The organism is Faecalibacterium sp. 7 (assembly GCF_049562865.1).
Classification (GTDB): domain Bacteria; phylum Bacillota; class Clostridia; order Oscillospirales; family Ruminococcaceae; genus Faecalibacterium; species Faecalibacterium wellingii.
Map to the genome: position 1 here is coordinate 1,251,804 of NZ_CP186911.1, position 228,689 is coordinate 1,480,492.

Consider the following 228,689-nt stretch of genomic DNA (forward strand, 5'->3'; position numbering starts at 1 on the left):
GACGTTCCCGAAAGACAAAAAACGGTGCCTGAGGCAGGCCCGCCGCATTTGATTGGATAAAAAGAGAGGATCACGTTATGAAAGAAAATAAGATCTCCCGCCGCAGTTTTCTGAAGTTTGGTGCAGCCGCTTCCGCTGCCGGCATGATGGCCGCAGCACCCGTGGCTGCAAGTGCAGCCCAGCCGGACGCCGCTGCTGCCGAGGATGAGGAGAACGGCCTGCTGGACCTGTTCAAGAAACCCAAGTACATCTTCCTGTTCATCGGTGACGGCATGGGCACCGCCCAGATCCAGTCTGCCCGCTTCTACAAGGGCACCGTGGACAACAACGGCGCTGTGACCGAGGCCGACCTGAGCTTCACCGGCTTTCCCACCGTGGGCAGCGTGACCACCTACGACAGCACCTCCTTCTGCCCGGACTCCGCTTCCACCGCAACCTCCATTGCTACCGGCCACAAGACGGAGAGCGGCGTCATCAACATGTGCCCCTGGACCCGCGATGTGCCCTATGAGACCATTGCCGAAAAGCTGCACGCCCAGAAGGGCTACAAGGTGGGCGTCATCTCCTCGGTCAACATCGACCACGCCACTCCCGCCGCCTTCTACGCTCATCAGAAGACCCGCAAGAACTACTACCAGATCGGCGTGGAGCTGGCAAACTCCGGCTTTGAATACTTTGCCGGCGGCGAGTTCCAGAAGGTGAACGGCGACGGCACCGGCCCCAACAACCACGAGGTGGCTGTTCAGGCCGGATACAATGTGGTCACCACGCAGGCAGGCGCTGCCGCCCTGACCGCAGGCGCAGGCAAGACCCTGATCATTGCCGAGAATCTGGCAGACGGCAAGGCCATGAACTACGCCATGGACGCCGCTGCAGGCGAGTGGCAGCTGACCGATTACGTCAAGAAGGGCATCGAGCTGCTGGATAACCCCAAGGGTTTCTTCCTGATGACCGAGTCCGGCAAGATCGACTGGGCCTGCCACGCCAACGATGCCGCTGCTTCCATCCACGATGTGCTGGAAATGAGCAACGCCGTGCAGGCAGCTGTGGAGTTCCAGAACAAGCACCCCAACGAGACCCTGATCCTTGTCACCGCTGACCACGAGACCGGCGGCATGGCCATCGGCTACAAGACCACCAACTACGACACCTTCCTGACCAATCTGGCTCACCAGAAGATGTCTTACGCAAAGTTTGATTCCACCTATGTGCAGAACTACATCGCTAACAAGACCCCCTTTGAAGCTGCCATGCAGGATGTGAAGGCAAACTTCGGTCTGACCCTGCCCACCGACCCGGATGCCGCCAACGCCGGCAAGCTGCTGCTGACCGACTACGAGGTGCAGAACCTGCGCACCGCCTACGAGCGCACCCTGAAGGTCGGCTCTGCCAGCCAGAAGGAAATGTCTCAGCAGGACTACGAGCTGTACGGCACCTACATCCCCTTCAGCATGGCCATCTGCCACACCATCAACCATAAATCCGGCATGGACCACACCACCTACGCTCACACCGGTGCCATGGTGAACGTCTACGCCAACGGCGTGGGTGCGGAGAAGTTCGGCGGCGTGTTCGACAACACCGAGATCTTCCACAAGCTGGCCGACCTGACCAAGGTCAAGTAAAGCTTCACCAGACTGATTTTCCACATTTTTCCCGGATAAAGTAAAACCTCCCTGCTCTGGAACCGCAGCGACTGCGGCCGGGCAGGGAGGTTTTGCGTTGATTATGCTGTTTGCCTTTGCGGCTCCGCCGGTGAAAAAACAAATCGGGAAAGTCCGCAGACTTTCCCGATTTGTAATTTAGAAAATGATTCCGCTGAATATGGCCAGAGCAAAGCGGAGGCCATTCAAAATTTAATTGTTGATCTCCGGGAAGCCCTCCAGCTTGCTGGTGCAGTGGGGGCAGCGCACCGCCTTGATGGAGATCTCGCTCTGGCAGTAGGGGCACACCTTGGTGGTGGGCTCTGCGGGAGCTTCCGGCTCAGCAGGCTTCTTGTGCAGGGAGTTGACGAACTTGATGACCACGAACAGCACGAATGCTACGATGAGGAAGTTGATGACGGCATTGATAAAGGAACCGATGCCGATCATCACATCGCCCACATGGATGCCGACGTCCGAGAAATCGGCGTTGAAAAACAGGCCGATGGCGGGATTGATGATGTCGTTTACCAGTGAGTTGACGATGGCGGTAAAAGCACCGCCGATGACAACGCCGACTGCCATGTCCAGCACATTGCCGCGCATGGCAAAGGCCTTGAACTCTTCAAAAAACTTTTTGATGCCCTTCACTTCTTTTTCTGCCATAAGAAAATCCACTCCTTTACTCCCTTTATGCCGCGAGGGAGCATATTTGCTTCTATGATAGCGGATTTTTGGCGTGATTGCAAGGGAAAATGACAGCCTCAGCCCGCTTTTGGCAAAAAATAAAACGGGAAAGCCCGCAGACTTTCCCGTTTTGCAAGGATGAAACAGTTCTTACTTTTCCGGTGCAGTAAAAGCGATGGGGGTAGCACCTGCAGCGGCATCCACACTCAGCAGGGAGATGGGAGCGACCTCGTAGTGCAGGGTCTCAAAGCTCTGGGTCTGGCCGTCCTCGGTGGTGAACTCCAGAATGTAGGTCACGTCGGACTGCTTGTCAGCTTCCACGTCGCGGGTGATGACGATGTTCTCGCCGTCAGCCAGACCGTTCTCACCGGCCAGATTGTCGCCCTTCTCGTCGCTGCCTGCATCGTACAGGTACAGCTCGGTGACGGCAGAACCGGTGGTGTTGTACACAGTGTACTCAGCGGTGGTGGGCTCAGCTGCTTCGCTGGAAGCAGCCTCAGAGCTTGCAGCCTCGGAAGAAGCGGCAGCAGAAGAAGCCACAGAAGAGGAAGCGGCGGTGGAGGATGCAGAAGAACCGCAGGCGGTCATGCCAACAGCCAGTGCTGCAGCGGCAGCAACGATCGCAATGTTCTTGAGTTTCATGTGAAATATACTCCTTTGAAATTTCTTCGTATTCAGATCAACCAACAGGGTGTGATGGATGATGAAGACGATTATACGGGAATTTCGACAAAAAATCAAGACGCTTGTGTGCATTTTCAACGATGAAACAGGAACTGTTACCAATTTGACATGAAATTGGAACATTTTAACGTGAGTTCACATGAAGCAAAGTTTTGCAGGAAAGGCCGCTTGCCGCTTCGTAAAAAACAGCCCCATGCAGACTTTGGCCTGCACAGAGCTGTCTGGTCGGAAGATTAAGGAAAGCGCAGCACCAAATGGTCTTACTTGGGCTGGCGGCCGATGTAAGCCAGAATGCCGCCGTCGGCGTACAGGATCTGGCCGTTCACAAAGTCGGAAGCGTGGCTTGCAAGGAACACGCAGGGACCCACCATGTCGTCCGGCTCACCCCAGCGGCCTGCGGGGGTCTTGGCGGTGATGAACTGGTCGAAGGGGTGGCGGCTGCCGTCCGGCTGCACCTCCCGCAGGGGTGCGGTCTGGGCAGTGGCGATGTAGCCGGGGCCCATGCCGTTGCACTGGATGTTGTACTCGCCGTACTCGGAAGCGATGTTCTTGGTGAGCATCTTCAGTGCACCCTTGGCGGCGGCGTAGGCAGAGACGGTCTCGCGGCCCAGCTCGCTCATCATGGAGCAGATGTTGATGATCTTGCCCTCGCGCTTTTCCATCATGTCCGGCAGAACGGCCTTGGCGCAGTTGAAGGCACCGCCTACATGCACGTCGATGACCCGCATGAAGTCGGCGTGGCTCATCTCGATCATGGGCACCCGCTTCATCAGACCGGCGTTGTTCACCAGAATGTCCACAGGGCCCACCTCGGCCTTGATCTTTGCCACCATGGCGTTCACAGCGTCCTCGTCGGACACATCGGCAACATAGCCGTGGGCGTCGATGCCGGCAGCCTTGTAGGCGGCAAGACCTTTCTCCAGACTTGCCTCGGAGGAGCAGTTGAAGCAGACGGTTGCACCGCACTGGGCCATGCCCTCGGCGATGGAGAAGCCGATGCCGTGGGCACCGCCGGTGATCAGAGCAACCTTGCCCTGCAGGTTGAACGCGGAAAGATCCATGATTTTCTCCTTCTCAAGTTAAATAACCCTCTCAGTCTGCTTCGCAGCCAGCTCCCCCGAAGGGGGAGCTTTTAGATACGTTGAGGAAAGATGGATAAAAACCTCGCCCTTCGGGAGAGGTGGCATCGCGCAGCAATGACGGAGAGGGTTCAAGTTAAATTTTTAGCAAAAAGCCCCGTACCGGTTACCCGGTACGGGGCTTTTGAATGGTGCTTTTTAGCGCAGGTCAGTGGTAGCGATGTTGTCCATGTCGTCAAACTCCATGTTCTCGCCGCCCATTGCCCAGATAAACGTATAGTTCGAGGTGCCTACGCCGCTGTGGATGCTCCAGGAGGGGCTGATGACAGCATCCTCGTTGTGCATCACGATGTGGCGGGTCTGGGTAGGCTCGCCACACATGTGGAACACCACCTGCCCCTCGGGCAGTTCAAAGTAGGTATAAATCTCCATGCGCCGCTCGTGGGTGTGGCTGGGCATCGTGTTCCAGTTGGAACCGGCGTCCAGTTCGGTCATACCCATGCTCAGCTGGCAGGTCTTCAGCACATCCGGGTGGATGAACTGGTTGATGGTGCGCTTGTTGCAGGTCTCGACGCTGCCCAGAGGACGGTGATTTGCATCAGCCATCTTGATCAGGCGGGTCTCGTAAGAGCAATGTGCGGGAGCGGACACCATGTAGAACTTGGCGGGATGCTCCGGGTCGGCGGAAGCAAAGGTGACTTCCTTGGTGCCCTTGGTGATGTACAGGCAGTCCTTGTAGCCCAGCTCGTACTTCACGCCGTCGGCCACCACGATGCCGGTGGAATCCTTGCCGATGTTGAACATGCCGATCTCGCGGCGCTCCAGAAAGTAGTGGGTGCCGAAGTTTGCCCACACATCGATGCCCTTGTCGATGGACACGGTCTCGTGCACCGGCATGCAGCCCAGCGTGACCATACGGTCCACATGGCTGTACACAGCAACGACCTCATCGGCCTTGTACAGGCCGGTGATGAGCATTTCGTCCCGCATTTCCTCAGTGGTATAGCGCTTGAAATCCTTCTGGTTGCAGGAGTAGCGGATATCCATTGTGGACTCCTTCCTGCAATTAGCGCTGGATACGGCCGGAACCGTCGCCACCAGCCAGCTTCTCGACCTCGGACACGGTCATCATGTTGTAGTCGCCCTCGATGGAGTGCTTCAGAGCAGAAGCAGCAACAGCGAACTCAACAGCTTCCTGAGTGGTCTTGCCGGTCAGCAGGCTGTAGATCAGGCCGCCGCCGAAGGAGTCACCGCCGCCAACGCGGTCGATGATGTGCAGGTCGTACTTCTTGGAGAAGCAGTACTCATTGGAAGCAACGTCGTACAGCATAGCGCTCCAGCCGTTGTCGAAGGCGCTGTGGCTCTCACGCAGGGTGATAGCGACCTTCTCGAAGTGGAACTTGTCAGCCAGCTGCTTGGCAACGCTCTTGTAGCCCTCAGCATTCAGCTTGCCGCCGTAGATATCGGTAGCCTCGGCCTCGATGCCGAACACGTCCTTTGCGTCCTCCTCGTTGGAGATGCAGACGTCAACATACTGGCACAGGTCGGTCATGGCAGCGCGGGCCTGCTCACGGGTCCACAGCTTGCCGCGGTAGTTCAGGTCGCAGCTGATCTTCACGCCGTGTGCCTTAGCAGCCTTGCAGGCCTCGCGGCAGATCTCGACGACATTCTCGCCCAGAGCCGGGGTGATGCCGGTGAAGTGGAACCAGTCCACGCCCTCGAAGATCTTATCCCAATCAAAGTCGGAGGGCTGAGCCAGCTGGATGGCGCTGTTGGCACGGTCGTAGATGCAGACGGAACCACGCTGAGAAGCACCCTTCTCGTTGTAGTAGATGCCAACGCGATCGCCGCCGCGGGTGATCATGCTGGTGTCAACGCCATAGCGGCGCAGGCTGTTGACAGCGGCCTGACCGATTGCGTGTGCGGGGAGCTTGGTGACGAAGGCTGCGTCCAGACCGTAGTTGGCCAGAGAAACAGCAACGTTAGCCTCGCCGCCGCCGAAGCTGAACTCCAGGCTGTTAGCCTGAACGAAACGCTCGTAGTTGAAGGGCTGCAGACGGACCATCAGTTCGCCAAAAGTAACAACTTTCATTGGATATTCTCCTTTTATTTACAGGTGTTTATGACCTTCTGCTGCGGGGCATCCCCGGCGCAGCAGGGTTTTCACGGATAGGGGAGCCGGAGCTCAGGCCTGGACCAGATGGAATGCGAAGCCGCCGATCTCGTCTGCAAAGTAGCAGGCGATGGTCTTGCCGTTCTTCACGTTCTTGCTGTCCAGATCGAACTTCACGCCGCGCTGAGACAGGTGGTAGATGGCACGGTCGACGTTGTTGCAGCCGATGGCGATGTGGCCATTGGTGCCGCGGCCGGGCTTCTTCATGATCTCAAACTCCTTGTTGCCCACATAGATGCTGGAATTGCCGGGAGCGACCTTCATGTTCAGCAGGCTGCCGATGAGGTTTGCCATCTTCATGGCCTCTTCCTCGTTCTCGGTGTTGATGCCGACGTGCATCAGCTTCAGGCCCAGCATGGTGTCAACCGCTTCCTTGCTCTGAGCGGTGATCTTAGCCCAGTCGTGAGCCTTGATCACGTCGCTCTTGCACATCCAGGTGCCGCCGACAGCAAAGATCTGGTCGTAGCCCAGATAGTCGTTGACGTTCTTTGCGTTGACGCCGCCGGTGCACATCCAGCGTGCGCTCTTCAGGGCTGCGCCGATGTTCTTCAGCATGCCGACACCGCCGTTTGCCTCAGCGGGGAAGAACTTCAGGGCCTCGCAGCCCATGTTCATAGCCTGCTGCATCTCGCCTGCAGAGCAGGTGCCGGGCATCATGATACCGCCCTTGTCGATGACGTGCTTGCAGACCTCGGGGTCAAAGCCGGGAGCAACGATGAAGGATGCGCCTGCTGCCATTGCACGGTCAGCCTGCTCGGTGGTCAGGACAGTGCCTGCGCCCAACAGCATCTCGGGCATCTCCTCGTGGATCTTGCGGATGCAATCCTCAGCACATGCGGTGCGGAAGGTGACCTCAGCTGCGGGCAGACCGCCGTCAGCCAGAGCCTTGCACAGGGGCAGGGCTTCATCAACGCTGTTGAAAGCGATAACAGGGATAATGCCGATCTGATAGACCTTTTCTACGATGGGATTCATAAATGCATTTCTCCTTTTTGAATTTGACTTTCTCGGTGCGCGTGGGCTGCCGTTTGGGCATGGTGCACCCATCGTGCGCTTGTAATATTAGTATAAACGACGGAAACAAGTTTGGTAATGCTCAACAAGCACAATGTTTTGCATAATAGCTTGTATACATTGCACAAAAATGACGAATGACCTGAAAAGCAGGGCCGTTTTGCCCCGGTTTGCCCCTGTTTACTCAGATGCCGAGCTTCCGGAACAGCTCTGCAACGCCGTCGTGATCGCAGTCGGCCTCGCTCACAAGGTCGCCCAGCGCCTTGATCTGGGGCATGCCGTTTGCCATCACGGCGGCAATGCCCGCCTTTTCCAGCATGGCGCGGTCGTTCTCGCTGTCGCCCACCGCCAGAGTATTCTCGTGGGGGATGCCCAGCCGGTCGGCCAGAGCCAGCAGGGCGCTGCCCTTGTCCACACCGGCAGCGGTCACTTCAATGTTGTCCGGCGAGCCCTGCACCACCTCCACGCCCGGGGTGGCCTGAAATCCCGGCAGAGCGGCGGCGGTCTTTTCGATGCTGTCAAAGAACATGCACAGCTTCTCGATCTCGTGGGCGTGGCGGGACATCCAGCTCTCGATGCCGGGGATGACGGTAAAGCGGCCGTCGGTCAGGTCCTGCCGGGCCTCGGAGGAGAGAAAGTGGGTGGTGCGGGAGGCAAGCTTTGCGATGCCCTCCGGCGTTTTGATGGCAAGACCATTGCAGAACACGCTCAGTTCACCATCGTACTGCTGGAACAGGGCAAAGACCTCCCGCGCAGTCTCCGTCGGCATCAGACGGTGCAGCAGGCAGGTGGGCTCACTGGTATGGCGCTGGGCGGCATTGGAGTAGCGGCTGTATACAGCACCCATGGGGTCGTCACCCAGATCCCACACGGCCGCACCGTTGGAGGTGATGGCATACCGGATGCCGGGCAGCTTTGCCACCACAGGCGGCAGGCTGGCCAGCGGACGGCCGGTGGCAGGCACCACGGCCACGCCGTGCGCCACAGCGCGGGCGATGGCTTCGCGGGTGGCAGGGGTGACTTCGTTGTTCCGGCTCAGCAGAGTGCCGTCCAGATCCAGCGCAACAAGGCGGACAGAAGGAAAGCTTTGCAACATAAAGGCTCCTTTTATAATCGGTACAATTTTCACAGGAAAAAGCTCTCTGTCTATTTTATCGCACCGCAGGAGTTTGCGCAAGATGGCGGGATGTGGTATAATCATACGTCAACACATTGAAATTATAGGAGAAATACCATGAATCGCAAGCAGCTGCGGGCCCAGTGCCGCCCGCATTTGTGGTTTCAGCTGTACTGGGTGGTGTACCTCATCTGGTTCTTCTGGCTGGACCTTACCATCACAGATCCCAAATACATCATCCACAGCAGGATCGACGACCGGATCCCCTTCAACGAGTGGTTCATCTTTCCGTATTGCAGCTGGTTTCTGCTGCTGGCCGGGGTGACGGCGCTGCTGTGGTGGTGCGACACTCAAAGCTATGATAAGCTCTGCCTGACCATGTTCTCGGGCATGACCTTCTGCCTGATCCTCTATATGCTGCTGCCGAATGGCTTGGAACTGCGCCCCACGGCAGAAGATGTAGAGCGCAGCAACATTGCCATGAGCATCCTGAATCTGATCTGGAAGGCGGATGCATCGGTGAACGTGTGCCCGTCCATCCACTGCCAGAGCTCGGCCTGCATGGCGCTGGCCTTCACCAACAGCCGTCTGGCAAAGGACCGCCCGGCCCTGAAGGTGCTGGCATGGGTGTGGGCGGCGCTGATCTGCGCTTCCACGGTGTTCACCAAACAGCACTCCATCATAGATGTGGTGTGCGGTCTGGCCGTGGCCTTCGTGTGGGTGCCGGTGGTGTACCGCCCTGCAGGAAAATGACCAAAAGCCCCCGGCCGGGGGCTTTTCTTGCGCACGGGCGCGGACAAATGGACAAAACAGAGAAAAAAATGGGCGATTTTTAGTTGCCGTTACACTTGACAGCCGCCAGCAGGTTGGGTAATATGGTCTTACAACTTCAATACTAGTATATCAATTCTTCACCCTGAAGGGAGAGAGACCGTATGGCATCACTGAGTGCGCGTGAAATGGCCTACCAGACCCTCCGCAGCCGGATCATCACCATGGAACTCAAGCCCGGCGACCCACTGAATGACCGTGAACTGGCAGAGGAGCTTGGCATCAGCCGCACCCCCATGCGGGAGGCACTGCTGATGCTCAATCTGGCCCGCATGGTGGACATCAAGCCCCAGAGCGGGACCCATGTGGCACCCATCAATCTGCGGCTGATGGAAATGGAGCAGTTTGCCCGCTTTACGCTGGAAAAGGAGATCCTGAACCGGCTGCGCGGCCATGTGACGCCCCAGCAGGAAGCGGAATACCGCAGGAACATCGAGGACTACCGCGTGCTGGAAGCAGATCTGACCCAGCCTGACCGCCCCACCCGGCTGCTGGAGCTGGACAATGCGTTCCACCGCAGATCCTTTGAGCTGATCGGGATGGCGGCGCACTATGACTACATGCTTGCCAGTCTGCAGCATGTGGAGCGCATCCGCAAGTTCAGCCTGCAGACCGAGGAGAACAAGTCGGTGTGCGCCACCCATACAGCGATCCTGGAAGCGCTGCTGCACGGCAGCCCGGACGATGTGAGTGAAGCACTGGAAAGCCACCTGAGCCGGTACAAGCAGTCGGTGGCGCAGGCACGCAGCATCCATCCGGAATACTTTATCGATGAATGACAAGCCGGGAGGGCCTGCTGCGAAGGCAGGCCCTCTTTTGTGCGAAAATATAAAATATTTGAATCACTTGAATCCAGTTATTGACCGAAACAGCGTTTTGCGGTAAAATCGGAGTACAACAGGGCATGGCATCATGCCGGTTCCCGATGCAGCGTGCCGGTGGGTACGGCTGCGTGATCCTTTGAAAGACAGGAGGTCTTATACGATGAAGGCCAAACGATTGATATCCTTTGTGCTGGCAGCGGCATTCATGCTCAGCGCAGCAGCAACACCGGTGTTCGCTGCCGCCGCACTGCCGCAGCAGACCGCAGCAGTGGAACAGGAAAACGGAATAGTGTCCATCCGGATCAAGGCTACGGGCAACCTTGTCTATGGTTCGGATTATAAACTGGAAGTGCAGACCACCCCTGCCGATACCCAGTATATCGGTGTCGTTGTGGGTATTGGCGGCGAGGCAAACGGCTATGTGACGCTGATGCTCTCAGATAAGATCCGCACCCTGCTCAAAATGATCCCCCTGCCGCGGGTGATGTCCAAGACGCCAGATCAGGTGGAAGAGTTCAATGTGTACAATTACCTCAAGCAGCTGATCGACGGCAACGACGTCGGCGTGCTGCTGCGGGTGGCCGATGAGGTCGTCTCGGTGATGGATGTGCTGCACTTCTATGTGCCCACCATCGATCAGGTGTCCAACGGCCTGCGTCTTGCACTGAACCTGATCCGCAAGTATCTGCCGGAGGGGGCATTCAGCCGCATTTATCTGGACGAGCAGCCGGTGGATTCCGGCAACTATGTGGCGGGTGCGCTGGCGCTGGAAAGCAGCGATATGAACACGGCAGGCTTTGCCATGTTCCGCATCAAGCCCAAGCGCGACGGTGTGCGCATGTACTGGGCCCAGCAGGCAGAACAGGCAATGACCGCCGAAGAGCTGGAAGCCTTCAACGAAGCAGCCGTGCTGGAGGTGGATGGTCAGGTGGTGCCCACCGACAAGATCCGCTATACCTATAAGAAACAGGGCTGGTTCACCGAGAGCACCAGCGAGCTGCCCACCAAGCCGGGCACCTATACGCAGACGGCAGAGATCGGCGGCAATTACAACTGCAGCAAGATCAGCCGCAATATCATCGTAAAGTAATGCTGTAACAAAAACAAGGCCCCGCACCTTTTAGGTGCGGGGCCTTGCTGTATCCTGCGGAAAAAATGGATCACATGCGGAACCGGAAGGCCCAGCCGCCGCAGCAGCAGTTGCACAACAGGTTCAGCAGGATCATGCTCCAGCACCACTGCATCAGGCCGCCGGGGCGTGCGTAGGTGGTCTGGGTGGTGCGGTAGGTCTGGCCGGGGTTCTGCATCCGGCGCAGGTGCATCTGATATTCGGTGTTATTGGGGTCCAGCTGCACGGCGCGGCGGGCATCCTGCAGCGCATCGATGCGGTTGCCCAGACCCTGATTGGCAAGGGAGGAAAGATAATACCACCGTGCATTGCGTCCGGTCATGCCGTCCAGCACCCGGCGGGCCTCCGCGTAGCGGCCATTGACCACAAAGTTGCGGGCGGCCTGCATTTCCGGGCTGTCGGAGCCGGAGTAGCTGGCGCCCTGCTGGCCGTAGCCCTGCTGCTGCCCGCCGAAGCCGAACCCGAAGCCGAACGGGTCGAAGCCGTCAAAACCATCAAAGCCGCCAAAACCGCCGTAACCGTTCTGGTAGCCCTGCTGCTGATAGCTCTGCTGGCCGTAGCCCTGCTGGTAGCTGCCGTAGGGATTGCCGCCCTGAGGGCCGGTCTCGCCTTTGGTGATGGCGTCATAAGCCGCCTGCACCTCTTTGAAGTGCTCTTCGGCGGTGGGGTCGTTGGGGTTCAGGTCCGGGTGCCAGCGCTTGCATTTGGCGCGGTATGCTTTTTTGATCTCGTCATCGCTTGCGCCGCGCGAAACGCCCAGCACCTCATAGGGATCTCTCATGGATATACTTCCTCACGTCTCATTTCATGCAGCCGCCATTGCGGCATAACGTTTATAGTCTACCGTATTGCCGTGCAAAAATCAAGCAAAACCGCTCAAGACTGCCGTTTGCGGGCATCCTTTGCGGTCTTGCAGTTGTATTTGAGCCATACGCCGGAATACAGGATGTTGCGCAGCAGGTCTGCATCCTCTACACAGGGCAGACGCTCAAAGCTGTGGGCGCATTGCGCCAGCAGCAGCTCAAAGATCTCCTTCATTTCCTCTTCATAGCCGGGCTGGGTGCTCAGGCTTTTCAGCGGATTGTAGGCACCTTTGCGCTGATCGCGCTTCAGATCGTCGTAGGCATCCAGCAGGTAGATGAATTTGCCCAGATGGAAGCCGATGCTGCGCAGCTCCGGCGACCAGTGATCCTGCCTGTAATCGAACAACTCAGCCATCAGCGCGCCAAAGCAGCCGGACACTGCGTCCAGATCCTCGCTACCGGCAGCTTCGTATCCGGCCAGCCGGTCAAGGCAGGTGCGGATGGCGCTGCACTGACGGGGCCAGCGGCTCTCGGCGTCCTGTTTGCAGCCGGTAAGCAGCTTTTCGTATCCGAGGCCCAGCAGGCTGCGGTCGTCCTTCCATTTATCCTCGGCGTTGTAGTAGTGCAAAGCTACGCTCAGATCTGCACAGTAATCGGTGGGGGAGGCCGCCCGCCATTCCACACCGCCCAAGGGGTGGATGGGGCACCGGTCGTGGCCGGAAGAAGCTTCGGTCTCGCCCTCGTACAGGCTGCACAGCAGCAGATTCAGAAAGGTGAGATCATAGCTCAGGGTAAAGCGACCCCGCAGGCCATGCAGTGCATCGATGCGGCGGCACAGCCCGCAGTAGGCGGTGCGGTAGCGCTTCTGCGCCTCGTCCGAAAGCGCAGCCTGATTGGGAACAACATAACCAAACATGTCCGGTCAACTCTTTTTGATGAACTGGGTGCCGCAGCGGGGGCAGGAAATCTGGATACGGCCCCGGCCCCGGGGCACGCGCAGCTTCTGGCGGCACTTGGGGCAGCGGTAGTAGTGGTAGATCTTACGGTTGGCCCACTGATCTTTCAGGGAGTGGAACTTGCGGTCGATGCGGTCCTTCAGGGTGTAGTACTGGTAATTTTCCTCGGTGCGCTTGGAAATATTGCGGCTGAGGGAACGGTAGTAGCACAGGATCAGCAGCGCCAGACCCAGCCAGGTGAACAGGCTGAAGCGGGTGAGCAGCGAGAGCAGCAGCAGCACGATGGAGGCCATGCTCAGAAACTGGTTCAGGCCATCGGTGCCGTAGCGGCCGATCATAAACTGACGGAATTTTTCTTTCATAAGTCCTGCATCCTTTTGTTTTGGAATCAAAGCGGAAAGCGGGATGTGCCCGCTGTTATTTTACATTTCTTAGGATACCAGCCAACCATGATGAAATTTTGAACAGAGTGCAAATCTATCATGAAGGGACGGAGATTAACCGTTCTCCCGGCTGCGGATGGTCAGGACGGCGTCGGTGTCCAGCGCACCCTCCATGCGGCAGTGCAGCACGGCGCGGCCCGCCTCGCCGGTGGTGGCAAGGTAGGTGCCTGCCATGCCGCCGCGCAGCGGCACCACGCTGGGACCGATCGATCTTCAGCGGGCCGTCCACACGCAGCTGGACAGCCTCGCCGCAGTAGGGCAGCAGGTTGCCGTTCTGGTCGATGGCACGCAGGCTGACAGCCGCGCAGTCCCATGTGGGACCGTCGGTCAGGATGGGATTGTGCACGGTGCATTCCAGCCGGACGCTCTGCACCGGCTCCCGCACCACTGTGCCCACGACCCGGCCGTGCCAGACCGCCTCAAAGCGGTACACGGGGCTGGGGCTGCCCAGAATGCCGATGTATTTGCAGTACATGCGGGCCACTTCGTTCCAGCTCAGCCGCAGCGAGAGCATCCGCGCCTTGGAAAGCGGCGAAAGCTCCATGGCGCATCGGCGCATATCATTCAGGATGGCCGCAACGGCCTGAGCGGAAGGCGAGTCCATGCCCTCGTACTTTTCCAGCAGAGAGCCTACAAAATCGTTGATCTCAATGGGCGGGTGCGGCATGGCGGCAAAGCGGCCGTGCCGGTCGGGCGAGAACGCGGCAATGTAATCGTTGCCGCGGTACAGCCGCACGCTTTCGGCATTGGTGAACACCCAGCAGGCCGTAGGCGCGCCGCCGGGCAGATCGCCCAGCGCCATGCCGGAAGAGACCTCCAGCACGATGTCCGAAGGGGAACGCGGCGTCTTCTGGCTGGCGTACACGGCTGCGGAAAGCTTTGGGTTGCGGAACATGTCCAGCATGCCGTGGTAGCAGATGCGGTCGCCGCTGCCAAATTCCCGGTGGGTGTTGTAATCGGCCATGCACCAGCCAAAGCTGCCGGCCACGCCCTGCTGCGCGATGGAATCGTTCAGCACGGCGGCGGTGCGCAGCGCCTGCACCAGCCGATGGGTCTCGTCGTCAAAGGATTTGGTAGGCATCTGCTGCCCGCCGAATTCGCTGATCAGGTAGCCCTTGCGGGTGTCGGGGGTCACTGCGGCGCGGGCTTCACAGGCGGCACCGCGGCCCCGGCAGGAGTAGTCGTTGTAGGCGTACACATCCTCCAGAAGCTGGCTTTTGCGGTGGTTCCGTGCACCTGCCGTGGGGCGGGTGGGGTCCAGCCGGTGGATGGCCTCATTGGTGCGCTTATAGAAAGCTTCGTCGTCGCCGCTGCCGTTCACCCGGGCACCCCACAGAAAAATGCTGGGGTGGTTGCGGCACTGGCACACCATTTCGCGGCAGTTCTGCAGGGCCTGCGCCTTCCAGCTCTCATCGCCGATGTACCGCCAGCCGGGCATTTCGGTAAACACCAGCAGGCCAAGCTCATCGCAGGCGTCCAGAAATGCAGGGCTCTGGGGGTAGTGGCTGGTACGCACTGCGTTGCAGCCCAGATCTTTTTTCAGGATCTGAGCGTCCAGCCGCTGGATGCTGTCCGGCATGGCATAGCCCTGATAGGCAAAGCTCTGGTGGCGGTTCAGGCCGCGCAGCTCCACCCGCTGGCCGTTCAGATACAGCCCGCCTGCCACGAACTGCACGGTGCGGAAGCCGAACCGCACCGTCTTTTCGTCCAGCACGCGGTCCGGCAGACCGGCAGAGCCGGGACGGATCAGCTGCACCGTGAGGGTGTACAGGGTGGGATGCTCGACGCTCCACGGATGCACGCCGTTCAGCACGCCGGTGATGGGCAGTGAAAGCTCGCCGCTGTAGGCGGCGCGGCTGCCGGAGGGGCTGCGGATCTCGGCCTGCAGGGTGCAGCCCACGGTCTCGCCCACGGTGGAGGTATAGATGCGGAAATCGCCTTCGGCCTTTGCCTCAATGAACACATCCCGCAGGTAAGCGGGCTCCTTGATGTCCAGACTGACAGCACGGTAGATGCCGCCGTAGGTCAGATAATCGATCTGCCCGCCGAAGGGAGGAATGTTCAGGTAGTCCTCGCGGCTGTCGCAGCGCACGGCCACCACGTTTTTCTGGCCGAAGTGCAGTGCGCCGGTCAGGTCCACCGTAAAGGCGGTGTAGCCGCAGCCGTGGTGGAACAGCCGCCGCCCGTTGCAGAACACGGTAGCATCGTGGGCAATGGCACCGAAGGTGAGCAGCACGGTGCGGCCCTCCCACTCTCTGGGCGCAAAAAATTCCCGCCGGTAGCCGCACAGACACTGGTATTCATTTTCACTGCAATAGTTGTAGGGCAGCACCCGCACGGTATGGGGGATGCGCACCGGCTCCAGTTCCAGCTCGCATTCCGGCCGCACCAGTGCCGGGTCGAACCGGGGCGTGAACAGCCAGCCTTCATTCCAATCGTAGTGTTCCATAGCAGCGCTCCATCTGATAAAATCACTTTACATCTTATAGTAACATAAAGATATGAACGAAAAAAGATACGGAAGGCGCTTGGAAAAGGTTTTTTGCTGTTTTTGGCACGAAAAGCAGAAGAGTGCAAACAAAAACTGCGTTCCGTGCAGGCCCTGCTGTCTTTTCTGCATAAAAAAGCACACCGGGAAGCTCTGCGGAACTTCCCGATGTGTAAACTGCGGAAAAACGTTTTCTTACCGGATAAAGTTGGTCATGGGCCGCTTGGGGTTCTGCGGGTGCTCAATACCGGCGGCTTTTCCGGCTTGGATGCAGTGCAGCAGCCAGGCCATGTTGCGGCCCAGCTCCTGCATCACGGCACAGCCCTCGGCGTCCTGCAGGACCTGCTCGGCGTTGGAGCCATGCACCATGGCCCAGTAGGAGCCGTTCACCAGCGGCATGTGGAAGAACTGCGGGTACTTCACCAGCTGGTCCAGCGTGGTGGTGGTACCGGCGCGGCGTGCCGAGCAGCAGATGGCGGCAGGCTTGTAGGCCAGATATCTGCCGCCTGCGTAGGCAAGGCGGTCCATGAAGCTGGTCATGTTGCCGGTAGCGGATGCATAGTGCACCGGGCTGCCGAACACAAAGCCGTCAGCGGTCTTGGCCTTCTCGATGGCTTCGTTGACCACGCCGCCGAACACGCAGCCATTGCCTGCGGCACAGCCGCCGCAGCCGATGCAGCCGCCTACGGGCTTGCCGCCGACATGCAGGATCTCGGTGTCCACACCGGCGTCGTTCAGTTCCTTTGCGATGAGAGAAAGGGCGGTATAGGTGCAGCCCTTTTCGTGGGGGCTGCCGTTGATGAGCAGAACTTTCATGCAGATACTCTCCTTTTGGTGTCCAGAATGCGCCGCAAAAGCCCGGCGCTGCCGGTTTTATTGTAGCACAAACCGACAGGCGGCGCAACGCGCGGCTCTTGACAAGAATATGCAGTTGGGTGATAATAAAGTGATACAAAAATGTGTTTGCAGCTGTATCTTCCGGCTGCAAGGAGGAGGAGAGAGAACATGCGCGTGATCGCAGGAGAAGCCCGGGGCCGCAGTCTGGAGGCCCTGCCGGGAACAGATGTGACCCGGCCCACCCTTTCGCAGGTAAAAGAGGCGATGTTCAGCATCGTCCAGTTCGACCTGCCCGGCGCACGGGTGCTGGACCTGTATGCGGGCAGCGGCCAGCTTGGCATTGAAGCACTGAGCCGCGGCGCGGCGCGCTGCGTGTTTCTGGACGAGAACCGCGAGGCAGTGAATATCATCATGCGCAACTGCAAGGCCTGCGGCGTGTTCGACCGCAGCCGCGTCAATATCGGCGAGGCTGCGCGGTATCTTTCCGCCTGCCGGGAGCAGTTCGACATCGTACTGCTGGACCCGCCCTTCCGCAATGGTACGCTGGAAAAGATCCTGCCGGCGGTGGACAAATGCACCGCACCCGGCGGCATCGTGCTGTGCGAGAGCGAGACGGGCATCGTGCTGCCGGCCGAGGCAGGCGGCCTGACCCTGCGCAAGCAGTACAAGTACGGCAGAGTGCTGCTGTGGAAGTACACAAAGCCTATGCAGCCGGCCGGTGATGAGCAGAAGGGAGAAGCACTATGAATGTGAACGAACTTTTGGATACCATTGAGGATGCACTGGAGGAAGGCGCAAATGTCCCTCTGTCCGGCGGCAAGAAGATCGTGGACGTGGAGCAGATCCGTGATCTGCTGGACGAGATCCGCGCAAACCTGCCCGGTGAGCTGCGGCAGGCCCAGCAGATCGTGAATGACCGCGCTCAGATCGTGGAAACGGCCAACGCGCAGGCACAGGTCATCGTGAAAAAGGCGGAGGAAAGAGCCCGCATCCTGACCAGCGAGGCGGAAATCGTAAAGGCGGCGCAGCAGCGTGCCGCGGAGATGACCACCGCAGCCCAGAATGAGGTGCGCACCCTGCGCCAGACCGTGACGGACTACTGCGACAATATGCTCCGCAACACCGAGGAGACCATGGTGGAAAATGCGGCACAGGTGAAAAATGTGCGGGCAAATCTGCGCCAGAATGCCAAGAAAAACGGATAAACTGCGGCTGCATGATATGACACCGCAGCAAAAGCGCCGGACAGCCGGGCAGAGAGGCTCTGCACCCACAAGCTCACACACAAATTACACATCCCCGGAATAACAAAGCCCCTGCAGGCAAAAATGACGGCTGGCAGGGGCTTTTTTTGTTACATTTTGCAGGAAAAACGAAAACGGAAACCCTTGCATTCAAGGGCTTGATTTGCTACAATAAAGTTGTGTCATCGGGTGAAAGCGTGCACTGCGCGCACAGCCCTCTGATGCACAAAGCCATGAACGAAGAAAGGAGGCCGTACCGATGGAACTTGAAACACAAGCAGCCTTTGACCCGGCCTCGTTTGAGCATATCCCGGTCCTGCTGAACGAGTGTCTGGAGGGTCTTGCCATCGACCCGGCCGGCACTTATCTTGACGGAACGGCGGGCGGCGCGGGACATTCCCGCCAGATCGCCCTGCGATTGGATGCGGCAAAGGGCGGACGCCTGATCTCGCTGGATCAGGACCCGGATGCCGTGCAGACCGCACGTTCCCGTCTGGCGGGCCTGCCCGCTACGGTGGTGCAGATCAACTTCCGCTATGCGGGACAAGCTCTGGAAAGCCTTGGCATCGACAAGATCAACGGCGCACTGCTGGATCTTGGCGTTTCCAGCCATCAGCTGGACGATGCAGCCCGGGGATTTTCCTACCGGGCAGATGCACCGCTGGACATGCGGATGAGCCAGCAGGGCGAGACGGCGGCAGACCTTGTGAACACCGAGAGCCGCGAAGAGCTGGCACGCATCCTGCGGGATTACGGCGAGGAGCCATTTGCATGGCAGATCGCAGGCAGGATCGTGGAAGCAAGAGAAAACGCTCCCATTGAAACGACCCTGCAGCTGGCAGACATCGTGGCCAGCGCCATGCCGCCGGCAGAACGCCGCAAGAACAAGAACCCTTCCCGCCGCACCTTTCAGGCGCTGCGCATTGCAGTGAACCATGAACTGGATGCGCTGGAAGAAGGGCTGGATACCATTTTTGATCACCTTGCGCCGGGCGGCCGGCTGTGTGTGATCACCTTCCACTCGCTGGAGGACAGACTGGTGAAGAACAAATTCCGCCGCTGGTCCACAGCCTGTACCTGCCCGCCGGAGTTTCCGGTGTGCGTGTGCGGGGGCAAGGCAAAAGCAAAGCTTGTCACCCGCAAGCCCATTGAGGCAAACAGTCAGGAACTGGAGGAGAACCGGCGCAGCCGTTCTGCCCACCTGAGAGTTTTGGAAAAATGCTGAACAGAATACCTGTTTTGTGAGGAGGAGAGCAAGCCATGGGTCAGGCAGCATATGATTATAACGCAGTGCGGCGCAGAAAAGCCCCGCAGACACAGCGCAAGGCGAACCTGCGTGTTGCAAAGGGCGGCAAGCGCCGTCTTACGCCGCTGCAGGCAGCGGTGCACAATGCCATGCATCTGGTAGCAGCTGCGCTGCTGGTGGGCTTTGCCATCAGCCTGCTGTGGAGCGAATCCCAGCTGGTGGAGCTGAACGATCAGATCCAGGATGCAAAGGCACAGCTGGTGAGCGAGCAGAGCCAGTATACTTATTACAACAGCACCCTGAACAGCAAGACCAATATCACCAGCGTGGAGGAAACCGCCGGGCGTCTGGGCCTGATGAAGATCGACCAGAGCCAGATCACCTACATCCGTCTGGGCGAGAGCGATACGCTGGAGCGTACCCAGTCCGCGGTGCGGCAGTGGACCGACTTTATCTATAACGGAGCAGTGAACATTCTTGGCACCATAAGGTGAATCAGGTACGGGAAAGCGTGCGGCGGCGCACGCTTTTTCGGTTTTATGCCCCCTTTGCAAAAAAACTTCAAATCCAATAAAAGTGCGGCGGAAAGCAGAAACTGCCTTTTGCCGCAGGAGCATACCATGCCAAAATTTTTCCGAAAGATCACCCAAAAAATAAAAGGGCCATGGCCGGATACCGGTGCCGGTGCCCGCATGAACCTCAAGACCAGCCTGCTCTGCGGCGGTCTGGCCCTTGCGATCATGGGGCTTGCGGCCATCCGTGTGACCTACAGCCTGTATAACATCCAGATCCGGAACGGCGAGACCTACCGTCAGCTGGCGGCAAAGCAGCAGCTGCTGGATACCACCATCAAGGCGACCCGCGGCGAGATCTATGATACCTCCGGCATCACGCTGGCTTCCACCAGTGTGGTGTGGACCATCTGGGCCGACCCGGACAACAGCAAGATCCTGTACACCTCCACCGGCGAAGAGGACAACGAGGTGCGCACACTGGACCCCGCCATGTGCGCCGAGGTGAGCCGGGAGCTGACCCTGCGCCTGCTCTCCGGCGACGGTGAGAGTCTGGACGCGGTGGATACCTCGTCGGAGGCGTACCAGACCCAGTACCAGAAGATCTACGATGCACTTTCCAAAACCGACACCAGATATCAGGTGCTGGCCACCAAGGTGAACAACGCCGTCAAGCTGTCCATTGAATCGTATGTTTCGCAGTTCAATAAGGCGCACAAGCGTGCCAATGGCACATCCCGCAAGGGAAATATCTCGGTGGGCAGCGAGAAGAGCTTTCAGCGCAATTATCCCTACGGGGCATTTGCGGCGGCGGTGCTGGGCTTTACGGATGCCGACGGCATCGGCACCTACGGACTGGAAAAATCCTATCAGTCCACATTGGCCGGTGTGGACGGCCGCACCATCACCAAGCGCAATGCCTACAACAATGCCATTGCGGACGAGAATGCCACCACCTTTGCCGCCAAGGACGGCAGCAATCTGGTGCTTTCGCTGGATGTGAACGTGCAGGAGATCGTGGAGCGGTATCTGAACGAAGCTATTGCAGCCAACACGGTGGAGAACCGCGGCGCGGCTATCGTGATGAATGTCAAGACCGGTGCCATTCTGGCAATGGCCTCCAAGCCGGACTTTGACCCCAACGATCCGCTGGATTACAGTGCCAATCTGGATTATCTCAACGAGCTGGTGCACGCTGAGCCGGAGCTGTACGGCATCTACAAAAAGGATGAAAACGGCAACGAGCTCAAGGACGCAAATGGCAACCGCATTCTGGACGAGGAAGCGGACTATTCCGGCTACTTCCGGGATATCCAGTGGAAGAACAAGACCATCACCGAGCTGTATTACCCCGGAAGCGTGTTCAAGGTGATCACCTCGGCCATGGGCGTGGATTCCGGTCTGGCGAATATCAACACCACCTTTACCTGCGCCGGTGCCTACGGCGTGGCCAAGGAGACCTACCACTGTGCAGGCCACAAGGCCCACGGTACCATCAATCTGGCCGATGCCCTGCGCCAGAGCTGCAATATCTATTACATCCAGCTGGGCCAGAGGATTGGATCTCAGACGTTCTACAATTACTTTGACGCCTTTGGCTTCACCGACCGCACGGGCGTGGACCTGCCCAGCGAGACCGGTTTTATGCAGTACTACAAGGGCAGCCAGCTGGGCGAAGTGCAGCTGGCATCCTCGGCCTTTGGTCAGGCCATGGCGATCACCCCGCTGCAGATGTGCACGGCGGTGGCAGCAGCGGTCAACGGCGGCTATCTGGTCACGCCCCATGTCGTGGATAAGATCACCGATGCCAACGGCAACGTCATTGAGGAGATCGGCGCCAATGTCCGCCGTCAGGTGGTCAGCGAGAGCACCAGCAACGTGATCCGCCAGATCATGGAATATGAGGTGGGTGCCGGTACCGGCGGCGGCAAGTACGCCTATGTGTCCGGCTACCGCATCGGCGGCAAGTCCGGCACTTCCGAACAGCTGAACATGGACCGCCGCGCTGATGGCGACTACAAGAAGGTGGCATCCTTTGCCGCCGTGCTGCCCGCCGACGACCCGGAGATCATCGTCTATGTGATGCTGGATGACCCCAACAACGCCAGAACGGACTATTCGTCCCTGCTGGCGGCTCCCGTTGTGGGCAACATCATCAGCGAGATCGCGCCGTACCTTGGCATTGCCGCCGACGGCGAGGATCGCAGCCAGACGGTGGTCACGGTGCCGAATCTGGTGGGCACCGAGTGGAGCAGCGCACAGGTGCAGCTGAACATCAAGGGCCTCAAGCATCAGCTGGCCGAAAGCACAGCCAGTCAGGCGGCAGCAGCTGTTACCTACCAGTATCCCCATGCAGGTGCAAAGGTGGCCTATGGCACCACCGTGTATCTGTATACCGATACCTACGAGGGCAGCCATACCGAGGTGCCGGATGTGACCGGCAAGAGCGCGGACTTTGCCCGCCAGATGCTGTCCGCTGCCGGACTGAACTGCGTGGTAGAGGGGAATACAGGCGGCACGGTGCAGGCGCAGAGCGAGGAGCCCGGCTCCAGCGTGCAGCGCGGCACCATCGTGACCATTACCTGTGGGTAACAAGAACCCTCTCAGGCGCTTGCGCGCCAGCTCTCCCGAAGGGCGGGCTTTATGAGTGGGTACGGTAAAGTGAATCTTCTGAAGAACTGCACTTTATCGTAAGATGCAAAAGAGCTCCCCTTTCGGGGGAGGGTTTTACAAGATAAAAGAGAGGGGAAAGAACCAATGGAAAAAATTTCTGCAAGCAAGCTTCTGGCAGGGCTGGTGCCCGCGGGTTCCATCCCGGAAGAGGTACAGGTGGAGTCTGTGACCACCGACAGCCGCGAGGTGCGGCCCGGCTGCATCTTTGTGGCCTTCCCGGGCGAAAAATTTGACGGCCACGACTTTGCGGCAAAGGCACTGGAAAACGGTGCTGTTTACGTGGTGGTGAACCACCCGGTGGAGGGCGTTCCTGCAGAGAAGGCCATCCTCTGCCCGGACAGCTACCACGCGATGATGGTGATGGGCGCCAACTACCGCAGCCAGTATCACCCCAAGATGGTGGGTGTGACCGGCAGTGTGGGCAAGACCACCACCAAGCAGATGACCTATGCGGCCCTTGCCGGTTTTGGCGAGACCATCAAGACCGAGGGCAACCAGAACAACGAGCTGGGCATGCCCCGCACCCTGATGCGCATTGGCAGCAGCACCGAGTATGCGGTCATTGAAATGGGCATGAGCCATGCGGGCGAGATCGACCGTCTGGCCCGTGCCGCCCGTCCGGATGTGGGCATCATCACCTGTATCGGCGTGTCCCACATCGGGAATCTGGGCAGTCAGGAGAACATCTGCAAGGCAAAGCTGGAGATCTGCGCCGGCCTGCCCGAGGGCGCACCGCTGGTGCTGAACTATGACGATCCCTTCCTGCGCAAGGCAAAGCTGCCGGAACATGTGCGCCCGGTATGGTTCAGCCTGACGGACGAGAATGCGGACGTGTGTGCGCTGTCCATCCGGCAGGAGACTGACGGCATGAGCTTTGTGCTGGAAGATCAGGAAGAGGGCACCTTTGTGGTGCGGATCCCGGCCATGGGCAGGCACAATGTTGCCAATGCACTGGCTGCTTACTGCGCCGCCACCCGTCTGGGCTGCGACCCGCACGGCGTCATCAAGGGCCTTTCCAATTTTGAGCAGACCGGCCGCCGCCAGAAGGTGGTGCACAGCAAGGGCGTTACTGTCATTGAGGACTGCTACAATGCAAACCCCGACAGCATGAAGGCTGCCCTTGCCATGTTCAGGGAGTTTCCCTGCAAGCGCCGCTTTGCCCTGCTGGGCGATATGCTGGAGCTGGGCGAGCTTTCCCGCGAAGCCCATGAGGAGCTGGGCCGTCTGGCCGCAGAGAGCGATCTGTACTGCCTTGTGACCTACGGCGAAAATGCAAAGCGCACAGCTGTGGTGGCTGCGGCCAAGGGGGTCAAGACCCTGCATGCAAACAGCTACCGCGAAGCCGCGGACGCTCTGCTGGACCGCATGGAGCCTGGCGATGCACTGCTGGTGAAGGCCAGCCACGGCATGGCTCTGGAAAAAGTGCTGGAAATTTTCTACGCAGAGCAGAAAGATGCCGAAGAATAACATTTCGGCATGAATTTGGAGACTGAAAAATGATTCGTTTCGCCTTGATCGCCGCGTCGGTACTGGGTTTTGCACTGACGGCGGCGCTCGGCAATCTGATGGTGCCGCTGCTGCGGGAGCTGCAGCGCACGATGCGCGGCGCGCAGCCGGAACAGGAGACCGACCGGAAGGAACCGGAAGAGCCTGTGCCCACAATCGGCGGGCTGTGCCTGATGGTGGGCACGCTGGCTGCAGTGGGTGCTGGATGGCTGGCGGCATGTGCCGCGCAGCCCTCCCTGCTTGGCAGCGACCGGCAGATGATGTCCCGGCTGCTCATTGCGCTGCTGGGCACGTTTGCCTTTGGTGCTGTGGGCGTGGCAGATGATCTTGCGTGCATCCGCAGCCGTTCGGCGCTGGGCATGCGCCGTGCACCGCGCCTTGCGCTGGAAGCGGCTGCTGCGGCTCTGGTACTGGGACTGCTTGCCCTGAGCGGCTGCCTGCCTGCCGGGCTCGTCCTGCCGGGAGCAGGCTATATCCGGTTTGCTCCGGCGCCGCTGCTGTGGGGCGCACTGCTGGTGGCGCTGGCCGAAGCGGCCCGCGTGGCCGACGGCGCGGACGGCACGGTGTGCGGCACGGCCTTTGTGGCCATGCTGGGCCTGATGATGCTGGAAACGCAGCTGGGATGGTTCCCGCTGGCGGTGTTCCCGGCAGCGCTGGCCGGAGCACTGATGGCCTTTCTGCTGTGGGATTTCCCGCCGGCAAAGCTGCACCCCGGCAAATGCGGGTGTCTGTTTGCGGCGGGAGCCATCGGCTGTATCCCGCTGTGCATCGGCTATGCAGAGCTCAGCGTCCCGCTGGCGCTGCCCTTCTGGCTGGAAGGCGGCATGGTGGCGCTGCAGATCCTGTTTTACCGCCGCCGGGGCAGGCCGCTGTTCGCGGCTGCGCCGCTGCATCGCTGGCTGGAAAAGCGCGGCCTGAGCGCGGTGAATGTTTTTTACAGCCTGTGCGCCCTGAGCGTGTGCGGGCTGGCGCTGGCCGTGCGTCTGGCACGCTGGGCCTGAGCGCTTTATTCTGAAAAAACGAGGGGGAAGGGCAATGGAAGCCGCCCGCAGACAATACAGACAAAAAGAGACGACATGGGCCCCGCCGCTGCAGCGGGACCCGGGACCGTGGAGCCGGCTGGTGATCAACTGGATGGCAACGCTGGCGGTCATTATGGCGTTTGGCCTTGTGATGCTGTACAGCGCAAGCTACACCACCGGCTACCTGCGCATGGGCGACAGCCTGCACTACATCAAGCAGCAGATCCTCTGCATGGCCATTGGCATCGGATGCATGGCAGCCATGAGCTATGTGGATCACCGCTTTCTGCGCTGGGCGTGCAAGCCGTGTTACTGGATTGTGCTGCTCATGCTGGCAGCTACGCTGGCCTTTCCGCCGCTGAACGGCTGCCGCCGCTGGATCCGTCTGGGAGGACTGACCCTGCAGACCTCTGAGGTGGCTAAGTTTGAGATGATCCTGCTCACGGCGCATCTGGCGTCCAGTGCACCGCAGATCGGGCGGTTCCGTCCGTCCCTGAAAGAAAAGGTCCGGCTGAAGGACTGGCTGTTCATCCGCATCGTGCGGCAGATGATCCTGCCGGTGCTGCCGCTGGTACCGGTGCTGGTGCTGCTGATCATGGAACCGCACATGTCCGGCATCCTGCTGACCACCGCCATCGTGGGCACCATCCTGATGATGAGCGGCAGCGGCGGCATCATTACATGGGCAGGAGCAGGCACTGCGGCGCTGCTGCTGGAAACACTGCTGACCCATGTGAACTCGATTGAGTACCTGCAAAAACGCCTGAAAACATGGTCGGACGATCTGGAAAAACTGAACCCCCAGACCAAACAGAGCCTGTACGCCATTGGCTCCGGCGGCCTGAAGGGCCTTGGCCTTGGCAACAGCGTGGAAAAGCAGCTCTGGCTGCCGGAGAGCACCAACGACTTTATCTTCAGCGTGGTATGCGAGGAGCTGGGCTTCATCGGGGCCACGCTCATCATCGTGCTGTTTATCCTGTTCATCGTGCAGGGCCTGCTGATCGCCTACAAGGCCGAGAATCAGTTCTGCACCATGGTGGGCATCGGCATTATGGCACAGATTGCATGGCAGGTGTTCTGCAACATCGCCGTTGTCACCAATACCATCCCGAACACCGGCATCAGCCTGCCCTTCTTTTCGTCCGGCGGCACCAGCCTGATCCTGCTGCTGGCAGAAATGGGCGTGATGGTGAACATTGGACGCAACGGAGAACGAGCGGCCCAGCAGCGGGCTGCAGACCACGCCCGGCGGGAGGCAGAACGTGCGGCGCAGGAGGCCGAACGGGCCAGCAGGACCATCAATCTGGAGGATGCCCGCCGTGCACAGAACGGGAAATGAGAGGCTCCGGGCAAAGGCCGGACACATATAGGAGGAGATCAGTATGCGAGTTCTTATCGCTGCCGGCGGCACTGCCGGCCATATCAACCCGGCACTTGCCATTGCAGGTGCCATCAAAAAGGCAGATCCTTCTGCCGAGATCCACTTTGCCGGCCGCAGGGAGGGCATGGAGTACCGTCTGGTGGGGCAGGCGGGCTATCCGTTCCACCACATCGAGATCACCGGTTTCCAGCGCAGACTGTCGCTGAACAACATCAGGCGCAACATCGTCACCCTGTGGAATCTGGCCCTTTCCGGCCCCAAGGCAAAGAAGATCATGAGGGAAGTCCGGCCCGATCTCGTGATCGGCTGCGGCGGCTATGTGTCCGGCCCGGTGGTGCGCTGTGCTGCAAAAATGGGCATCCATACCGCCATCCATGAACAGAACGCCTTTCCGGGCGTGACCAATAAGCTGCTGGCACCGGATGTGGACATCGTGTTCGCCGCTGTGCCCGCCGCTGTGGAAAAGCTGGGAGCACCCGATAAGACCATCGTGGTGGGCAACCCGGTGCGCCCGGAGGTGTTCACAAAGGCAAAGGAGCGGGATGCCATCCGTGCCGAGCTTGGCGCAGGCGACCGCACCGTGGTGCTTTCCTTCGGCGGCAGTCTGGGCGCACGCCGCGTCAATGAGGTGGTGGCCGACCTGTGCGCATGGGAGCAGCAGGAGCACAAGCCGGTGCTGCATCTGCATGCCACCGGTCAGTACGGCGTACAGCTGTTCAAGGATCTGGAAAAGGAAAAGAACTTTGCCGAGGGCAGCAGCCTTGTGGTGAAGGAATACATCAACAACATGCCGGAGCTGCTGGCAGCGGCAGACCTTGTCATCAGCCGTGCCGGTGCGCTGACGCTGGCCGAGCTGGAGGCCGTGGGCCGCGCTGCGGTGCTCATCCCCAGCCCCAATGTGGCAGAGAACCATCAGTATTTCAACGCGATGGAGCTGCAGAAGGCCGGTGCCGCCGTGGTCATTGAGGAAAAAGACCTGACGGGCGAAAAGCTGGTGGGCACCGTCGCTGATCTGCTGGCACAGCCCGGTAAGCTGGACGAGATGGGTAGAAATGCGCGCAGCCTGTCGGTAGACGACAGTCTGGACCGTATTGCCGCTGCCCTGATGAAACTGGTGCAGAAGCACTGACGAGGAAAAAACGGAAAGGAGGTGCACGCCATGCAGCGATCCGGTGGAAACAACGGCAATATCTACGACCTGCGGAAGGATCTGCAGCGTCCTCAGGCACCTTCACAAAAAAAGGAGACCTCCGGCAGCACCGACAGCCGCTATGGCTTTAATGGTGAGCCGCTGAGCTTTGCGCCGGACCGGACGTCCAACGGCACCGTCCGGCGGACCCGGACGGACAACAGCATCGAGTTTCCCACCCAGCCGCGCCGCACAGCCCAGAGCAGTGCCCCGCGCACCCGCAGTCAGGGCCAGAACCGCAGCGCACCGCGTTCCCGCCCTGCGTCTGCAGGCCGGAACAGCTCCGGCACGGCCCGCAGGCCCCAGCAGCGCAGGCCCCAGAGCCAGCAGACTGGGCAGACGTCAGACAGAGCCGCCCGCCAGCGCTACAAAAATCAGCGCCTGCGCCCGGCGCAGCAACAGCAGGTCCGGGACCCGGTGCGGCGGGAAAAACGCAAGAAACGCCGCCTGACCCGCGCCGCGCTGAAACGGCGGCGGATGATGCGGCGTCTGATGGCCTTTGTGACTCTGCTGGCCGTGATCGCCGCCGGTGTTTACCTGACCATGACCATGCTGTTCAAGATCGGCACCATTCAGGTGCAGACGGAGGACGGCACTGTGGTGCAGGAGGCGGGCGGCTATTCCAGCAGCGAGATCATTCAGGCGCTGGGTGTAGCGCCGGAGGAAAATATCTTCAGCTTTGACCCCGGCGAAAAGGAGGCGGCGCTGGAACGCCAATTCCCTCTGCTGGAATCCATCAGGGTGGTGCGGGATTATCCCAACACGGTGGTGGTGCAGGTGACGGAAGCGGTGCCTGCCTACGCCATGCAGACCCAAAGCGGGTGGCTGACCCTCTCGGATCAGTTCAAAGAAATCCTGGCCAGCGGGTCGGCCCAGCCGGAGGAACTCAAGACCCTGTACGGCGGTGAGGCGAAAACGACTGCCCCCGGCGAGCAGCTGAGCTTTGCGGCAGAGGATGCCGCCGACAGCACGGCAGCGTCGGACAGCGCAGCAGCCAGCAGCCCGGAGGAAGCGGACAAAAAGATGGAGACCCTGACGGCGCTGCAGGCAAAGCTGGAGGAATATGAACTGCTGGATGATGTGACCCGCATGGAATTTGCGGACACCGATCAGGTGGCATTTTTGTATCAGGATCGGGTCAGCGTGCTGCTTGGCACCCTGAACGATCTGGATTATAAGCTGGACCGCGCACGCTATGTGCTGACCAATGCCGACGGAAAGGGCTGTGCCCCTACCGACACCGGCAGGCTGGATTTCAGCCATGTGAGCGCAGGCAGCACCCGCAAAATTTATTTTGCACAGGGAGAGCCGACCCTGCCTTCCGGCTATGTGGTGCCGGAACCGGAGGAACCGGCCCAGACCGAGGAACCGTCTGCCGATGATACCACGGCAGACGGCGCAGAGGATGCCGCAGCCCAGCCTGCGGGCGATACGGCTGCAGCGGAGGAAACGCCGCTGACCGACCCCGCCCGCATGACCGCCAACGAGACCCAGGACCCCATGTGAGAATACGACCGTTTGAGGAGTGAGCAGCAATGAAACTGGAACAGTTACTGGAAGGTGTGCCCTTTACTCTGGTGCAGGGCAGCCTGAATACGGAAATTTCGGATATCATCTATGACAGCCGCAAGGCAGCCCCGGGGCTTGCATTCGTGTGCATCGTGGGCACCCAGCGCGACAGCCACGAGTTCGCCGCCGACTGTGCCGCAAAGGGAGTCAGCGCGCTGGTCATCCAGCACGACATCGACCTTTCCGCCCTGCCGGATGTGACCGTGGTCAAGGTGGAGAGCAGCCGCTATGCCATGGCGCTGATGAGCGCCAATCTTTTCGGCAACCCGTCCCGCCAGATGACCATGATCGGCGTTACCGGCACCAAGGGCAAGACCACCACCACCCACATGATCAAGAGCGTGCTGGAAGCAGCGGGCCGCAAGGTGGGCATGATCGGCACCAATGGCATCTACTACATGGGCTGCCACAAGGAGACGGCCAACACCACCCCCGAAAGCTACGAGCTGCAGAAGACCTTTCGGGAGTTTCTGGATGCAGGCTGTGATACTGCGCTGATGGAGGTGTCCAGTCAGGGCCTGATGATGGACCGCGTGGCGGGCGTGCACTACGATGTGGGCGTGTTCACCAACCTTTCGCCGGATCACATCGGCCCCGGTGAGCACAAGACCTTTGAGGAGTACCGCAGCTGGAAGGGCCAGCTGTTCAAGCGCTGCGACGTGGGCGTGGTGAACATTGACGATGAGAACACCGAAGCCCTGCTGGAAGGCCATACCTGCAAACTGGTCACCTATGGCCGTGATGAAAAGGCCGACTACCGCGAGACCGGTTATGAGCTGCTGCGCACCCATGATTTTCTGGGCGTTAAATTCCATGTGACCGGCAAGGACGAAATGGACGTCAAGGTGAATATGCCCGGTGAGTTCAGCGTGTACAACGCGCTGGCAGCTCTGGCGGTGGGCAAGGTGCTGGGGCTGCCGGATCAGGCGATCCACGACGGCCTTGGCAAATGCGTGGTCAAGGGCCGGGTGGAGCTGGTGCCCATCAGCAAAAAGTTCACCATCCTGCTGGATTACGCCCACAACGAGGTGTCCACAGAAAGCCTGCTCACCACTCTGCGGGCCTACAAGCCCCACCGTCTGGTGGTGGTGTTCGGCTGCGGCGGCAACCGCTCCAAGCTGCGCCGCTACGGCATGGGCGAGATCTGCGCCAAAATGGCCGATTTCTCCATCCTCACCGAGGACAACAACCGCTTTGAAAAGGTGGAGGACATCCTTGCCGATATCCGCATGGGTATGAACAAGGGCAACCCGGACGCAAAGTTCGTGGAGATCCCCGACCGTCTGGATGCGCTGCACTACGCAGTGGATCACGCGCAGGAGGGCGACCTGATCGCCGTCATCGGCAAGGGCCATGAGACCTACCGTGACCGCGAGGGCGTCAAGACGCCGTTCCTGGAGCGGGAGCTGCTGGAAGAGTACGCACAGCAGATCGGGCTGGAATAAGCAGATAAAAACAAAATGAACGGCCTGACCTCCTGAAAAGAAAGTGTCAGGCCGTTCATTTTATGGTGAATAAACGGAGAAAAAGCAGAAGTTACTTCAGGTCGTCCGGTTTCATGATGATCCAGGAGATGACGAAGGAGACGACAAAGCCCAGAGCTGCAACGATGCAGGCATTCATAAAGTTATAGGGGTTATCCAGACCGATGAACACAGGCAGGGTGGGCAGGCCCGGAGCACCCTTGGCGTAGCGCACCACGTGGGTGATGCCGCCGTAGAAGCCGCCCACGGCACCGCCGATACAGGTGGCGGCCAGAGCCTTTTTATTGCGGGCAGTAAAGCCGTACAGGGCGGGCTCGGTAATGCCGCACACAGCGGTGATACCGGCAGACATGGCCAGAGACTTGGTCTTGGCATCTTTGCTCTTGAGCGCAGTGACGATGGTGGCGGCACCCTGTGCAATGTTGCTGGCCAGCATACCGGGTCCGAACAGAGCGCTGGAACCGGTCTGGGCAATCTGCATGGTCTCCAGCGTACCCACGGAGCGGTGCATACCCACGAACACCAGAAACGGCGTGGTGGCACCGATCAGGGTGGGAACGAGCCATGCGGCCGTGGTGTCCAGAACTTCCACTAAACGCATCAACACTTCACCCAGCTCTGCTCCGATGGGGCCCAGCAGGAACAGGCCCACCGGGAAGGTGATGAGAAGGGTGAGCATGGGCTCCAGAATGGCTTTGACGGCCTTGGGCGAAATTTTACGGGAAAATTTTTCCACATAGGACATGAACCACACGGTCAGCAGGGTGGGGAACACGGTGGAAGAATAGTTGTACAGCACCAGCGGGATGCCAAAGAAAGTGACGGACTCACCGGCAGCAACAAAGGCCGTGTAGGTGGGGTGCACGAACATGGCGGCAATGGCGGCGGCAATGAACTTGTTGCAGCCAAAGTAGGTAGCCGAGGTCACACCCAGATAAACAGGCAGAAAGTAGAAGATGGTATCCGAAACATAGTTGATGATCTGGTACTCGGTGCTTTTTTTGGAGACGATGCTCAGGGCAACCAGCACGGCCAACACGGCCTTGATCATGCCGGCGGCGGTAAAGGCGGGCACCAGCGGGGTGAACATCTGGCTGCAGGCATCAAAGAAGCGGCCCACGATGCCAGGCTTCTTGGCGCTCTTGGCGGGGGCGGCAGCCAGGTCTTCCGGGTGGTCGTCGCCGGTCACGGCACCGCTGGCCTTGCGCTCGTCCACCAGCTTGGAGACGATGTTGTAGACGTCCGGCGCATCAGAACCAATGATGATCTGGGTCTGGGTGCCTACCTGCATCACCTTGATGACACCGGGCACCTTGGAAAGCTCATCCTGTTTCAGTTTGTTGATATCGTTCAGTGTAAAACGCAGACGGGTGGCACAGTGCGAAACGGACTGGATGTTTTCTGCACCGCCAACAAGTTCGATACACCGTTCAGCAAGTTCATTCATAAAAGTTCCTCCTTTTCATGCATAGAACATTCGACTTGCCGATACTGATCTTGCCTACTGAAAGTAACAATTCTGGATATCAAGTAAAAATCATCCGCAATGACTGCTGTTTCCGGCGGGTATGGGGGTCAGTCGTTCACCTCCTTCAGAACACCTTCCGGATAAAGCGGCTTGACATTGCGGTCAAACCATTGGTTGACGGGAGTCAGCGCCTCGTAAGGCATCAGGGTCTGGGGCCTGCCCGAAAGGCGGTAAAAACAGGGAAAGGTCATTTCGATCAGGGAAAAAGGCTTGCCCTCCATCTGGTTTTGCAGCCCTCGGCGGACATACTGCCGCAGCTGCATGAGCTCGGTGGTATTCCGCACACTGCTGCGGGCCACAAAGGAAGCGGCACTGTGTTGCGACATATACTCGGCAATGTGGCTCTCGCCGCCGGTTAAGGTGGTAATGGTCGGGTCGCTCTCAAACCAGTTCAGGGTATTGATGAAGGTGATACTCTCATCCGTCAGGGCCTTGAAGCGGCTCTCGTTCAGGGCGGTGGAGTGCACCTTGGAGCTGCTGCAGATAATAACCACCAGCTTTTCCGGATGCGCTTTTTTGTAGGCCAGGCCATCGGCGTAAAAATCCTCGGTGGTGTAATCGTGGGATTCCACAAGCAGGTTCACGTCGGCAGCTTTCTTTTTGAACAGCACCACCCGGGCCTGCACGCCAAGCTCGCAGATGGCATCGGCCAGCGCTTTGGCAAGGCTGCCCAGATAGCAGCCGCTGTGCGGCGGGATATGCTGTTTGTCCAGCAAGGCATAACCGTTCTGGTGGCCCGGCAGATGCATGGCGGCAGCGGTGCAGGCCTGCTCACACAGGCCGCAGCCCACGCACCGGGCCGCATCGGTGAGCTGTGCATAGCGCACGCCACGGGCATTACAGTCGGCTGCAGCAGAAAGCTGAAGCAGCCCGCGGAGGCAGTAGGCCAGACAGTTGCCGCAGCCGGTGCACTGGTCTTTTTCAATCTGAATGCTCATACGGAATGCTCCTTATGAATGGCCCGCAGCATATTGGCGATGTGCAGGGCGAGGTAGCCTTTTTCTTCACTGTTGATGGCGACCGAAAAATTTGTGTGGATGGTATCGTCGCAGCGCTGGATGCAGCCCTGCAGGTCGGGATATTTTTCGATCAGCAGGTCGTACACCAGCGAATCGGGGCTGTCGGACAGTTCGTCGTCGTGGATGCGTGCGGCCAGAAAGTTCAGGTGGGTCAGAAAGCGGTGGTAATACAGGCTGCTGCGGTTCAGGGTGACGTGGTAGTAATCCTCCACGTTCTGCACCATTTTTTCCTGAAACAGCAGGCGGTACTTGCCGTCACCGCGGTAGCCCTTGCCCTGACAGTTGATGTAGTGCAGCATGATATAACCGGCTTCGTCCGGGCTCAGGCGCACACCGGTGCGCTCTTCGATCAGATCCAGCCCCCGCCGTGCAATGGCGTATTCCACCGGATAGATGCCCACGATTTGCGGCAGAATGTCCAGTGGCACATCCAGTCCCTCTTTTTTATTAAAAACCGCATTGCTGATGTGGTCGGAAAGGCTGATAAGCATGATATCGTTTAGTTTGGTCTGCAACTCTTTTTCGAACAGGGCTGTGATCTCGCTGGCAAGGTCGATGTAAACAGAGTCGATATCTTCCACGAGGTTGGTCAGAAACTTGCGCTCTTGGCCGCTGGCAGACCGAAATACCCGAAGCACTTGATTAGCCGGGATGGCATCGCCGCGCTTTTTGCCAAATCCGATGGCTTTGCCGAACAGAATGACCTCATCGCCAGAGGCATCGGCAGAAAAAACGATATTGTTATTGATTAGCTTGGAAATGATGTATGTCTGCGCCGCCATGCTGTCCCCCTCATTTCACCAAAAGAAAAAAGACCAGTACCATAATGAACAAACGTCATTAGATACTGATCTTGCCTTTGCAGTAACAATTCTGGTAATCTAGGTATACTCAGAATAACACGGCGCAGTGCATTTGTAAAGTGAAAAACAAAAAATTGGCGTTTTGTGGTAAAGAAAACGCCGATTTTTAGGCAAAATGCAGTTTGGAAAGACAGATTGAAATGCAAAAAATAACGCCGTGTCGAATGTTCAGACACGGCGTTATTTTTATGCAATGGTTCAGGCTTTCAGCTGCGGGGCCCTGTTCTCCGGCAGGAGGTTTGTCATGCTCTTCAGGCTGATGCCAATGGTGGACAGGTTATGCAGCATGGCAGAGGAGGCCGGCTGCAGGATGCCCAGAGCACCCAGCGCGATGAGGGCGGAGTTGAAGGTGAGCACGAAGCGGTAGTTTGCGTGCACGCGCTTCTGCAGGGAGTTGGCGATGGCCTTGAGCGCCACCAGCTCCTCCAGACTGTCGGCCTTGATGGTCACATCGGCGATCTCGCGGGCGATGGCAGCGCCGGAGTTGATGGCGATGCCGATATCGGCAGCGGACAGGGCAGGCGAGTCGTTGATGCCGTCACCGATCATCACCACGGTGTGGCCCTCGGCCTTGGCCTGCTGGACGAAGTTTGCCTTGTCCTCGGGCAGCACCTCGGCAAAGAAGCGGTCCACGCCCACCTGCTTTGCAATGGCGGCAGCGGTGCGTTCGCTGTCGCCGGTCATCATGACGGTGTTCCGGATGCCCAGCGCACGCAGGCCGTTCAGCACAGCGGCGGCTTCCGGGCGCAGCGGGTCGGAGATGCAGATGACGCCCACCAGCTGGCCGCTGGCTGCCATGTACAGGTGCGAATACGCGGGCTTGAGGGCATCGAACTTCTGCTGCTCGGCTGCGGGGATGGTGCACTTTTCATCCTCAAAGACGAAGTGGTGGCTGCCGATGACCACCCGTTCGCCGCCTACGCGGCTTGCAATGCCGTGGGCCACGATGTACTCCACCTCGGAGTGCATCTCCTCATGGGAAATGCCGCGCTCTTTGGCGGCACGCACCACGGCGTTGGCCATGGAATGGGGGAAGTGCTCTTCCAGACAGGCGGCCAGCTGCAGAACTTCGCGCTCGTTACAGCCGGAGAAGGGTACGACCTCCACTACCTGCGGGGTGGCACGGGTGAGGGTGCCGGTCTTGTCGAACACGATGGTGTCTGCCTTGGACAGGGCTTCCAGATACTTGCCGCCCTTGACGGTGATGTGGTAGCTGCCGCACTCACGCATGGCAGAAAGCACGGCCAGCGGCATGGAGAGCTTGAGCGCGCAGGAGAAATCCACCATCAGGCAGGAGATGGCGCGGGTGGCGTTGCGGGTGAGCAGATAGGTGACCACCGTTGCGCCCAGACACCATGGCACCAGCTTGTCGGCCAGCACCAGCGCGCGGTTCTCGGTGCTGGACTTGAGCTTTTCAGATTCCTCGATCATGGCCACGATCTTGTCGTAGCGGTTGGAACCGCCCTCAGCCTTGGCGATAAAGACGCACTCGCCCTCCTCCACAACGGTGCCGGCATAGAGGGTGGACCCCTCTGCCTTGCGCACCGGCATGGCTTCGCCGGTCAGGGCAGCCTGATTCACCATGGCTTCGCCTTCCAGCACGGTGCCGTCCAGCGGGATCATGTTGCCGCTGCGCACGACCACCTCATCGCCGGAGCGTACTTTGGTCAGAGGCACCAGCACTTCGGTGCCCTGACTGCGCACCCACACCTTGTCCACGTTCAGGGCCATGCTGCGGGCCAGATCGTCCAGACTCTTCTTGCGGGTCCACTCTTCCAGCAGAGAGCCCAGATTCAGCAGGAACATGACAGAACCGGCGGTGCCAAAGTCGCCGCGCAGCAGCGAGACGCCGATGGACAAAGCGTCCAGCACCTCCACTTCCAGCCTGCGGCTCAGCACGCAGCGCACACCCTTCCAGAGAAAGTGGATGGAGCGGAAGACGGTGTAGGCAGCGTCAAGGGGTGCGGGCAGGAACAGCTTGCGCAGGCAGCGTCCTGCCACCAGATCGAACATTTTATCCTGATATTCCCGGTTCAGTCTGCGGCTGTCGGTGGAGGTGACCAGAGCGTCATACTCGGCCACATCGAACTTGTAGCCCGCCAGAACAGCGATGGCAGCGGAACGTCTGCCGGTATAGGTAATGACCACATCGCCGGTGCGCTCGTAAACGGCGGCATGGACGATGGCATCATGGTGGTTCAGATATGCTTCCAGCACATCGGCACGGTGCAGGGTCATGCGGACTTTTTCCACATGCACGCGCATCCGGCCCTTGCCTTCATGCAGAATGGTACATTTCATATATCAAATATCCTTCTCTATCTTTATATCAAATATCCTTCTCTATCTTTTTGCCGCAGCGTCAGGCTGCTATACCCTGCACGCCTGCGGCCCCACTCTCACAAAAAAGAGCCGCCCGAAGGCGGCTCGAAAGCCACGTTGGGGCTTTCAGTGCTTTACGAACCGAAAATTACTCAGCGGTCTCTTCGGTGGTCTCCTCGGCGGCATCCTCGATCACAGCAGCCTCGGCTTCAACAGCACGAGCCTCGTTGATGGCCTTTGCATCGGCCAGAATGTCACCGGCCTGCTCCTGCACCTTGCTGACGGTCTCCATGGTGGAGTCCTTCATGCGCAGCACGGCAGCGGTGGTCTGGGTGTAGACCTTCTTGGCGTCCTTGCTGGACAGCAGCTTGAAACCGGCAGAACCGAACAGCGTACCGGCGGCGAACAGTGCGATCTTCTTGATATCCATAGTAACTTCCCTACCTTTTCTATTTCCTGTCAGAGGCCCTGCACCGCAGGACCTGTAAGATGAATATACCGGCCCAAAAGCCGGAGAACAGGGTGGACATTTCCATTCTGTCGAGCCTATTGTAGCACAGAATTTACCATTTTCAAGCTTTTTCTTGAATGTTAATACATGTAAACTTTTTACGATGTGTAGTTAGAAAAAACTATCTATAACGTGTTTTTTGAGACAAACTACAGTTTGTAAATGGAAACTAACCGGCAGATGAGACGAGAAAGAATTTCCAGTTTGTAAAAATCCTGGTTTGGAAATGCGGCTTGCCGCTACGGCCCTTCTCTGTGAAAAAGCAGCCCGGAAAAATCCGCAGATTTTTCCGGGCTGCTAAAATAAAAATCGTTTTGCTTTACAGGATGCGCACCCGGATCACAGCGGGGATGGCAGCCAGCTTTTCGGCCAGCTTCTTGTCCACAGCACCGGTAGCATCCAGCATGGTGTAGGCCATGTTCTTCTTGCTCTTGTTCACCATGTTTTCGATGTTCAGGCCGGCTTCGGTGGTCAGGGCGGTGATCTGGCTGATCATGCCGGGCTCGTTTTTGTGGATGATGCAGATGCGCTTGCCGCCTGCGCGGGGCTGGTTGACCTCCGGCATGTTCACCGAGTGGATGATGTTGCCGTTCTTCAGGTAGTCGCTCAGCTCCTTTGCAGCCATGACAGCGCAGTTGTCCTCGGCTTCCGGAGTGGAAGCGCCCAGATGCGGGGTGCACACGATGCCGGGCTTGCCCAGAATGGCCTCAGACGGGAAGTCGGTCATGTAGCCGGACACCTTGCCGGTCTCCATGGCTTCCAGCAGGGCTTCGGTGTTGACCAGCTCGCCGCGGGCGTAGTTCAGGATCTTCACGCCGTCCTTGCACAGGGCAAGGGTCTGGGTGTTGATGGTGTCCTTGGTGGTGGGCAGGTAGGGCACATGGATGGTGATGTAGTCGCACAGGGGCAGCATGTCGTTCAGGTTCACGCAGTGGTGTACCTGACTGCTCAGGTTCCAGGCGGCGTCAATGGAGATGTAGGGGTCGTAGCCGTAGACCTCCATGCCAAGCTCAATGGCGCAGTTGGCCACGCGGGAGCCGATGGCACCCAGACCGATGACACCCAGCGTCTTGCCCTTGATCTCGTTGCCCACGAACTGCTTCTTGCCCTTTTCCACGGTCTTTGCCATGGCGGGGTCGCCGGTCAGGCCCTGACACCACTGGGCAGCAGCAGCCACATTGCGGCTGCCGGCGATCAGCATACCGATCACCAGCTCGGCCACAGCGTTGGCGTTGGCACCGGGGGTGTTGAACACCACGATGCCCTGCTCGCTGCAGCGCTCCAGCGGGATGTTGTTCACGCCGGCACCGGCGCGGGCGATGGCCAGAAGATTGTCGTTGAAGGCGGTATTCAGCATGTCGGCGCTGCGGACGAGGATGCCGTCCGGGGCATCGGTGTCCACAGCTACGTCAAACTGCTTGTTGTTCAGCTTTGCCAGACCCACCGGGCTGATGGCGTTCAAAGTTTTGATGGTGTACATAGTCCAGTTTTCCCTTCTATTATACGAGAACCCTCTCAGTCACGGCTTGCACCGTGCCAGCTCTCCCAAAGGGCGAGCTTAGAAAGCGGGTTCGATCAAGTTGTCCTTCTGATAAAAAGCTCCCCCCTCGGGGGAGCTGCCGAACGAAGTGAGGCTGAGAGGGTTTTATGCGTTTTCCTTGCGGAACTTCTCCATGAAGTCCACCAGCTTATCCACGCCCTCGGCAGGCATGGCGTTGTAGATGGAAGCGCGCATGCCGCCTACCAGACGGTGACCCTTCAGGTTCACGAAGCCTGCTTCTGCAGCTTCGGCGCAGAACTTCTTGTCCAGATCTGCATTGGGGCTGGTGAAGGTGACATTCATGGTGCTGCGGTAGCGGTGCTCCACAGGATTCGTGAAGAAGTTCTGACCATCCAGATAGTCGTACAGCACCTTGGCCTTGGCTTCGTTGATCTTCTGCATGTTGGCAAGACCGCCGATGTCGTTTTCCAGATACTTGAGCACCAGACCGGTCATATAGATGCACCAGCAGGGGGGCGTGTTGTACATGCTGTCCTTGCCCAGCAGGGTGGTGTAGTTCATCATGGTGGGCACATTGTCGGCGGCATGGCCCAGCAGGTCATCGCGGACGATGGCAATGGCCATACCGGCGGGGGCCACATTCTTCTGCACGCCGAAGTAGATGCAGCCGTACTTGGTCACGTCCACCGGCTTGGAGAGGATCATGGAGCTCATGTCTGCCACCAGAGGCACACCCTCCACCTGCGGCACCTCCACGAACTGGGTGCCGAAAATGGTGTTGTTCTGGCAGATGTGGATGTAGCTGGCATCCTTATCATAGTTGATGGCGTTCACGTCCGGGATGTAGGTGAAGTTTTTGTCCTTGCTGGAAGCAACGATGTTCACCTCGCCGAACTTGGCGGCTTCCTTGGCGGCAAGGTTCGAGAAGTTGCCGGTGACAAGGTAATCTGCCTTGCCGGTGGTCATGAAATTCAGCGGGACCATGGCAAACTGCTGGGTGGCACCGCCCTGAAAGAAACCGACCTTGTAGTTGTCGGGAATGTTCATTACCCGGCGCAGGGTGGCCTCGGTGTCCTTGATGATGGCATCGAACCACTTGCTGCGGTGGCTCATCTCCATCACGCTCTGACCGCTGTCGCCGTACTCGAGCAGCTCTGCCTGTGCCTGCTTGAGCACCTTCTCGGGCAGCATGCTGGGGCCTGCGCTGAAGTTGTAAACTCGTGCCATAATGAACTCTCCCTTTCCTGTATCGCACAGCACCGCGGTTTTCTGCGGTGCGTTCTGTTGATTGCTGTAGCCGTAGTATACCGGTTTTGCAGGGGCGAAAACAAGAGCATCTTTGCACAAAGATACGGCGCAAAAGCCCCTGCGCAGGCACAAAGCACACAAATGTCCTTAGCAGAAAGACAAAAACAAAGACAAGTGTAAAATATAGCCGGAAAAGCCTGATTCCATCGGCATTTCCGGCTCTTGCACTTTTACGGGAAAACAGGTATAATGAAGAAACAAAGACAAATGTAAAAGCAAAAAAGATGCGGAAAGGAGGGAGAACAGCAGGATGTATGGCATCCCGGACAGTGTAAAGCCGCTTTCGGCGGCAGAGGAGCAGGTGATGCTGGCGGTGTGGGCCTGCCGTGCGCCCGCGACCCGGCGGGACATCGACGAAAAGCTGCGCGCAAAGGGCTGGGCCCCGGCGACCGTGCTCAACTTTCTTTACCGGCTGGAGGAGAAAGGCTGGGTGAAAAGCGGCAAGGACGGCAACCACAACACCTATACCCCGGCCATCACCCGGCGCGCCTATCATGTGTGGAGCATGCGCGAACGGCTGGACACCCTCTTTGGCGGCGACCTTGCGGCGGCGGTGCACGCGCTGGTGAGTGAGAGCGGCTGCGGCCAGAGCGAGCTGGAACAGGCCATGAAGGTGCTGGAGGAAAAGCATCTGGAAGCGGAAGAATATGATCTGTATGACCCTTATGGGTAAAAAGGAGAGCGGAAGATGGATTGCAAACTGCGTGCCAAGAACTGCGGCGGCTGCCCGATGCTGGGTATGGACTACGCCGCACAGCTGAAGCAGAAAGAAGAGACCGTGAAAAAGCTGCTGGGCAGATTCGGCCCGGTGGAGCACATCCGGGGCATGGAAACGCCGTACCACTATCGGAACAAGGTGATATCCACCTTTACCACCGGCTGGGGTGGAAAACTTACTTCCGGCATTTACGCGGCAAACAGCCATAAGGTGCTGCCGGTGGAAAGCTGCCTTTTGCAGGACGAAGTGCTGGACAAGACCATGCTGGCTGTGCGCGCAGCGGCGGGCGCCTGCCATTACCAGCCTTTCAATGAGGATAAGGGCACCGGCCTTCTGCGTCACTGTCTGCTGCGGCGGGGCGTCATGACCGGGCAGGTGATGGTGGTGCTGGTAACGGCCCAGCCGGTGCTGCCGGGAGCCAAAAACTTTGTCAAAGCACTGCTGACCGAAGCCGGAAGGCAGGGCGTGACCATCACCACTATCGTGCAGAATGTGAACAGCCGCAGGACCAGCGTAGTGCTGGGTGAAGCGGAAAAGGTGCTGTACGGCAAGGGCTTCATTCTGGATACCCTCTGCGGCAAGACCTATGCCATCAGCCCACGCAGCTTTTACCAGATCAACCACGCCCAGACCGAAGTGCTGTACGGCCTTGCGGTGGACGCCGCAAAGCTGACCGGAAAAGAGGTAGTGCTGGATGCCTACTGCGGCATCGGAACCATCGGCCTGACCGCCGCCGACCACGCAAAGCAGGTGGTGGGTGTGGAACTGAACCGCGACGCCGTGCACGACGCCATTGGCAATGCAAAGCACAACGGTGTGAAGAACGCCCGCTTCTTTGCCGCCGATGCCACCCAGTGGATCGGCGAGGCTGCCGCCGCAGGCGAGCGGGCAGACGTGATCTTTATGGACCCGCCGCGGGAGGGCTCTACGCCGCAGTTTATCGAAAGCGTGGCCCGCATGGCCCCGAAACGTGTGGTGTACGTCAGCTGCAACCCGGTCACGCTGGCCCGGGATCTTGAGCTGCTGACCCGGAAGGGATACAAAGTGGAGAGCAGCACACCGGTGGATATGTTCCCCCACAGTGAGCATATCGAAACGGTATGCGCATTGTCCAAACTGGATATCCACCAGAAGATCACGGTGAATCTGAAGATGGATGAACTGGATGTGACTGCTGCAGAGACCAAGGCTACCTATGAAGAGATCCGGGAGTACGTCAAGGAGCACACCGGTCTGAACGTGAGCGACCTCTATATTGCACAGGTCAAGCGCAAGTGCGGCATCAAGGAGCGGCAGAACTACAACAAGCCTAAGGCTGAGAACCCCAAGCAGCTCAAGTGCCCGCCGGAGAAGGAAAAAGCCATCCGGGAGGCACTGAAGTATTTTAAGATGATTTGAAATAAAAAATAGACGGATGTCTGTCAACTGGCAGACATCCGTCCGTTTTTATGATAATCTGTTATGATCGCAGTTCCTCAAGCAATGCCGTGCATCCTTCCAGTATATCCTGCCATGTGGTTTCAAAATCTCCCGTGAACCATGGGTCTGCCACTTCACGGGGATGATCCGTATGCGCCATCAGCAGCGAGACTTTATGCTGTGGGTCTCCGCCGACAAGCCGCAGGATGTCGCACAGATTGCTTTCGTCCATGCCAATCAGATGATCATACCGTGCATAATCCAGCCGGGTCATCTGCCGGGCGGTCTTGCCGTTGCAGTCGATGCCATGTTCTGCCAGCTTCTGCCGTGCAGGAGGATAGACCGGATTTCCGATTTCCCATGCACTGGTGGCGGCTGATGCGATTTCAAATTGCTCGGATAGTCCTGCCTTGGACGTAAGGTCTTTCATCACATACTCCGCCATCGGGCTTCGGCAGATATTTCCGAGACAAATAAATAAGATCCTGGTCATGCCGGGTCGTTCTCCTTTTGGCTTACAAAAGCATAGCCGCCGTGGGTAGTGCGGATAAAGCTACCGCAGCCGGCCAGCTTCTTTCGCAGATTGGAAACGGTATTTGCCACGACCTTTAAGGTGTCGTCACAGTTTTGTCCCCACACAGCACGGAAAAGCTCTTCTTTTGAGAAGATTTGTCCTTCGTGGGAGGCAAGCATCAGCAGCAAATCGAACTCCAGTCGTGTAAGGGAGACTTTTCTGCCGTTGCACGACACTTCGTGGGTCATTCCGTCCAGTGTAAGCCCCGGAAGAACCAACTTCTCCCATGAATCAATGGATATTTGCTCTGCCTCGATGTGCTCTCGTTCCAGAAGCATCCGGATCTTCTGCTCTAATTCCGGGTCAGGCTGTCGGGTCTTTATAACGATCATGGCAAACTCCTGCGTGTATTTTACTCTGCGGCGGTATCCATTTCCCGGAGCAGGTTTACCATCTCGATGGCACTGACTGCACAGTCATAGCCTTTATTACCTGCTTTGGTGCCTGCCCGCTCGATGGCCTGTTCGATGTTTTCGGTGGTCAGAACACCAAAGAGGACGGGAACCCCGCTTTCCAGCGAGACCGTGGCAATGCCTTTGGAAACCTCATTGCACACATAGTCGTAATGGCTGGTAGAACCGCGAATCACGGCACCAAGGCAGATCACAGCATCATACTTTCCGCTTTTTGCCATTTTAGAGGCAACCAGTGGGATCTCAAAAGCACCCGGAACCCATGCAACATGAATATCAGCGTCCTGCACATCGTGCCGGAGCAGACCATCCATTGCTCCGCTCAGAAGTTTGGACGTGATAAATTCGTTGAAGCGGGCAGCTACGATACCGACCTTGATATTCTGAGAAACCAGCTTGCCTTCAAATGTTTTCATTTTTAAATACCTCTTTCGTTGTTAATATTCCAGAAGATGCCCCATCCGTGCCTGCTTCGTTTTCAGGTAAAACAGGTCATACGGGGTCGCCGTCATCTGAATGGGTACGCGCTCGGAGATCTCCAGCCCAAACTCGGAGAGCTGATATACTTTGTCCGGGTTATTGGTAAGCAGGCGCAGGCTTTTTACGCCAAGTTCCCGGAGAATCTGTGCGCCGAGATAATACTCCCGTTCATCTCCATGGAACCCCAGAGCGAGATTGGCTTCCAGCGTATCCATGCCCTGCTCCTGAAGTTCATAGGCACGCAGTTTGTTGATCAGACCGATGCCCCGGCCTTCCTGCCGCATATAGAGCAGGATACCCCGGCCTTCTTTTTCGATCTGCGTCATGGCAGCGGCCAGCTGCTGGCCGCAGTCACAACGCAGAGAACCAAATGTATCTCCTGTCAGGCATTCCGAGTGGACGCGGCACAGAATATCCTTTCCATCGCCAATGTCACCTTTTACCAGTGCAATGTGATGCTCTCCGTTCAGGCGGCTCACAAAACCATAAGCTCTGAAGGTGCCATACTTGGTGGGCAGGTTCACTGCCGTCACCTGATCGACCAGTTTATCGTGACACTTGCGGTACTCCTGTAAATCACGGATGGTGATGAATTTGATCTGGAAACGCTCTGCCAGCTTTGCCAGTTCAGCGGTGCGCATCATCGTGCCATCCTCCCGCATGATCTCGCAGCACAGGCCGCATTCTTTCAGCCCTGCCAGACGGCACAGGTCAACGGTTGCTTCCGTGTGACCGTTGCGCTCCAACACACCGTTCTTTTTTGCCAGAAGGGGGAACATATGGCCCGGTCTGCGGAAATCTTCTGCTTTTGCGTGATCGTCCACACAAGCCATCGCCGTAATGGAACGCTCTGCGGCAGAAATGCCCGTAGAAGTAGAAACGTGGTCGATGGACACCGTAAATGCCGTTTCATGGTTGTCGGTGTTATACTGCACCATCTGCGGAAATTGCAGCTTCTGGACGAAAGCCTCGGACATCGGCATACAGATCAGACCTTTGCCGTGGGTCGCCATAAAGTTGACGTTTTCGGTGGTGGCAAATTCGGCAGCACAGATGAAATCCCCCTCGTTTTCACGGTCGGGGTCATCCGTTACCAGAATGATTTTTCCTTGCTTCAGGTCTTGCAAAGCTTCGGGAATGGTATTGAAGTTCATCGTAAACTCTCCTTAAAAGCCGCAGCGCAGCAGCATTTCTTTTGTGAGCGTGTTTTGCTTCGGTGTTTCTGATGGAAGCAGCCTTTCGATATATTTTCCAACAACATCGGTTTCCAAATTGACAAAATCCCCTTTGTGCCGTTGATTCAGGTTCGTCTGACGGACGGTGTGCGGTATCGTGGACACGGAAAAGCCCGTAGGTTCCACCGCAGCCACGGTCAGGCTGATACCGTCTATTGTGATAGAGCCTTTTTCAACGACATAGCGAAGGATCGCAGAATCTGCATGAATGGTGTACCAGATAGCCGTATCGTCTTTTCGGATATTAGCAATGCGTCCGACGCCATCCACATGGCCTGCTACGATGTGTCCGCCAAAACGTCCGTTGGCCGGCATGGCACGTTCCAGATTGACAGCACTTCCAACGGTGAGCTGTGCAAGCGCAGAGCGGTTCAAGGTCTCGTGCATGACATCCGCAGCAAAGCTATCCGGGAAGAGCTGCCTGACGGTCAGACAGATGCCGTTGACGGCGATGCTGTCGCCGATCCTGGTTCCTTCCAGAACCGTTTTTGCACGAACAGTCAGTACGGCGGAATGCTGTCCCCGATTGATGGATTTTATTGTTCCGACTTCTTCCACGATTCCGGTAAACACGGGTACTCCACCTCACTTTCGATCAGGAAATCTTCGCCAAGCTGTTCCAATCGGCTGTTCTTCAGGCGAAATGCAGCATCCGGAAGCGGGACACCTGCACCCTCAATGGGTGCTTTGGCATCCCTACCTCCGAACAGCTTCGGGGCGATGTAAGCCTGTATCTGCTGCACGATGCCGCTTTCCAGTGCAAACCAGTTCAAGGTTCCGCCGCCTTCCAGCAGAATGCTGTCGATCTGCTCCTGCCCCAGCTGTTCCATCAGTTGCAGAAGATTCACATGACCGCAATGCGCTTCCAGACAAAGGACCCGGCACCCGGCCTGTTGATATGCCGCCTGCTTCTCCGGGTCGCCGCAGCAGGTCGCAAGAATGGTCGGAACCTGTTTGGCGGTCATGACCACCTGTGATTGCAGCGGTGTCCGCAAATGTGTATCACAGATGATCCGGACGGGATCACGGCCACCCTCTATCCGGCAGGTCAGCAGCGGGTCATCTGCTAGGATGGTTCCGACTCCCACCATAATGCCGCGGAATCGGTGTCGCTGCCGTTGAACATGATTCCGGGCAATTTCCCCGGTGATCCATTTGGAAGCGCCTGTGTATGTGGCGATTTTTCCGTCCATCGTCATGGCGTATTTCATGGAAACGAAGGGGCGTTTTGTGGTGATATAGTGGAAGAACACCTTGTTCAGCGCATCGCATTCCTCTTGCAGAACATTTTCGGTCACATCTATGCCGTGTGCGCGCAGGATTGCAATTCCTTTTCCAGCCACCAGCGGATTCGGGTCAGCAGAACCCACGACCACCCGGTGAATGCCCGCGTCCAGAATCGCATCCACGCAGGGCGGCTGCTTTCCGTAATGGCAGCACGGCTCCAATGTCACATACAGGGTCGCTCCCTGCGGATCTTCGGTGCAGGATGCCAGCGCATTGCGCTCCGCATGAGCCTGACCGTATCTCTGGTGCCAGCCCTGTCCGATGATCCTGCCCTCTTTTACGACCACGGCACCCACCATCGGGTTGGGAGACGTCCATCCGCAACCCTTTTTTGCAAGCTGCAAAGCCAGACGCATATACTCTTTGTCGTTCATCGTGTCGCCTCCAAAAGAAAAAGCCCTGAACAAAAACGTTCAGGGCAAGCCGAAAAGACACAAGGGACCCTTGTGCAAAAAAGAAAGCTCCAGAATGCAAACGCATCCCAGAGCAGCCTCCACAAGCGCCGAACCGTGCGGGCTCTGCGCTTGGTATCTTCTTTCATCCAGACTGTACTGTCGGCTTCGGAGTTTCACCGAATCATGCCTTACGGCTCGTGGGCTGTACCACCGGTAGGGAATCGCACCCTGCCCTGAAGATTTCTAATTCAATTACAGCGGCATTATAGCACGGCTCCTTTCGGATTGCAAGGGCATTCTGCAAACCGGGACGAAACCGGGATGAAGCGAATCGCTACAACAATAAAATCACATCGTCCGTAGGACAATGTGAACGGAGAATCCAAAGGGGCGCGGGTCGCCAGGCGAGAGCAGCGCCCTTTGGCACACGACTTTGCTTGCAAAGTCTAGTGTGTTACACCTTGGTTCCGGCTGATGCGGAAAAGGGGCTGCGAGAGGCTCCGGCAAGCACCTGTTCTGCGGCAGAAGGATGCGCGGATGGGCATGGTCTGCATGAAGGTCTGGTGTCGGAAGAAGTATGGCAGACTGCACAAGTCAAGATGAAAGCCAATGCACAGAAGTATGAGTTGGTAGCTCGTCCCAAAACAGACCGGGTGCATTTGCTGTCCAACATCCTGAAATGCCCGGTCTGCGGTGCGGGAATGTATGGCAATAAGTCCATCAAGAAGCGACCGGACGGGACAAAGTACAAGGATTTCTATTATTACGGCTGAAAGCACCGCAATATGCAGCGGGGCTACAAGTGCGACTACCGCAAGCAGATTCAGGAGGAAGTGCTGGATGCGGCAGTTGCTGAAGTGGTGTCCAAGCTGGTCAGCAATCCCCGCTTTGCCGCTATGATGCAGGAAAAGATCAACATGAAGGTGGATACCACTGCCATTGAGCAGGAAATCGCCGCCTATGAGAAGCAGCTACGGCAGCACTACTCCACAAAATCCCGGCTTATGGAGGAGATCGACAGCCTTGACCCGGACGACCGGCACTTTATCGCCCGGAAATCTGACCTTGACGACCGCCTTTATAAGATGTACGATAAAATCGAAGAGGCGGAAAATGGACTGATGGATGCCCGGGCAAAGAAGCAGACCATTGAAGCCGATAAAATCACAGGCGACAACATCTATAAGATCCTGATTTGCTTCGACAAGCTCTATGCCACCATGACCGAGGCGGAACGCCGCAGACTGGTGGAGATTTTGATCGACGAGGTGCAGATCTACCCGGAACGCCAGCCTAACGGACAGTGGCTGAAGTCTGTCCGGTTCAAGCTGCCCATCATCGACCATGACCTTGAATTGAGTTTGGACAATCAGGATCGTGTCGAGGTCGTGTGTTCGATGGTTAGAGTCAAAAAGCATTGATCTAATGTGAAATAGAGTGAACCGTTTTATGTATTCTGTTACACAGCGTATAAAAATGATCCGGCAATATGAAGGAAAATAAGTAGGCCTGTGCGGTCTGGTGAAAAATAACAGCACAAATAGCACAGAGAAAAGGAGCATCTACCCATGAACGCAAATATCAATTATGATGAGATCCCGGATACCAGTGCCGTGCAGGAGGACCTGCTTGCGGCGCTGAGCAGCCAGCATGTGACCGTGCACACGAATGAGGAGCCGGACTTCGACTACATGGAAAACGAAGATGTGGCCTTTGTGGTCAAGAATCCGCACAACGAAGAGAATCTGCTCATTGAACTGGGCGGCGAGTTCTCGCTCTTCTTCGGCCTGTGGCATGGGCAGTACAAGACGGTGGAGTATGACTACGACCGCATGAAGAAGGACGTTGCCGCGATTCTGGCGGGCAATGCCGGTGTGCTGAGCCTGTACACAGACGGCAAGTGGCAGGGCAGTACCCTCTGCCCGGAGAAGGTGTCTGCCGATGCCGACATGGAAAAGCTGCTGGAACGCTGCTGGCAAAAGCAGGAGCCGAAGGAAAAACTGCTGGCACAGGGCGGCAGGGTGGAATTGCTCTACTGGGACCCGGCGGAAAATAAGAGCTTTGTGATTCCGGCAAAGAACTGAACTATAACAAAAAGGACACACCGTGACAGGTGTGTCCTTTTTGTTATATGATATGAAGCTTAGACCTTCTCGATGGTGATGCTCCAATCGGCGGTCATGGCCTCGTCCGGCTCCAGCACCTCGTGCCGGCCTTCCTCGTTGACGCTGTTGGCCCAGCCGTTCCAGGGCTCCATGCACACAAAGCTCTCGGCATCCTGCTGCCACAGCACGGCGTGGTCGAAGCTGTCGTCTGCATCCACAGTCACCTTGTGGCCGTTACCGCTGTCGGTGAGGGTCATGGGGAACTGTACGCCGGTCAGCAGGCGCACGCTGTTGTCGGCGCCTTCCTTGCGGGTGAGGGTGATCTTTTCCGGGGCAGCGGGCTGCTCGCCCTTGGCGCTCTCGGAGCAGGTGGCACAATGGATGTCAAAGTCCACATTTTCCAGCTTGGAAGCCTTGAAGTAGGGGTGGAAGCCAAAGCTGAAGGGCATGTTGGTGTCGCCCTCGTTGATCACGGTCATGTTGATGGCGGCAGTATTGCCCTCAAGGTTATAGTTCATCAGCACGGTGAAATCGAAGGGATAGAGGAACTTGGTCAGCGGGGTGGACTCCAGAATCAGGGTCACGCCGTCCGGGCCGACGCTCTCCACATCCCATGCGCACAGGTCGGCAAAGCCGTGGTTCTCCATGGGGTATGCCTTACCGTCGAAGATATGCACGCCGTTATCGGGCAGGCCGCAGTTGGGGAACAGCACCGGCACGCCGAAGCGGGGACGGTTGCACTCGGCAAAATTGGGGTGGCGGGTCCAGATGTACTCCTCGCCGTTCAGCGAGAAGCCGGTGATCATGCCGCCGCGCTCCGGGGTGATGACCAGCTCGGTCTTTGCCTCGGCATCGGTGATGACATACTGCTCGTAGCAGGCACCGTTTTCGGTGACGTAACGGGTGGTGATCTGATTCATAAAATATACCTCCTGTTTTAACCCTCTCAGTCTGTTCGCAAGCTCACAGCCAGCTTCCCCAAGGGGGAGCTTTTTGCGCTTTATCTCAAGGCGATGTCGGAGAGGGTTCAGTCCTTCTGATGTTCTTTTAGCTTTTCAAAATAATAATCAATGCCATAGCGGATGAGATATTTTATGACCCTTGCAATAACGGCCACGATAGCGGCAAAAATGCCGCCATAAAGCAGGAACGCATAGATCATCATACGGGTGGCCATAGCCATAAAAACACATCCCTTCCGTTTTCATGCACAAAGAGGCTGCCGTACAGCCAAAGTGCCATACAGCAGCCTCGAAACGATTACAGAACGACGCCGTCCTTGAAGATGGAGATCTCGCGGAAGCCGTGCTTCTCGGCCTTGGTCTGCTCGCCGCTTGCAACGCGGATGACCAGATCCAGCAGGTCCTTTGCAGCCTCGTCGATGGTCTTTTCGCCATCGGCGATCACGCCGGTGTTGAAGTCGATCCAGCCGGATTTCTTCTGGGCCAGCGGAGTGTTGGTGGAGATCTTCAGGGTGGGAGCCGGGGCCGAGAACGGAGTGCCGCGGCCGGTGGAGAACAGGATCAGGTGTGCGCCTGCGGCGGTCATGGCGGTGGCGGAGACCAGATCGTTGCCGGGGCCGTACAGCATGTTCAGGCCCTTGGTGACAACAGGATCACCGTAGCCGATGACATCCATGATGGGGGCGGTGCCGCCCTTCTGCACGCAGCCGCAGCTCTTGTCCTCCAGCGTGGTGATGCCGCCCTGCTTGTTGCCCGGAGAGGGGTTATCGTAGACCACCTCGTTGTGGCTGATGAAGTAATCCTTGAAGCCGTTGATCATGTGCTCGGCCTTGACAAAGACGTCATGGTTGATGCAGCGATCCATCAGGAAGCCCTCAGCACCGAACATCTCAGGCACCTCGGTCAGCACGGTGGAACCGCCGCGCTGGCCCATCATGTCGGAGAAGCGGCCGATGGTGGGGTTGGCGGTGATGCCGGACAGGCCGTCCGAGCCGCCGCACTTCATGCCCACCACCAGATCGGACACGGGGATGGGCTCACGCTTGAACTGACCGGCATAAGCGGCCAGCTCCTTGAGGATATCGCGGGCAGCGGTGAACTCGTCGTCCACCTCCTGACAGGTGAGGAACTTCACACGGTCGTGGTCGTACTCGCCCAGCTCTTCCACGAACTGATCGTGCTGCAGGTTCTCGCAGCCCAGATGCAGCACCAGAACGGCGGCAGCATTGGGGTGGCGCACCAGCGCAGCCAGCAGTTTGCGGGTCTGTGCATGGTCGTGGCCGGTCTGGCTGCAGCCGAAGGGATGGGTGAAGGTGTACAGGCCCTCGATGGAGCCGGTGACCAGATCCTGATTGTCGGCAACGATCTTCTTGGCGATGTCGTTGACGCAGCCCACGGTGGGGATGATCCAGATCTCATTGCGGATGGCAGCGCGGCCATCCTTGCGGCGGAAGCCCATAAAGGTCTCCGGCTCGACCTTGGGCAGGGGAGCCAGATCCGGGGCGGGGTTGTAGCTGTACTCCACCTCGCCGGACAGGTTGGTGTGCACGTTATGGGTGTGCATCCAGCTGCCGGGAGCGGCGTCGGCGGTGGCGTGGCCGATGGGGAAGCCGTACTTGATGACGTTCTCGCCGTTCTTGATGGGCTTGACCGCCATCTTGTGGCCCTGCGGAATGTCCTCCAGAGCAGTCACGGAAAGACCGTCCACTTCCACCAGCGTGCCCTTGGCAATGGGGTGCAGAGCAACGACCACGTTGTCGATGGGGCTGATATGAATTGCCTGCGGCATAGTTGTTCTCCTTGTTGACAATTAAAAGCACAAAAGGGAATGAACCCTCTCTGTCATCGCCATGCGATGCCACCTCTCCCGAAGGGCGAGGTCTTTGCGATGAAAACTTTACGTTTCCGCAAAAGCTCCCCCCTCGGGGGAGCTGGACGCGAAGCGGACTGAGAGGGTTCACACCTCAAAGCAATGTTTCTTTTAAACGATCAGGCTTACAGGCAGCTCTTGTAGGCAGCCTCAGCACCCTCGGTGCGGATCTTCTCGAGGTCTGCCAGAACAGCGGCCTCCAGACCCTCGATCTTGGTCAGATCCTGATCCCACATCTGGGTGTTGGTCAGCACAGCGTGCACCAGCTGGGCAGCGGTGTCGTCCTTGTGTGCATAGTAGAAGTCCAGAGCCCATGCGTCATCCTGGATCTTGTAGGTGTTGCCGGCGGGGCGCTTGCAGATCAGGCCGTCCGCGGTACGCTCCTGAATGTCGTTGGAATAGAAGGCAATGTAGGCTGCCAGAGACATGGTCAGGCACTTGGGCAGCTGCTTCTGCTCCTCGATGTAAGCCAGGAAGGAAGGCATGTTGCGGGCCTTCCACTTGGAGGTGGAGTTCAGGGAAATGCTCATCAGCTCATGGTTGACGAAGGGGTTGTTGAAGCGGTCCTCAACAGCGGAGGCAAACTCTTCCAGATCCTTCTTGTCCAGCGGCAGGGTGGGGATGATCTCCTCGTGCAGCATCTTGTTCATGAAGCCGCGGATGGTGTCGTTGTGCATGCAGTCACGCACAATGTCGAAGCCGGCCAGATATGCGCCCAGAACGAAGCCGGTGTGGGCACCGTTCAGGATGCGGACCTTGCGCTTCTTGTAGGGGGTAACATCGGGCACGACCATGACGTTGACGCCGGCCTTCTTGAACGGCAGCTTGTCCTCCAGCTCTGCGGGACCCTCGATGACCCACACGCCGAACACTTCGCCCACGTCCAGAGCGGCATCGTGGTAGCCGTTGGCCTCTTCCATGGCAGCCAGTTCCTTGGGATCGCGGATGCGGCCCGGAACGATGCGGTCCACCAGAGTGGAGCAGAAGGTGTTTGCGTTGTTCATCCAGTCGATGAAAGCAGGCTCCAGATTCCAGTCCTTTGCGTAGTTGTTGCAGCACTTCTTCAGCTCTTTGCCGTTGTTGTCGATCAGCTCGCAGGACAGGATGACCAGACCCTTGTCAGCAGCACCGTTGAATGCCTTGTAGCGCTCGAACAGCACGCGGGTCAGCTTTGCGGGGAAGCTGTTGGGAGGAACCTGATCGAACTGGCTGTCGCCCTGCGTGTAGGCGATGCCGGCCTCAGTGGTGTTGGAAACGATGGTCTCCAGATCGGCAGAACGTGCCAGTTCCAGCACTTCGTCCCACTTGCCGTCGATGTAGGGGCACACACAGTCGGACACGCAGGAGATCACGCGCTTTGCATCGACCTTCTGGCCCTTCTCGCTGCCGCGCAGGTACAGGGTGTACAGGCCCTCCTGCTCGTTGATCCAGTCTGCCATCTGGGGGAAGTTGCTGATGGGCTGCACCAGCTTGACCTTGCCGTTGTAGCCGGCCTTCTCGTTTGCGATGTCATAGAAGTAATCCACGAAAGCACGCAGGAAGTTGCCCTCGCCAAACTGCATGACCTTGACGGGTGCATCCTTCAGGATGTAGCCGTTGTAGCCGGTGCCTTCCAGAACCTTGTAGTTCAAAGTTTCCATCTTGTTGATCTCCTTTATAAACTTGCTTTGCTTATCAGAGAGCCTCTTTATCTGCCCTCTGTTCCTTACCCTATTTTATGCTGTTGTATACAAATAAGTCAAGGGCTTTGTGCAATATTTTTAGCCCAAAGGTGCCATTTTGGGGCATTTCCAGCGAAAAGCACAATTGTGTGCTAGAAAATTTGTCACTTTTTCAGTTGTATACATGCGAATTTTCCGCTATACTAAAAGTAAGACGAGTTTGCCCGTGCAGGCGGGTGTCCCGTTGTACACAACGTTTGACTATTTTCTAACAAACATCGATCAGAGAAAAGGAGTTATCGACCCATGAAAGCATTTATGGATAAGGACTTCATGCTCCAGTCTGCCACTGCGCAGCATCTGTACCACGACTACGCTGCGGATATGCCTATCTGCGACTACCACTGCCACATCCCTCCCCGTGAGATCTACGAGAACCGCCGCTTTGAGAACATCGCTCAGGTGTGGCTGGGCGGCCGCAACCCGGACGGCAGCTACTTCGGCGATCATTATAAGTGGCGCGTGATGCGTTCCAATGGTGTGCCCGAAGAGTACATCACCGGTGATAAGCCTGACCGCGAGCGCTTCCAGAAGTTTGCAGAGGCTCTGCCCATGGCCATCGGCAACCCGATGTACCACTGGACCAATCTGGAGCTGCATGTGTTCTTTGGCTACGAGGGCGTGCTGAACGGCGATACCGCTGAGGAAGTCTGGAACCTGTGCAACGACAAGCTGCAGCATGACCCCAAGCTGACCGTCCGCGGCCTGATCGAGCAGTCCAACGTTGCCTTCATCGGCACCACCGATGACCCCATCGATGATCTGTACTGGCACAAGAAGATCAAGGAAGATCCCACCATCAAGTTCACCGTGGCTCCTTCCTTCCGTCCCGATAAGGCCATCAACATCAACAAGCCCGGCTTTGCAGAGTACATGGGCAAGCTGGCCGCTGTTGTGGGCAAGGAGAAGCTGGCCTGCATCGACTGCGTGACCGATGCCCTGACCAAGCGCATCGAGTTCTTTGCCGAGATGGGCTGCCGCGCTTCGGACCACGGCCTGGATTACATCCCCTACCGTGAGGCTGCTAAGGAAGAGGTCAACGCCATTTACCAGAAGGTGATGAAGGGCGAGACCTGCACCACCGAAGAAGCTGAGAAGTACCAGACCTACATCCTGATCCATCTGGGCAAGCAGTATCACCGTCTGGGCATTGCCATGCAGATCCACTACAACTGCCTGCGTGGTGTGAACCGCAAGATGAACGCTCTGCTGGGACCCGACACCGGCTATGACATGATCAACACCGCTACCTGCGGCGGCGAGATCGCAAGCCTGCTGAGCGCCCTGAACGACACCGACGAGTGCCCCAAGACCATCATCTACAGCCTGAACCCCGCCGACGACGCACAGATCGGCACCATTCTGGGCTGCTTCCAGAACAGCGAGGTGCCGGGCAAGATCAGCACGGCTCCGCATGGTGGTTCAACGACCACAAGATCGGCATGGAAGAGCAGATGACCCGTCTGGCAAGCCTGGGCCTGCTGGGCAACTTCGTTGGCATGCTGACCGACAGCCGCAGCTTCCTGAGCTACACCCGTCATGACTACTTCCGCCGCATCCTGTGCAACATCATCGGCCAGTGGGTCGAGGATGGCGAGTATCCCAACGACGAGAAGTCTCTGGAGAAGATCGTCAAGGGCATCTGCTTCGACAACGCAAAGCGCTACTTCAACCTGTAAGAAGCTCTGCCTGAACTGAATAAGGCAATAGAAAGCCCCCGGAACGGATCACCGTTCCGGGGGCTTTTGCGTAAACAGAAGAGCTTTACTTTACAAGGCTGCGCAGCACGACACGCGCAGTGGAAACATCGGAACCGAGCAGGGTGTCGTAGACATTCAGGACGTCCCGGATGGCCTGCAGGTTGTCCTTGGTCAGGGTGTAGGTCTTGGTGGAGCCGTCCCTGCCGGTAAAGGTGGCGGTGACGCTCTTGGCGGCAAGCCACTCGTTCAGCCAGCCGGTCTCGTCGTCCATGTCGAACAGCTCATAGGCGAACCATGCCTTGAGGTCGTTGTCATAGCCGCCGATGAACTCTTCACCACAGGTGAAGTCGTAGTAGTTATCCTCGGTCTCTACCCGAACAGATTTCATGTCCAGCTTTTTATCGCCGAAGTAGGTCATGCCCAGACTGAGATAAACGGTGGGATCATCGTTGGTAACGAACAGGTAGGGGTACAGACCGCAGGAGGCCTTTTCCATGCTGGCCTCCTCGTAGGGAGAATCGATCTGCCAGCCCTCGGCCTCGCTGTCATAGGTGACAGTGAGCTTGGACAGGGTAGAGCGCAGCTGTGCCTCCGACACCGCATTGGTCACAGAAAGCTCTGCCGGAGCAGGCTCGTCCGGAAGGGCGGGGGTCAGGGCAAAAGCGGAGACGCCGCCCATCAGGATGGCGGCGGTGCACAGGCAGGCGGCACCGCGCTTGAACAGTCCGGTCAGTTTCATAAGAATCTCCTTTCGCTTCACAGAAATGCTTTTTCTCTGTCCAGAGCATACCAGATTTTACGGCCTCTGACAGCAAAACGGCATGAATCGCCCTTCAGATGCATCAAAACGACCGTTCAGATGGTGTGCAGTGCGGATGAAAACGGCTTCTTACACCTGATGATTTTCCAGCCAGTCGGTCATCTGCTGGGCAATGCCCTTGATGCTGCCCTCCTCAAAGGGAACTTTCAGCCCGGCAGTCTCCAGAAGCTCGGTGTAGCTGGCCGTACCGGCGCGGCGCACAAGGCGCAGATAGCGCGCCCATGCATCCTTGTGGTCGGTCAGGCTCAGCAGGAAGAACTGCAGCGCGGCCATGGTGGACAGGCAGTAGTCGATATAATAGAAGGGGCACTCATAAATGTGCAGCTGGCGCTGCCAGCCTGCGCCCCGGCCATAGAAGGGCAGATTGTCAAAATCGATCCACGGGCGGTATTTCTTTTCCAGCTTGAGCCACTCGGCATTGCGTTCGTCGGGGGTCAGGTCCGGATTCTGGTACATGATGTGCTGGAACTCGTCCACCTCACAGCCGTAGGCAAGGAACACGAAGCTGTCCTCGGCGTGCAGCAGGGCGTATTTGTCGGTATCCTTGCCAAACAGCAGATGATGCCACGGCGCAGTGAGAAACTCCATGGCCATGGAGTGGATCTCTGCACTCTCCATGCCGGGGCATTCCAGATCGGCGGGGATGGCGGGGTCACGCTCGGCTACATAGCCCTCAAAGGCGTGGCCGCATTCGTGGGTCAGCACGTCCACATCGCCGGAGGTATCGTTCCAGTTGGCAAAGATGAAGGGGGCCTTGTAGCTGGGCAGACTGGTCATATAGCCGCCGGACATCTTGCCGGGGCGGCTCTCCACATCGAACAGCTCGTTGTCCTGCATAAAGTCGATGAACTCGGCGGTCTCGGGGCTCAGCTCGTGGTACATGGTGCGGGCGGCATCCATGCGGGCCTTGTAGCCGGGGATGGGCTTGGGGTTGCCGTCCCGGAACAGAATGGGCAGGTCGGTAAAGGCGGGATGGGCGATGCCGGTGCGCTTTGCGCGCAGGGCCATCACCTTCTGCAGCTGAGGCACCACATCGTTTGCGACCTGATCGCGGAATTTCCGGATCTCCTCCGGGCCGTAGCCGATGCGGTTCATGCGGACGTAGGAGAGCTCGCTGTAGTCGTGATAGCCCATCACCCGGGCCTGTGCATTCAGGTTCTGGACGATCTGACCGTACAGCTCGTCCAGCTCGGCACGGTGGGCGTCAAAGTAACCGGCCTCGGCTTCGTAGGTGGCACGGCGCACAGCGGGGTTCAGATCTTCCTTGTAGGGGCCCAGCTGGGGGATGGTGAGCTGTTTGCCGTCCAGCTCCACCAGTGCACCGCCGTAGATCTGCTGGTAGCGGCTCACCAGAGCATTGAACTGCTGCTGCAGCTCCACGGTGCGGTCGTCCATGCTGAGGACGGCGTTCTTCATGCCGGCCACGCAGGTGGTGCCGAATTTTTCGGTCAGGGCGTCCACATGGGGATTTGCCAGAAATGCCCGGCTGATCTCCACGCTGGCGTTGGTCACGGCGGGGCCGTTGGCATCAAAGAAGTCCTGCTCGGCCTTCCAGTAAGCGTCGCGGGTGTCGCAGGTGTAGTGGATGTTGGCAAGGTTCGCGGCGGTGTTGTACTCTGCAAAGGCTTCGCTCTGCTCATAGTAGAGCCGGACAAGGGCATCGCCGTCCGGTGCGGCAGCGGCCTTTGCGGCCAGCTCCCTGCACCGGGCCAGCAGGGCATCAATGTCCGGGCGGGTATAGGTCATTTCGTTGAATTTCATCGGGAAACATTCCTTTCCGGGAGAGAACTCCATATTTAAGGTTAAACTCATCTTACCACGTTATGCGGCAAATGAAAAGAGGATACAGGCCAAAACCCGGCAGATGCTATGCACAACTGCTAAAAATTGGTGCTGCGTTTTAGCAAAGTTATCCGTTGATATGGTTGCAAGGCCGCAGAAAAAAGACTATAATAAAGCCATCAACAGAGTAAGACCATGTGCGTTAAGTGCCGCATCAACGGGGAGTTGTGCTGTGGACGAAGGTGTACCCGCGGTGCATGGTCTGCATCCCGCTGCTGCATGGACTTGGGTGCAGGCGAGACGGCTTGCGTCCCGCCCGGAAGTGAAAGTTGTTGGATTCACGCCCTCCTTTGTGCGGTTTGTCACAGGGAGGGCGTTTTTGTTTGTGCAGACCGCCCACCCGGTATTCCTTTTGCAAGGAGGACAGTTGATATGAACAACTCGAAAAATTCCGTCCGTACGCTCACCATGCTGGCCCTGCTGGTGGCAATGAGCATCGTGTTCAGCCGGGTGCTGAGCATCTCCACCGGCTTTGTGCGGTTCAATCTGGGCAGCCTGCCGGTGCTGCTGGCAGCGCTGCTGTTCGGCCCGGGAGCAGGCTTTGCCGTGGGCGCTGTGGCCGATATGATCGGCGGCGTGCTGGCAGGCTACGCCATCAACCCGCTCATCACGCTGGGCGCAGGTGCCATTGGTCTGGTGGCGGGGCTTGCATGGCAGAAGCTGCCCGGGCTGCGCACCGGCCTGCGGCTGCAGATCAGTGTACTGCTGGGACACTTTGTGGGTTCCATGGTCATCACCTCGCTGGCACTGCGCATCTTCTACGGCTACCCGTGGGCAACGCTGGCCGTGCGCATCCCCAATGCACTGATCCTGGCTGCAGTGAACACCGTGCTGCTGCGCATCCTGCTGGAAAACCGTGCCCTGATGAAGATGGTGAAGAAATAAAGGCTTTCCGTATCTGCAAAATAAAAATTCGTCTAAAATAGTGATCTCGAAAAGAGGCATTACAATGAACTACGAACAGGCAATGGAATACATCCACGCCGTCCAGTGGGCCGGCCACAAGCCCGGCCTGACACGTACCCGCACCCTGCTGGCCGCACTGGGCGACCCGCACAAACAGCTCAGATTCGTGCATGTTGCAGGCACCAACGGCAAGGGCAGCACCGCCGCCATGATGGCGTCCTGCCTGCAGGCCGCAGGCTATCGGGTGGGTCTGTACACCTCGCCCTTCATTAACCGCTTCAACGAGCGCATCCAGGTCAACGGGGTGCAGATCCCGGATGAAGAGCTGGTGAGACTGGTGGAGCAGGTAAAGCCTGCCGCCGACACCATGGAGGATGTACCCACCGAGTTTGAGATCATCACGGCGCTGGGAATGCTCTATTTTGCCCAGCAGAAATGTGAGATCGTGGTGCTGGAGGTGGGCCTTGGCGGCACGCTGGATTCCACCAATGTCATTGATGCCCCGGAATGCGCAGTCATCACGGCACTGGGCATGGATCATGTGAAGGAGCTTGGCCCCACCCTTGGGGACATCGCTGCCGCCAAGGCGGGGATCATCAAGGAAGGTTGTCCGGTGGTGAGCTATGGCGGTGTGCCGGAAGCGGACGCCGTGATTCGCCGCGTGGCAGCGGAAAAGCACGCCGAGCTGACCGAGGTGGATTTCAGCAGGCTGAAATACGAGGGCGGCAGCCTTGACGCCGTGGAGTTCGACTTTGACGGCCTGACCGATGTGCACCTGCCCCTGATCGGCAGCTACCAGCCCCGGAATGCGGCGCTGGCGGTCACGGCTCTGCGGGTGATGCGCGCCCATGGCTGGGACATTCCGGAAAGCGCCATCCGCACAGGTCTGGAAACGGTCAGCTGGCCGGGCCGGTTCGAGCTGCTGCGGCACGCGCCCGCCTTCCTGCTGGACGGCAGCCACAATGCCCATGGAATGCAGGCCACGGTGCAGAGCCTGAAAGACCGTTTCCCGGGGCAGAAGTTTGTTTTTCTGGTCAGCATCATGGCAGACAAGGATGTGGACCAGATGCTGAGCCTGCTGGCTCCGCTGGCCGTGCGGTTCGTCACGGTGACGGCACACACGCCCCGGGCAATGCCTGCCGAGGTGCTGGCAGAACACATCCGGGCCTATGGCTGCAGGGCAGAAGCGGCCGACTCCATCGAAGCAGGCGTGGCCCGGGCGGTGGAGCTGGGCGGCGAAGGCCCGGTGTGCGCACTGGGAACGCTGTATTTCTCCGGCGATGTGCGGAACGCATTTGCGGAACTTGTGAAGGGCTGACGATTTAAAATGGCTCCGCGTGCGCTGCGCCATCATCAGCGGAAAAATTATTTTTAGTATTTGCAACTCCGGAAGATCTGCGGATCTTCCGGAGTTGCTTTTTCACGGAAAAAGTTGATTCTTGTGCAGAGAGCGGTCGCGTGGGACAGGCTTAAGGGCTTTTATAAAATTCTTCTCCGTCGGTGACGCTCCGCTGGGCCAGAGGCAGGGAGGGGTGTTTCGAGTCCCCCCTCCCTGCCTCTGGACTCCACCCACCCCGCAACGAGAAAGGGGCTGCACGCCCCTTTCAGACCCCAAAGCTGTTGGGCTCCATACAAAAAATCCAAGTCGCTCCGCTAAAGGATTTTTTGTGTTGCGCCGATTTCAAGGCCCCTCAGTCGCTGCGCGACAGCTCCCCGCAGGGGAGCGAGCGCCAGCAGATGCAGCTGCTCGCCACGGCCCCTTCCCGTGAAAAAGCAAATCAGGAATGACCGCAGTCATTCCTGATTTGCAAATATAAAAATAATTTTCTGCTGAAAATGCCCAGAGTGAAACGGAGGGCATTTAAATGGCTAGGCCTGCGATAGCACAGACAAAAAGAAAAAGCGGTGACTCGTGCAGGTTGAGTCATCGCTTTTCTTGCCCCTTGCGGGGCAGGCAGGGTAAATGATAAGAAGGTAAATGAAGAAAATAGCAAAAATAAGGAACAAAGCGCGATAATGAGCGAAAAACCGCTCTGAGAAGTTCATGTATCCAACACTGCAGCTTTGTTGGATACAACATACCACTTTTTAAATAAAAATACAAGCCCTTTTTTTGATTTTTCACCAAAAGACGTCCGAAAAAACTCATTTTTGGAGGAACGCACAAATTTGACGAAAAGTTCCCGGCAAACTGACGAACAAGCCCAAAAGGCAGCAGAAACACCCCGGATGCCGCGCAAAAAATACACAGGATACGACAGTTCTTTACAAGCGTCGGCCTGTGTGTTATGATGGATACATTCAATGGGGAGTCTGCCCTGTGTGCGGCAGACGGCGTGCAGGGGAAAAGAGGCCCGGCACGGGGGAAAGGAGCATATCAATGGAAAATCAGACGGTGAGCGGAACAAAAAAGCCGCTCTTCGGAGGGCGGAGGCCGCTGTTCACACAAAAGGAACTGCTGCTGCTGACCGGCCCGCTGCTGGTGGAGCAGCTGCTGGAAGTGACCGTCGGCATGGCCGATACCATGATGGTGTCCCGCTGCGGCGAGGCGGCTATTTCGGGCGTCAGCCTTGTGGACATGATCAACAACCTTATCATCGTGCTGTTTGCGGCGCTGGCCACCGGTGGCGCGGTGGTGGTGAGCCAGTTTCTGGGCGCACGGGAGCAGAAGAGTGCCAACGAGAGCTCCGGCCAGCTGATCCTGCTCAGCGGTCTGTTCGGGCTGCTGGTGGGCGCATTCTGCTTTGTTCTGGCCCGGCCCATGATCCGGCTGTTTTACGGTGCCATTGATGCCGATGTGCTGGACGCCAGCGTGCTGTACCTGCGCATCATCGCCATCAGCTATCCGTTTCTGGCACTGTATAACGGCGGCGCGGCACTGTTCCGCAGCATGGGCAACTCCAAGATCTCCATGCAGATCAGCTTTTTGATGAATGTCATCAATATCGTGGGCAATGCAGTGTGCATCTTCGGCCTGAAAATGGGAGTGGACGGCGTTGCATGGCCCAGCGTGGTGTCCCGCGTGGTGGCGGCGTTCCTCATCCTGCGCAGATGCTACCAGAAGGGCAACGCCCTCACGGTGCCCAAGACCACCCGTCTGGACGCAAGGATGACCCGGCGCATTCTGGGCATCGGCATCCCCTCTGCATTCGAGAACAGCCTGTTCGAGGCCGGACGCATTCTGGTGGTGAGCATGATCTCCACCTTCGGTACGGTGCAGATCGCGGCCAACGCGGTGGCAAACAATCTGGACGGCATGGGCGTCATCCCCGGCAAGGCCCTCAGCCTTGCCATGATCACGGTGGTGGGGCGCTGTGTGGGCGCGGGAGACAGCGAGCAGGCAGTCTACTACACCCGCAAGCTCTCCCTGTGGTCCTACATTGCAATGGGCCTTTCCAACGGTGCCATCCTGCTGTTTTTGCATAAGCTCATCGGCATCTATGCGCTGTCCGGTGAGACGATGGTGCTTTCCGAGACGCTGGTGCGCATCCACGCGGGCTTTGCCATCCTGCTGTGGACCCTGTCCTTTGTGCTGCCCAACGCACTGCGCGCCGCCAATGATGTGAAATTCACCATGCTCGTGTCCATTCTGAGCATGGCCGTGTGGCGGCTTGGCTTCAGCTATCTGCTCTGCGTGCGGATGGGCTGGGGTGCTGTGGGCGTATGGATCGCCATGGTCATCGACTGGATGTGCCGTGTCACCTGCTTTGTCATCCGCTTCCGCAGCGGTGTATGGAAGAACAAATATCACGCATAACATAAAGGAGTACAGCATGAAACTGATCAGCTGGAATGTCAACGGTCTGCGCGCCTGCCTGACCCACGGCTTTGCCGAGAGCTTTGCGCAGCTGGATGCCGATATCTTTTCGGTGCAGGAGACCAAGATGCAGCCGGGACAGGCAGATTTTGCCCCGGAGGGCTACACGGAGTACACCTATTCCGCAGAGAAAAAGGGCTACTCCGGCACGGCCTGCTGGTGTCGTGAGCAGCCGCTGGCCGTGACCACCGGCATCGGCATCGAGGAGCACGACCACGAGGGCCGGGTGCTGACGCTGGAATACCCGGCGTTCTGGCTGGTGAACTGCTACACCCCCAACAGTCAGGACGGGCTGAAGCGTCTGGACTACCGCATGGAATGGGAGAACGCCTTCCGCGCCTACCTGCTGGCGCTGGATGCGAAAAAGCCGGTGATCCTGTGCGGGGACCTGAATGTGGCCCATACGGAGATCGACATCAAAAATGCAAAGACCAACCGCATGAGCGCAGGCTTCACCGATCAGGAACGCGGAAAAATGACCGAGCTGCTGGATGCCGGCTTTGCCGACAGCTTCCGTGTGCTGCACCCGGACGAGGTGAAGTACAGCTGGTGGAGCTACCGCTTCCATGCCCGGGAAAAGAACGCGGGCTGGCGCATCGACTACTTTATCGTATCCAGCCGCATCGCCGACAGGATCCGGGCGGCAGAGATCCACAACGAGATCTTCGGCTCGGACCACTGCCCGGTGGAGCTGGACATTGACCTGTAACCTGTAAAAAACGCCTGCTCTCCCGGAAAGAGCAGGGAAAAGGAGACTCTATGCTCAAAAGCTATCTGCTGGTATTTTTCGTTTCCATGGTGCCGCTCATTGAACTGCGCGGTGCCATCCCCATCGGGCTTGGCATGGGCCTGCCCATCCTGCCCACCTATCTGGTGTGCGTGGTGGGCAACATGATCCCGGTGCCGTTCATCTATCTGTTTGCACGCAAATTCCTGATCTGGGGCTACCATAAGCCCCTCATCGGGCCCATCTGCAAGTTCTGCATCGTCAAAGGCGAAAAAGGCGGCCGCGCACTGGAAGCCAAGGCGGGCCGCGGCCTTGAGGTGGCGCTGCTGCTGTTCGTGGGTATCCCGCTGCCGGGCACCGGCGCGTGGACCGGGACGCTGGCGGGCTCGATCCTGGATATGAAGTTCAAGGACGTGGTCAAGGCCTGCATGGGCGGCGTGTTGCTGGCGGGCATCATCATGGGTCTGGCCAGCGCGGGCCTGCTGGGTGCGCTGAGCACCCTGTTCTCAGTGGGCTGAGAAAAAAAGACTGTGTCCCGGCAAAGAACAACAATTGACAATGGCATTTTGCCGCCGAGTATGCTAAAATAAAAAAGTGTTTTGGAACCGGCGGCGCAAAGCTGCCGGACAGAAAGGAACGATAAGATCATGGATCAGGCACTGAATCAGAAAATCGACGCATATATTGCGCAAAACAAGGAACAACTGCTGAAGGATATCGCCGCACTGGTGGCAGTCAACAGCGTGGAGGGGACCCCCGAGGAGGGCGCACCCTATGGCGCAGGCCCCCGCGCCGCACTGGACAAGACGCTGGAGCTGGCTGCAGGCATGGGCCTTGCCACCCGCAACTGCGAGAACTACATCGGCTATGCAGAGCTGGCCGGCAAGGACCCTGAAAAGTATCTGGCGACCATCTGCCATGTGGACGTGGTGCCCGTGGGCAACGGCTGGACGGCCGACCCCTTCACCATGCGCATTCAGGACGGCTGGCTGCTGGGCCGCGGCGTTGCCGACGATAAGGGCCCCATGGTGGCTACCCTGTATGCCCTGAAGTTCCTCAAGGAGCAGGGCTATGAGCTGCGCTACCCCATCCGCGCACTGGCAGGCACCAACGAGGAGACCCACATGCAGGATGTGGACTACTACCTCAAAAACTACCCGGCCCCGGCCTTCTGCTTCACCCCGGATGCCGAGTTCCCGGTGTGTAACGGCGAGAAGGGCCTGTTCGGTGCCAAGATCGTCAGCCCGGTGTGCAACGGCGTCATCGTGGAGATCGAGGGCGGCGTGGCAAACAACGCCGTGCCCGACCGTGCAAGTGCACTGGTCAAGACCGACATCTCCAAGCTGAAGAATGCCCCCAACATCACGCTGGAACCGGAAGGCGACGGCGTGCGCATCCGCGGCTGGGGCAAGTCCGGCCACGCAGCCATGCCGCAGGGTACCGTGAACGCCATTGGTCTGGTGGTGAACTACCTGCTGGACAACGGCCTGTGCAATGAGACCGAGCGCACCTATCTGGAGGCCGTGCGCAAGCTGCACGCTTCTACTGCCGGTGAGGGTCTGGGCATCAACTGCGCCGACGGCCCCTTTGGCCCGCTGACCGTGATCGGCGGCCGCATCTACATGGAAGATGGCCGCATTTTCCAGACCATGGACAGCCGCTTCCCCACCTGCACCAACGGCAAAAAGATGACCGAGCAGATCCGTGCCGCACTGGGCGACGGCGCTGAGCTGCGCGATGTGACCGCTGCCGAGCCTTTCTATATCGAAGCCGACAGCCCCGCCATTCTGGCCTGCATCAACACCTACAACGAAGTGACCGGCGAGAACGCCAAGCCCTTCACCATGGGCGGCGGCACCTATGCCCGCCACTTCCCCTATGCTGTCAGCTTCGGCCCCGAGCATGTGGACCTGCCGCTGCCGGAGTTCGGCGGCCCGATGCACGGTGCAAACGAAGCTGCACCCATTGACAAGCTGCTGGAAGCCGTAAAGATCTATATCATCGCGCTGCTGCGCCTTGAGGAAATCGACTTCTGATGCAGCCGATGAATGTGCTCGTCATCGATGGGCAGGGCGGGGGCCTTGGCAAACAGCTGGTGGCGGCCCTGAGCACGCAGTGCCCGGAGATCCGGCTCACTGCGGTGGGCACCAACAGTCTGGCGGCAAACGCCATGCGCAAGGCCGGTGCCCCGCGTGCCGCCACCGGCGAGAATGCAGTGGCGGTGAACTGCCGCAGCGCGGATATCATCGTGGGGCCCATCGGCATCGTTATTGCGGATGCACTGCTGGGCGAGATCACGCCCGCCATGGCCACGGCCGTGTGCCAGAGCCATGCGACGCGGGTGCTCATCCCGGTGAACCACTGCGAAAACTATATCGTGGGTGTGCCGGAGCAGCCCATCAGCGATCTGGTGGCCGCTGCGGTGCAGAAGGTGAAAGCCCTCTGCGCCGGGGAAGGCTGCGGAAAAAGGGCTTATTGAAAATGCCCTCCGCTTGCGCTCTGGGCATCTTCAGCGGAAAAATATCTTATAATAGAGCAACAGCGGACAGCCTGCGGGCTGTCCGCTGTTGCATTTTCACGGAAAGGGTCCAAGAGGGAAACTTGATCTGTCTGTGCTTGTTTCCTGCGGAAACAGCCGCACAGCCGGGAAACAGGCCGCTTCTTCATTGCGCCCGCTCCAGTGAAAAAGCAAGTCGGAAAATCCCGCAGGATTTTCCGACTTGCATCTAAAAAATATAAATTCCTTGAATAATGCCCAGAGCGCAAGCGGAGGGCATTCTGAATCGTTATGACTTCTGTCGTGCGGCAATCTGCGCTGCCGTGGGCGGGGTGTCGCCCTGCGCGGCGTTTTCCAGTGCGCCGAGGCGGCGGTCCAGATCGGTCAGGCGCTGGGCTACGATATCCGGCAGATCCTGCTGATCCAGATCGTCCGCCGGGTTCACGGCCTTGTTGTTGATGCGCACCACCTCGGCGGGCACGCCCACGGCGGTGCAGTTGGCGGGCAGATTGCGCAGCACCACGCTGCCTGCGCCGATGCGGGAGTTGTCCCCGATATACACCGGGCCAAGGACCTTGGTGCCTGCACCGATCAGCACGTTGTTGCCCAGAGTGGGGTGGCGCTTGCCGGTGTCCTTGCCGGTGCCGCCCAGAGTGACGCCGTGGTAGATGGTGCAGTTGTCCCCGATCTCACAGGTCTCACCGAACACGATGCCCATGCCGTGATCGATGAACAGGCATCTGCCGATGGTGGCACCGGGGTGGATCTCGATGCCGGTGCGGCGGCGTCCGTGCTGGCTGACCCAGCGGGCAAGGAAAAAGCGCTTATGCCGGTACAGCCAGTGCGCAATGCGGTGATACACCAGAATGTGAAAGCCCGGATACAGCAAAATGACCTCCAGCACGTTGCGTGCAGCGGGGTCCTTGCGCTGGATGTTCCGCGCGTCCTCCAACAAACCCATGGGAAAACCCTCTCTTTCCTGATTCCGATGAAGCTGCTCTGAAAAAATCACGCCTCTGCCATGAAAACAGCCTCTGACTCTTTTGACCATATTATAATAGCACACCCGGACGGGAATGTACAGCAATATGCTAGGAATTGATGCGACTAACCTTGAATCTGGCAGGGAAAAACTGCTTTTGGGTAGAGTAGCTAAAATTCCGGGAGGGAAGCGGCAAACCTTTTTGCAACAAAATATATGCGGAAGCATTGACACATTTCGCGCTTCTATGCTAAAATATTATGAAAAGATTCCAGACTTATAAAAGGAGACAGCACCATGCAGAAAAGCGCGATGTGTACCAAACTGAACAAGCAGTTCGCATCCGGTTTTGCCGTGGGTTCGTTGTTTCCTTTTTTTGTAGAATGAGCTTTTCCCTTTGCGGGGAAAAGTTTTTTTTTGCCCGTAAGCCGGAAAGCCGAACCAGACAAACGCAAATCAGGAGGGAACTGCGATGCTGCTTGTAAATGCTGTGAACACCGAAGGAAGACCGCTTGAGATTTTTGTAAAAGACGGCAGGATCGCTGCTGTGGGTCAGGAGCTGGAGGCACTGGCCGGGGAGAACGAAACGGTCATTGATGCCGGAGGGCTGACCGTGCTGCCCGCCTTTGTGGACCTGCACTGCCACTGGCGCACCCCGGGCTTTGAGTACAAGGAGGACATCGAGACCGGCAGCCGCGCCGCAGCCGCCGGCGGCTACACCTTCGTGAACCTGATGCCCAACACAAAGCCGGTCTGCTCTTCTGCGGCACAGGCGTTCATGGTGGAGCAGAAGGCTGCCGAAGTAGGCCTGTGCGATGTGAACCAGACCGTCTCCATCACTGAGAACTTTGACGGTGTGAGCATCGACCACCTCAAGACCCTGCCTGCCGGTGTGAAGTTCATCACCGAGGACGGCCACGGCGTGCAGGACAATGCCACCATGGCAAAGGCTTTCGCCATCTGCACCCAGAAGGATATCACCGTGATGAGCCACGCCGAGGATATGGAGATCAGCCCGTGGGACTACCGTCTGGCTGAGGACATCGAGACGGTGCGCAACTGCTGGCTGAGCGAATACTACCAGACCAAGCTGCACATGTGCCACGTGTCCACCCGCGGTGCGCTGGATGCCATCCAGATGGCAAAGCTGCGGGGGGCACCCGTCACCTGCGAGGTGACCCCGCACCACCTGTGGTTCACCAATGATACCTGCGATTACCGTGTGAACCCGCCCATCCGCACCGCCGACGATGTGCAGGCGCTGGTGGACGGCATCCGCACCGGCATCGTGGATGCCATTGCAACCGACCACGCGCCCCACTCCGAAGAGGACAAGCTCAAGGGCATGGCCGGTATGGTGGGCAGCGAGACCGCTTTCGGCGTCTGCTACACCAAGCTCTGCAAGCAGGAAGGCCTGCCGCTGGAAGTGCTGGTGCACCTGATGAGCACCCGCCCGGCAGAAATTCTGGGCCTTGCCAAGGGCCAGCTGGAGCCGGGCTACGATGCCGACATGGTGCTGGTGGATCTGGATACCCCCTACACCGTGGACAAGGACAAGCTGCACTCCAAATCTCACAACACCCCGTTCGACGGCGCTGAGCTGTACGGCAAGGTGTGCGCCACCATCAAGGGCGGCAAGCTGACCTATCAGGCAGAGGAGTAAGAAGAACGAAACCCTCTCAGGCGCTTGCGCGCCAGCTCTCCCGAAGGGCGAGCTTTATGCCATCTGCCGGAAAAGCAGTCCCACAGTTGGGAGGATGACGTATCAGGCAGCAGAGGAAAAGCTCCCCTTTTCGGGGGAGCTGGCAACGCCGCAAGGCGTTGACTGAGAGGGAGCTACCTAATATAAAAAGAAAGCAAACAGGAGGAACACCCAAATGACGAACATGGACAAACTGTACGAAGCTGTGGAAGCCCGCGGCCCGGTGTGCGTGGGTCTGGACACCGACTTCAGCTACCTGCCCGCCGATTTTGTGGACAGCACCCTGTCCCGCGGCGAAAACATCGTGCGCTTCAACAAGAAGCTCATTGACGCCACCAAGGCCGTGGCAGGCTGCTACAAGGTGCAGATCGCTTACTACGAGTCGCTGGGTCTTGAGGGCATGAAAGCCTACGCCGACACCCTGAAGGCGGTGCGCGAGGCAGGTGTGCCGGTGATCGCCGACATCAAGCGCGGCGATATTGCCAAGACCGCCGAGATGTACGCCATGGGTCACTTTACCGGCGATTTCGAGAGCGATTTCGTTACGCTGGCACCCTATATGGGTCTGGACTCCATCAGCCCCTACCTGCCCTACGCCGAAAAGCAGGGCAAGGGCATGTTCGTGCTCTGCCGCACCTCCAACGGCGGTGCCAAGGACTTTGAGTATGAGAAGCTGGCCGATGGCCGTCACGTCTACGATCTGGTGGGCGACAAGCTGAACGCTCTGGGCAAGGACTACATGGGCGAGCACGGCTACTCCTCCATCGGTCTGGTCATCGGCGGCACCCACATCGAGGAGGCCACCGAGATCCGTGCAAAGTACCAGGACAGCTTCTTCCTGATCCCCGGCTACGGCGCACAGGGCGGCAAGGCCGAGGACATTGCCCAGTATCTTACCAAGGGCAACGGCGGCGTGGTCAACTCCAGCCGCGGCATCCTGCTGGCCTATAAGAAGCAGCCGGGCACTGCCTTTGACGAAGCCGCTTACAACGAATGTGTGAATATGAAGGAGGCCATTGCTCATGCGTGCAGCCTGCTGTGAAGCCACTGTCCTGCGCAATGAGGTCATTGCCCCGGACATCCGTCTGCTGACGGTGGTCTGGCCGGACCGCGACCACGCACCCCACGCAGGCCAGTTCTTTACCCTGCGTGCATGGGGCGCAGACGAAGCTCCCTTCCTGTCCCGGCCCATCAGCGTGCACCGCTGGAACCCGGACAGCAGCACCATCGAGTTTCTGTATCAGGTGGTGGGCGAGGGCACGGAAAAGATCGCGCAGCTCAAAATGAAGGATACCTTCCAGCTCACCGGCCCGATGGGCAACGGCTTTGACGTGCCGGACATCCTGAGCAAGTACAAAAAGATCGCTGTGGTGGGCGGCGGCATCGGCACTGCGCCCATGTTCCAGCTCACCCGCGAACTGGCAGCAGCAGGCGTGAAGCCGGATGTGTTCTTCGGCTTCCGGGATGCCCCCTACTGCATGGAGGAGTACCGCGAGATCGCAAACCTCGTCAAGGTGTCCACCGACACCGGCGCGGTGGGCTTCCACGGCTTTGTCACCCAGCTGTACGACCCCGCCGACTACGATGTGGTGCTGGTGTGCGGCCCCACGGTCATGATGAAGAACGCCGCCCGCCTGTGTGCCGAAAAGGGCACCCCCTGCTTTGTGAGCATGGAAAAGAAGATGGCCTGCGGCATCGGTGCCTGCCTTGGCTGCACCTGCGAGACCAAGAGCGGCGAGGGCAAGAGCGTGTGCAAGAACGGCCCGGTATTTGATGCAACGGAGGTGTTCTTCTGATGGCTGACCTGAAAACCAACCTGCTGGGTTTTGTGATGAACAGCCCGGTCATCGGTGCATCCGGCACCGTGGGCTACGGCGTGGAGTACGAAGAGCTGGCAGACTTTGCCAAGATCGGCGGCATCTCCGGCAAGGGTCTGACCCTGCACGGCCAGTACGGCAACAAGGGCGAGCGCCTGTGGGAGACCCCCTCCGGCCTCATCAACAGCATCGGCCTGCAGAACCCCGGCGTGCAGCACTTCATCGACGTGGAGCTGCCCGAGATGCTGGAACTGAAGCAGAAGTACGGCACGGTGGCCATTGCCAACCTTGGCGGCCACAGTGAGGAAGAGTATGTGGAAGGTGCCGCGATGCTGAGCGACAGCGCAGTGGACATCGTGGAGCTGAACATCTCCTGCCCCAACGTCAAGGTGGGCGGCATGGCCTACGGCGTCAAGGCCGAGGCTGCCGGTGAGGTGGTGCGCATGGTGCGCGCTGCCTGCAAAAAGCCCCTGATGGTCAAGCTGAGCCCGCAGGCCGAGAACATTCCCGAGATGTGCAGGGCTGTGGAAGCCGCCGGTGCGGATGCCATCAGCCTGACCAACACCTTCCAGGCCTGCGCCATCGATCTAGAAAAGCGCCGCCCGGTGTTCAACAACATCTTTGCGGGCTTGTCCGGCCCGGCGGTGCGCCCCATCGCTCTGCGCATGGTCTGGCAGGCCGTGGGCGCTGTGAACATCCCGGTGGTGGGTCTGGGCGGCATCGCCACGGGCCGTGACGCACTGGAGTTCATCATGGCCGGTGCTGCTGCGGTGCAGGTGGGTGCCGCAAACTTTGCCAATCCTCGCGCCATGGAGACCATTGCGGACGAGATGGCCGCATGGATGGACAAGAACGGCGTGAAAACACTGGACGAGATCCGCGGATGTGCCCGGAATGCTGAATAATCCAATTGACATACCAGCAAAAATCCTGATTTATACGCATAAAAACAAAGTTGCTGCATAAATTTGCAAATCACGCAAAAGCGTGGTACAATACCGTTCAAAAGACATTTTTATAAAAGAGAGGGAGAAGTACAATGAGTGAAGCACTTGAGATCCTGAAGAGCTGTGATGCGTTCCTGGAAGGTCACTTCCTGCTGTCCTCCGGCCGCCATTCCAGCGCATACTGCCAGATGGCTTATCTGCAGCAGTACCCCGACCGCTGCGCCGAGGTCATGAAGAGCGTGGCAGATAAGGTCAAGGAAATGGACGTGGATGTGATCGTGGGACCTGCCATGGGCGGCATCGTCTATGCCTACGAGCTGGCCCGCCAGACCGGCAAGCGCGCCATCTTTACCGAGCGCGTGGACAATGTGATGACCCTGAAGCGCTTCGCCATCCACCCGGGTGAGAAGTGCCTCATTGCTGAGGACGTGGTCACCACCGGCATCTCCTCTCTGGAGACCAAGCGGGTCATTGAGGAGAACGGCGGCATCTGCGTGGGCATTACCTGCGTGGTGGACCGCACCAAGCCCGAGGCTCCGTCTCCCATTCCCATCGTGGCAAGCGCCCTCAAGCTGGATCTGCCCAACTACGCACCGGAAGAGTGCCCCATCTGCAAGGAGGGCAAGCTGCCGCTGGTGCATCTGGGCAGCCGCAAGATGAAGCAGGAAGCAAAGCAGACCCTGTAATGTGTTGAAACGAGGAAAACTATGAACGCATATCTTCTTTTGGCAAATGGCATGGTCTTTGCCGGCCAGTCGGTGGGTGCCGAGGGCGTCACCGTGGGCGAGGTGGTTTTTGCCACCGGCATGGTGGGCTTTCAGGAGACTCTGACCGACCCCAGCTACTACGGCCAGATCATCACCCAGACCTACCCCCTTATCGGCAACTACGGCATGAATAAGGACGACATGGAGTCCGACCGCATCTGGGCAAAGGGCTACATCGTGCGCGAGGCCTGCACCACCCCCTCCAACTGGCGCTGTGAGGAGACGCTGGACAGCTTTTTGAAAAAGAACAACACCATCGGCATTGAGGGCATCGACACCCGCCACCTGACCCGCATCATCCGCGAGAGCGGTGTGATGAACGGCGCCATCCTGACCACCTTTGACCCCGCCGATCCGGCCAACAAGGCCGAGACCGAGGCCCTGCTGGCCCAGATCCGCGCCTACGCCGTCACCGATGCGGTGAAGAATGTTACCTGTGAAAAGCCCGAGGTGTTCAACCCGCAGGGCGAGACCCATATCGTGCTGATGCACTACGGCTGCAAGCGGAACATCGTGCGCTGCCTTGTCAAGCGCGGCTGCAAGGTGACCGTCATGCCCGCCTTTGCAACGGCAGACCAGATCAAAGCTCTGAACCCGGACGGCATCATGCTGTCCAACGGCCCCGGCGACCCCGCCGAGCCGGTGGAGGTCATCGAGAACCTCAAGCAGATCTTTGCACTGAACATCCCCACCTTCGGCATCTGTCTGGGCCACCAGCTGTCCGCGCTGGCAGCCGGTGCCAAGACCATGAAGCTGAAGTACGGCCACCGCGGTGCCAACCAGCCCGTGACAGACTTTGAGTCCGGCCGCACCTTCATCACCAGCCAGAACCACGGCTACGCTGTGGTGGGCGACGAGCTGCCCGCCGAGATGGGCGAGGTGGCACAGGTGAACGCCAACGACGGCACCTGTGAGGGCATCAAGTACAAGAAGTGGAACTGCTTTACCGTGCAGTTCCACCCGGAAGCAAACGGCGGCCCCAAGGATACCGAGTTTCTGTTCGACCGCTTCCTGAACAACGTCAAAGCAGCAAAAAAGGAGGCACGCTGAAATGCCGAAGGACCCTAGAATCAAGAAGGTGCTGGTCATTGGCTCCGGCCCCATCATCATTGGTCAGGCTGCGGAGTTCGACTACTCCGGCACGCAGGCCTGCCGCGCCCTGAAGGCAGAGGGCATCGAGACCGTTCTGCTGAACTCCAACCCCGCAACCATCATGACCGACCCGGATGTGGCCGACCATGTGTATATCGAGCCCATGACGCTGGAAGTCGTGGAGCGCATTCTGGACATCGAAAAGCCGGACTCCGTTCTGCCGAACCTCGGCGGCCAGATGGGCCTGAACCTGTCCATGGAGCTGGCCCGCTCCGGCTATCTGGACCGCACCGGCATCCGTCTGCTGGCCTGCAAGCCCGAGACCATCGACCGTGCCGAGGACCGCGAGCTGTTCAAGGAGACGATGGAAAAGCTGCACCAGCCCATCATCCCCTCTGAGGTGGTGGAGACCCTGCAGGACGCTCTGGCCTGCGCCGACCGCATCGGCTACCCGGTCATTGTGCGCCCGGCCTTTACCATGGGCGGCACCGGTGGCGGCATCTGCGAGACCCGCGAAAAGCTCATCGAGATCGGCACCAACGGCCTGCGTCTTTCCCCCATCCATCAGATCCTGGTGGAAAAGTGCATTGCGGGCTGGAAAGAGATCGAGTACGAGGTCATGCGCGACCACAAGGGCAACGTGATCACCGTGTGTAACATGGAAAACCTCGACCCCGTGGGCATCCACACCGGTGACTCGGTGGTCGTGGCTCCTTCCCAGACCCTGACCGACCACGAGTACCAGATGCTGCGTACCGCTGCGCTGGACATCATCACCGAGCTGGGCATTGAGGGCGGCTGCAACTGCCAGTTTGCTCTGAAGCCCGACAGCTTTGACTACGCGGTCATCGAGGTCAACCCCCGTGTGTCCCGCTCTTCCGCACTGGCTTCCAAGGCTACCGGCTATCCCATTGCCAAGGTGGCCACCAAGATCGCCATCGGCTACACGCTGGACGAGATCACCAACGACGTCACCGGCAAGACCTGCGCCTGCTTTGAGCCTGCGCTGGACTACATCGTGGTCAAGTACCCGAAGTGGCCCTTTGATAAATTCGTCTACGCCGACAAGTCTCTGGGCACCCAGATGATGGCCACCGGCGAGGTGATGAGCATTGGCAACAGCTTCGAGGCTGCCATGATGAAGGCAGTTTCCTCCATCGAGCTGGGCATGGACACCCTGACCCACAAGCCCTTTGAGGAGCTGACCGATGACGAGATCGTGGCTCACATGCATGTTCAGGACGCCGAGCGCGTGTTCTGCGTGTACGAGGCCCTCAAGCGCGGCATCGACCACGAGACCATTTATAAGATCACCAAGATCGACTGGTGGTTCCTGGACAAGATGCAGCATCTGGCAGATCTGGAAAACGGTCTTGCCAAGTGCAACGGCGTGCTGACCGAAGAGCAGTATAAGACTGCCAAGAAGTACGGCTTCCAGGATAAGACCATCAAGCGTCTGGCACAGGTGGACACCCTGCCTGTGGAGAACTACCGCGCCGGTTTCAAGATGGTGGATACCTGCGCTGCCGAGTTCTCGGCCAACACCCCCTACTTCTACTCCACCTACGACGGCGACAACGAAGCCGCTGAGTTCATTGCCGAGAAGGAAGCCGAAGCATCCGCCAAGGGCGAGCCCAGGAAAAAGAAGGTGCTGGTCTTTGGCTCCGGCCCCATCCGCATCGGTCAGGGCATCGAGTTCGACTACTGCTCGGTGCACTGCGTGTGGACCCTGAAGAAGCACGGCTGCGAAGCCATTCTGGTCAATAACAACCCCGAGACCGTCTCCACCGACTTTGACACCGGCGACCGTCTGTACTTTGACCCGCTGAACCCGGAGAGCGTGGACAACATCATCGCCACTGAAAAGCCGGACGCCTGCGTGGTGCAGTTCGGCGGCCAGACCGCCATCAAGCTGGCAAAGCACATGGACGAGATCGGCCTGCCCATTCTGGGCACCCCGGCAGATGCCATCGATGAAGCCGAGGACCGTGAGCGCTTCGACGAGCTGCTGGAGCGCTGCAAGATCCCGCGCACCGGGCCGCACCGTGTTCAATCTGGACGAGGCGCTGGCCGCTGCCGATGAGATCGGCCTGCCGGTGCTGATGCGCCCCTCCTATGTGCTGGGCGGTCAGAACATGATCGTGGCTTACACCAAGGCAGACGTCATTGAGTACATGGGCGTCATCACCGAGCATGTGGACATGGATCACCCTGTGCTGCTGGATAAGTACATTCTGGGCACCGAGTGCGAAGTGGACGCCATCTGCGACGGCGAGAACTTCCTGATCCCCGGCATCATGGAGCAGGTGGAGCGCACCGGCGTGCACTCCGGCGACTCCATCTGCGTCTACCCGGCACAGCACCTGACTCAGGCCGAGATCGATACCATGGTGGACTACACCGGCCGCTTTGCCCGCGAGCTGCATGTCACCGGTCTGGTGAATGTGCAGTACGCAGTTTCCAACGGCAAGGTGTACGTCATTGAGGTGAACCCCCGTTCCTCCCGTACTGTGCCGTATATCTCCAAGGTCACCGGCGTGCCCATGGTGGATCTGGCAGTGCGCTGCTGTCTGGGCGAGAAGCTGGCAGATATGGGTTACGGCACCGGCCTGCACCCCAACGCACCCTATGTGGCCGTCAAGGTGCCTGTGTTCAGCTTTGAAAAGCTGCACGGTGTGGACACCCAGTTCGGCCCCGAGATGAAGTCTACCGGCGAAGTGCTGGGCATTGCCCCCAACTACCACGACGCCCTGCTCAAGGGCCTCATCGGCGCGGGCTACACCTTCAAGACCCCCGGCCCTGCAAGCTGCTGCATCTTCACCGTGAAGGACAGCGACAAGCCGGAGTTCGTGGACATTGCATGGAAGCTCAAGAGCATGGGCTACAAGCTGTACGGCACCTCCGGCACCTGCGCATGGCTCAACAAGCACATGGTGCCCTGCAACGAGGTGCGCAATATGTCCGGCGAGTCGCCCAACATCGTGGACCTGCTGCAGAGCGGTCTGGTGGACTACGTGTTCTCCACCAGCGCCAAGGGCCGTGACCCCAAGCGCGATTCCGTCCGCCTGCGCCGCAAGGCCGTGGAGCTGAGCATTCCCTGCATCACCGCTGTGGATACCGCCAACGCTCTGGTGGACTGCCTGCGCAGCGACCACAGTCTGGAAAATATCCCGCTGGTGGATATTGCCACCCTGTATCACCGCAAGTAATTACCGCTGTAATTACCCCCGGAAACGGATAAAGACAGACTTTATACAGCGCCCGCCAAAACGGCGGGCGCTGTATTTGTGAAAGGCAGACAGAGAATATAAAAGTTCGTGCGCAATAAATGACGTTTTGTGCGCAAGCTGTCGCAAACAGTGCGCAAATTATGTTATACTCAACAACGCAAAATTTGCCAAAAGACCGTTACTTTTGGACATTCCAGGAGGATATAGATACATGACCCGTTCCCAGATGATCGAGACTGTTGCACGCAAGACCGGCTTTACCGAAGCTCAGGTCGAGACCACGATGGATGCGATGTTTGACCAGATCGCCGACTGCCTGCGCGCAGACGAGAAGGTGACCATCGCAGGCTTTGGCCGTTTTGAGATGCGTCCCCGCAAGCCCAAGGCCTACACCAACCCCAAGACCAAGGTTTCCAGCCGTCTGGAGTCCACCTCCATCCCCGGCTTCAAGGCCAGCGGCCGCTTCAAGCAGAAGCTGGAAGCAGGCAAGGCTGCCAAGACTGAGGAAGCTGTCTGATTCTCAAATCAAATGCAAAGAGCTGTGCCCTCCACTCGGGGCGCAGCTCTTTTTGTTTGGAACTCCTTCAGTCTCGCATTTGCTCGACAGCTCCCTCATGGAGGGAGCCTCGCCGTGCGGAAAAGCCTCCCTCTTTGAGGGAGGTGGCATCGCGTTAGCGATGACGGAAGGAGTTCGTTAAGAATCTGCTGACAAGTGCGGCATTTCATGCTATACTGAGTGCAGAATATAAAAGGACAAAGGAACGGAGATTCAGATGCTTTACAGTGAACTGCAGTGCAGCCCGGCCATCCATCAGGCAGTGGAACGCATGGGCTTTGCCGAAATGACCGAGATCCAGGAAAAGACCATCCCCGTCATGATGGCGGGGCATGACGTGATCGCAAAAGCCCCCACCGGCACCGGCAAGACCTGTGCCTTCGGCATCCCGGTGGCGGAGCATATCCTCCCGGAAAACAAGTACCCGCAGGCTGTCATCATGGCTCCCACCCGGGAGCTGGCCCAGCAGATCGCGGAAGAGCTGACTCAGCTCACCTACTTTATGCCGGAGGTGCAGGTGGCCTGCGTGTATGGCGGTGCCAATATGGAAAAGCAGGCAAAGCGCCTTGCCGAGGGCTGCCAGATCGTGGTGGCCACGCCGGGCCGTCTGATGGACCACTACAAGCACCGCACCATCGACATCTCCCATGTGACCCAGATCGTGCTGGACGAGGCCGACGAGATGCTGAACATGGGCTTCTATAAGGATGTGCGGCATATCATTGAAATGATGAAAGCCCGCAAATCCCTTTCCATGTTCTCGGCCACCATCAGCCGCGAGGTGATGGACATTGGCTGGCTGTACCAGCACAACGCTGAGGAGATCACCGTCCAGCCCCGGGAGGAGAGCCAGCCCAAGATCACCCAGTATATGCTGGAGACCTCCGGCCGCAACAAGCTTTCCGACCTTGCACAGATCATCATTGGTGAGAGCTACAAGCGGGTGATGGTGTTCTGCGATACCAAGTTCAACACTGCCACTCTGGCCAACCAGCTGGCACGGCTGGGCTTCTCGGTGGATTGTCTGCACGGCGACCTCTCCCAGAAGGAGCGCAACCAGATCATGCAGAACTTCCGGGACGGCAAGCTGGCCATTCTGGTAGCCACCGATGTTGCCGCCCGCGGCATCGATGTTTCGGACGTGGACGCCGTCATCAACTACGATGTGCCCAGCGAGAACGAACATTACACCCACCGGATCGGCCGCACCGGCCGTGCCAAAAAGGAGGGCGTGAGCTACCTGTTCTATGTGCCAGAGGAGAAAAAGCGGGTGCAGGAGCTGCTGCGCCTGACCCGCAATACCGACCTGTGCACCCCGGTGCACTTCGACTTCAACCATGAGCACATCGTGGTGGAGGAAAAAAAGGACAACGCCGATCGGTTCCAGATCAAGTGTTATTTTTAAAGAAAGAAACTCCCCCAGTCTGCTCCGCAGACAGCCCCCTCAAGGAGGGAGGTGTCGAGCGAATGCGAGACGAAGGGAGTTCCTTTTGTAAAAAGACTTGACCTTCCCCTTTCTGGAAGGTGTAACATAGGCACGTAAGGAGGCACCGGAGCCATGAAGATCAACGAAGTGGAAGCCGCTGTAGGCGTGACCAAAAAGAACATCCGCTTTTACGAGGAGGAGGGGCTTATTACCCCCGGTCGCGAACCGGGCAACGGTTACCGCAGCTACTCGCAGGCGGATGTGGAGCGCCTGCGCCGCATCAAGCTGCTGCGCAAGCTGGATGTTCCGCTGGCCGAGATCCGGGAAATGCTGGAAGGGCGGAAGACGCTGGCCGAGGGAATGGGTCAGCAGCTGGAACGGCTGAACGCCCGCCGCAAGGATCTGGACGAAGCCATCGGCTTCTGCACCGTATTGGAAAAGGCTTCCGGAAACCTTGAAGAACTGGATGTGGAGCAGACGCTTGCGCGCCTTGCTGCACGGGAAGAACAGGGGGTGACCTTTGTGAACATTGAACGCACAGACCGAAAAGGTGAGCGCATCCGCGGTGCCTGTGTCGGCGCTGCCCTTTTTGTGGCGCTGATGGCTTTTGTGATCGCAACGATGGCGTGGGCCTTTTACAGCGACCCGCAGGAAGCGCCGCCGCTGCCGCTGCTCATCGTATTGTTCGGCATCCCGGTGGGGTGCATCGTGGGCACGCTGAAGGTGCTGCTGGAACGCATTGAAGAGATCGGAAAGGGAGAAGAAGATGCTTATCGTAACTATTAACGAGGTGCCCGGCAAAAAGCTGGAAGCGCTGGGCGTGGTGCGCGGCAGCACGGTGCAGAGCCGCAATCTGGGCCACGATCTGATGGCGGGGTTCCGTACGCTGGTGGGCGGTGAAGTGACCGACTACGCGGATATGCTCACCGAAGCCCGGCAGATCGCCACAGGACGCATGGTCAAGGATGCAGAGGCCCTTGGAGCGGATGCAGTTGTAGGGATGCGCTACGCTTCCGCCAGCGTCATGCAGGGCGCAGCAGAGGTCATTGCTTATGGAACGGCGGTGAAGTTCGTATGACCACAAAAGAAAAGCAGGGCTTCGGCCTTTATTTCCTGTTAGCGTTTGGTCTGGCATGGCTGTGTCAGGTCGGTGGCTGCATGGCGCTGCTGCAAAAGCAGAATGCCGTGCTGTATCAGCTGGCGCTGGTCGCCACCATGCTCTGCCCGCTTCTGGCGGTGCTGCTGGTGCAAAAGGTCTTTCTGCGCCAGCCCACCGGCATCGGCTGGAAGGTGCAGGGCAAGCGCCGCTACTGGCTGGCGGCGTGGTTCGGCCCGGCGGTGTTCACGGTGCTGGCCGCAGTGCTCTATTTTGCGGTGTTCCCGCATCGGCTGGACCTCTCCGGCAGCTGGCTGGCAGCGGCCTACGGCGGCGAGATGGACGCGCAGACCCTGCGCAGGGAGCTGGGCGTATCCAACCTCAGCTACATGCTGGAAACAGGTCTGTTCGCGGTCACACTGGCTCCGCTCATCAATATGTTCGCAGCTCTGGGCGAGGAAGCCGGCTGGCGCGGGTATATGATGCCTCACCTGAAGGAGCAGCTCGGTCTGCTCAACGGCCGCCTGCTGGGCGGCGTGATCTGGGGTGTCTGGCACTGGCCGCTGATGCTGCTGGTGGGCTACGAATACGGCACCAACTACTTGGGTGCGCCGGTGCTGGGCCTTTTCGTGTGGTGCATAGTCTGCTTTGCACTCAATACCCTGTTGGACTGGCTCTATGAAAAGACTGGGTGCATCTGGGTGCCGTCCATTGCGCACGGCGCGTTCAATGCGGTGGCAGCGCTGTTTGTGGTTCTGACGAACCCGGCAGACAGCTATTACAATGTATTGGGCCCGGCACCCATTGGCCTGATCGGAATGCTGCCCATGCTGGCTGCTGCAGTCTGGCTGACCCTGCGAAGATCCTGAAAACCTGAATATTTCCGGGAGAGGACTCTTCCGCTTTTGCCGCCGCAGCTGCATTGCAGCTGCGGCGCAGTTTTCCCTGCGGTTTGCTGCTGTTTTGGGGTGAACGCAAAAAAAGATGAAAAAACCTGTCAAAAAGTGTTGACAAGGAGGCGGGGGTGTGGTATTATACTTGAGCGCCAAGCGCTGAGGCAAAAGAATGACTTCCGGAGCCTTAGCAGGAAGCCCTTGAAAAGAACCAATAGACGCTGAAAAGTTTTGCGGTTGCGAGAGCAATGAACCGCCCCAGTGGGGCGTTCAAGCAAACGGAGCGGTCTTGCGAAAGCAAGATGGAGGGGTCTCACCCCGACAAGCTCACGGTTTGTTCTGAGAAACTTCTTGAGTGCCCAAGTTCAGAAAGTTCAAAAGCTTCTAAAAAATAAGGCTTGACAAAAAACCACTTCGGTGGTACAATAAGCAGGTCGTCAGCCGCAAGGCTGAGGCGCTACAGGACCTTGAAAATTGAACAATATCGAAAAACTTGTAAGGAACCTTTATGTGTTTGGAAAAACACTTAAAACAATTCCAAAAGTAATTCACACAGGACGCAAGCGATTGCGTGCTGAGCGAACAAGATTTAACACTTTTAAGTGATAAATATCATTTATAAAGAGTTTGATCCTGGCTCAGGACGAACGCTGGCGGCGCGCCTAACACATGCAAGTCGAACGAGCGAGAGAGAGCTTGCTTTCTCGAGCGAGTGGCGAACGGGTGAGTAACGCGTGAGGAATCTGCCTCAAAGAGGGGGACAACAGTTGGAAACGACTGCTAATACCGCATAAGCCCACGGCTCGGCATCGAGCAGAGGGAAAAGGAGCAATCCGCTTTGAGATGGCCTCGCGTCCGATTAGCTAGTTGGTGAGGTAACGGCCCACCAAGGCGACGATCGGTAGCCGGACTGAGAGGTTGAACGGCCACATTGGGACTGAGACACGGCCCAGACTCCTACGGGAGGCAGCAGTGGGGAATATTGCACAATGGGGGAAACCCTGATGCAGCGACGCCGCGTGGAGGAAGAAGGTCTTCGGATTGTAAACTCCTGTTGTTGGGGAAGATAATGACGGTACCCAACAAGGAAGTGACGGCTAACTACGTGCCAGCAGCCGCGGTAAAACGTAGGTCACAAGCGTTGTCCGGAATTACTGGGTGTAAAGGGAGCGCAGGCGGGAAGACAAGTTGGAAGTGAAATCTATGGGCTCAACCCATAAACTGCTTTCAAAACTGTTTTTCTTGAGTAGTGCAGAGGTAGGCGGAATTCCCGGTGTAGCGGTGGAATGCGTAGATATCGGGAGGAACACCAGTGGCGAAGGCGGCCTACTGGGCACCAACTGACGCTGAGGCTCGAAAGTGTGGGTAGCAAACAGGATTAGATACCCTGGTAGTCCACACCGTAAACGATGATTACTAGGTGTTGGAGGATTGACCCCTTCAGTGCCGCAGTTAACACAATAAGTAATCCACCTGGGGAGTACGACCGCAAGGTTGAAACTCAAAGGAATTGACGGGGGCCCGCACAAGCAGTGGAGTATGTGGTTTAATTCGACGCAACGCGAAGAACCTTACCAAGTCTTGACATCCCTTGACAGGCATAGAAATATGTTTTCTCTTCGGAGCAAGGAGACAGGTGGTGCATGGTTGTCGTCAGCTCGTGTCGTGAGATGTTGGGTTAAGTCCCGCAACGAGCGCAACCCTTATGGTCAGTTACTACGCAAGAGGACTCTGGCCAGACTGCCGTTGACAAAACGGAGGAAGGTGGGGATGACGTCAAATCATCATGCCCTTTATGACTTGGGCTACACACGTACTACAATGGCGTTAAACAAAGAGAAGCAAGACCGCGAGGTGGAGCAAAACTCAGAAACAACGTCCCAGTTCGGACTGCAGGCTGCAACTCGCCTGCACGAAGTCGGAATTGCTAGTAATCGTGGATCAGCATGCCACGGTGAATACGTTCCCGGGCCTTGTACACACCGCCCGTCACACCATGAGAGCCGGGGGGACCCGAAGTCGGTAGTCTAACCGCAAGGAGGACGCCGCCGAAGGTAAAACTGGTGATTGGGGTGAAGTCGTAACAAGGTAGCCGTAGGAGAACCTGCGGCTGGATCACCTCCTTTCTAAGGAGTCAGGCAAGGACAGAACATCAAAAGATGGACAGTTCTTGGACAGGTTTAAACGAGAAGAGTAGATATTGTTCGATTTTGAGGGCCCTGAAAAGGGAACTCAAAGACGTACCTTGAAAACTGAATAATAACTGCGAAACAAAGATTATAGTAAGTTCTTTTTTAAGAAATATTACAATTTCAAAAGGAAGGGTAACAATAATCTTCGTTGGCAAGAGAGAATCAAGAGGATACCAAATGTTCCAAGAGAACGTTTGAAAGGTCAAGCGAACAAGGGCGCAGGGCGAATGCCTTGGCACTGGGAGCCGATGAAAGACGTGATAAGCTGCGATAAGCTTCGGGGAGCTGCAAATAAGCATTGATCCGGAGATTTCTGAATGAGGAAACTCACCTGGGTTCATACTCAGGTACGTTATACTGAACTTCAAAATAGGTATATCGAGGGAACCGCCTGAACTGAAACATCTAAGTAGGGCGAGGAAGAGACATCAAACGAGATTCCGTAAGTAGTGGCGAGCGAACGCGGAAGAGGGCAAACCGAGAGTAGAAATACTTTCGGGGTACGGACTGCTTTTAGGACTTAATCTGTTAACCGAACGGCATGGGAAGGCCGGTCAGAGAGTGTGAGAACCACGTAGGTGAAAACGGAGAGAGCTGCGCAGGATCCAGAGTACGGCCAGACACGTGAAACCTGGTCGGAATACGGGGGGACCACCCTCCAACCCTAAATACTACCCAGTGACCGATAGCGTATAGTACTGTGAAGGAAAGGTGAAAAGCACCCCGGGAGGGGAGTGAAAAAGAACCTGAAACCCTGTGCCTACAAGCACCTAGAGCGCGTCAATGCGTGATAGGGTACTTTTTGTAGAACGGTCCGGCGAGCGATTGTATGCAGCAAGGTTAAGGACTTAAGGTCTGGAGCCGAAGCGAAAGCGAGTTTGAAAAGGGCGTTAAGTTGCATATAATGGGCCCGAAACCGGGTGACCTACCCATGGTCAGGTTGAAGTGGAAGTAAAATTCCATGGAGGACCGAACCGACCTCCGTTGAAAAGGCGGCGGATGAACTGTGGGTAGCGGAGAAATTCCAATCGAACCCGGAGATAGCTGGTTCTCCCCGAAATAGTTTTAGGACTAGCCTCAAGTTAGATACCTGGAGGTAAAGCACTGAATAGCCTAGCGGCCGAGAGGTTAGCGAAGCTTATCAAACTCAGAATGCCAGAGTATTGATGCTTGGGAGTCAGACAGTGTCAGATAAATGTCATTGTCAAAAGGGAAACAGCCCAGATCTACAGCTAAGGTCCCAAAGTCAGGTTAAGTGGAAAACGATGTGAAGATACGCAGACAACCAGGATGTTGGCTCAGAAGCAGCCACTCATTCAAAGAGTGCGTAATAGCTCACTGGTCGAGCGTCTTTGCGCGGAGAATTTAACGGGGCTAAACCTGACACCGAAGCTTAGGCAATACAGCAATGTATTGGGTAGGGGAGCGTTGTATACGCGGTGAAACAGTAGCGTAAGCGGCTGTGGAGTGTATAGAAGTGAGAATGCCGGAATGAGTAGCGCGAATGCAGTGAGAATCTGCATGGCCGAAAGCCTCAGGTTTCTGGAGGAAGGTTCGTCCGCTCCAGGTCAGTCGGGAGCTAAGGTGAGGCCTAACGGCGTAGCCGATGCACAGACGGTAGAGATTCCGTCACCACCAAAAGAGTTAAACACAGGGACACATATGAAGTCTCGGAGCCGGGTGTTGGTTCCGGTAGCGATCGAGGGAAGTTAGTACCGAAGTCCGGGATGGAAGATGGCGAGAAAAGCTGTGTGTATTTCTGCGGTGCCCGTACCGCAAACCGACACAGGTAGGTAGGAAGAAGATTCTAAGGCCAACGGGAGAAGGGTTGTTAAGGAACTCGGCAAATTGACCCCGTAACTTCGGGAGAAGGGGTGCTGCAGCAATGCAGCCGCAGAGAATCGGCCCAAGCAACTGTTTACCAAAAACACAGGTTTGTGCTAAATCGAAAGATGACGTATACGAGCTGACGCCTGCCCGGTGCTGGAAGGTTAAGAGGAGATGTGCAAGCATTGAATCGAAGCCCCAGTGAACGGCGGCCGTAACTATAACGGTCCTAAGGTAGCGAAATTCCTTGTCAGGTAAGTTCTGACCCGCATGAAAGGCGTAATGATTTGGGCACTGTCTCAACAGCCCGCCCGGCGAAATTGTAGTACCGGTGAAGATGCCGGTTACCCGCGACAAGACGGAAAGACCCCATGGAGCTTTACTGTAGCCTAATATTGGGTTTCGATGTTGCATGCACAGGATAGATGGGACACTGGGAAGCAGGTGCTTTGGCGCTTGTGGAGTGGCCGTTGGGATACCATCCTTGCGATATTGGAATTCTAACCTGCGCCTTTGAATCAAGGCGGGGGACATTGTTAGGTGGGCAGTTTGACTGGGGCGGTCGCCTCCTAAAGAGTAACGGAGGCGTTCAAAGGTTCGCTCAGCTTGAACGGAAATCAAGCAAAAGAGTGCAAACGCAGAAGCGAGCCTAACTGCGAGACTGACGGGTCGAGCAGTAACGAAAGTTGGAGTTAGTGATCCGGTGGTATGTGAGTGGAAATGCCATCGCTCAACGGATAAAAGTTACCCTGGGGATAACAGGCTGATCTCCCCCAAGAGTCCACATCGACGGGGAGGTTTGGCACCTCGATGTCGGCTCATCGCATCCTGGGGCTGTATTCGGTCCCAAGGGTTTGGCTGTTCGCCAATTAAAGCGGTACGCGAGCTGGGTTCAGAACGTCGTGAGACAGTTCGGTCCCTATCTGTCGTGGGCGCAGGATATTTGATGGGAGCTGTTCCTAGTACGAGAGGACCGGAGCGGACGTACCTCTGGCGCACCAGTTGTTCTGCCAAGAGCATAGCTGGGCAACTATGTACGGATCGGATAAACGCTGAAAGCATCTAAGCGTGAAGCCGACCCAAAGATAAGATATCCCATTGTTTCAAACAAGTAAGACCCCTTGAAGACTACAAGGTTGATAGGCATGATGTGTAAGTGGAGCGATCCATTCAGCAAGCGTGTACTAATAGGTCGAGGGCTTGACCACAGTTCGCTTGAGACTCTGAGAGTCAACGAAAAAATGTTAGCAGTGATTATTCAGTTTTGAAGGCACGTCCTTCTAAGAAACACTGGACAAAGTAGACCAGTTATGGTATACTGAGCCAGTCAGATCGGTCGGTGTCAATGACGGTGAGGTTCCACCTGTTCCCATTCCGAACACAGAAGTTAAGCTCACTTGTGCCGAAGATAGTTCGCTGGAAACGGCGCGTGAAAATAGGTAGTCGCCGACTTAAACAAAACGCTTCAGAAGAAATTCTGAGGCGTTTTTTGTTGTCTGAACTGCTTCCGAAATTTTTGCCGCATATTGCACGTACAGTGCACGAAAAGGCTCTGAGAGATCGTGTCTATCAAAAGGGGGAATATACGGAACAATGGCAGGGCGGTGATATTGTGATCTTCGAAAGACATATCGGCGTAGTGTCTGACCGTCGAAATAAAAACGGTGTGCCTTATGTGATCCACCACAATGACCCATGGCAGACAGCTTACGAGCAGGATATTTTGGAAGAGAGAACGGACATCATCGGACACTATCGCATTTCTGAATAAAACTGAATAAAAGTAGAAAAAGCGGCCCCGCCGCGTTGAGCATTCAACGTGACGGGGCCGCATACTTTATTGGATGGTGTACCGGTTACGATACGAGCTTCTGCTTAGCCCTTGCCTGCGCAGCCGAACAGCTCGATCTTCTCCTTGCACTTGGCCTCGATGGCCTTTGCGCCGGGAGCCAGCAGCTTGCGGGGGTCGAAGCCCTTGCCCTGCTGATCCTTGCCCTCTTCGATGTACTTGCGGGTGGCCTCAGCAAACACCAGCTGGCACTCGGTGTTGATGTTGATTTTAGAAACGCCCAGGCTGATGGCCTTAGCGATCATCTCGTCGGGGATGCCGGTGCCGCCGTGCAGGACCAGAGGGATGTTATTGGTGGCCTTGTGGATGCGGTCCAGAGCCTCGAAGTCCAGACCCTTCCAGTTTGCCGGGTAGACACCGTGGATGTTGCCGATACCGGCAGCCAGGAAGTCGATGCCCAGAGCAGTGATCTTTGCGCACTCCTCGGGGTCTGCGATCTCGCCGGCACCCACAACGCCGTCCTCGACGCCGCCGATGGAACCGACCTCTGCCTCGATGCTCAGGCCCTTAGCGTGTGCCAGAGCCACCAGCTCCTTGGTCTTTTCCACATTCTCTTCGATGGAGTAGTGGCTGCCATCGAACATGATGGAAGAGAAGCCGGCCTCGATGCAGGCCTTGCAGCCCTCATAGGTGCCGTGATCCAGATGCAGGGCAACGGGAACGGTGATGCCCATGGAATCGACCATAGCGCTGACCATGGCAGCGACGGTCTTGAAACCGGTCATGTACTTACCAGCACCCTCGGAAACGCCCAGGATCACGGGGCTCTTCATTTCCTCGCAGGCGGTCAGGACAGACTTGGTCCACTCCAGATTGTTGATGTTGAACTGAGGCACACCATAGTGGCCATCACGTGCTTTGATCAGCATTTCGGTTGCATTTACCAACATTATTCATTACCTCCACAAAATCATTGGGGCCTTGCTCGTTTCGTGCCTGCTTTGTGCACGTCTTAACGAACTTACAGGGTTAGTATACCCCAAACAGCGCCTAAAATCAATCCAAACAGGCTTTTTTCCTGCAACAATGCGGAAAATCGATCCCTGCGGGGAAGGAAACTTTCCGTCAAAAAGGGTCAGCACAGAACAAAAAACAACAATATTCCATAAAATCTGCAACATGAAGCCGCGCGGCGGGAAAGCAGCAAAAGGACGAATTTTCAACATGGATCCACATTCGTCAAAATGATATTGGAAGATCTGGCAAAACCGGACAGAATGCAGTTCAAAAAATTGTCATATTTCCGACTTGTATTTTACAAACTGTACGCAAGAAAAACAAACAGGTCGAACCGGAATGTTGAAAACACGGTGGAAAGTGTGGAATTCCACCCGTAAAACAGGCTTTAAAACAGGACTTTTGAACTTTCTCCACCGAGTTTTCAACATGTGGAAAAAGTGATCGGCCCTTTACGGATTGTATACCACATTTTTGTGGAAAACTTTTCTCGTCGGCAAAACAGAGGACGTTTGTGCAGCAGCAGAGTGAAGATGCACCTGTGCGGCAAAACATTTCTGCAAAAAGGAGCGCGACCTGCCAAAGCGGAAAATGCGGCAGACCGTGAACAGGGTGTGAAAACTTTTGCCGGACAGGGACAAAAAATGGTGATTTACTGGCAAACAAAGGCGGCATATGTTATACTTCAAAATGAGTTATCATATGGAAACGCGATGGGTGCGCAGTGCAGGCTGCCGCGCACCTTTTGGAGGGTGCATGCAGCACGTTCCGGTAATACAAAGAAAGGGAGAAAATACAATGGAAGAAAAGAATCAGCCGCGCCGTCCGCGCCGCAGCCCGGAGGAGAACACGCAGAAAAACGAGAGCCTTGTTTACGGCAAAAATCCTGTGACCGAGCTGCTCAAGAGCGGCTCCGGCGTGGATACCGTGCTCATTGCCGAGGGTCTGGCTCCGGCGGTGGCGGCTTACTATACGGCGCTGGCCAAGGAGGCGGGTGCCACGGTCAAGCGGGTGCATCCCAACAAGCTGCGCCTGATGACCGGCACTGAGAGCCATCAGGGTGTGGCTGCATTTGCCAGCGAGATCGAGTATGTGACGGTGGATGACCTGATGGCAGCAGCCAAGGCCAAGGGCGAGGCACCTTTTCTGGTGTTGAGCGATGGCATCGAGGACCCGCACAATCTGGGCGCAGTGATGCGCAGCGCTCTGCTGTGCGGTGCCCACGGGATGATGATCCCCAAGCGCGGCGGTGCATCGGTGACGCCCACCGTTATCAAGTCCAGCGCGGGCGCAGCAGAGCGTCTGCCGGTGGCCCGTGTGGCCAACATCGGCGAGACCATCCGCCGCCTGAAGGATCAGGGCGTGTTCGTCTATTGCGCGGATATGGACGGCGTGTCCCTGCGCAGGAACAACCTCACCGGCCCCATCGCACTGGTGCTGGGCAGTGAAGGCAGCGGCGTTTCCCAGCTGGTCAAGAAGCTGTGCGACGGTGTGGTGCGTCTGGATATGGCGGCATCCGGCACCGGTGTGGACAGCTACAATGTGTCGGTGGCTGCGGGCATCATCCTGTACGAGATCCAGTCCCAGCGCGCAGCACAGCAGGCATAAACCGGTACAAAGGCCGGAACCTCAACGATATTTACAGGAGGGACAAGAATGCCGAAGGATAAAAATAACAATCAGGCAATGACCAAGGATGAAAAGTTCCGCTCTTTTTTCAGCACCACGGCGGTGAACATCCCGGATGAAATGACCCGGCGGGATGAGGAACTGCCGGAGGAAAAGCCGCAGAAGCGGTTTGGCCTGTTTGCCCGCGGCAAGGCAGATCAGGAGGAAGCCCAGGCAGCAGAGCCGCAGGAAATGCCCACCGGTGAGGTGGTGCTGGGCGGGGATGCCCAGCCGGAGCAGGAAGCAGATCTGGAACTGATGCTGAAGCCTGCGGCAGACCCGGAGCAGGAGCTGGCCCCGTGGCCCCTTCTGGAGACGGAAGCGGAGGATGCAGAACCGCTCAGGGTGATCTCCCGGCCCCTGCTCCTGCAAAGAAGCCGGAGCCGCCCAGACAGAGCGCGGCCCCGGTGGCAGAGCCTGCCGGGCAGCGCAGTGCGGCAAAACCCTCCCGCAGCCCCAAGAATGCACCGGAGGTGCTTCTGCCGCAGGAGGAACAGGAGCAGCAGGAAATGGCTCAGCTCAAGGCCATGATCAATGGCCTGAGCGAGAAAAAGCCCGCTCCCGGCGCAGCCGCGCCGACCCGGACGGCACAGGCAGAGGAAACAGCCCCGGCAGCGCAGTCGGAAACTGCTCCTGAACGTAAAAAAGAAGAAAGCTGCCCGCCGCTGCCCGCTGCTGTGTTTGCGTCGGTGAAGGAAGCGGATGCCGACCTGCAGCCGAAGGAAAAAACAAGACCGGAACGCAAAAAGCCGGTGATCGATTTCTTTGGCCGTGCAGAGGACGAAGAAAAACCGCAGGCCCCCTCGGCCCCGGCAGATGCGCCCGCTGCAAAAGAGGACACCATGAGCCTGCCGCTGCTGCCGCTGGACGGCGAAGCCCCGGCAGCAGAGCCGCAGGCAAAGGCAGAGGCAGCGCCTCAGCCGGAACAGAAGCCGGAAGCCGGGGAGTCTGCGCCGCTGGCTGAGGAGCCGGAGAGCGAGCTGCAGGGCCCGGAGGCGACAGCGGAAAAGCTGCACCGCATGAGCGCCGAGCTGACGCTGCGCTGCGTACTGGGCGGCATTCTGGCCGTGGTGCTGCTGCACTTTGGTCTGGTGTCGGACGGGCTGCTGCCCGCGATGGCCGCGCTGGACCCGGATGCAGCTCCGGCGGCATTCTACGGCGCAAACCTGCTGCTGCTGGCGGCAAGCCTGTGCGTGGGCTTCCCGGTCCTGCGGGACGGCCTGACCGGCCTGCGCGGGCGTCCCTCGGCCGATACGATGCCGGCGCTGGCTGCAGCGGCGGCGCTGCTGCAGGCCGTGACGGCAATGCTGAACGCCAATGTCTACCGCGGCACCACGGGCATTTCGCTGCTCAGCGGCATGGCGGCGCTGGGCCTGTTCCTTGCCCTGCTGGGCAGCCGGGTGATGCTGGCAGCGGTCAAGGGCGGGTATGAGCTGGTGACCAATGGCGTGGAGCATCAGGGCGCTTTCCGCGCCAGAGATAAGGACCTGCTGCGTGCGCTGGCACGGGATCTGGAACAGAAGGATCCATGGGTGCTGCTGAGCCGCCCGATGCAGGATGCCGAAGGCTTTGTGGAACAGAGCCTGTGCGAGCGTGCCAGCGAGCGCCGTGCCCGCAAGGTCTCGTACATTCTGCTGGGCGTTGCCCTGCTCAGCGGTGTGCTGTTCCTGCTGGCAGGAGCCGGGTGGAATAAGGCCGTTGCAGCCATGGTCGCAGTGCTGTGCATGGGTGCACCGCTGTCTTCCACCCTCATCGCGGGCATTGCATCGCTGCGGCTGCAGCGCGCCGCTGCGGCTGTGGGTGCGGTGGTGCCCGGCTGGCAGGCCATTGAGCAGCTGGGCGGCATCGATACGCTGCAGATCGACGCCGACGACCTGTTCACAACCGACAGCGCACAGCTGGAGGATATCCGCATCTTCAAGGGCGGCCGCATCGACCGTGCGATCCTGTATGCGGCCAGTGTGCTCAACGAGACCCACGGTGCCCTGCGGGGCCTGTTCCGCCAGATCATCGAGGACCGTACCGACATCCTGTTCCCGGTCAAGGATCTGGAACAGCATCGGGGACTGGGCTTCTCGGGCTGGTGCGATAATAACCGCATCCTCATCGGCACCCGCCGCTATCTGGAGAAGGAGGGCGTCTCGCTGCCGGATGAAGAGTACGAGGCGCAGCACTCCAAAAACGGGGAACTGCAGATCCTGTATCTGGCAGTCTCCGGCAATCTGCACGCAATGTTCGTGCTGAAGTATGTGGGCGGGCGCAATGTGGCCCGGGGCCTTGCCGTGCTGCAGAAGGAAAATATCCGGCTGATGGTCACCTGTCAGGACCCCAGCCTGACCGCAAAGCATATCACCGAGGTGTACCGCCTGCCGGAGGGCATGGTCACGGTGCTGGATCAGGAGCAGTGCGATGCCATCAAGGCCGCACCTGCCGACCCGGCGGACGTCTGCTGCATGATCCATCTCAAGGGCTTTGCCAGCCTGACCGGCGGCCTGCAGGCGGCAGATCAGGCCCAGAATGCGGAGAACAGTGCCACTACGGTGCAGATGGTCTCGGTGCTGTTCTCCATCGTCATTGCGGCTCTGCTGACCAGCGCGGGCAGCATCTGGGAGCTGTCGGTGGCGACGGTGCTGATGTATCAGGCCGCGTGGAGCGCACTGAGCATTGCAGTGTGCGCCCTGAAGCAGCACAATTGAAAGTGAGAATTATTCTTAAAATAAATAGGAATCATTCTTGATTTTGCATTGGAAATATGGTATACTCTGTTCAGAACCTGAGCCGCAGGCGGAAAAATTTCCGCCGGGCTGAATGATAGAGCCGGGATCGGTCGATCCTGACAGAAGATCCGTTTTTGAAAGGAGAGCACCATGGAACTGAAGGGCACCAAAACCGAGAAAAACCTGATGGAAGCATTTGCCGGTGAGAGCCAGGCACGCAACAAGTACACCTTTTTTGCCAGCATGGCCAAAAAGGAAGGCTACGAGCAGCTGGCCGCGATCTTTGAAGAGACCGCCGGCAACGAGAAGGAGCACGCAAAGATCTGGTTCAAGCTGCTGTGCGGCGGCGCGATCCCCGATACCCTGACCTGTCTGGACATGGCTGCAGGCGGCGAGCACGACGAGTGGACGGAAATGTACCCCCGTATGGCCAGAGAGGCCAAAGAAGAGGGCTTCCCCCAGATCGCAGCCCTGTTCACCATGGTGGCACAGATCGAGAAGGAGCACGAGGAGCGCTACCGCGCGTTGGCCGACAACCTGAAGAACAGCAGGGTATTTGCCCGCGAGGAACAGCAGGTGTGGCAGTGCCGGAACTGCGGATATACCTATATCGGCAAGTCCGCACCGCTCAAGTGCCCGGTGTGCGCACATCCCCAGAGCTATTTTGAGCTGAAAAAGATCAACTACTGATAAAAACAGGCAGACGCCGCCGTATCCAGTCCCGGGTACGGCGGCGTTTTGTACAAAATTGAAAACCGGATTTTAGCACTCCCCACAAAATGCGGCCCTGCGGCGCGGCAGAAAGGCCCAAAAACTTGACCATGTTTTGCTCTGCGTGTAAAATAATACGAAGATAAGAGTATTTGAACGTTTCCGGAAACAGGCAGGGAGGGCAAAGCCCATGAAGCAAAGATTCAAGACCGGCATTGGCGCGTTCGTGCTGTGTGTGGTGCTGCTTTTGGCAGGAGCTCTGCCGGTCTGTGCGGTCGAGGGCCACCCGGTCCCGGACAGCGGTATGACGCTGGACACCTCGGAGCTGCTGCTGGAGCTGACCAGTGAGGACCCTGCCCCGGTGGCCTATCTGACGGTGCAGGCACCCAACGATTACTTTTTCCTGATCTGGACGTCCAGCGCGCCTTCGGTGGCGTCGGTGGACGGCACCGGCAAGGTGACCGGCCATTCCGAGGGCACGGCTTCTATCACAGCCTGCAACGAGCGGGGCGAAAAAACAGCCTGTTTCGTGACCGTGCGCAAAAGCACAGTGGCCCGCCCGGTGCTGAACACCACCGAGCTGGCGCTGACCATTACGGAGCAGGAGCCTGCGCCTTCGGCTCAGCTGAAGCTGGAACAGAACGACAGAGGGTTCATCTATGTGCGGCAGTGGGTGAGCAGCAGCCCTTCCGTGGCACAGGTGAGCAGCAGCGGTACCGTGACAGGCCAAAGCTCCGGCAGGGCCGTCATCAGCGCACTGACGACAGCCGGGCAGGTGCTGCGCTGCACGGTGACAGTCACCTCTGAAATAGGCCGTGTGCGGATCAGCAAAAACGCCATGCTGCTGCAGGCAGTGGGGGCCAGCCAGAAGCTGACCGCGCAGGCTGCAGGCGGCAAAAACACGGCGATGACATGGCTCAGCAGCAACCCGGATGTGGCACAGGTGAGCACAGACGGCACAGTGACCGCTGTGGGCGATGGCGAGACCGTGATCCTTGCGGTCTCGCCGGAGGGCCGTGCCGATGCCTGCTATGTGGCAGTGGGAACAGCGGCGTGGCGCTACCGCTCCGAGGAGGAGCTGGCCGAGGTGCTGACCGTCTCCGGGCAGCTGCCGTATTCGGATGGAAAATGAAAAGGGGAGCGTTCTGCACGGCAGGACGCTCCCTTTTTTCAGGAACCAGCGGGCAGAAAGATCATCGTTCCCCGGGCAGACCACACCATCCGCTGGGCCATGCAGCCGGGCGCACCGGCCAGCAGAAACAGGGCCAGTGCGGCGAGCAGCAGCACCCATCCAAGGCCGCTGTGCGGCCTGCCGGAAAAAGGCTCCCCTTTTTTGCGTCTCATCCCGCTGCCCCCTTTTTGCTGTGCTGGGCCATCCTATGCGCCGCAGGCACCGATTGTGCAACCGGCCCGGCTGTGGTACAATAAAACCTTAAGAGATACATTGTACAGGGAGAACGATCTTTATGCTTACCATCACACTGCTGGGCACCGCTGCTACCATGCCGCTGCCGGACCGGGCGCTTTCGGCTGCGTTTGCAGCCTGCGGCGGGCACGGCCTACTCTGGGACTGCGGCGAGGGAACTCAGGCAGCGGCACACCGGGCAGGCGTGAACCTGATGCGGGCGGACGCCATCTGCCTGACCCACTACCATGGCGACCACATCTTTGGCCTGCCGGGCCTTTTGCAGACGCTGGGGGCGCAGGGCCGCACAAGGCCGCTTGCCCTGCTGGGTCCGGAGGGCCTGCCGGATATCTGGGCGGCTGTGCGGGCACTGACCGGCCCGCTGCCCTATCCGGTGAAGCCGGAGGTGCTTATGCCGGGCCAGCCGCTGGCGCTGGATGCGCTGAGCGAGGGCTGGCCTGCCGGTGCGCGGCTGGTGCCGTTTGCCACAAAGCACCGGGTAAAAAGCCTTGGCTACCGGCTGGAGCTGCCCCGTGCGGGCAAATTTTCGCCGGAGCAGGCCCGGGCGCTGGGGGTGCCGGTGCAGCAATGGAAGCTGCTGCAGAAAGGGCAGAGCGTTGCCGTGGAGGGCAGAACGGTGCAGCCTGTACAGGTGCTGGGCGCCCCGCGCAGGGGGCTGAGCGTGGTGTTCTCTGGCGACACCACCGTCTGCCCGGGCCTTTTGCAGGCGGCACAGGATGCAGACCTGCTGCTCTGCGACGCCACCTATGCGCTGCCGGAGCAGGAAGCGCAGGCCCGGCAGTGGGGCCACAGCACCTTTGGGCAGAGCGCGGCCCTTGCTGCACAGGCAGGCGCAAAACGGCTGTGGCTGACCCATTACTCCCCCATGATCACCGACCCGGAGGAGTATGCCGAACAGGCACAGGGCATCTTTCCGGCGGCAGAATGCGGCTTTGACGGCAAAAGCATCACCCTGCAGTACGAGGAGGTGCAGCCATGACCATCCGGATGGACGAAGGCGCGGCGGAGCTGCTGGACACCCTGCACAGGGCGGGCTATGCGGCCTACGTGGTGGGCGGCTGCGTGCGGGACAGCCTGCTGGGCCTTACCCCCCATGACTGGGATCTTTGCACCAGCGCCCTGCCGCAGCAGGGGATGGAGCTGTTCGGCGAAGAAAAATGCATTCCCACCGGCCTGCAGCACGGCACCGTGACTGTAAAGCAGGGCGGCGGGCTGTACGAGATCACCACCTTCCGCACCGAGGGGACTTATACCGATGGCCGTCACCCGGACGAGGTGCATTTTGTACCGGATGTGCGGGAGGATCTGGCCCGGCGGGATTTTACCATCAACGCTATGGCCTACAATGCAAAAGAAGGCCTTGTGGACCCCTTTGGCGGGCAGGCTGATCTGCAGAGCGGCATCCTGCGGGCCGTGGGCGTGCCGCACCAGCGGTTCACCGAGGACGCGCTGCGCATCCTGCGGCTGTACCGGTTCGCAGCGCGGTTTGGCTTTGCCATCGACCCGCCCACGGCGCAGGCGGCACAGGAGCTGTGCGCCCATCTGGACTGTGTATCGGTGGAGCGCATCGAGGAAGAGCTTGCAAAGCTGCTGAGCGCACCCGCCCCTGCGGCATATCTTGACGAAAAAATACTCGGTGTTGTTTTGCCCGAGCTTTCACCGGAGGCACTGGCGGCGGCAAAGCCGGTGGTGGATGCCTGCCCGGCGGGGGAGCGGGCTCTGCCCGTCCGTCTGGCGGCGCTGCTGCTGAGTCTTGGCGAGGACGGCACCCGCCGCACCCTCAGGCGCCTGCGCTGCTCCAATGCCTGTATTGAGGAAACGGCGGTGCTGGTGCGGGAAGCCGTGTCGGGTGTGCCGGTATCCCTGAATATCTACGCCCGCCGACTACTGGGCAAATATAACTTGTGTACCGTGCAGCGGCTGGCGGCACTGGGCACAGCCCTGCAGCCGGAGCGTTCGGCTGATTTTGCTGCACTTTCCGAATTGGCCGAACAATTGGATGCGGACGGCGTGTGCTGCCGCGTCAGCCAGCTGGCTGTGAATGGCCGCGACCTGATGGCGGCAGGCGTCCCGGCGGGGCCGGGCATCCGCAAAGTGCTGGAAGCGCTGCTGGACGGTGTGATCCGGGAAGAATACCCCAACGAGCGGCAAGCCCTGCTGATCGCAGTGCAGCAGCTTGCTGCGTCTTGACAAGCGCTTTTTTCAGAGTTACTATTATACTACTGTTTTAGTGTGTTGAATACACCAAAGGAGAACTTATGACCACACAGACCCCTGATTCAAAGCCGCGTGCCCTCATTGCCATGAGCGGCGGCGTGGACAGCTCGGTGGCGGCATGGCTCATGCAGCAGGCAGGCTATGACTGCACCGGCATCACCATGCGGCTCACCCGCAACGAAACGCTGGGACAGTCCGGCTTTCACACCTGCTGCTCGGAAAAGGACATCGAGGATGCGGCAGAGGTGGCGTTTGCCATGGATATTCCGTACGAGGTGCTGGATTTCACGGCCGACTTCCGGGAGCAGATCATTGAAAAATTCGTCCGCGTGTATGAGGCGGGCGGCACGCCGAACCCCTGCATCGACTGCAATAAATATATGAAGTTCCGCCATCTGCTGGACTGGGCCCGGGCACACGGCATGGAGTATGTGGTCACGGGCCACTATGCCCGGGTGGAGCAGGACGAGGCCACCGGCCGTTTCCTGCTCAAAAAGGGGCTGGACGAGGGCAAGGACCAGAGCTACGTGCTCTACAATCTCACCCAGGAGCAGCTGGCGCATATCCGCCTGCCGCTGGGCGGCCTGCACAAGACCGAGGTGCGCGAGATCGCGGAGCAGCACAAATTCGTCAATGCCCGCAAGCACGACAGTCAGGACATCTGCTTTGTGCCGGATGGCGACTATGCCCGCTTTATGGAGGACTTCACCGGCAAACGCTACCCGGCAGGTGACTTTCTGGACGAAAACGGCAGGGTGGTGGGCACCCACAACGGCGCGGTGCGGTACACCATCGGCCAGCGCAAGGGGCTGGGCCTTGCCATGGGGGCACCTGTGTACGTCTGCGGCAAGGACATGCAGGCAAACACCGTCACGGTAGGGCCGGAGGAGATGCTGTTCGACCGCATCGTGTATGCGGACGAGGTGAACTGGATCGCCATTCCGGAGCTGACCGGGCCGCTGCGGGTCACAGCCCGCACCCGGTACCATCAGGTGGAGCAGACCGCCACCGTCTACCCGGCGGAGTGCGGCTTCCGGCTGGAATTTGACCAGCCCCAGCGCGCCCCTACGCCCGGTCAGGCCGTGGTGCTGTATCAGGGCGACACGGTGCTGGGCGGCGGCACCATTATCCGCGTAGAAAAGTAAGGAGAACGAAATGCAAAATCAGTATTCCCGCACGCAGCTGCTGCTGGGCGCGGAAGCCATGGAAAAACTGCACAATTCCCGCGTGGCGGTGTTCGGCATCGGCGGCGTGGGCGGCTACACGGTGGAAGCGCTGGCGCGCAGCGGTGTGGGGGCACTGGATCTGATCGATGATGATAAGGTCTGCCTGACCAACCTCAACCGCCAGATCATCGCCACCCGCAGCACGGTAGGGCAATATAAGGTAGATGTGGCTGCGCAGCGTATCCACGACATCGACCCGGATATCAAAGTGACCACCCATCGGTGCTTCTTTGGCCCGGAAACACAGGACCAGTTCGACTTTACCCAGTACGACTATGTGGTGGACGCCATCGACACCGTTACCGGCAAGCTGGCGCTGGTGATGAAGTGCAAGGAGGCGGGCACCCCCATCATCTGCTCCATGGGCGCAGGCAACAAGATGGACCCGACCCGCTTTGAAGTGACCGATATCTACAAGACCTCGGTCTGCCCGCTGGCCAAGGTGATGCGCACCGAGTGCCGCAAGCGCAGGATCAAGCACCTGAAGGTGGTCTACTCCAAGGAGCCTGCCATGACCCCCATCGAGGATGACGCCATCAGCTGCAAGGATCACTGCATCTGCCCTCCGGGCACCCAGCGCAAGTGCACCCAACGCCGCTCGGTGCCGGGCTCCAATGCCTTTGTACCCTCGGTGGCCGGCCTGATCATCGGCGGCGAGGTGGTAAAAGACCTTGTGGGCTTTGTGCCGATGAAGGGGTAAAACAGAAGGCAGACTCCTGCTGTGTGGGACGATTTTGAATGCGCTCCGCGTTTGCTTTGCGCATAAGCTAAGGAAATTATATTTTTGATTTTGGGGTCCAGAAACGCCTGCGGGCGTTTCTGGACCCCATTTTCATGGGCGGGATTTTCCCCTTCAGGCATCGCTGTGCGACAAGACAAACCCTCTCAGTCACGCCTTACGGCGTGCCAGCTCCCCCGAAGGGGGGGAGCTTCATTAGCGCTGACCGACAAATGCCAAAAAGCTCCCCCTTTGGGGGAGCTGGCATCGAGCAAAGCGAGATGACTGAGAGGGTTCTCCACGGGGAAAAAGAGAATCGGGAAAATCTGTGTTTGCGCAGCAATAAAAGCCCATGCGGCAGAAACAGGGAGGAGTTGTTGGGGCAGCGGCCAGCAAGACGCAAGTACCGCCCAAGGCACGATGCGGATGCTGGGTGCCGCGACCCGATAGCGGAGACCATTTAAGATCGTGTTTTTTACGCGCTGCAGCGCTCTATAATATAAATTTGCAATCAATTTGCAATTTGGTATTGCAATTGGAGAGAATATCGTGTATAATCATCCCTGTTCGAAAATGCAAATTGATTGCAATTTGCTATGATAAAGCAATTTACTGCTGCGTTTGGAGTGTATATGGAACTGTTTCTGGATGTTCTGGGCGAATCTCTGGTGGATACCGCCAAGATGCTGCCCTTCCTGTTTCTGGCTTATCTTCTGATCGAATACATTGAGACCCGCCATGGCGAGCGCATCGAAGCGCTGCTGGCCGGAGGCGGCCGCTGGGGCGCGATTCCGGGCGCGGTGCTGGGCTGTGTGCCGCAGTGCGGCTTTTCGGCCATTGCGTCCAACTTCTATTCCTCCCGCGTCATCACGCTGGGCACCCTGATGGCGGTTTACCTTGCTACCAGTGACGAAGCCATTCCGCTGCTGGTATCCATGCCGGCTTATTGGGACAAGCTGGCGGTGCTCATGGTCATCAAGGTGGTGTACGCCATTGCGGTGGGCTTTGCGCTGGACTTTGTCCTGCGCGGTGTGCTGCCCAAAGGCCTGCGTGGCGGCTACACTGGCCACGCGGATGAAGTGGACTGCCACGAGGAGCACAACGATGAAGCCGGAAACGCACAGCCCATCTGGAAGGCAGCCCTGCGCCACACGCTGGAGATCTTCGTGTTCATTTTTGCGTTCAGTCTGGTGTTCGGCCTGATCGTCGAGGGCGTGGGCGAGGACGTCTTTGCCAGCGTTCTGGGCAGCATGGGCTTCTTCCAGCCGGTGGTGGCTGCGCTGGTGGGCCTGATCCCAACTGCGCCGCCAGCGTGCTGCTGACCCAGCTGTATGTGGAGGGCGCTCTGCGCTTTTCCAGTCTGGTGGCGGGCCTGTGCACCGGTGCAGGCGTGGGTCTGGCGGTGCTGTGGCGCACCAATCCTTCCTGGAAGCAGAACCTCTTCATCACCGGCCTGACCTGGGGCGCAGGTGCCTTTCTGGGCGTGGCGATGCAGGTGGTCGTGGCCGTGTTTGCATAATGACCGGAACGGGCTGCCGCATCCGGTTTGGCTGTATCCTTTTTAATATCTTCCTGCTGTGGAGAATGAAAAAACGGGCTGTTGCTCCGGGGCTTGCCCCCTGTGCAATGGCCCGTTTCATTTTTTACTGAATTTTAGCCGTTGTGATATGTTACGTGTTTTTGCCGGAGTTTCATGAAAACATGAAATAAAGCCGCTGTACAGGTCTTTTTTTGCGAAAAAGGAAAAATACTTTCTTTTTTCAAAAAGCAATTTACTTTTTGCCTCGTCTGTGGTAATATGTTAGTATCAGCACGGCCCGGAGCCATCCGCCCACCGTGCAGAAAGATCATCAAAATCTTTAAGACCGTTATCAGATTTTAGGAGGAAGATTTTATGAAGGGCGTTCAGATCGTTGAACCGAATAAACTGCAGATCGTTGATCTCGAGAAGCCTCAGATCGACAAGGAAAACAATGTTCTGGTCCGCATGGTTGCTGCCGGTATCTGCGGCTCCGACGTGGGCATCTACCATGGCACCAATGCCGCTGCCACCTATCCCCGCATCATCGGCCACGAGAACGTGGGCATCGTTGAGGAGATCGGCGAGGGTGTGACCCGCGTGAAGGTGGGCGACCGCGTCATCATCGATCAGGTCACCGCCTGCGGCCACTGCTATGCCTGCCGCAAGGGCCGTCCCAACGTCTGCGGCAACCTGAAGGTGCGCGGTGTGCACATCGACGGCGGCTACCGCGAGTACATGGCTGTGCCGGACCGCGACTGCTATCTGGTGCCTGAGATCCTGAGCGACGAAGAGGCGGTCATGATCGAGCCCACCACCATTGCTGTGCAGTGCTGCAGCCGTGCTCAGCTGGAGAGCGAGGACACCGTCATGATCATCGGCAGCGGCGCTCTGGGCAGCTCCATCCTGCGCATCGTCAAGCTGTACAACCCCAAGGCCATCATCGTCACCGATATCGACGACGCCAAGCTGGAAGAGGCCAAGAAGAACGGCGCGACCTACACCATCAACAGCCTGAAGGAGGACGTTCCCGCCAAGGCTCACGAGCTGACCGAGGGCTACGGCCCCACCGTGACCATCGATGCCGCCTGCGTCAAGGGCAGCCTGCTGACCGCTCTGCAGGCCACCGGCAACGCCGGCCGCGTCATCACCATGGGCTTCTCCGTGGCTCCCACCGAGGTCAACCAGTTCGTCATCACTTCCAAAGAGCTGGACGTTCGCGGCAGCCGCCTGCAGAACCGCAAGTTCCAGGATGTCATCGATCTGGTCAACGAGGGCAAGGTGGATCTGCGCGGCAGCATCTCCCACACTTGGAACTTCGAGGATGCACAGGCAGCCTTCGACTTCGTGGACAGCCGTGATCCTTCCTACCGCAAGGGCGTTCTGACCTTCAAGAAGTAAGAACCCTTCACCGGGTCGTTTCCGCGCTCTGAGGGCGCTTTGCGCCGGTCTCAGCGCACATTATGAGATATTAAATAAACTGGCAGGGTGTGTCCTTCGGGGCGCACCCTGCTTTTGTCTGGCCGTTTTTTGTTCGGAGATGGCGGGCATTGCGGAATGACAAAGAACTTGCCATTGCGAAAAATGCGCTTTATGGCACAGCGCGTTAGAGCGGCGGGGCAGGCAATGCAGCGGAAGGACGACTGCTCGCGGCCCCTTGCACAGGGGCTTTGCGGGGGCATTCTGCATGATGTTCAGGACTTCCTCAGGCCGCTGGCTCAGCCGGCAGTCCTGAGCGCAGCAGGCTTCTATGATCTTTGCGCAGAGAGCTCCTGCGGCTCCGGATACCGACCGGAGAAGAGGCCGGAGCGGGGACAGCCGATCTATGACAGGCCGGCATGGGGCGGAATGACCGTTCCCATCCCAGCGGGGCGGCATCGAAGGCTGTATGTTGCAAAAAAAGAGATAGGCGGCCCCTTTCGGGAACGCCTATCTCTTTTTGGGGCTGTTTGCAGCAGCCCTTTTTTGACGAAGTAAAAGAGTTTCTTGGAAAGACTGGGAAAGGATCAGCCCATGACCAGATTTGCCACGCCGACGGTGAGGAAGGGCACATAGGTGACCAGGAACAGAACGCCGAAGTTGACGATCAGCAGCGGGACCAGAGCCTTCACGCTGTCGGACAGGGTGCACTTGCCGTAGCGAGAGCCGATGTTGGTAGCAGCGAACAGGCAGACACCGACGGGAGGAGTGCACAGGCCCAGAACCAGGTTCATGACCACGATGATACCGAACTGGATGGGGTCAACACCCACGGCGGTAGCCACAGCCAGCAGGGTCGGGAACAGGATCAGGATGGCGGCGATGGTCTCCATGAACATGCCGACGAAGATCAGGAAGAGGTTGATGAGCAGCAGGATCAGGTACTTGTTGGAGGTCAGGCGCAGCATTGCGTCAGCGATCATGCTGGGGATGTGCTCCTTGGTCAGGATGAAAGCGAACACGTTTGCAAAGGCCACCAGAGCCATGATAGCGGAAGCGGAGGAAACCGTATCCCTCAGGCAGGAGTACATCTCCTTGGGACCCATCTTGCGGTAGATGAACACTGCCACGAACAGGCCGTAGACCACGCAGATGATGGAAGCCTCGGTGGGGGTGACGATGCCGCCCATGATGCCGAACAGGATGATGCCCACCATGATCAGCGCCCAGATGGCCTCTTTCGTTGCATGCAGGACATGAGCCAGGCTTGCGCGCTTATCGCGCTTGGGGTAGTGACGCTTGACCGACAGCACGTAGCAGGTAGCGCACATGCCGAGGCCCAGCAGCAGGCCGGGGACGATGCCGGCCATGAACATCTTGGAGACGGACAGGCCGGTCATGGTAGCAGCCATAATCATGGGAACGGACGGGGGAATGATGGGGCCAAGGCAGGAGGAAGCGGCAGTGATGGCGACCGAGAAGGGCACGTCATAGCCCTGATTGACCATCATGGGAATCTCAACGCCGCCCAGTGCGACGGTGTCGGACAGAGCCGTGCCGGAGATGCCGGCAAAGACCATGGAGGCCAGAACGTTTGCATAAGCCAGACCGCCGGTGATGTGGCCGACCAGTGCGTCTGCAAAGTCCAGCAGCTTCTCAGAAATGCCGCCCTGATTCATCAGGTTGCCGGCAAAGGTGAAGCCGGGGATGCACAGCAGGGTGAAGGAGTCCAGACCCTTGAAGAAATACTGTGCAAAGTTGATCATCTGGATGTGGGAACCCAGCATGTAGGCCACGGATGCGAGACCCAGACTGAACGCCACGGGCACGCCGATGGCCAGCGCGACGAGGAAAACGATAAACAGAACTGCAACCATTGCTTAGTCCTCCTTTTCAGCGGTATCGTTCCAGCTCAGCGCAGTGCGGACGATGTCCAGCAGGTAGCTGACAGGCAGGATGATGAAGGTGAGGAACTGGGAGAAGTAGATATACTTCATGGAGATGTTGGTGGCGGTGGAGTTCATCGCAAAGGCGGGGAAGCAGTACTTCGGCTCGGCCATCACCAGAATGACCAGACACATGGCCAGAATGGCGAACTCGATGACAAGGTTCAGCACCTTCAGCGCCTTGGGGCTCTTCTTTTTCAAAAAGTCGCCCATGAACTCCACGTTGACGAATTCATGCTTCAAAGCCGCCAGACCAACACCGAAGGCCACCATGTAGATGAAGGAATAACGGGCCAGCTCCTCGGTCCAGGAGGGGGCATTGGGCAGGAAGTTGCGGCTGATGACCTGCACCAGAACGCAGAAGCAGAAACCGATGTAGAAAACGGAGCTCAGCGCATACAGCACTTCCATGTAGCCCTTGATGAACTTATTCAGGCTTTTTTTCATAAAAGATTCGACCTCTCTTTCCTTGAGGGTGGGTATGGACGATAAAGAAGGGGCAGACTGCAAGTTTTGTCAGCCTGCCCCGTTGGAACAACTTAACTTATATCGTCAGTCGATCAGGCCAGAGCTTCGATAGCGTCGTAGATCTTCTTCTGGCTGTCGGTCAGGATGGGCAGCACGCCGCTGACCATTGCATCAGCAAACTCCTGAGTATCGACCTCGATGAACTCCATGCCCTGCTCCTGCAGCTGGTTGTAGTACTTTTCCTCGTTGTCCAGGAACAGCTCGTGCTCGTATGCCTGGCACTCGGCACCGGCCTGATCCACAACGGCCTTCTGGCTGTCGGACAGGCGGTTGTACTGGGCCAGACCCATTGCGATGTAGACCCATGCACGCAGGTGAGCGGTCAGGATCAGGTAGGGGCAGACCTCGTAGAAGCTCTGGGTCTCGATCATGGCCAGCGGGTTCTCCTGAGCCTCGATGGTGCCCTGCTGCAGAGAGGTAAAGACCTCAGACAGTGCCATGGGGGTGGGCTTTGCACCCAGAGCCTGGAAAGCGGCCACGGTCATAGCGGACTGGGGAGTACGGATGACCAGATTGTTGCAGTCGGCAACGCTGGTGATCTTCTTGGTGGAGGTGATGTAGCGGGGACCACGGGTGAAGTAGCCCAGGCACTTCATGCCGCAGGCCTCCATCAGGCCCTCGAACTCCTGACCGACTTCACCGGTCAGAACCTTCTCCATCTGCTCATCGCTCTGGATCAGGTACGGCATGCCGATCATGCCCAGATCAGGCTGATAGGTCTGCATGGACTCACCGGTGAAGGTGATGTCCACCGTGCCGCTGTCGGACAGGATGCCCTGGATCATATCCACCTCGGGGCCCAGCTGGCTGTTGGGGAACACGTCCACTTCGATGGTGCCGTTGGAGTTGGCTTCGCAGTACTCCTTGAACTTCAGAGCGCCCTGATGCCAGGAGTCGCTCTCGTCGTTGATGTGGCCGATGTTGATCACGACCTTATCACCGGTGACCTCGCCGCCTGCAGCAGTGGAAGCAGATGCAGCGGTGGAGGTGGAAGCAGCAGTGCTGGAGGAGCTGCCGCCGCAGGCTGCCAGACCCATGGCCAGTGCAGAGACACCTGCAACCTTCATAAAGTTACGACGAGTGATCTTGTGGATACGCATAAAATTCTCTCCTTTTACTTCGTATGACCTTTTCCGGTTATCACGTCCGAACAGCAGGTTCGTGCTTCTGCGGTTCGGTTTTCCTGCAAATATACTAACATATCAACTGAGGAATGTCCAGTAAAAAAGCAAAGTTTCTTTGCCAAATTCTTAGCCAAATCTTTGTGCGAAATGTAAAAAATTTGAAGCTTGTTGGATACAACGGACGAAACTTTTCTCCGGCAGAGGTGAAAATTACAAATAAATTACAATAAAAATCCTTTCTTTCGCAACGATCCTGCGCGGTGACCGACAAGGGTTGGAAAAGACCTTATGATATGTTACACAATTCTTTGACAATGCCAGCGTATGGAAAGGACTGCAAAACCGGGTGCGGAAAGCGCAGCGACAAAAAATGGCTCCCTCCGCAAAAGCGGAAGGAGCCGTAAGAAGAAAGAGAAGAAGGAAAGCTTATCAGCCCATGACCAGATTTGCCACGCCAACGGTGAGGAAGGGCACATAGGTGACCAGGAACAGAACGCCGAAGTTGACGATCAGCAGCGGGACCAGAGCCTTCACGCTGTCGGACAGGGTGCACTTGCCGTAGCGGGCACCGATGTTGGTAGCGGCGAACAGGCAGACACCAACGGGAGGAGTGCACAGGCCCAGAACCAGGTTCATGACCACGATGATGCCGAAATGGATGGGATCGACGCCCACGGCGGCAGCCACAGCCAGCAGGGTCGGGAACAGGATCAGGATGGCGGCGATGGTCTCCATGAACATGCCGACGAAGATCAGGAAGAGATTGATGAGCAGCAGGATCAGGTACTTGTTGGTGGTCAAGTGCAGCATTGCGTCAGCGATCATGCTGGGGATGTGCTCCTTGGTCAGGATGAAAGCAAACACGTTTGCAAAGGCCACCAGAGCCATGATAGCGGAAGCGGAGGAAACGGTATCCTTCAGGCAGGAGTACATCTCCTTGGGGCCCATCTTGCGGTAGATGAACACCGACACGAACAGGCCGTAGACCACACAGATGATGGAAGCCTCGGTGGGGGTGACAATGCCGCCCATGATACCGAACAGGATGATGCCCACCATGATCAGTGCCCAGATGGCCTCCTTGGTCGCATGCCAGATATGGCTCCATTTAGGCGGGGTATTACGCTTGGGGTAGTGGCGCTTGACCGACAGGATGTAGCAGGTAGCGCACATGCCGAAGCCCAGCAGCAGGCCGGGGACGATGCCGGCCATGAACATCTTGGAGACGGACAGGCCGGTCATGGTGGCAGCCATGATCATGGGAACAGACGGGGGAATGATGGGGCCAAGGCAGGAGGAAGCGGCAGTGATGGCGACCGAGAAGGGTACGTCATAGCCCTGATTGACCATCATGGGGATCTCAACGCCGCCCAATGCGACAGTGTCGGACAGAGCCGTGCCGGAGATGCCGGCAAAGACCATGGATGCCAGAACGTTTGCATAAGCCAGACCGCCGGTGACGTGGCCGACCAGTGCGTCTGCAAAGTCCAGCAGCTTATCCGAGATGCCGCCCTGATTCATCAGGTTGCCGGCAAAGGTAAAGCCGGGGATGCACAGCAGGGTGAAGGAGTCCAGACCCTTGAAGAAATACTGTGCAAAGTTGATCATTTGGATGTGAGCACCCAGCATGTAGGCCACGGATGCGAGACCCAGACTGAACGCCACGGGCACGCCGATGGCCAGCGCGACGAGGAAAACAATAAACAGAACTGCAACCATTGCGTTTCGACCTCCTTTATGCAGCAGGCTTCTCGGTCCAGCCGACCAGAGTGCGGACGATGTCCAGCAGGTAGCTGACAGGCAGGATGATGAAGGTGAGGAACTGGGAGAAGTAGATATACTTCATGGAGATGTTGGTGGCGGTGGAGTTCATCGCAAAGGTTGGGAAGCAGTACTTCGGCTCGGCCATCACCAGAATGACCAGACACATGGCAAGGATGATGACCTCGATGACAAGGTTCAGCACATCCAGCGCCTTCTGATTTTTTGACTTGAGGAAATCGCCGAGGAACTCAACGTTGACGAACTCGTGCTTCAGGGCCGCCAGACCAACGCCGAAGGCCACCATATAAATAAAGGAATAACGGGCCAGCTCCTCAGTCCAGGAGGGGGCATTGGGCAGGAAGTTGCGGCTGATGACCTGCACCAGAACGCAGAAGCAGAAGCCTGCGTAGAAGACGGAACTCAAAGCGTACAAGATCTCCATGTAGACCTTGATGAATTTATCCAAGCCTTTCTTCATGATCTCAACCTCATTTCAGGATTCACAGCTGCATCAGGCCAGCGCTGCGATCGCATCGTAGATCTTCTTCTGGCTGTCGGTCAGGATGGGCAGCACGCCGTCGATCATTGCCTTGGCGAACGCATCGGTATCGACCTCGATGAACTCCATGCCCTGCTCCTGCAGCTGGTTGTAGTACTTTTCCTCGTTGTCCAGGAACAGCTCGTGCTCGTATGCCTGGCACTCGGCACCGGCCTGATCCACAACGGCCTTCTGGCTGTCGGACAGACGATTGTACTGGGCCAGACCCATTGCGATGTAGACCCATGCACGCAGGTGAGCGGTCAGGATCAGGTAGGGGCAGACCTCGTAGAAGCTCTGGGTCTCGATCATGGCCAGCGGGTTCTCCTGAGCCTCGATGGTGCCCTGCTGCAGAGAGGTAAAGACCTCAGACAGTGCCATGGGGGTGGGCTTTGCGCCCAGAGCCTGGAAGGCAGCCACGGTCATAGCGGACTGGGGGGTGCGGATGACCAGATTGTTGCAGTCGGCAACGCTGGTGATCTTCTTGGTGGAGGTGATGTAGCGGGGACCACGGGTGAAGTAGCCCAGGCACTTCATGCCGCAGGCCTCCATCAGGCCCTCGAACTCCTGACCGACTTCACCGGTCAGAACCTTCTCCATCTGCTCATCGCTCTGGATCAGGTACGGCATGCCGATCATGCCCAGATCAGGCTGATAGGTCTGCATGGACTCACCGGTGAAGGTGATGTCCACCGTGCCGCTGTCGGACAGGATGCCCTGGATCATATCCACCTCGGGGCCCAGCTGGCTGTTGGGGAACACGTCCACCTCGATGGTGCCGTTGGAGTTGGCTTCGCAGTACTCCTTGAACTTCAGAGCGCCCTGATGCCAGGAGTCGCTCTGGTCGTTGATATGGCCGATGTTGATCACGACCTTATCACCGGTGACCTCGCCGCCTGCAGCAGTGGAAGCAGATGCAGCGGTGGAGGTGGAAGCAGCAGTGCTGGAGGAGCTGCCGCCGCAGGCTGCCAGACCCATGGCCAGTGCAGAGACACCTGCAACCTTCATGAAGTTACGACGAGTGATCTTGTGGATACGCATAAGAAAATCTCTCCTTTTCATTTGTTTTCATTTCATGCCTGCGGTCAGGGTGGAACGCCGCTGCGCCGGTTCGTGCAGCCGGACGCTGCGTTCCGTCTGCGGCATGTTTCCCTTGACGATATACTAACATATCAGCTTGACGGGAACAATACAAAACGGCGCTTCTTATCTGAATCTTTACCAGCCGTTCCCAAAAGGGAAGCTGTGCTTTATGTTGTATACTAGCTTGAAAAAATGGAGAAATGGAGCATAAAAACCAGAAAAAACAAAAACAGACAGCCCGGTACAGGAGGACTGTACCGGGCTGTCTGTTTAAAAATCCCAGAGAGTGCATCTGCAGCGTTCCGCTGTGCCGGAAGGCTGCAGGTAACATTTCAGACACAGATTATTTCTTTTTCTTCTTGTTTTTTTCGGACTTGTATACCGTTACAAGGCTCTTCAGCTTCACGCCGGTCTCGTGGGTATCCTCCACCGGGCCGGAATGGAAGCGCTCCTGCTCCAGATAGGCGATCATGCCGTCGCGGTCAAAGCACTTCTGGGCAGAAACGCCGGTCAGCCGGGCTTCCTTGCTGGTGAACACGGCGATCACATCCACCGGGATGCCGCTCAGCCCGGTCCTGTCCATGGCGCGGCGCAGCAGCACCTGCTGCTTTTCGCTGGTGGTGACAGGGTTCGGGATGCGGTTGTCCGTGTGGTTGATGTGCTGACGCCACTGGTCGTTCGGCTGGTCGCCGGGACGGATCTCGCCGGCAAAACCGAAGCAGTTCAGGCCCACCACGCCGCCCGGGGTGACCACCAGCGCCAGCGTGGTGGTCAGCTGGCCGCCTTCCTGAATGGTGCCGGGGTACACCAGCGTATAGTGCTGGCGCTTGGTAAAGGTGATGAGCTGCGAGACGATCGCGGTCAGCTCGCCCTGCATACTGTTGTTCACATGCCGTTCCGGCTTTTTTTCCGGCTCGACCTCAAGCCCCAGCGGGCCGCGCTTTTTTTTGCGGTGCAGCGGGGCCATCAGGGCCTGCGTAAAGCTTTTGGTGCCGTTGCGCGCAGCCACCATGGGCAGGATCAGCAGAAGGATCAGGGCCAGAACGACTACAACAAGAATATTCCATGCGTCCAAAACAGTACTCTCCTTATAACTTCAATGTAGTGGGGAGCCGTTTACTCCATCGTGACAACGACCTTCATGTAGCTGCCGGGGTTCTTCTCGATGTCGATGATGGTTTCAGGCACCTCTTCCAGCTTGACGGTCTTGGTGAGCAGCTTGAGCATATCCACCTTCTTGGTGGCGATCAGCTCCAGAGCCTCGGGGAACTCGCCGGCGCTGGTGCGGGCACCGCGCAGGTCGATCTCCTTGCGGGTGATGATGTCGGTGGGCAGGCTGGTCTCCTTTTTGGGCCAGCCGGTGAAGGTGATGCGGCCTGCATGGCTCACAAGGTCCAGCGTGCTGCGGATGGCGGGGTTTGCGCCGGAGCACTCCATGACCTGCTGTGCGCCCTCGCCGCCGGTGATCTCGTGGACACGGGCATTGGCATCTTCCTTGCCGGAGTTGATGGTGTACTCTATGCCCAGAGACTTTGCAAAGTCCAGACGCTCCTGCACCAGATCCAGCAGGATGGCGTGTGCGCCGTAGGCCTGTGCCACCATGGCAGCAGCCAGACCGATGGGGCCTGCACCGATGATGGCGCAGTATTCGCCTGCCTTCAGGCCGCCGCGGTGGATGCCGTGCAGGCTGATGGTCAGGGGCTCGGCCATGGCAGCCTGCACCCAGCTCATGCCATCGGGGATCTTGACGAGCATATCAGCCGGGTGGCAGAAGTATTCGGCCATGCCGCCCTCAACGTGCACACCCAGAACGTGCAGATCGTCGCAGCAGTTGGTGCGGCCGATGGAGCAGGGATAGCAGTGACCGCAGTACAGGTACGGGTCCACGACCACGCGGTCGCCCACCTTGATCCCGTTCTTGTTGTTCTCCGGGATGGAGACGACCACACCGGCCAGCTCGTGGCCGATGACGCGGGGATAGCTCACCAGACCATTGGTGCCGCGGAACGCGCCAATGTCGCTGCCGCAGATACCGGCTGCCATGATCTTGATGAGGGCCTCACCGGGCTTGGGTTCCGGCATGGGGATCTTGACGCAGGAGACCTGCCAGGGTTCTGCAAAGCGGATCGCATTGATTTCAGACATGTGATTGACCTCCTATAGCCAACTGATATGTTACTTGTTGAGCATATTATAACGCCTTTGGGGCGGAAATGCAACTTGTTTTACAGTTTTTTATCCGCAATTTCAGGATTTTAGTTGCTTTTTAGCAAAAAAGCTTTTGACAAGTGATATGTTATGCCTTATAATAGAGGAAACAATATCTTAGAAGCAACAAACCTTGACCCAGCGCTTTCCTGCCGGAGAGCAAACTATTGTAAGGGGAAATTACCAATGAAAGATGATAAGTCCCGCATCCTGCCGCTGCTGATGGACCCTCGCCAGCCGGACGAGAACAACCGGGCCTACGCCTACCGTATCCTGCGCAAGAATATCATGAACATCCAGCTGCAGCCCGGCTGCCAGCTGAGCGAGGCGGAGCTGAGCGAGCATCTGGTCATGAGCCGCACGCCCATCCACGAAGCACTGATGATGCTCAAGGGCGAATGGCTGGTGGATGTGCTGCCTCAGCGCGGCAGCATCGTCTCCAAGATCTCGATCCAGTACATCAACGAGGGCTATGCCATGCGCAAGATGCTGGAACCCGCTTTGCTGCGCAGCCTGTCCGGCCACCTGAATCAGGCGCAGCTCAGCGAGCTGCACGGTCTGCTGGAACAGCAGGATGGCTCCGCCTGCATCAGCCACGATGTGCTGGGCGATTACTTCATCACGCTGGACAACGAGTTCCATAAGCGCCTGTATACCTATGCCGGCTATGACCGCATCTGGCAGGCCATGCACAACGTTACTACCCACATGGATCGTGTGCGCTATCTGGACACCGCTCTGTGCCAGATGGATATGGAGACCTTCCGCGAGGAGCATGAGCAGCTGTATAAATATCTGATGGTGGGCCTGCCCAAGGATGTGGATGTGGACGCATTCTTTGAGCATCATCTGGGTGCCTACCGGGAACATTTCCAGAGCCTGCTGGACCGCTTCCCGGATTTCTTCATCTGAGAAGCTGTTTTTGTAAGCAGGGCCGCTTCCGTGAATGGAAGGATGCGGAGGCCCTGCCTGCATCCGGGAGCCCCTTTTCTCTTGGCATTTCAAGCGGTTCCCGCCGAATTTTCCAGAAGCTCTGTCGTTTTTACCAAAGGACAGAGCTTCTTTTTGTTTATGTTTTTTGCGGAAAGTGCTTGACAGAAGCTACGGGATGTTATATATTTGAAGCGATGAAACATATAACACAATGAAAAAACAATACGATGTGGTCATCATCGGTGCGGGCGTCGTGGGCAGTGCCATTGCGCGCGAGCTGTCCCGCTACAAGCTGAGCATTGCAGTGCTGGAGAAGAATCTGGACGTCTGCAACGAGACCAGCGGCCGTAACTCTGCGGTGGTGCACGGCGGTTTTGCCAACCCCACCGGCAGCCTGAAGGCAAAATGCTGCGTGGAAGGCAACAAGATCATGGACCAGCTGGCCGAGGAGCTGAACTTCCCGTTCAAGCGCTGCGGCAAGGTGCTGGTGGGCAACACCCCCGAGGATATGGAGCAGCTGGAGCGCACCATGAAGCAGGGCGCCGTCAACGGCTGCACCGGTCTGGAGATGATCGACGAAGCAAAGCTGCATGAGCTGGTGCCCGCCGTGGTGGGCAAGTTTGCCATGTGGTCCAAAAACAGCGGCATCATGGACCCGTTCCTGTACACGGTGGCTCTGGCCGAGAACGCACACGCCAACGGCGTGGACTTCTTCTTTGACCACAAGGTCACGGCCATCACCCGCGAAAACGAGCTGTACTATCTGCACACCGAGCACGGCGATGTCTGCACCCGCTGGGTGGTCAACGCCGCAGGTCTGGGCGCAAAGCAGATCTCCGACCTGCTGGGCCTGACCGGCTACCGTGTCATCGGCTCCCGCAGCAACTACATCATCCTGCACAAGCGCATGGGCAAGCTGCTGCCCATGCCGGTGTACCCGGTGCCCAGCAACACCTATATGGGCATCCACATCACCCCCACCGTGGACGGCAACGTCACCGTGGGCCCGGATGCCGAGAACACCGATGTGCTGGACGATTACAGCGTGCCGCAGGCCAACATGGACAGTCTGGCTGTGGAGGGTGCAAAGCTGTGGCCCCACATCTTTAAAAAGGATCAGATCCGCACCTTCGCCGGCATCCAGCCCAAGTGGGTGGATGAGAACGGCGCCATTCAGGACTGGAAGGTGGAGATCCGGGACGACGTGGCACCCAATGCCGTCAACCTCGTGGGCATCGAGTCCCCGGGCCTGACCGGCAGCGTGCCGCTGGCCCGCTACGTCATCGGCCTGATGCTGGAGCACGAGAAGTTCGAGGCAAACCCCGGCTTCGACCCGCACCACAAGGGCATCGTCAAGTTTGCAGAGTGCACTCCGGAGCAGCAGGCAGAGCTCATTGCGCAGGACCCCGATTACGGCGAGATGATCTGCAGCTGTGAGGAAGTGACCAAGGCGGAGATCCTGCAGGCCATCCATAACCCGCTGGGCGTCTCCACCATGACCGGCATCAAGTACCGCACCCGCGCCATGATGGGCGGCTGTCAGGGCGGCTTCTGCCAGATGAAGATCGAGAACTTCATCGAGCAGGAGCTGGGCACCGAGCCGGAGGATGTTCGTTACAGCCGTCAGGGCTCCTGGGTCCTGACCGGAACCATGCGGAAGGAGGAGAACTGAGCGATGGAACAGAAGGACGTTGTGATTATCGGCGGCGGCCCCGCAGGTCTTGCCGCAGCGGTGGAACTGCACAAGCAGGGCATCCGCAACATGATCATTCTGGAGCGCGAGGCGATGCTGGGCGGCATCCTGCGCCAGTGCATCCATGATGGCTTTGGTCTGGGCCGCTTCGGCGAGAGCCTGTCCGGCCCGGAATACGCACAGGCTTTCATTGATGAGGTGAACAAGCGTGAGATCCCCTACGAGACCAGCGCCACGGTGCTGAGTCTGACGGCGGATCGTGTCGTCACCGCCTCCACCCGCAGCGGCCTGCGCCAGTATCAGGCAAAGGCTGTGGTGCTTGCCATGGGCTGCAAGGAGCGCAGCCGCGGCGCACTGGGCATTCCCGGCGAGCGTCCGGCGGGCGTGTTCACCGCAGGCACCGCGCAGGCTTACATGAACCTCTACAACCGGATGCCCGGCAAGGAGGTCATCATCCTCGGTTCCGGCGATATCGGCATGATCATGGCCCGCCGTATGACGCTGGAAGGCGCTCATGTGCAGGCAGTGTTCGAGCTGATGCCCTACCCCTCCGGCCTGCCACGCAACATCGTGCAGTGTCTGGATGATTACAATATCCCGCTCTATCTCAGCCACACCGTCACCGAGATACATGGCCGCAATCGTCTGACCGGCGTGACCATCTCCGAGGTGGACGCGAACCGTCGGCCCATCCCCGGCACCGAGAAGGAGTACAAGTGCGATACGCTGATCCTCTCCGTCGGCCTGATCCCGGAGAACAAGCTGCTGGAGGATGCCGGCATCGCCATTGACCCCCACACCAACGGTGCCTTCGTGGACGAGAACCTGCAGACCAACGTGCCCGGCGTGTTCTCTGCCGGCAATGTGCTGCATGTGCATGATCTGGTGGACTTCGTTTCCATGGAGTCCGAAGCACTGGCACGCCACGCTGCCGCCTACGTTGAGGGCAAGGGCATCGACCCCTGCACGCTGGACGTGAAGTGCGGCGAGGGCGTGGGCCACACCATTCCGCAGAAGGTCAGCGGCAAGAACGACTTCAGCCTGTCGCTGCGCGTGCGGAACCACTACCGTGACTGCCGCATCGTGGTGCGCCAGAACGGTGTGGAAGTTGCTGCCAAGAAGATGAAGAAAGCCATTCCTGCGGAGATGATCCAGTTCAAGGTCTCTGCTGCCAAGCTGCAGGAGGAAGGCGCACTGGAGGTGTCGGTGGAATGAAAAAGCAATTTACCTGTATCGTCTGCCCCAACGGCTGCGAGATCGAAGCCGAAGTTGAAAATGGTCAGGTGATCTCAGTCACCGGCCACACCTGCCCCCGCGGCGAACAGTATGTCCGTCAGGAGCTGACTGCGCCCCGCCGCACCATCGCCAGCTCGGTGCTGGTCAAGGGCGGCGAGCTGCCTGTCACCAGCGTCCGCCTGACCCGGGCCATCCCCAAGGATATGATCTTCCCGGTAATGGACGAGATCCGCAAGGTGGTGCTGACTGCCCCCGTCAAGGCAGGCACCATCGTTCTGCACAACGTCTGCGGACTGGACAGTGACGTGATGGTCACCAAGAATGTTGCCGCAAAGTAAATCATCTGCATCGTTCTCCATTATATAAAGGAAGGCACCCGCTGCCCGGTCTGAAAATGCCCGGCGGCGGGTGCTTTTTCGTGCAAACAGAAGGGGACGCCTGCTCTGCCCAAAAGGGTCCCGAAATAACCTTTTTGCCCTGAAATGCAGCGGACAGTCTTTTCTCGTGCGGGATCCTCTGCTATACTTATATTATATTGGTGCGGGGACCAAATGCTTCTGAGACCCGGCACACAGGGAAGGAAATGGACTTATGCAGATCAACGACCTTTTTGGCAGGGCTGCTGCCTTTGAAACGGCACGTCTGCCGGATGGCACCGCAGCGGTGCTTCCGGCAGAGCACGCCGCCGCGCTTTATGTCAATGAGCAGCCGGCCTTCCGGGTGGTGTGCACGCCGGAGCTGCTGCCGCAGCTGGCACTGGGGCGGCTGCTGACCGAAGGCTAATGACTTCGGCACAGGAGGTAGAGCAGGCCGCAGTCTGTGCCGAGGGGCTGAAGGTGAACGTCTACCTGAACCATCGGCTGACGGCCCGCAGTGCAGCGGCGCAGGCGGTGTCCAGCTGCTGTACGGATAATGTCACGCTGAGCAGTCCGGTGGAGCTGCCGCCGCTGCGCACGGTGCCGCAGATGGAGCTGCAGCCGGAATGGCTGGACACGCTTGCCGCCGCCATGAGCGCCGGTCTGCCGCTGTACCGCGCCACCCGCGCTGTGCACAGCTGCTTTGTGCTGCGGCAGGGAACCATCCTTTTTGCCTGCGAGGACATTGGTCGGCACAACGCGCTGGATAAGGCTGTGGGCGAGATGCTGCTGCAGGGCGTCCCGCTGGCAGAATGCGTGCTTTATACCAGCGGCCGGGTGCCCGTGGACATGGTGCGCAAGGCCATCCGGGCGGGCGTTCCGGCACTGGTGAGCAAGAGCATGCCCACGATCCAATCGCTGGAACTGGCGCAGGAATACGGCCTGCAGCTGGTGTGCGGCAGGAAACATCCGCTAACTTTAGCAGAATGTGTAAAATGATGGTGACAAAATAGAGAAAGCACGGCTGTTTGCGTTGACTTACCTCCGGTACGGATGATAAAATAGTAACGAAGAAACCGCTTCGCTGTTGCAGCAGCAGGAGCGGCTATTTTCATGTCCGGGAAACTTTCCCGCACAAACAAAAACAGGCAGGTGATAACATGAAGCAGGCAACCAACCCGTTTGCGCCCGTTCCGCTGTGGCGTAAGCGGCTGCCGGGCTATGCAGCCATGGGCGCTGCCACGGTTGCCATGGCGGTCGGTCTGATCGCTGTGCAGCACGCGCGCACCACGGTTGCCGGTACCCTGCTGCCGGTGTCGGAGGCGGATGCAGCCGCCTACGGCATCAGCGCAGTGTACCAGCTCGACGACGGCAGCTACCGCGTGGAGGGCACTCAGAAGGGCTTCCAGAGCGATGTGCAGGCTGCTGTGACCCTTGACGCCGAGGGCAATGTTTCCGCTGTGGAGATCCTTTCGCAGGCGGAGACCGACAGCCTTGGCGGCCAGTGCGTCAACCCGGAGTTCACGTCCCAGTACCAGGGCGCGGCTCCCTTTACGCTGGCAGGCAAGAGCTACACCGTGACCGACCCGGCCACCGGCGCAGCCTACGCCTCTGCCGGTGCAGTGGCGGAGGACACCACTGCCGCTGAGGAGTTCGATCCCACACAGTGGAACGTGTCCGACACCTCTCCCGAGGCCGAGGCCACCCGCAGGATGTATGCGGCAGGCCTGACCCTCTCGGCACTGAACGGTCAGCCCCTGAGCGATGAGCTGGCTCCGCCGCTGGATTCCAGCGCAGAGGCCGTGGCACGCCGCAGGCTGTACGCAGCCGAGCTGAGCAAGAGCGCACTGGACGGCGAGCCCATGGCAATCCCCTTGCGGATCTCTCGGCAGAAGAGCAGTCCAAGGCGCGTCTGGCACAGGCCGACCTGACCACGGAGCAGGCCCAGACCGGTGCGGTGAGTGCCGATCTGACCGAGGTGGACGCCCTTTCCGGCGCGACCATCACCTCGACGGCGGTAACGAACATCGTCAACAACTCGTATTTCTATGTGACCGAGGTGCTCTGCGCAGAGTGACCTCAACGGAGGAATGGAAACTATGGCAAAAACCGATTTTCTGACGGCTGACATGACCCGCCGCCAGTTCATGAAAATTTCGGGCAGGAGCCTTGCAGGGCTCACCCTCTCCGCATCCATGCTGTCCCTGTTCGGCTGCTCCCAGCAGCAGGTGGACAGCGGCGCAGTGGCTACTTGGGCATTGCCGCAGGGCCTGCTGGTGGTCAATGCGGATCTGTGCACCGGCTGCCAGCGCTGCGAGATCAACTGCACGCTGACCAACGACGGTGTGTGCTCCTCTTACATCAGCCGTGTCAAGATCAGCGCCGCCTGAATCTGGATGGCGACGGCAACGGCCTGCTGTCCGGCACCGACAACTGCTTTGTCTACTTCCCGGACACCTGCCGCCAGTGTGAGGACCCCGCCTGCGGCAACGCCTGCCCGCAGAAGGCTATCACCACCGACGACCGCGGCATCCGCGTAGTGGATACCGACAAGTGCATCGGCTGCGGTGCCTGCCATGATGCCTGCCCGTGGCACATGCCCACTGTCAACCCCGAGACCGGCAAGTCGTCCAAGTGCATCGCCTGCGGTGCCTGCGTGGCAGGCTGCCCGTCCGGCGCTCTGTCCATCGTGGACTGGGATGCCGTCACCAGCGCAGCACAGGCTGCCTACAAGGACCTGTAAGGAGGAACAACAATGGCTGAAACTTATGGCTGGGCAGGCAAGATCCTGCGCGTCAACCTGACCACCGGTGAGATCACCACTCAGGACGATGAAAAGTACCATAAATATATCGGCGGCATGGGCATGGCCTACCGCATCATGTACGAGGAAGCTCCCATGGAGCTGGACCCCTATGACGAGAAGGCTCTGGTCATCTTCGGTGTCGGCCCCCTGACCGGTGCCGGTGTGCCCTGCTCCGGCCGTATGAACGTGACCTTCCGCTCCACCTGGTCTAAGGGTCACTCCATCATCGACGCACACATGGGCGGCCACATCGGCTCCATGCTGAAGTATGCCGGCTACGACGGCATCGTGTTCAGCGGCATCTCCGAAAAGCCCGTCTACCTGCGCATCGAGGACGACAAGGTCTCTCTGGAGGACGCAAGCGAGATCTGGGGCAAGGGCACCTTTGCTGCCAACAAGTGGATGGTGGAGCAGAACGGCCGCGAGTTTGAGACTGCTTCCATCGGCCCTGCCGGTGAGAATCTGGTGGACTACTCCACCCTGAACACCAGCTTCGGCAACTCCGGCGGCGCCGGTCTGGGCGCTGCGCTGGGCAACAAGAAGCTGAAGGGTCTGGCCATCCGCGGCACCGGCAGCGTCAAGGTCGCTGACCCCAAGAAGGTGCTGGAGCTGTCCAACTACATGATGGGCAACCTGATCGGCGGCAACAACAACCACAACGTGCCCGCACAGCCCCAGAGCTGGGCAGAGTACAGCGCCACCTCCGGCAAGAACCGCTGGTCCGGCGCTCCCGGCCGTATGTGGAAAAAGGCTCCCGGCGGCCCCGTGGATACCGGCGAGCAGCCCTACAACGATATCAACAAGGTAGCTCTGCGCTGCTTCAAGGGCTACTTCGATTTCGGCGCTCCCGCTGCCGAGTACACCGTGAAGAACGGCGGCTGCTCCTCCTGCCCCATCCGCTGCTACACCGAGTATGATGTGGATCCGCTGGCAGATTACGATCTGCCCACCCACAACTCCAACACCTGTATGCCCGTGCTGTACGGCACCCGTGTGTACCCTGATGGCGTGCACGACTTCAAGTACGAGGGCGATGGCACCATGGTCATCAACCTGGCATGGTCTCACGCTGTGGACGATATGGGTCTGTGGGACAACTACGGCAACCTGAACCGCGACCTGCTGTGGATCTTGCGGATGCCCCGTGAGGAGGCTACCAAGTACATCAGCGAGGCTGAGTACGATTCCCTGCCCTGGGAGTGGGAGAAGGCCGGCGATCCCGCTGGGAGGTTGAGCTCATCCGCCGCATGGCTTACGGTGAGGGCGACCTGTCCGTCATCGCCAAGGGCACCCTGGCTATGATGGAAAAGTTTGGCCTGCCCAAGAGCTGGCTGGACCGCGACGACGGCGCTACCAACTCCAACTTGATCTACAACGGCTTCCCCAACCACCACGGCCCTGCTGAGGCATGGCAGGTGGGCATGCTGTACAACCTCGTCTACAACCGTGACTGCATGATCCACGAGATCGTCTGCGAGACCGGTTCCGGTGCTCCCTATGAGGTGACCAAGAAGGTCATGGAGGACTTCTTCGGCGAGGGCTGCTACGATAAGGCCAAGGCCTACACTCCCATCAACGAGAACAAGGCAAAGCTGGCTGCATACTGCGTCAACGACAAGAACTTCCACGACTCCGCTACCCTGTGCAACTGGATGTGGCCCATGACCCAGTCTCCCTCCAAGGAGCGTGAGTACCACGGCGACCTGGACCTGCAGGCAGACTTTATGACCGCTGTCACCGGCGAGACCTATACCCAGACCGGTCTGCAGGAGGACGGCGCCCGCATCACCCAGATGCTGCGCGTGATGACCGCCATCAGCTTCCAGCAGAACTGCGGCAGCGCAAACCTGCGTCAGGAGCACGATGCCATCTGCGATTGGGTGTTCGATAAGGACCCCGACTTCAAGGCATTCGAGGAAGGCACCACCAAGCTGGACCGCGCCGACATGGAAAAGGCAAAGGATCTGTTCTACGATGCCTTCGGCTGGGATCGCACCACCGGTGTGCCCACCCGCGAGACACTGGAAAAGTATGATCTGGCTGACATGGCCGATGATCTGGAAAAGCGCGGCATCTACGCCCAGAACACCGCAGCAGCTGAATAAATCCTATAGTAAATCCCATAGAAAGAGGAACGATCGTCATGTTGTTTGGCAGACGTAAACCCGGCTACACCACCACCGTAGATGGCAGCGCAGACCCGGAGCAGGCCGTTCTGGAACTGCAGAAGGCAGAGCTGGCCGCAAAGAAAAAGCCCAAGGCAGAGGTGTTCGACATCGATGCCGCCAGCGAGACGGCCCGCCGACTGAAGGAGACCGGCAGCACCTTTGACGGCAGTGCCGCCAAGGCCGGCGAGGATGTGATGGCCGTGGTGGAGCGGGAGACCGCCGAGCTTGCTGCAAAGCAGGCCGCCGGGGCCGCACCCGAAGCCGCCGAGGCAGCGCAGACCGAGGCAGCAAAGCCGGAGCTGCTGGATTTTCTGGCCGCCGAGCCGGAGGCAGAAAATGATTCCTTTGCGGATCGAGCCCACCAAGACCGCTCCGGAGCTGCCGGAGCTTACCCCGGCACAGGAACTGGCCGGTTACATTCGCTCCCGCTCTGCGGCTGCGCTGCTGACCCCCCACGCCCTGCTGCTGACCGAGGTGGAAAATGCCGACGAGCTGCTGGCGCAGATGCCTGCAGACCCCCAGTGTGAGGACATCACTACCCGCAAGGGCGCAAAGGATACCTACTACTATTCCACCGCCAACATGAGCGACAACTACGCCATGATCGCGCAGCTCATCGAGGACAAGGATCTGTGTGTGATGTTCGCCGAGATGGTGCGGTTCAATGCCCGCATCTATCCCAGCGCCACCCCGCTGAAGTACTTCCAGCGCTCTCCCTACGGCCTTGCGCCGGAGGTCATCGAGCAGACATGGGAGTCCATGCAGGGCAAGCCGGAGTATGCCGACATTGAGGAGCTGACCAACAATCAGAATGAGCGGTTCCTCTTTTCCACCAAGCACCTCACCCGCCGCTATGCAAAAGCCATCAGCGACGTGGACGAGTTCTGCGACTAAAAGCATTCCCACACAACTGAACAGGGTATAAGAGCTTCTTTGAGCAAAGGCGTCTAAACTCTCACAAAGAGCAGGACACCGCGCCGCAATGCTAAGGGCCCGGATCAAAATAGATCGGCCGGCATTCAAGGGTGGAGGGGAAAACCCCGCCGCCTTCCCGCAGAAGAAACGCTGCAATTTGAAAAAAAGAACTCCTCCCATCCACACAGGGCACTTCCCGGGCCGTACCGTCACTGCAAGGACGGCACAGGCCGGGGATGCCGTCGGCAGGGCAGACTGCAAGCTGCCGTTGGCCGGTATGTGCGGATATTCTGCGGAGGCGTTTTGATTTTCGGTCAAGACGTCTCCGCTTCTTTTTCACCTGTCGTTAAAAAAGAATATCCCCGGCGCGTCCCGTCTGAGCCATAGCAGACCGGGTGCAGCCGGGCATTTGGAGGATTTTTTATGAAACAGCCTTTCTGCGCACCTGCCGCTGCGCTGCGCCGCGTGCTGGATGCAGCGGCGGCACTGCCGCGCCCGGCGGTGGAGACCCTGCCGCTGGAAAAAGCCTGCGGCCGCATTGCTGCAAAGGCGCTGTGCGCCCGGATGGACCAGCCCCCCTTTGACCGCAGCCCGCTGGACGGCTACGCCCTGCACAGCGCCGATACCGCCGGGGCCAGCCGCGAAACGCCGGTCACGCTGCCTGTGACCATGAAGCTCTACGCCGGGGATGCCCCCGCCGCCGCCCTGCCTGTGGGCTGCGCGGCCCGCATCATGACCGGTGCCCCTCTGCCGGAGGGCGCGGACTGTGTGCTGATGCAGGAGCTGACCGACAGCGGCGAAGAAACGGTGCAGCTCTATTCAAGCCTGAAGCCCCAGCAGAATGTGGTGCTCCGGGGCGGGGATATCGCCGCCGGAGCCATCATTGCCGCCGAGGGCACACCGCTGACCCCCGCACATCTGGGTGTGCTGGCAGGGCAGGGCTATGCCGAGGTGCCGGTGTACCGCACTCTGACCGTAGGCATTCTTTCCACCGGCAGTGAGCTGCTGGCTCCGGGTGAACCGTGGGCTCCCGGCAAGATTTACGACGCTAACGGCATCCAGAACGCCGCCCGGCTGGGGCAGCTGGGCTTTGCCGTGCAGCGGCGGCACTGCTCGGACGACCCGGAGGTCATCGCCTGCCAGCTGCGGGAGCTTTTGACCGGCTGCGATGCCGTCATTACCAGCGGCGGCGTTTCGGTAGGGCAGAAGGACTATCTGCCCGCCGTGCTGGAACAGCTGGGGGCACAGATGATCTTTGCGGGCGTGGCACAGAAGCCCGGCAGCCCCATGCTGGCGGCAGAGGTCGCTGGCAAGCTGGTGTTCTGCCTGTCCGGCAACCCCTTTGCCGCAGCGGCAACCCTGGAACAGTACGCCGTCCCGGCCCTGCTGCGGGCGGCAGGGCGCCGGGAGGAAAGCTGCATTCTTCCCCGCACCACCTGCACCCTGACCACCGGCTTTTCCAAATCCAGCAAGGGCGACCGCTACCTGCGGGCGAAAGCGGCAGGCGGCAGCGTGACCATCCCCGGCGAGGGCAGCGCCGAAGCGCATTCGTCCGGCAGCCTCTCTGCCATGATCGGCTGTAATTGTCTGGTAAAGCTGCCCGCAGGCAGCGGCCCGGTGGCTCCGGGCGAAGAAGTGGAGGTGCTTTACTTTGTATATTGAATCCAAACAGGCTCTGGCAGAAGAACTGGAGCTCAAGCGTCCTGCAGTGCTGGCCGTCAGCGGCGCACACAACAGCGGCAAGACCACCCTGCTGGAAAAGCTGCTGCCCGTCCTGCGCAGCCGTGGGCTGAAGGTGGGCATCATCAAGCACGACGGCCACGATTTTACCCCGGATGTGCCCGGCACCGACAGCTTCCGTCTGCGGGAAGCAGGGGCCGAAGGCGTGGCGGTCTACTCCGGCACCCGCTATCTGCTGACCGAGGAATTCCGCCTGACCGAGCAGGATCTGCTGGCCCTGTTCGAGCGGCACGGCTATGATCTTGTGCTGCTGGAAGGCTTCAAATCCAGCGGCTGGCCCAAGATCGAAGTGGTGCGCAGGGAGATCGCGGACGCGCCGGTGTCGTTCCAGCCGCTGGCCGTGGTGGGCGACATCCCGGGTGCAGACTTCGGGCTGGAGGATATCCAGCCGCTGGCCGATTGGATCATTGCCCAGATGCCGACTCTGTAAGGAGAAGATAAGATGAAACTGATTCGTACCGAAGATGCGGCAGGGCAGGTGCTCTGCCATGATATCACCCAGATCATTCCCGGCGAGTTCAAGGGTGCCCGCTTCCGCAAGGGGCATGTTATCCAGCCGGAGGACATCCCGGTGCTGCTCTCCATCGGCAAGGAAAACCTCTACGTCTGGGAAAAGCACCCCGGCATCCTCCACGAGGACGAGGCAGCCGCCCTGCTGTACAAGGCCGCTGCGGGCAAAAACATCCACGGCACCGAGCCGAAGGAGGGCAAGATCGAGCTGATCGCGGACTGCGACGGCCTGCTGAAGATCACCGCAAGGCGCTGCTGGCGGTGAACAGTCTCCCGCAGATGATGATCGCCACCATCCACGGTGATCTGCCCGTGAAAAAAGGCCAGAAGCTGGCAGGCACCCGCATCATCCCGCTGGTGATCGAGCAGGAAAAAATGGACGCCATGCAGGCCGCCGCCGGGGCAGAGCCGATTTTGAACGTGCTGCCCATGCAGGCCAAGAAAGTGGGCATCATCACCACCGGCAGCGAGGTGTTCAAGGGCCGCATTGAGGATAAATTCACCCCCATCCTGCAAAGCAAGCTGGCTGTCTACGGCTGTGAGGTGATCTTCCACAAGGTCTGCGATGACGACCCTGCCGGCATCACGGCCGCCATTCTGGAAGCCAAGGCCGCAGGGTGTGAGCTCATCTTTACCACCGGCGGCATGAGCGTGGACCCGGATGACCGCACCCCGCTGGCCATCAAGAACACCGGGGCCGAGATGATCACCTACGGTGCCCCGGTGCTGCCGGGTGCCATGTTCCTTGTGAGCTATCTGGACGGTGTGCCGGTGTGCGGCCTGCCCGGCTGCGTGATGTACGCCAAGCGCACCATTTTTGACCTGCTGCTGCCCCGTCTGCTGGCGGACGACCCCATCACCGCCGAGGACATCGCCCATCTGGGCGAGGGCGGTCTGTGCCTGAACTGCGAAGTGTGCCACTGGCCCAACTGCGGCTTTGGGCACTGCTGAAAACCCTCTCAGGCAAAGCCTTTCGGCTTTGCCAGCTCCCCCGAAGGGGAGCTTTACTAAGGTGAAAAAATATGAACGAAAATAATCTGACCCATTTTGATGCTGCCGGGAATGCCGTGATGGTGGATGTGAGCGCAAAGCCCGTCACCACCCGGGAAGCCACTGCCCACGGCATCATCACCATGAACGCCGAAGCCTTTGCTGCCGTGCAGAGCGGCACTGTGAAAAAGGGCGATGTGCTGGGCGTGGCCCGCATTGCGGGCATCATGGCCACAAAAAGAACCAGTGAGCTGATCCCACTGTGCCATCCGCTGCCCCTGACCAAGGTGAGCGTGGACTTCCGGCTGCTGCCCCAGCGGCAGGCCGTGGAAGCCCTGTGCACCGTCAAGACCGCCGGGGTCACCGGTGTGGAGATGGAAGCGCTGACCGGCGTTTCCACCGCGCTGCTCACCATCTACGATATGTGCAAGGCGGTGGACAAGGGCATGGAGCTGGGCGAGATCCATTTAGTGGAAAAGACCGGCGGCAAGAGCGGCCACTATATCCGGGCGGAGGGCGGCTATGTTTGATTCCACCCGGCGCGAGATCCACTATCTGCGCCTTTCCGTTACCGACCTGTGCAACCTGCGCTGCCGCTACTGTATGCCGGACGGCGTGGAAAAGCTGGAGCGCGAAGCCGTGCTCACCTACGAGGAGTTCCTGCGTCTGGCGGCGCTGTTCGCCCAGTGCGGCATCGACACCGTGCGGGTGACCGGCGGCGAGCCGCTGGTGCGCAAAAACGTGGCACAGCTGGTGGCCGGGCTCAAGGCCATCCCCGGCATCCGCAAAGTCACCATGACCACCAACGGCATCCTGCTGGCGCAGCAGCTGCCCGCTTTGCTGGCAGCCGGGCTGGACAGCGTGAACATCAGTCTGGACACCCTGCGCCCGGAGGTGTTCCGGCAGATCACTGCTCGGGACGAGTTTGCGGCCGTGCAGGCGGGCTTGCAGGCGGCGCTGGAAAGCGGCATCCCGGTCAAGCTGAATTGCGTGCCGCAGGCAGGGGTGAATGAGGGCGAGCTGGAAGACCTTGCGGCCCTTGCCGAGAACCGCCCGCTGCAGGTGCGGTTTATTGAAATGATGCCCATTGGCTACGGCGCGGCCATGCCCTGCATCTCCGGTCCGGAGCTGCGGCAGCGGTTTGCCCGCCGCTGGCCGGAGCTGCAGCCGCTGGCAGAGGCAGACTTCGGGGACGGCCCGGCAGTATACTACACCGTGCCCGGCTGGCAGGGCAGCATCGGCTTTATTGCGGCGGTGCACGGCAAATTCTGTGCCAGCTGCAACCGGGTGCGGCTGACCAGTCAGGGCTTTCTGCGTCCCTGCCTTGCCAGCGAAGCCGGGTGCGACCTGCGTGCCCTGCTGCGCAGCGGCGCAGACGATACGCAGCTGCTGGCCGCCATCCGGGAGACCATCTGGGCCAAACCCCGGGAACACCATTTTGAAGACAGTTCCATGCCCGCTACCCGCGGCATGTATCGCATCGGAGGATAAATTTTTATGGGAAAAATTCTGGCCATCTGCACAAGCCCCAAGCGCGGCACCGTCAAGACCGAGGTGCCCAGCGCCGTGCTGACCCCGGAGTGGGGCATCGTGAGCGATGCCCACGGCGGCAGCTGGCACCGGCAGGTCAGCCTGCTGAGCGCGGAAAAAATCGAGGCTTTCCGTAAAAAGATCTGGGTGGACTATGGTGCCTTTGGCGAAAATCTGGTCATTGAGGGCTTCGATTTCCGCAATCTGCCGGTCACCAGCCGGTTCGCCATCGGGGACGTGGTGCTGGAAATGACCCAGATCGGCAAGGAGTGCCACAACGACTGCGTTATCAAGCAGCAGACCGGCGAGTGCATCATGCCCCGGGAGGGCGTGTTTGCCCGGGTGCTGCAGGGCGGCGAGATCCATGTAGGGGACGAAGTGACCCTGCTGCCCCCGCTGGAAAACCCGCCCCTGCGGGCTGCGGTCATCACCCTTTCGGACAAGGGCAGCCGCGGGGAGCGGGAGGATAAGAGCGGCCCGCTCATTGTGGAGATGCTTACCGCCGCAGGCTATGTGGTGGAGGAGACCATGATCCTGCCGGACGAAGCAAAGGCCCTGAAGGCTCAGCTCATCCGTCTGGCCGACGGCCGTCAGGTGAATCTGATCCTCACCACCGGCGGCACCGGCTTCTCCCCCCGGGATATCACCCCGGAAGCCACCTGTGCGGTGGCAGACCGCAACGCCCCCGGCATTGCCGAGGCCATGCGCTATCACAGCCTGAGCATCACCCCGCGGGGGATGCTGAGCCGCGGCGTCAGCGTGCTGCGGGGCAAAACGCTCATCGTCAACCTGCCGGGCAGCCCCAAGGCCGTGCAGGAAAATCTGGAGTACATCCTGCCCAGTCTGGAACACGGTGTGCGCATTGCCGCCGGTCTGGACGGCGAGTGCGCCCGCAAATAAGGTTTTCCCGCCCTGTTTTCCTTTGCGGGGCGTAGAAATAGAATGTTGTTTTACTTGAAGGAGAAAAACAGATATGAACGACCATCGCATTTCCCGCCGGAGCTTTCTGGCTGCTGTCGGCATCGCCGGTGCAGCCGCTGCCCTCACTGCCTGCGGCGGCGCTGCTTCCAGCACAGCCGCTTCCGTGGCATCCTCTGCCGCCGCTTCTTCACAAGCAGCCCAGAGCGTGGAGCTGATCGTGTTTGCCGCCGCATCCCTCACCGAGACCCTCACCGCCATCGGTGAGACCTACTCGGCAGAGAACCCGGGCGTGACCTTCCGCTTCAACTTCGACTCCTCCGGCACCCTCAAGACCCAGATCCAGGAGGGCGCGGACTGCGATCTGTTCATCTCTGCCGGTCAGAAGCAGATGGACCAGCTGGACATCATGGCTTCGGCCGATGTGAACAAGGACAGGCTGGACTTTGTGGACAGCGACACCCGCGTGGACCTGCTGGAAAACAAGGTGGTGCTCTGCGTGCCGGAGGGCAGCGACAAGGGCATCGACAGCTTCGACGCTCTGGCCGAGCACCTGAAGGCACAGGACATCCTGTTCTGCATGGGCAACAGCGATGTGCCCGTGGGCCAGTACACCCAGAAGATCCTTGCCTACTACGATCTGGACGAGGAGGCACTTGCCGCTGCCGGTGTCATCACCTACGGCTCCAACGTCAAGGAGGTCACCACCCAGATCACCGAGGCCAGCGTGGATGCCGGTGTCGTCTACTGCACCGATGCTTTCAGCGCCGGTCTGACCCCCGTGGATGAGGCCACCAAGGAGATGTGCGGTCAGGTCATCTATCCTGCCGCCGTGCTGAAGGCTGCCCCCAACGCCGAGGCCGCCAAGGAGTTTCTGGCCTATCTGCAGACCGACCATGCCGCCACCGTGTTCGAGGGCGTGGGCTTCAGCGCCGTATAAAGGAGCAGGCATGGACTGGTATCCGTTGTGGAACAGCCTGCGCATCGCCCTTATCAGCTGCGCAGCGGTGTTCTTTCTCGGCATTTTTGCCGCTTATTATATCGCAAAGCTGCCGCGCACCGTCAAGGGCGTGCTGGACGTGTTGCTCACCCTGCCCATGGTGCTGCCGCCCACGGTGGTGGGCTACTTTCTGCTGCTGCTCTTCGGTGCAAAGCGGCCGGTGGGCATCTTCTTCATGGAGCAGTTCGGGGTCAAGCTGGTCATGAACTGGTACAGCGCCATCTTTGCCTCCATCGTGGTGGCCTTCCCGCTGATGTACCGCACCGCCCGCGGCGCCTTTGAAAGCTTTGACGAGACGCTGGCATGGTCGGCCCAGACGCTGGGCCAGTCCAACAGCTGGATCTTCTGGCGGGTGCGGATGCCGTACTGCCGTCAGGGCATTCTGGCCGGAACTGTGCTGGCCTTTGCCCGGGCGCTGGGCGAGTACGGTGCCACCAGCATGATCGCAGGCTACACCCCCGGCAAGACCGCCACCATCGCCACCACGGTCTACCAGCTGTGGCGCACCAACGATGAGGCCGGTACCATGCGCTGGGTGCTGGTGGATATTGCCATCTCTGCGGTGGTGCTGCTGGCGGTGAACCTGCTGGAGAAAAAACAGAAAGCGGGTGGCCGGAAATGAGTCTGGAAGTGAACATTACCAAAAAGCTGGATGGCTTCACCCTTCGGGCCGAGCTTACCGCAGGCAGCACGGCCACCGCCCTGCTGGGGGCCTCCGGCTGCGGCAAAAGCATGACATTGCGCTGCATCGCGGGTATCGTAAAGCCGGATGCGGGCCGCATCGTGCTGGACGGCCGGGTGCTGTTTGACAGCGAACAGCACATCGACCTGCCGCCGCAGCAGCGGGGCGTGGGCCTTCTGTTCCAGAACTATGCGCTGTTCCCCAACATGACCGTGGAGCAGAACATCCTCTGCGGGCTGAAAGCGGAAAAAGACAAGGCCGTCCGCAGGGAACGCTGCGCGGAAATGCTGCGTGCCATGCGGCTGGAAGCACTGGCGAAGCGCTGCCCGGCCCAGCTTTCCGGCGGGCAGCAGCAGCGCACGGCGCTGGCCCGCATTCTGGTGGGCAGGCCCCGCATCCTGATGCTGGACGAGCCTTTCAGCGCGCTGGACAGCTACCTGCGGGAAGAGGTGGAGAGCGAAGTGGGCAGCCTGCTGGCGGGATTTGACGGAACGGCTCTGCTGGTGACCCACAACCGGGACGAGGCCTACCGCCTGTGCCGGGAGATGGCTGTGATGGACGGCGGGCGGGTGCTGCGCACCGGCACCACCAAAGAGGTGTTTGCCGACCCGCAGAGCATTACCGCCGCACGGCTGACCGGCTGCAAAAATATTCTGCCCTGCACCCGCGTGGATGCGCACACGGTGCGGCTGACCGGCTGGGACGCCCCGCTGCGCCTTGCAGCCGAGGTGCCGGAACACTGCACTGCCGTGGGGATCCGCGCCCACGACCTGATGCCCTGCGCACCGGGAGCGCAGAACGCACTGCCGGTAAAGGCGTTTTCCAGCAGTGAAAATCCGTTTGACTGGAATCTGATTTTTCTGGCACCCGACGGCACGACCCGCCTGTGGTGGAAGGTGAGCAAGGCAACGCTGGGGGCTGCTGCACCCGCCGCGCCGCAGTGCTTTGCCGCTGCGCCGGAAAGCATCATGCCGCTGGTGTGAAACCTGCCCCTGCATGAATCGACAAAAAATAAGGCGAGATTTTGTGTAACTTTACAAAACATAAAAAATGTGATGACAAAGTTGTTGCAGCTTTCAGATTAAAAGAAATAACAGAAAACGCTGTACTTTAAGCATCAAAGGCAAAGACGCTTCGCGAGAGATCGCAAGGCGTCTTTTTTTATTACTCTGCAAGGCAAGGCGGCCTTGAGGGAAAGATGAAACAGGAAAAGGGGAATTCGCAGGGCTTCAACACCGCCGAGGTACTGCTGTACATCATCCTGCCGCAGACCTACCGCAACATCGTGCCCACCCTGCTCAGTCAGGTGATCACCACCATCAAGGACTCCTCGTATTTTCTACGCTGGTCTTTTTGGTGGGCGCGGGTGGATATCGCGAGCCGCGCATCTAAAAAAGCCCCGCAGGGGCTTTTTTGCCCGCCGGACTGTACGGCGGGCCGATGCTGTTCGAATCCACCCTTGAGGGTGAAACTTAAGATACCGGATAAAACAAAAACCTCAGCGTACTTTCATACGTTGAGGTTTTTTGGTGGAGCGAAGCAACCCAAATCCGAACCATTGCCCTCTGGGGCATCTTTGGCGGCGATTTCATCGAAAGTGATGGTTTTTGTGCCGTCTTTGTAGTTGAATGTAATCAAAACTTTTTCATCATAGAGATAAACAGCATTCACGAATGTGTTGATAAGCGTCTCCCGGTGGCTTTTCACGTTCGGGTCGAGCTTGCGGAACCGGGTCAGCCAGAACCGAACCTGATTTTCACTCAACCGAGGCCGAGCGATTTTTTCTTCGGTGATCCGAATTTCAAGCTTTTTCTGCTGGGCTTCCAGCTTTTCCAAACGTAATTTGGTGGAGTTGGTCAGCACACCTGCTTGGATGGCGTTCAGCATATTCTCAATGCCGTTCTCCACCTCGCGCATCTGCTTTTCCAGCAAAGGTAGCGTGGTGTTTTCCTGATCCTGCAACTCCATCACTTCCGCAACGATGGCATCAATCACGGCATCGTCCTGAATCAGCTTCATGGTTTCAGCTATGACCAATTCTTCCAGCCACTCTTTACGGACGGTCTTTTTCTTGCAGGTCTTGAAACGCTTCGCGGTAGAGCATTTATAATAATGATGAACGACCTTGTTCCTACCCGTACCGCACTCGCCGAACATCATCGCGCCGCACATTCCGCAGAACAGCTTGGTGGTGAGCAAGTAATCGTCCTCGGCCTTGTGACGGGCAGGAGCGCGGCTGTTCTTCTTGATTTTTTGCTGCACTTCTTCAAACAAGTCCTTGTCCACGATGGCCGGGATGCTGTCGGGCATCACAATGTCCTTGAAGTGGTTTTCTCCGATGTACCGTTTGTTCGTCAACAGCTTCTGAACACTGTTGTAGGTAAACTTCTGATTGCGGTTGGTGGTCACGCCACTGTCGTTCAGCCAGTTCATCAGTTCTTTCATAGTTGCACCATCGTTGTACCGCTGAAAGGCTTCTACCACAAAGGGAGCTTTCAGCGGGTCGATTTGAAAGAACTTCTCCTCGTCCACCTTAAAACCAATGGGAATCGTGCCGCCGTTGTACTTGCCCTTCAGAACATTCTCAGTCATGCCGCGCACAACTTTTTCAGAAAGCTCTGCCGAGTAGTATTCAGCCATGCCGGTGAGCATACTCTTGACCATGATACCCGCAGGGCTGTCAGAGATAGGCTCCGTGGCAGATACCAGCTTGACATGATTTCGTTCCAACTGGTACTCATAGTGGGCCGAATCATAGCGGTTTCGGGCAAAACGGTCAAGCTTCCAGACCAGCACAATGTCAAACAACCGTTTCTCGCTGTCCTTGATCATCTGCTGGAAGTCCGGGCGGTTGTCGGTTTTGGCGGAAAGGGCACGGTCAATATAGTGCTTGACCACAGTAATGCCGTTCTTTTCGGCGTAGGCCGTACACTCGCGAATCTGGCCTTCGATGGATTCTTCGCGCTGGTTGTCGCTGGAATAGCGGGCGTAAATCACGGCGGTCATGCAAACACCCCTTTCACTTCATTCTCCGCAGGCGGCGCACAAGGTCGGATGCACTGTACAGCACACGAGCCACCGACACGGCATCCTCGCCCACGATGTAGAATACCGAGTAGTTGTCCACCAGCATCTGCCGCAGCCCTTGGGTGCGCTCTGGTTCGCTTTCCACCAGCGCGCAGCGTTCCGGCAGGATGTTCAGCGACTGGATGGCTTCCGCAATGCGGTTATACTGCCCCATAGCCGTGTCAGGTTCCAGCAGACGGTCAGCAATGTAGCTGTAAATCTGCTCCATATCACTGAGGGCTGCATGGGAAATTTTTACGTCATACTGCTTCATCTGTGCTGTTCCCTGAACTGTGCGAATGCGCTTGCAGCATCCACGGTATCACCGTTCTGAATCTCCTTGATGCCCACCTGCAAGGCTGCATGAAGCTGATCATCGGTCATGGTGTCAGTGTTCAGAGCCGCAGGAGCTTTCGGTAAAGACAGCGAGAAGGGGATGCCGCCAGTCAGGGTGATCTGGCGCAGGTACATATCAATGGCGGTCGCCATCGGGATACCGAGCTGCTTCAGCACATCCTCGGCTTGCTGCTTGACGGTAGGGTTCACACGAAGATTGAGTGTCATCGTTTTTTCCATGGTTATCACCTCAAGTTTATTGTAACGTATTTTGCGTTGCAAGTCAATCGAGTGCGAAGTCGCAATTGAAATTCTCTATATTGCACAATATACTTATTGCCGAATTGTCAATGTTCGATATCAAAATCACTTACTCCTCTTGCGATAGTAAGTTCCCACTGGAATTTAGCGCATCGACCGCATCGCTATTGAGAACGAGTACGGCAACACCCCTGCGCAGCGAGCAGAGCTGGATTGGTTGCTCTACAACAAGCTATTAGAGTATGCGCAGATGGTGCTGGGTGGGGAGATAGAGCACTACCTTTCACTTGGCTGCGACCATGGCAGACTAGAAGATTGACCTTTAATTAAAATATCCAAGGCAAAACAACAGCCCTCTACTTGCAGTCGTTGCAAATAGAGGGCTCATGGTTAGTTAGTAGTTCAACCTATTATGGTAACCATCTGAAAATACTGATACTGGTATTCATCTTCTAATACCGCCTGCATTTCTTCCATGTATAGCGGGTCTTTCAACAGTTTGGGATGAAATGCTCGCTCTCTCCAGAGTCGGACTCCAATTTCGGGAAAAAAATATTCCGTTCCCAGTTGCAAGTCCTTTTCGTTGCAAATAACGTTGTCCTTTTTCATTAAGCTATCAATAATACACTCGGCAGCTGTATTAAACATATCCATCCCGAACAATTTTATTGATGCCACTTTAGACAAATCACGCTGGATGCCGATTTCAGTAGCTTTTCCGTTCCGGTACTGCACAAGAAAGAACGAAGCGTTATCCATATATCGTCCTGTTATCAAATTAGGATCACCAGTTTCAGCACAACGCTCCATTTGCATTGCTTCATCAGAAGAATTCGACCACTGTTTCTTCATTTGTAGAAGAGCATTTTCTAGCTCATCTGACGTCATGCCTAATTTTAATTGTCCAATTCCAATATGTGGTATAATAATTATCTCTTTCATAACAAAACCTTATACCAAAAGGTAAACCACACAAATGCAGCAGTTGCACATATCATCAGAACCAGTAGTATCGTACTTGCAAGTTTCTTCTCAATGGAAACTTTCTGATTTTCGCATAGGACAATCTGCTGAAGATTGTGAAATTCGGCTTCGCTGACATTTCCATTTAATGCTTTCCATGCAGTGCAGCGATCTGTAACCAGCAAAAAATCGGACAGCATTTCCATAAAGATGACAGCGAAAAATGCCAGAGAAAAGAACCACATCCCATTCCATTGAAGTTCTGTCAACACCCTCTGAAGACTTGAAGGCTTTAATGACACTATATTGGTTTTAGGTTATTCTATATTTTCTTGACTTTTTAGAAATTGTGTGTATTCTTCAAAAAAATCAATTACTGATGCTCGGTAAGTTCAGATTCTTACTAAACAAATTTGTTTAGTACATCTATCCTTGGATGTTCACTTTTCCATGAGATTGCTGTGGTAGATGTGGCTTGCTGATTTTTTAGTATCAGGATAGTATCACGCAATTCTGTCCAATCAGGAATTTGCCTTTTTGATTTTTACTTCAGGCTCTTTCGTAATCTTTTCAGCAAATTCCATCTTTAGTGGCATTGCTGGCGTTTTCATTAGCAATGCCGGATTAGTATTCTCTTGAGCAGTGTCTTTCTCCTGTTCTGCTTTTATCACAATTTTCTTTTCATCACTCATTTCTTCACACCACTTCTTGTGGACGTTCTTAGATTTCCACCATTATCCCTTGTATGTTTTACAGGCATCGGCGGTGTCGTTACACTCTTAGCTGGATTGCTCTGTGCTGGCTTGTTCTGTTCTGCCATTTTATGTACCAACCTTTCATCTCAACTTCATAACGCCGATAAAAAAGCTAATTACTATACTCCCGATTGACAAGTAAAAGCAAATCATCGAAGCCATTATCAATTTAACACGCCTATCGTTTATTTTCGCTTTCTTCTTTTGAACTTTTCCCACTAAATCAATCCACTGATTGATTTGGTGGTATTTAATTGTAAGTTTTTCCCACTCAGGATCATTTACAACCGTATCCTTCATATCCAGTATATCTGGAAATGCTTCTGTTTTCCATCTCCATTGCGCTAAGGATGCTAAAAGTAAACTCACAATCAGCAAAAAAGCAACAACAGATACTGCTATCAGAAAAAAATTCAAGGTCAGCTTTCCCCGGTATTCTATGCAAATAGCCGTAGCCGCAAATACAGCTGCTGTCATGAATGAAAAAGCCGTTTGCATCTGACTGGACTGTTGAATTAAATTTTGTTCTCTTTTTTCCTCCGCATCATATTTCAATGTTGCCAACTCTTTGATGTACTGATACTGTGCTGTTATCTGTCTTTCCTGTTCGATTGTCAGTTTCATTTCTATCCTTTCATTTAGTATACCACTCATTCACATAAATGTACATACTATCATTTATATATATCACTTCCGCCAATCCCAAAGAACTTGTCAAAGAAGCTCTTCAACTTATCGATTACACCCTGCTTCTTCTGTGCACGGCCACCGCCGCCAAAACGGGAAACAGGCGGCATCAACTTGTCAATATCCGTGCCAACAGTCTTGATTTCGCCATCACGGAACGCATTTGCCAAATACTTGCGGGTCTCTGGCTCTTTCAGCTTTTCCTCCTGAATGATTTGGACAAGCTCTTTCTCCCGCTGTTCCGACACATAGGTGTTCCACTCTGCCATCACGTCATCCACATCGTTGACCCCTGCAATAAAGGTTTCGATCAGCTGCTTTTTGCTGCGCAGTTCCGGGCTGGCGTCAATCGCCTTGCGAATCGTGATGAGCACTTCTTTATCGTCACAATGAGTATCATGGTACTTTTTGACCAGCATCAGAATGTAGTCAATGTTAATTTCGACCTGCCGAATCAGCTCCACCTCGAACACCACATCATCCGTGATATCCTCTTTGGTTTCATCGTGCTTCTTGTTACGCCATTCATCCCGCAAATCCTGATAGCGGCCCAAATAGTCCTGTAAATCTCGTTCAGAGATCATCTCGTTGCCCTTGAAATCATCAAAGGAGGACAGCAGGTTCCGCATCCGCAGCAGTGCACCAAACAGCACGATAAAGTCTTTCTGGTTCTGCTCCCCGATGATTTGCGGCTCTGTCAGCGGGAACTTCTGCGTCAGGTCATCGATCATGTCCGTATAGCCCTGATGGTATTTTCCCTGCTCGTCCATATAACCGTGGTAGTAGTCCGCATATTTGCGCAACAGAACGATGCCGCCCGCATTTTTATCTCCAAACAGCGAAATTGCCGCATCCACCCGCTTTTGCAGATTGCGGAAGCAGACGATATTGCCAAAGGTCTTGATGCTGTTCAAGATACGGTTCGTCCGGCTGAACGCCTGAATCAGACCGTGCATCTTCAGGTTTTTGTCCACCCAAAGGGTGTTCAGCGTAGTAGCATCGAAGCCCGTCAGGAACATATTGACCACGATCAGCAGGTCAAGCTCTTTATTTTTCATGCGGAGCGATACATCTTTATAGTAATTCTGGAACCGTTCGCCATCGGTCGAGTAGTTCGTGTGGAACATCTCGTTGTAATCCTGAATGGCTGCGTCCAGGAAATCCCGGCTGCTCTGGTCGAGGTTGGAGGTATCTTCCGGGTTTTCCTCGTCCAGAATGCCATCTGTTTCCGCTTCGTTGGCTCCATAGCTGTAAATGGTAGCAATGCGCAGCCGCTTGGTTGGGTCTGCCGCCATCTGTTTTTTGAACTCCTGATAATACAGCTTTGCCATCGGCACAGATGCCACGCAGAAAATCGAATTAAAACCGCTGACGCGCTGTTTTTGCTTGATTTCATCCACCGCACCACGCTGGGCAGAGGCCACCTCTGCCACATTCGTCAGCAGATTAAATTCATACGATTTGTCTCCCCGATAGGTTTTCTGGTCAAAGTGGTCAAGGATGTACTTGGTCACCAGCGAAATACGCTTGGGTGCCATGAATGCCTTTTCCCGGTCGATATCCCAAACCTGTTTATCGTCCATGTCTGGCTCTGCATCCATCGTCTTGATGTAATCTACACGGAATGGTAGCACATTCTTGTCGTTGATGGCATCCACGATAGTGTAGGTGTGCAGTTGATCGCCGAACGTCTGCGCCGTGGTGAAATAGCGTGGATCAGTGGAGCTTCCTGCGTTGACTGCAAAAATCGGCGTTCCAGTAAAGCCGAACAGGTGGTACTTTTTGAAATTGTGGACAATGGCTTTATGCATATCACCGAACTGGCTGCGGTGGCACTCGTCAAAGATGATCACAACGTGCTTCTGGTAGACCTCATGCCCCGGATTTTTCTTGATGAAGGTCGCCAGCTTCTGGATGGTGGTAATGATGATATGTGCTTCCGGGTTTTCCAACTGGCGTTTCAGAATCGTGGTGCTGGTGTTGGAGTTTGCCGCGCCCTTCTCGAAGCGGTCATACTCCTTCATGGTCTGGTAGTCCAAATCCTTGCGGTCTACCACAAACAACACCTTGTCGATGTAGGGCAACTGCGATGCCAGCCGTGCCGTTTTGAAGGAGGTCAGCGTCTTGCCGGAACCAGTGGTGTGCCAGATGTAGCCGCCGCCCTCGATGGTGCCATACTTTTTGTAGTTGTTGGCGATCTCGATGCGGTTCAATATCCGCTCGGTTGCCGTAATCTGGTATGGGCGCATCACCATCAGCATCTTTTCTGAGGTAAAGATGCAGTACCGGGTCAGCACGCTCAGAATCGTGTGCTTTGCAAAGAATGTCCGGGTAAAGTCGATCAGATCCGTCAGCACGCGGTTGTTTGCATCGGCCCAGTAGGAGGTAAATTCAAAGCTATTGCTGGTCTTTTCCTTCTTGGTCTTGCCGTGTTTGGCATCCTTGATGGCATTGTAGCGGGTGCTGTTGGAGTAGTACTTGGTATTTGTGCCGTTGGAGATCACAAAAATCTGCACATACTCATATAAGCCGCAGCCCGCCCAGAACGAATCCCGCTGATAGCGGTTGATCTGGTTGAACGCCTCCCGGATGGCCACCCCGCGCCGCTTCAGTTCCACATGAACCAGCGGAAAGCCGTTGACCAGAATCGTCACATCGTAGCGATTATCATGCCGCGCACCGTCCGCCTGCTTCACCTCGTACTGGTTGATGACCTGCAGGCGGTTGTTGTGGATGTTCTTTTTGTCGATCAGTGTGATATTTTTGGAGCTGCCATCATCCCGGTGCAATACCTGCACATTGTCTTCCTGAATCTTCCGGGTCTTTTCAGGAATATGCTCGTTGGGGTTAGCAATTACATCACTGAAAAACTGCCGCCACTCCGTATCGGAAAAGTGGTAGTGGTTCAGCTCTTCCAACTGGCTGCGGAGGTTAACAATCAGTTCATCCTCGGTATGCAGCGGCAGATAGGTATAGCCCTGCTCGCACAACAGCCGGATAAACTCTTTTTCCAGTTCCGCCTCACTTTGGTAGCTGTCAGAGCGCACCTTGGAGGGTTCATAGGCAGCAACAACGGTATCTTCATTGGTAGCCGCAACGATATTGAAAAAGGACATTTTCACACCCGCCTTTTACTCATACAAGCCTGCTTCTTCTCGTTCTACTCGAATATCTCGCAGTTTTCTTCCCTGATAAAGCCAATGCACCGGCCCCTGTAGCGGATAGGTCGTCTGCATGATTTTTTGAGCCAACGCAGAAAGCGAATAGGTTTTACCCTGATACTCAATTTGCCTATCATCTTTTACAACGGCTACAACCTCAGGATGATTTTGCAGCACGATCTCTGCCCCCATCGGAATACCACATTTAATAAATGAGAACGGGGCTTTGCGTTCTTTTGCTTCTTCCTGAATTTCAGCCGCAACTTCTTCGTCTGCAATCTCATGGCCTTCCGGGGTAAGGCGCTGCAGTTTGTCCATTGTGCCGCTTAATTTTGCAATGCTCTCCAAAAGCGCATAAGCATCCTCTTTTGTCATTGCATAAAACTCTTTTGTTCTTGTCTTGCCATCGAACGTATCAATGGCGCGCAAATCAGGATTCAAACGGTCGATCAGGCTATGCAGTTCTTTATCTTGTAGCGGAGTTGAAACATCGTAAGTAGCATATACCCGAAACGCAAATGGGATGCACTCGCTTCGATTTAACTGTTTCAGTCGATTTTCGATATTGGTCGCATAGCCAATTTTTACATAATCCGGAAAAGAGGGATTTGTCAAGATATAAATTACACCAGCCTTTTTTGCTGCACTCACGTTGCAGCCACCTCCTTAAACGTCAACAATTTATCTCGATAATATTCATACTGCTCTTGTCTTGCTTCGATCTCCGCGGGCAGGCCGCTGGTCAAATCATTGCAGATTGCATCAAAGCGATCAAGGATAGAAACAATCCGTTTTTGTTTTTCAATCGATGGGAGATCAATTTGCAAACTTAAAATTCTTGTTGAGTTCAAATCTCCACGTGCACCCTCCTTTTTCGCAAGAAGTTCTTCCTGCTTTGCACAGATGCAGTAATACACATACCTGTACAACGCCATCTCCGGGTCAACTTCAAGATTCAAACAATGCTGGTTTGTTGTCAGCGGAATTTTATTGATTGCACATCTTCCAGCAGTCGCGCCCGAAATTGCAACTATTACGCAGTTCTCTGGAATCCACTTTGCCGCAGAATTTTTTACTGCACTCTCCGTAATGAAGCACTCCGTCTTGCAAATATCCCGGAATACCACTTCCTGCGTCCTCAGCCAAGGAATATTTCCGTCCTCGTAATATTCTGATACGCCTTTTTTCGGTGTTCCGCCAGAACAACTGTTCTTTACTACATCTTGCAGAGAAACAACCGCATAGCCAAACACATACTGCAAGAGCTTAATCAGTGCTCTGCTCTGCTCTGCTCTGCTCTGCTCTGCTCTGCTCTGCTCTGCTCTGCTCTGCTCTGCTCTGCTCTGCTCTGCTCAAAATTGTGTTGCCGGTTTCCACAAATGTCAAGAGCTTATCTCGGTAATACTCGTACTGCTTCTGCCGGGCTTCAATTTCAGCGGGCAAACCAATGTTGAGGTCGGAGCAAATCTTCTCAAAGTTGTCCAGCACATTTACAATGCGGTTCTGAACATCGAGAGAAGGAACGGTAATTATCGCTTTTGCAATATTATCATTGTATAACCTCTGTATTGTCCCTCCGCTGGATACCTTCCACGGTTTCAGCTCATAGCAGTAGCGAAGATAACTATTCAAAACAACACTTTCATTGTTGTCAATCCAAACGATGTTAGAATCTTGAAAATACGCCGGCTTACCATCATAAACGACAGTTCTTCCGATCGTTCCTGCCGCCGAAATCAACACATCACCTTTCTTCGGAAAACTATACTTGGAGCGATACTCGTCAAATGTTTCTTTCGAAATATATGCATCTGCTTTCTTGCCAAATGTTCCAATTTTATAAAAAGGGACACCTTCAACTGTATTTGTTTGGCTCTTCAAAATGCGCTTGCACATACAAATCGGCCCGATATCGCCCAAAGAGATTTTCACAATCTTAGCCTTTTCGTTTCCGCCAAATGTTAATAGCTTATTCCGATAAAATGTGTACTGTTTTTGACGAGCTGTAAGCTCTGCTGTAAGCTGGTTTTGTAATTTTACAACATTTTCCGTGTAATTATCCAAAGTATGGACAATCTCACTCTGAATCTCAATTGGTGGAAGCGGAATTGTCACCTTGCCAATATCGTCCTTATTAATTTTTATAGGAACTGCATTTATAAGTGTCCTTTTTCTTAATTCCTTACGTCCATGTATACTCTCGATTGCATATTTTAGAAAACGACTTTGAACTTTGTCTAATTGTGGTCTCAACAGTGCCAGCGACACATAAAACGCGAGTGCTTCATTTCTGTCAACAACCGTACAAACACCAACTGACCCTATTCGAGTCATCATCACATCCCCAATTCTTGGTTTGATTTTATATTTTTCAAAATCTTTCTCAGAAATATACTTTCGCGTTGCATATAGATTACCTATATTTTCAACACTGGCAAATTTAACACCCGACTCAGTATAATTTGGTGTACTGTGGGTGCCATCATAAATATCGCATACACTATTGAGCTTTACATACTCTACTCCATCCGGGCAAAGTTCCCGAATCATTTCATCCAGCTTACTCATTTTTCATTTCCCACCTAATACAGCTCATCGTCTGCCGTTCTTGTACTATCATTGGATAAATCATATAATCCCAAGGCATCAGTTTTAGCAAGTATGGAATATTATCTGTTCTGATGATTTCAAACCCATCTCTGTACACATAAATCACATATCTGATTTTATCCTTGAATTGATAAATATAATTCAAAATTTTCTTATCTCTACTAAGACGATAATTTTTGAAATCTTCTTGTTTACGCATATCGCCTTGCGACATACCATTGATCCAGTCTGTATATACGCATTCTATCATTCCTAGTGCGCTTTCATCATACTCGATCATGAAAATTCCTATTTCTTTAGTTCCATTATATTTTTCAAGGCTTTGAAGATGTTTCTCCCAGCTATCTTGAAAAGATTTCTTCAAATCCTCATAACTATGCGCACCATATTCAAATGTCCAGCTTGTTGAACGCAGTGTATTGCACTCCATTTCATGCTCCCACTGCTTTCTTACTTCTTCTTGCTCTTTTTGAACTGCACTTTTAAAGGCCTGTTCGTCTTTCTTGTGCTCTGCTCCTTTTCGAGTAGTTTTAGATGATGTAATCTGAAAATGTTCTATAAATCCTTTTCGGAATATAAAATCAGGGAACTCACTAAGGCGTTCATTCGGTTTAGCTGTTCTCAGGATGCTCGCAATTTCAAACCTATCATCTTCCAATAATCCAAAACAGCTTTTATAGCATTCGTGATTTACAAGCCACTGCCAAAGCCCATTATTAAATTCATCATCAGTTACATTTAGAATTGTACGGTGTCCAAAAGGTTCCTCACAGGGCACATCATCACGCCAAAAGAATCCCCGCTTCACCAAATCCAAACAGTTTTGTTCTTTTATTCCTCTTTGGGTTGTCTGCCCCATAAGTATCTCCTTTCCATTTTATTCAATTGAATTTGTTTCCAAATACCTGTCAAAATCGCTCTGGTACAGCCGATCCTGCACCACGCGATACTTTTCAAACTCCGTTTCGGCGTGCATTTTTGCAAGCTGTGCCGAGATTTTGCCGTTGGGAGCATCCTTCCATGTGTGAAGCCCCATGTGCGGCTTTTCGGCATCCGCACGCTCATAGATCAGCTCTGCCGCCGTATGGCGATGCACGGCATAGTGCATCTTGTTCTGCACCTTTGCAAAGAACTCTTTTGTGGTCAGCGCGTTGCGGTCATAATCCAGCGAAGTAGCGTAAATATCGGTAAGTTTCTGGTAGAAATTGCGCTCCGAAATACGAATTTCCCGGATACGCTCCAACTGCTCTTCAAAGTATTTCTTGGTCAGGACTGTGCCGCCGTTTTTCAGGCGCTCCTCATCCATTGCCCACCCCTTGATGGTGTACTGCTCCACGATCTGGTTCGCCCAGACACGGAACCGCACCGCCCGCTGGTTGTTCACCTTGAAGCCGACCGCAATAATCATTTGCAGATTATAGTGGTTCACGCTGCGAGTAACCTGTCGGCCACCCTCATTTTGAACTATTCGGAATTTCCGAATAGTTGCCGCCTCGTCCTGCTCATGGTCAGCATAAATCTTTTTGATATGCTCATTGATGGTCGGAAGCCCCACATCGTAAAGGGTTGCCATCATCTTTTGCGTCAGCCAGATGTTTTCATCCTCGTAGCGCATCTCGATGCTGTCCTTGTCCTCGCCCGTAGAGGCAACAAAGGTCAGGTATTCCGCCGCAGAAGAACGTACCAATGCAGAATCTTTCTTTTCGTTTTCCATCTCAGCCCTCGATTTCTGCCACGATCTGGTCAATGGCGGCCCGCAGTTCGTTTTCTCGTGCTACGATTTGCGCAATTTCAGCGTTCAGCTTTACAATGTCGATCTTCTCGCGGGTGTCCTTGGCTTCCACATAAGTGGAAACTGACAGATTGTAGTCATTTTCCTGCACCTCGGAATACTCCGCCAGATGGGAGAAGTGCGCTTCTTCTGCCCGCTGTGCAAAGGTGTCCACGATCTTATTGATGTTTTCCGGCGTGAGCTTGTTGTTGTTCGTCACCTTGACACACTCGGAAGAAGCGTCAATGAACAGCACTTTATTATCCGTTTTACCCTTTTTCAGCACCATGATGCAGGTGGCAATACTGGTACCAAAGAACAGGTTGCTCGGCAACTGGATGATGCAGTCAATAAAGTTGTTGTCCACCAGATACTTGCGAATTTTCTGCTCTGCGCCGCCACGGTACATGATGCCGGGAAAACAGACGATTGCAGCCGTACCGTTGGAAGCCAGCCATGCCAACGAATGCATGATAAAGGCCAAATCCGCCTTACTTTTCGGAGCCAGAACACCAGCCGGGGCAAAGCGCGGGTCATTGATGAGCAGCGGATTCTCGTCACCGGCCCACTTGATGGAGTACGGCGGATTCGATACGATCAGCTCAAAAGGTTCATCATCCCAGTGCTGCGGATTGGTCAGCGTGTCCTCACAGGCAATGTCGAATTTGTCAAATTCGATGTCGTGCAGAAACATATTGATGCGGCACAGGTTGTACGTTGTGATGTTGATTTCCTGCCCAAAGAAGCCGTTGCGCACGGCATCCCGTCCCAGCACCTTTTCTGCCTTCAGCAGCAGCGAACCAGAGCCGCAGGCCGGATCATAGACCTTGTTGATTTCCTTCTTGCCTACGGTACCCAGCCGAGTCAGCAGTTCCGACACATCAGCAGGCGTAAAAAACTCGCCGCCGGACTTGCCCGCATTGCTGGCGTACATGGTCATCAGGTATTCATAGGCATCGCCAAAGGCATCAATGTCATGCTCTTTCACATCGCCAAGGTTCATATCTGCCACGCCGTTCAGCAGTTTCACGAGCTTCTCATTGCGCTTGGCAACAGTCGCGCCCAACTTATTGCTGTTGACATCATAATCATCGAACAACCCTGCAAACTGCCCCTCGGAGGAGCTGCCCTTTGCGGATTCCTCAATGTGTCGGAAGACTGTTTCCAGCGTTTCGTTGAGGTTTTCATCGCTGGCCGCTTTTGCCCGTACATTGCAGAACAACTCACTAGGCAGGATGAAGAAGCCTTTTTCTTGTACCAGTCCTTCCCGTGCCTGCTCTGCCTCTGCATCAGGCATATCTTCATAGCGGAAATCCGGGTTGCCTGCATCAATTTCGCCCTGATTGATATAGCTGGCAATGTTCTCCGAAATATAACGGTAGAACATCGTACCGAGAACGTAGCTTTTGAAATCCCATCCGTCCACTGCGCCGCGCAGATCATCAGCAATCGCCCAGATTGCACGGTGCAGTTCTTCGCGTTCCTGCTCTTTTTTGGTGTCTACCATTTTTATTTCCTCCATCAAATGCGGATTTCCGCATTGTTTTCTTTCATTTTAACATAGTAAATGTACCACTATTGGTACACCATGGTGTCTTTTTCTAAAAAGGATATACTTTCCCTTTATACTATCCTAGTAAAGCGTACCACAGCTTTTCCGTGATTGCAAGCCGATAAAAATTTCTATTGCATTTTTTGTCGAATTATTACTTATATGTACAGACCCCCGCCAGCATTCGCTGACGGGGGTCTACTATGCTTACAGTTCTACGCTGTTCTGCCTGTTCTTCTTCTGGCTTCTATCCGCGGTCTGCTCCTGCTCCCTCATAAGCCCAATGACCTGCTGCATCTTTTCGGCACCGAAATAGTTCCATACTCGCCTGAAATCACGTTTCATCGCATAGAGCTGCTCATTTTCTGCCTTCACCTCTTTCAGCCGCTGGCTTAGATGATGGGTAGCTTTCTTCTCGTCCTGATAGAAGTGCAGATACTTATCCCGCTCATCCTTGACCTCCCAGTACTTCCGATGGAGGGCAAAGAGTACCTTCACCAACTTCTGGATCAGCGGCATGGCCTTCTTCTCCCGATAGCTCTTGGCGGTCTCAAACGTGGCTGCTTCTGGCACCCATTCTTCTGGCCGCTGGGAGTACTGCGCTGACAGGTTTTCCAGCCCCTCCATGATGGGAGCCAGCTTGTTCAGCTTCTGGCTCTGCTTCTGGTAGGTCAGCTCTGCTTTCTGTACCCGCTGTTCAGCGGCTTCTACGGCTGTCTGCGCTGTTTCCAGCTGTTCCTGCATCTCGGTCAGGTCGGTCTGGCACTCCTGCTTGGCAGCTTCCAGAGCCGCCACCTCTTTACTACGCTCCTGCTTTTTGAAGTCCAGCACAGACAGGTGCTCTTCGTGGGTGCCTTTCTGTTCCCACTCGATGCCGTGCCGCTCCATCACGGCGGCAAGCTGCTCTTTCTCGGCGTTGATCCACTGGTTCAGCTCGGATTCCCGTTTAGAACCGCCTGCAAAGCCCAAGGCTTTCAGCGCCTGCTTCAGGGACACCTTGGTGTCCAGTCCTTTGCCCTTCCAGCCGGACACATACGGCACGAAGTCGATGTGCAGATGGGGCGTAGCTTCGTCCATGTGGAGGAAAGCCCCGAACACCCGCAGTGTCGGGTTCCGCTCTTGGAAGCCCTGCATATACTCGTCCAGCAGTTCCTTTGCCAGTGCGCCATTCTCGGTCAGGACACCCATATCATCTTTGTTGCCGATCTGGACGATCAGTTCATGGAAAAGCTTTTCCTGCTTGCCTGTCCGCAGGTGCTCATAGTAGTCGGTGATACAGCGGTCCTTGCGCTTCTGCTTGGCATTGTAACGCTTCACTGCCTCGTCAAACAGTTCGTGGTACACCTTCTGAATCGGCTCATCACGGTACACGACATTCAGACTGCTGCGCTTCGGGTCTACGTTTTCAGCGGTGAAACTTCTCCGGTTATGGTTGAGGGAGCCGGGACCCCGCATTGCGGAAATGGTTCTTTTCAATCGCACGTCCTTTCTCTGTGGAAGTAACTGGTGCCGGACACGGCAAAGGCTTTGTTACTTTCGTCGAAAGTAACGCAAAAGCACTTTTGACAGACGTTCCGTCCATCAAAAGATGCCTTTGCGCCCTGCCGGGGGCTTCCGTCTGCGGACGGGGCTTCGCTGCACCTCGCCGCTGCCCGGTCCAACACCACCTTCCTGCGTGATTGCATTCACAGGAGCGTGTCACGCTCCTGTCCTCTGCCAATAGAGGAACTCACCAGCGGAAGCTTTCTGGCACGCCTCGTCTGTCCAGATACTCCTGCCGAGCCTGCTCCCGCTGTTCCTCGGTGGGTGCTGTCTTGTACTGGGCATACAGCTCATGCCGCAGCATCGCATCCAATTTTTGCTCCAAACCCTGCTCAATGATCTCTTCGTACTCATTTTCGCCGCTCAAATGATAATGCAGCAAGGCGACGAAAAGTTCCTGCGAAATTTGCACATTTTTCATCATTATCACCATCCCGTGTCGGTTGTGTCGATTGTGACGGTATTTTACATAGTAGCAAAAATACCGTCACAACCGTCACGAATCGTCACGCCCCAGAATTTTCCAGCGTTAATTTGACCACCCTGCCCTCATGGGTACGCCTGCTTTCGTACCGAATCCCATAGTCGTTGTAGAGCCTGTCGGCACTCACATTCAGCTTCCGGGTCAGGATGTTTGCCTGTATGCCTACACCCGGCAGACGTTCCAGCAGTTCCGTGGGTGCACCGCTCCACTCCGGCTGTTCCGGGGTAAGCACCTTTGCCACCGCTTCCAGAAGCGGGTCGGGCGGCAGCTTCCAAAGTTCCGTTTCGGCTCCTTGGAACTCCCACACGCAGCGTTCCCGGTCAAACTCCAATGTCAGCTCCTGATCCGGCTGGTCACGCCCCACGATGTCCAGTAGTGCGGTGTTGTCCGTGCGCCGCTTCTTCTGCATGATGAACGCGCCATCCGCTGCACCCAACAGACCGTTGGTGCCGGAGATCATATCAAAGCTGTCCTCGGCTTCCATCTTCCGGGTGTGGTGAACCACCAGCAGACAGATGCCGTACCTGTCGCTGAAAGTTTTCAGTTTGGTCACGATCTCATAGTCGCTGGCATAGCTGTATCGGTCACCGCCGATCTCCCGCACCTTCTGCAGGGTGTCGATGATGATGAGCCGTACATCCGGGTGCTCCCGGATGAATCCTTCCAACTGCTGGTCAAGTCCCTCGCTCACAGACTTGGCCTGCGTTGCGAAGTAGAGATTGCTGGTCTCCTCCACCCCGAACATCCGGGAGAGCCGCCGCTGCAGCCGGGCGTAATCGTCCTCCAACGCCAGATAGAGGACGGTGCCTTGATGCACCTCGTACTCCCACAGTGGAAGCCCCATCGCCACATGATAGGCAAGCTGCCCCATGAAGAAGGACTTGCCCACCTTGGGCGCTCCTACAAAGAGGTAGGTGCCGCTGTACAGCAGGTCGTTCACAATGGGCTTCCGGGGTGGATATACTGTGTCGTACAGCTCAGTCATTGATACCGTGTTCAGCCCGAAATTGTTTGACTTTTTCGCGGCTTGCAGATTGATTTGCTTGTCCGAATTTGTTATAATATTGGTGCTAGTTTTGTGAGACGACTGTACCGCATCTGCGCCAACAGATGCACCCGGTACGGTCGTTTTTCTATTGTCCGTCATTCGCATTCCTCCTTAAGTCCGTTCAACGTCAGAGCCACCATTTGCAGGGTCTCCAGCAAGTCCGGCGGAACTTCTTCATCCACGGCCAGCCGCTGCAATTCCTGATAGATTAGCTTCATCTGGTCTCGCAAGGCTTTGTAGACCCTTGGGTTGCCTACCACGGTGATCTCCCGGTCGGTCAGGCGGCGGATGATATACTCCTGTTTGGTCAGCCCGGAGAGCTTTACTTTGGCTTCCAGAACCTCGTCCTCTTCCGGGGACATTCGGAAGGCTACCACCTTGTTCCGCCAGCGGCCTTGCTGGTCGAGCACTCGTTCCATCTTCATCCCTCCTTTCGCTCCATGTTCAGCTTCTGCGCCATCTCCTGCTGCTTTGAGGGGAAGAGGTGGGCGTACTTATAGGTGATGTCCACGCTCTCATGCCCCACCCGGTCTGCGATTGCCAGCGCCGAGAAGCCCATCTCGATCAGCAGCGACACATGGGAGTGCCGCAGGTCGTGGATTCGTATCCGCTTTACTCCGGCTGCCTTGGCTCCCCTGTCCATCTCGTGGTGCAGGTAGCTCTTGGTCACCTCAAAGATCCGCTGGTCTGGCTGGACTTTGTAGAGGGATTTCAGATAGTCTCTGATCTCGTCCGTCAGAAACTGCGGCATCTGGATGACCCGGACGCTCTTGGGTGTTTTCGGGTCGGTGATCACATCTCGGCCTTTCAACCTTTGATAGGATTTGGTGATGGAGAGCAGCCCCTTGTCCAAGTCGAAGTCTGCCGGGGTCAGAGCCAGCAATTCGCCCTCCCGGATGCCACACCAGTAGAGGACCTCAAAAGCGTAATAGGATTGCGGCTTGTCCATCATCGCTTCCGCAAACTTGAGGTACTCCTCCTTCGTCCAAAAGAGCATTTCCTTGTGCTTTTCCGACCCCATGCACCCGGCTGTGGCCGCTGCGTTTGCTTTCAGCCCGTAGAACCGGACTGCATGGTTTAAGATGGCACTGAGTTGTCCATGCAACGTCTTGAGGTAGGTCGGCGAGTAGGCCTTGCCGTTCTTGTCCCGGTAGTTCAACATCTCGTTCTGCCATGCAATTACATCCCGTGGCTTGATCTCACTGAGCCGTTTTTCTTTGAAATACGGTAAGATTTTCGTTTGGATGATATGCTCCTTGACAGACCATGTGTTTTCCCGGAGCCGTTTTTTCTTGTCCGTGATATAGATCTCCACGAACGCTTCAAAGGTCATGGTCAGGTCTGCCGCCTGTTGAAGAAGGAACTCCCGCTCCCACGCCAGAGCGTCCTTCTTGGTGGCAAACCCCCGTTTCAGCTTCTTCTGCTTCACACCTTGCCAGTTCTCAAAGTAGAAGGAAGCGTACCATGTGCCCTGTTTGCTGTCCTTGTAGGCTGGCATCCTATCACTCCTCCCCTGCCCCGTAGATTTTCTCCTGATAGTACCTCCTGCTTACCCGGCCTCCTACGGTCGTGTAGCCTTTGGCCTTCAGTTCCTCGTTCCACTGGGCGATCATCTTGTACGCCAGACCCTGGGAGATGTTCAGTTCCTTTGCCAGCTCGTCTGCCTTGATAAAAATGCTGTTTGCCATTTTTTGTCCTTTCCTTGTCGGTTTCGTTTCGGTGCCGCTTCATCCTCGCTGACTTCCGGCAGGCATATCCCCTTTGCGGTGCTGTGCCGTCCCCTTACGGAGCGCTCGCTTCCTTTCGGAAGGTCTTGGCGGTTTGGGTCAGTTTGGCGGTCATTCAATTTCACTAAGCATTTTTGCTTATCTTTTTGTGCCCTCATTATACTAAACACATTCCGTTAAGTCAAGAGGTTTTCGGGTAAAATCTTAAACTTTTTTGTTTATTTTCTATTGCACCTCCTGTTTTTCTGTGCTATACTGGGTTCAACAAATATGTTTAAGTCAGGAGGCAATCGCATGGCAGTCGGTGACCGCATCAAACGTGCCCGCAACCTCCGAGGTATGACCCAGAAAGAACTGGGCATTGCCATCGGGTTTGAGGAGAAAAGCGCAGACATCCGTATCGCACAATACGAAAGCAACACCCGCACTCCCAAGGAAGAGCTGCTCCGCAAGATTGCGGAGGTACTGGATGTGAACTACCGTTCCCTCTATGAGCCGACCCTGTACGCCGCAGAGGATGTGATGTACACCCTGTTCGAGCTGGACGAGCACTACCCCGGCACCCGGCTCTACGAGGTCACAGACACCACCGACCCGGATTTCCCGGAAAAGCACATGGCAGTCAGCTTCCGATATCGCCTGCTGGATGAGTTCCTGAAGGAGTGGCAGCTCCGCAAGAAACAGCTCCGGGAGGGCGAGATCACCAAGGAAGAGTATCTGGAATGGAAGCTCAACTGGCCCCAGACCGCCGATGGCTGCGGACGCTACGAGCCGAAGAAAAAGTGGCGTAAAGAATAAAAGACGCAAAAATGCCCTCTGAAAAACTTACCGTTTCTCAGAGGGCATTCTCATGTCTCTCTTTATGAATAATCGCCTGATAGTATCAAAGCAGTATCACAGAGTCTTTTAGCTCTTAAAATATCGCATTGTATCAATACTTTTCAGGGTTTGCAGATTACTCGAGCTCTGTAGCGGGTAACTGCTTGCTCTTGATTGCTCTGCAATGACTCAGTTGAGATAAATTTAAGCAACACAATACAGTGTTGATCTTCCAGAACCATTTCGTATGTTTCTTGAATGTTTATGTCATCTTCCTTCTGAAAAGTAGCAACCGCCTCTGCTGGCAAGGAATCAATTGTCAGCATTCGCTTTCCTAGTTCTTCTTCAGAATATAAAAATGTCATACACGCAAGGATACCATTTGTTGAGTTTAAATAGACAGCTTTTCTGTTTTTTGGTTGTAGTGGATTACCATCATACAAATCATCTCGCTCCTCAAAGTATTCGTTTTCAGGAAATCCAGAGCTATAGATATCGGCTGTACTATTTAACATCTCAAATCCTTCTGGCTCGAATTTTTTTACAACTTTATCAACATATTGCGAATACAATGAATAGTTATCCGGAACCGATTCACTTTTATTTTTTGTATTAAAGCAAGATGTTAATGTAAAGCAAACTATCAAACAGAGCAGCACTGTCAGAGGTGGTTTTTTAAGTGTTTGCATTGTACGACTCAGAGAAAATGTCCAAAGTATCACTGGGATACAAAGTAGAATTAACATCATAAATAGCATACCTCTTACTTTGAGACGGGTTGCTCGTATTAGCCGTCCAAACAGTTAGTCTGCCACCAATTTTATAGCCTTTATGCGTCAAATCGTGACTGATTTCAATGATTTTTTTGGTGATGACTAAGATGTTTTATTTAGCTCATTTCGTCCGATGCGGTAAATCTTCTTGTCTTGTTCTCCTACTTCAACAATAAGTTCATTTTTATTGTGATGAACTATTACTGGAATATAGCTATCGGAATTTTCCACCATCAAACATGTGACTCCATTCGTCCATTCACTGTTCAATTCCTTTGATAGCATGGAAATGATTTCTTCTTTCGTCATTTTGATTAATGAATAACCTCCATTTTGTACACTCCCACAGGAGCTTTTGCTTAGTCAACGTTGCTCACACTGCGTTTGTGACAGCTTTTTTGAAAAATTTTCGAGATTTTATCAACTTTGTATATTTGCACAAAAAATGCCGACACATTTGTAAACAATCACAAGTGTGTCGGCAAGGTCTTGACAAATCAGGAAATGCTTTCCGCAATTCTTAGAAGCTCATCATGCGATATCTTTCCAATAATCGTATGCGAAATGCCATCTTTCTCCCATACTAGCACATATCCTGTACGTCCTCCGTTATTACTCGTTCCAAGTGTTGCATCGGCTGTTCCAATTTTAATGCGCTCATAAACCGTATGCTCATTGTCGAAAGTTTCGACTTGTCCATAGTCTTGAATTACGGAACAGTCCACATAATAAAAGATGTTCTTATCATTGATATCAACATAGGCATGAAGAAAGGATATTTCGTTATCATATCCTTGTTCATAATCTCGTTCAAAGCCATCCGGCACATAATGGTCGCTGTATCCATTCGGAAGCTGCTCCAACGGTTCGCCGTCCACTTGATACGTCAGCTGCATCTCAATGGGCAGGAACTTCTGAATCATCGTATAGACCGCCTTGCGGAAGTCTGCACTTACTGCAAGCGCACCGAAGGTCAGAATTATCAGCGTCAGGGCCGCAACAAGCACTCGCTTCAGCACCGGGCGGCGTTTATGCAATGCCGCTTTCAGGCGAGCATCCCATCGGAAAGTATCCGGGTAGCGTTCTTTAAGCTGTGCCGGAGTTGGCAGCTCGTCCAGTTCTCTTTGTGCATCTGCACGGAGTGCCATCATCAACGCTGCATCAAAAGAAACTTCTGTCCGCTCACTCATGGCTGTTCAACTCCTTCCACAATAGTTTTCTTCCACGGAAAAGCCGCATCCGAACCACTTCATCCGTCAGTCCAAGCGATTCGGCAATCTCCCTGTTGGTGCAGCCCATTGCCAAAAGGCGCAGCGGATCACGATACATCGGCTTCATCTGTCCGATCAGTTCTGTCAGGTGTTGGATGTTATCGGTGCTGACTACTGCATCATCCGGCACCGGGGCATCATCTGGTGCGTCCGGGACTTCTTCCAGCGGTTCTTCTCGCTGCTTGCGAAGCATATCGTAAGCACGGCTTCTACTACAACTAACGAGATAAGCAGCGAGTTCGTGACAGTTTTCTCGATGAATTTTAGAAAAATTTTTGGCAACGTACAAAAAACCTCTTGCAGCACATCTTCTGCCAGATATGAATCGCCCATAATTTTGTAAGCGGTATGGTAGACCAGCCGCTTGTAGGTATTATATACATCTATAAATTGTTCTTCGCTGCTCCGGTCATCCAGAACTGCCAGATACATTGCCAGCATTTTCGCTCACATCCCTCTTATCGGGAGGAATTATGTCAATTTGACACAATTCCTCTCTGCCCATTCAGATAAACCACCACGGCAGTTCCAGCCACAGGTTATCCATGGCCTGTTCTTCGGTCTTTTTGGCGCGGCTTTTTGTCAGGTGAAAGTATATCGCCGTGCCGATCAGCGGATGTTCCTCGCCATCGGTGAAGCCATAGCGGTACAGCAGATAGGTCTGCTCCCGTTGGGTCAGCCGTTTCAGGCCATCGTACAGTTCCCGGCGCGATTCCTGCTCCTCCATAATGCTCTGCGGTTGCATGGCGTAGGGGTCGGCTATGGCTTCAATGCGCCGCAGCTGTTCCTCTCCCGGCAGAACATCATCCAGCGAAACACGTTGGTAACAGACGCCGTCCTTATCCTCCGTCAACATCCGCTGCTCAAAAGCAGTAAAGGCATCCCGAATCATGTCCATCATGGCGTTGCAGATGGCCGGAGCTGCGTAGGTCAGAAACTTCATGCCGCGCGCTGCATCGAACTTTGGCACGGCCTTCCACAAGCCCATATTCCCTGCCTGTTTCAAATCGTCCGCGTCAAGGTTCAGGCCGGACTGTGCCAGATTCATGCTGCGGAAAAGGTCATTTGCCACCTTGCCAATAAAGGACTTGTTGTTGTCGATCAGGCTGTCCAGCGCGGCAGCATCGCCTTTCTGCGCCAGCGCACAAAGCCGTTCATTCGTCTGCTTCATGGGCGTTTTCCTGCTCTGCGGCAGACTGCAAGATTCCCAGCAGACCGTTCCGCAGCTGTTCCAGCGCTTCCGGCGTAGCTCCTTCCATGCCCGAAACGCTGTCCAACATTGCATCTGTCAACTGCTCTGCCGTAATCGTTGGGTGCTGCACATCCTGCCCTTTAGTCAATTCGGTGAACATCTTCTCTGCCACTTTCTTGCTCATGGCTTCCTGTTCGGCGTAATGGCTCCCGATACCCTTTTTGATTTCCTTGACCGCCGCCATGAAGTACATTTCAATGTCATCAAGATCACCTTGATACACCGGCTTTCTCCGAAGGCTGATGTCCTTTGCGGCTTTGGCTGCTTCCGGGGTCTTGACCTTTGTGCGCAGCAGGGTGCTCAATGTCGTGAGCATGGCATTCTGTGCTGCGATACCAGACGCAAAGGTATCGTCAAAATACTGCGCTATGCGGTAAGTAAGCTCTGCAAAGCGGGCGTTTTCCAACAGCAGGTTGACCACCTCTGTATTGACACGCCCTGTGTAGAGGTTCTTTGCGGCTTCTACGGACAAGCCCAGCTCGGCAATGTCGTAGTTCTTGCGTTCGGGGATGTTGGTTTCTCCCAGCAGAAAATCCGTGGACACGTTGAACAGCCTTGCGATCTTCAGCACCTGCTCATGGGTCAGGGTTCCTTTCACACCACTGATAAAACGGCTGATAGTGCTTTTAGAGCAGCCGATTTCCTTGGCAAGCTCCGGTTGGCTGATATTGTGCTCTTTCATCAAGTCCGCAAGACGGACGTTGGACGGTGCGGGCAGATATTCCTGTGCCATGTGGTCGGCCCTCCTTTTTGAGCTTTTTCCTCATTATAATACGCTCTGCCGTTTTGTTCAATATACGGTTTCCCCTCTGCCCTTGCTGTTGCAAATCTGCAACCAGTAAGGGCTTTTTTCTTTTTCCGTTGCAGTTCTGCCGCTTTTTCGCCTTTCCTGCAAAATTTTCCGTATATTCAGGCAGGAAGCAAAAAACACCAGAGTTCCCACTTTGGGGATACTCTGGTGCAACACACGAAACAAAGGAGAAATGCCCTTGAGCCTGTATCGGCGATCCGTTTCAGCGCGGAACTGCGCCAGAATGACCGCCGCTATAACCTTGAAGCCACCAACAACATCTACCTGCCCGGTGGCCGCAGGGTGCGGGGTTTTGTAGGCATCGAGCCGCTTGTCCACCCCTGCCCGTAAAAAGTGCATTTTTTTCACGGAAGAAGTTCGTACAACCTGTACGGTCTGTACTTGTACGCATCTGTACGGCGAATTGGAACAAATTAAAACGAATTATCGTTTATATTTTGGATTTCCGTACGTCGTACGAACCGTACAGGTTATTTGAAGTCCGTACGCAATTTTTTCGGATGCGTACGGAGCAATCAAGTTCGCATTGTGCGAACTTGTCGGGGCGAGGCCCCTCCATCTTGCTGGCGCAAGACCGTTCGGTCACTTAAAAGCCCCACTGGGGCTTTCATTGCTTCGCAAACGTGAACTCGATTAACTCTCCCGCAGGAGACGTTCCCCCTCGGAGAGTCTTCGAAGAGCCCACTACACTTTGCAGCCCATAGGGATGAAAGTGTCATAGTGGGTTATTACACTTCCGAAGAAGTGCACCTCCGTCCCCCGTCACCTTCCTCTGAACCCTGAAAGGAGGGATGTCCTCTGGCAAGAAATGATGGTATTGACCGCACCAGTGTCCGAAATCTCGCCGTTTCGGACAAGGCCGTTGGCAACACCCAGCAGCACAACGAACGCGAAAAGGACAGCTATCGGAACCCCGATATTATCCCCCAGCGCGCTGCATGGAACGTCCACTTCAAAAAGCCAACCGCCAGCTACACTGACCTGTTCGCCCAACTGGAAACCGCTGGTACGATTTCAACGCGCGGCCTGAAGCCGGATGCCACCCATTATTGCGAGCTTGTCTTTGATGTCAACTCTGCCTATTTCGACAACCACGGCGGCTACGAGTTCGCTAAGCAGTTCTACGCAGATGCCTATAAAGCCGCTGTCCAGATCGTGGGCGGTGAGCAGTATATCCTCTCGGCAGTCATGCACGCCGACGAGATCAACCGTGCCATGACCGAAGCACTAGGCCGCGAAGTTTACCACTACCACCTCCATGTGGTCTATGTACCTGTGGTGGAAAAGCAGATCCTGTGGTCGAAACGCTGCAAGGACAAGGCACTGGTCGGCACAGTCAAGGAGACCGTCATGCAGGTCAGCCGGAGCAAGAAGTGGGCATCCAAGCCCCTGCTAGACGATGCTGGAGAGCCCGTCCTGCAAAAGAACGGCAAACCAGTCCTGAAGAAGTCGTACAGCATCCTGCAAGACGATTTCTTCAACTATATGCGCGCTGCCGGGTACACCGATGTGGAGCGCGGCGAGCGTGGCAGCACCGAAGAACACCTGACCGTCACCCAGTTCAAAGTTCAACGGGAGCAGGAACGGCTGGACAGCCTGACCGCCCAGATTGACCAGAAAGAGCAGCACCTCACCCAAACCAACAAAACCCTCTCCAAGACCGAAAAGGAACTTGCCGCTGTGCAGAAAAAGGCCACGCTCACGAAAGAAGCCCTCATTCATGCGCGCAATCTGGATTATATCGGCAAGCGCACCTTTCTCGGTAACTACTCGCTGACCGAAGAAGAATTTTCCAAGCTGAAAAAGCAAGCCGACCACGGCTATATGATGGACGTGGAGAACCGTCACTTGAAAGAAGAACTTTCCACCGCCAAGAAAGAGGCCGTTCGTTGGAGCAACAAGTACCACGACCTGTGGTACGACGTGAAACCCTATTTGGATGCTCTCCACCGTGCGCCCGAACTGGTGCGCGGCTTTCTGGAAAAGATTCTTGCCCCCAAGCAGGAGCGCACCATGAATGTGCAGCAGCGAAACCGCAAGCGTGGGCAGGATATGGAACTTTGATTTTCGGAGGATACCATTTGAACAAAAAGAAGAAGTCGAACAAATCCGGCTACCCGGATGAAGCAATCAAGACCCTTGCGCATTGCTTTTATCCCTCCATGGTTGAGTTTTTCAACAGTGAGGAAGGCCAGCGTGAATATGAGGAATGGCTGAAAGAGCAGGAAGCACTACAAGCCTTGCCTGTTGCCGCATAAAAACAGCAGGACGCTCCCAGAAAAGGGAACGCCCTGCTTTACATAGATGTTTCTTACCGGGGTGTGTCCGCTTGGGCACACCTCTTATTTTTTTGCCCTTAATCTTCTAGCCCATGGCTCCCGGCTGCATTTTTCAAATATTCCTCCGGGTCACCGTTCAGAATCAAATCGGCATAGCTCAGCGGGTCATTGTAGATAAGGTAGTCCAATTCCGTCTGCTGTGCCATAGTCACATCCAGTGCATCCTCGACCCCAGTGCAGTCGATAGAGATCATTCTCCCATCCCGAAGCAGCAGCTCCACGCAGTCAGTATCCATGTTGAACTTGCAGGCTCTTTCATCGTACTTCATAATCGCATCCTCCAAATCTTGTTATTGGCTTACGGTCTATGACAAGGTATCGGAGTTTTGCGCCGTCCACAGGAACCTTCGTTGTTGTACCCGAAGAAAACGAAAAATCCGAACCCTTCTCCAATCGGAAATAGGTTCGGATTTTTCTTGTTTGGTGGGCGCGGGTGGATTCGAACCACCGAAGCTGAAAGCAGCAGATTTACAGTCTGTCCCCATTGGCCACTCGGGAACACGCCCATATTCATTTTTATGCGTCCGTTCGCCGGACGACTTGCTTATTTTAGCATGGGAAATGGATTTTGTCAACTGTTTTTTACTTTTTTCTTCAAAGCTTTTTTGCACCCGTCGGAGACGGGGTGCGGCAATGCGGCTGGCTTTGTGCGAAAACGGCGGATAACCGTCTTTTTTGCTGCAAAAATATTTATTGGATAAGCGGCAGATCCTGCGGCTTTGGATTGCATTCTGCGCAATTCTATGTTATAATTTCGGACGAACTGAACAGAAAACAGCAGGTGCCTTCTGCCGCGTTGCGCGGTGGGAAGGGTAAAAGGGAAGCGGGTGCAGATCCCGCACGATCTCGTCACTGTGATAAGGGAGTCCGCGTCAGGGTGCTGTGCGCACCGGCCACTGGAGCATTGCTCCGGGAAGGGGATGCCGGGCGGCGATCTTTCAGTCAGGAAACCTGCCTGCTGTTGGTACGGGGGCCTGAGCCCCAGATCACGAGGAATTGGTTGTACCAAAAAGCCCTGAAAAAATCAGAGGTCTTTTTGTCATGCCATCCGCAGGACAAAAGGGCCTCTTTTTTACCTCACTTTCCTGTACCCTTTGTTCGGTTCGACCGCAATTTATCCACAGGAAAGGACAAGACAATGAGAAAGATCGAAACCAAGAAGCTGGCTGCAGCCGTTACGGCTCTGGCCCTGTGCGCCGGCGTGCTCACCGGCTGCGGCGGTGCTGCTTCCGGCACTGCATCCAGCACCGCTGCGTCTGCCGCTTCCAGCGAAGCGAGCAGCGAGGAGGCTGACGAAATGGCAGCAAAGAATGTGGCAGACCTGATCGATGCCATCTATGTGCAGGAGCGCGATGATGACACCGACGCCCAGTGCGAAGCCGCCAAGGCTGCATGGGATGCCCTGACCGACGCCCAGAAGGAACTGGTGGAAGGCGAGAACGCCGACCCCGACTACTTTGGCCGTGACACCGGCGATGCCTCCAAGGACGATGCCCGCAATCAGGACGACATCGGCGACAACGAGCTGCTGGTGGTCTCCTTCGGCACCTCCTTCAACGACAGCCGCGTGAAGGACATCAAGGGCATCGAGGATGCTCTGCAGGCCGCATACCCGGACTGGAGCGTGCGCCGCGCCTTCACCGCACAGATCATCATCAACCATGTGCAGGCCCGTGACGGCGAAAAGATCGATAATATGCAGCAGGCCATGGACCGCGCTGTGGCAAACGGCGTGAAGAACCTTGTCGTCCAGCCCACCCACCTGATGCACGGCGCTGAGTACGACGAAATGATGGAAATGATCGACACCTACCGCGACAAGTTTGAATCTGTCGCTGTGGCTGAGCCCCTGCTGGGTGAGGTCGGCTCCGATGCTACCATCATCAATCAGGATAAGGAAGACGTTGCCAAGGCTGTCACCGCTGCTGCCGTGAAGGAAGCCGGCTACGACAGTCTGGATGCCGCTGCGGCGGACAAGGTCGCCTTTGTCTTTATGGGCCACGGCACCTCTCACACCGCAAAGGTGAGCTACAGCCAGATGCAGACCACCATGCAGACTCTGGGCTATGACAATGTGTTCATTGGCACCGTTGAGGGCGAGCCGGAGGAGACTGCCTGCGAGAACGTGATCGAGGCTGTCAAGGCTGCGGGCTACACCAAGGTGATCCTGCGCCCGCTGATGGTGGTTGCCGGCGATCACGCCAACAACGACATGGCCGGTTCGGATGATGATTCCTGGCTGAGCATGTTCAACGCTTCCGATGCATTTGAGTCGGTTGACTGCCAGATCGCTGGTCTGGGTGAGATCGAGGATGTCCAGAAGCTGTATGTCGCCCACACCAAGGCGGCGATCGATTCTCTGAACGGTTGATCAAACGAACCCTCTCCGTTTCGCGGCCGCTTTGCGGCACCCGGTGGAGAGGGTTCATTTTTTATCGGAACAATGGTATAATAAAAGCTGATTTTTTATAATGTAGAGGTATTTCCTATGAAACGCGTTTTTTCCTGTGTTGTCGCTGCTTCTCTGGCACTGAGCCTGCTGGCAGGCTGCGGCGCTTCTTCCACGGCATCTTCTGCGGCGTCCGGCGCTGCCAGCTCGGAGGCTGCTTCTTCCGTGGCTTCTTCTGCCGTTGAGACCGCCGCTCTCCCGGATGGTGTGTATACCGCCGACTTTGACACCGACAGCTCCATGTTCCATGCCAACGAAGCCTGCAACGGCAAGGGCACCCTGACCGTGGAGAATGGCCAGATGACCTTCCACGTCAGTCTGGCTTCCACCCACATCGTCAACCTGTATCTGGGCAAGGCTGCGGACGCCGCAGCCAATGCGTCCGACTGGCTGCAGCCCACCACCGACACTGTCACCTACTCCGATGGCACCTCGGAGGAGGTGTACGGCTTTGATATCCCGGTCTCTGCCGTGGATGCCGACTTTGATCTGGCCATTCTGGGCACCAAGGGCAAGTGGTACGATCATGTCGTCAGCGTGCGCAATGCGGTCGAACAGGCTGGCACCGCAGCTCCCGCCGACGGTACCTACACCTGTGAGGTAACGCTGGAAGGCGGCTCCGGCCGTGCCACCGTGGAGAGCCCCGCTGCCCTGACCGTGGCTGACGGCAAAATGACTGCAACCATCGTGTGGAGCAGCCCCAATTATGATTATATGATCGTGGACGGCGAGAAGTATCTGCCCACCAACACCGATGGCAATTCCACCTTTGAGATCCCCGTTGCCGCGCTGGACACGGCACTGGACGTCACCGCCGACACCGTGGCCATGAGCACCCCCCACGAGATCGAGTACACGCTGACCTTTGATTCCGCAAGTCTGAAGTGACTCCTCCAGTCACCTTCTTTGGCAAAAAGATAAACTTTACCGTACTGCCAAAGCCTCCCTCTATGAGGGAGGTGGCGCGGCGCTAGCCGTGACGGAAGGAGTTACCTATGAAAATCACTCGCAACCAATTTCTGAAACTGATCCCTGCTGCGGCGCTGACGCTGACCGGCTGCGGCAGCAAGGCTCAGCCTGCCAATACGGAAAGTCTTGTTTTCTCCCATCATTACCAGCTGGACTATGCGCAGCAGTTCACGGCGGACTGCTATGAGGGCGGCTATACCATGCTGACCATTGCGGAGTCGGATACGCGGTTCCTTGTTGTGCCGGAAGATGCTGCGGAGGTGGATAGTCTGCCCGCTGATGTGACTGTGCTGCGCCAGCCGGTGGAGAATATTTATCTGGTCTCCACCTCGGTGATGGATCTGCTTTTGCATCTGGACGCACTGGACAGCGTGGCCTTTTCCGGCACCAAGGCCGAGGGCTGGTATCTGCCTGCAGTGCGGCAGGCCATGGAAGAGGGAAAAATCGCGTATGCGGGCAAGTACAGCGCCCCGGATTACGAGCAGATCCTGGCGGCGGGCTGCCGCCTTGCCATTGAGAATACCATGATCCTGCACACGCCGGAGGTAAAGGAACAGCTGGAACACTTTGGCATCCCGGTGCTGGTGGAGCGTTCCAGCTACGAGAGCGACCCGCTGGCCCGCATGGAGTGGATCAAGCTTTACGGCATCCTGCTGGGCAGGGAAGAACAGGCAGAGCGTGTGTTTTCCGTGCAGGAGACAGCCGTTCAGCCCATCCTCTCGCAGGAACCCACGGGAAAAAGCTGCGCCTTCTTCTCGCTGACCACCAACAACCTTGCCACTGTGCGCAAGGGCAGTGACTATGTGGCCCGCATGATCGAAATGGCAGGCGGCAGCTATGTCTTTGCGGACCTGACGGACAATGGCAACAGCCTTGCTACCATGAACCTGCCGCTTGAGGACTTCTATGCAGGCGCAAAGGATGCCGATGTGCTCATCTACAACAGCGCCATCGAGGGCATGATCGCATCGGTGAGCCAGCTGACCGAGCGTTTCCCGCTGCTGAACGAGTTCAAAGCGGTGCAGAACGGTCAGGTGTGGTGCACCACCCAGAGCCTGTTCCAGCAGAGCATGGAGCTGGCAGACCTGATTGTGGACATGAACCGGGTGTTCACCGAGGGTACACCTGCCGCCGGTGAACTGAAATTCCTCACCCATGTGGATTAAAGAAGAAAAATTTTACAGAAAGGAAAGCCTATGACCCGTACCAGACGCCTCGCAGCCGCCTATATTGCCCTTGCGGCAGCCGTGGCGGTGCTTTTTGCGCTGAACCTGTTCTGGGGCAGCGTATCCCTTGCGCCGGGTGCGGTGCTGACGGCACTGCTGGGCAAGGGCGGCGATGCGCTTGCGGGGAACATCATCCTGCAGCTGCGCCTGCCCCGCGCGGTCATGGCGGCGCTGCTGGGGGCAGCCCTCAGCGCAGCGGGATACCTTCTGCAGACCTTTTTTGCAAACCCCATTGCCGGGCCCTTTGTCATGGGCGTTTCCAGCGGCGCAAAGCTGGCGGTGGCCCTGACCATGGTGGTGTTTCTGGACCGCGGGATGCTGACCAGCTCGGCCACCATGATCGCGGCTGCCTTTGCGGGTGCCATGGCGGCCATGGCCTTTGTGCTGGCGGTGGCCCGGCGGGTGCAGCGCATGAGCATTCTGGTCATCTGCGGTGTGATGATCGGCTACATCTGTTCCGCTGTCACCGATATCGTGGTGGCCTTTGCGCAGGACTCCAACATCGTCAACCTGCACAACTGGTCGCAGGGCAGCTTTTCCGGCATGACATGGGCCAATGTGCAGGCGGCGGCACTGGTAACGCTGCCTGTGCTGGCGGCTGCCTTTCTGCTCTCCAAACCCATGGCGGCCTACCAGATGGGCGAGGAGTACGCCCGCAGTGTGGGCGTGAACGTCAGGCTTTTCTCAGCGGTGCTGGTGCTGCTTTCCAGTCTGCTGGCCGCCTGCGTCACCGCCTTTGCGGGGCCGATCTCCTTTGTAGGCATCGCGGTGCCGCACCTTGTAAAGCAGCTGCTGGGCAGCGCAAAGCCGCTGCATGTGCTGCCCGGGTGCTGTCTGGGCGGTGCGGCCTTCTGCCTGTTCTGCGACCTGCTGGCCCGCAGTCTGTTTGCGCCCACGGAGCTGTCCATCAGCTCGGTCACGGCCGTGTTCGGTGCACCGGTGGTCATCTGGCTGCTGGTGCGGCGCAGTCAGGAGGGTGCACGATGAAGGAACATTTTTTGTGCGGAGCACAGGGTCTTGCCATCGGCTACGGCAAGACACCGCTGCTCTCGGATATTTGCCTCGGGGTGCAGCCGGGCCAGATTTCCTGACCCTCATCGGCCCCAACGGCGCAGGCAAATCCACCTTGCTGCGCACGCTGGCGGGCCAGCTGGCCCCCATGGGCGGCACGGTGCTGCTGGAAGGCAGAAGCCTTGCCGATTACACCGGTACCCAGCGGGCGCAGAAGCTGGCCCTCATGGCCCCTCACAGCCGCCGGATGGAGCTGACCACCTGCTTTGATTTTGTTTCGGCGGGGCGCTATCCCTACACCGGACGGCTGGGCATTTTATCTGCCGAGGACAGGCAGCAGGTGCACAGAGCCTTGGAGCTGGTGGGCGCGGCGCAGCTGGCAGACCGGGATTTTAACCGCATCAGCGACGGCCAGCGCCAGCGCATCCTGCTGGCCCGGGCCCTGTGCCAGCAGCCGGAAGTGATCCTGCTGGACGAACCGACCTCTTTTCTGGATATCAAGGGCAAAATTGAACTGCTCACCATCCTCGGAACGCTTGCACACACCCAAAAGCTGGCGGTGATCCTGAGCCTGCACGAGCTGGAGCTGGCCCAAAAAATAGCGGACACGGTGGTGTGCGTTTCGCCCGGCGGTGTTTCCGGCGTGCTGACCCCGGAACAGGCGTTTCAGCCGGAGAGCATCCGCGCTTTGTACGGCCTGACCGAACAGCAGTACACGGCTCTGTTCGGCACACCGGAGCCGGAAGCCGAAAAGGCACCCGCCGGAAAGCCGCAGTTTGAGCATTACGTCCGCAGCGGCCAGAAACTGCTGCGCTGCGGCTACACCACCGGCACCTGTGCCGCGCTGGGGGCTGCCGGGGCGGCGCGTCTGCTGCTGACCGGCCGCGAACCGGAAACGGTGGCCCTGCGTACGCCCAAGGGCATCGTGGTAGAGGTGGCTCCCCTCTGGTGCCGCAGAACGGACACAGGTGCCGCATGTGCCATCCGCAAGGACGGCGGCGACGATGTGGATGTGACCACGGGCCTGCCGGTGGTCGCATCGGTGGTGCTGGAACCGGATGCCCCCGGCGTGCGCATCTTTGGCGGTGAGGGGGTGGGCCGGGTGACGAAGCCCGGCCTTGACCAGCCCGTAGGCGAAGCCGCCATCAACCATGTGCCGCGCCGGATGATCGCCGAGGCACTGGAACGGGAAGCTGAAAATGCTGCCTACACCGGCGGCTTTGCGGTGACCATTTCCATCGAGGGCGGTGCCGAGACCGCAAAGCGCACCTTCAACCCGCACATCGGGGTAGAGGGCGGGCTTTCCGTGCTGGGCACCAGCGGCATCGTGGAACCCATGAGCCAGCAGGCGATTCTGGATACCATCCAGCTGGAAATGAATCAGGCTGCGCTGCGGGCAAAAAATGCCCCCGGCCCCCGGCGGCTGGTACTGGCACCCGGCAACTACGGGCTGGACTATCTGGCCTCCGCTCTGCCGCAGTTTGAGCGGTTCCCGGTGGTCAAGACCTCCAACTTCATCGGGGATACGCTGGATATGGCGGCAACGGCAGGATTTGAACAGGTGCTGCTGGTGGGACACGTGGGCAAGCTCTGCAAGCTGGCGGCAGGGGTCATGAACACCCATTCCCACACGGCAGATGGCCGTGCCGAGGTGTTCTGCGCCCATGCGGCGCTGTGCGGGGCTTCGCGCGAAGTGTGCGCCGCCCTGATGGACGCCGCCACCACGGATGCCTGCCTTGACATTCTGGACGGCGCACAGCTGCGTGCACCGGTGCTGGAAAGCATCCTTGCGGCCATCCAGATGCATCTGGACCGACGGGCAGGCGGGGCGTTCCGGGTGGGCGCGGTGCTCTTTTCCAACCAGCACGGCCCGCTGGGCGAGACCAAAACGGCAAAGGAGCTGATGAAGGAATGGCAGAACTGAAAGGCACCTTTTACGGCGTCAGCGTAGGCCCCGGCGACCCGGAGCTGCTGACCCTGCAGGCGGTGCGGCTGATCCGGAAATGCCCGGTACTGGCTGCGCCGCAGACTTCTTCCGGCCAGATGCTGGCGCTGGACATCGCCCGCAGTGCGCTGGGAAAAGCGCTGGACGGCAAGACCATCGTCCCGCTGCACTTTGCCATGAGCCGCGACCCGGCTGTGCTGGCGGCTTCCCACAAAGCAGCAGTGCAGGCGGTGCGGCCTTATCTGGATGCCGGGCAGGACACTGCCATGCTGAACCTTGGGGACGTTTCCATCTATGCCACCTTTGGCTATCTGCAGCGCCTTCTGGAAGCAGAGGGCTATCCCACCGCCATGGCGGCGGGGGTGCCCAGCTTCTGTGCGGCGGCGGCGCGGCTGAATGTGCCGCTGACCGGCGGCATGGATGCACCGCTCACCATTGCGCCGGGCAGCTGGGCGGGCCGCATGCTGGATACGTCTGGCACCAAAGTATTGATGAAGACCGGCAGGCAATTGCCTGCCTTGTTGGATACCCTGCGGCAGGCAGATAAGCTGAAAAACAGCGCCCTTGTGTGCAACTGCGGCCTGCCGGATGAACAGGTCTGCCCGGACCTTTCCCGCGGGCAGCCGCAGGTCCAGCCGGGCTATTTTACCACCGTTCTGGTAAAGGAGTGATGTTATGATACATTTTGTAGGCGCAGGCCCCGGCGCACCGGACCTCATCACCCGGCGGGGCGCGGCCCTGCTTCAGAAAGCCGACTGCATCATCTATGCGGGCAGTCTGGTGAACCCGGCCCTGCTGGGCCTTGCAAAGGCAGACTGCGCCATTTATAACAGCGCTGAAATGACGCTGGAGCAGGTGCTGGATGTGATGCGGCAGATGGAAGCTGCGGGTAAGATCACCGTGCGCCTGCACACCGGTGACCCCTGCCTTTACGGTGCCATCCGGGAGCAGATGGATGTGCTGGATGCCGAGGGCATTCCCTACGATGATACCCCCGGTGTTTCCAGCTTCTGCGGTGCGGCAGCGGCGCTGAACGCCGAGTACACCCTGCCCACCGTGAGCCAGACCGTCATCATCACCCGTATGGAGGGCCGCACCCCGGTGCCGGAAAAGGAAAAGCTGGCAGGCCTTGCCGCCCATGGGGCCACCATGGTGATCTTTTTGTCCATCGGCCTTGTGGAAAAGGTGCAGCAGGCACTTCTGGCGGGCGGAGCCTACACGCCGGATACCCCGGCAGCGGTGGTGTACAAGGCTACATGGCCGGAAGAACGGACCGTCCGCTGCACTGTGGGCACGCTGGCGGAAAGCGTTCATGCAGCGGGCATCACCAAAACGGCGCTCATCGTGGTGGGTGACTTTTTGGGCCGGAACTACGAGCGCAGCAAGCTGTACGACCCGGCCTTTACCACCGAGTTCCGCAGGGGGACAGACCAGTGACCCGGGCCTATCTTGCCTTTACGGCAAAGGGCCTTGCGCTGGCGGAAAAGCTGGCCGCAGAATATCCCGGCAGCGTGGCCCGCTGCGGCCATGAGCCCGGGCAGCCGGGCCTTGCGGAATGGACGGCCCGGCAGTTTGCACACAGTGATGCCCTTATTTTTGTGGGTGCGGTGGGCATTGCGGTGCGGGCCATTGCGCCCCACTGCAAAAGCAAGGCGTCTGACCCGGCGGTGGTGGTGCTGGACGAGTGCGGACGCTTTGCGGTGCCCGTTCTCTCCGGCCATCTGGGCGGGGCCAACGAGCTGGCGCGGAGGCTGGCCGCTGTGTGCGGCGCGGTGCCGGTCATTACCACTGCCACGGACGCAAACGGTGTGTTTGCGGTGGATGAATGGGCCAGACACCAGAACTGTGCCGTGCTGGAGCCGGAGCGCATCAAAAAGGTCAGCGGCGCACTGCTGGCGGGCAGAACGGTGCGGTTCGCATCCGACTGGCCCATTGCAGGCAGCCCGCCTGCGGGCCTTGCAGAAGATGCAGCGGCCCCGGAGCTTGCCCTCACCCTGTGCCCGGCGGGAGATGCTTTGCATCTTGTGCCGCGCATCGGCGTGCTGGGGGTGGGGTGCAGGCACGGCACCGGCGCCGACACGCTGGCCGAAGCCTTTGCGGCCTTCTGCGCACAGGCAGGCTTTGCCCCGCAGTGCATCGCGGCGGCGGCCAGCATCGATCTGAAGCAGAACGAAGCGGGCCTTCTGGCCTTTTGCCAGAGTCGAGGCTGGCCTGTGGAGTTTTTCACGGCGGAACAGCTGCGGCAGGCCCCCGGCAGCTTTACGCCCTCGGCCTTTGTGCAGAGCGTCACCGGCGTGGATAACGTCTGCGAGCGCGCTGCGGTGCTGGCTGCAGGCGGGCCGCTGTTTTTTCACAAATTTGCCCGCACCGGCGTGACCTTTGCGCTGGCTGCGCGGCCCTTTTCCCCGGATTGGAGGTGGCAGCATGTCTGACAGGTACGAATTTGAGATGGACGGATGGGACATGGACCGGCCCGAGAATGTTGTTTACGTGGTGGGCCTTGGCCCCGGCGATGTTTTTTATCTGACCCAGGAAGCCCAGAGCGCCCTTGAACATGCGGATGCGATCTGCGGCTACAAGCTTTACATTGACCTGATCGAGCCTGAGTTCCCCTGCGAGGAATACTATGCTACCGGCATGACGCAGGAGATCGACCGCTGCCGCTGGGCGCTGGAAAAGGCCCGCACCGGCAAGCGGGTCGCGCTGGTGTGCAGCGGCGACGCAGGTGTTTACGGCATGGCCAGTCCGCTGCTGGAGCTGGCCGAGGATTACCCGGATGTTGCCGTGGAGGTGGTGCCCGGACTCACTGCCGCCCTCAGCGGCGGGGCGGTGCTGGGCGCACCGCTGGCCCACGATTTCTGCGTGATCTCGCTTTCCGACCGGCTCACCCCGTGGGAGGTCATCGAAAAGCGGCTGGCCTGCGCCGCGCAGGGCGATTTCTGCGTGGCACTGTACAATCCCTCTTCCAAGGGCAGGCCGGACTACCTGCAAAAGGCGGTGCGCATCCTGCGCGCAAACGGCAAGGGACCGGAGACGGTCTGCGGCCTTGTGCGCAACATTGGCCGCGAGGGCCAGAGCGCCCGGGTGCTGACGCTGGCCGAGCTGGAAGACACGCCGGTGGATATGTTCACCACCGTGTACATCGGCAACGGGAACACCCGCGCCCTTTCGGGCCGGATGGTCACGCCCCGGGGGTATCGCAAATGAAAACTGTCGTGTTCAGCGGCACCACCGAGGGACGCCGCTTCTCCAAAAAGCTGGCGGCACTGGGGGCTGAGGTGACCGTGTGTGTGGCCACGCCGCTGGGAGCCGAGGAACAGGGTGAGATGGCGGGCATCACGGTCCACGCCGGGCGGCTGGAACCGGATGCCATGGCGACGCTGCTGACGGGTGCAGACCTCTGCGTGGATGCCACCCATCCGTATGCGGTGGATGTGACCCGGAACATCCGCGCTGCGGCGGCACAGGCCGGTGTGGAATACCGCCGCCTGCTGCGGGCCCGGAGCCCGCTGCCCGAGGACTGTGTGGTGTTCGGGACCGCGGCGCAGGCGGCAGAGTACCTTGCCGGAACGAAGGAAAACATCCTGCTTGCCACCGGTGCCAAGGAGCTGGCAGCGTTTGCGCCGCTGGACCCGGAGCGGCTTTACCCCCGGGTCCTGCCCACGCCGGAGGGCATCGCCGCCTGCGAGGCAGCCGGGATCCGCACCGGAACATCATTGCCATGCAGGGGCCGTTTTCCTGCCAGCTGAACAAAGCTTTGATCGAACAGCTCCACATCCGGTATCTCGTCACCAAGGACGGCGGCGCGGCGGGCGGCTTTGCCGAAAAGGTGCAGGCCGCAGCCGAGACCGGCGTACAGCTGGTGGTGCTGCGCCGTCCGGAGGAGGTCGGCGAGACCGAGGCAGGATTATTCACGCATTGTCAGGAGATTTTGAAATGGTCACACTGATCGGTATGGGAAGCGGCAGCTGGGAGGCTTTGTCGGCACAGGCGCAGGACGCTGTGCGCAGGGCAGGCCTTGTGTTTGGCGCAAAGCGGCTGCTGGCGGGCCTCCCGCCCGAGTGCACTGCCCGGCAGTTTGCCCTCTATCAGCCTGCCGAGATCCTTGAGACGCTGGCACAGGCCCCCGGACAGGATGCCGCCGTGCTTTACAGCGGGGACACCGGGTTTTATTCCGGTGCGTCCGGCCTGCTCACGCCCCTGCGGGCGCTGGGCATCCCTGCGCGGGTGTATCCGGGCGTTTCCAGCATCCAGCTGCTGGCGGCGGCGCTGGGCCGCCCATGGCAGGACTGGAAGCTGGTGTCGGCCCACGGCTGTGCCTGCGACCCGGTGGCAGAGTGCATGACAGAGCGCTCCGTCTTCTTCCTCACCGGCGGGGCCGAAACACCCGCCACCCTCTGCCGGAAGCTGGCCGACGCCGGCATGGGCGAAGCCCACGCACTGGTGGGCGAAAACCTTGGCACCGGGGAAGAGGCCATCCGCTACGGCTCTGCGGCGGAACTGGCGGGGCAGAGTTTTGCACCGCTCAGCGTGCTTCTGGTGGAAAACTTCGATGTCCCGCACTTCCGCACGCCGGGCTTCCCGGACGAAAGCTTCATCCGGGGCCAGGTGCCCATGACCAAGCAGGAGGTGCGCGCTGCCGCGCTGGCAAAGCTGGCCGTGAAGCCTGCGGATATCCTGTGGGACGTGGGGGCAGGCACGGGCAGTGTGAGCGTGGAGCTGGCACTGGCAGCGCCTAAAGGGCATGTGTATGCCGTGGAGTGCGATCCGGACGCCTGTGCCCTGATCCGGCAGAACCGGGCAAAGTTCCAAACTTACAACCTCACCCTCATCGAGGGCCGCGCCCCGGATGCACTGGCAGACCTGCCTGCGCCGGACGCCGTGTTCATTGGCGGAACAAAAGGCGGCATGGAAGGCGTGCTGGATGCTGTGCTTGCCAAAAACCCGGACGCGCGCATCTGCATTTCCGCCATTGCGCTGGAAACGCTGAGCGCTGCGGCTGCCGCCCTTACCGCCCGGGGCCTTGCCGCCGAGGTGGTGCAGCTGGCGGTCAGCCGCACAAAGCAGGCAGGCCGCCTTCACCTGCTCATGGCAAACAACCCCATCTTCCTCATTACGGGTATACGCAAATGATGCAATTCCTCATCGCCGCGCCCCGGTCCGGCAGCGGCAAGACCACCATGACCTGCGCCGTGCTGGCGGCACTGAAAAAGCGCGGGGCCGACCCCTGCGCCTTCAAAAGTGGGCCGGACTACATCGACCCCATGTTCCACCGCTCCGCTCTGCAGGTGGACAGCCATAATCTGGATCTGTTTCTCTCGGACCGTCCCACGGTGCAGGCGCTTTACGCCCGCTGTGCCGCCGGACACGGCGCTGCCGTGTGCGAGGGGGCCATGGGCTTTTACGACGGGCAGGGCCTGACCACCCGGGCCAGCGCATGGGAGCTGGCAGACACGCTGGGGCTTCCGGTGCTGCTGGTGGTGCAGCCCGGAGGGGCCAGCGTAACACTGGCGGCAGAGATCCAGGGCCTTGTGCACTTCCGCAAAAACAGCCATATTTCGGGCATCCTGCTCAATAGCTGCTCCGAAAAGCTGTATAAAATGCTCAAAGACCTGCTGGAAAGAGAGACCGGCCTGCCGGTGCTGGGCTATCTGCCCAACCTGCCGCAGGCAGCGGTGGAAAGCCGCCATCTGGGCCTGAAGACCGCAGGCGAGATCACGGACATTCAGGAAAAGATCGCTCTGCTGGCAGACCGTCTGGTGATGGACTGGGAGAAGCTGGCAGCGGTGACGGAAAGGCCGTGCCCCGAGGGCGGATGCCTTTCTCCCCGGGGAACGGCGTCCGCTTCTGTCCGCATCGCCGTGGCGAGGGACGGAGCCTTCTGCTTTACTTACGCCGAAACGCTGGACGCTTTGCGGGAGGCGGGCGCGGAGCCTGTATTTTTCAGCCCGGTGCGGGATGCTGCCCTGCCGGAGGGAGTCTGCGGGCTGTATCTGCCCGGCGGCTACCCGGAGCTGTATGCGCAGGCCCTGAGCGAAAATAAAACCATGCGGGCCTCCATCCGGGAGGCGGTGAACGCCGGCCTGCCGACAGCGGCAGAGTGCGGCGGCTTTCTGTATCTTGGGCAGAGTCTGGAGGACGCCGAGGGAAAGAGCTGGCCCATGGCGGGTGTCCTGCCGGGAGCAGGCGTCCGGGCGGGCAGGCTGGTGCGGTTCGGCTATGCCGTCCTGACCGCAAAGCGGGACAGTATGCTGTTCCGCGCGGGAGAAAGCCTGCCCGTCCACGAATTTCACCACTGGGATTCCACCGCAAACGGCACTGCATTTACGGCCCGTAAAAACGAGAAAATGCAGTGGGAATGCGGCTTTGCAAACGAGAATTTCTATGCGGGCTTCCCGCATTTATACTGGGCGGGCACGCCTCTGCCGGGACGCTTTGTGCGTGCGGCAGAACGATACAGCAAAACAAAAGGATGACCAAAATGACCGAAACGGAACTGAATGCACTTTTGGCGGGTATCACGCCGCCGGACGAAGCCGCCCGCGCGGCAGCACACGCCCACTGGGCCAGCCTTGCAAAGCCTCTGGGCGGACTGGGCCGGCTGGAGACCATGCTGGAGGACGCTGCTGCCCTCACCGGCAGTGCGGAGTTTGATCTCTCCCGCCGGGCGGTGGTGGTGCTCTGCGCGGACAACGGTGTGGTGGCGCAGGGGGTGAGCCAGACCGGGCAGGAAGTGACCCGCGCCGTGGCCGAAAACCTTGCAATGCGGCGCACCAGTGTGTGCCAGATGGCCCGCGCGGCCCACTGTGATGTGGTGCCCGTGGATATGGGCATGGCAGGCGAACCGGTGCCCGGCGTGCGGAACTGCCGCATTGCCGCCGGGACGATGGACTTTACGGCAGGGCCCGCCATGAGCCGTGCCGAGGCGGTGCAGGCCATTGGGGAGGGCATCGCCCTTGCTCGGGAACTGGCAGAGGATGGCTACAGGCTCATCGCCACCGGCGAAATGGGCATTGGCAATACCACCACCTCCAGCGCGGTGGCGGCGGTGCTGCTGGGCCAGCCCGTGGAGCTTATGACCGGGCGCGGTGCGGGCCTTTCAGACGAGGGGCTTGCCCGCAAGGTGGATGCCATCTGCCGCGGCATCCTGAAGAACGAGCCGGACCCGGAGAACCCGCTGGATGTGCTTTCCAAGCTGGGCGGCTTTGACATCGCGGGTCTGTGCGGCATCTTTCTGGGCGGGGCGCTGGCCGGGGTGCCGGTGCTGGCAGATGGTTTTATCAGCGGGGTGGCCGCGCTGTGTGCCGTGCGGCTGTGCCCGGCGGCGGCAAAGGCCGTGTTCGCCAGCCACCGCTCCGCAGAGCCTGCGGCCCGCATGGTGCTGGAAGCACTGGGCAAGGCACCCGTCATCACGGCGGGGCTGCATCTGGGCGAGGGCACCGGTGCAGTGGCAAGTATCCCGCTGTGGGATATGGCACTGGCGGTGTACGGCGGGTGCTATTCCTTTGCGGAGGGCGGCATTGAGCCGTACAAGCCCCAATGCTGACGCTGGTGCTGGGCGGCGCAGCCAGCGGCAAAAGCGAATATGCCGAGAGCCTTGTGCTCAGGACCACCGGCCCCCGCTGGTACCTTGCCACCATGCAGATATGGGACGCCGAGTGTGCCGCCCGGGTGGAAAAGCACCGCAAAATGCGGGCCGCAAAGCAGTTTGAAACGGTGGAGTGCCCGCTGCATCTGGAAAAGCTGCGTCTGCCTGCCCGGGGCACGGTCCTGCTGGAAGACCTGGGCAACCTTGCGGCCAACGAGCTGTACGACCCCGCCGGGGCGGGGGAGGATGCCGCCGCTGCCATCCTGCGGGGGCTGGACAGCCTTTCTGCCCAGTGCGAAAACCTGCTCGTGGTCTCCAACGAGGTGTTCAGCGGCGGGGCTGACTATGTCGGCGATACGGACCGCTATCTGCGGGCACTGGCGCAGGTGAACAATGCTTTTGCCGCCCGGGCAGATGCGGTGGTGCGGGTGGTATGCGGCATCCCCGTGTACTATAAAGGAGTGGAAAAATGATCGTTTTGCAGACCATCGCGGTGGCTTTTGCCATGTTTTCGGCCATCCCGGTGCCGCAGTTCGACTGGAACGAAAAAAATATGCGCTACGCCATGTGCGCCTTCCCGCTCATCGGTGCGGTGATTGGGGCGGCATGGTGCGTGTGCGGGGCACTGCCTCTGCCGGGCCTTGCAAAGGCGGCGGGCTTTGCGCTGGTGCCTGTGTGGGTGACGGGCGGCATCCATCTGGACGGCTACGCCGACACCTGCGACGCCCTTTCCAGCTACGGCGACCGCACGAAAAAGCTGGAAATACTAAAAGACCCCCACTGCGGCGCCTTTGCGGTCATCCGGCTGTGCAGCTACTTTCTGGCGACCTTTGCCCTGTGCACCTGCGTGCGGTTCACCCCCCGGGCGGGGGCGCTGTGGGCGCTGGCGCTGGTGCTGGAACGGGCGCTTTCGGGCTATGCGGTGGCGGCATTCCCCATGGCGAAAAACACCGGTCTTGCGCACACCTTTGCCACTGCGGCAGACAAAACTGTGGTGCGCCGGGTGCTGGCGGCGCTGGCTGCGGTGCTGTGCGTGGGCATGGCAGCGCTGGGCGGCTGGGCACTGGTGCTGGCAGCGCTGGCGGTGCTCTGGCGCTACCATACTGTGAGCCGGAAGCAGTTCGGCGGCATCACCGGCGACCTTGCCGGGTGGTTTTTGCAAACGGCCGAGCTCTGGATGCTGGCGGCGCTGTGTGCCTGCCAGTGGGGAGGACTGCTATGATCTTTATCACCGGGCCGCTCTACAGCGGCAAGCGCACCTTTGCGCAAACGCTTCCCGGCAAGCGTCTTTCGGACGTGCAGGTATTGGCTGCCGATGCCGCCGACCTGCCTGCCTTGGCAGACAAGCTTGCCCATGAATACGATATCCTCATCGCCACCGAGGTAGGCGGCGGTGTTGTGCCGATGGACCCAAAGCAGCGTGCCGACCGCGAGGCGGCGGGCAGGCTTGCCTGCCTGCTGGCCGCACGGGCAGAGTGCGTCGTGCAGATGTTCTGCGGCATCCCAACGGTTTTGAAAGGAGAATTGTCTCAATGCTGATCTATCTTCTGCGTCATGGCCAGACGGAATACAACGCCCAGAAGCGTTATCAGGGCCAGCGCGACATCCCGCTCTCACCCGAAGGTGCTGCCCAGCTGCGCCGGGCAGATTTTGACCCCGATGTGGTCTATGTTTCCACCCTGCAGCGCACCAGCCAGACGGCGCGCATCCTGTTCCCGGAGGCGAAGCTTGTGCCGGTGGACGGTCTGAAAGAGATGTGCTTTGGCAGCTTTGAGGGCCGCAATTTCATCGAGATGGAAAAGGACCCCGAGTATCAGGCATGGGTGAAGGCCAACTGCGAAAGCCCCTGCCCGGACGGAGAGCGCAAGACGGACTTTTCGGATCGCATCTGCCGCACTGTGGCAGAGCTGATCGATAAAGCCCTTGCCGCAGGCGAAGAGCGGCTGGTCATTCTGGCCCACGGCGGTACCCAGATGGCCGCCATGGAGCGGTTTGCCGTCCCCCACAGGGACTACTATGCATGGTGCGGGCCCAACGCGGGCGGCTTTGTGCTGGATGCAAAGGACTGGACGGAAAAGCATCTGCTGTATCTCGTGAAGACCGTCCAGTACACAAAGGAGAGCAGGGCATGATCCTTCAGGCAGTTGTCGGCGGCTTTGTGCTGGACGCCCTCTTCGGAGACCCGGCGTGGCTGCCGCACCCGGTGGTGCTCATGGGCAGGTGCATCTCCCGGCTGGAAAAGTTCCTGCGCGCCCGCCTGCCCGGCACCCCGCAGGGAGAGCTGCTGGGCGGTGCCATGACGGCGTTCTGCCTGCCGGTGGGCACCTTTCTGGCCACGAGCCTTGTGTGTCTGGCGGCGGCAAAGCTCAGCCCGTGGCTGGGCCTTGCCGTGCAGATGTTCTGGTGCGGGCAGGCGCTGGCAGCCAAGGGCCTTGCACAGGAGAGCACAAATGTGTATAACGAACTGGTCCGGAACGACCTGCCCGCTGCCCGCAAAGCCGTGAGCCGCATCGTGGGCCGCGACACCCAGAACCTGACCGCCGAGGGCGTGACCAAGGCCGCCGTGGAAACGGTGGCCGAAAATGCCAGCGACGGCGTCATTGCGCCGCTGCTGTATATGCTCATCGGCGGGGCACCGCTGGCGCTGACCTACAAGGCCATCAACACCATGGACAGTATGCTGGGCTACAAGAACGAGAAGTACCTTTATTTTGGCCGTGCAGCCGCGAAGCTGGACGATGTGGCCAACTACATCCCCAGCCGCCTTGCCGCCCTTTTGTGGGTGGCGGCTGCGGCCTTTACCGGAAACGATGCCAAGGGTGCATGGCGCATCTGGCGGCGGGACCGGCACTGCCACGCCAGCCCCAACAGCGCCCAGACCGAAAGCGCCTGCGCCGGTGCACTGGGCGTGCAGCTGGCCGGCCCGGCCTACTATTTTGGCGAATATTACCCCAAGCCCACCATCGGCGATGCCCTGCGCCCCATTGAGCCGCAGGACATCCTGCGCGCCAACCGCATGATGTATGTGGCAAGCGGCTTTGCGCTGGCATGGGGTGCAGCAATACGGGGGTTCCTTGCATGAAACAATTGACCCATGGCGGCGACTGGGCGGGCTACCGCGCCGAGTTTGGCCGCGACCCGCTGGATTTTTCGGCCAATGTCAGCCCGCTGGGTCTGCCCGGGGGCGTGGCAAAGGCCATTACGGCGTCCCTTGCCACGGCCGACCGCTACCCCGACCCGCTGTGCCGGGCCCTGCGTGAAAAGCTGGCGGTGGCTGAGGGTGTGCCCGCCGAATGGCTGCTGTGCGGCAACGGCGCGGCAGACCTCATCTTCCGGCTGGCGCTGGCCGAAAAGCCCCGCACCGCCCTTGTGACGGCACCCACCTTCGCCGAGTACGCCACGGCACTGGAAACTGTGGATTGCAGGGTGGAACGGCATTTCCTGCAGGAGGAAAACGATTTTGCGGTGACGGACGCCATCCTTGATGCAGTGCACCCGGGCATCGATCTGGTGTTCCTCTGTCAGCCCAACAACCCCACCGGTCAGCTGGCCCGGCCTGCCCTTGTGGAGGCGCTGCTGCGCAGATGCGAGGCCGTGGGTGCAGTGCTGGCCGTGGACGAATGCTTTCTGGATTTTCTGCCCGAGGGGCAGAGCCTTTCCGCAAAGCGGCTGCTGAGCACCAGCAGGAAGCTGATCATTCTGAAAGCCTTCACCAAGCTCTACGGCATGGCGGGCGTGCGTCTGGGCTATTGCCTGTGCGCAGATGAAAGCCGCCTTGCCCGGATGCAGGCAGCGGGCCAGCCGTGGGCGGTGTCCGGTCTGGCACAGGCGGCGGGCATCGCTGCGCTGGACGAGACGGAATATGTGGCGCAGGTGCGCGCATTGATCAAAACACAGCGGCCTGTGCTGGCAGACGGCCTGCGGGCGCTGGGCCTGCGGGTAATCGAAGGCCGGGCCAACTATCTGCTGTTCCGCGCGCCGGAAGCGCTGGGCGCTGCGCTGCGGCACAAGGGCGCGGTGCTGCGCAGCTGCGGCAACTATCCGGGTCTGGACGCAGGCTGGTACCGCACCGCCGTGCGCACCGAGAATGAAAACCGGCAGCTGCTTGCGCTGCTGGCCGAGACTCTGCCGGAGGTGGCGCAATGAGCAAAGCAAAATGCATTATGGTGCAGGGCACCATGAGCGGTGCGGGCAAAAGCCTGCTGTGCGCGGCGCTGTGCCGCATTTTTGCGCAGGACGGCTACCGTGTGGCACCCTTTAAAAGCCAGAACATGGCCCTGAACAGCTTCGTCACCCGCGACGGCGCGGAGATGGGCCGTGCGCAGGTGGTGCAGGCGCAGGCTGCGGGCACAGAACCGGATGTGCGGATGAACCCCATCCTGCTCAAGCCCAGCAGCGATGTGGGCAGTCAGGTCATCGTAAATGGCAGAGCCCGGGGCCAGATGTCCGCCGCCGATTATTTCAGGATGAAGCGCAGCCTTATCCCGGACATTCTGGAAGCCTACAACAGCCTTGCTGCCGAGAACGACATCATCGTGATCGAAGGCGCGGGCAGCCCGGCAGAGATCAACCTGAAGGCGGATGATATCGTCAACATGGGCCTTGCAAAGCTGGTGGATGCGCCAGTGCTGCTGGCGGGCGATATCGACCGGGGCGGCGTGTTCGCGCAGCTGTACGGCACCGTGGAGCTGCTGGAAGCCGACGAGCGCGCCCGCATCAGGGGGCTCATCATCAACAAGTTCCGGGGCGATGTGGATAATCTGCGGCCCGGCCTTGCCATGCTGGAAGAAAAAACGCAGCTGCCCGTAGTGGGTGTGGTGCCGTATCTGCGGGTGGAGATCGAGGACGAGGATTCTCTCTCGGATCGTCTGGAAGCAAAAAACGCCGTCAAACCGCTGGATATCGCCATCCTGCGCCTGCCGCATGTATCCAACTTCACCGACTTTATCCCGCTGGAACAGCACCCGCTGCTGGGCGTGCGGTATGTGCAGCGCACCCGCCAGCTGGGCGCACCGGATCTCGTCATCCTGCCCGGCACCAAGAACACCATGGATGACCTGCGCTGGCTGCGGGAAAGCGGGCTGGAAGCGGCGGTGCTCAGGCTTTCGGCAGCCGGTACACCGGTACTGGGCGTGTGCGGCGGCTATCAGATGCTGGGCGAACGGCTCTGCGACCCGGCAGGGGAGGAGAGCGGCACCCCCTGCACCCTGCGGGGCCTTGGCCTGCTGCCCACCACGACGGTGTTCGGCACCGAAAAGCACCTGACCCAGACCGCAGCCCGCGCTGCCGCTGCTCCCTTTGCCGGGGCAGCGCTCACGGGCTACGAGATCCACGCAGGCCGCACCGAGGTGCGGGGCAGCGCGTTCTGCACCCTTGCAGACGGCACGCCGGAGGGCTGTGTGCAGGGCAATGTGTTCGGCACCTACCTGCATGGGCTGTTTGACACCGGCGAACTGACCGAAAAAATGACCGCTTTTTTGTGCAGAAAGAAGGGGATCGACCCGGCCGGGGCCGACCTCATCCCCATGGAACAATACCGTCAGCAGCAGTTTGACCTGCTGGCAGACGGCGTGCGTGCGGCGCTGGACCTGCCTGCCGTTTACGCCGCTATGGGCCTTGCCGGACCGAAAGGAGAAAACGCATGACACCGCAGCATCATCTGCCCGCCGACATTGAACGGACGAGCATCTCCATTATCACAAGGGAACTGGACGAACTGGGCCTGACCCCGCCGCCGGAGACGGCTGCGGTGGTCAAACGGGTCATCCACACCACTGCTGATTTCGACTACGCAAAAAATCTGCGCTTTACTCCCGGCGCGGTGCAGGCCGCTGTCAGGGCCCTGCAGAGGGGTGCGGTGATCGTCACCGACACTAATATGGCGCTGGCGGGCATTTCCAGACCGGGCCTTGCAAAGCTGGGCTGTGAGGCCGTCTGCTATATGGCCGACCCCGCTGTGGCCGAAGCGGCAAAGCAGGCGGGCACCACCCGCGCCGTGGCTGCCATGCACCGCGCTGCCCGGGAGCACCCGGGGGCCATCCTTGCCGTGGGCAATGCGCCCACAGCCCTGCTGACCATCGCGGAAGAAATAGAAGCCGGGCTGCGGCCTGCGCTGGTCATCGGTGTGCCGGTGGGCTTTGTGAACGTGGTGGAAAGCAAGGAGACCCTCTTTGCAATCTGCGAACAGCACGGCGTGCCTGCCATTGCTGCCATGGGGCGCAAGGGCGGCAGCAATGTGGCCGCAGCCATCTGCAACGCCCTTGTTTATTCTGCCGCCGAAATGCTGGACCCCTCTGCCAGAGGGTGGAGAGGATAAAGGAAAGGCCGACAGACCGCTTTCTCCGCAAACAGCGGCAATGCCGAATAGATAAAGGCTCTCCCTGCTTGACAAACGGGGAGGGCCTTTTCGCTATACAAAAAGGCTGCTGCACGCTTTTTGCCGTGCAGCAGCCTTTGAGAAAATGATGGTGAAACGCAGTTCAGGAAAAATTATTTGCCCAGATGCCAGATGTCCCGGTCGTACTCGGCAATGGTGCGGTCGGAGGAGAACATGCCTGCTTTGGCAATGTTCACCAGACACTTGCGCCGCCAGCCCTTCGGGTCGCAGGCGTAATCGCTGATGGCCTGCCCCTTGCGCACCACGTAGGCGTTGAAGTCCGGCAGGGTCTGGAACCAGTCTTTATGGATCAGCTCGTTGTGCAGGCGGGTCAGGTTTTCGGCGTGACCGGCGGCCAGCATCTCCGGGCCGGTGAGGAAGTTGACGGCGCGGCGGATGTTGGCATCCCCCTCCACCCACTGGGCGGGGGCGTAGTCGCCCACGGCGTAGCGGTGGATGACCTGATCGGAGGTCTGGCCGAAGATATAGATGTTCTCCTCGCCCACCTGCTGGCTGATCTCCACATTGGCACCGTCCATGGTGCCCAGCGTCAGCGCGCCGTTCAGCATGAACTTCATGTTGCCGGTGCCGGAGGCTTCCTTGGAGGCAAGGCTGATCTGCTCGGACAGGTCACAGGCCGGGATCAGCTTTTCGGCGGCGGTGACGTTGTAGTTCTCCACAAAGACCACCTGCAGCCACTGGGACACCTCCGGGTCTGCGGCGATGACCTTGGACAGGGTCAGCAGCGCATGGATGATGTCCTTTGCAATGGTGTAGGCAGGTGCGGCCTTGGCACCGAAGATGCTCACCAGCGGAGCAGCGGGCAGGTGCCCGGCCTTGATCTCGTAGTACTGATGGATGAGATACAGCAGGTTCAGCTGCTGGCGCTTGTACTCGTGCAGGCGCTTGGACTGGATGTCGAACACGGCATCGGTGTTCACGCTCACCTTCTGGGTGCGCAGCAGCCAGTCTGCCAGTGCTTCCTTGTTGGCCTTCTTCACGGCGGTCAGCTGGTCCAGCACAGCTTCGTCATCGGCAAAGGCCAGCAGCTTTTCCAGCTCGGCGGCATCCTTGCGGAAGCCGGAGCCGATGTGCTGTTCCAGTGCGGCGGTCAGGCGAGGGTCGCATTCCAGCAGCCAGCGGCGGAAGGTGATGCCGTTGGTCTTGTTGTTGAACTTCTCCGGGTACAGCTCATAGAAGCCGTGCAGCTCGGAATTTTTCAAAATCTCGGTGTGCAGTGCCGCCACGCCGTTGGTGGAGTGGGTGAAGTGGATGTCCATGTGGGCCATGTGCACCCGGTCGTCCTTGTCGATGATGGCAAGGCTCTCGTCCTTGGTGCGGGTGCGGGCCAGCGCATCCAGCTTTTCGATAATGGGCATCAGCTGGGGTACAACAGCATCCAGATAGGCGCGGGGCCACTTTTCCAGTGCTTCGGCCAGAATGGTGTGGTTGGTGTAGGCGCAGGTCTTTGTGACGATCTTTACGGCTTCCTCAAATTCGATGCCCTTTTCGCCCAGCAGCCGGATCAGCTCCGGGATGACCATGCTGGGGTGGGTGTCGTTGATCTGGATGGCGGCGTAGTCGGCCAGATCATGGTAATCGCAGCCCCGGGCGGCACACTCGGCCAGAATGAGCTGGGCACCGGCAGAGACCATCAGGTACTGCTGGTACACCCGCAGGCGGCGGCCCGCCTCATCGGAATCGTCCGGGTAGAGGAAGAGGGTCAGGTTCTTGTCGATGGCAGTTTTGTCGAAGGCGATGCCGTCATGGACGATGCTCTCGTCAATGGTGTCAAGGTCAAACAGGTTCAGGGTGTTGGTGCGGCCCTCATAGCCGGTGACCGCCAGCTTGTACAGCCGGGCGGTGTACTCTTTGCCAGCCAGCTCCACCGGGTAGGTGATGTCGGTCTTTTCGGCCCAGCTGTGGGCGGTGAGCCACGGGTCGGGCTTTTCGTTCTGCACGCCGTCCTCAAAGGACTGATGGAACAGGCCGAAGTGATACCGCAGGCCCACGCCGTCGCCGGGCAGGTTCAGCGTTGCCAGAGAGTCGAGGAAGCAGGCAGCCAGACGGCCCAGACCGCCGTTGCCCAGAGAGGGCTCCGGCTCCACCTCTTCGATATCGGAAAGGCTCTTGCCGACGGCAGCCAGTGCATCCCGGGCTTCATCGTACAGTCCCAGATTGATGAGGTTGTTGGACAGCAGCTTGCCGATGAGAAATTCGGCGCTGATATAGTACAGCTTGCGGCCGGTGACCGGCTGCACACGGTCGGCGCTCTTCTGCCGGACGAGTTCCAGCAGCGCGAGATACAGCTCCTGATTCGTGCAGTCTGCCAGCGGCTTGCCCGTGAGACCCTGTAACGTTTCGGTAAAGCTCATAAATGCATCCTCCTTTGTTAGAGTGTATCTGAAAAGTCGAAAATTTAGTCTGTTTCTACAAGCACAGCCGGATCTTGCGTGAAACAGCCTTGAAATTCACAAAGGATCCCTGCGGCTCTTTGTCTTAGAGCCCGCTTGTGCTTACGAAATATTTGTCATTTTCTTTGTTTTCAAATACACCTTGCGGAAAACAGGTTTGACATCTGTACTTCCAGATATACCACATAAAACAATCAAAATCTTGCCTAAAAAGCGCAGACTGTGGTACAATCCTATCATCAGGAGGTGAAACAATGCAAAATCAGGCATCTTTGCAGGAGACCAAGCAGCACGGTGCCGTGCGGTTTCCCTTCAATCTGTATCCCTGCACCATTCCGGGGGACTTTCCGCAGGTGGCGCTCCACTGGCAGGAGAGCATGGAGCTGGTCTTTGTCAAGCGGGGCACAGGGCTGGTGCAGGTGGGCGCTGAGAGCTGCCCGGCCCGCATGGGGGACATCTTTATTTTTACGCCCGGCACCCTTCATGCCCTGCGGCAGGCCGAGGGGCAGTGCATGGAATACGAAAATATCATTTTTGAGCTGGAGCTTCTGGGCGGCGCAGAGGACCTTTGCGCCGAGAAATATCTGCTTCCGCTGCAAAGCGGGCGTCTGTCGCTGCCTGCACGGCTGACCCCGAACGATTTGTGCTATCTGCAGGCCGCCGCCTGCCTGCGGAAGGTGGAGGATGCCAACCGTGCTAAGCTCCCCGGCTATGAACTGCAGGTCAAGGGGGCGCTGCTGCGGTTTCTTGCCCTGCTCCTTGCACAGGGTCGGCAGCGGCTTGCCGCCGAGACAGCCGATACCCAGCGGCTGAAAACGCTCCTGCAATGGCTCTCGGCCCATTATGCCGAGGCGCTCCGGGTTGCGGATGCCGCCGGGGTCTGTTCCTTCAGCGCCAGCCATTTTATGCGGTGGTTCCGGCAGATGACCGGGCAGAGCTTTGTGGCCTTTCTGAACGAGTACCGGCTCAACGCCGCCGCCGAAGCGCTGCAGGCCACGGATGAGACGGTTCTGACCATCGCTTCCCAGTGCGGATTTGAGAACCTCTCCTATTTTAACCGGGCGTTCAAGGCACACTTCGGCATGACGCCCCGGGAGTACCGGAAAAAATAAACAAAACGAGGCCGTTCTGCCTCTCTGGAAAAGAGAGGGAACGGCCTCGTTTTTTGCACATCAGACCTCCGGCGGCGGGCAGCAGCTCTCCCGTGGGATGAGCCGGTGCGGCACGATGATCTTGGTTGCCAGAAGATTCGGGTTCTCGATGTGGTTGATGGTCTGGCTGGCTGCTTCCATGCCCAGCTGGTAGGGGTTCACGTCCACGGTGGTCAGCTGCGGGCTGGTGATGCGGGAGAACAGCGAGTTGTTGAAAGAAACGATGGAAAGGTCTTTCGGGACGTGCAGCCCCAGTTTGCCGCAGAACTGTTCCAGCACCACAGCAAGAATATCATCGCTGACCAGCATGGCGGTGGGGCGGTCCGGCGCGGTGAGCAGAGCTTTCAACGACACCTCGTAGGCGTCGTTCAGGGTATTGACCTCCACGCAGTCCTGCTCGCGGGGGGTGATGCCATGCTTGAGCAGGGACATCTGGTAGCCGCGCTTACGCTCTGCCGAAAACAGCAGGGCATTGCTGACACCAAAATAGGCAATGCGGCGGTGGCCCATCTCATAGAGGTAGTCGGCGGCTTCCTCTCCGGCAAGGGCGTTGTCGTTGTCGATATAGATGGTCTGGTTGGCGGACTGCGCCGCCTTGCCCACAATGACGTGGAGCAGCCCTTCGTTGCGCAGATAGGCCGCCACAGGACAGTCCTTTTTGGAATAGAGCAGGATGAAACCGTCTGCCTGCGCGTTGGCCACCATGCTCTGGATGGCGTCCAGAACCTCTGCATCGTCCTGCCCGGTGATGACCGTGTTCACATACCGCCGCTGGTTGCAGAACTGCCCGATGCCGCGGATGATCTCCAGATGGAATGCATTTTCGTAGACGTCCCGCTGGGAGGAGGGCAGAATGATGCCGATGGTCTTGGAAAAAGCTTCTACTGGTTCGGCTTCAAAGTTCGGCTCATAGCCCAGCTGTGCCATGATGCGGCGCACCCGCTCCTTGGTGTCCCGGCTGATGGAAGGGCTGTCCTTGCAGGTGCGGGACACCGTAGAGGGGGAGACCCCCGCTGCTGCGGCGACATCCTTGATGGTAACTGCCATGATCTGTTCCTCCCGGATCGATATTGCTTCTATTGTAAAGCCGTTTGCACGCAATGTCAATGTTTGCGCAAAGAGTTGCGCAAATCGTGCAATGCATCGCTCTGCGTACCTTCGACAACTTTCACAAAGAATCCTCTGCAGCGTTGTATAAAACGTAGAAAGTTTATTTTTGACACAGAAAACTCTTGTAAAAATTGCGGAGTTGAATTATTCTTGTTGCGTAAAGTTACGCAAACGTGATGCAACACTTGCGTAAAACGATGCAAAAGGAAACAAGGAGGAACATCATGGCAACAACAAAAGCGGCTCCGGGCAAAAAGGGGCTCATCAACTTCGACTTTTTACAAAAGCTGGGCAAGGTGCTGATGACGGTCATCGCCGTCATGCCCGCTGCCGGTCTGATGATCAGTCTGGGCAAGCTGGTGCAGATGGGCGGCGGCGACATCGCAGCAGTCATGACCATCGGCACCACCATGGAGAATATCGGCTGGGCAGTCATCAACAACCTGCACATCCTGTTCGCCGTGGCTATCGGCGGCAGCTGGGCAAAGGAGCGCGCCGGCGGTGCCTTCGCGGCAGTGCTGGCATTTGCCCTCATCAATGTGATCACCGGTAACATCTTCGGTGTTACCAGCGCCATGCTGGCAGACCCCAATGCCGTGACCCACACCCTGTTCGGACAGGAGATCGCCGTCAACGGCTACTTTACCTCCGTGCTGGGTGCTCCGGCCCTGAACATGGGCGTGTTTGTGGGCATCATCGCCGGTTTTGTGGGCGGTGTGGCTTACAATAAATACTATAACTTCCGCAAGCTGCCGGATGCACTGGCTTTCTTCAACGGCAAGCGCTTCGTGCCCATGGTGGTCATTGCCTACTCGGTGGTCATTTCCATTCTGCTGTCGCTGTTCTGGCCTGTCGTCCAGACCGGCATCAACAACTTCGGCATCTGGATCGCCAACTCTTCCGAGACCTCTCCCGTTCTGGCTCCGTTCATCTATGGTACGCTGGAGCGTCTGCTGCTGCCCTTCGGTCTGCACCACATGCTGACCATCCCCATGAACTACACCTCCTTCGGCGGCACCTACACCATCGCCACCGGCGTCAATGCAGGCAGTCAGGTGTTTGGTCAGGACCCGCTGTGGCTGGCATGGGCCAACGACCTCATCAACTTCAAGAAGGCCGGTGACATGGCTGCTTACAACAACCTGCTGGCTACCGTTACCCCCGCCCGCTTCAAGGTAGGCCAGATGATCGGCGCTACCGGTCTGCTGCTGGGCATCGCACTGGCCATGTACCGCCGTGTGGACGCCGACAAGCGCGCAAACTATAAGTCCATGTTCATCTCCACCGCACTGGCCGTGTTCCTGACCGGCGTCACCGAGCCGCTGGAATTCATGTTCATGTTCTGCGCCATGCCGCTGTACATCGTGTACGCACTGCTGCAGGGCTGTGCGTTCGCCATGGCAGGCATCATCCATCTGCGCCTGCACTCCTTCGGCAATCTGGAATTCATCACCCGCATCCCCATGTCCCTGCAGGCCGGTCTGGGCGGCGATATCATCAACTTTGTGATCTGCGTGGTCGCATTCTTTGTCATCGGCTACTTCGTGGCCTACTTCATGATCGGCAAGCTCAAGCTGGCTACGCCGGGTCGTCTGGGCAACTATACCGATGACAACGCGGACGATTCCGCTGCCGATGCAAAGACCGAGAAGAAGGCCGACAAAAAGGCCGACAACGGTCAGGCCGAGCGCATCATCGCCCTGCTGGGCGGCCGGGAGAACATCGTGCTGGTGGATGCCTGCATGACCCGTCTGCGCGTTACCGTGAAGGATCCTGCCAAGGTGGCCGACCTTGCCGCATGGAAGGCTGAGGGTGCCCTGAGCCTGCTGGTGAAGGGCGATGGCATTCAGGCTGTGTACGGCCCCAAGGCAGACGTTCTGAAATCTGATATCAACGATATTCTGTAAAAAAACTATGAAACTACTGACTTTGAATACCCACAGCCTCATCGAGCCGGACTATGAGGCCAAGCGGGAGATCTTTGTAAACTTCATCGCAGCGGAGCAGCCGGAGGTGTTCGCCCTGCAGGAGGTGAACCAGACCGCCGCCGCTCCGCTGCTGGGGGACGCTCCGGCGGGGTACTATCCCTGCCCTGACAATAGGGTGCCGCTGAAAGCGGACAACCACGCCGCAGCGGTGGCCCGGATGCTGGAACAGCGGGGCGTGCACTACTACTGGAGCTGGCTCCCGGCAAAGGTCGGCTACGATATTTACGATGAGGGCGCGGCGGTGTTCAGCCGTGCGCCCATCACCGCAGCCGAAAACCTGCTGCTGAGCCAGACCAATGATTACAACAACTGGAAGACCCGCCGCACGCTGGGCGTCTGTGCAGGAGACGTCTGGTATTATACGGTGCATCTGGGCTGGTGGAAGGACGAAGTAGAACCTTTCGCTCCCCAGTGGGAAAAGCTTTCAAAGGCGGCGGGCGCAAAAAAGACCGCCTTTCTGCTGGGGGACTTCAACAGTGAAGCCGACGTGCGAGGGGAAGGCTATGACCTCATCCTCCGCAGCGGCTGGCAGGACACCTATCGTCTGGCGCAGCAGCGGGATGATGGCTACACCGTTGTACAGGCCATCGATGGCTGGCGGGACGCCCCGGATGCGGCGGCAAAAAAGCGCATCGACCAGATCTGGTGCTCCAAGGCGGTGGCTGTCAAGAGCAGCCGGGTGGTGTTTGGCGGCCTGCAGGAGCCGCAGGTATCCGACCATGCAGGTATTTTGATCGAGTTATAAAGGAAGGGAATCGAAGATGCAGAGAAGTGCAGGCATTTTGCTGCCCATCAGCAGTCTGCCGTCCCCTTACGGCATCGGCTGCTTTTCGCAGGAGGCATACGACTTTGTGGACTGGCTCAAGGAAGCCGGGCAGACCTACTGGCAGATCCTGCCGCTGGGTGTTACCAGCTACGGCGACAGCCCTTATCAGAGCTTTTCCGCCTTTGCGGGTAATCCGTATTTCATCAGTCTGGATGCACTGGTGGAGGAAGGGGTGCTGACTGCTGACGAGTGCAAAAAGGCAAACTTCGGCCGCAAGGCAGACGACATCAACTACAGCCGCCTGTATACCGAGCGCAGCCGTCTGCTGCGGCTGGCGTACTCCCGCAGCGACATCGGCCACAACGAAGTGTTTACGGCATTCTGTGAGAAAAACAAGTGGTGGCTGGATGATTTTGCCCTGTTCATGGCGGTGAAGGACCGATTTGAGGGCAAGCCGTGGATCGAGTGGGCCGAGGACATCCGTCTGCGCTGGCAGCCTGCCATGGACTACTACCGCCGGGAGCTGTATTTTGAGGTGGAGTACCACAAGTATCTCCAGTTCAAGTTCGACGAGCAGTGGCGCAGGCTGAAAACCTACGCCAACAGCAAAGGCATCCGCATCATCGGCGATATCCCCATCTATGTGGCGCTGGACTCGGCAGATGCATGGGCAAACCCGGGGCTGTTCCAGCTGGATCAGGAAAATCTGCCCACGGCGGTGGCGGGTGTTCCCCCGGATGGATTTTCGCCCACCGGCCAGCTCTGGGGCAATCCGCTCTACCGCTGGGAAGCTCACCGCGAAACCGGCTATCAGTGGTGGATCACCCGCCTGTGGTACTGCTTCGAGCTGTACGATGTGGTGCGCATCGACCACTTCCGCGGTTTCGATGAGTATTTCTCCATCCCCTACGGCAGCGAGACTGCGGCGGAGGGCCACTGGGAGAAGGGCCCCGGCATCGAGCTGTTCCGCGCCGTGGAGCAGGCATTGGGCAAGCGGGAGATCATTGCAGAGGACCTTGGCTATATGAGCGAGACGGTCCGTCAGCTGGTGCGGGACAGCGGCTTCCCCGGCATGAAGGTGCTGGAATTTGCCTTTGACTCCCGGGACACCGGCAGCGCCAGCGACTACCTGCCCCACAACTACCCTGTGAACAGCGTGGCCTATACCGGCACCCACGACAACGAGACGCTGGTGTCGTGGTACCAGACCATTACCGATGCCGAGCGTGCCATGGTGCGGGACTACCTGTACGACTACGCCACCCCGGAAGAGCAGCTCTATAAAAGCATGATCGCACTGATCCTGCGCAGCGCAGCGGCGAGGTGCATCGTTCCCATGCAGGACTGGCTGGGGCTGGACAATTCTGCCCGCATCAATCAGCCCTCCACCGTGGGCCAGAACTGGCGCTGGCGGCTGAAAAAGACCCAGCTGACAAAGAAGCTTCAAAAGGAGATCTGCCTGCTGACCACCCGCTATGGGCGGAAAAACTGGGCGTGACCGCACACGGCATAGCGCTGCTTTGGAAAATCGCGGTCATAAAATCAAAGGGGCTGCTGCAAAATACAGCACTCTTTGGTTTGGCGATATTACGCGATAATTCAAACCGAAATCTCACATAAAGAAAAGCAAGTGCAACACTTTTTCTCGAAAACCAAAATTTTTGATGGAGAGGAGATGCACTTGCTTTTTATATTTTCCGCAGATTTTTAAATGGGCTCTATCCCCTGAGCGAAGCCATGCAGACCGTGGATTAAAATATTTTCGCTTATTGGCGGAGTCGGCTGTTGATATGTGCCGCCCGTTCCTGTATACTGTTCTTGTTGTATCTGTTTTTTCACAACCTCAGCTTACAACAAAAAAAGAGATAGGCAACCCCTTCGGGAAAGTCTATCTCTTTTTTTTGTTGGGGCTATTTTGCAACAGACCCCTGTTTTTGCTGATACTGCGCGATTTTTATAGGCCATCCTCCGGCAGCAGAAAATCGATTTTCATACTCCTATTACAATCGAGCTCTTTTTTAAATATTGGATCAGCAGCGTCATTTTTGCGGTTTCCTGCCCCGCATTGACATAGCGGTGCGGAACCGATGCATCGAAATATGCTTCTGGTCCACCTTGTTTAACGATCTCATATAAAAAAGGAGAATGCAAAGGCGATTCTACACAAAAAGAGCCTTTGCATTTGTTGGTAAAAATCACCATGCAGCTTCAGCGCAAAACCTCCAGAAGCCGTCTGCCTGCCTCCTGCTGCGATTCCCCGAAAGTCACCGCCAGCTCCTCCCGCAGGACACGCTCTACCATCTGGTAAAAGTACGCATCCATGGCGTTGATCTTTCGGCCGCGGCTTTGCTGCTGGGTCTGCTTTTGCCCCAGTTCCTTGAACAGGGTCAGGTACTGGTAAAAATCATTGGTGTGGAGCAGTGCCTGATAGTGTTCTGCCAGCGCTGTCTGTACCCCCGCCGGGATAGGCAGCTTCTCCGCTTTGATGCGTGCAAGGTCGGCTTCCGCCTGCTGTGCCGGGGTCACCGGGCGCAACGCCGCTTCCTTTTCCGTGGGGATATAGCTGCGGTCGTGAGAATCCGAAAAATAAGGCCGGAGGGTGTAATACTCTCTGGCGGGCTCATCGCAAAAGCGCCGCAGCCCGACAGCTTCCACCTCGTGCACTCCCAGATTTCCGTAGACTACCAGCGCTCCCGCCTGAAACCGTGACATGGTATTTTCCTCGTTTCCTTGTATGGAAGGAGTACAAAAACAGACCTTCCAGCGTACTTTTGCTCTCTGTTATATTGTACCACGACTGGGCGGCTGGCTTCAAAGGGCATCTTCCACAAAGTTTGCCTCGTGCAATCTGCGCAGAATGCCCAGTACAAATCTTGTGCAAAACTGCCTTTGCAAATTCCCGGCGGGCAGGCTATAATGATTTCGTACAACGAGTAGCACTCATGCGTAAAACCGGTTGCATGAGGGCTGCCCGTTGTTTTTTTGTTTGCCCCAAAATGGAAAGGTAAAGGTGAATCCCATGGAAAGTTCCAATCAATTCCTCGGCACGGAGCGCATCGGCAAGCTGATGCGGAAATACGCGATCCCGTGCGTTATTTCGTTGCTGGTGGGTGCGCTGTATAATATCGTGGACCAGATCTTTATTGCAAACGCCAGCTATCTTGGCTCTTATGGCAACGCCGCCAATACGGTCGTTTTCCCCCTGACGGTGGTAGCGCTGGCCATTGCCGTGATGATCGGTGACGGCTGCTGCGCTTTTGTCAGTATCAGCCTTGGACAGAACGAAGTTCCCAAGGCAAGGCGGAGCGTTGGCAATGCGGTGGTGATGTGTCTGGTCAGCAGCATTGTGCTGGCGGCGCTCTATCTGTTTTTTGCGGATGCCATTCTGGCTATGTTCGGCGGAACGGTGAACGCCGAAACCTATCACCACTCGCAGGAATATTTCTTCTATATCACGCTGGGCGTGCCCTTTTATATGTTCGGGCAGGCCATGAACCCCATCATCCGCGCGGATGGCAACCCCCGGTTTGCCATGATCTCCACCCTTGCGGGTGCGGTGCTGAACATCATTCTGGACCCCATCTTCATTTTCGGCTTCCGCTGGGGCATGATGGGCGCGGCAGTGGCTACCGTGATCGGTCAGCTGGTCACCGCCGCGCTGGCAGTGTGGTATCTGCTGCACATGAAGATCATCCGTCCTGAAAAGGGCGACTACCGGCTGAAAGGCTCCATCTGCGACCGCACCCTGACCCTTGGCATGACCAGCTTTCTGTCCCAGATCAGCCTTGTGGCGGCTATGGCAGCCATCAACAACATGATCCGCAAATACGGCGCACTGGACGCTGTGTTCGGGCAGGAGCAGTACGCCCAGATCCCCATGGCGGTGGTGGGCATCGTGATGAAGTTCTTCCAGATCGTCATCTCCATTGTGGTGGGCATGGCGGCTGGCTGCATCCCCGTGGTGGGCTTCAACATGGGTGCTAAAAAGCCCGCCCGTGTGAAGGAACTGTTCACCAAGCTGCTGCTGGCAGAAGCGGCCGTGGGCGTTGTTGCGCTGGTGCTGGTAGAGGGCTTCCCGCGGCAGCTGATCGCCCTGTTCGGTGCCGCCAACGAGAGCGTATACTACACCGATTTTGCCGTGAAGTCCTTCCGCATCTACCTGTGCATGATCGTTCTGGCCTGTGTCAACAAGGCCTGCTTCATCTTTTTGCAGGCCATGGGCAAGGCAGCAGAATCCACCGCCCTGTCCATGGTGCGTGAGGTGGTGTTCGGCGTGGGCTTTGCCCTGCTGCTGCCCCGGTTCTTCGGGCTGGACGGCGTGCTGTACTCCATGCCCATGTCGGATATCCTCACCTTCCTGATCGCAGGCTATCTGATCTGCAAAACCTACCGTGAACTGAGCACGAAAGGAGAAGTCTAATGGAAAAATGCATCATCACCATCAGCCGCGAGTTTGGCAGCGGCGGCAGAACCATCGGCAAACTGGTGGCAGAGCATCTGGGCATCCAGTGCTACGACGCCGAACTGATCCAGAAGCTGGCTGTCGAAAGCGGCTTTGACGAAAACTACGTCAAGGAGGCCGGAGAGTACACCCCCGGCGGCTTCCTTGCTTCGGCCTTCACCAATCGCAGCTTCGGCCCCACCAACGAGGACCTGCTTTGGAAGCTGCAATACCGGATTATCCGGGAACTGGCAGAAAAAGAGCCCTGCGTCATCGTAGGACGCTGCGCCGATTTTATCCTGCAGGACCGCACCGACTGCCTGAAGGTCTTTGTCCACGCGGACATGAAGTTCCGGGCAGACCGCATCGTGCGGGTCTACGGCGAGCGGGAGAAATCTCCCGAGGCCCGTCTGAAGGAAAAGGACAAGCGCCGCGCTGCCTACTACCGCTTCTACACCGATATGAAATGGGGCGATGCCGCCAACTATCATATTGCGCTGGATAGCGGGGTCATCGGTATTGAAAAGTGTGCGGAGATCATTGAAAGCCTTGCATGAGCTGTATCCGATGCAAGTTCTAAACCAATAGAGCAAAACACCGCCACCTGCGTTTCATTACGCAGATAGGCGGTGTTTTTTCAATTTTAGCGGCAGGCCTCCCGGTAGACATTCTTACAGGTTGGGAACCGCAACGGAATCTGGCGGTCAGGGCCTTACGGGTTGCGTTTGCTGATTTTTCTGCAGCCCCTTGGCAGAGCTTTGAAAAATCAGAACGCGGCCCCAACAACTCCTCCCTGTTTCGGCCGCAGGCCGCGGTCGTCGTCGTTGCTGTTCAAGTCCTCTTATCCGCAGTTACTGCTAAAGGGAAACTGCTGTGTAAAACAAAAAAGACAGTGGACAGTCAGCCTCCCGGTAGACATTCCTACAGGTTGGGAACCGCGCACTAACAAAAGCCCCACTGGGGCTTTTGTTGCCCCGCCTGTGGTGGGGCCGTGCTGTTCAAGTCCTCTTCCGCACCGAAAAAGAAAAACCAGTACACAATGTGTACTGGTTTTTCTTGGTGCAGGAATGCAATCCAAATCCGAACCATTTCCCTCGGATGCAACTTCCGTCGCTTCTCCAAAAGTCACGGTCTGTGTCCCTTCTTTATAGTTGAAGGTTATCAAAACCTTATCATCGTACAGGTAAATCGAATTGATGAACGTGTCCACCAGTGCCTGCCGCTGGTCTTTCTGATTCATGTTGAGTTTACGGAACCGCAGCAGCCAAAAGCGAATGAACTCCTCCGTGACCTTGGGCTTTGCCAGCTTTTCTTCTGCAATGCGGGCTTCAAGCTCACGCTTGGTTTCTTCCAGTTGCTCCAACCGCTCCTTGGTGGAACTGGTCAGGATTCCAGCCTGAATCGCATTCAGCATATTCTGGATACCCGATTCCGCATCCCGGAGCTGCTTTTCATAAAGAGGAATGTTGGTGTTTTCCTTGTTTTGCAGTTCCATCACCTTGGCGATGATGGACTCCATAGCGGCATCGTCTTTTACAAGCTGCATGGTCTGGTTAACCACAAGATCTTCCAGCCACTGTTTACGGACAGTTTTCTTCTTGCAGCCCTTCTTCTTTTTGGCCGTGGCACATTTATAGTAGCGGTGGACTTCTCCCGTCCGGCTTGTGCCGCTTTCGCCAAACATCAGCGCACCGCAGCAACCACAGTGCAGCTTGGTTGTCAGCAGGTAATCGTCCTCTGCCTTTCTTCGGGCAGGGGCTTTCTTGTTTTTGGCAATCTTTTCCTGCACATCATCGAACAGTTCCAGCGGCACGATGGGCGGAATCGCATCCGGCACGACCACATCCCGGAATTTCAGTTCTCCGATATAACGCCGGTTTTTGAGCATGTGCTCCACGCTGTTGTAAGTAAATTCGCCTCCGACCGGGTTCTTGATGCCGTTTTCATTCAGCCAGTCCCGAATCTCTTTCATCGTGAGGCCATCCCGATACTTCGTGAACGATTCCAGCACGAAAGGGGAGGCAAGCGGGTCGATGTGAAATTTCCGCTCGGAATCCAGCGTATATCCAAACGTTCCACGACCACCGTTGCAGCGGCCTTTCAGGATGTTCTCTGTCTGTCCACGGACAACCTTTTCGGCAAGGTCGGCAGAGTAGTATTCTGCATAGCCCTCCAGAACCGATTCCAGAATGATACCCTCTGGCCCCTCGGAGATGATCTCCGTAGCCGACATGAGCTTGACACCGTTCTTCTTCAGCTGGGTCTTATACCGGGCACTGTCGTAGCGATTCCGGGCAAAGCGGTCAAGTTTCCAGACCAGAACAATATCAAACAGCTTCTTGTCGCTGTCCTTTATCATCTGTTGGAATTGAGGGCGATTATCCGTCTTGGCAGAGATGGCGCGGTCAATGTAGTGCTTGACGATAGTGATGTCATTCTTTTCGGCATAGGCCGTGCATTCACGAATCTGGCCTTCGATGGATTCTTCGCGCTGGTTATCACTGGAATAGCGGGCGTAGATCACAGCGGTCATGGCAAGCACCTCTCTTTACACGTCATTGAACGGTGGAGCGTTCTTTCAAAGCACTGTTTCGTATAATGTATATACCATGTTTTGATGGAGAAATCAAGACTTTTTATTATCTTCAGTTTTTCTTTTTGAACAATTGACCCAACAGCCACCCCTCTCGTTGAAATGAGGTGACTGTTGGGCCGACTTGCTCGGATTCCTTTATTCTTCGTTTAGCTGGACGATGGTATTATAAAAGATTTTGTTTGGAATAACGACTTGAAGAACACCCTTTTTCAAAAGTGCTTCTATGCGTTTCATGACATACCAGTCACTTACCGGAGCAGAAATCGCTTTTAATACGTCTGCGGTAAGTTCACCAACCGAAATAGGAATTCTCGATACTAAACTAATAATTCTCTGGTCGAAATAATCTATGTTAACGCTTTTAACATCGTTCGCATGCCAAATACGCATGGAGGTGTTTTCGTTTAATAGCTTTCCCCATCTTTTGGCATACTCAGTAATAGTTTCTTCCGTCAAATACTTTTGTGAGATCTTATCGGTTTTCCCTTCCATAAATTCTTTCAGACCTTCTCTGGATGCAAGCAAAATTCTATTTGTACCATACTTTGCTGCATAGTAACAAATATAATAAATGCCGCACCAACAATCGGCAGAACTCCTGACCCAAACACGCAGTGGCTTATGATTTATCATATCACATTGAACCGCATTCGCTGTACCATGATATTTCGACCATAGTTGTCTAGCTTCAATTTGGCTGTCAGGATAATATTCTGAAAGGCAATTCACGAATTGTTTGCAACGATATTCTGAATCGCAAGCATATTGAAGTTCTCCCATTGATAACATAAACGGAAACAACTTTACACTTTCGACGATGCCTAAAGCTGCTAACATATTGACATCACTGGGTTCAAAAACAATTTCATCCATAGCTGGTCAAAATCATAATTTCGGGATGGTAACTTGTGTAGTTGCACTCCAATAGATTGGTTTGCTTGAGCCAACCACTCCAAAATAACACCCAACGCTGCAATCAAGATAAGTTCCAACATCATAGAAGTCATATGTATAGGTTGTATTATATATACTTTGTTCTGGAACTAGTGCTGTCGTTGAAAATGGGCAGCTTCGTTCGATGTTATCGGAATAGCTCGTGTAGTAATCCGTTCCTGAAACATTTTTTATTAAATCCGGGCCAATACCGACGGTAGTTCCACTCATATAAAAGCCCAATCCATTGGCCTTTGTATAAAGAACTCTCCATGTTCCATCAATATACGATACAACTCTTGAGCCGTCTGTATTAGAAACAGGAATGCGCATTGGAACCTCGGCCAAAACATAAAATCCGAGATTCTCTTGTTCTTGCACAGAAAGATTGAGAAGTTCTTCTATCGAATAATCATCGATCTTTCTCTTATTTCCAGTTGCAAATGCTGGCTGAATGGTCAGGAGAAATAAAACCGTGACCAATAGAATGGAAATCAGCCGTTTGATTTTGTTAGTCATAGTATACTGCCTCCTAATTTATTTTTTTTCTTCACTCAATACACTAAAGCTCCATTGGAATCACCTTCATTAAATTTTCCCCTTCAGGTGTATACTCCTCGGCAAATAAATGTGAACCATACAAATGCTGAAACTACTAGAATACTGCTGGAATAGAAAATATTGTGACCTTACACTGCTTTGGGTGATTACTTTGCTTTCCTTCATTGAATAGCTAGAACAACAGCTACTATCAAGAACAAAGTTGAAAGCCCAAGCTGAACCCATGCAATTTTTTCGTTTTCGGCATTGTTACAGCCTTTGGAGGATACTGCCACTTGGATATAATGCACTGCTACGATTCCATATGAGAAAAACAAAGAAGCCCAAGCATAAGGTACTGCGCTTTTATCTGTCAATCGGACAAGATTACTAGTCCATACTGAAATGCAGCCCCAAAGGGCAAAAGGAGCAATAAGAAAAAAGTTGCTTTTGCCTTTTTTCATTCTTAGCCTCCCACAGCTTGATGGTACGATTTTGTAGTATCCATAAGGTGTCCACCGGAATCATACGAATACAAAATATCATGATAGCAATGGGTATAGTAGCTATTACTCATGATCACATTTTCCTTTCCTTATTTTGATTTGATTGCTTTTACGACTAAATAAATGACCAGTATGCCGATGCAGAGCGAAATAATTGTCAATGCCTCTGCCGTTGCATTAAGGCAAGCACCAATAAAATAAACCAATACCAAAAATGCAACAAAAGCGATAAGAAGCAGCACCCATTTGTTTTTTTTCATGTTATCACCTCCCTATCTACAAAAGTTGGCATTAAATTTTTGTTGAACCAAAGGAATTGTTGAGAATACAATCAATACCCATTTGGAGAGATAGTAGCAAACTACATGACGTGTATACGGAAGCACATTAAAAATGGCAAGCAGGAAATCTATTGACGAAAGAACAGATGCGACCATCTTGTAACTTGACCGCTTCTTTTCACTTAAAGGCTTATTCTTTGCTTCGATAGGTGAGAGAAAGATAGAGATGCCCAAAAGAGCTACTGTTGTCAGGATACGGAAAAGGTGATTTGCTGCGATTGCCTTACTTAGCAAAATGCAGATAAGTGCCAGTCCGGAGAATGCCAAATAGCATCTGGTGTGCGATGTTGCATGGTATCCGCCAATGTAGATTCGCTGTGGGATAAACCCAATCAAAAATGAAAGTGCGTACCGCACATCACCACACACAACAGCGATTAAAACAACAAGCAGAACGCTCACAACAGATGATATGAGCAACTCGTACCCATAGACATACGCATCCGCCTTTGCTTCATCTATCACTTTTTGCTCGCAGAAAAGACGGACTGATTTTTGAGACAGCGTGCGTTCCCACATTGCAGTTGCGCCACCTTATCTTCTGATTTTTGCTTCACTGTATCATAAATTTCAGCAAAATCAAGAGGTTTGGCAAAACTGGTCGTTCTGGTGACAAAAGTGGTAGGTCAGGCTACTTGTAAGGAGCCTTTGCACAGTCTATAATAGTAGCAGGACATTATTTTGTGGAGGTTGTCGAAATGCTGAAGTACCACGTTGCAGTCTGCGATGATGAGAAATCAGACCTTGATGGCATTGTTCAAAGCGTCCAGCAGTACGATGTGCAAGGCTGCTTTGACATTGAAACTTACATGGATGGAAACGAACTTCTGAGCGAATTGCAAATGCAGAAGAAATCCTTTGATCTGCTTCTTCTCGATATCGAGATGCCATCCAACGGTTTTCAGCTGGCGCAGTCTTTGATTCAGATGGAGAAGCATCCTTTGGTGGTATTTGTCACGAAGCGGCATGAGTACGCTGTGCAGGGATATGGCATTGCATTCCGCTACCTTGTCAAACCTTTGGATCAGACGCTGTTCGCTGCGGCAATGGATGCCGTCCTTCAGGAACTGAACTCCAAACATTTCACGATCGAATACGATGGTGTTACCATGTCCTTGGAAACATCGGACATTTACTTTCTGGAAAGCCACGGACATAAAGTTCTGATTCACTGCAAGGAGCAAGACCTTACATTGCGAATGAGCATTCCTGAAGCCTTGGAGCAGCTTCCCAAACGGTGCTTTGTGTCACCACACAAAAGTTATCTCGTCAACATGGAACACATTGTTTACGCTACGGGAACCGCTGTTTTTCTTTCCAGCGGACATCAGCTGCCGATCAGCAGGAGGAAGCGTCAGGAGTTCAATCAGATCTTCAACGCTTATTTGGGAAGATGATGCTTTATTATTTCGTTGAGTTTGCAGGGAGCTTTGCCAACATTGCCCTGTTGCTGCTTTTTATCGGTCGGCTGTTTCCCAAAAAGGAGCCCGTCTCAAGGTGGTTCTATGCCTATGTTGCACTCTTGATTGCTGGGCAGTGTGCTTTGAGTTTATTCCCGGATTGGGTGACGCAGCGCACGATCTATCTTTTAGTTGGCGGATTTTTCCTTGCATTGCTGTTCTATGAGGTTCGACCGTGGCAGGCGGTTTTTGCAAGCGGAGCTTTCTTCACACTGATTGCTTTGGTGGAAGTGCTTGCAATGCTTCTGATTGGGCTGCGTATCCCGGATACCGACATTCTAATGCAGGCTGGGGCAGCACGGTTGGTCTATGTTGTTTTTTCAAACCTGATTCAAATTCCACTCGTAGTCCTGATCTCACATTTTTTCAGCCGAAAAGGAAATGCTCTGCGTATCCTATGGCTGCTGCCGATCATTGCGATTCAAATCGCAAGTATTGCTGTCTGTTATGTGGCACAGTATCATGCTGCGGATGAGTATTTCCCGGATTATATGGTCGGTCTTATGGCGGTGCTTCTCCTTATAAACATCCTGATCGTGTTCTATGTGGAAGCTCTCCGGGAAAATGAACTGGAAAAATTCAAAGTTAAGTTCAACGAACAGCAGTACAATCTTCAAATGGAATACTACCAGCAGCTCAAAGAACGCCAGGAAGAAGTCCGTTCTCTGCGGCATGATGTGAAGAAATACATCCTGGCGATGCAGGCAGTTGCAGAACACGGTGATACCGAAGAACTTCACAAGATTGCGCAGGCTGCCACGGATGTTTTCGAGCGTTCCACAAATATTTCTGCGGTCGGAAATCCTGTTGTTGATGCTCTTTTGAATTATTACTTACGAATTGCGGAAAGGAATAACATCAACGTCAAACTGGATGTGACGATTCCTGAAGTCCTGACGATCTCATCGTTGTCTTTGAGCATCATTATCGGAAACACATTTGACAATGCCATCGAAGCCTGTTGCGACCTGCCAGCGGAACAGAGAATCATTCATCTACAGCTGCGCAAGCAGTATCGAAGCCTCTTCTATCGGCTGAAAAACCCATACAGTGATACTTCTCGCGGAATCCGCATCGGAGAGTATCACGGTTACGGACTAAAAAATATAAATCGTATCGTTCAGGAGAACCATGGTGACTTCTATACGAAAAAGAAAGACGGTGTGTTTACCGTCCAAGTCCGCCTGAACTGCGAAAATTAAAACATTCTCCTAAAACATTGCTTTGCTTTTGCTTGTACTTTGTGTGTTTCATTCATCTGATGTATTCATTATCCTGAAGTGTTGACACACATCAATACTTATGTTATCATTCCCAACAAATCCACAGCGATTTCTGTAAAGAAACGATTCTGTGCGGTTTTATTTCCTGCGAAGATTTACCGCCCCGCAACACACCCGATCATTTTGCCGTCTGTTTCACCCGACAAAATCCTTCGCCTGTACTGCGTGGGCGGTATTTTCTTTTTGGGGAAGCCGTACCTTGAGAATTTCATGAGCCGTCCGAGCGTGATACCGGCTTTTCGGCCAACGCCGCTGCAAAACAGGGGCAGGAACTTCGTTCGGAGCAAACGGCGATCAACATACACGAGCAGCGGAACTCTCTACTTATTTTTGCGTCTTAACAATTCGGAAACAACTTTCGGAAATGCGTTTTGAGCGCAGCGGTGGAGAGCAAGAACCGTCCCGTGGCCACAAATTTTCAATTCTTGAAAATTTCCTGTCCATCCGGGACTTCACTTCTCAAACTCTTGCGAGTTTTCCAAGTGATCTTGTTGGGGCGTGCCTGCCCCAAACCCTGCTCATGGTTCGCACCTGACGGTGCGAACAGCAACGGCGTGTCGTGCTTACATAACTTCACCGAGGAGTTATCGAACAAACAGGAGGTACAATGACCAAAACGAATGTTCAATCGACCCCTAGCAATTCCCAGCACCACGACACGCCGAACAACAAAACGCACATCATCAAGTTCCGTGTGACAGCGGAGGAAAAAACGTCACTGGAACTCACTTGCAAACTCCTGAATCTCTCCCTCTCCACTTTTATCCGCCGCGCCATCCACAACGTCAAGATCGAGAAAACGGTCATCGTTGCAGGCGGCGGAGAAGAAACCCTGACCGCTGTTTCCACCTTGCTTGCCCAGTGCAGCAAGGTGGGCACTAACCTCAACCAGCTTGCAAGGCACTTCAATTCCGGCGGTGCAGACACCGAGCAGATCCGGGCGAAACTCCTTGACGAACTTGCAGACCTGACTGCATTTCGGCTCAACGCCGAGAAAGTTCTGGGTGAACTGTATGGCAACGCTCAAGCATATCGCCTCTAAAAACTCGGACTACACCGCCATCGAAGCGTACCTCGTTTACCAGCACGATGCGTTCACTGGAAAGCAACTTCTGGATGAACAAGGCAGACCGAAGCTGCGGGATTCGTACCTGCTCGACACCCTTGAGTGTGGCGATTTCTCGTTTGCAACGGCCTGTCTGCTGGCAAACCGCAAGTATGGTAAGAATACCCAGCATGGTGATATCAAAAGTCACCAGTATATCATCAGCTTTGACCCACGAGATGCAGCCGACAACGGCTTGACCATGGAAAAGGCACAGGCACTTGGCCTGAAATTCTGCGAGGAAAACTTCCCCGGTCATCCTGCCATCGTCTGCACTCACCCCAATGGGCATAACCGTTCGGGAAATATCCACGTCCACATCGTGATCGGCAGCATCCGAACACGAGAAGTGGAGCGCAAACCCTATATGCAGAAGCCCCGTGACTGGCTAGAGGGCATGAAGCACTCCAGCACTGCCCAGACCATGCGGCACTTGCGTGTCGAGGTCATGGAGATGTGCGAGGGTGCCGGACTGTACCAGATCGACCTGCTCAACGGCTCGAAGGTTCGTGTGAGCGAGCGCGAATACTGGATGAAACAGCGAGGTCAACTGAAACTCGACCATGAAAACGCTGCCCTGCTCGCAACAGGTCAGCAGCCCACACAAACGAAGTTTGAAACCGCAAAAGAAGTCTTGCGGAGACAGATTTCGGAGGTTCTCAATGTTGCAACGAGTTTTGAAGATTTCTCGGACAGGCTCTTGCAGCAGTACGGCATTACCGTCAAGGAAAGCCGTGGACGGCTCAGCTATCTGCCTGCTGGAAGGACAAAGTTCATCCGGGCGCGCAGCATCGGTGACAAGTTCGAGAAAGAACTTGTGCTTGCCGCTCTGAAAGCCAATACCGAACGCAAGCGCACTATCCAGTCCAAGTCTGACCGCATCGGGAAACTGATCGATATTCAGGCGAAGCTGAAGCAGGGTAAGGGCATCGGCTACGAGCGTTGGGCGAAAAAACACAACCTCAAAGCTATGGCACAGACCTTGATCCTCTTGCAGGAAAATGGTCTGCTCAACGAGGACGCACTCGACCAGAGAATTACAGAGCTTGATACCAAGTTCCACGATTCGCTGGCAGTGGTGAAAGATCTCGAAGGTCGCATGAAAGCCAACAAAGAGCTGCGCCGTCATGCTGCTGCCTACACCAGCACCAAGAACATCGCACAGCAGTTAAAGACTGCCAACCGACCCGCAGCCTTTGAAGAACAGCACCGTGCAGAGCTGACAGCATACCGGGCGGCAGTAGCCTATTTCAAGGCAAATGATATCACCAAGCTGCCCAGCCCGAAGAAACTGGAAGCCGAGTATGCGCAGCTTGCCTCCGAAAAGGCACAGTTCTACGAGCAGTACAAGGAAGCCAAGAACGAGCTGCTCAAGCTGAAAACCGCAAAGCAGAATGTTGCGTCCTTTTTCCGGGAGGAAGAACCGGCGCAGCAGGAGAGATAAAGGAGTGTGCGTATGATCAACCTGAAAATCGACCCGGAGTTCCAGTCTCAGATTCCTCCTCTGACCGATGATGAATTTAAGCAGCTTGAAGAAAACATCCTCAAGGAAGGCAAGCTGCTCTCTCCTTTGATCGTTTGGAACAATACCCTTGTTGACGGCCACAACCGTTATGCCATTCTCCAGAAGCATCCTGAGATTTATTTTTCCACTACGCCGCTCCAATTTGAGAACCGCGAAGAAACCATTGCGTGGATTTGCCGGAATCAGTTGGGACGGCGAAACCTGAGCCCCGAACAGAAACGCTATCTGCTTGGGAAACAGTATGAAGCTGAAAAGAAAGCTGCAAAAATCTTTCGGGGTAATCAGTACACTTTAGCAAAGAAAAGTGGTGGTGATCACGGTGATAACCACCACTCTGGAAAGAAAACCTGTGACCGGATCGCAGAGGAAAACGGTGTCAGCCGCGCCTCCGTTCTCCGCGCCAGCCACTATACACGAGGCATCGACATCGCAGACAACCTCTCTCCCGGCATCAAGCAGAAAGTCTTTTCCGGCGAAGTGAAGTTTACCAACGAAGAAATGTCCAAACTCGTGCAGGTAAGTGCCGAGCATCGTTCAGATGTCCTTGCTCAAATCCTGCATCCAGAGGCATTGGAAGTGTTGGAATCTGCCAGTGCAGAATTTGAACCTGAAAAAGCAGAACCCGTTCCCATGCCCACACCACAAACAGAAGAATTCCGGTGCTATCATGTACCGGACGAGTTTATGAAGGTTTACAAATCCTTGAGCCGTGCGACCGAAATGATGAAAAACTCATGGAAGAAAACGCTCAAAAACAATCCCAGCTATTTCACTGACCCGGAAAAGCAAAAGGTTCTCCGCTTCGCAATGCAGAGACCTGCTAACTACCTGACTGAAATCGAAACCTATCTGGAAAAGGCTCTTGCAGAAGCCCTTGAAGAAGAAAAGACCGCATAACAGCAGACACCTGTAAGCCATCAACGAGCCCCCAGCCGCAAGTGCAGGGCGGAAAGCATCCGCGCCCTTGCGCCTGATAAAAATTGGAACTTTGATTTTCTCGCCCGACTTTGCTGCGGTGGGACGATCAAAGGAGCGTGCGTTTGAACAAAAAGAAAAAGTCCACAAACACTTCCCCTTATCCCGATGAAGCCATCGAACGTCTGGCACGGGCATTCTACCCGGCCATCCTTGCCTGCTGGAACAGCGAGGAAGGTCAGCGGGAGTTTGCCGCATGGCAGGCGGAACAGGCCCATCATGCAAACAACGAAAAACAGGAAGTTCCCTCCGGTGGGGAACTCCCTGCTGTACATATCGCTGTTGTCTGTGGCTTTTGGCAGGGTGCGTCCGCAGGGCGCACCCTGTTTTTTGTTTTATATAAATGGCTTAGTTCGCTGCGTAAGCCGAAGCGTTGTTGCCCGCGATCCGGCCAAACACTACAAAGTCGCACACGGCATTGCCGCCAATGCGGTTGCCGCCATGCACACCGCCGGTAGTTTCGCCAGCGGCATACAAACCGGGGATCGCATTTCCCTGCGTATCAAGAACCTCTGCGTCTGTGTTGATCTTCAGGCCACCCATGGTATGATGGATGCCCGGTGCGATTTTGATTGCGTAATAGGGTGCAGTAGACAGGTCAGCGTCCATACCGTTGTTGCGGCCAAACTCTTTGTCCTCGCCTGCTGCCACTGCTGCGTTCCAAGTATCCATCGTATCCACAAAGTTCTGGATGGCATCGCCCTCCAGTCCCATTGCTTTTGCCAGATCTTCGTAGTTGTCGGCAGAAACGGTCAGGCCATTTTTAATGTACTTCTGGCAGGACTTCAGATCGTCCACAATACGCTGGTCAAAAATAATATAGGCGTATGCACCCGGCTGCTCCAATTCCGCATTGGAAACAGCATCACGGGTAGCCAGATCGTTGCAGAAACGCTTGCCTTCAGCATTGACCAGAATACCGCCCATGCTGCGCACACTCTCCGAAACCAGCAGGCCGGTTTCCTGATAAACGGTCGGATGCAGCTGGATCTGATCCATGTCCACCGTGTCAGCGCCAATGGCTTCTGCCATCAGGATACCATCACCCGTAGCACCGGCGTGATTGGTGGTCACAGCATTGGCCAGTGCCGGATTGAAGCTGGCCATCAAATCAAAGTTCGCGCCAAAACCACCGGTCGCAAGGATCACGCTCTTTGCATGGATGGTATAATTATGTTCCTTGCTTTCTGCCTTGATGCCAACCGCAGCACCATTTTCCGTCAGGATCTCGGTCGCTTCGGTGTTCAGCATGATCTGCACACCCAGCTTTTCTGCCTGTGCATTCAGCTTTTCAACCAGATAGCTGCCGACTGCGCTTCCATCTTCCGGCTCATGCAGATATTTGTGGGTAGTACCGCCCGTTGCAGCGACTTTGGGCAGCGGAGCACCGATAGCATCCAGCCAATCGACTGCATCCGAACTTTCTTCTGCCATCACGGTCACCAAGCTGCGGTCGTTGATCTGATGGCCGCCATTCATGGTATCCTCGATAAATTCGTCCACACCACTGTCCGTAATGCCCAGTGCTTCCTGATATTTGGTGTCCGCAGCGTTCATGCCGCCCGTTGCTTTCAGGCTGTTGCCGCCCACAATGGGCATCTTTTCAACAACAATGACCTTGGCTCCATTTTCAGCGGCCTGTGCAGCAGCAGTCAAACCGGCACCGCCTGCACCAACAATGACCACATCACAATACAGACTCTCGGCAGTTTTTTCCACTGCGGCATCGCTCGTCTGTGCAACTGCAAAAGCAGATGCATCCAGCCCGGCACTGGTCAGAGCGGCTTTCACGGCTTCCTTCAGCGCATCGCTGGTGACCGTTGCACCGGCAATGCCATCCACATTGTAGCTGTTTGCAGCCACCATGGTATCCGGCAGCTGCTCACAGACCACAGAGCCAATGCCCTGTGTTTCATTCTGCTCCTTCACGGTGATGGAGTATATAGTAGTGGCATCTGCTGTGACTTCCACCACCACATCGCCTTCCATGCCCTTCGCCGAACCAGTTGCAGTCACAGCGCCTTCTGCCACAGGTGCATTGCTGCTACTGCGGCTCTGATACGTGACGAGCGCCAGCGCAACCACTGCACAAGCAAGGACTGCTGCAACAATGCGATACAGCATCTTGTTCTTTTTCATGATTTCCTCCTGCTTTTTTCGTCCCAAAGAAAGATTTTCTTGTGATATATTTCACAAGTAGCAGTATATCATAACTTTTTCGATTCCAAAAATATCAATTTTTCATTTTTTCTATAGCCTATATGCATAGTACATGATAAAATAAAAGCACACGGAATAGGCAGGTGAATCTATATGGATTTCAAGGAGTTAGAATATTTTTCCACTATTGTAAAATGCGGAAATCTTACCCATGCAGCGCGGCAGCTCTATGTCAGCCAACCTACACTTTCTAAATTTTTGCAAAAGTTGGAAGAAGACCTTGGACTGGTTTTGTTTCAACGTGGGAGCCGCCGATTGAAGCTGACCTATGCCGGACAGCGGTACTATGCCCATGTGGAGCGTATCCTAAGCCAGAAGCGTGAGATGGATGCAGAGATGACGGATATTCTGCGTTCTGACCGGGGTGTTCTTTATGTTGGTATCCCGCCGTTCCGATGCAGCTTCTCGCTGCCGAAGGTACTACCCATCTTCCACAAAGAGTTTCCGCAGGTACAGTTCCGCATTGTAGAGGCCCCCAGTGCCGTACTTGACCAGAAACTGTTAAACGGCGAAATAGATCTGGCATTTTATATGTCCTTTGAGCGAATAACCGGCTTGAGCTATCAGGTAATGCACAGTGATAAGATGTACGCAATTTTATCGAAAGGGCATCCGTTAGAAGCGAAAGCTGCCCAAATCGGAGAGTTTTCGCTGGAGTGGTTGGCCGGACAGACTTTGCTTTTGCAAAATCGTACCCAACGGCAAGGACAGTATATCCTTCAGGAGCTGGAAAAGCGGCATATTCAGCCCGCCGAGATTTTAGAGAGCAGCAATATTCGTGCTGCGGCTGCATTGGCTGCAAACGGCTATGGAATTGGATTTTTGAGCGGAGAACTGTTGGAACATCTGGAACTTAATATTCCTTTCGGAGCCTATCCTTTACAAAACTGTACACTTCATATTGAATCGGTGGCGGCATGGCGCACCGGTGACTATCTGCCGCGCTATGCACAAGCATTCATCAAGTTGATGGAACAGGTATAAGAAAGAGCAGGAGCATTTTGAAAATGCTTCTGCTCTTTCTCTGCTTAATCTTCTAACCCATGGCTCCCGTTTACATTTTTCAGGTATTTCTCCGGGTCTCCGTTCAGAATCAAATCGGCATAGCCCAGTGGGTCATTGTAGATGAGGTAATCCAACTCCGACCTCTGCGCCATGGTCACATCCAACGCATCCTCGACCCCGGTGCAGTCGATGGAAATTTTTCTTCCATCCCGGAGCAGCAGCTCCACGCAGCCGGTGTCCATGTTGAATTTGCAGGTTCTTTCATCGTACTTCATACTCGTGTCCTTTCTACCTTACGGCACCTTTACAGTTGTGACCTTCGTGATACGGTCTTTCTTTTGATAAGGTTTCGGACACACGGCCGTCAGGGAAGAGCCTGAATTTTCATTTCCGAAGAAAACAAAAAATCCGAACCCTTCTCCTATCGAGAAAAGGTTCGGATTTTCATGGTTTGGTGCGGATAAGAGGACTTGAACCTCCACCGAGTTGCCCCGATTAGAACCTGAATCTAACGCGTCTGCCAATTCCGCCATATCCGCATATTCTGTTGTGTTCGTGAGCTGTGTCGCTCGGAACGATAGTTATTATACCAGATATACGAAGAATGTCAAGCATTATTTTCAGATTTTCTCGACAAATTTTTGCGGCAAAATTGATGCACTCTGAATAGCCGCTGCAGGGCGAAATTTTCGCCAAAGTGTGATACAATAAACAGGACGCGCTGCGGGTGCTCCTGTATGCGCAGACTAAGAAGCTGCTTTTGCACACCGCAGCACACCGCTGCACGGCCCGCTTGCTGCCATACCGGCAGTGGCGCGGTGTCGGCCCGGTGCGCCCCGGTGCGGGAAAGCGGCTGCCGAGAAAATGAGGGAAAACAGAATGTTCAATGTTATCATTTTCCTGCTGGGGGCAGGCATCATGTTCTTTATGGCGCTGCGCAGTGTGCTGGCACGGCGCAGGCTGTGCACGCAGGGGCAGAAGGTCACGGCCACGGTGGAGGGCACCGTGAAGAGCCGGGATGGTGGTGCCTATGTGCTGGCCTTTACCACCGCAGGCGGCAGCCATCGGCTGCACTACCCGAAGCCTGCGCGGGGCAAGAGCTTTGCGGTGGGGGATACCGTCACCTTATACTATGACCCCGACGACCCGGAGAAGATGTACGTGGAAGGCGACCGGGCCACGCTGGGAGCCGAGGTGCTGTATGCCGTGCTGGGTGTGATCCTGCTGGTGCTGACCGTGGGCATTGCCCGCTGAAAGGGGAAAAGAGAATGAAACTGGAACATTTTGGCATGGCCGAGCCGGGCGACTGCCGTCTGGTATTCACAGCCGGTGCCGAGGAACTGGCGGCAGCCATTGCACAGGTGCAGGCAGGGCCGGACGCGCCGCAGGAAGAGGACGGTCTGCTGACCGAGGCGGTGAACCGCACCATTCTGGGCGGCTTTTCGGCGCTGTATGAGCAGCTGGTGCGGGAGTACCATGTGGTGCCGGTGACCGACCCGGATTTTGAATTGCTGGCGGTGAACCGGGCCGAGGGCTTCCGGGCGGGGGCGCAGTTCTACGCGCTGCCGCCGCTGGAAGTGGGGCAGTACACCGGTTTCGTGCAGGCCGTGGAACCGCACCCCATCCGGCAGCTGACCATTGAACTGGAGATCAACCGTCACCACGGTGACGAGGAGCGTGCAGCCGACGCCGCGGGCAAGGCTGCGCTGCGCCGGCAGGTGGCCCGGGACATCTGGGCCCAGCGCTGCGCACAGGCGGTGCAGCGTGCCCGCAGGGAGCTGGTGTGGCAGCTGGGTGATGCGGTAACGGGCACCCTGCCCAAACAGCTGGTGGGCGGCAACTACTTTGCCGAGCAGCGCCAGTTCAACCTGAGCCTGCAGGCCAACGGCATCAACTTTGACCAGTTCCTCAAGGTGCGCGGTCAGACCGTGGAGGAGTTCCGCGTCTGGCTCCACACGCAGGCAGAGCGCAAGCTGCGCAGCTGGCTGGGGCTGTTGCTGGTGGCGGAAAAGGAAGGCCTCATTCCCTCGGACGCCGAGGTGGAAGCAGCCGCTGCCCACTGGGACGCGAAGCTGGACGGCGAGCGTACCTTCCCGGCCAACGATGCACGCAAGGTGCGCCAGCGTCTGGCCCGGGAGAGGGCAGAGCAGTTCATCGTGGAGCATTCCACCCTCACTCCGCCGCCCACTGAACCCATCGTGCAAAAAGTTGAAAGCAAATAATAACAAAAAGGAGAGATGCACTGCATCTCTCCTTTTTGTTATTGTTATCAGAGGCTCTCAGGTCTCCACACCTTCGAACTGGCTGTTGTAGAGCTTGGCGTAGAAGCCGCCTGCAGCCAGCAGCTGGTCGTGATCGCCCTGCTCCACGATGTGGCCGTCCTTCATCACAAGGATGACGTCTGCCTCCCGGATGGTGGAAAGGCGGTGGGCCACGATGAAGCTGGTGCGGCCCTGCATCATGCGGGCAAAGGCTTTCTGGATGCGCACCTCGGTGCGGGTATCGATGGAGGAGGTGGCCTCGTCCAGGATCAGCATCGGCGGCAGGCAGAGCATCACGCGGGCGATGCACAGCAGCTGCTTCTGGCCCTGACTGATGTTGCCGCCGTCCTCGGCGATGACGGTGTCGTAGCCCTCGGGCAGGCGGCGGATGAAGCTGTCGGCGTGGGCGGCTTTGGCTGCTGCCACCACTTCTTCCAGTGTGGCGTCCGGCTTGCCGTAGGCGATGTTCTCCCGCACGGTACCGGCCCGCAGCCAGGTGTCCTGCAGCACCATGCCGTAGCTGCCGCGCAGGGAAGCGCGGGTCACATCCCGGATGTCGGTGCCGGATACTTTGATGCTGCCGCCGTTCACGTCATAGAACCGCATGAGCAGGTTGATAAGGGTGGTCTTGCCGCAGCCCGTAGGGCCCACGATGGCGATGCGCTGGCCGGGCTTCACGTCGAGGGAAAGGCCCTCGATCAGCGGGCGGTCGGGCAGGTAGCGGAAGGAGACGTTTTCCAGCTGCACATGGCCGTCCGGCTGCAGCACGGGGGCGTTCGCGGCTTCCGGCACCTGATCGTCGGCGTCCAGCAGGTCGAACACGCGGGCCGCACAGGCCAGAGCGTTCTGCAGCTCCGTCACCACGCCGGAGATCTCGTTGAAGGGCTTGGTGTACTGGTTGGCGTAGCTCAAAAACACGCTCAGCTGGCCGATGGTGATGCCGCCCCGCACTGCGTACACGGCACCCACAAGGCCCACGCCTGCGTACACGATGTTGTTCACAAAGCGGGTGGCGGGGTTGGTCAGGCTGGAAAAGAAGATGGCCTTCAGGCTCACGTCCTGCAGGCGGCCGTTCACCTCATCAAAGGCGGCAAGGCTCTCGGTCTCGTGGCCGAAGGCCTGCACCACCTTCTGGCCCTCGATCATCTCGTTGACCAGCGCGGTCTGTTCGCCGCGCACGGTGCTCTGGCTCTGGAAGTAACCATAGCTGCGCTTGGCAAGGAAGCTTGCCACCACAAGGCTGAGCGGGGTGATGCACACCACCACCAGCGTGATGGGCACGTTCTCGCTGAGCATGAAGAGCAATGTGCCCAGAATGGTCAGGATGCCGCTGAACAGCTGGGTGAAGCCCACCAGCAGGCCGTCCGCAAAGGTGTCCACATCTGCCACCATGCGGCTCACGATGTCGCCGGAGGGGTGGCTGTCCAGATAGGACAGCGGCAGGGTCTGGATCTTGCGCAGGGCTTCGTTGCGCAGGTCGCGGCTGACAAGAAAGGTGATGCGGTTGTTGCACACGCTCAGCAGCCACTGGGCCAGCGCAGCCGCTGCGGCTACCACCAGCACTTCGATCATAATGCGCATCACACCGCCAAAATCCACGGTGCCTTTGCCCAGCATCAGATCGATGGCGCTGCCGCACAGGATGGGGATATACAGCTGTGCGCCCACGCTCACGGCAGCCACCACAAGGCTGCACACTACAAACAGGGAATAAGGTCTGATCTTGCCCAGAACACGGGTCAGGGTGGCCTTGCGCTGCTGCGGGGTCAGCCTGTTTTTTGCTTTTGCACTCATTTCTGCGCATCCCCTTTCTTGAACTGGCTCTCGTAGATCTCCTCGTAGACGGGGCAGGTCTGGCGCAGCTGGTCGTGGGTGCCGATGCCCACCAGATGGCCGTCGTCCAGCACCAGAATTTGATCCGCGTGCTGCAGGCTGGCGGCACGCTGGCTCACGATGAACACGGTCAGGCTGCCGGGCAGAGCCGCCAGTGCCTTGCGCAGGGCGGCGTCGGTGGCGTAGTCCAGTGCGCTGGCGCTGTCGTCCAGAATGAGGATGTCCGGCCTGCCCACAAGGGCGCGGGCAATGGTCAGGCGCTGCTTCTGGCCGCCGGACAGGTTGCGGCCGCCCTGCTCCACGGGCTCGTCCAGCCCAAGGGGCTTCGCCCGGACGAATTCTGCCGCCTGTGCGGTCTCAAGGGCCTGCCATAGCTCTTCATCCGATGCATTTTTGCGGCCCCACAGCAGGTTGGAGCGGATGGTGCCGCCGAACAGCTGGGCCTTCTGCATCACCACGGCCACCTTGCCGCGCAGTGCTTCGCGGGGGTAGCTGCGGACGTCGCGGCCCATCATCTCGACCCTGCCCTCGGTGGCATCGTAGAAGCGGGGGATAAGGTTCACCAGACTGGATTTGCCGCTGCCGGTGCCGCCGATGACGCCGATGGTCTGGCCCTGCTTTGCGGTAAAGTTGATGTCAGAAAGGCTGGGTGCGCCTGCGCCCGCGTAGGTCAGGCTTACGTGGTCAAAGCGCACGGCATCGCCGGTTTTTCCGGTTGGCACCTCGCCCAGAAGCTTTTCCGGGAAGGCCATGCCGGGCTGCGTGTCCAGCACAGCCTGCACACGGCCTGCGCAGGCAAGGCCCTTGCTCACCTGCATGATGAGGTTGGCCAGCTTGACCAGCTCCACCAGGATCTGGTTCATGTAGTTTACCAGAGCAATGACGTCGCCGGAGGCCATGCCGCCCACATTGATCTCGATGCTGCCCACGTACAGCAGCGCCACGATGGCAATGTTGATGAGCACATAGGTCAGCGGGTTCATCAGGGCGGAAATGTGGCCCACATGCAGCTGCATCCGGGTCAGCAGGTCGTTGGCGTTCTCAAAGCGCTCCACCTCGCTGGCTTCCTTATCAAAGGCGCGCACGACACGCACACCGGTCAGGTTCTCGCGGGTCAGGCCCAGCACGCGGTCCAGACGGTTCTGCACCGTTTTATACAGGGGCCGCGTGGCTGCCATGATGCTGAACACCACCACGCTCAGCAGCGGGATGGTGACAACAAAGATCAGTGCGGCCCGGGCGTTGACCGTAAAGGCCATGACCATGGCACCGATGACCACGAACGGGCTGCGCAGGAACAGGCGCAAAAACAGGTTCAGGCCGTTCTGCACCTGATTCATGTCGCTGGTCATGCGGGTGATGAGGGTACTGGTGCCCAGCGTGTCCATCTCGGTAAAGCTCAGGGTCTGGATATGCGCAAACAGGGCATGGCGCAGGGCTGTGGAATAGCCCACCGCCGCCTTTGCGGAAAAATACTGCGCCGTCAGGCTGCAGACAAGGCCGATGAAAGCCAGCAGCAGCAAAAGCCCGCACCGCACAAGGATATAGTGAAAATCGTGGGCGGCAATGCCGATGTTCACGATGTCCGCCATCACCAGCGGCACGAACAGGTCGAACGTAGCTTCCAGCATCTTGAAAAGGGGAGCAAGCGCAGCCACGCGCTTGTAGCCCTTCAGGTAGCTCAGCATCTTGTTCAAGGCGGTTCTCCTTCTTTCTGTACATTATTAAATAAAACCATCTTATTATAGCGCAGAAAAAGGCAAAATGCCATAGGGAAATAACCCTCTTAGTCTCGCATTTTCTGGTGCTTGACCGTCAGATGCATAAAAGCTCGCCCTTCGGGAGAGCTGGCAAACCCGTAGGGTTTGACTGAGAGGGTTTCAACTGTTGATTGAGAAATTGCGCAAAACCTGTTATACTGAAATAGATTACAGAAACTGGAAGAATGGTGAGCAGATGGCAAGAAGAGCAGATGGCGGCATCCGGCTGCGCCCGGTGGGCACCCACAAGCGTCGGCAGACCGCCCCGACCTACAGCCCGGCGGGAACCGGCTGCCCGGCCTTTGAGCAGGCAGTGGAAAATCTTTACAAGGTCCAGAACGAGGAAGCGTTCTGGACGCTGATGGGCGCACTGAACTATGCGCTGGAAATGGAGACCCATGTTCTGGTGCCGCTGCAGACGGCTCTGACCGTGCACAACATGCCCGCTCCATGGACGGAGCACCCGGTCCCGGCCGAAAAGGCAAAGGGCCTGCAGCTGTGGACCCTGCGCAATGACAAGGGCCGCACATGGCTGCCGCTGTTCACCTCCGGCGCTGCGGCCTGCGGCGACCGCAGCACCGCCGCCCGGCCTATGGCGGACTACACGCTGCAGGATGCTATGGAGCTGGCCCTCAGCACCCCGGGCATCGATGGCGTGGTGCTGGACCCGTGGAGCCACTCGGCTACGCTGGATGGGGCACTGCTCAACGGTCTGCTGCACGCGGGTCACACCCCCGAGGAACCCGGAGACGCAGAGGCGGACGCCGGAAAGGAAGCCGCCCGCAAGGGCTGCTGGGAACAGGCGGTGGAATGCTTTGAAAAAGCCGCCGAGCTTGGCAGCGCCATGGGACTTTCCCGGCTGGCAGACTGCATCTATAAGGGCCGCGGCACCCGGCCCGGCCGCACACAGGCCCGCCGCATGTGGAAGGAAGCCGCAGAGAGTGGCGAGGTGCTCTCCATGATCGCTTTGGGCGATGACTGCGCCGCCCGGGGTGAGACGGGCAGAGCGCTGATCTGGTACCGGAAAGCGCGGGAAGCCGCTGCCCACATGCCGGATATCGAGTACACCCCGCAGGTGTGCCTGCGCATGGCCCAGACCGAGACCCGCTACACCAGCCGCAAAAAGGCGCTGGCGCTTGCGGCAGAAGCAAGGCAGGGTTTTGCCCTTCTGGACCGGGAACAGGAGCCGGACGCGGCCCAGTGGCTGGCCGAGGCGGAACAGCTCATCCGGGAGCTGACCGCTGAGCCGCCTGCACAGCCTGCAGCCTATGACATGGATTCTTTACAATTGGACTAAAAAAGCGTCATACAGATACGCTACAATAATCAGAAAATGATAAAAATTCTGTGCAGAAACGGCACCGGAGAGGAAACAGACGATATGAGCAAAGTGATCGGCATTGATCTGGGTACGACCAATTCCTGTGTGGCAGTGGTGGAGGGCGGCAAGCCCGTGGTCATCACCAATGCGGAGGGCGAGCGCACCACCCCCAGCGTTGTGGCCTTTACCAAAGATGGGGAGCGTCTGGTGGGCGGCGCAGCCAAGCGCCAGATCGCCACGAACTCCGGGCGCACCATTTCCAGCATCAAGCGCCACATGGGCTCCGATTACCGGGTGCATATCGACGGCAAGGACCTGACCCCGCAGGAGATCAGCGCCATGATCTTAGCCAAGATCCGCCGCGATGCTGAGAGCTATCTGGGTGAGCCGGTGACCGAGGCGGTCATCACGGTGCCCGCCTACTTTGACGACAGCCAGCGCAAGGCCACGCAGGACGCGGGCCGCATCGCGGGCCTGAACGTGCTGCGCATCATCAACGAGCCTACTGCCGCTGCTGTGGCCTACGGTCTGGACAACGAAGCGGCGCAGAAGATCCTTGTCTATGATCTGGGCGGCGGCACCTTTGATGTGTCCATTATCGAGATCGAGGACGGGACCTTTACGGTGCTTGCCACCGGCGGCGACACCCATCTGGGCGGCGACGACTTCGACCAGCGCATTGTGGAGTATGCCGTGGCAGAGTTCAAGAAGTCTGACCGCATCGACCTCAGCCGCGACCCCGCTGCCATGGGCCGCCTGAAGGAAGAGGCCGAAAAGGCCAAGAAGGAGCTTTCCGCCGCGCCGTCCGCACAGCTGAACCTGCCGTTCATTGCGGTGGGCAAGGACGGCCCGCACCATCTGGACCTTTCGCTGTCCCGCCCGCAGTTTGAGATGATGACCGGCGACCTGCTGGCCCGTACAGTGGCTCCCGTGCAGAATGCCCTGCGGGATGCAGGCATTTCCGCCAGCCAGCTGGGCAAGGTGCTGCTGGTGGGCGGCAGCACCCGGATGCCTGCGGTGGAGCGTCAGGTGAAGGAGCTGCTGGGCTGCGAACCCAGCCACAACCTGAACCCTGACGAGTGCGTTGCCATGGGCGCTGCCGTGCAGGGCGGTCTGCTGCAGGGCGGCGGCAAGCTGGCCGGTGCCACCGGCGCAGCCGCGCAGGGCCTTGTGCTGATGGATGTGACCCCGCTGACCCTCTCCATTGAGACGCTGGGCGGCGTGGCAACCCCTCTTATTACCCGCAATAGCATGATCCCCACCCGCAAGAGCCAGATCTTCACCACCGCACGGCCCATGCAGACCAGCGTGGAGATCAACGTGCTGCAGGGCGAGCGCCATTTTGCCCGCGACAACAAGAGTCTGGGCAAATTCAAGCTCACCGGCATCCGGGCAAGCTTTTCTTCCAAGCCGCAGATCGAAGTTACCTTTGATATCGACGTGAACGGCGTGGTGAAGGTATCTGCCAAGGACCTTGGCACCGGCCGGGAGCAGAACATCACCATCACCGGCAGCACGAACCTTTCTGAGAACGAGATCCAGCGCGCCATGGCGGACGCTGCCGCCTACGAGGCCGAGGACAGCCGCCGCAAGGAGCGCTTAGACCTGCACAATCAGGCCGAGGTGCTGGCCTACAAGGTGGACGAGGCTCTTTCCAAATGCAAAAAGGAGCTGGACAAGGACGAGAAGAACCGCATCAAAACGGACCTTGCCAACCTCCGCCGCTGCCTGCGCAAGGATAAGCCCGAAAAGATGAATGAAAACGAGGAAGCCGCCCTGCGTCAGGCCAAGACCCAGCTGGAAGAGAGCGCAAACCATCTGATGGTGCTGTACACCAGTGAACAGGACGGCAGCGATAACGGAGAAAATAATCTGTAACTTTATCAGCAGGACGGCAGATAGTTTCCTAAGCAAATGATCCGCTGGGGTGGGACCCTGTTGCCGCAGGCAATAGGGCGGGCGATGGAATGGCCCGTTGCATTTGCGTGGAAAGCTATCTGATGGCCTGCATCATAAGAATAACAAAAAACCTCCGCTGTGTTTTGCACGGCGGAGGTTTTTGCTATGTGGAAAAATATTACAGCATCTTGGAAAGGAACGCTTTCAGTCTGGGATGCTTCGGGTTCGTGAACAGTTCCTGCGGCGGCTCGTCCTCCTGGATCTTGCCGTCGTCGATGAAGATGACGCGGTTGGACACCTCGCGGGCAAAGCCCATTTCGTGGGTGACCACCAGCATGGTGATGCCGGTGTGGGCCAGCTCCTTCATCAGCTCCAGAACCTCGCCCACCATTTCGGGGTCGAGGGCGCTGGTGGGCTCGTCGAACAGGATCACGTCCGGGTCCATGGCAAGGGCACGGGCAATGGCAATGCGCTGCTGCTGGCCGCCGGAAAGGCTCTTGGGGTAGGCATCGGCCTTGTCGGACAGGCCCACGCGGGCCAGCAGCTCGTCGGCCTTGTCGGAAATGGCCTGCTTATCCTTGAGCTTGAGCAGGGTGGGGGCCAGCTCAAGGTTCCTCTTCACGGTCAGGTGGGGGAAGAGGTTGAAGTGCTGGAACACCATGCCCATCTTCTGGCGCACAGCGTCGATGTGGGCTTCGTCCACCTCGGTGCCCTCAAATTTGATGCTGCCGGAGGAGGGGATCTCCAGCCGGTTCAGGCAGCGCAGAAAGGTGGATTTGCCGCAGCCGGAGGGGCCGATCAGGCAGACCACGTCGCCGCGGTAGATGTCGATGTCAATGCCCTTCAGCACGTCCAGCGTGGGGGTGGGCTGCTTTGCGCCCGGCTTTTTTTCGCCGCCGTAGGTCTTTGTCAGGCCACGGACTTCCAGAATCTTATCGGTCACTTTGAGCAAGCCTCCTCTCAAACTTTGCCAGCAGACGGGTGAACAGCATGACCAGCACAAGGTAGATCAGTGCAACGCCCAGCAGCGGGAACATGGCCTCGTAGGTGCGGTTCATGATGCCCTGTGCGGCGTACAGCAGCTCCTTGCCGCCGATGACCGTGATCAGGGAGGTATCCTTCAGCAGGACGATGAACTCGTTGCCCAGTGCGGGCAGCACCGCACGGATGGCCTGCGGGATGATGATGACCACCATGGTGGTCATGTAGTTCAGGCCAAGGCTGCGTCCGGCCTCCATCTGGCCGGGGTCAACGGCCATCAGGCCGCCGCGGATGATCTCGGACACATAGGCACCCGAGTTGATGCCCAGTGCCAGCGCACCCACCATGGTAAAGTTGCGGCTGTTGGCAAAGATGACCATGCTCATGATGAGCAGCTGCACCATCATGGGCGTGCCGCGGATGATGGTGGTGTACACCTGACACACCGCATTGAAGAAGCCCAGCACCGGGTTTTTGCGGCCGGGGCGCTGCTGGTCGTGTGCCACACGCACCAGTGCCACCACGCTGCCCAGCACGATGCCCAGTGCCAGCGCAATAGCAGTGACCAGCAGGGTGGTGCCCACGCCGTTGATGTACTGGAGCCAGCGGTCTTTCAGGATGAACGCCTGATAAAACTTGAAAAAGAATTCCTGCTCGAAGTTGAGCGTAGTGCCGCTGTTGAGCAGCTCTTTGAGCAGTTCGTACTGTGCAGCCATTCGCATCCTCACTTTCCTGTTCTGATTTTGTTAATCTTTTGTAACCACTTATTTCCAAAAAAGGGGAGGTGCCCCAGTTGGGGCTGCCTCCCCGTGGCTCAGATGTCAGCCGCCGGATTATTCGGCGGTGATGTACTTGTCCACGATGGCCTGCAGGGTGCCGTCAGCCTTCAGCTCTTCCAGAACGGAGTTGACAGCGTCCTCCAGCGGAGAGTTCTTTGCCATGCCGATGGCGTAGTCTTCCTCGGCGTAGCTGGTATCCAGGATCTTCAGGCCGGGGTTGGCAGCAATGAACTCCTGGGCGGGAGCGTTGTCGATGACAACGGCATCCACCTGACCGTTGTTCAGAGCCTGCACAGCGGTCAGACCGTCGTCGTAAGCCACGACGTTTTCATCACCGAAATCATCGGAGCAGTAGATGTAGCCGGTGGTGCCGCGCTGGGTGCCGATCTTCTTGCCTGCCAGATCATCCGGGGAAGCAATGTCAGAGCCCTCGGGAACGATGATGGACTGGATGCCGGTAGCGTAGCTGTCGGAGAAGTCCATCACAGCCTTGCGCTCGTCGGTAACGGTAACGCCGGCCATAACAATGTCGGCCTTACCCTGCTGCACGCTCAGCAGAGCGGCGTCAAAGTCCATATCATCGATCTGCAGCTCCAGACCCAGCTTATCAGCGATGGCCTGAGCGGTCTCGATGTCGATACCCTCAAAATCGCCTGCATCGGTGGTCATCTCATACGGAGGGAAGGCAGCGTTGGTGGCCATGGTCAGCTTGCCAGTCTCAACGGTGGTCAGCTCGCCAGCGGCAGCGCTGGTGGAAGCAGCTGCGGAAGAAGCAGCAGAGCTTGCCACGGAGGAAGCCACGCTGGAAGCGGAACCGCCGCAGGCGGTCAGAGCCAGAGCAGCAACGGACAGACCGGCAGCAGCCAGAAAGCTGCGACGAGAGATCTTTTTCATATTCAAACACTCCTCAAATGTACTGTATAGTTTCCGGCCCACCGGAACGATGCGATTCATCGAACAACCGGTGAACGGATTTAGTATAGATTGTACAAATTGAAAAGTCAATACTTGTGCAAAAAATCTGACGATTTGAAACCGAATTGATAACAATTATGCATTGCAGAGAAAGAAAAACTGCATATATGCAAAAACTCCTTCCGTCAGGGCGGATGCCGTTTCCCGTTACAGATACCTTGCGATCTCTTCCCTGCTCCGCTTGGGCACGCAGTAATCCCGGTGTTCGTCCAGATAATACTTCACGCCGGTCTGTTCGGTCAGCGGCACGATGCCGGCCTTGTGGGCCGGGTAGCCGAAGGCCACCATGAACGCCAGCTTCTGCGGCTCTTCAATGCCCAGCAGCCGGGTGAGCGCGGGCTTGTTGATGGCACCCATGATGCAGCTGCCCACGCCTTTGGCCCATGCGGCAAGGGTCATGTTGGCAAGTGCGATGCCGGTATCGGTGGCAAGGTCGCCGGGGATGGAGGTGTCCTGCATCACTGCCACGTACAGGGTGGGCAGCTCGTCCGCTTTGGGGGTGCCCTGCTCCGGCGGCAGATAGGCGGCCCACTTGACCAGCGGCTGTACCCTGGCCACATCCTCGGGCCTGTTCACCACCACCAGACGCACGGCCTGACGGTTGGCCCCGCAGGAGGAAAGCCGGAGGGCCTCGATGATATCCTCCACCACGTCCTGCGGCACCGCTTTCTGCTCAAAGCGGCGGTAGGTGCGGCGGGAAGCAAGAAGCTCCATGACAGACATAAAAAATCCCTCGTTTCGCTGAAAATCTCGTAAAATCGGTGGTATACTGACAGCAGTATAGCAGATGCGGCAGGGCTGTGCAACACTGCAGCTGAAAAACCGTGCGCCCGGGCAGAAAAATTTGCGGCGCACGACAGGCTTTGATCCCATCTGACAAATAGAACGTGGTAAACTGTGAAAAACAAAGAAGGAGGAAGAAACCATGAAACTGGTGGTTGGGCTTGTGCTTTTTTTGGTGGGGATCAATGTGGGCTTTGTGACGGCAGGCCTGATGCATGCGGCAAAAGGGGAACATGAGCAGACGAGAGATGAAAACGGGACATGCTGAGGATGAATAAAAATAACACAGATACGCTTGAAAAGTTGTGATGGATTAACTTGCTGTGAAAATCTTGACAATCAAAAAACAGTATGGTATCTTACTGTTAGTTAAAACGAACTAACCGCGACATTCTTGGTTAGTCTGTTTCGCTATGGAAAAGTACAAATAGCAGAAAAATCAGGAGGATAGAACGATGTTTAAGATTTCTCGCCGCAATTTCATCAAGGGCGCAGGCATGGCTGCTCTGGCTGTAGCTGCTGCCGGTATGCTGACTGGCTGTGGTTCCAGTGCTCCGGAAATGGTGGATGTTACTGTAAAGTATACCAAGCTGAACACGCTGCTCAGCCGTTATGATACGATTGGCAAGGAAGGTGAGTATGACGAGACCATCAGCGTTGTGAAGGGTCAGAAAACCATCAAGAAAGAGCAGTTGACGAAGCTGGGTTCTGTGTGCCAGAACTCGGGCTACAGCGCTGAGAAGGCACCGGAGGAAATTGAAATCGACTGGACGGGCAAGACTCCGGTCGCTCAGGTCAAGCTGTCTGAGTTCTAACATTAAGCGCAGCAGAAGAATAGAAACGAAAAGACGGTAGTCACAAGACTGCCGTCTTTTTTCTGCGTCCGGCGGCAAAAGATGCCAAAAATCACTTGACAAACGGTTACCGGGGGGGGTATTATATAGGAAAAGCAGGCTCCACAAAAAAGTGATCGGGGCGTGCAGAAAAGATTGTGAGGTTGATTCTTATGTCTAACATTTCTCGTCGTAAGTTCCTCAAGGGCGCAGGTGTCGCCGCTCTGGCTGTTGCTGCTGCCGGTGTTCTGGCTGGCTGCTCCGATCAGAGCACGCCCGATACGGGCAAAAAGCGTCCGATCACGCTGAAGTACATGGTGACCAAGGGCGGAAGCATCGTCAAGGAAGTGCCCATTGAAGTTCCTGCTCTGGCTGATACCGTGACTTTTGCGACCATTAAGGAAAATGTGCCTGCCGATCTGAAGGATTATGAGTTCGACAGCACTGAGGACAAGAAGATCCCCGCCGATGGCGTTGTCGTCATTAAGATGTACAAGAAGGCAGCTGCAAAGCCTACGAAGAAGGTTACGATCAAGTATACTACTGGCACCAGCGAGATCAAGGGCGGCACGGACTTTATGTTCTATGAGCTGGAGGTTGATGAGAATGCAACGGCCCTCACTCAGAAGCAGCTGGATAGTCTGGCGAATGAGAACGGCAAGTATAAAGTTCTGAATGCTACTGAACTGTTCGGTGGTATGACCCAGAACGGTATCATTAAAGATGGCGTTGCAACCGTTTACGTTGAGGCGAAGAACTGAATCGCTCATAAAGCAGTATGAAAAAGAGAGCTGCCGTAAAACAGCTCCCTGAATCGATCATGCACAAAACCCGGAACCTTTTCGGGGCCTGAATGGCTCAGAAGGGTTCCGGGTTTCTGCTTTTTTTTTGCAGGATGCCGATGTGTTTTTATTTTGTAGCAGATATGCTGTATCCGTAAACATCACACTTTGTTCCGATGCCGCTTTGGAATGGGCACGCTGAGCACCAGACTGATGCCGATGGCCAGCGCAACGGCTACCTTAAAGGTGCTGATGCCGTTGGAAAGGGCCAGCGCATTGTTGCCCTGTATAAAATAGTAGGCGGTGTAGTAGATGCCCGCGCCGGGCACCAGCGGGAAAATGCCGGACAGCAGGAACACCGTCACCGGCATTTTGAGGGTGATGGCGAACACCCGGGTGAGCAGGGTGAGGGGATTTCACCGCCAGCAGGGAGGCCGCGGCACTGTCTGCCCCCAGCATTACGGCCAGCTCGTAGACGAACCAGCCCACGGCACCCACCAGCCCGCAGAAGAACAGGCTTTTGCGGGGGCACGCAAACAGGACGGCAAAGCACAGGGTGCCGACCCCTGCAATGAAGAACTGCGCCGCCAGCTCTCCGATCTGTGTACTGGTGAGCATCATGCGACCACCACCCCCGTAAAGAATGTATAAAGGCTCAGCACAAGGCCGGTGCCAATGGCAATGCTGGCCGCAATGAGCAGTGCATCGATCATACGGATGGTGCCGGAAAGGTAGTCGCCTTGCACGAAATCCCGGATGCCCATGGTGAACGCGATGCCCGGCGTCAGGATCATCAGTGAACCAATGATAGCGTGGCTGGCAGAGGTGCCCAGCAGGCTGCAGCCCAGAATGCACGTCAGCGTGATGAGCGCCGCACAGCTGATCTTGCAAAAGCCGCCGGGCAGGTCGTGCCGGCCGCACAGCAGCAGATACCCGTTGGCAAGAAAGCCTGCCAGTGCCGCCGCCAATGCGCTGCGCAGCGTGCCGCCGAAGATCAGCGCAAAGCAGAACGCGCCGCACATGCCGGAGACCAGCTGCACCCAGTCCTTGGGGAAGGGAATGCGCCGTGCCAGCACAAGGCGGCTCTCGGCCTCGTCCAGAGTCATATTGCCCTCGGCGATCTCGCGGGAGAGGGCGTTCACTGCCGCCACCCGGCTCAGATGGGTGGTGCGGCTGGGCACATTGCGCACCTCGCTGATCTCGGCGGTGCCCGCACTGGCAAAGATGCCGTTGGTCAGCACATAAACGTGGAACTCCCGCAGATGGAACGACCGGGCCATGATCTCCATGGTCTGCTCCACCCGGAACACCTCGGCACCGTTTTCCAGCAGTGTCTGCCCCGCCGCCATGATAAAATCCATGATGCGGCGGCGCAGCTCCTCGTCCGGAAAGACCTCTCTGCCGGTCATTGCTGCACCTCCCTTGTGATGAATGTCGTCTTATTCTACCATGTCCGTGGCTGGCGCACAAGAGGAAAATGCACAGGCTTGACATTCTATCTGAAATAAACTATACTAAAAACAGAAAAAAGGTGCTGTCCGCAATGGTCAGCTCCCTCTGGCTAGTCAATAAGAATGACCGCTCAGCGTTTGGAAGACTGTGGGCGGTCATTTCTTATTGTTATGGATCTCTTTGAAGATCGTCCATGTGATCTGAAACGTCATGTAGACCGCACCGCCAATGGCGGTGAGCAGTGTCAGTACGTCATTCCATTCCATGAGGCATCCCCCCTTTCGCGTTTGCGGACGGGGGAATCAAAAACAACAAGCTTTTTACGTCCCCCGACGCTTGCCGGAGGAAGCCAGACCACCTGCACTTGCAGACAACACCTTAACACCGCCGAAGCGGCAAGACAAGTATATCATAGAGCGGCAGACTTCGCAATCAGGGGATAAAAATCGCAATTCCCTACCGAAAAACTTCGTTTTGCCTGTTGACAAATCCGGCAGATGGGGTTATTATAAATGCAATATCACAAAAATGGCTGTGAAGAGAAGAGTAGGCCTTCGCATTGATCCTTACCAGAAAGCCCGGGCGATGGAAAAGGGCGGGAAACAGGAAGCTGAAAATGGTCTCGGAGCCGTGCGGGCGAGGCGCATGAGTGCTAAGTCTGCAACGGGAGCGCCCGTTACAGCGTCCGGCTGTAAGCAGCATTGCTGCCGCAGCATCGAGGCTGTGCCCGTGAGGGTACGGTAAACCAAGGTGGTACCACGGAAGTATGTTATGCTCCCGTCCTTGCTGAGCGTTATGGCGCAAAGTCAAGGACGGGAGCTTTTTTCATGCTTGCGTTCACAGGCCGCGTGCGGAACTGTGCCGTGCGGGCCGCAGTACATTTTATTAAGCAATAGAGAGGGAACAAAACTATGATTACTCGTCGTGATTTTCTGAAGGTTTCTGGCGTCGCAGCTGCTGCAGCTGCCCTGACCGCATGCGGCGGCTCTTCTTCCACCGCATCTTCCGCTGCTTCCGGCACTGCTTCTTCTGCAGCTGCTTCCACTGCAGCAAAGCTGGATAAGGTGAAGGTGGCTGTGCCCAACGATACCACCAACGAGGCACGTGCTCTGACTCTGCTGGAGAAGAACGGCTTCTTTAAGCTGAAGGCAGACGCCGGCCTGACCGCTACCAAGAACGACATCGAGGAGAACCCCCTGAATGTCACCGTCGATGAGGTGGAGGCCGCTCAGGTGCCCAACGTCCTGCAGGATGAGGACTACGCCGTTATCAACTCCAACTACGCAATTCCTGCTGGTCTGGACCCCATGACCGACGCTCTGGCAATGGAGGACGGCTCTTCTGATTACGTCAACGTGCTGGTCTGCAAGGAGGGCAACGAGAACGAGCCCAAGATCAAGGCTCTGGTGGCTGCTCTGCAGAGCCAGCAGGTCAAGGACTTCATGGATGAAAACTACAAGGGAGCTGTGGTCTCTGTTGTGGAGAACCCCACCGACGGCTACGACTCTTCCATCGACTACGATGCACTGAACGGCGAGACCGTCAGCTGCGCTGCTACCCCGGCTCCCCACTGCGAGGTGCTGGAGGTCTGCAAGGACATTCTGGCTGCCAAGGGCATCACTCTGGACATTCAGGAGTACGATGACTATGTGATCCCCAACACCATCGTTGAGGACGGCCAGTGCGACACCAACTACTTCCAGCATCAGCCGTATCTGGACAACTTCAACGAGGAAAAGGGCACCCATCTGGTGACCGTTGCCGGCATCCATGTGGAGCCCATGGGCATCTACGGCGGCAAGCAGGACAGCCTGGCACCGATCCAGGGCTAAGCAAACCCTCTCAGCCTCACTTCGTTCGGCAGCTCCCCCGATGGGGGAGCTTTATGAGCTGGTACAGTAAAATATCACTTCTCATCAGAAGGAATCCCTTTCCGTCAGAAGCAAAAAGCTCGCCCTTCGGGAGAGCTGGCACGGCGTAAGCCGTGACTGAGAGGGCTTCCATACAAGGAGCAATTTCTGTGATCGAGATCAAACATCTTTCCAAGACCTTCCAGATGAAGGACGGCGCAGTGAATGCGCTGAAGGACATCAACCTCACCATTCCGGATGGTTCGATTTACGGCATCATTGGCATGTCCGGTGCGGGCAAATCCACGCTGGTGCGCTGCATCAATCTGCTGGAGCGCCCCACCGAGGGCAGCGTTGTCATTGACGGCACCGCGATGGAGACCCTGAACCCGGCCCAGCTGCGTGAGCGCCGCCGTGAGATCACCATGATCTTCCAGCAGTTCAACCTGCTGATGCAGCGCAGCTGCCTGAAGAACATCTGCTTCCCCATGGAGCTGGCCGGTGTAAAGAAGGCAGATGCCGAAAAGCGCGCCAGAGAGCTGCTGGAGGTGGTGGGCCTGCCCGATAAGGCCAACGCCTACCCGGCACAGCTGTCCGGCGGTCAGAAGCAGCGCATTGCCATTGCCCGCGCACTGGCAACGGACCCCAAGGTCCTGCTGTGCGACGAGGCTACCAGTGCGCTGGACCCCAACACCACCCATGCCATCCTGACCCTGATCAAGGACATCAACAAGAAGCTGGGCATCACGGTGGTGGTCATCACCCATCAGATGAGCGTTGTGGAAGAGATCTGCGATCACGTTGCCATTCTGGATGGCGGCGTCGTGGTGGAGGAGGGCTCCGTGCAGGAGATCTTCTCGAACCCCAAGACGCCCGCAGCAAGGCGTCTGGTGGCCCCCAACGGCGGCAGCGCTGCGCGGATCTTTCCAGCTTTGCACCGGACGACCATGTGGTGCGTGTCACCTTCAACGGTTCGTCTACGGCAAAGCCGCTGGTGGCAAGCCTTGCTGCAGAAAAAGGCATTCTGGTGTCGGTGCTCAGCGCCGATACCCGCGACCTGAGCGGTCAGTGCTACGGCTCCATGCTGCTCAAGCTGCCCGCTGATGTGGAGCAGGCAAAGCAGGCTGCGGCCTATATGCGCGCCCAGCCCGGCATTACGGTAGAGGAGGTGACCGGCGAATGAGTATTGCAGATTACGGCTTTGCCATCTGGGAGACCTTTTACGTAACGGTCCTTTCCACCGCGTTTGCGCTGGTGCTGGGCCTGCCGCTGGGTGTGCTGCTGGTAGCGGGTGATAAGGACGGCGTCCTGCCGCTGCCCGGCTGGCTGATGCATACCCTGAACATCATCATCAACATCCTGCGCAGTGTGCCGTTCCTGATCTTGATGATCTGCGTGTTCCCGCTCACCCGTGCCATTGTGGGCACCACGGTGGGCACCACCGCCACCATTGTTCCGCTGGTGGTGGCAGCCTTCCCGTTCGTGGCGCGTCTGGTGGAGACCAGCCTGCGCGAGCTGGACGAAGGCGTGGTGGAAGCCGCCCAGAGCATGGGCGCGACCCCCTTCCAGATCATTACCAAGGTGATGATCCCGGAGTGCCTGCCGGGCCTGATCTCCAGCATGACCACCGCCCTGACCACCATTCTGGGCTACTCGGCCATGTCCGGCGTCATCGGCGGCGGCGGTCTGGGCAAGATCGCTTTGTCCTACGGCTATTACCGCTATCAGACCAACATCATGATCGTCTGCGTCGTGCTGCTGGTGCTGATGGTTCAGGTGTTCCAGACGGTGGGCACCGCATGGGCCACCAGAAGCGATAAGAGGCTGCGGAAGTAACTCCTTCAGTCGCACTTCGTGCGCCAGCTCCCTCGGAGAGGGAGCCTCTGGCGAAGAAAAAACTTTTCGGCATTGCCAAAGCCTCCCTCTTTGAGGGAGGTGGCAAAGCCGACAGGCTTTGACGGAAGGAGTTCTCTCCTCATTTCGCCCCCGACGGGAAGTAAAATTTAACGTTTCAATTCCCCGCCGGAGGCTGCTGCACTCCTGCGGGGAATTGTGTTATACAGACAAACCCAGTAAAGGAGTATGTAGTATGAATCGTGATACCATCTGTGTGCAGGGCGGTTATACCCCCGGCAATGGCGAACCCCGCCAGATTCCCATTATCCAGTCCACCACCTTTAAGTACGCCACCAGTGAGGACATGGGCAAGCTGTTCGATCTGGAAGCCGACGGCTATTTCTATTCCCGTCTGCAGAACCCCACCTGCGACCTTGTGGCCAAAAAGATCTGTGAGCTGGAAGGCGGCACGGCCGCAATGCTGACCAGCAGCGGTCAGGCTGCAAACTTCTTTGCCCTGTTCAACCTCTGCGAAGCAGGCGACCATATCGTGGCATCCAGCACCATTTACGGCGGTACCTTCAACCTGATCTCGGTCACCATGAAAAAGATGGGCATTGAAGCCACCTTCGTGGATCCGCTGTGCACCGAGGAAGAGCTGAACGCCGCATTCCGGCCCAACACCAAGGTGGTGTTCGGCGAGACCATCGCAAACCCGGCCCTGACCGTGCTGGACATCGAGAAGTTTGCCAAGGCTGCTCACGCCCACGGTGTGCCGCTGATCGTGGACAACACCTTTCCCACGCCAGTCAACTGCCGCCCCTTTGAGTGGGGCGCGGACATCGTCACCCACTCCACCACCAAGTACATGGACGGCCACGGCGCAGTGCTGGGCGGTGCCATCGTGGACGGCGGCAAGTTCGATTGGATGGCCCACGCCGACAAGTTCCCCGGCCTGTGTACCCCGGATGACAGCTACCACGGCATTACCTACGCCGAGCGCTTCGGCAAAGAGGGGGCCTTTATCACCAAGGCGACCGCACAGCTGATGCGTGATTTTGGCTCCATGCAGTCGCCCATGAACGCCTACATGCTGAACCTCGGTCTGGAAAGCCTGCATGTCCGGATGCAGCGCCACTGCGCCAACGGCATGGCCGTGGCAGAGTTCCTTGAGAGCCATCCCAAGGTGGCCTACGTGAACTACTGCGGTCTGGAGTCCAGCCCGTACCATGCACTGGCGGAGAAGTATCTGCCGAATGGCAGCTGCGGCGTGGTCAGCTTTGGTCTGGCCGGCGGTCGTGAGGCTGCAAGCATCTTTATGAAGAATCTGAAGCTGGCAGCCATCGAGACCCATGTGGCCGATGCCCGTACCTGCTGCCTGAACCCTGCATCCAGCACCCACCGCCAGATGAACGATGAGCAGCTGAAGGCTGCCGGTGTGCCCGCAGAGCTGGTGCGCATGAGCTGCGGTCTGGAAAGCAGCGAGGATCTCATTGCGGATATCGCACAGGCGCTGGATAAGATCTAAAAGGCAAACGGGTTCGCCCTCTCAGCTTCACTTCGTTCAGCAGCTCCCCCAAAGGGTGAGCTTTATGTATCTGCCGGTTTGGGCCCCTCTCCATAAAAAGGTACTCCAGAAAAGCCCGCGGGCTTTTCTGGAGTACAAAGTACAAAAATAAATTCCGCTGAAGATAGCCAGAGCGTCAGCGGAGGCTATTCTAAATCGTTAGGAGTACGACACTATGCCGCTGATCATTCCCAAGACTCTGCCTGCTTACGATGCCCTGTACAAGGAGAACGTCTTTGTCATGCACCGCGAGCGCGCCCTCGCCCAGCACATCCGGCCGCTGGAGATCCTGATCCTGAATCTGATGCCCACCAAGATCACCACCGAGACCCAGATCGCCCGTCTGCTGGCAAATACCCCGCTGCAGGTGCACATGACCCTGCTGCAGACGGCCAGCCATGCGGCGACCCATGTTTCGGCGGCACACCTCGAATCGTTCTATAAGAACTTTGACGAGGTAAAAAACAACCGCTACGATGGCATGATCATCACCGGTGCACCGGTGGAGACCATGGACTTTGAGCAGGTGGATTACTGGCAGGAACTGTGCGAGATCATGGACTTCAGCGAGACGAATGTCTACTCCACCCTGCATGTGTGCTGGGGCGCGCAGGCGGGCCTGTACTACCACTACGGCGTGCACAAGCAGCTGCTGCCGGAAAAGATGTTCGGCGTGTTCGAGCACCGGGTCGTCCGCCCGTCAAACCCGCTGGTGCGCGGCTTTGACGAGGTGTTCTATGCGCCCCACAGCCGCCACACCGGCATCAGCCGCGAGGATGTGGACAACTGCAAGGCTCTGCGCATCCTTGCCGAGAGCGATGTGGCCGGGCCCTTCCTCATGAGCACCGAGAACGGACGGCAGATCTTTGTCACCGGCCACCCGGAGTACGACAAATACACGCTGGATTCGGAGTACCGCCGCGATGTGGACAAGGGCCTGCCCATCCACGTGCCGGTGAATTACTACCCGGACGATGATCCCACAAAGCCGCCGCTGTTCCGCTGGCGTGCCCACGCCCACCTGCTGTATGAGAACTGGCTGAACTACTATGTCTACCAGAACACCCCCTATGATCTGGGCGAGATCCAGCGCGTAAAGCACGAATAAATGCAAAAGAAAACCGGTATTGCGTCAAAATTGCGCGATACCGGTTTTTGTGCTATACTGTTCCTGCGGCCCTTCTCCATTCCCCTAACCGCGGAAAGGAGGTGAACCCCTTGGAAACTCTCTCTACATTTATTCAAACCGTTGCCGCGCAGGTAGTTGCCTACTATCTGTGCACATGGATCGACGGTAAGATCGGCAAGGGCAGCAAACACTAAAAGAAGCCCCCGGTACTGACACTACCGGGGGCTTCGTGTTTCGGCATGAACCCGATGGATTCAATCTCTCTACATTGCCTATCTTTAGTATATGCAGTTTTGGGCAAAAGTCAAGCAATGAAATGTAAATTATTTTTTACGCCTTACCGGCTTTTTCTTGCGCACGCTGTAGCCAAAGGTGCCCAGCTTCCGGCCCAGAGCCAGATAGTCACCGTGGCTGTAGACGATGAGTTTTGCCTTTTCGAGACACAGCTTGCCGCTTTCGTCCAGCAGGCTTTCGTCCACATCACAGGCCACCACTTCGGCAAGGAACAGATCGTGGCTGCCCAGCGGGATCACCTGGGTCACCCTGCACTCAAGGTTCACCGGGCTTTCTTCCAGAATGGGGCAGTCGGTCAGCACGGTGCCGGGGGCGGCGTGCAGGCCGCAGGCGGCAAACTTGTCCACGTCACGGCCGCTTTTCACGCCGCACCAGTCCACCGAACGCACCAGCGCTTCGGTGGGCAGATTGATGGCAAACTGTCCGCTTTCCTGAATGAGGTGGTGGCTGTAGCGTTCCGGCCGAACGCTGATGGATACCATGCTGGGCTGGGTGCAGATGGTGCCCGTCCAGCCGATGGTGATGAGATTGGGCTTTTCCAGCCCGCCGCAGGACACCAGTACCGGCGGTTCCGGGTTCAGCAGGGTGCTGCCGCGCCAGCTCTGTTTGCTCATCCGTGATACTTCCTTTCGTAGGGGGCCCAGGTGCGCTCGCTGATGATGTAGCGCGGACGGGCCTTGGTCTCCATATAGATCTTACCGATATATTCGCCGATGACGCCCAGACACACCAGCTGCACGCCGCTCATGAAGCAGACGATGCACACGATGGAGGCCCAGCCGGCCACGCTGCTGCCCATGGCGGCGCACACGATGGCCCAGATGACCCCGATAAAGCCGACCAGGCTCACGGCGATGCCCGCCCCGGTAATGATGCGGATGGGCTTGTTGGAAAGGCTGGTGATGCCGTCAAAGGCCAGCGCCAGCATCTTGCTCAGGGGGTAGTGGCTCTCACCGGCAAGGCGCTCATGGCGCTCGTAGGTGACAACATCGCTCCGGAAGCCCACCAGAGGCACCATACCGCGCAGGAAAATGTTCACTTCTCTGTAGTCGGCAAAGCTTTCCAGCACACGGGTGCTGATGAGGCGGTAGTCTGCGTGGTTGAACACGATGTCCGCACCCAGAGCGTTCATCACATGGTAAAAACCCTCGGCGGTGAACCGCTTGAAGAAGGTGTCCGTATCGCGGCGGCTGCGCACACCATAGACCACCTCGGCACCGTCCAGATACTTTTTTACCATCTCGTCCATGGCGTTGATGTCATCCTGACCATCGCAGTCGATGGAAATGGTAATATCGCAGGTGCCGCTGTGCAGCGCCTCCATCAGACCGGCCAGCACGGCGTTCTGGTGGCCGCGGTTGCGGCTCTGGGCGATGCCGATGTAGTGCTCATCCTGCGCAGCAAAACTCTGGATCAGCTCCCATGTCTTGTCTTTGGAGCCGTCGTTCACGAACAGCACCCGGCTCTTCTCGCTCACAAGGCCCTGTGCGGCCAGAGAATGGATCTTTTCCAGAAACATGGGTGCTGTGATGGGCAGCACCTGCTCTTCGTTGTAGCAGGGGATCACGATCCATAAAATCGGTTTTGACATATTTAAAAATACTCCTTAAAAATAACAAGATAATGCCGCTGACGGTTACGGCCTTCCAGTGAAAAAGAGCTTTAGAAAAATCCGCAGATTTTTCTAAAACTCAAATATAAAAATAAAAATTCCGCTGAATACAGCCAAAGCGCCCGCGGCGGCTATTCAAATGGTCACTGCACCATCTGCTTCAACACCTCGGGTTTCAGCAGTTTGAAGCTGCTCTTGTAGGTATCCAGCAGGCCGTCCCGCTGCATCTGGCTCAGCTCACGGCTGAGGGCGCTGCGGTCACAGTTCAGGTAATCTGCCAGCTGGATGCGGGAGAACGGGATGCTGAAGGTCAGGCTTCCGGCCCGTTCGCTCTCGCTCAGCAGATAGGCGCACACCTTGGCCCGCAGGCTCTTGAGTACCAGCAGGTCTACCCGGCGGGAGAGGGAAAAATATTTATCGCTGATGGTGCGCACCAGATTGCGCAGCGCCAGCTGATGCGCCGGGCTGCCGTCCGACAGCAGAAGCTGCTCGTAGGGGATGAGCAGCACCTCGCAGGGCACCGATGCCACAACCGTGACCGGGCTGGTCCGGCTGGAACCGCCCAGCACATCGCCGAACACCCCGCCCGGCTCCATGTGGGTGATGGGGATACGGGTGCCCTGCGGCCCGGGACGGTAGGCTTCCAGCTCGCCGTTCAACACAATGCCTACCCGACGGCTGGGTTCGCCCGCCAGCACAAGGGCCTCGCCCTTGCCGTAGCTGCGCACCACGGCGCCCAGCTGGCTCAGCAGGGTCTGCAGCTCTTCGGCGGTCAGACCATTGAATAATGAGGTGGAGCATAACAGCGAAAGATAGTTTTTCATCGCAAATTTGTGGGAAAGACCTGGGGTCTCCACAGCCCTCCTGCAATTCCGTTGCACACGCAACGGTATTTTTGATTCTATTATAGTAAACTTAGACCCGCAAAGCAAATGATTTTGCAAATTTGCTTTGTAAAAAATATAAAAAGACAGTCCGATGATTCTGTGCAAAGTTTTTGCGGCACAGGAATCGTGCCGTCTGATGAGGAAAAGAGGGAACTCCGCATGAAAAAACTGACATCTGTGCTGCTGGCTCTGGCCCTTGCGCTGAGCCTTGCCGCCTGCGGCGGCGCAGCATCCGGCACCACTGCTTCCAGCGCTGCCTCTGGCGAAGCCATCTCCGAAGCGGCTTCCAGCGAGGAAGCCAAGGAACTGTCCACCACCGATGCTCTGCGCATCGCCGGCCTGAAGGGCCCCACAACCATGGGTCTGGTGAACCTGCTGAGCATGGAAGAGGACGGAACCGCTTCCATGGACTACGATCTGCAGCTCTACGGTGCTGCCGATGAGATCGTGCCCCTGCTGATGAAGGGCGAGCTGGACATGGCTGCCATCCCGGCAAATCTGGCTGCGACTCTGTATCAGAAGACGGAGGGCGGCATTCAGGCTGTTGCCGTCAACACGCTTGGCGTGCTGTACGTAGTGGAAAAGGGCGGCGATACGGTCCAGTCCATGGCAGACCTTGCAGGCCGTACCATCCTGTCCACCGGCAAGGGCACCACGCCCGAGTATGTGCTGCGCTACCTGCTGACCCAGAACGGCATTGACCCGGACAAGGACGTGACCATTGAATACTACAGCGAGGCCACCGAGGTCACGGCTCAGATGACCAATACCGAGGATGCCATTGCCGTCCTGCCCCAGCCCTATGTGACTGCAGCAGGCCTGCAGGACGACACCCTGCGTGTGGCACTGGACCTGACCGAGGAGTGGAACAAGGTGGCCGATACCCAGCTCATCACGGGCGTGACCGTGGTGCGCAAGGAGTATGCCGAGGAACACCCGGACGTGGTGGCTGCATTCCTGACCGACTACGCCAAGAGCGTGGAAGCTGCCAATACCGATCTGGACGGCACCGCTGCTTTGTGCGAGGAGCAGGGCGTTGTGGCCAAGGCTGCGATCGCCAAGAAGGCTCTGCCCGAGTGCAACATCGTATGCCTGACCGGCGACGAGCTCAAGACCAACGCATCCGCTTATCTGCAGGTGCTGTTTGACGCCGACCCCAAGGCGGTGGGCGGCGCAATGCCCGGCGATGATTTCTACTGGGCTGCCGAGTAAGCCTTTCCTGAACCAGACCTTCTCTCCGGCCGCTGTGCGATTGGTACGCACGGCGGCTTTTTTGTTTGCACAGAATGCTTGTATCCCAGCTTTTGTGCTCCCTGCACAAATTTCAAGACAATTTTTTGTGAACGAAAATGAACGAAAGCGACTGAAAATGATTGATTTTGGCACTATATTTGCTATAATAAAGATACAATCAACCAAAACAATGCATAAACGGTCACAAACCGTCAAACAAAAATAAAGCCCAAGGAGAGGATGCAGATGCTGGCAGAAGAACGCTTCAGCCTGATCATGGAACAGCTGGACCGCAAACGCACCGTCACGGTGCAGGAGCTGTGTGAGGCGCTGAACACCAGCGAATCCACCATCCGCCGCGACCTGACCGAGCTGAATCGGCAGGGCAAGCTGAACAAGGTGCATGGCGGTGCCACGCTGCCGGACAGCCGCTTTCTGGCAGACGAACCCACCATGGAAGCAAAGGAAACGCTGGCGGTGGAGCAGAAGCGCAGCATCGCACAGGCTGCGGCGCAGCTCATCAACGCGAACGATTTTGTGTTCATCGATGCCGGTTCCACCACGCTGGAGCTGGTGCGGGCCCTGACCGGGGATGCCCTCAAGGCCAGCTATCTGACCAACGGCGTGGCCCACGCCCGGGCGCTGGCCCAGAAGGGCTGTCGGGTGTATCTGCCCGGAGGACTGCTGCGGCCCCAGACCGAGGCCATTGTGGGTGCGCCTACCGTGAGCATTATCCAGCAATACAATTTCACCAAGGCCTTCATGGGCGCCAACG

General features: G+C 57.2%; 211 protein-coding genes, 2 tRNA genes, 3 rRNA genes, 8 pseudogenes and 3 riboswitches (2 of these 227 cut by a window edge). Of the genes and pseudogenes, 130 read left to right on the forward strand and 94 right to left on the reverse strand.

All coding sequences use genetic code 11. From position 1 onward, the window contains the following. A protein-coding gene (locus tag ACKXF7_RS06135; protein ID WP_423742424.1) for a hypothetical protein crosses the window boundary here: on the forward strand, positions 1-60 show its 3' portion. The gene continues 138 nt to the left of window position 1, outside the view; only the last 60 of its 198 coding nucleotides appear in the window; the start codon falls outside the window, past its left edge; the stop codon is at positions 58-60. A 17-nt stretch (positions 61-77) separates the two neighbouring features. Next, on the forward strand, positions 78-1,625 hold the full coding sequence (locus ACKXF7_RS06140) for an alkaline phosphatase (protein ID WP_423742425.1): 1,548 nt from the start codon (positions 78-80) through the stop codon (positions 1,623-1,625). A gap of 231 nt (positions 1,626-1,856) precedes the next feature. Here the strand turns inward: ACKXF7_RS06140 and mscL are convergent, their stop codons facing one another. The 7 genes from mscL to ACKXF7_RS06175 form a co-directional block, all read right to left on the reverse strand. Continuing rightward, a complete protein-coding gene (mscL, locus tag ACKXF7_RS06145; protein ID WP_249237400.1) occupies positions 1,857-2,309 on the reverse strand; it encodes a large conductance mechanosensitive channel protein MscL in 453 nt (150 codons plus the stop codon). A gap of 171 nt (positions 2,310-2,480) precedes the next feature. After that, positions 2,481-2,972, reverse strand: a complete 492-nt coding sequence (locus tag ACKXF7_RS06150) for a cytochrome C (RefSeq protein WP_423742426.1) — start codon at positions 2,970-2,972, stop codon at positions 2,481-2,483. A gap of 302 nt (positions 2,973-3,274) precedes the next feature. Further along, positions 3,275-4,075 carry a gluconate 5-dehydrogenase gene (locus ACKXF7_RS06155; RefSeq protein ID WP_423742427.1) on the reverse strand — a complete coding sequence of 267 codons (801 nt, stop codon included), beginning with the start codon at positions 4,073-4,075 and terminating at the stop codon, positions 3,275-3,277. A gap of 216 nt (positions 4,076-4,291) precedes the next feature. Beyond that, positions 4,292-5,140 carry a 5-dehydro-4-deoxy-D-glucuronate isomerase gene (gene kduI, locus ACKXF7_RS06160; RefSeq protein ID WP_249237397.1) on the reverse strand — a complete coding sequence of 283 codons (849 nt, stop codon included), beginning with the start codon at positions 5,138-5,140 and terminating at the stop codon, positions 4,292-4,294. Between the two features lie 19 nt (positions 5,141-5,159). Continuing rightward, positions 5,160-6,185, reverse strand: a complete 1,026-nt coding sequence (locus ACKXF7_RS06165; protein ID WP_418267260.1) for a PfkB family carbohydrate kinase — start codon at positions 6,183-6,185, stop codon at positions 5,160-5,162. Between the two features lie 93 nt (positions 6,186-6,278). After that, on the reverse strand, positions 6,279-7,241 hold the full coding sequence (gene eda, locus ACKXF7_RS06170; RefSeq protein WP_348584906.1) for a bifunctional 4-hydroxy-2-oxoglutarate aldolase/2-dehydro-3-deoxy-phosphogluconate aldolase: 963 nt from the start codon (positions 7,239-7,241) through the stop codon (positions 6,279-6,281). 223 nt (positions 7,242-7,464) lie between these two features. Then, entirely contained in the window at positions 7,465-8,376 is a 912-nt protein-coding gene (locus tag ACKXF7_RS06175) for a Cof-type HAD-IIB family hydrolase (protein WP_423742428.1), read from the reverse strand. A 138-nt stretch (positions 8,377-8,514) separates the two neighbouring features. Between ACKXF7_RS06175 and ACKXF7_RS06180 the strand changes: the two genes are divergently transcribed. The 3 genes from ACKXF7_RS06180 (at position 8,515) to ACKXF7_RS06190 (ending at position 11,142) form a co-directional block, all read left to right on the forward strand. Continuing rightward, positions 8,515-9,150 carry a phosphatase PAP2 family protein gene (locus ACKXF7_RS06180; protein ID WP_423742429.1) on the forward strand — a complete coding sequence of 212 codons (636 nt, stop codon included), beginning with the start codon at positions 8,515-8,517 and terminating at the stop codon, positions 9,148-9,150. 182 nt (positions 9,151-9,332) lie between these two features. Then, a complete protein-coding gene (locus tag ACKXF7_RS06185) occupies positions 9,333-10,007 on the forward strand; it encodes a GntR family transcriptional regulator (RefSeq protein WP_339395063.1) in 675 nt (224 codons plus the stop codon). 205 nt (positions 10,008-10,212) lie between these two features. Further along, a complete protein-coding gene (locus ACKXF7_RS06190; RefSeq protein WP_339395064.1) occupies positions 10,213-11,142 on the forward strand; it encodes a hypothetical protein in 930 nt (309 codons plus the stop codon). Positions 11,143-11,212: 70 nt separating this feature from the next. Here ACKXF7_RS06190 and ACKXF7_RS06195 read toward each other — a convergent pair whose 3' ends face one another. The 5 genes from ACKXF7_RS06195 to ACKXF7_RS06215 form a co-directional block, all read right to left on the reverse strand. Next, positions 11,213-11,962 carry a DnaJ domain-containing protein gene (locus ACKXF7_RS06195; RefSeq protein ID WP_423742430.1) on the reverse strand — a complete coding sequence of 250 codons (750 nt, stop codon included), beginning with the start codon at positions 11,960-11,962 and terminating at the stop codon, positions 11,213-11,215. Positions 11,963-12,057: 95 nt separating this feature from the next. Further along, positions 12,058-12,900, reverse strand: coding sequence for a DUF5685 family protein (locus ACKXF7_RS06200; RefSeq protein WP_423742431.1), 843 nt, complete (start codon positions 12,898-12,900; stop codon positions 12,058-12,060). 6 nt (positions 12,901-12,906) lie between these two features. Next, positions 12,907-13,302 carry a hypothetical protein gene (locus tag ACKXF7_RS06205; RefSeq protein ID WP_249237388.1) on the reverse strand — a complete coding sequence of 132 codons (396 nt, stop codon included), beginning with the start codon at positions 13,300-13,302 and terminating at the stop codon, positions 12,907-12,909. 118 nt (positions 13,303-13,420) lie between these two features. Then, entirely contained in the window at positions 13,421-15,832 is a 2,412-nt protein-coding gene (locus tag ACKXF7_RS06210) for a glycoside hydrolase family 2 TIM barrel-domain containing protein (protein ID WP_423742432.1), read from the reverse strand. A 234-nt stretch (positions 15,833-16,066) separates the two neighbouring features. Further along, on the reverse strand, positions 16,067-16,687 hold the full coding sequence (locus tag ACKXF7_RS06215; protein ID WP_249237385.1) for a flavodoxin family protein: 621 nt from the start codon (positions 16,685-16,687) through the stop codon (positions 16,067-16,069). A gap of 189 nt (positions 16,688-16,876) precedes the next feature. On the opposite strand from ACKXF7_RS06215, the gene rsmD reads away from it, so the two are divergent. From rsmD to ACKXF7_RS06270, 11 genes are all read left to right on the forward strand, one after another. Then, complete coding sequence (gene rsmD, locus ACKXF7_RS06220) at positions 16,877-17,455, forward strand: 16S rRNA (guanine(966)-N(2))-methyltransferase RsmD (RefSeq protein WP_249237384.1); 579 nt, start codon at positions 16,877-16,879, stop codon at positions 17,453-17,455. Next, positions 17,452-17,913, forward strand: coding sequence for an ATPase (locus tag ACKXF7_RS06225; protein ID WP_423742433.1), 462 nt, complete (start codon positions 17,452-17,454; stop codon positions 17,911-17,913). Before rsmD ends, ACKXF7_RS06225 begins: the two co-directional genes overlap by 4 nt. Positions 17,914-18,211: 298 nt before the next feature. After that, positions 18,212-19,177: a 16S rRNA (cytosine(1402)-N(4))-methyltransferase RsmH gene (gene rsmH, locus ACKXF7_RS06230; RefSeq protein WP_348584914.1), complete on the forward strand. Its 966-nt coding sequence runs from the start codon at positions 18,212-18,214 to the stop codon at positions 19,175-19,177. 35 nt (positions 19,178-19,212) lie between these two features. After that, positions 19,213-19,692 carry a cell division protein FtsL gene (locus tag ACKXF7_RS06235; RefSeq protein WP_423742434.1) on the forward strand — a complete coding sequence of 160 codons (480 nt, stop codon included), beginning with the start codon at positions 19,213-19,215 and terminating at the stop codon, positions 19,690-19,692. Between the two features lie 126 nt (positions 19,693-19,818). Beyond that, positions 19,819-22,302: a penicillin-binding transpeptidase domain-containing protein gene (locus ACKXF7_RS06240; protein ID WP_423742435.1), complete on the forward strand. Its 2,484-nt coding sequence runs from the start codon at positions 19,819-19,821 to the stop codon at positions 22,300-22,302. Between the two features lie 165 nt (positions 22,303-22,467). Then, positions 22,468-23,850 carry a UDP-N-acetylmuramoyl-tripeptide--D-alanyl-D-alanine ligase gene (locus ACKXF7_RS06245; protein ID WP_423742436.1) on the forward strand — a complete coding sequence of 461 codons (1,383 nt, stop codon included), beginning with the start codon at positions 22,468-22,470 and terminating at the stop codon, positions 23,848-23,850. A gap of 29 nt (positions 23,851-23,879) precedes the next feature. Beyond that, entirely contained in the window at positions 23,880-24,890 is a 1,011-nt protein-coding gene (locus tag ACKXF7_RS06250; protein ID WP_423742437.1) for a glycosyl transferase family 4, read from the forward strand. 121 nt (positions 24,891-25,011) lie between these two features. Continuing rightward, complete coding sequence (locus tag ACKXF7_RS06255; RefSeq protein WP_423742438.1) at positions 25,012-26,250, forward strand: FtsW/RodA/SpoVE family cell cycle protein; 1,239 nt, start codon at positions 25,012-25,014, stop codon at positions 26,248-26,250. Positions 26,251-26,293: 43 nt separating this feature from the next. Beyond that, a complete protein-coding gene (gene murG / locus ACKXF7_RS06260; protein WP_423742439.1) occupies positions 26,294-27,421 on the forward strand; it encodes an undecaprenyldiphospho-muramoylpentapeptide beta-N-acetylglucosaminyltransferase in 1,128 nt (375 codons plus the stop codon). 30 nt (positions 27,422-27,451) lie between these two features. Next, entirely contained in the window at positions 27,452-28,987 is a 1,536-nt protein-coding gene (locus tag ACKXF7_RS06265) for a cell division protein FtsQ/DivIB (protein ID WP_423742441.1), read from the forward strand. Between the two features lie 29 nt (positions 28,988-29,016). After that, entirely contained in the window at positions 29,017-30,495 is a 1,479-nt protein-coding gene (locus ACKXF7_RS06270; protein WP_423742442.1) for a UDP-N-acetylmuramoyl-L-alanyl-D-glutamate--2,6-diaminopimelate ligase, read from the forward strand. Between the two features lie 91 nt (positions 30,496-30,586). On the opposite strand, the gene ACKXF7_RS06275 is transcribed toward ACKXF7_RS06270, so the two are convergent. From ACKXF7_RS06275 to serC, 7 genes are all read right to left on the reverse strand, one after another. Continuing rightward, positions 30,587-31,981, reverse strand: a complete 1,395-nt coding sequence (locus ACKXF7_RS06275) for a PTS transporter subunit EIIC (protein ID WP_423742443.1) — start codon at positions 31,979-31,981, stop codon at positions 30,587-30,589. 128 nt (positions 31,982-32,109) lie between these two features. Beyond that, complete coding sequence (locus tag ACKXF7_RS06280; RefSeq protein WP_423742444.1) at positions 32,110-33,000, reverse strand: indolepyruvate ferredoxin oxidoreductase subunit alpha; 891 nt, start codon at positions 32,998-33,000, stop codon at positions 32,110-32,112. Beyond that, positions 32,997-33,863, reverse strand: coding sequence for a PRD domain-containing protein (locus tag ACKXF7_RS06285; RefSeq protein ID WP_423742445.1), 867 nt, complete (start codon positions 33,861-33,863; stop codon positions 32,997-32,999). Before ACKXF7_RS06285 ends, ACKXF7_RS06280 begins: the two co-directional genes overlap by 4 nt. A gap of 279 nt (positions 33,864-34,142) precedes the next feature. Continuing rightward, the gene (locus ACKXF7_RS06290; protein ID WP_423742446.1) at positions 34,143-36,245 is read right to left on the reverse strand and encodes a heavy metal translocating P-type ATPase; all 2,103 of its coding nucleotides are present in this window, start codon (positions 36,243-36,245) and stop codon (positions 34,143-34,145) included. Between the two features lie 169 nt (positions 36,246-36,414). Beyond that, entirely contained in the window at positions 36,415-36,696 is a 282-nt protein-coding gene (locus ACKXF7_RS06295) for a DUF6110 family protein (protein WP_005944105.1), read from the reverse strand. Positions 36,697-37,096: 400 nt separating this feature from the next. Further along, positions 37,097-38,257: a phosphoglycerate dehydrogenase gene (locus tag ACKXF7_RS06300; protein WP_249237371.1), complete on the reverse strand. Its 1,161-nt coding sequence runs from the start codon at positions 38,255-38,257 to the stop codon at positions 37,097-37,099. Positions 38,258-38,422: 165 nt separating this feature from the next. Continuing rightward, entirely contained in the window at positions 38,423-39,505 is a 1,083-nt protein-coding gene (gene serC / locus ACKXF7_RS06305; RefSeq protein ID WP_097781377.1) for a 3-phosphoserine/phosphohydroxythreonine transaminase, read from the reverse strand. A gap of 331 nt (positions 39,506-39,836) precedes the next feature. Between serC and ACKXF7_RS06310 the strand changes: the two genes are divergently transcribed. Next, entirely contained in the window at positions 39,837-40,259 is a 423-nt protein-coding gene (locus ACKXF7_RS06310; protein WP_339395078.1) for a BlaI/MecI/CopY family transcriptional regulator, read from the forward strand. 15 nt (positions 40,260-40,274) lie between these two features. After that, positions 40,275-41,702, forward strand: coding sequence for a 23S rRNA (uracil(1939)-C(5))-methyltransferase RlmD (rlmD, locus tag ACKXF7_RS06315; protein WP_423742447.1), 1,428 nt, complete (start codon positions 40,275-40,277; stop codon positions 41,700-41,702). A 61-nt stretch (positions 41,703-41,763) separates the two neighbouring features. Here the strand turns inward: rlmD and ACKXF7_RS06320 are convergent, their stop codons facing one another. From ACKXF7_RS06320 to ribD, 6 genes are read right to left on the reverse strand one after another with little or no spacing between them, the layout of a single operon-like run. After that, positions 41,764-42,216 (reverse strand): low molecular weight protein-tyrosine-phosphatase, encoded by a 453-nt coding sequence (locus tag ACKXF7_RS06320; RefSeq protein WP_423742448.1) that lies wholly within the window; start codon positions 42,214-42,216, stop codon positions 41,764-41,766. Next, positions 42,213-42,629, reverse strand: coding sequence for a winged helix-turn-helix domain-containing protein (locus tag ACKXF7_RS06325; protein WP_005944121.1), 417 nt, complete (start codon positions 42,627-42,629; stop codon positions 42,213-42,215). Before ACKXF7_RS06325 ends, ACKXF7_RS06320 begins: the two co-directional genes overlap by 4 nt. 20 nt (positions 42,630-42,649) lie before the next feature. Beyond that, positions 42,650-43,126, reverse strand: a complete 477-nt coding sequence (ribE, locus tag ACKXF7_RS06330) for a 6,7-dimethyl-8-ribityllumazine synthase (protein WP_097781396.1) — start codon at positions 43,124-43,126, stop codon at positions 42,650-42,652. A 21-nt stretch (positions 43,127-43,147) separates the two neighbouring features. Beyond that, positions 43,148-44,344 (reverse strand): bifunctional 3,4-dihydroxy-2-butanone-4-phosphate synthase/GTP cyclohydrolase II, encoded by a 1,197-nt coding sequence (locus tag ACKXF7_RS06335; RefSeq protein WP_412375159.1) that lies wholly within the window; start codon positions 44,342-44,344, stop codon positions 43,148-43,150. 12 nt (positions 44,345-44,356) lie between these two features. Further along, on the reverse strand, positions 44,357-44,998 hold the full coding sequence (locus ACKXF7_RS06340) for a riboflavin synthase (RefSeq protein ID WP_154261081.1): 642 nt from the start codon (positions 44,996-44,998) through the stop codon (positions 44,357-44,359). Continuing rightward, complete coding sequence (gene ribD, locus ACKXF7_RS06345) at positions 44,962-46,086, reverse strand: bifunctional diaminohydroxyphosphoribosylaminopyrimidine deaminase/5-amino-6-(5-phosphoribosylamino)uracil reductase RibD (protein WP_423742449.1); 1,125 nt, start codon at positions 46,084-46,086, stop codon at positions 44,962-44,964. The genes ACKXF7_RS06340 and ribD overlap by 37 nt, the downstream gene beginning before the upstream one ends. A gap of 151 nt (positions 46,087-46,237) precedes the next feature. Then, positions 46,238-46,352: riboswitch (FMN riboswitch) on the reverse strand. Between the two features lie 318 nt (positions 46,353-46,670). Here ribD and ACKXF7_RS06350 point away from each other — a divergent pair. From ACKXF7_RS06350 to ACKXF7_RS06360, 3 genes are all read left to right on the forward strand, one after another. Further along, complete coding sequence (locus tag ACKXF7_RS06350; RefSeq protein ID WP_423742450.1) at positions 46,671-46,880, forward strand: zinc ribbon domain-containing protein; 210 nt, start codon at positions 46,671-46,673, stop codon at positions 46,878-46,880. 12 nt (positions 46,881-46,892) lie between these two features. Then, the gene (locus ACKXF7_RS06355; RefSeq protein WP_423742452.1) at positions 46,893-47,528 is read left to right on the forward strand and encodes a resolvase; all 636 of its coding nucleotides are present in this window, start codon (positions 46,893-46,895) and stop codon (positions 47,526-47,528) included. Between the two features lie 147 nt (positions 47,529-47,675). Then, on the forward strand, positions 47,676-48,191 hold the full coding sequence (locus ACKXF7_RS06360; protein WP_348584928.1) for a hypothetical protein: 516 nt from the start codon (positions 47,676-47,678) through the stop codon (positions 48,189-48,191). Between the two features lie 59 nt (positions 48,192-48,250). Here ACKXF7_RS06360 and ACKXF7_RS06365 read toward each other — a convergent pair whose 3' ends face one another. The 4 genes from ACKXF7_RS06365 to ACKXF7_RS06380 all read right to left on the reverse strand — a co-directional run bounded on the left by ACKXF7_RS06365 (position 48,251) and on the right by ACKXF7_RS06380 (position 52,684). Then, entirely contained in the window at positions 48,251-49,132 is an 882-nt protein-coding gene (locus ACKXF7_RS06365) for an aldose epimerase (RefSeq protein WP_423742453.1), read from the reverse strand. Between the two features lie 107 nt (positions 49,133-49,239). Continuing rightward, a complete protein-coding gene (locus ACKXF7_RS06370; RefSeq protein WP_423742454.1) occupies positions 49,240-49,395 on the reverse strand; it encodes a hypothetical protein in 156 nt (51 codons plus the stop codon). Positions 49,396-49,472: 77 nt separating this feature from the next. Beyond that, entirely contained in the window at positions 49,473-50,963 is a 1,491-nt protein-coding gene (locus tag ACKXF7_RS06375; RefSeq protein WP_005944146.1) for a UxaA family hydrolase, read from the reverse strand. 206 nt (positions 50,964-51,169) lie between these two features. Continuing rightward, complete coding sequence (locus tag ACKXF7_RS06380; RefSeq protein ID WP_423742455.1) at positions 51,170-52,684, reverse strand: tagaturonate reductase; 1,515 nt, start codon at positions 52,682-52,684, stop codon at positions 51,170-51,172. 327 nt (positions 52,685-53,011) lie between these two features. On the opposite strand from ACKXF7_RS06380, the pseudogene uxaC reads away from it, so the two are divergent. Next, positions 53,012-54,444, forward strand: a pseudogene (gene uxaC, locus ACKXF7_RS06385) (glucuronate isomerase). 85 nt (positions 54,445-54,529) lie between these two features. Here the strand turns inward: uxaC and ACKXF7_RS06390 are convergent. Further along, positions 54,530-55,204, reverse strand: coding sequence for a hypothetical protein (locus ACKXF7_RS06390; protein ID WP_423742456.1), 675 nt, complete (start codon positions 55,202-55,204; stop codon positions 54,530-54,532). Positions 55,205-55,354: 150 nt separating this feature from the next. After that, positions 55,355-57,046 (reverse strand): M3 family oligoendopeptidase, encoded by a 1,692-nt coding sequence (locus ACKXF7_RS06395; protein WP_423742457.1) that lies wholly within the window; start codon positions 57,044-57,046, stop codon positions 55,355-55,357. Between the two features lie 202 nt (positions 57,047-57,248). Continuing rightward, positions 57,249-57,344: riboswitch (THF riboswitch) on the forward strand. 155 nt (positions 57,345-57,499) lie between these two features. Here ACKXF7_RS06395 and ACKXF7_RS06400 point away from each other — a divergent pair. From ACKXF7_RS06400 to ACKXF7_RS06430, 7 genes are all read left to right on the forward strand, one after another. Further along, positions 57,500-58,012: a folate family ECF transporter S component gene (locus tag ACKXF7_RS06400; protein ID WP_348584936.1), complete on the forward strand. Its 513-nt coding sequence runs from the start codon at positions 57,500-57,502 to the stop codon at positions 58,010-58,012. A 64-nt stretch (positions 58,013-58,076) separates the two neighbouring features. Then, positions 58,077-59,351, forward strand: a complete 1,275-nt coding sequence (locus ACKXF7_RS06405; protein WP_423742458.1) for a bifunctional folylpolyglutamate synthase/dihydrofolate synthase — start codon at positions 58,077-58,079, stop codon at positions 59,349-59,351. Positions 59,352-60,413: 1,062 nt separating this feature from the next. Beyond that, positions 60,414-61,790 carry an MATE family efflux transporter gene (locus ACKXF7_RS06410; protein ID WP_423742460.1) on the forward strand — a complete coding sequence of 459 codons (1,377 nt, stop codon included), beginning with the start codon at positions 60,414-60,416 and terminating at the stop codon, positions 61,788-61,790. Between the two features lie 16 nt (positions 61,791-61,806). Continuing rightward, on the forward strand, positions 61,807-62,559 hold the full coding sequence (locus ACKXF7_RS06415; protein WP_423742461.1) for an exodeoxyribonuclease III: 753 nt from the start codon (positions 61,807-61,809) through the stop codon (positions 62,557-62,559). 50 nt (positions 62,560-62,609) lie between these two features. Beyond that, positions 62,610-63,095, forward strand: a complete 486-nt coding sequence (locus ACKXF7_RS06420; RefSeq protein ID WP_249237351.1) for a COG2426 family protein — start codon at positions 62,610-62,612, stop codon at positions 63,093-63,095. 129 nt (positions 63,096-63,224) lie between these two features. After that, entirely contained in the window at positions 63,225-64,613 is a 1,389-nt protein-coding gene (locus ACKXF7_RS06425) for a Sapep family Mn(2+)-dependent dipeptidase (protein ID WP_418264962.1), read from the forward strand. Between the two features lie 8 nt (positions 64,614-64,621). Beyond that, positions 64,622-65,056 (forward strand): DUF3842 family protein, encoded by a 435-nt coding sequence (locus ACKXF7_RS06430; RefSeq protein ID WP_423742615.1) that lies wholly within the window; start codon positions 64,622-64,624, stop codon positions 65,054-65,056. A 307-nt stretch (positions 65,057-65,363) separates the two neighbouring features. Here the strand turns inward: ACKXF7_RS06430 and epsC are convergent, their stop codons facing one another. After that, entirely contained in the window at positions 65,364-66,035 is a 672-nt protein-coding gene (gene epsC, locus ACKXF7_RS06435; RefSeq protein WP_097774358.1) for a serine O-acetyltransferase EpsC, read from the reverse strand. Positions 66,036-66,528: 493 nt separating this feature from the next. Here epsC and ACKXF7_RS06440 point away from each other — a divergent pair, with 493 nt between their 5' ends. From ACKXF7_RS06440 to ACKXF7_RS06515, 16 genes and pseudogenes are all read left to right on the forward strand, one after another. Next, a complete protein-coding gene (locus ACKXF7_RS06440; protein WP_423742462.1) occupies positions 66,529-67,719 on the forward strand; it encodes a dihydroorotase in 1,191 nt (396 codons plus the stop codon). 214 nt (positions 67,720-67,933) lie between these two features. Beyond that, positions 67,934-68,800 carry an orotidine-5'-phosphate decarboxylase gene (gene pyrF, locus ACKXF7_RS06445; RefSeq protein ID WP_249237348.1) on the forward strand — a complete coding sequence of 289 codons (867 nt, stop codon included), beginning with the start codon at positions 67,934-67,936 and terminating at the stop codon, positions 68,798-68,800. Further along, positions 68,781-69,554: a dihydroorotate dehydrogenase electron transfer subunit gene (locus ACKXF7_RS06450; RefSeq protein ID WP_349935853.1), complete on the forward strand. Its 774-nt coding sequence runs from the start codon at positions 68,781-68,783 to the stop codon at positions 69,552-69,554. The genes pyrF and ACKXF7_RS06450 overlap by 20 nt, the downstream gene beginning before the upstream one ends. Then, on the forward strand, positions 69,554-70,480 hold the full coding sequence (locus ACKXF7_RS06455; protein WP_423742463.1) for a dihydroorotate dehydrogenase: 927 nt from the start codon (positions 69,554-69,556) through the stop codon (positions 70,478-70,480). Before ACKXF7_RS06450 ends, ACKXF7_RS06455 begins: the two co-directional genes overlap by 1 nt. A 134-nt stretch (positions 70,481-70,614) precedes the next feature. Further along, the gene (pyrE, locus tag ACKXF7_RS06460; RefSeq protein WP_118528611.1) at positions 70,615-71,208 is read left to right on the forward strand and encodes an orotate phosphoribosyltransferase; all 594 of its coding nucleotides are present in this window, start codon (positions 70,615-70,617) and stop codon (positions 71,206-71,208) included. Positions 71,209-71,229: 21 nt separating this feature from the next. Continuing rightward, complete coding sequence (locus ACKXF7_RS06465) at positions 71,230-72,339, forward strand: carbamoyl phosphate synthase small subunit (RefSeq protein ID WP_418264960.1); 1,110 nt, start codon at positions 71,230-71,232, stop codon at positions 72,337-72,339. A gap of 1 nt (position 72,340) precedes the next feature. Next, positions 72,341-75,590: pseudogene (carB, locus tag ACKXF7_RS06470) on the forward strand (carbamoyl-phosphate synthase large subunit). A 232-nt stretch (positions 75,591-75,822) separates the two neighbouring features. Further along, the gene (locus ACKXF7_RS06475; RefSeq protein ID WP_005944215.1) at positions 75,823-76,128 is read left to right on the forward strand and encodes an HU family DNA-binding protein; all 306 of its coding nucleotides are present in this window, start codon (positions 75,823-75,825) and stop codon (positions 76,126-76,128) included. Between the two features lie 256 nt (positions 76,129-76,384). Beyond that, entirely contained in the window at positions 76,385-77,572 is a 1,188-nt protein-coding gene (locus ACKXF7_RS06480; RefSeq protein WP_249237342.1) for a DEAD/DEAH box helicase, read from the forward strand. Between the two features lie 153 nt (positions 77,573-77,725). Then, positions 77,726-78,379, forward strand: a complete 654-nt coding sequence (locus ACKXF7_RS06485) for a MerR family transcriptional regulator (RefSeq protein ID WP_348584947.1) — start codon at positions 77,726-77,728, stop codon at positions 78,377-78,379. Then, positions 78,360-78,671 carry a heavy metal-binding domain-containing protein gene (locus ACKXF7_RS06490; RefSeq protein WP_005944222.1) on the forward strand — a complete coding sequence of 104 codons (312 nt, stop codon included), beginning with the start codon at positions 78,360-78,362 and terminating at the stop codon, positions 78,669-78,671. The genes ACKXF7_RS06485 and ACKXF7_RS06490 overlap by 20 nt, the downstream gene beginning before the upstream one ends. Then, the gene (locus ACKXF7_RS06495) at positions 78,668-79,558 is read left to right on the forward strand and encodes a lysostaphin resistance A-like protein (protein ID WP_423742464.1); all 891 of its coding nucleotides are present in this window, start codon (positions 78,668-78,670) and stop codon (positions 79,556-79,558) included. The genes ACKXF7_RS06490 and ACKXF7_RS06495 overlap by 4 nt, the downstream gene beginning before the upstream one ends. 639 nt (positions 79,559-80,197) lie before the next feature. Next, positions 80,198-81,708 (forward strand): 16S ribosomal RNA (locus ACKXF7_RS06500). Positions 81,709-81,974: 266 nt separating this feature from the next. Further along, positions 81,975-84,809: ribosomal RNA gene (locus tag ACKXF7_RS06505) — 23S ribosomal RNA — on the forward strand. Between the two features lie 127 nt (positions 84,810-84,936). Then, positions 84,937-85,053: ribosomal RNA gene (gene rrf, locus ACKXF7_RS06510) — 5S ribosomal RNA — on the forward strand. Together the 16S, 23S and 5S rRNA genes form the textbook arrangement of a ribosomal RNA operon. 37 nt (positions 85,054-85,090) lie before the next feature. Continuing rightward, positions 85,091-85,372, forward strand: a complete 282-nt coding sequence (locus ACKXF7_RS06515; protein WP_423742465.1) for a DUF1287 domain-containing protein — start codon at positions 85,091-85,093, stop codon at positions 85,370-85,372. A 104-nt stretch (positions 85,373-85,476) separates the two neighbouring features. Here the strand turns inward: ACKXF7_RS06515 and fba are convergent, their stop codons facing one another. Further along, the gene (gene fba, locus ACKXF7_RS06520; RefSeq protein WP_005941384.1) at positions 85,477-86,340 is read right to left on the reverse strand and encodes a class II fructose-1,6-bisphosphate aldolase; all 864 of its coding nucleotides are present in this window, start codon (positions 86,338-86,340) and stop codon (positions 85,477-85,479) included. A 742-nt stretch (positions 86,341-87,082) separates the two neighbouring features. Between fba and rlmB the strand changes: the two genes are divergently transcribed. The 5 genes from rlmB to ACKXF7_RS06545 all read left to right on the forward strand — a co-directional run bounded on the left by rlmB (position 87,083) and on the right by ACKXF7_RS06545 (position 92,635). Beyond that, on the forward strand, positions 87,083-88,015 hold the full coding sequence (gene rlmB, locus ACKXF7_RS06525) for a 23S rRNA (guanosine(2251)-2'-O)-methyltransferase RlmB (protein WP_423742467.1): 933 nt from the start codon (positions 87,083-87,085) through the stop codon (positions 88,013-88,015). A gap of 48 nt (positions 88,016-88,063) precedes the next feature. After that, on the forward strand, positions 88,064-88,606 hold the full coding sequence (locus tag ACKXF7_RS06530) for a hypothetical protein (protein WP_423742468.1): 543 nt from the start codon (positions 88,064-88,066) through the stop codon (positions 88,604-88,606). Next, positions 88,585-90,771 (forward strand): cell envelope biogenesis protein OmpA, encoded by a 2,187-nt coding sequence (locus tag ACKXF7_RS06535; protein ID WP_423742469.1) that lies wholly within the window; start codon positions 88,585-88,587, stop codon positions 90,769-90,771. Before ACKXF7_RS06530 ends, ACKXF7_RS06535 begins: the two co-directional genes overlap by 22 nt. 171 nt (positions 90,772-90,942) lie before the next feature. Beyond that, the gene (gene rbr / locus ACKXF7_RS06540) at positions 90,943-91,482 is read left to right on the forward strand and encodes a rubrerythrin (RefSeq protein ID WP_249237337.1); all 540 of its coding nucleotides are present in this window, start codon (positions 90,943-90,945) and stop codon (positions 91,480-91,482) included. A 211-nt stretch (positions 91,483-91,693) separates the two neighbouring features. Further along, positions 91,694-92,635, forward strand: coding sequence for an Ig-like domain-containing protein (locus ACKXF7_RS06545; RefSeq protein ID WP_423742470.1), 942 nt, complete (start codon positions 91,694-91,696; stop codon positions 92,633-92,635). 38 nt (positions 92,636-92,673) lie between these two features. Here ACKXF7_RS06545 and ACKXF7_RS06550 read toward each other — a convergent pair whose 3' ends face one another. Beyond that, on the reverse strand, positions 92,674-92,847 hold the full coding sequence (locus ACKXF7_RS06550; RefSeq protein WP_423742471.1) for a hypothetical protein: 174 nt from the start codon (positions 92,845-92,847) through the stop codon (positions 92,674-92,676). 122 nt (positions 92,848-92,969) lie between these two features. On the opposite strand from ACKXF7_RS06550, the gene ACKXF7_RS06555 reads away from it, so the two are divergent. The 7 genes from ACKXF7_RS06555 (at position 92,970) to ACKXF7_RS06585 (ending at position 100,010) form a co-directional block, all read left to right on the forward strand. After that, positions 92,970-93,908 carry a ribonuclease Z gene (locus tag ACKXF7_RS06555; protein WP_423742472.1) on the forward strand — a complete coding sequence of 313 codons (939 nt, stop codon included), beginning with the start codon at positions 92,970-92,972 and terminating at the stop codon, positions 93,906-93,908. Then, positions 93,905-95,119, forward strand: coding sequence for a CCA tRNA nucleotidyltransferase (locus ACKXF7_RS06560; protein ID WP_423742473.1), 1,215 nt, complete (start codon positions 93,905-93,907; stop codon positions 95,117-95,119). The genes ACKXF7_RS06555 and ACKXF7_RS06560 overlap by 4 nt, the downstream gene beginning before the upstream one ends. A 68-nt stretch (positions 95,120-95,187) precedes the next feature. Continuing rightward, positions 95,188-96,291, forward strand: coding sequence for a tRNA 2-thiouridine(34) synthase MnmA (gene mnmA / locus ACKXF7_RS06565; RefSeq protein WP_423742474.1), 1,104 nt, complete (start codon positions 95,188-95,190; stop codon positions 96,289-96,291). A gap of 10 nt (positions 96,292-96,301) precedes the next feature. Next, positions 96,302-97,072 (forward strand): tRNA threonylcarbamoyladenosine dehydratase, encoded by a 771-nt coding sequence (locus ACKXF7_RS06570; protein WP_423742475.1) that lies wholly within the window; start codon positions 96,302-96,304, stop codon positions 97,070-97,072. A 650-nt stretch (positions 97,073-97,722) separates the two neighbouring features. Further along, positions 97,723-98,412, forward strand: coding sequence for an arsenic efflux protein (locus ACKXF7_RS06575; RefSeq protein ID WP_423742476.1), 690 nt, complete (start codon positions 97,723-97,725; stop codon positions 98,410-98,412). Continuing rightward, a complete protein-coding gene (locus ACKXF7_RS06580; protein WP_423742477.1) occupies positions 98,403-98,609 on the forward strand; it encodes a hypothetical protein in 207 nt (68 codons plus the stop codon). Before ACKXF7_RS06575 ends, ACKXF7_RS06580 begins: the two co-directional genes overlap by 10 nt. Positions 98,610-98,984: 375 nt before the next feature. Then, the gene (locus ACKXF7_RS06585; RefSeq protein WP_418264946.1) at positions 98,985-100,010 is read left to right on the forward strand and encodes a zinc-binding alcohol dehydrogenase family protein; all 1,026 of its coding nucleotides are present in this window, start codon (positions 98,985-98,987) and stop codon (positions 100,008-100,010) included. A gap of 605 nt (positions 100,011-100,615) precedes the next feature. On the opposite strand, the gene ACKXF7_RS06590 is transcribed toward ACKXF7_RS06585, so the two are convergent. The 8 genes from ACKXF7_RS06590 to ACKXF7_RS06625 form a co-directional block, all read right to left on the reverse strand. Beyond that, the gene (locus ACKXF7_RS06590; RefSeq protein WP_423742478.1) at positions 100,616-101,905 is read right to left on the reverse strand and encodes a TRAP transporter large permease; all 1,290 of its coding nucleotides are present in this window, start codon (positions 101,903-101,905) and stop codon (positions 100,616-100,618) included. A gap of 3 nt (positions 101,906-101,908) precedes the next feature. Continuing rightward, the gene (locus ACKXF7_RS06595; RefSeq protein WP_339396292.1) at positions 101,909-102,421 is read right to left on the reverse strand and encodes a TRAP transporter small permease; all 513 of its coding nucleotides are present in this window, start codon (positions 102,419-102,421) and stop codon (positions 101,909-101,911) included. A gap of 113 nt (positions 102,422-102,534) precedes the next feature. After that, positions 102,535-103,602 carry a TRAP transporter substrate-binding protein DctP gene (gene dctP, locus ACKXF7_RS06600; RefSeq protein ID WP_249237326.1) on the reverse strand — a complete coding sequence of 356 codons (1,068 nt, stop codon included), beginning with the start codon at positions 103,600-103,602 and terminating at the stop codon, positions 102,535-102,537. Between the two features lie 453 nt (positions 103,603-104,055). Next, a complete protein-coding gene (locus tag ACKXF7_RS06605) occupies positions 104,056-105,345 on the reverse strand; it encodes a TRAP transporter large permease (RefSeq protein ID WP_423742479.1) in 1,290 nt (429 codons plus the stop codon). Between the two features lie 16 nt (positions 105,346-105,361). Beyond that, complete coding sequence (locus ACKXF7_RS06610; RefSeq protein WP_249237324.1) at positions 105,362-105,868, reverse strand: TRAP transporter small permease; 507 nt, start codon at positions 105,866-105,868, stop codon at positions 105,362-105,364. 33 nt (positions 105,869-105,901) lie between these two features. After that, positions 105,902-106,969 (reverse strand): TRAP transporter substrate-binding protein DctP, encoded by a 1,068-nt coding sequence (dctP, locus tag ACKXF7_RS06615; protein WP_423742480.1) that lies wholly within the window; start codon positions 106,967-106,969, stop codon positions 105,902-105,904. Positions 106,970-107,354: 385 nt separating this feature from the next. Then, positions 107,355-108,086, reverse strand: a complete 732-nt coding sequence (locus ACKXF7_RS06620) for an NERD domain-containing protein (protein WP_423742481.1) — start codon at positions 108,084-108,086, stop codon at positions 107,355-107,357. A 41-nt stretch (positions 108,087-108,127) separates the two neighbouring features. Further along, positions 108,128-109,156: a zinc-binding alcohol dehydrogenase family protein gene (locus ACKXF7_RS06625; RefSeq protein ID WP_423742482.1), complete on the reverse strand. Its 1,029-nt coding sequence runs from the start codon at positions 109,154-109,156 to the stop codon at positions 108,128-108,130. 249 nt (positions 109,157-109,405) lie between these two features. On the opposite strand from ACKXF7_RS06625, the gene ACKXF7_RS06630 reads away from it, so the two are divergent. From ACKXF7_RS06630 to ACKXF7_RS06735, 22 genes and pseudogenes are all read left to right on the forward strand, one after another. Further along, on the forward strand, positions 109,406-110,131 hold the full coding sequence (locus ACKXF7_RS06630; RefSeq protein WP_249237320.1) for a GntR family transcriptional regulator: 726 nt from the start codon (positions 109,406-109,408) through the stop codon (positions 110,129-110,131). Between the two features lie 232 nt (positions 110,132-110,363). Next, positions 110,364-111,824: an NAD(P)/FAD-dependent oxidoreductase gene (locus ACKXF7_RS06635; RefSeq protein ID WP_418264938.1), complete on the forward strand. Its 1,461-nt coding sequence runs from the start codon at positions 110,364-110,366 to the stop codon at positions 111,822-111,824. 3 nt (positions 111,825-111,827) lie between these two features. Next, a complete protein-coding gene (locus ACKXF7_RS06640; protein WP_249237318.1) occupies positions 111,828-113,060 on the forward strand; it encodes an NAD(P)/FAD-dependent oxidoreductase in 1,233 nt (410 codons plus the stop codon). Beyond that, complete coding sequence (locus ACKXF7_RS06645) at positions 113,057-113,419, forward strand: DUF1667 domain-containing protein (RefSeq protein WP_249237317.1); 363 nt, start codon at positions 113,057-113,059, stop codon at positions 113,417-113,419. Before ACKXF7_RS06640 ends, ACKXF7_RS06645 begins: the two co-directional genes overlap by 4 nt. 253 nt (positions 113,420-113,672) lie before the next feature. After that, the gene (locus ACKXF7_RS06650) at positions 113,673-113,864 is read left to right on the forward strand and encodes a hypothetical protein (RefSeq protein ID WP_423742483.1); all 192 of its coding nucleotides are present in this window, start codon (positions 113,673-113,675) and stop codon (positions 113,862-113,864) included. After that, entirely contained in the window at positions 113,864-114,436 is a 573-nt protein-coding gene (locus tag ACKXF7_RS06655; protein WP_423742484.1) for a formate dehydrogenase accessory sulfurtransferase FdhD, read from the forward strand. Before ACKXF7_RS06650 ends, ACKXF7_RS06655 begins: the two co-directional genes overlap by 1 nt. Positions 114,437-114,597: 161 nt before the next feature. Continuing rightward, positions 114,598-115,368, forward strand: a complete 771-nt coding sequence (locus ACKXF7_RS06660) for an FMN-binding protein (protein WP_423742486.1) — start codon at positions 114,598-114,600, stop codon at positions 115,366-115,368. Between the two features lie 26 nt (positions 115,369-115,394). Beyond that, on the forward strand, positions 115,395-115,514 hold the full coding sequence (locus tag ACKXF7_RS06665) for an FMN-binding protein (protein ID WP_423742487.1): 120 nt from the start codon (positions 115,395-115,397) through the stop codon (positions 115,512-115,514). 22 nt (positions 115,515-115,536) lie between these two features. Next, positions 115,537-115,827, forward strand: coding sequence for a hypothetical protein (locus ACKXF7_RS06670; protein ID WP_423742488.1), 291 nt, complete (start codon positions 115,537-115,539; stop codon positions 115,825-115,827). Then, on the forward strand, positions 115,785-116,180 hold the full coding sequence (locus ACKXF7_RS06675; protein ID WP_423742489.1) for a 4Fe-4S dicluster domain-containing protein: 396 nt from the start codon (positions 115,785-115,787) through the stop codon (positions 116,178-116,180). The genes ACKXF7_RS06670 and ACKXF7_RS06675 overlap by 43 nt, the downstream gene beginning before the upstream one ends. A 12-nt stretch (positions 116,181-116,192) precedes the next feature. Next, positions 116,193-117,545, forward strand: coding sequence for an aldehyde ferredoxin oxidoreductase N-terminal domain-containing protein (locus ACKXF7_RS06680; RefSeq protein WP_423742490.1), 1,353 nt, complete (start codon positions 116,193-116,195; stop codon positions 117,543-117,545). After that, entirely contained in the window at positions 117,491-118,348 is an 858-nt protein-coding gene (locus ACKXF7_RS06685) for an aldehyde ferredoxin oxidoreductase C-terminal domain-containing protein (RefSeq protein ID WP_423742491.1), read from the forward strand. Before ACKXF7_RS06680 ends, ACKXF7_RS06685 begins: the two co-directional genes overlap by 55 nt. A 399-nt stretch (positions 118,349-118,747) precedes the next feature. Beyond that, entirely contained in the window at positions 118,748-119,305 is a 558-nt protein-coding gene (locus ACKXF7_RS06690; RefSeq protein WP_423742492.1) for a hypothetical protein, read from the forward strand. 444 nt (positions 119,306-119,749) lie between these two features. Continuing rightward, positions 119,750-120,988 (forward strand): gephyrin-like molybdotransferase Glp, encoded by a 1,239-nt coding sequence (gene glp / locus ACKXF7_RS06695; RefSeq protein ID WP_423742493.1) that lies wholly within the window; start codon positions 119,750-119,752, stop codon positions 120,986-120,988. Continuing rightward, the gene (gene mobB / locus ACKXF7_RS06700) at positions 120,978-121,496 is read left to right on the forward strand and encodes a molybdopterin-guanine dinucleotide biosynthesis protein B (protein ID WP_339395794.1); all 519 of its coding nucleotides are present in this window, start codon (positions 120,978-120,980) and stop codon (positions 121,494-121,496) included. Before glp ends, mobB begins: the two co-directional genes overlap by 11 nt. A 12-nt stretch (positions 121,497-121,508) precedes the next feature. Next, a pseudogene (locus tag ACKXF7_RS06705) lies at positions 121,509-122,527 on the forward strand (molybdopterin-binding protein). Between the two features lie 71 nt (positions 122,528-122,598). Then, a complete protein-coding gene (moaC, locus tag ACKXF7_RS06710) occupies positions 122,599-123,096 on the forward strand; it encodes a cyclic pyranopterin monophosphate synthase MoaC (RefSeq protein ID WP_339395792.1) in 498 nt (165 codons plus the stop codon). After that, positions 123,089-124,057, forward strand: a complete 969-nt coding sequence (moaA, locus tag ACKXF7_RS06715) for a GTP 3',8-cyclase MoaA (RefSeq protein WP_423742494.1) — start codon at positions 123,089-123,091, stop codon at positions 124,055-124,057. The genes moaC and moaA overlap by 8 nt, the downstream gene beginning before the upstream one ends. 6 nt (positions 124,058-124,063) lie before the next feature. Beyond that, positions 124,064-124,996, forward strand: coding sequence for a molybdopterin-binding protein (locus tag ACKXF7_RS06720; RefSeq protein ID WP_423742495.1), 933 nt, complete (start codon positions 124,064-124,066; stop codon positions 124,994-124,996). 73 nt (positions 124,997-125,069) lie between these two features. After that, the gene (gene modA / locus ACKXF7_RS06725; protein WP_423742496.1) at positions 125,070-125,954 is read left to right on the forward strand and encodes a molybdate ABC transporter substrate-binding protein; all 885 of its coding nucleotides are present in this window, start codon (positions 125,070-125,072) and stop codon (positions 125,952-125,954) included. Positions 125,955-125,964: 10 nt separating this feature from the next. Further along, positions 125,965-126,636: a molybdate ABC transporter permease subunit gene (modB, locus tag ACKXF7_RS06730; RefSeq protein ID WP_423742498.1), complete on the forward strand. Its 672-nt coding sequence runs from the start codon at positions 125,965-125,967 to the stop codon at positions 126,634-126,636. After that, the gene (locus ACKXF7_RS06735) at positions 126,633-127,679 is read left to right on the forward strand and encodes a sulfate/molybdate ABC transporter ATP-binding protein (RefSeq protein WP_423742499.1); all 1,047 of its coding nucleotides are present in this window, start codon (positions 126,633-126,635) and stop codon (positions 127,677-127,679) included. The genes modB and ACKXF7_RS06735 overlap by 4 nt, the downstream gene beginning before the upstream one ends. Positions 127,680-128,205: 526 nt before the next feature. On the opposite strand, the gene ACKXF7_RS06740 is transcribed toward ACKXF7_RS06735, so the two are convergent. The 3 genes from ACKXF7_RS06740 to ACKXF7_RS06750 are packed head-to-tail and all read right to left on the reverse strand — an operon-like array spanning position 128,206 to position 130,338. After that, positions 128,206-129,702 carry a recombinase family protein gene (locus tag ACKXF7_RS06740; RefSeq protein WP_423742500.1) on the reverse strand — a complete coding sequence of 499 codons (1,497 nt, stop codon included), beginning with the start codon at positions 129,700-129,702 and terminating at the stop codon, positions 128,206-128,208. A 13-nt stretch (positions 129,703-129,715) separates the two neighbouring features. Next, a complete protein-coding gene (locus tag ACKXF7_RS06745; RefSeq protein WP_015537812.1) occupies positions 129,716-130,036 on the reverse strand; it encodes a type II toxin-antitoxin system RelE/ParE family toxin in 321 nt (106 codons plus the stop codon). Further along, positions 130,033-130,338, reverse strand: coding sequence for a type II toxin-antitoxin system RelB/DinJ family antitoxin (locus ACKXF7_RS06750; RefSeq protein ID WP_207685513.1), 306 nt, complete (start codon positions 130,336-130,338; stop codon positions 130,033-130,035). The genes ACKXF7_RS06745 and ACKXF7_RS06750 overlap by 4 nt, the downstream gene beginning before the upstream one ends. Positions 130,339-130,510: 172 nt before the next feature. Here ACKXF7_RS06750 and ACKXF7_RS06755 point away from each other — a divergent pair. After that, positions 130,511-130,678 (forward strand): annotated as a pseudogene (locus tag ACKXF7_RS06755) (DUF6061 family protein); the annotation flags it as partial. A gap of 83 nt (positions 130,679-130,761) precedes the next feature. Here ACKXF7_RS06755 and ACKXF7_RS06760 read toward each other — a convergent pair. The 16 genes from ACKXF7_RS06760 to ACKXF7_RS06835 form a co-directional block, all read right to left on the reverse strand. Continuing rightward, positions 130,762-131,301 carry a hypothetical protein gene (locus ACKXF7_RS06760; RefSeq protein WP_423742501.1) on the reverse strand — a complete coding sequence of 180 codons (540 nt, stop codon included), beginning with the start codon at positions 131,299-131,301 and terminating at the stop codon, positions 130,762-130,764. A 542-nt stretch (positions 131,302-131,843) separates the two neighbouring features. Then, a complete protein-coding gene (locus tag ACKXF7_RS06765) occupies positions 131,844-132,014 on the reverse strand; it encodes a hypothetical protein (RefSeq protein ID WP_179859799.1) in 171 nt (56 codons plus the stop codon). A 144-nt stretch (positions 132,015-132,158) separates the two neighbouring features. Continuing rightward, positions 132,159-132,701: a hypothetical protein gene (locus ACKXF7_RS06770; protein WP_097780351.1), complete on the reverse strand. Its 543-nt coding sequence runs from the start codon at positions 132,699-132,701 to the stop codon at positions 132,159-132,161. 50 nt (positions 132,702-132,751) lie between these two features. Next, positions 132,752-135,880 (reverse strand): type I restriction endonuclease subunit R, encoded by a 3,129-nt coding sequence (locus tag ACKXF7_RS06775; protein ID WP_423742502.1) that lies wholly within the window; start codon positions 135,878-135,880, stop codon positions 132,752-132,754. 15 nt (positions 135,881-135,895) lie between these two features. Continuing rightward, complete coding sequence (locus ACKXF7_RS06780) at positions 135,896-136,576, reverse strand: GIY-YIG nuclease family protein (protein ID WP_112143441.1); 681 nt, start codon at positions 136,574-136,576, stop codon at positions 135,896-135,898. Further along, entirely contained in the window at positions 136,573-137,178 is a 606-nt protein-coding gene (locus ACKXF7_RS06785; RefSeq protein ID WP_423742616.1) for a restriction endonuclease subunit S, read from the reverse strand. The genes ACKXF7_RS06780 and ACKXF7_RS06785 overlap by 4 nt, the downstream gene beginning before the upstream one ends. A 13-nt stretch (positions 137,179-137,191) precedes the next feature. After that, positions 137,192-138,493 (reverse strand): restriction endonuclease subunit S, encoded by a 1,302-nt coding sequence (locus ACKXF7_RS06790; protein WP_423742503.1) that lies wholly within the window; start codon positions 138,491-138,493, stop codon positions 137,192-137,194. Then, positions 138,486-139,394, reverse strand: a complete 909-nt coding sequence (locus ACKXF7_RS06795; protein WP_423742504.1) for a hypothetical protein — start codon at positions 139,392-139,394, stop codon at positions 138,486-138,488. Before ACKXF7_RS06795 ends, ACKXF7_RS06790 begins: the two co-directional genes overlap by 8 nt. 18 nt (positions 139,395-139,412) lie before the next feature. Further along, positions 139,413-140,249 carry a RhuM family protein gene (rhuM, locus tag ACKXF7_RS06800; protein ID WP_423742505.1) on the reverse strand — a complete coding sequence of 279 codons (837 nt, stop codon included), beginning with the start codon at positions 140,247-140,249 and terminating at the stop codon, positions 139,413-139,415. Between the two features lies 1 nt (position 140,250). Next, positions 140,251-141,813 carry a type I restriction-modification system subunit M gene (locus tag ACKXF7_RS06805; protein WP_118527921.1) on the reverse strand — a complete coding sequence of 521 codons (1,563 nt, stop codon included), beginning with the start codon at positions 141,811-141,813 and terminating at the stop codon, positions 140,251-140,253. A gap of 252 nt (positions 141,814-142,065) precedes the next feature. After that, complete coding sequence (locus tag ACKXF7_RS06810) at positions 142,066-143,313, reverse strand: plasmid recombination protein (RefSeq protein ID WP_423742617.1); 1,248 nt, start codon at positions 143,311-143,313, stop codon at positions 142,066-142,068. Between the two features lie 274 nt (positions 143,314-143,587). Further along, positions 143,588-143,821 carry a complexin-2 gene (locus tag ACKXF7_RS06815; protein WP_158390751.1) on the reverse strand — a complete coding sequence of 78 codons (234 nt, stop codon included), beginning with the start codon at positions 143,819-143,821 and terminating at the stop codon, positions 143,588-143,590. An 85-nt stretch (positions 143,822-143,906) separates the two neighbouring features. Continuing rightward, entirely contained in the window at positions 143,907-145,031 is a 1,125-nt protein-coding gene (locus ACKXF7_RS06820; RefSeq protein WP_423742506.1) for an AAA family ATPase, read from the reverse strand. After that, positions 145,028-145,357, reverse strand: a complete 330-nt coding sequence (locus tag ACKXF7_RS06825) for a plasmid mobilization protein (protein WP_015538530.1) — start codon at positions 145,355-145,357, stop codon at positions 145,028-145,030. Before ACKXF7_RS06825 ends, ACKXF7_RS06820 begins: the two co-directional genes overlap by 4 nt. Continuing rightward, on the reverse strand, positions 145,354-146,430 hold the full coding sequence (locus ACKXF7_RS06830) for a tyrosine-type recombinase/integrase (RefSeq protein ID WP_423742507.1): 1,077 nt from the start codon (positions 146,428-146,430) through the stop codon (positions 145,354-145,356). The genes ACKXF7_RS06825 and ACKXF7_RS06830 overlap by 4 nt, the downstream gene beginning before the upstream one ends. Before the next feature lie 4 nt (positions 146,431-146,434). Next, on the reverse strand, positions 146,435-146,620 hold the full coding sequence (locus ACKXF7_RS06835) for a DNA-binding protein (protein WP_423742508.1): 186 nt from the start codon (positions 146,618-146,620) through the stop codon (positions 146,435-146,437). Positions 146,621-146,953: 333 nt separating this feature from the next. On the opposite strand from ACKXF7_RS06835, the gene ACKXF7_RS06840 reads away from it, so the two are divergent. Further along, positions 146,954-147,457 (forward strand): helix-turn-helix domain-containing protein, encoded by a 504-nt coding sequence (locus ACKXF7_RS06840; RefSeq protein WP_097838603.1) that lies wholly within the window; start codon positions 146,954-146,956, stop codon positions 147,455-147,457. A 143-nt stretch (positions 147,458-147,600) separates the two neighbouring features. On the opposite strand, the gene ACKXF7_RS06845 is transcribed toward ACKXF7_RS06840, so the two are convergent. The 7 genes and pseudogenes from ACKXF7_RS06845 to ACKXF7_RS06875 form a co-directional block, all read right to left on the reverse strand. Further along, entirely contained in the window at positions 147,601-148,227 is a 627-nt protein-coding gene (locus tag ACKXF7_RS06845) for a hypothetical protein (protein WP_423742509.1), read from the reverse strand. Between the two features lie 521 nt (positions 148,228-148,748). Continuing rightward, a complete protein-coding gene (locus ACKXF7_RS06850) occupies positions 148,749-149,441 on the reverse strand; it encodes a DUF4367 domain-containing protein (protein ID WP_423742510.1) in 693 nt (230 codons plus the stop codon). Further along, the gene (locus ACKXF7_RS06855) at positions 149,434-149,811 is read right to left on the reverse strand and encodes an RNA polymerase sigma factor (protein WP_423742512.1); all 378 of its coding nucleotides are present in this window, start codon (positions 149,809-149,811) and stop codon (positions 149,434-149,436) included. Before ACKXF7_RS06855 ends, ACKXF7_RS06850 begins: the two co-directional genes overlap by 8 nt. Positions 149,812-149,849: 38 nt before the next feature. After that, positions 149,850-149,963: pseudogene (locus ACKXF7_RS06860) on the reverse strand (sigma-70 family RNA polymerase sigma factor); the annotation flags it as partial. A 64-nt stretch (positions 149,964-150,027) separates the two neighbouring features. Further along, positions 150,028-150,693 carry a sigma-70 family RNA polymerase sigma factor gene (locus ACKXF7_RS06865; RefSeq protein ID WP_423742513.1) on the reverse strand — a complete coding sequence of 222 codons (666 nt, stop codon included), beginning with the start codon at positions 150,691-150,693 and terminating at the stop codon, positions 150,028-150,030. Continuing rightward, positions 150,677-151,507, reverse strand: a complete 831-nt coding sequence (locus tag ACKXF7_RS06870) for a helix-turn-helix domain-containing protein (protein ID WP_423742514.1) — start codon at positions 151,505-151,507, stop codon at positions 150,677-150,679. The genes ACKXF7_RS06865 and ACKXF7_RS06870 overlap by 17 nt, the downstream gene beginning before the upstream one ends. A 57-nt stretch (positions 151,508-151,564) precedes the next feature. Next, positions 151,565-151,933, reverse strand: a complete 369-nt coding sequence (locus ACKXF7_RS06875; protein WP_423742515.1) for a hypothetical protein — start codon at positions 151,931-151,933, stop codon at positions 151,565-151,567. Between the two features lie 450 nt (positions 151,934-152,383). Here ACKXF7_RS06875 and ACKXF7_RS06880 point away from each other — a divergent pair, with 450 nt between their 5' ends. Both ACKXF7_RS06880 and ACKXF7_RS06885 read left to right on the forward strand, forming a co-directional pair. Next, on the forward strand, positions 152,384-153,649 hold the full coding sequence (locus tag ACKXF7_RS06880) for a plasmid recombination protein (RefSeq protein ID WP_423742618.1): 1,266 nt from the start codon (positions 152,384-152,386) through the stop codon (positions 153,647-153,649). A 17-nt stretch (positions 153,650-153,666) separates the two neighbouring features. Beyond that, positions 153,667-153,843 (forward strand): hypothetical protein, encoded by a 177-nt coding sequence (locus ACKXF7_RS06885; protein WP_242960375.1) that lies wholly within the window; start codon positions 153,667-153,669, stop codon positions 153,841-153,843. A 98-nt stretch (positions 153,844-153,941) separates the two neighbouring features. Here the strand turns inward: ACKXF7_RS06885 and ACKXF7_RS06890 are convergent, their stop codons facing one another. Together ACKXF7_RS06890 and ACKXF7_RS06895 are read right to left on the reverse strand one after the other, a co-directional pair. Next, a complete protein-coding gene (locus ACKXF7_RS06890) occupies positions 153,942-154,193 on the reverse strand; it encodes a DUF6061 family protein (RefSeq protein ID WP_423742516.1) in 252 nt (83 codons plus the stop codon). A 152-nt stretch (positions 154,194-154,345) separates the two neighbouring features. Beyond that, positions 154,346-154,430 (reverse strand) — tRNA-Tyr (locus ACKXF7_RS06895). Positions 154,431-154,686: 256 nt separating this feature from the next. Continuing rightward, positions 154,687-154,897: riboswitch (cobalamin riboswitch) on the forward strand. A 165-nt stretch (positions 154,898-155,062) separates the two neighbouring features. Here ACKXF7_RS06895 and ACKXF7_RS06900 point away from each other — a divergent pair. The 21 genes and pseudogenes from ACKXF7_RS06900 (at position 155,063) to ACKXF7_RS07000 (ending at position 175,428) form a co-directional block, all read left to right on the forward strand. Then, positions 155,063-156,295, forward strand: coding sequence for a sirohydrochlorin cobaltochelatase (locus ACKXF7_RS06900; protein WP_423742517.1), 1,233 nt, complete (start codon positions 155,063-155,065; stop codon positions 156,293-156,295). 117 nt (positions 156,296-156,412) lie between these two features. Next, the gene (locus ACKXF7_RS06905; RefSeq protein WP_423742519.1) at positions 156,413-157,261 is read left to right on the forward strand and encodes an iron transporter; all 849 of its coding nucleotides are present in this window, start codon (positions 156,413-156,415) and stop codon (positions 157,259-157,261) included. A 107-nt stretch (positions 157,262-157,368) separates the two neighbouring features. Continuing rightward, positions 157,369-158,508 carry an ABC transporter substrate-binding protein gene (locus ACKXF7_RS06910; RefSeq protein ID WP_423742520.1) on the forward strand — a complete coding sequence of 380 codons (1,140 nt, stop codon included), beginning with the start codon at positions 157,369-157,371 and terminating at the stop codon, positions 158,506-158,508. 30 nt (positions 158,509-158,538) lie between these two features. Continuing rightward, the gene (locus ACKXF7_RS06915; protein WP_423742521.1) at positions 158,539-159,555 is read left to right on the forward strand and encodes a FecCD family ABC transporter permease; all 1,017 of its coding nucleotides are present in this window, start codon (positions 158,539-158,541) and stop codon (positions 159,553-159,555) included. Between the two features lie 70 nt (positions 159,556-159,625). Then, the gene (gene cbiD, locus ACKXF7_RS06920; RefSeq protein WP_423742523.1) at positions 159,626-161,503 is read left to right on the forward strand and encodes a cobalt-precorrin-5B (C(1))-methyltransferase CbiD; all 1,878 of its coding nucleotides are present in this window, start codon (positions 159,626-159,628) and stop codon (positions 161,501-161,503) included. Further along, the gene (gene cobI / locus ACKXF7_RS06925; protein ID WP_418266388.1) at positions 161,491-162,195 is read left to right on the forward strand and encodes a precorrin-2 C(20)-methyltransferase; all 705 of its coding nucleotides are present in this window, start codon (positions 161,491-161,493) and stop codon (positions 162,193-162,195) included. Before cbiD ends, cobI begins: the two co-directional genes overlap by 13 nt. Positions 162,196-162,199: 4 nt before the next feature. Continuing rightward, positions 162,200-162,961: a precorrin-4 C(11)-methyltransferase gene (cobM, locus tag ACKXF7_RS06930; RefSeq protein ID WP_339395781.1), complete on the forward strand. Its 762-nt coding sequence runs from the start codon at positions 162,200-162,202 to the stop codon at positions 162,959-162,961. Beyond that, positions 162,958-163,956, forward strand: coding sequence for a cobalt-precorrin 5A hydrolase (locus tag ACKXF7_RS06935; protein ID WP_423742524.1), 999 nt, complete (start codon positions 162,958-162,960; stop codon positions 163,954-163,956). The genes cobM and ACKXF7_RS06935 overlap by 4 nt, the downstream gene beginning before the upstream one ends. After that, entirely contained in the window at positions 163,949-164,731 is a 783-nt protein-coding gene (gene cobJ / locus ACKXF7_RS06940; protein ID WP_418266390.1) for a precorrin-3B C(17)-methyltransferase, read from the forward strand. The genes ACKXF7_RS06935 and cobJ overlap by 8 nt, the downstream gene beginning before the upstream one ends. Then, a pseudogene (gene cobK / locus ACKXF7_RS06945) lies at positions 164,728-165,473 on the forward strand (precorrin-6A reductase). Before cobJ ends, cobK begins: the two are co-directional and overlap by 4 nt. Continuing rightward, positions 165,461-166,657, forward strand: a complete 1,197-nt coding sequence (gene cbiE, locus ACKXF7_RS06950; protein ID WP_423742525.1) for a precorrin-6y C5,15-methyltransferase (decarboxylating) subunit CbiE — start codon at positions 165,461-165,463, stop codon at positions 166,655-166,657. Before cobK ends, cbiE begins: the two are co-directional and overlap by 13 nt. Continuing rightward, the gene (locus ACKXF7_RS06955; RefSeq protein WP_423742526.1) at positions 166,654-168,000 is read left to right on the forward strand and encodes a cobyrinate a,c-diamide synthase; all 1,347 of its coding nucleotides are present in this window, start codon (positions 166,654-166,656) and stop codon (positions 167,998-168,000) included. Before cbiE ends, ACKXF7_RS06955 begins: the two co-directional genes overlap by 4 nt. 5 nt (positions 168,001-168,005) lie before the next feature. Beyond that, positions 168,006-169,070 carry a nicotinate-nucleotide--dimethylbenzimidazole phosphoribosyltransferase gene (cobT, locus tag ACKXF7_RS06960; protein ID WP_423742527.1) on the forward strand — a complete coding sequence of 355 codons (1,065 nt, stop codon included), beginning with the start codon at positions 168,006-168,008 and terminating at the stop codon, positions 169,068-169,070. Next, positions 169,064-169,585: a bifunctional adenosylcobinamide kinase/adenosylcobinamide-phosphate guanylyltransferase gene (locus ACKXF7_RS06965; RefSeq protein WP_423742528.1), complete on the forward strand. Its 522-nt coding sequence runs from the start codon at positions 169,064-169,066 to the stop codon at positions 169,583-169,585. The genes cobT and ACKXF7_RS06965 overlap by 7 nt, the downstream gene beginning before the upstream one ends. Beyond that, entirely contained in the window at positions 169,582-170,334 is a 753-nt protein-coding gene (locus tag ACKXF7_RS06970; RefSeq protein ID WP_423742529.1) for an adenosylcobinamide-GDP ribazoletransferase, read from the forward strand. The genes ACKXF7_RS06965 and ACKXF7_RS06970 overlap by 4 nt, the downstream gene beginning before the upstream one ends. Continuing rightward, positions 170,331-170,651 carry a bifunctional adenosylcobinamide kinase/adenosylcobinamide-phosphate guanylyltransferase gene (locus ACKXF7_RS06975; protein WP_348584990.1) on the forward strand — a complete coding sequence of 107 codons (321 nt, stop codon included), beginning with the start codon at positions 170,331-170,333 and terminating at the stop codon, positions 170,649-170,651. Before ACKXF7_RS06970 ends, ACKXF7_RS06975 begins: the two co-directional genes overlap by 4 nt. Further along, the gene (locus tag ACKXF7_RS06980) at positions 170,645-171,244 is read left to right on the forward strand and encodes a histidine phosphatase family protein (protein WP_005943240.1); all 600 of its coding nucleotides are present in this window, start codon (positions 170,645-170,647) and stop codon (positions 171,242-171,244) included. The genes ACKXF7_RS06975 and ACKXF7_RS06980 overlap by 7 nt, the downstream gene beginning before the upstream one ends. Continuing rightward, complete coding sequence (gene cbiB / locus ACKXF7_RS06985; protein ID WP_423742530.1) at positions 171,241-172,194, forward strand: adenosylcobinamide-phosphate synthase CbiB; 954 nt, start codon at positions 171,241-171,243, stop codon at positions 172,192-172,194. Before ACKXF7_RS06980 ends, cbiB begins: the two co-directional genes overlap by 4 nt. Next, positions 172,191-173,258 carry a pyridoxal phosphate-dependent aminotransferase gene (locus tag ACKXF7_RS06990; protein ID WP_423742531.1) on the forward strand — a complete coding sequence of 356 codons (1,068 nt, stop codon included), beginning with the start codon at positions 172,191-172,193 and terminating at the stop codon, positions 173,256-173,258. Before cbiB ends, ACKXF7_RS06990 begins: the two co-directional genes overlap by 4 nt. After that, entirely contained in the window at positions 173,255-174,757 is a 1,503-nt protein-coding gene (locus tag ACKXF7_RS06995; protein ID WP_423742532.1) for a cobyric acid synthase, read from the forward strand. The genes ACKXF7_RS06990 and ACKXF7_RS06995 overlap by 4 nt, the downstream gene beginning before the upstream one ends. Beyond that, positions 174,754-175,428, forward strand: a complete 675-nt coding sequence (locus tag ACKXF7_RS07000; RefSeq protein ID WP_423742533.1) for a precorrin-8X methylmutase — start codon at positions 174,754-174,756, stop codon at positions 175,426-175,428. The genes ACKXF7_RS06995 and ACKXF7_RS07000 overlap by 4 nt, the downstream gene beginning before the upstream one ends. A gap of 173 nt (positions 175,429-175,601) precedes the next feature. Here the strand turns inward: ACKXF7_RS07000 and glgP are convergent, their stop codons facing one another. Then, positions 175,602-177,863, reverse strand: coding sequence for a glycogen/starch/alpha-glucan family phosphorylase (gene glgP, locus ACKXF7_RS07005; RefSeq protein ID WP_423742534.1), 2,262 nt, complete (start codon positions 177,861-177,863; stop codon positions 175,602-175,604). A 293-nt stretch (positions 177,864-178,156) separates the two neighbouring features. Here glgP and ACKXF7_RS07010 point away from each other — a divergent pair, with 293 nt between their 5' ends. Next, entirely contained in the window at positions 178,157-179,014 is an 858-nt protein-coding gene (locus ACKXF7_RS07010; protein WP_423742535.1) for an AraC family transcriptional regulator, read from the forward strand. Between the two features lie 60 nt (positions 179,015-179,074). On the opposite strand, the gene ACKXF7_RS07015 is transcribed toward ACKXF7_RS07010, so the two are convergent. After that, positions 179,075-180,100 carry a LacI family DNA-binding transcriptional regulator gene (locus ACKXF7_RS07015; protein ID WP_423742536.1) on the reverse strand — a complete coding sequence of 342 codons (1,026 nt, stop codon included), beginning with the start codon at positions 180,098-180,100 and terminating at the stop codon, positions 179,075-179,077. A gap of 287 nt (positions 180,101-180,387) precedes the next feature. Between ACKXF7_RS07015 and ACKXF7_RS07020 the strand changes: the two genes are divergently transcribed. From ACKXF7_RS07020 to malQ, 3 genes are read left to right on the forward strand one after another with little or no spacing between them, the layout of a single operon-like run. Continuing rightward, a complete protein-coding gene (locus ACKXF7_RS07020; RefSeq protein ID WP_423742537.1) occupies positions 180,388-182,070 on the forward strand; it encodes a PTS transporter subunit IIBC in 1,683 nt (560 codons plus the stop codon). A gap of 22 nt (positions 182,071-182,092) precedes the next feature. Further along, complete coding sequence (locus ACKXF7_RS07025) at positions 182,093-182,896, forward strand: endonuclease/exonuclease/phosphatase family protein (RefSeq protein WP_423742538.1); 804 nt, start codon at positions 182,093-182,095, stop codon at positions 182,894-182,896. A gap of 16 nt (positions 182,897-182,912) precedes the next feature. After that, entirely contained in the window at positions 182,913-184,415 is a 1,503-nt protein-coding gene (gene malQ, locus ACKXF7_RS07030; RefSeq protein WP_423742539.1) for a 4-alpha-glucanotransferase, read from the forward strand. Between the two features lie 710 nt (positions 184,416-185,125). Here the strand turns inward: malQ and ACKXF7_RS07035 are convergent. Continuing rightward, the gene (locus tag ACKXF7_RS07035) at positions 185,126-185,629 is read right to left on the reverse strand and encodes a CarD family transcriptional regulator (protein WP_423742540.1); all 504 of its coding nucleotides are present in this window, start codon (positions 185,627-185,629) and stop codon (positions 185,126-185,128) included. 307 nt (positions 185,630-185,936) lie between these two features. Between ACKXF7_RS07035 and ACKXF7_RS07040 the strand changes: the two genes are divergently transcribed. Then, on the forward strand, positions 185,937-187,337 hold the full coding sequence (locus tag ACKXF7_RS07040; RefSeq protein WP_423742541.1) for an MATE family efflux transporter: 1,401 nt from the start codon (positions 185,937-185,939) through the stop codon (positions 187,335-187,337). Next, positions 187,337-187,915, forward strand: coding sequence for an AAA family ATPase (locus ACKXF7_RS07045; protein ID WP_423742542.1), 579 nt, complete (start codon positions 187,337-187,339; stop codon positions 187,913-187,915). Before ACKXF7_RS07040 ends, ACKXF7_RS07045 begins: the two co-directional genes overlap by 1 nt. 284 nt (positions 187,916-188,199) lie before the next feature. Here the strand turns inward: ACKXF7_RS07045 and ACKXF7_RS07050 are convergent, their stop codons facing one another. From ACKXF7_RS07050 to ACKXF7_RS07075, 6 genes are all read right to left on the reverse strand, one after another. Further along, on the reverse strand, positions 188,200-189,891 hold the full coding sequence (locus tag ACKXF7_RS07050; protein WP_423742543.1) for a recombinase family protein: 1,692 nt from the start codon (positions 189,889-189,891) through the stop codon (positions 188,200-188,202). 198 nt (positions 189,892-190,089) lie between these two features. Further along, positions 190,090-190,827: a DUF3658 domain-containing protein gene (locus ACKXF7_RS07055; RefSeq protein WP_223387800.1), complete on the reverse strand. Its 738-nt coding sequence runs from the start codon at positions 190,825-190,827 to the stop codon at positions 190,090-190,092. A gap of 12 nt (positions 190,828-190,839) precedes the next feature. Next, complete coding sequence (locus ACKXF7_RS07060; protein WP_005934531.1) at positions 190,840-191,406, reverse strand: hypothetical protein; 567 nt, start codon at positions 191,404-191,406, stop codon at positions 190,840-190,842. Positions 191,407-191,609: 203 nt separating this feature from the next. Next, positions 191,610-191,891, reverse strand: coding sequence for a hypothetical protein (locus tag ACKXF7_RS07065; RefSeq protein WP_005943373.1), 282 nt, complete (start codon positions 191,889-191,891; stop codon positions 191,610-191,612). A 131-nt stretch (positions 191,892-192,022) separates the two neighbouring features. Further along, on the reverse strand, positions 192,023-192,193 hold the full coding sequence (locus ACKXF7_RS07070; protein ID WP_005924488.1) for a hypothetical protein: 171 nt from the start codon (positions 192,191-192,193) through the stop codon (positions 192,023-192,025). A gap of 12 nt (positions 192,194-192,205) precedes the next feature. Continuing rightward, complete coding sequence (locus ACKXF7_RS07075; protein WP_005924490.1) at positions 192,206-192,793, reverse strand: accessory gene regulator B family protein; 588 nt, start codon at positions 192,791-192,793, stop codon at positions 192,206-192,208. A gap of 179 nt (positions 192,794-192,972) precedes the next feature. Here ACKXF7_RS07075 and ACKXF7_RS07080 point away from each other — a divergent pair, with 179 nt between their 5' ends. The 5 genes from ACKXF7_RS07080 (at position 192,973) to ACKXF7_RS07100 (ending at position 198,544) form a co-directional block, all read left to right on the forward strand. Beyond that, positions 192,973-193,671 carry a LytR/AlgR family response regulator transcription factor gene (locus tag ACKXF7_RS07080; RefSeq protein WP_005924492.1) on the forward strand — a complete coding sequence of 233 codons (699 nt, stop codon included), beginning with the start codon at positions 192,973-192,975 and terminating at the stop codon, positions 193,669-193,671. After that, positions 193,668-194,936, forward strand: coding sequence for a GHKL domain-containing protein (locus ACKXF7_RS07085; protein ID WP_423742544.1), 1,269 nt, complete (start codon positions 193,668-193,670; stop codon positions 194,934-194,936). Before ACKXF7_RS07080 ends, ACKXF7_RS07085 begins: the two co-directional genes overlap by 4 nt. 688 nt (positions 194,937-195,624) lie before the next feature. Further along, on the forward strand, positions 195,625-196,059 hold the full coding sequence (locus ACKXF7_RS07090) for a plasmid mobilization protein (RefSeq protein WP_423742545.1): 435 nt from the start codon (positions 195,625-195,627) through the stop codon (positions 196,057-196,059). After that, positions 196,031-197,566: a relaxase/mobilization nuclease domain-containing protein gene (locus tag ACKXF7_RS07095; protein WP_423742546.1), complete on the forward strand. Its 1,536-nt coding sequence runs from the start codon at positions 196,031-196,033 to the stop codon at positions 197,564-197,566. Before ACKXF7_RS07090 ends, ACKXF7_RS07095 begins: the two co-directional genes overlap by 29 nt. 12 nt (positions 197,567-197,578) lie before the next feature. After that, positions 197,579-198,544 (forward strand): hypothetical protein, encoded by a 966-nt coding sequence (locus ACKXF7_RS07100; protein WP_097781462.1) that lies wholly within the window; start codon positions 197,579-197,581, stop codon positions 198,542-198,544. A gap of 426 nt (positions 198,545-198,970) precedes the next feature. On the opposite strand, the gene ACKXF7_RS07105 is transcribed toward ACKXF7_RS07100, so the two are convergent. Continuing rightward, a complete protein-coding gene (locus ACKXF7_RS07105; RefSeq protein WP_412601135.1) occupies positions 198,971-200,761 on the reverse strand; it encodes a flavocytochrome c in 1,791 nt (596 codons plus the stop codon). Positions 200,762-200,935: 174 nt separating this feature from the next. On the opposite strand from ACKXF7_RS07105, the gene ACKXF7_RS07110 reads away from it, so the two are divergent. Further along, entirely contained in the window at positions 200,936-201,826 is an 891-nt protein-coding gene (locus ACKXF7_RS07110; protein WP_412601137.1) for a LysR family transcriptional regulator, read from the forward strand. A gap of 44 nt (positions 201,827-201,870) precedes the next feature. Here the strand turns inward: ACKXF7_RS07110 and ACKXF7_RS07115 are convergent, their stop codons facing one another. Together ACKXF7_RS07115 and ACKXF7_RS07120 are read right to left on the reverse strand one after the other, a co-directional pair. Next, positions 201,871-202,122, reverse strand: a complete 252-nt coding sequence (locus tag ACKXF7_RS07115; protein ID WP_423742547.1) for a DUF6061 family protein — start codon at positions 202,120-202,122, stop codon at positions 201,871-201,873. A 177-nt stretch (positions 202,123-202,299) separates the two neighbouring features. Next, positions 202,300-202,386: transfer RNA gene (locus ACKXF7_RS07120), tRNA-Leu, on the reverse strand. Positions 202,387-202,726: 340 nt separating this feature from the next. On the opposite strand from ACKXF7_RS07120, the gene ACKXF7_RS07125 reads away from it, so the two are divergent. Beyond that, entirely contained in the window at positions 202,727-203,101 is a 375-nt protein-coding gene (locus ACKXF7_RS07125) for a DUF3592 domain-containing protein (RefSeq protein ID WP_423742548.1), read from the forward strand. A 14-nt stretch (positions 203,102-203,115) separates the two neighbouring features. Then, positions 203,116-204,069, forward strand: coding sequence for an FKBP-type peptidylprolyl isomerase (locus ACKXF7_RS07130; RefSeq protein WP_423742549.1), 954 nt, complete (start codon positions 203,116-203,118; stop codon positions 204,067-204,069). A gap of 57 nt (positions 204,070-204,126) precedes the next feature. Here the strand turns inward: ACKXF7_RS07130 and ACKXF7_RS07135 are convergent, their stop codons facing one another. Beyond that, positions 204,127-205,902, reverse strand: a complete 1,776-nt coding sequence (locus tag ACKXF7_RS07135; RefSeq protein ID WP_423742550.1) for an ABC transporter ATP-binding protein — start codon at positions 205,900-205,902, stop codon at positions 204,127-204,129. Next, positions 205,899-207,638 (reverse strand): ABC transporter ATP-binding protein, encoded by a 1,740-nt coding sequence (locus ACKXF7_RS07140; RefSeq protein ID WP_423742551.1) that lies wholly within the window; start codon positions 207,636-207,638, stop codon positions 205,899-205,901. Before ACKXF7_RS07140 ends, ACKXF7_RS07135 begins: the two co-directional genes overlap by 4 nt. Positions 207,639-207,897: 259 nt before the next feature. Here ACKXF7_RS07140 and ACKXF7_RS07145 point away from each other — a divergent pair, with 259 nt between their 5' ends. Both ACKXF7_RS07145 and dnaK read left to right on the forward strand, forming a co-directional pair. Next, positions 207,898-208,998 carry an SseB family protein gene (locus ACKXF7_RS07145; RefSeq protein WP_423742552.1) on the forward strand — a complete coding sequence of 367 codons (1,101 nt, stop codon included), beginning with the start codon at positions 207,898-207,900 and terminating at the stop codon, positions 208,996-208,998. An 84-nt stretch (positions 208,999-209,082) separates the two neighbouring features. Next, positions 209,083-210,900, forward strand: coding sequence for a molecular chaperone DnaK (gene dnaK / locus ACKXF7_RS07150; RefSeq protein WP_249237247.1), 1,818 nt, complete (start codon positions 209,083-209,085; stop codon positions 210,898-210,900). Positions 210,901-211,099: 199 nt separating this feature from the next. On the opposite strand, the gene ACKXF7_RS07155 is transcribed toward dnaK, so the two are convergent. From ACKXF7_RS07155 to ACKXF7_RS07170, 4 genes are all read right to left on the reverse strand, one after another. Then, a complete protein-coding gene (locus ACKXF7_RS07155) occupies positions 211,100-211,864 on the reverse strand; it encodes an amino acid ABC transporter ATP-binding protein (protein WP_423742553.1) in 765 nt (254 codons plus the stop codon). Then, entirely contained in the window at positions 211,854-212,618 is a 765-nt protein-coding gene (locus ACKXF7_RS07160) for an amino acid ABC transporter permease (RefSeq protein ID WP_339395748.1), read from the reverse strand. Before ACKXF7_RS07160 ends, ACKXF7_RS07155 begins: the two co-directional genes overlap by 11 nt. Before the next feature lie 117 nt (positions 212,619-212,735). Beyond that, positions 212,736-213,575 (reverse strand): amino acid ABC transporter substrate-binding protein, encoded by an 840-nt coding sequence (locus tag ACKXF7_RS07165; RefSeq protein ID WP_423742554.1) that lies wholly within the window; start codon positions 213,573-213,575, stop codon positions 212,736-212,738. A gap of 228 nt (positions 213,576-213,803) precedes the next feature. After that, complete coding sequence (locus tag ACKXF7_RS07170; protein ID WP_423742555.1) at positions 213,804-214,379, reverse strand: nitroreductase family protein; 576 nt, start codon at positions 214,377-214,379, stop codon at positions 213,804-213,806. 202 nt (positions 214,380-214,581) lie between these two features. On the opposite strand from ACKXF7_RS07170, the gene ACKXF7_RS07175 reads away from it, so the two are divergent. The 3 genes from ACKXF7_RS07175 (at position 214,582) to ACKXF7_RS07185 (ending at position 216,033) form a co-directional block, all read left to right on the forward strand. Next, positions 214,582-214,707 (forward strand): hypothetical protein, encoded by a 126-nt coding sequence (locus ACKXF7_RS07175; protein ID WP_423742556.1) that lies wholly within the window; start codon positions 214,582-214,584, stop codon positions 214,705-214,707. Positions 214,708-214,894: 187 nt separating this feature from the next. Further along, the gene (locus ACKXF7_RS07180) at positions 214,895-215,254 is read left to right on the forward strand and encodes a twin-arginine translocation signal domain-containing protein (RefSeq protein WP_423742557.1); all 360 of its coding nucleotides are present in this window, start codon (positions 214,895-214,897) and stop codon (positions 215,252-215,254) included. A gap of 191 nt (positions 215,255-215,445) precedes the next feature. Beyond that, positions 215,446-216,033, forward strand: a complete 588-nt coding sequence (locus ACKXF7_RS07185; protein ID WP_423742558.1) for a twin-arginine translocation signal domain-containing protein — start codon at positions 215,446-215,448, stop codon at positions 216,031-216,033. 182 nt (positions 216,034-216,215) lie between these two features. Here the strand turns inward: ACKXF7_RS07185 and ACKXF7_RS07190 are convergent, their stop codons facing one another. The 3 genes and pseudogenes from ACKXF7_RS07190 to ACKXF7_RS07200 all read right to left on the reverse strand — a co-directional run bounded on the left by ACKXF7_RS07190 (position 216,216) and on the right by ACKXF7_RS07200 (position 217,463). After that, positions 216,216-216,446, reverse strand: a complete 231-nt coding sequence (locus ACKXF7_RS07190; RefSeq protein WP_423742559.1) for a threonine/serine exporter family protein — start codon at positions 216,444-216,446, stop codon at positions 216,216-216,218. Positions 216,447-216,534: 88 nt separating this feature from the next. Further along, positions 216,535-216,675, reverse strand: a pseudogene (locus ACKXF7_RS07195) (threonine/serine exporter family protein); the annotation flags it as partial. Next, positions 216,672-217,463, reverse strand: a complete 792-nt coding sequence (locus tag ACKXF7_RS07200; RefSeq protein WP_339395741.1) for a threonine/serine exporter family protein — start codon at positions 217,461-217,463, stop codon at positions 216,672-216,674. The gene ACKXF7_RS07200 and the pseudogene ACKXF7_RS07195, both read right to left, overlap by 4 nt. A 954-nt stretch (positions 217,464-218,417) precedes the next feature. Between ACKXF7_RS07200 and ACKXF7_RS07205 the strand changes: the two genes are divergently transcribed. From ACKXF7_RS07205 to metA, 5 genes and pseudogenes are all read left to right on the forward strand, one after another. Next, positions 218,418-219,338 carry a MetQ/NlpA family ABC transporter substrate-binding protein gene (locus tag ACKXF7_RS07205; protein ID WP_249237238.1) on the forward strand — a complete coding sequence of 307 codons (921 nt, stop codon included), beginning with the start codon at positions 218,418-218,420 and terminating at the stop codon, positions 219,336-219,338. A 188-nt stretch (positions 219,339-219,526) separates the two neighbouring features. Beyond that, positions 219,527-220,539 (forward strand): annotated as a pseudogene (locus tag ACKXF7_RS07210) (methionine ABC transporter ATP-binding protein). After that, positions 220,536-221,192: a methionine ABC transporter permease gene (locus tag ACKXF7_RS07215; RefSeq protein ID WP_249237236.1), complete on the forward strand. Its 657-nt coding sequence runs from the start codon at positions 220,536-220,538 to the stop codon at positions 221,190-221,192. Before ACKXF7_RS07210 ends, ACKXF7_RS07215 begins: the two are co-directional and overlap by 4 nt. Before the next feature lie 253 nt (positions 221,193-221,445). Beyond that, a complete protein-coding gene (locus ACKXF7_RS07220; RefSeq protein ID WP_249237235.1) occupies positions 221,446-222,720 on the forward strand; it encodes an O-acetylhomoserine aminocarboxypropyltransferase/cysteine synthase family protein in 1,275 nt (424 codons plus the stop codon). A gap of 214 nt (positions 222,721-222,934) precedes the next feature. Then, the gene (gene metA, locus ACKXF7_RS07225) at positions 222,935-223,867 is read left to right on the forward strand and encodes a homoserine O-acetyltransferase MetA (protein ID WP_423742560.1); all 933 of its coding nucleotides are present in this window, start codon (positions 222,935-222,937) and stop codon (positions 223,865-223,867) included. 344 nt (positions 223,868-224,211) lie between these two features. Here metA and ACKXF7_RS07230 read toward each other — a convergent pair whose 3' ends face one another. From ACKXF7_RS07230 to ACKXF7_RS07240, 3 genes are all read right to left on the reverse strand, one after another. Further along, complete coding sequence (locus tag ACKXF7_RS07230; RefSeq protein ID WP_423742561.1) at positions 224,212-224,796, reverse strand: flavin reductase family protein; 585 nt, start codon at positions 224,794-224,796, stop codon at positions 224,212-224,214. Beyond that, positions 224,793-225,773, reverse strand: a complete 981-nt coding sequence (locus ACKXF7_RS07235; RefSeq protein ID WP_423742562.1) for a glycosyltransferase family 2 protein — start codon at positions 225,771-225,773, stop codon at positions 224,793-224,795. Before ACKXF7_RS07235 ends, ACKXF7_RS07230 begins: the two co-directional genes overlap by 4 nt. 164 nt (positions 225,774-225,937) lie before the next feature. After that, on the reverse strand, positions 225,938-226,651 hold the full coding sequence (locus ACKXF7_RS07240; protein WP_423742563.1) for a Crp/Fnr family transcriptional regulator: 714 nt from the start codon (positions 226,649-226,651) through the stop codon (positions 225,938-225,940). 189 nt (positions 226,652-226,840) lie between these two features. Here ACKXF7_RS07240 and ACKXF7_RS07245 point away from each other — a divergent pair, with 189 nt between their 5' ends. Together ACKXF7_RS07245 and ACKXF7_RS07250 are read left to right on the forward strand one after the other, a co-directional pair. Next, complete coding sequence (locus ACKXF7_RS07245; RefSeq protein ID WP_423742564.1) at positions 226,841-227,893, forward strand: ABC transporter substrate-binding protein; 1,053 nt, start codon at positions 226,841-226,843, stop codon at positions 227,891-227,893. Between the two features lie 267 nt (positions 227,894-228,160). Beyond that, a protein-coding gene (locus ACKXF7_RS07250) for a DeoR/GlpR family DNA-binding transcription regulator (protein WP_423742565.1) crosses the window boundary here: on the forward strand, positions 228,161-228,689 show its 5' portion. It continues 227 nt past the right edge of the window; 529 of the gene's 756 nt are visible here — the first part of the coding sequence; the start codon lies at positions 228,161-228,163; its stop codon lies off the right edge, out of view.

Coding starts and splice junctions, on each gene's coding strand:
- ACKXF7_RS06990 (WP_423742531.1), top strand. CDS start 172,191: ATGAAACAATTGACCCATGGCGGCGACTGGGCGGGCTACCGCGCCGAG.
- rlmB (WP_423742467.1), top strand. CDS start 87,083: ATGTTATACTTCAAAATGAGTTATCATATGGAAACGCGATGGGTGCGC.
- ACKXF7_RS06150 (WP_423742426.1), bottom strand. CDS start 2,972: ATGAAACTCAAGAACATTGCGATCGTTGCTGCCGCTGCAGCACTGGCT.
- ACKXF7_RS06210 (WP_423742432.1), bottom strand. CDS start 15,832: ATGGAACACTACGATTGGAATGAAGGCTGGCTGTTCACGCCCCGGTTC.
- ACKXF7_RS06965 (WP_423742528.1), top strand. CDS start 169,064: ATGCTGACGCTGGTGCTGGGCGGCGCAGCCAGCGGCAAAAGCGAATAT.
- ACKXF7_RS06175 (WP_423742428.1), bottom strand. CDS start 8,376: ATGTTGCAAAGCTTTCCTTCTGTCCGCCTTGTTGCGCTGGATCTGGAC.
- ACKXF7_RS07065 (WP_005943373.1), bottom strand. CDS start 191,891: ATGAAAAAAGGCAAAAGCAACTTTTTTCTTATTGCTCCTTTTGCCCTT.
- glp (WP_423742493.1), top strand. CDS start 119,750: ATGAAACAGCCTTTCTGCGCACCTGCCGCTGCGCTGCGCCGCGTGCTG.
- ACKXF7_RS06955 (WP_423742526.1), top strand. CDS start 166,654: ATGATGCAATTCCTCATCGCCGCGCCCCGGTCCGGCAGCGGCAAGACC.
- ACKXF7_RS06200 (WP_423742431.1), bottom strand. CDS start 12,900: ATGTTTGGTTATGTTGTTCCCAATCAGGCTGCGCTTTCGGACGAGGCG.
- ACKXF7_RS06870 (WP_423742514.1), bottom strand. CDS start 151,507: ATGGCACAGGAATATCTGCCCGCACCGTCCAACGTCCGTCTTGCGGAC.
- ACKXF7_RS07160 (WP_339395748.1), bottom strand. CDS start 212,618: ATGGCTGCACAGTACGAACTGCTCAAAGAGCTGCTCAACAGCGGCACT.
- ACKXF7_RS06765 (WP_179859799.1), bottom strand. CDS start 132,014: ATGAGTGATGAAAAGAAAATTGTGATAAAAGCAGAACAGGAGAAAGAC.
- ACKXF7_RS06685 (WP_423742491.1), top strand. CDS start 117,491: ATGGCTTACGGTGAGGGCGACCTGTCCGTCATCGCCAAGGGCACCCTG.
- ACKXF7_RS06355 (WP_423742452.1), top strand. CDS start 46,893: ATGCAGCGGGGCTACAAGTGCGACTACCGCAAGCAGATTCAGGAGGAA.
- ACKXF7_RS06310 (WP_339395078.1), top strand. CDS start 39,837: ATGTATGGCATCCCGGACAGTGTAAAGCCGCTTTCGGCGGCAGAGGAG.
- modB (WP_423742498.1), top strand. CDS start 125,965: ATGGACTGGTATCCGTTGTGGAACAGCCTGCGCATCGCCCTTATCAGC.
- glgP (WP_423742534.1), bottom strand. CDS start 177,863: ATGAGCTTTACCGAAACGTTACAGGGTCTCACGGGCAAGCCGCTGGCA.
- ACKXF7_RS06555 (WP_423742472.1), top strand. CDS start 92,970: ATGCTTACCATCACACTGCTGGGCACCGCTGCTACCATGCCGCTGCCG.
- ACKXF7_RS06240 (WP_423742435.1), top strand. CDS start 19,819: ATGCCAAAATTTTTCCGAAAGATCACCCAAAAAATAAAAGGGCCATGG.
- ACKXF7_RS06745 (WP_015537812.1), bottom strand. CDS start 130,036: ATGAAGCAGTATGACGTAAAAATTTCCCATGCAGCCCTCAGTGATATG.
- cbiE (WP_423742525.1), top strand. CDS start 165,461: ATGGTCACACTGATCGGTATGGGAAGCGGCAGCTGGGAGGCTTTGTCG.
- ACKXF7_RS07175 (WP_423742556.1), top strand. CDS start 214,582: ATGAAACTGGTGGTTGGGCTTGTGCTTTTTTTGGTGGGGATCAATGTG.
- ACKXF7_RS06845 (WP_423742509.1), bottom strand. CDS start 148,227: ATGATGTTAATTCTACTTTGTATCCCAGTGATACTTTGGACATTTTCT.
- ACKXF7_RS06480 (WP_249237342.1), top strand. CDS start 76,385: ATGCTTTACAGTGAACTGCAGTGCAGCCCGGCCATCCATCAGGCAGTG.
- pyrE (WP_118528611.1), top strand. CDS start 70,615: ATGAGTGAAGCACTTGAGATCCTGAAGAGCTGTGATGCGTTCCTGGAA.
- rsmH (WP_348584914.1), top strand. CDS start 18,212: ATGGAACTTGAAACACAAGCAGCCTTTGACCCGGCCTCGTTTGAGCAT.
- ACKXF7_RS06905 (WP_423742519.1), top strand. CDS start 156,413: ATGAAACGCGTTTTTTCCTGTGTTGTCGCTGCTTCTCTGGCACTGAGC.
- ACKXF7_RS06900 (WP_423742517.1), top strand. CDS start 155,063: ATGAGAAAGATCGAAACCAAGAAGCTGGCTGCAGCCGTTACGGCTCTG.
- ACKXF7_RS06205 (WP_249237388.1), bottom strand. CDS start 13,302: ATGAAAGAAAAATTCCGTCAGTTTATGATCGGCCGCTACGGCACCGAT.
- ACKXF7_RS06850 (WP_423742510.1), bottom strand. CDS start 149,441: ATGAGTGAGCGGACAGAAGTTTCTTTTGATGCAGCGTTGATGATGGCA.
- ACKXF7_RS06550 (WP_423742471.1), bottom strand. CDS start 92,847: ATGAGACGCAAAAAAGGGGAGCCTTTTTCCGGCAGGCCGCACAGCGGC.
- ACKXF7_RS07170 (WP_423742555.1), bottom strand. CDS start 214,379: ATGTCTGTCATGGAGCTTCTTGCTTCCCGCCGCACCTACCGCCGCTTT.
- ACKXF7_RS07235 (WP_423742562.1), bottom strand. CDS start 225,773: ATGTCAAAACCGATTTTATGGATCGTGATCCCCTGCTACAACGAAGAG.
- ACKXF7_RS06180 (WP_423742429.1), top strand. CDS start 8,515: ATGAATCGCAAGCAGCTGCGGGCCCAGTGCCGCCCGCATTTGTGGTTT.
- ACKXF7_RS06625 (WP_423742482.1), bottom strand. CDS start 109,156: ATGTCTGAAATCAATGCGATCCGCTTTGCAGAACCCTGGCAGGTCTCC.
- ACKXF7_RS06595 (WP_339396292.1), bottom strand. CDS start 102,421: ATGAAAAAAAGCCTGAATAAGTTCATCAAGGGCTACATGGAAGTGCTG.
- malQ (WP_423742539.1), top strand. CDS start 182,913: ATGCAGAGAAGTGCAGGCATTTTGCTGCCCATCAGCAGTCTGCCGTCC.
- ACKXF7_RS06280 (WP_423742444.1), bottom strand. CDS start 33,000: ATGAGCATTCAGATTGAAAAAGACCAGTGCACCGGCTGCGGCAACTGT.
- ACKXF7_RS06465 (WP_418264960.1), top strand. CDS start 71,230: ATGAACGCATATCTTCTTTTGGCAAATGGCATGGTCTTTGCCGGCCAG.
- ACKXF7_RS06360 (WP_348584928.1), top strand. CDS start 47,676: ATGAACGCAAATATCAATTATGATGAGATCCCGGATACCAGTGCCGTG.
- ACKXF7_RS06300 (WP_249237371.1), bottom strand. CDS start 38,257: ATGTACACCATCAAAACTTTGAACGCCATCAGCCCGGTGGGTCTGGCA.
- ACKXF7_RS06680 (WP_423742490.1), top strand. CDS start 116,193: ATGGCTGAAACTTATGGCTGGGCAGGCAAGATCCTGCGCGTCAACCTG.
- ACKXF7_RS07200 (WP_339395741.1), bottom strand. CDS start 217,463: ATGACCGGCAGAGAGGTCTTTCCGGACGAGGAGCTGCGCCGCCGCATC.
- ACKXF7_RS06825 (WP_015538530.1), bottom strand. CDS start 145,357: ATGAAGATGGAACGAGTGCTCGACCAGCAAGGCCGCTGGCGGAACAAG.
- ACKXF7_RS06390 (WP_423742456.1), bottom strand. CDS start 55,204: ATGAAACTGACCGGACTGTTCAAGCGCGGTGCCGCCTGCCTGTGCACC.
- ACKXF7_RS07035 (WP_423742540.1), bottom strand. CDS start 185,629: ATGTCACGGTTTCAGGCGGGAGCGCTGGTAGTCTACGGAAATCTGGGA.
- ACKXF7_RS07085 (WP_423742544.1), top strand. CDS start 193,668: ATGATGCTTTATTATTTCGTTGAGTTTGCAGGGAGCTTTGCCAACATT.
- ribE (WP_097781396.1), bottom strand. CDS start 43,126: ATGAAAACATTTGAAGGCAAGCTGGTTTCTCAGAATATCAAGGTCGGT.
- ACKXF7_RS06970 (WP_423742529.1), top strand. CDS start 169,582: ATGATCGTTTTGCAGACCATCGCGGTGGCTTTTGCCATGTTTTCGGCC.
- ACKXF7_RS06275 (WP_423742443.1), bottom strand. CDS start 31,981: ATGAATGAACTTGCTGAACGGTGTATCGAACTTGTTGGCGGTGCAGAA.
- ACKXF7_RS06590 (WP_423742478.1), bottom strand. CDS start 101,905: ATGGTTGCAGTTCTGTTTATCGTTTTCCTCGTCGCGCTGGCCATCGGC.
- ACKXF7_RS06915 (WP_423742521.1), top strand. CDS start 158,539: ATGACCCGTACCAGACGCCTCGCAGCCGCCTATATTGCCCTTGCGGCA.
- ACKXF7_RS06235 (WP_423742434.1), top strand. CDS start 19,213: ATGGGTCAGGCAGCATATGATTATAACGCAGTGCGGCGCAGAAAAGCC.
- ACKXF7_RS07185 (WP_423742558.1), top strand. CDS start 215,446: ATGTCTAACATTTCTCGTCGTAAGTTCCTCAAGGGCGCAGGTGTCGCC.
- cobT (WP_423742527.1), top strand. CDS start 168,006: ATGACCGAAACGGAACTGAATGCACTTTTGGCGGGTATCACGCCGCCG.
- ACKXF7_RS07010 (WP_423742535.1), top strand. CDS start 178,157: ATGCAAAATCAGGCATCTTTGCAGGAGACCAAGCAGCACGGTGCCGTG.
- ACKXF7_RS06980 (WP_005943240.1), top strand. CDS start 170,645: ATGCTGATCTATCTTCTGCGTCATGGCCAGACGGAATACAACGCCCAG.
- ACKXF7_RS06605 (WP_423742479.1), bottom strand. CDS start 105,345: ATGGTTGCAGTTCTGTTTATTGTTTTCCTCGTCGCGCTGGCCATCGGC.
- rhuM (WP_423742505.1), bottom strand. CDS start 140,249: ATGGAAAACGAAAAGAAAGATTCTGCATTGGTACGTTCTTCTGCGGCG.
- ACKXF7_RS06650 (WP_423742483.1), top strand. CDS start 113,673: ATGCAGATCAACGACCTTTTTGGCAGGGCTGCTGCCTTTGAAACGGCA.
- ACKXF7_RS06165 (WP_418267260.1), bottom strand. CDS start 6,185: ATGAAAGTTGTTACTTTTGGCGAACTGATGGTCCGTCTGCAGCCCTTC.
- ACKXF7_RS06910 (WP_423742520.1), top strand. CDS start 157,369: ATGAAAATCACTCGCAACCAATTTCTGAAACTGATCCCTGCTGCGGCG.
- ACKXF7_RS06290 (WP_423742446.1), bottom strand. CDS start 36,245: ATGAAATGTACCATTCTGCATGAAGGCAAGGGCCGGATGCGCGTGCAT.
- ACKXF7_RS06155 (WP_423742427.1), bottom strand. CDS start 4,075: ATGGATCTTTCCGCGTTCAACCTGCAGGGCAAGGTTGCTCTGATCACC.
- ACKXF7_RS07095 (WP_423742546.1), top strand. CDS start 196,031: ATGGCAACGCTCAAGCATATCGCCTCTAAAAACTCGGACTACACCGCC.
- fba (WP_005941384.1), bottom strand. CDS start 86,340: ATGTTGGTAAATGCAACCGAAATGCTGATCAAAGCACGTGATGGCCAC.
- ACKXF7_RS06250 (WP_423742437.1), top strand. CDS start 23,880: ATGATTCGTTTCGCCTTGATCGCCGCGTCGGTACTGGGTTTTGCACTG.
- ACKXF7_RS07040 (WP_423742541.1), top strand. CDS start 185,937: ATGGAAAGTTCCAATCAATTCCTCGGCACGGAGCGCATCGGCAAGCTG.
- ACKXF7_RS06805 (WP_118527921.1), bottom strand. CDS start 141,813: ATGGTAGACACCAAAAAAGAGCAGGAACGCGAAGAACTGCACCGTGCA.
- ACKXF7_RS06840 (WP_097838603.1), top strand. CDS start 146,954: ATGGCAGTCGGTGACCGCATCAAACGTGCCCGCAACCTCCGAGGTATG.
- ACKXF7_RS06865 (WP_423742513.1), bottom strand. CDS start 150,693: ATGAAGCAGACGAATGAACGGCTTTGTGCGCTGGCGCAGAAAGGCGAT.
- ACKXF7_RS06440 (WP_423742462.1), top strand. CDS start 66,529: ATGCTGCTTGTAAATGCTGTGAACACCGAAGGAAGACCGCTTGAGATT.
- ACKXF7_RS06495 (WP_423742464.1), top strand. CDS start 78,668: ATGACCACAAAAGAAAAGCAGGGCTTCGGCCTTTATTTCCTGTTAGCG.
- ACKXF7_RS07230 (WP_423742561.1), bottom strand. CDS start 224,796: ATGAGCAAACAGAGCTGGCGCGGCAGCACCCTGCTGAACCCGGAACCG.
- mscL (WP_249237400.1), bottom strand. CDS start 2,309: ATGGCAGAAAAAGAAGTGAAGGGCATCAAAAAGTTTTTTGAAGAGTTC.
- ACKXF7_RS06395 (WP_423742457.1), bottom strand. CDS start 57,046: ATGAAATTCAACGAAATGACCTATACCCGCCCGGACATTGATGCCCTG.
- ACKXF7_RS06475 (WP_005944215.1), top strand. CDS start 75,823: ATGACCCGTTCCCAGATGATCGAGACTGTTGCACGCAAGACCGGCTTT.
- ACKXF7_RS06735 (WP_423742499.1), top strand. CDS start 126,633: ATGAGTCTGGAAGTGAACATTACCAAAAAGCTGGATGGCTTCACCCTT.
- ACKXF7_RS06455 (WP_423742463.1), top strand. CDS start 69,554: ATGGCTGACCTGAAAACCAACCTGCTGGGTTTTGTGATGAACAGCCCG.
- cobI (WP_418266388.1), top strand. CDS start 161,491: ATGGCAGAACTGAAAGGCACCTTTTACGGCGTCAGCGTAGGCCCCGGC.
- ACKXF7_RS06530 (WP_423742468.1), top strand. CDS start 88,064: ATGCCGAAGGATAAAAATAACAATCAGGCAATGACCAAGGATGAAAAG.
- ACKXF7_RS07105 (WP_412601135.1), bottom strand. CDS start 200,761: ATGAAAAAGAACAAGATGCTGTATCGCATTGTTGCAGCAGTCCTTGCT.
- ACKXF7_RS06610 (WP_249237324.1), bottom strand. CDS start 105,868: ATGAAGAAAGGCTTGGATAAATTCATCAAGGTCTACATGGAGATCTTG.
- kduI (WP_249237397.1), bottom strand. CDS start 5,140: ATGGATATCCGCTACTCCTGCAACCAGAAGGATTTCAAGCGCTATACC.
- ACKXF7_RS06645 (WP_249237317.1), top strand. CDS start 113,057: ATGAAAAAGCAATTTACCTGTATCGTCTGCCCCAACGGCTGCGAGATC.
- ACKXF7_RS06285 (WP_423742445.1), bottom strand. CDS start 33,863: ATGGCGGCGCAGACATACATCATTTCCAAGCTAATCAATAACAATATC.
- ACKXF7_RS06485 (WP_348584947.1), top strand. CDS start 77,726: ATGAAGATCAACGAAGTGGAAGCCGCTGTAGGCGTGACCAAAAAGAAC.
- ACKXF7_RS06380 (WP_423742455.1), bottom strand. CDS start 52,684: ATGGAAACTTTGAACTACAAGGTTCTGGAAGGCACCGGCTACAACGGC.
- ACKXF7_RS06570 (WP_423742475.1), top strand. CDS start 96,302: ATGCAAAATCAGTATTCCCGCACGCAGCTGCTGCTGGGCGCGGAAGCC.
- moaC (WP_339395792.1), top strand. CDS start 122,599: ATGAACGAAAATAATCTGACCCATTTTGATGCTGCCGGGAATGCCGTG.
- ACKXF7_RS06320 (WP_423742448.1), bottom strand. CDS start 42,216: ATGACCAGGATCTTATTTATTTGTCTCGGAAATATCTGCCGAAGCCCG.
- ACKXF7_RS06770 (WP_097780351.1), bottom strand. CDS start 132,701: ATGAAACTGACAATCGAACAGGAAAGACAGATAACAGCACAGTATCAG.
- pyrF (WP_249237348.1), top strand. CDS start 67,934: ATGACGAACATGGACAAACTGTACGAAGCTGTGGAAGCCCGCGGCCCG.
- dnaK (WP_249237247.1), top strand. CDS start 209,083: ATGAGCAAAGTGATCGGCATTGATCTGGGTACGACCAATTCCTGTGTG.
- ACKXF7_RS07060 (WP_005934531.1), bottom strand. CDS start 191,406: ATGACTAACAAAATCAAACGGCTGATTTCCATTCTATTGGTCACGGTT.
- ACKXF7_RS06410 (WP_423742460.1), top strand. CDS start 60,414: ATGGAAAATCAGACGGTGAGCGGAACAAAAAAGCCGCTCTTCGGAGGG.
- rsmD (WP_249237384.1), top strand. CDS start 16,877: ATGCGCGTGATCGCAGGAGAAGCCCGGGGCCGCAGTCTGGAGGCCCTG.
- ACKXF7_RS06450 (WP_349935853.1), top strand. CDS start 68,781: ATGCGTGCAGCCTGCTGTGAAGCCACTGTCCTGCGCAATGAGGTCATT.
- ACKXF7_RS06535 (WP_423742469.1), top strand. CDS start 88,585: ATGGCTCAGCTCAAGGCCATGATCAATGGCCTGAGCGAGAAAAAGCCC.
- ACKXF7_RS06640 (WP_249237318.1), top strand. CDS start 111,828: ATGGAACAGAAGGACGTTGTGATTATCGGCGGCGGCCCCGCAGGTCTT.
- modA (WP_423742496.1), top strand. CDS start 125,070: ATGAACGACCATCGCATTTCCCGCCGGAGCTTTCTGGCTGCTGTCGGC.
- serC (WP_097781377.1), bottom strand. CDS start 39,505: ATGGCACGAGTTTACAACTTCAGCGCAGGCCCCAGCATGCTGCCCGAG.
- metA (WP_423742560.1), top strand. CDS start 222,935: ATGCCGCTGATCATTCCCAAGACTCTGCCTGCTTACGATGCCCTGTAC.
- ACKXF7_RS06405 (WP_423742458.1), top strand. CDS start 58,077: ATGAACTACGAACAGGCAATGGAATACATCCACGCCGTCCAGTGGGCC.
- ACKXF7_RS06635 (WP_418264938.1), top strand. CDS start 110,364: ATGAAAAAACAATACGATGTGGTCATCATCGGTGCGGGCGTCGTGGGC.
- ACKXF7_RS06430 (WP_423742615.1), top strand. CDS start 64,622: ATGAATGTGCTCGTCATCGATGGGCAGGGCGGGGGCCTTGGCAAACAG.
- ACKXF7_RS06660 (WP_423742486.1), top strand. CDS start 114,598: ATGAAGCAGGCAACCAACCCGTTTGCGCCCGTTCCGCTGTGGCGTAAG.
- ACKXF7_RS06690 (WP_423742492.1), top strand. CDS start 118,748: ATGATTCCTTTGCGGATCGAGCCCACCAAGACCGCTCCGGAGCTGCCG.
- ACKXF7_RS07055 (WP_223387800.1), bottom strand. CDS start 190,827: ATGGATGAAATTGTTTTTGAACCCAGTGATGTCAATATGTTAGCAGCT.
- murG (WP_423742439.1), top strand. CDS start 26,294: ATGCGAGTTCTTATCGCTGCCGGCGGCACTGCCGGCCATATCAACCCG.
- ACKXF7_RS07130 (WP_423742549.1), top strand. CDS start 203,116: ATGAAACTGGAACATTTTGGCATGGCCGAGCCGGGCGACTGCCGTCTG.
- ACKXF7_RS06195 (WP_423742430.1), bottom strand. CDS start 11,962: ATGAGAGATCCCTATGAGGTGCTGGGCGTTTCGCGCGGCGCAAGCGAT.
- ACKXF7_RS06890 (WP_423742516.1), bottom strand. CDS start 154,193: ATGAAGTACGATGAAAGAGCCTGCAAGTTCAACATGGATACTGACTGC.
- ACKXF7_RS06140 (WP_423742425.1), top strand. CDS start 78: ATGAAAGAAAATAAGATCTCCCGCCGCAGTTTTCTGAAGTTTGGTGCA.
- ACKXF7_RS06265 (WP_423742441.1), top strand. CDS start 27,452: ATGCAGCGATCCGGTGGAAACAACGGCAATATCTACGACCTGCGGAAG.
- ACKXF7_RS07205 (WP_249237238.1), top strand. CDS start 218,418: ATGATTACTCGTCGTGATTTTCTGAAGGTTTCTGGCGTCGCAGCTGCT.
- ACKXF7_RS06815 (WP_158390751.1), bottom strand. CDS start 143,821: ATGAAAAATGTGCAAATTTCGCAGGAACTTTTCGTCGCCTTGCTGCAT.
- ACKXF7_RS06575 (WP_423742476.1), top strand. CDS start 97,723: ATGGAACTGTTTCTGGATGTTCTGGGCGAATCTCTGGTGGATACCGCC.
- ACKXF7_RS06335 (WP_412375159.1), bottom strand. CDS start 44,344: ATGAACTTCAATACCATTCCCGAAGCTTTGCAAGACCTGAAGCAAGGA.
- ACKXF7_RS07100 (WP_097781462.1), top strand. CDS start 197,579: ATGATCAACCTGAAAATCGACCCGGAGTTCCAGTCTCAGATTCCTCCT.
- ACKXF7_RS07135 (WP_423742550.1), bottom strand. CDS start 205,902: ATGAGTGCAAAAGCAAAAAACAGGCTGACCCCGCAGCAGCGCAAGGCC.
- ACKXF7_RS07075 (WP_005924490.1), bottom strand. CDS start 192,793: ATGTGGGAACGCACGCTGTCTCAAAAATCAGTCCGTCTTTTCTGCGAG.
- ACKXF7_RS07070 (WP_005924488.1), bottom strand. CDS start 192,193: ATGAAAAAAAACAAATGGGTGCTGCTTCTTATCGCTTTTGTTGCATTT.
- cbiB (WP_423742530.1), top strand. CDS start 171,241: ATGATCCTTCAGGCAGTTGTCGGCGGCTTTGTGCTGGACGCCCTCTTC.
- ACKXF7_RS07080 (WP_005924492.1), top strand. CDS start 192,973: ATGCTGAAGTACCACGTTGCAGTCTGCGATGATGAGAAATCAGACCTT.
- ACKXF7_RS06630 (WP_249237320.1), top strand. CDS start 109,406: ATGAAAGATGATAAGTCCCGCATCCTGCCGCTGCTGATGGACCCTCGC.
- ACKXF7_RS07020 (WP_423742537.1), top strand. CDS start 180,388: ATGGCAACAACAAAAGCGGCTCCGGGCAAAAAGGGGCTCATCAACTTC.
- ACKXF7_RS06760 (WP_423742501.1), bottom strand. CDS start 131,301: ATGAAAGAGATAATTATTATACCACATATTGGAATTGGACAATTAAAA.
- ACKXF7_RS06775 (WP_423742502.1), bottom strand. CDS start 135,880: ATGTCCTTTTTCAATATCGTTGCGGCTACCAATGAAGATACCGTTGTT.
- ACKXF7_RS07215 (WP_249237236.1), top strand. CDS start 220,536: ATGAGTATTGCAGATTACGGCTTTGCCATCTGGGAGACCTTTTACGTA.
- ACKXF7_RS06215 (WP_249237385.1), bottom strand. CDS start 16,687: ATGAAAGTTCTGCTCATCAACGGCAGCCCCCACGAAAAGGGCTGCACC.
- ACKXF7_RS07245 (WP_423742564.1), top strand. CDS start 226,841: ATGAAAAAACTGACATCTGTGCTGCTGGCTCTGGCCCTTGCGCTGAGC.
- ACKXF7_RS07145 (WP_423742552.1), top strand. CDS start 207,898: ATGGCAAGAAGAGCAGATGGCGGCATCCGGCTGCGCCCGGTGGGCACC.
- cobM (WP_339395781.1), top strand. CDS start 162,200: ATGATACATTTTGTAGGCGCAGGCCCCGGCGCACCGGACCTCATCACC.
- ACKXF7_RS06270 (WP_423742442.1), top strand. CDS start 29,017: ATGAAACTGGAACAGTTACTGGAAGGTGTGCCCTTTACTCTGGTGCAG.
- ACKXF7_RS06560 (WP_423742473.1), top strand. CDS start 93,905: ATGACCATCCGGATGGACGAAGGCGCGGCGGAGCTGCTGGACACCCTG.
- ACKXF7_RS06225 (WP_423742433.1), top strand. CDS start 17,452: ATGAATGTGAACGAACTTTTGGATACCATTGAGGATGCACTGGAGGAA.
- ACKXF7_RS06830 (WP_423742507.1), bottom strand. CDS start 146,430: ATGCCAGCCTACAAGGACAGCAAACAGGGCACATGGTACGCTTCCTTC.
- ACKXF7_RS06795 (WP_423742504.1), bottom strand. CDS start 139,394: ATGGGGCAGACAACCCAAAGAGGAATAAAAGAACAAAACTGTTTGGAT.
- ACKXF7_RS06420 (WP_249237351.1), top strand. CDS start 62,610: ATGCTCAAAAGCTATCTGCTGGTATTTTTCGTTTCCATGGTGCCGCTC.
- ACKXF7_RS06670 (WP_423742488.1), top strand. CDS start 115,537: ATGGCAAAAACCGATTTTCTGACGGCTGACATGACCCGCCGCCAGTTC.
- mnmA (WP_423742474.1), top strand. CDS start 95,188: ATGACCACACAGACCCCTGATTCAAAGCCGCGTGCCCTCATTGCCATG.
- ACKXF7_RS06325 (WP_005944121.1), bottom strand. CDS start 42,629: ATGATCGTTATAAAGACCCGACAGCCTGACCCGGAATTAGAGCAGAAG.
- dctP (WP_249237326.1), bottom strand. CDS start 103,602: ATGCGTATCCACAAGATCACTCGTCGTAACTTTATGAAGGTTGCAGGT.
- ACKXF7_RS06245 (WP_423742436.1), top strand. CDS start 22,468: ATGGAAAAAATTTCTGCAAGCAAGCTTCTGGCAGGGCTGGTGCCCGCG.
- ACKXF7_RS06185 (WP_339395063.1), top strand. CDS start 9,333: ATGGCATCACTGAGTGCGCGTGAAATGGCCTACCAGACCCTCCGCAGC.
- ACKXF7_RS06370 (WP_423742454.1), bottom strand. CDS start 49,395: ATGGCTATGGCCACCCGTATGATGATCTATGCGTTCCTGCTTTATGGC.
- ACKXF7_RS07180 (WP_423742557.1), top strand. CDS start 214,895: ATGTTTAAGATTTCTCGCCGCAATTTCATCAAGGGCGCAGGCATGGCT.
- ACKXF7_RS07000 (WP_423742533.1), top strand. CDS start 174,754: ATGACACCGCAGCATCATCTGCCCGCCGACATTGAACGGACGAGCATC.
- ACKXF7_RS06425 (WP_418264962.1), top strand. CDS start 63,225: ATGGATCAGGCACTGAATCAGAAAATCGACGCATATATTGCGCAAAAC.
- ACKXF7_RS06740 (WP_423742500.1), bottom strand. CDS start 129,702: ATGACCGCCGTGATTTACGCCCGCTATTCCAGCGACAACCAGCGCGAA.
- ACKXF7_RS06820 (WP_423742506.1), bottom strand. CDS start 145,031: ATGACGGACAATAGAAAAACGACCGTACCGGGTGCATCTGTTGGCGCA.
- ACKXF7_RS06655 (WP_423742484.1), top strand. CDS start 113,864: ATGACTTCGGCACAGGAGGTAGAGCAGGCCGCAGTCTGTGCCGAGGGG.
- moaA (WP_423742494.1), top strand. CDS start 123,089: ATGTTTGATTCCACCCGGCGCGAGATCCACTATCTGCGCCTTTCCGTT.
- ACKXF7_RS07220 (WP_249237235.1), top strand. CDS start 221,446: ATGAATCGTGATACCATCTGTGTGCAGGGCGGTTATACCCCCGGCAAT.
- ACKXF7_RS06295 (WP_005944105.1), bottom strand. CDS start 36,696: ATGGATATCAAGAAGATCGCACTGTTCGCCGCCGGTACGCTGTTCGGT.
- cobJ (WP_418266390.1), top strand. CDS start 163,949: ATGTCTGACAGGTACGAATTTGAGATGGACGGATGGGACATGGACCGG.
- eda (WP_348584906.1), bottom strand. CDS start 7,241: ATGAATCCCATCGTAGAAAAGGTCTATCAGATCGGCATTATCCCTGTT.
- ACKXF7_RS06975 (WP_348584990.1), top strand. CDS start 170,331: ATGATCTTTATCACCGGGCCGCTCTACAGCGGCAAGCGCACCTTTGCG.
- ACKXF7_RS06835 (WP_423742508.1), bottom strand. CDS start 146,620: ATGGCAAACAGCATTTTTATCAAGGCAGACGAGCTGGCAAAGGAACTG.
- ACKXF7_RS07115 (WP_423742547.1), bottom strand. CDS start 202,122: ATGAAGTACGATGAAAGAACCTGCAAATTCAACATGGACACCGGCTGC.
- ACKXF7_RS06375 (WP_005944146.1), bottom strand. CDS start 50,963: ATGCCGCAGGCAATTCATATCAGCCCCATCGACAACGTGGTCGTTGCT.
- ACKXF7_RS06415 (WP_423742461.1), top strand. CDS start 61,807: ATGAAACTGATCAGCTGGAATGTCAACGGTCTGCGCGCCTGCCTGACC.
- ACKXF7_RS07045 (WP_423742542.1), top strand. CDS start 187,337: ATGGAAAAATGCATCATCACCATCAGCCGCGAGTTTGGCAGCGGCGGC.
- ACKXF7_RS07110 (WP_412601137.1), top strand. CDS start 200,936: ATGGATTTCAAGGAGTTAGAATATTTTTCCACTATTGTAAAATGCGGA.
- ACKXF7_RS06995 (WP_423742532.1), top strand. CDS start 173,255: ATGAGCAAAGCAAAATGCATTATGGTGCAGGGCACCATGAGCGGTGCG.
- ACKXF7_RS07090 (WP_423742545.1), top strand. CDS start 195,625: ATGACCAAAACGAATGTTCAATCGACCCCTAGCAATTCCCAGCACCAC.
- rlmD (WP_423742447.1), top strand. CDS start 40,275: ATGGATTGCAAACTGCGTGCCAAGAACTGCGGCGGCTGCCCGATGCTG.
- ACKXF7_RS06810 (WP_423742617.1), bottom strand. CDS start 143,313: ATGCGGGGTCCCGGCTCCCTCAACCATAACCGGAGAAGTTTCACCGCT.
- ACKXF7_RS06490 (WP_005944222.1), top strand. CDS start 78,360: ATGCTTATCGTAACTATTAACGAGGTGCCCGGCAAAAAGCTGGAAGCG.
- ACKXF7_RS06720 (WP_423742495.1), top strand. CDS start 124,064: ATGGGAAAAATTCTGGCCATCTGCACAAGCCCCAAGCGCGGCACCGTC.
- ACKXF7_RS07015 (WP_423742536.1), bottom strand. CDS start 180,100: ATGGCAGTTACCATCAAGGATGTCGCCGCAGCAGCGGGGGTCTCCCCC.
- ACKXF7_RS07165 (WP_423742554.1), bottom strand. CDS start 213,575: ATGAAAAAGATCTCTCGTCGCAGCTTTCTGGCTGCTGCCGGTCTGTCC.
- ribD (WP_423742449.1), bottom strand. CDS start 46,086: ATGAACGACAAAGAGTATATGCGTCTGGCTTTGCAGCTTGCAAAAAAG.
- dctP (WP_423742480.1), bottom strand. CDS start 106,969: ATGCGTATCCACAAGATCACTCGTCGTAACTTCATGAAGGTTGCAGGT.
- ACKXF7_RS07125 (WP_423742548.1), top strand. CDS start 202,727: ATGTTCAATGTTATCATTTTCCTGCTGGGGGCAGGCATCATGTTCTTT.
- ACKXF7_RS06400 (WP_348584936.1), top strand. CDS start 57,500: ATGAACAACTCGAAAAATTCCGTCCGTACGCTCACCATGCTGGCCCTG.
- ACKXF7_RS07050 (WP_423742543.1), bottom strand. CDS start 189,891: ATGACCGCTGTGATCTACGCCCGCTATTCCAGTGATAACCAGCGCGAA.
- ACKXF7_RS06545 (WP_423742470.1), top strand. CDS start 91,694: ATGAAGCAAAGATTCAAGACCGGCATTGGCGCGTTCGTGCTGTGTGTG.
- ACKXF7_RS06365 (WP_423742453.1), bottom strand. CDS start 49,132: ATGAATCAGATCACCACCCGTTACGTCACCGAAAACGGTGCCTGCTAC.
- ACKXF7_RS06190 (WP_339395064.1), top strand. CDS start 10,213: ATGAAGGCCAAACGATTGATATCCTTTGTGCTGGCAGCGGCATTCATG.
- rbr (WP_249237337.1), top strand. CDS start 90,943: ATGGAACTGAAGGGCACCAAAACCGAGAAAAACCTGATGGAAGCATTT.
- ACKXF7_RS06750 (WP_207685513.1), bottom strand. CDS start 130,338: ATGGAAAAAACGATGACACTCAATCTTCGTGTGAACCCTACCGTCAAG.
- epsC (WP_097774358.1), bottom strand. CDS start 66,035: ATGGGTTTGTTGGAGGACGCGCGGAACATCCAGCGCAAGGACCCCGCT.
- ACKXF7_RS06790 (WP_423742503.1), bottom strand. CDS start 138,493: ATGAGTAAGCTGGATGAAATGATTCGGGAACTTTGCCCGGATGGAGTA.
- ACKXF7_RS06585 (WP_418264946.1), top strand. CDS start 98,985: ATGAAGGGCGTTCAGATCGTTGAACCGAATAAACTGCAGATCGTTGAT.